The 222,917-nt window shown below is 55.7% G+C and carries 230 protein-coding genes, 2 tRNA genes and 1 pseudogene (2 of these 233 running past the window's edge); 140 read left to right on the forward strand and 93 right to left on the reverse strand.

The window, feature by feature from the left end:
- The 7 genes from ACR0BI_RS15050 to ACR0BI_RS15080 form a co-directional block, all read left to right on the forward strand.
- Positions 1–416 carry the 3' portion of a ribonuclease D gene (locus ACR0BI_RS15050; protein ID WP_170597160.1) on the forward strand. The gene continues 199 nt to the left of window position 1, outside the view, so only the last 416 of its 615 coding nucleotides appear in the window; its start codon lies beyond the left edge, outside the window; it ends in the stop codon at positions 414–416.
- Positions 413–1,375 (forward strand): KpsF/GutQ family sugar-phosphate isomerase, encoded by a 963-nt coding sequence (locus ACR0BI_RS15055; RefSeq protein ID WP_170613657.1) that lies wholly within the window; start codon positions 413–415, stop codon positions 1,373–1,375. Before ACR0BI_RS15050 ends, ACR0BI_RS15055 begins: the two co-directional genes overlap by 4 nt.
- A gap of 4 nt (positions 1,376–1,379) precedes the next feature.
- Positions 1,380–1,988 carry an LPS export ABC transporter periplasmic protein LptC gene (locus ACR0BI_RS15060; RefSeq protein WP_170408672.1) on the forward strand — a complete coding sequence of 203 codons (609 nt, stop codon included), beginning with the start codon at positions 1,380–1,382 and terminating at the stop codon, positions 1,986–1,988.
- A gap of 3 nt (positions 1,989–1,991) precedes the next feature.
- A complete protein-coding gene (locus ACR0BI_RS15065; RefSeq protein ID WP_480459812.1) occupies positions 1,992–2,483 on the forward strand; it encodes an LptA/OstA family protein in 492 nt (163 codons plus the stop codon).
- Complete coding sequence (lptB, locus tag ACR0BI_RS15070) at positions 2,483–3,241, forward strand: LPS export ABC transporter ATP-binding protein (protein ID WP_170395315.1); 759 nt, start codon at positions 2,483–2,485, stop codon at positions 3,239–3,241. Before ACR0BI_RS15065 ends, lptB begins: the two co-directional genes overlap by 1 nt.
- A 252-nt stretch (positions 3,242–3,493) precedes the next feature.
- Positions 3,494–4,057, forward strand: coding sequence for a ribosome hibernation-promoting factor, HPF/YfiA family (hpf, locus tag ACR0BI_RS15075; RefSeq protein WP_039541074.1), 564 nt, complete (start codon positions 3,494–3,496; stop codon positions 4,055–4,057).
- Between the two features lie 59 nt (positions 4,058–4,116).
- Positions 4,117–4,581: a PTS sugar transporter subunit IIA gene (locus tag ACR0BI_RS15080; RefSeq protein ID WP_170395318.1), complete on the forward strand. Its 465-nt coding sequence runs from the start codon at positions 4,117–4,119 to the stop codon at positions 4,579–4,581.
- Positions 4,582–4,651: 70 nt separating this feature from the next.
- Here the strand turns inward: ACR0BI_RS15080 and dalA are convergent, their stop codons facing one another.
- Entirely contained in the window at positions 4,652–5,167 is a 516-nt protein-coding gene (gene dalA / locus ACR0BI_RS15085; protein ID WP_255611997.1) for a divisome-associated lipoprotein DalA, read from the reverse strand.
- Positions 5,168–5,336: 169 nt separating this feature from the next.
- Here dalA and ACR0BI_RS15090 point away from each other — a divergent pair, with 169 nt between their 5' ends.
- Together ACR0BI_RS15090 and ACR0BI_RS15095 are read left to right on the forward strand one after the other, a co-directional pair.
- Entirely contained in the window at positions 5,337–5,936 is a 600-nt protein-coding gene (locus ACR0BI_RS15090) for a L,D-transpeptidase (protein WP_170395325.1), read from the forward strand.
- A 139-nt stretch (positions 5,937–6,075) separates the two neighbouring features.
- Positions 6,076–6,258, forward strand: coding sequence for a hypothetical protein (locus ACR0BI_RS15095; protein WP_010442520.1), 183 nt, complete (start codon positions 6,076–6,078; stop codon positions 6,256–6,258).
- A 76-nt stretch (positions 6,259–6,334) separates the two neighbouring features.
- Here ACR0BI_RS15095 and hemH read toward each other — a convergent pair whose 3' ends face one another.
- Complete coding sequence (hemH, locus tag ACR0BI_RS15100; RefSeq protein WP_170395328.1) at positions 6,335–7,384, reverse strand: ferrochelatase; 1,050 nt, start codon at positions 7,382–7,384, stop codon at positions 6,335–6,337.
- 55 nt (positions 7,385–7,439) lie between these two features.
- A complete protein-coding gene (locus tag ACR0BI_RS15105; RefSeq protein ID WP_480562710.1) occupies positions 7,440–8,270 on the reverse strand; it encodes a methyltransferase domain-containing protein in 831 nt (276 codons plus the stop codon).
- On the opposite strand from ACR0BI_RS15105, the gene ACR0BI_RS15110 reads away from it, so the two are divergent.
- From ACR0BI_RS15110 to ACR0BI_RS15130, 5 genes are read left to right on the forward strand one after another with little or no spacing between them, the layout of a single operon-like run.
- A complete protein-coding gene (locus tag ACR0BI_RS15110; RefSeq protein ID WP_480562711.1) occupies positions 8,251–9,015 on the forward strand; it encodes a double zinc ribbon domain-containing protein in 765 nt (254 codons plus the stop codon). The genes ACR0BI_RS15105 and ACR0BI_RS15110 overlap by 20 nt on opposite strands.
- A gap of 37 nt (positions 9,016–9,052) precedes the next feature.
- Positions 9,053–9,310 carry a glutaredoxin 3 gene (gene grxC / locus ACR0BI_RS15115; protein ID WP_170395334.1) on the forward strand — a complete coding sequence of 86 codons (258 nt, stop codon included), beginning with the start codon at positions 9,053–9,055 and terminating at the stop codon, positions 9,308–9,310.
- The gene (locus ACR0BI_RS15120) at positions 9,310–10,140 is read left to right on the forward strand and encodes a carbon-nitrogen hydrolase family protein (protein ID WP_480562713.1); all 831 of its coding nucleotides are present in this window, start codon (positions 9,310–9,312) and stop codon (positions 10,138–10,140) included. Before grxC ends, ACR0BI_RS15120 begins: the two co-directional genes overlap by 1 nt.
- A 14-nt stretch (positions 10,141–10,154) precedes the next feature.
- Positions 10,155–10,595 (forward strand): MarR family winged helix-turn-helix transcriptional regulator, encoded by a 441-nt coding sequence (locus ACR0BI_RS15125; protein ID WP_170395340.1) that lies wholly within the window; start codon positions 10,155–10,157, stop codon positions 10,593–10,595.
- Between the two features lie 36 nt (positions 10,596–10,631).
- On the forward strand, positions 10,632–11,321 hold the full coding sequence (locus ACR0BI_RS15130; RefSeq protein ID WP_480562714.1) for a hypothetical protein: 690 nt from the start codon (positions 10,632–10,634) through the stop codon (positions 11,319–11,321).
- 71 nt (positions 11,322–11,392) lie between these two features.
- Here ACR0BI_RS15130 and ubiG read toward each other — a convergent pair whose 3' ends face one another.
- The gene (gene ubiG, locus ACR0BI_RS15135) at positions 11,393–12,139 is read right to left on the reverse strand and encodes a bifunctional 2-polyprenyl-6-hydroxyphenol methylase/3-demethylubiquinol 3-O-methyltransferase UbiG (RefSeq protein ID WP_480562715.1); all 747 of its coding nucleotides are present in this window, start codon (positions 12,137–12,139) and stop codon (positions 11,393–11,395) included.
- 48 nt (positions 12,140–12,187) lie between these two features.
- On the opposite strand from ubiG, the gene pip reads away from it, so the two are divergent.
- The 6 genes from pip to infB all read left to right on the forward strand — a co-directional run bounded on the left by pip (position 12,188) and on the right by infB (position 19,467).
- Positions 12,188–13,165, forward strand: a complete 978-nt coding sequence (pip, locus tag ACR0BI_RS15140; protein WP_170395348.1) for a prolyl aminopeptidase — start codon at positions 12,188–12,190, stop codon at positions 13,163–13,165.
- Positions 13,162–13,974 carry an ABC transporter substrate-binding protein gene (locus tag ACR0BI_RS15145; protein ID WP_170395350.1) on the forward strand — a complete coding sequence of 271 codons (813 nt, stop codon included), beginning with the start codon at positions 13,162–13,164 and terminating at the stop codon, positions 13,972–13,974. The genes pip and ACR0BI_RS15145 overlap by 4 nt, the downstream gene beginning before the upstream one ends.
- A gap of 160 nt (positions 13,975–14,134) precedes the next feature.
- The gene (rimP, locus tag ACR0BI_RS15150) at positions 14,135–14,725 is read left to right on the forward strand and encodes a ribosome maturation factor RimP (RefSeq protein WP_010442531.1); all 591 of its coding nucleotides are present in this window, start codon (positions 14,135–14,137) and stop codon (positions 14,723–14,725) included.
- Positions 14,725–16,338, forward strand: a complete 1,614-nt coding sequence (gene nusA / locus ACR0BI_RS15155; protein ID WP_223117459.1) for a transcription termination factor NusA — start codon at positions 14,725–14,727, stop codon at positions 16,336–16,338. The genes rimP and nusA overlap by 1 nt, the downstream gene beginning before the upstream one ends.
- Before the next feature lie 22 nt (positions 16,339–16,360).
- On the forward strand, positions 16,361–16,984 hold the full coding sequence (locus tag ACR0BI_RS15160) for an RNA-binding protein (protein WP_170395356.1): 624 nt from the start codon (positions 16,361–16,363) through the stop codon (positions 16,982–16,984).
- A gap of 8 nt (positions 16,985–16,992) precedes the next feature.
- Positions 16,993–19,467: a translation initiation factor IF-2 gene (gene infB, locus ACR0BI_RS15165; RefSeq protein WP_170395359.1), complete on the forward strand. Its 2,475-nt coding sequence runs from the start codon at positions 16,993–16,995 to the stop codon at positions 19,465–19,467.
- A 59-nt stretch (positions 19,468–19,526) separates the two neighbouring features.
- On the opposite strand, the gene ACR0BI_RS15170 is transcribed toward infB, so the two are convergent.
- From ACR0BI_RS15170 to ACR0BI_RS15190, 5 genes are all read right to left on the reverse strand, one after another.
- Complete coding sequence (locus ACR0BI_RS15170; RefSeq protein WP_170408662.1) at positions 19,527–20,357, reverse strand: alpha/beta hydrolase; 831 nt, start codon at positions 20,355–20,357, stop codon at positions 19,527–19,529.
- 3 nt (positions 20,358–20,360) lie between these two features.
- Positions 20,361–21,236, reverse strand: coding sequence for a tryptophan 2,3-dioxygenase (locus ACR0BI_RS15175; RefSeq protein ID WP_480562716.1), 876 nt, complete (start codon positions 21,234–21,236; stop codon positions 20,361–20,363).
- Between the two features lie 63 nt (positions 21,237–21,299).
- A complete protein-coding gene (gene tdh, locus ACR0BI_RS15180) occupies positions 21,300–22,328 on the reverse strand; it encodes an L-threonine 3-dehydrogenase (RefSeq protein WP_480562821.1) in 1,029 nt (342 codons plus the stop codon).
- Between the two features lie 14 nt (positions 22,329–22,342).
- A complete protein-coding gene (locus tag ACR0BI_RS15185) occupies positions 22,343–23,527 on the reverse strand; it encodes a glycine C-acetyltransferase (protein ID WP_170408661.1) in 1,185 nt (394 codons plus the stop codon).
- 109 nt (positions 23,528–23,636) lie between these two features.
- Complete coding sequence (locus tag ACR0BI_RS15190) at positions 23,637–24,200, reverse strand: helix-turn-helix domain-containing protein (protein WP_170395365.1); 564 nt, start codon at positions 24,198–24,200, stop codon at positions 23,637–23,639.
- Between the two features lie 112 nt (positions 24,201–24,312).
- On the opposite strand from ACR0BI_RS15190, the gene ACR0BI_RS15195 reads away from it, so the two are divergent.
- Positions 24,313–25,488 (forward strand): acetyl-CoA C-acyltransferase family protein, encoded by a 1,176-nt coding sequence (locus ACR0BI_RS15195; RefSeq protein WP_480562717.1) that lies wholly within the window; start codon positions 24,313–24,315, stop codon positions 25,486–25,488.
- Between the two features lie 97 nt (positions 25,489–25,585).
- Here ACR0BI_RS15195 and ubiB read toward each other — a convergent pair whose 3' ends face one another.
- On the reverse strand, positions 25,586–27,115 hold the full coding sequence (ubiB, locus tag ACR0BI_RS15200) for a 2-polyprenylphenol 6-hydroxylase (protein ID WP_170408659.1): 1,530 nt from the start codon (positions 27,113–27,115) through the stop codon (positions 25,586–25,588).
- On the reverse strand, positions 27,116–27,868 hold the full coding sequence (ubiE, locus tag ACR0BI_RS15205; protein WP_170597173.1) for a bifunctional demethylmenaquinone methyltransferase/2-methoxy-6-polyprenyl-1,4-benzoquinol methylase UbiE: 753 nt from the start codon (positions 27,866–27,868) through the stop codon (positions 27,116–27,118).
- A gap of 86 nt (positions 27,869–27,954) precedes the next feature.
- Between ubiE and mutM the strand changes: the two genes are divergently transcribed.
- From mutM to recF, 6 genes are all read left to right on the forward strand, one after another.
- Positions 27,955–28,806: a bifunctional DNA-formamidopyrimidine glycosylase/DNA-(apurinic or apyrimidinic site) lyase gene (gene mutM, locus ACR0BI_RS15210; protein ID WP_170736802.1), complete on the forward strand. Its 852-nt coding sequence runs from the start codon at positions 27,955–27,957 to the stop codon at positions 28,804–28,806.
- Between the two features lie 66 nt (positions 28,807–28,872).
- The gene (locus tag ACR0BI_RS15215; protein ID WP_170395375.1) at positions 28,873–29,649 is read left to right on the forward strand and encodes an enoyl-CoA hydratase; all 777 of its coding nucleotides are present in this window, start codon (positions 28,873–28,875) and stop codon (positions 29,647–29,649) included.
- A gap of 227 nt (positions 29,650–29,876) precedes the next feature.
- Positions 29,877–30,140 (forward strand): 30S ribosomal protein S20, encoded by a 264-nt coding sequence (rpsT, locus tag ACR0BI_RS15220; RefSeq protein ID WP_010442545.1) that lies wholly within the window; start codon positions 29,877–29,879, stop codon positions 30,138–30,140.
- 543 nt (positions 30,141–30,683) lie between these two features.
- A complete protein-coding gene (gene dnaA / locus ACR0BI_RS15225) occupies positions 30,684–32,066 on the forward strand; it encodes a chromosomal replication initiator protein DnaA (protein WP_170395377.1) in 1,383 nt (460 codons plus the stop codon).
- A 225-nt stretch (positions 32,067–32,291) separates the two neighbouring features.
- On the forward strand, positions 32,292–33,413 hold the full coding sequence (dnaN, locus tag ACR0BI_RS15230) for a DNA polymerase III subunit beta (protein WP_010442547.1): 1,122 nt from the start codon (positions 32,292–32,294) through the stop codon (positions 33,411–33,413).
- A 39-nt stretch (positions 33,414–33,452) separates the two neighbouring features.
- Complete coding sequence (recF, locus tag ACR0BI_RS15235; RefSeq protein ID WP_170395379.1) at positions 33,453–34,550, forward strand: DNA replication/repair protein RecF; 1,098 nt, start codon at positions 33,453–33,455, stop codon at positions 34,548–34,550.
- On the opposite strand, the gene ACR0BI_RS15240 is transcribed toward recF, so the two are convergent.
- Positions 34,547–35,113, reverse strand: coding sequence for a carboxymuconolactone decarboxylase family protein (locus ACR0BI_RS15240; protein WP_170423365.1), 567 nt, complete (start codon positions 35,111–35,113; stop codon positions 34,547–34,549). The genes recF and ACR0BI_RS15240 overlap by 4 nt on opposite strands.
- Before the next feature lie 99 nt (positions 35,114–35,212).
- On the opposite strand from ACR0BI_RS15240, the gene ACR0BI_RS15245 reads away from it, so the two are divergent.
- Positions 35,213–35,785 carry a TetR/AcrR family transcriptional regulator gene (locus ACR0BI_RS15245; RefSeq protein WP_480562719.1) on the forward strand — a complete coding sequence of 191 codons (573 nt, stop codon included), beginning with the start codon at positions 35,213–35,215 and terminating at the stop codon, positions 35,783–35,785.
- Between the two features lie 102 nt (positions 35,786–35,887).
- Entirely contained in the window at positions 35,888–38,305 is a 2,418-nt protein-coding gene (gene gyrB / locus ACR0BI_RS15250; protein WP_170734132.1) for a DNA topoisomerase (ATP-hydrolyzing) subunit B, read from the forward strand.
- Positions 38,306–38,657: 352 nt separating this feature from the next.
- Here gyrB and ACR0BI_RS15255 read toward each other — a convergent pair whose 3' ends face one another.
- Positions 38,658–39,614, reverse strand: a complete 957-nt coding sequence (locus tag ACR0BI_RS15255) for a helix-turn-helix domain-containing protein (RefSeq protein ID WP_170556206.1) — start codon at positions 39,612–39,614, stop codon at positions 38,658–38,660.
- Positions 39,615–39,890: 276 nt separating this feature from the next.
- Here ACR0BI_RS15255 and ACR0BI_RS15260 point away from each other — a divergent pair, with 276 nt between their 5' ends.
- Together ACR0BI_RS15260 and ACR0BI_RS15265 are read left to right on the forward strand one after the other, a co-directional pair.
- On the forward strand, positions 39,891–41,564 hold the full coding sequence (locus tag ACR0BI_RS15260; protein WP_170644975.1) for a sulfatase-like hydrolase/transferase: 1,674 nt from the start codon (positions 39,891–39,893) through the stop codon (positions 41,562–41,564).
- A gap of 95 nt (positions 41,565–41,659) precedes the next feature.
- Entirely contained in the window at positions 41,660–42,397 is a 738-nt protein-coding gene (locus tag ACR0BI_RS15265) for a hypothetical protein (RefSeq protein ID WP_170477049.1), read from the forward strand.
- Positions 42,398–42,810: 413 nt separating this feature from the next.
- Here ACR0BI_RS15265 and ACR0BI_RS15270 read toward each other — a convergent pair whose 3' ends face one another.
- On the reverse strand, positions 42,811–43,632 hold the full coding sequence (locus tag ACR0BI_RS15270; RefSeq protein ID WP_170685142.1) for a hypothetical protein: 822 nt from the start codon (positions 43,630–43,632) through the stop codon (positions 42,811–42,813).
- Positions 43,633–43,756: 124 nt separating this feature from the next.
- Between ACR0BI_RS15270 and ACR0BI_RS15275 the strand changes: the two genes are divergently transcribed.
- The 4 genes from ACR0BI_RS15275 to ACR0BI_RS15290 are packed head-to-tail and all read left to right on the forward strand — an operon-like array spanning position 43,757 to position 49,121.
- Positions 43,757–44,410, forward strand: coding sequence for a hypothetical protein (locus ACR0BI_RS15275; protein WP_170698494.1), 654 nt, complete (start codon positions 43,757–43,759; stop codon positions 44,408–44,410).
- Complete coding sequence (locus ACR0BI_RS15280) at positions 44,407–46,359, forward strand: Mu transposase C-terminal domain-containing protein (protein WP_170657905.1); 1,953 nt, start codon at positions 44,407–44,409, stop codon at positions 46,357–46,359. The genes ACR0BI_RS15275 and ACR0BI_RS15280 overlap by 4 nt, the downstream gene beginning before the upstream one ends.
- Positions 46,340–47,320: a TniB family NTP-binding protein gene (locus ACR0BI_RS15285; protein WP_170657906.1), complete on the forward strand. Its 981-nt coding sequence runs from the start codon at positions 46,340–46,342 to the stop codon at positions 47,318–47,320. Before ACR0BI_RS15280 ends, ACR0BI_RS15285 begins: the two co-directional genes overlap by 20 nt.
- On the forward strand, positions 47,292–49,121 hold the full coding sequence (locus ACR0BI_RS15290) for a TniQ family protein (RefSeq protein ID WP_170657907.1): 1,830 nt from the start codon (positions 47,292–47,294) through the stop codon (positions 49,119–49,121). Before ACR0BI_RS15285 ends, ACR0BI_RS15290 begins: the two co-directional genes overlap by 29 nt.
- On the opposite strand, the gene ACR0BI_RS15295 is transcribed toward ACR0BI_RS15290, so the two are convergent.
- Positions 49,118–52,486, reverse strand: coding sequence for a DEAD/DEAH box helicase family protein (locus ACR0BI_RS15295; protein ID WP_480562720.1), 3,369 nt, complete (start codon positions 52,484–52,486; stop codon positions 49,118–49,120). The two genes, ACR0BI_RS15290 and ACR0BI_RS15295, sit on opposite strands and share 4 nt — an antisense overlap.
- Positions 52,487–52,739: 253 nt before the next feature.
- Between ACR0BI_RS15295 and ACR0BI_RS15300 the strand changes: the two genes are divergently transcribed.
- On the forward strand, positions 52,740–52,928 hold the full coding sequence (locus tag ACR0BI_RS15300) for a hypothetical protein (protein ID WP_170685143.1): 189 nt from the start codon (positions 52,740–52,742) through the stop codon (positions 52,926–52,928).
- 322 nt (positions 52,929–53,250) lie between these two features.
- Here the strand turns inward: ACR0BI_RS15300 and ACR0BI_RS15305 are convergent, their stop codons facing one another.
- Positions 53,251–53,469: a GDCCVxC domain-containing (seleno)protein gene (locus ACR0BI_RS15305; protein ID WP_260023730.1), complete on the reverse strand. Its 219-nt coding sequence runs from the start codon at positions 53,467–53,469 to the stop codon at positions 53,251–53,253.
- Between the two features lie 4 nt (positions 53,470–53,473).
- The gene (locus ACR0BI_RS15310) at positions 53,474–53,797 is read right to left on the reverse strand and encodes a hypothetical protein (RefSeq protein WP_170657909.1); all 324 of its coding nucleotides are present in this window, start codon (positions 53,795–53,797) and stop codon (positions 53,474–53,476) included.
- A 99-nt stretch (positions 53,798–53,896) separates the two neighbouring features.
- Between ACR0BI_RS15310 and ACR0BI_RS15315 the strand changes: the two genes are divergently transcribed.
- The 3 genes from ACR0BI_RS15315 to ACR0BI_RS15325 all read left to right on the forward strand — a co-directional run bounded on the left by ACR0BI_RS15315 (position 53,897) and on the right by ACR0BI_RS15325 (position 56,445).
- Positions 53,897–54,295, forward strand: a complete 399-nt coding sequence (locus ACR0BI_RS15315) for a MerR family transcriptional regulator (protein ID WP_170657910.1) — start codon at positions 53,897–53,899, stop codon at positions 54,293–54,295.
- 138 nt (positions 54,296–54,433) lie between these two features.
- Positions 54,434–55,801, forward strand: coding sequence for a sensor histidine kinase (locus ACR0BI_RS15320; RefSeq protein ID WP_480562721.1), 1,368 nt, complete (start codon positions 54,434–54,436; stop codon positions 55,799–55,801).
- Complete coding sequence (locus ACR0BI_RS15325; RefSeq protein ID WP_170657912.1) at positions 55,798–56,445, forward strand: response regulator transcription factor; 648 nt, start codon at positions 55,798–55,800, stop codon at positions 56,443–56,445. Before ACR0BI_RS15320 ends, ACR0BI_RS15325 begins: the two co-directional genes overlap by 4 nt.
- A 72-nt stretch (positions 56,446–56,517) precedes the next feature.
- Here the strand turns inward: ACR0BI_RS15325 and ACR0BI_RS15330 are convergent, their stop codons facing one another.
- Entirely contained in the window at positions 56,518–57,369 is an 852-nt protein-coding gene (locus tag ACR0BI_RS15330; protein WP_480562722.1) for a hypothetical protein, read from the reverse strand.
- A gap of 159 nt (positions 57,370–57,528) precedes the next feature.
- On the reverse strand, positions 57,529–58,410 hold the full coding sequence (locus ACR0BI_RS15335) for a cation diffusion facilitator family transporter (RefSeq protein ID WP_170685146.1): 882 nt from the start codon (positions 58,408–58,410) through the stop codon (positions 57,529–57,531).
- A 234-nt stretch (positions 58,411–58,644) separates the two neighbouring features.
- Here ACR0BI_RS15335 and ACR0BI_RS15340 point away from each other — a divergent pair, with 234 nt between their 5' ends.
- Positions 58,645–59,343, forward strand: a complete 699-nt coding sequence (locus ACR0BI_RS15340; RefSeq protein ID WP_170574980.1) for a hypothetical protein — start codon at positions 58,645–58,647, stop codon at positions 59,341–59,343.
- 462 nt (positions 59,344–59,805) lie between these two features.
- On the opposite strand, the gene ACR0BI_RS15345 is transcribed toward ACR0BI_RS15340, so the two are convergent.
- A complete protein-coding gene (locus ACR0BI_RS15345; protein WP_170657913.1) occupies positions 59,806–60,387 on the reverse strand; it encodes a TetR/AcrR family transcriptional regulator in 582 nt (193 codons plus the stop codon).
- A 124-nt stretch (positions 60,388–60,511) separates the two neighbouring features.
- Here ACR0BI_RS15345 and ACR0BI_RS15350 point away from each other — a divergent pair, with 124 nt between their 5' ends.
- The 7 genes from ACR0BI_RS15350 (at position 60,512) to ACR0BI_RS15380 (ending at position 63,785) form a co-directional block, all read left to right on the forward strand.
- Positions 60,512–61,102, forward strand: coding sequence for a YceI family protein (locus ACR0BI_RS15350; RefSeq protein WP_170657914.1), 591 nt, complete (start codon positions 60,512–60,514; stop codon positions 61,100–61,102).
- 66 nt (positions 61,103–61,168) lie between these two features.
- Positions 61,169–61,708 (forward strand): luciferase domain-containing protein, encoded by a 540-nt coding sequence (locus ACR0BI_RS15355; protein WP_282153473.1) that lies wholly within the window; start codon positions 61,169–61,171, stop codon positions 61,706–61,708.
- Between the two features lie 209 nt (positions 61,709–61,917).
- Entirely contained in the window at positions 61,918–62,253 is a 336-nt protein-coding gene (locus ACR0BI_RS15360; protein ID WP_170657915.1) for a hypothetical protein, read from the forward strand.
- A gap of 58 nt (positions 62,254–62,311) precedes the next feature.
- Positions 62,312–62,779 (forward strand): DUF411 domain-containing protein, encoded by a 468-nt coding sequence (locus ACR0BI_RS15365; RefSeq protein WP_170657916.1) that lies wholly within the window; start codon positions 62,312–62,314, stop codon positions 62,777–62,779.
- Complete coding sequence (locus ACR0BI_RS15370) at positions 62,779–63,243, forward strand: c-type cytochrome (protein WP_170657917.1); 465 nt, start codon at positions 62,779–62,781, stop codon at positions 63,241–63,243. Before ACR0BI_RS15365 ends, ACR0BI_RS15370 begins: the two co-directional genes overlap by 1 nt.
- Positions 63,244–63,255: 12 nt before the next feature.
- The gene (locus tag ACR0BI_RS15375; RefSeq protein ID WP_170657918.1) at positions 63,256–63,600 is read left to right on the forward strand and encodes a copper resistance CopC family protein; all 345 of its coding nucleotides are present in this window, start codon (positions 63,256–63,258) and stop codon (positions 63,598–63,600) included.
- Positions 63,601–63,641: 41 nt separating this feature from the next.
- Positions 63,642–63,785: a hypothetical protein gene (locus ACR0BI_RS15380; RefSeq protein ID WP_480878889.1), complete on the forward strand. Its 144-nt coding sequence runs from the start codon at positions 63,642–63,644 to the stop codon at positions 63,783–63,785.
- Between the two features lie 85 nt (positions 63,786–63,870).
- Here the strand turns inward: ACR0BI_RS15380 and ACR0BI_RS15385 are convergent, their stop codons facing one another.
- Both ACR0BI_RS15385 and ACR0BI_RS15390 read right to left on the reverse strand, forming a co-directional pair.
- Positions 63,871–65,322, reverse strand: coding sequence for a DUF2779 domain-containing protein (locus ACR0BI_RS15385; RefSeq protein WP_170685147.1), 1,452 nt, complete (start codon positions 65,320–65,322; stop codon positions 63,871–63,873).
- Positions 65,323–65,451: 129 nt separating this feature from the next.
- On the reverse strand, positions 65,452–66,267 hold the full coding sequence (locus ACR0BI_RS15390) for a fumarylacetoacetate hydrolase family protein (RefSeq protein WP_170791930.1): 816 nt from the start codon (positions 66,265–66,267) through the stop codon (positions 65,452–65,454).
- A gap of 84 nt (positions 66,268–66,351) precedes the next feature.
- Here ACR0BI_RS15390 and ACR0BI_RS15395 point away from each other — a divergent pair, with 84 nt between their 5' ends.
- A complete protein-coding gene (locus ACR0BI_RS15395; RefSeq protein WP_170657922.1) occupies positions 66,352–66,549 on the forward strand; it encodes a DUF3955 domain-containing protein in 198 nt (65 codons plus the stop codon).
- A 259-nt stretch (positions 66,550–66,808) separates the two neighbouring features.
- Here the strand turns inward: ACR0BI_RS15395 and ACR0BI_RS15400 are convergent, their stop codons facing one another.
- Positions 66,809–66,982 carry a hypothetical protein gene (locus tag ACR0BI_RS15400; protein ID WP_480602540.1) on the reverse strand — a complete coding sequence of 58 codons (174 nt, stop codon included), beginning with the start codon at positions 66,980–66,982 and terminating at the stop codon, positions 66,809–66,811.
- A 367-nt stretch (positions 66,983–67,349) separates the two neighbouring features.
- On the opposite strand from ACR0BI_RS15400, the gene ACR0BI_RS15405 reads away from it, so the two are divergent.
- Positions 67,350–69,635 (forward strand): autotransporter family protein, encoded by a 2,286-nt coding sequence (locus ACR0BI_RS15405; protein ID WP_480878886.1) that lies wholly within the window; start codon positions 67,350–67,352, stop codon positions 69,633–69,635.
- 88 nt (positions 69,636–69,723) lie between these two features.
- Here the strand turns inward: ACR0BI_RS15405 and ACR0BI_RS15410 are convergent, their stop codons facing one another.
- On the reverse strand, positions 69,724–70,656 hold the full coding sequence (locus ACR0BI_RS15410; protein ID WP_170657923.1) for an SdiA-regulated domain-containing protein: 933 nt from the start codon (positions 70,654–70,656) through the stop codon (positions 69,724–69,726).
- A 203-nt stretch (positions 70,657–70,859) separates the two neighbouring features.
- Between ACR0BI_RS15410 and ACR0BI_RS15415 the strand changes: the two genes are divergently transcribed.
- Positions 70,860–71,597: a DUF4956 domain-containing protein gene (locus ACR0BI_RS15415; RefSeq protein WP_480713900.1), complete on the forward strand. Its 738-nt coding sequence runs from the start codon at positions 70,860–70,862 to the stop codon at positions 71,595–71,597.
- Here ACR0BI_RS15415 and ACR0BI_RS15420 read toward each other — a convergent pair whose 3' ends face one another.
- The 7 genes from ACR0BI_RS15420 to ACR0BI_RS15450 all read right to left on the reverse strand — a co-directional run bounded on the left by ACR0BI_RS15420 (position 71,598) and on the right by ACR0BI_RS15450 (position 76,954).
- The gene (locus tag ACR0BI_RS15420) at positions 71,598–72,539 is read right to left on the reverse strand and encodes a metallophosphoesterase (protein ID WP_170685150.1); all 942 of its coding nucleotides are present in this window, start codon (positions 72,537–72,539) and stop codon (positions 71,598–71,600) included. It abuts the gene before it with no gap.
- Positions 72,529–73,962, reverse strand: coding sequence for a hypothetical protein (locus ACR0BI_RS15425; protein WP_170685151.1), 1,434 nt, complete (start codon positions 73,960–73,962; stop codon positions 72,529–72,531). The genes ACR0BI_RS15420 and ACR0BI_RS15425 overlap by 11 nt, the downstream gene beginning before the upstream one ends.
- 784 nt (positions 73,963–74,746) lie before the next feature.
- Positions 74,747–74,920 carry a hypothetical protein gene (locus ACR0BI_RS15430; protein WP_157054209.1) on the reverse strand — a complete coding sequence of 58 codons (174 nt, stop codon included), beginning with the start codon at positions 74,918–74,920 and terminating at the stop codon, positions 74,747–74,749.
- A 42-nt stretch (positions 74,921–74,962) separates the two neighbouring features.
- Positions 74,963–75,268 (reverse strand): hypothetical protein, encoded by a 306-nt coding sequence (locus tag ACR0BI_RS15435; protein WP_480562729.1) that lies wholly within the window; start codon positions 75,266–75,268, stop codon positions 74,963–74,965.
- A gap of 53 nt (positions 75,269–75,321) precedes the next feature.
- The gene (locus tag ACR0BI_RS15440) at positions 75,322–75,936 is read right to left on the reverse strand and encodes a hypothetical protein (protein WP_480562730.1); all 615 of its coding nucleotides are present in this window, start codon (positions 75,934–75,936) and stop codon (positions 75,322–75,324) included.
- 55 nt (positions 75,937–75,991) lie between these two features.
- A complete protein-coding gene (locus ACR0BI_RS15445) occupies positions 75,992–76,453 on the reverse strand; it encodes a hypothetical protein (RefSeq protein ID WP_480602529.1) in 462 nt (153 codons plus the stop codon).
- A gap of 201 nt (positions 76,454–76,654) precedes the next feature.
- Entirely contained in the window at positions 76,655–76,954 is a 300-nt protein-coding gene (locus ACR0BI_RS15450; RefSeq protein WP_058282225.1) for a hypothetical protein, read from the reverse strand.
- A 571-nt stretch (positions 76,955–77,525) separates the two neighbouring features.
- Here ACR0BI_RS15450 and ACR0BI_RS15455 point away from each other — a divergent pair.
- The 3 genes from ACR0BI_RS15455 to ACR0BI_RS15465 all read left to right on the forward strand — a co-directional run bounded on the left by ACR0BI_RS15455 (position 77,526) and on the right by ACR0BI_RS15465 (position 79,406).
- Complete coding sequence (locus tag ACR0BI_RS15455; RefSeq protein WP_170555158.1) at positions 77,526–78,041, forward strand: DUF805 domain-containing protein; 516 nt, start codon at positions 77,526–77,528, stop codon at positions 78,039–78,041.
- 74 nt (positions 78,042–78,115) lie between these two features.
- Positions 78,116–78,886 carry a hypothetical protein gene (locus ACR0BI_RS15460; RefSeq protein WP_480562732.1) on the forward strand — a complete coding sequence of 257 codons (771 nt, stop codon included), beginning with the start codon at positions 78,116–78,118 and terminating at the stop codon, positions 78,884–78,886.
- Positions 78,870–79,406 carry a hypothetical protein gene (locus ACR0BI_RS15465; protein ID WP_480562733.1) on the forward strand — a complete coding sequence of 179 codons (537 nt, stop codon included), beginning with the start codon at positions 78,870–78,872 and terminating at the stop codon, positions 79,404–79,406. Before ACR0BI_RS15460 ends, ACR0BI_RS15465 begins: the two co-directional genes overlap by 17 nt.
- A gap of 1,874 nt (positions 79,407–81,280) precedes the next feature.
- Here ACR0BI_RS15465 and ACR0BI_RS15470 read toward each other — a convergent pair.
- Positions 81,281–82,819 (reverse strand): ShlB/FhaC/HecB family hemolysin secretion/activation protein, encoded by a 1,539-nt coding sequence (locus tag ACR0BI_RS15470; RefSeq protein ID WP_480888632.1) that lies wholly within the window; start codon positions 82,817–82,819, stop codon positions 81,281–81,283.
- Between the two features lie 130 nt (positions 82,820–82,949).
- Positions 82,950–83,249, reverse strand: a complete 300-nt coding sequence (locus ACR0BI_RS15475; protein WP_170408154.1) for a hypothetical protein — start codon at positions 83,247–83,249, stop codon at positions 82,950–82,952.
- 569 nt (positions 83,250–83,818) lie between these two features.
- Here ACR0BI_RS15475 and ACR0BI_RS15480 point away from each other — a divergent pair.
- The 4 genes from ACR0BI_RS15480 to ACR0BI_RS15495 all read left to right on the forward strand — a co-directional run bounded on the left by ACR0BI_RS15480 (position 83,819) and on the right by ACR0BI_RS15495 (position 89,515).
- Positions 83,819–84,334 (forward strand): DUF805 domain-containing protein, encoded by a 516-nt coding sequence (locus ACR0BI_RS15480; protein ID WP_170425262.1) that lies wholly within the window; start codon positions 83,819–83,821, stop codon positions 84,332–84,334.
- Between the two features lie 74 nt (positions 84,335–84,408).
- Positions 84,409–85,179 (forward strand): hypothetical protein, encoded by a 771-nt coding sequence (locus ACR0BI_RS15485; protein ID WP_480562736.1) that lies wholly within the window; start codon positions 84,409–84,411, stop codon positions 85,177–85,179.
- 1,311 nt (positions 85,180–86,490) lie between these two features.
- Positions 86,491–88,380 carry an SLC13 family permease gene (locus ACR0BI_RS15490; RefSeq protein ID WP_170395443.1) on the forward strand — a complete coding sequence of 630 codons (1,890 nt, stop codon included), beginning with the start codon at positions 86,491–86,493 and terminating at the stop codon, positions 88,378–88,380.
- A gap of 229 nt (positions 88,381–88,609) precedes the next feature.
- A complete protein-coding gene (locus tag ACR0BI_RS15495) occupies positions 88,610–89,515 on the forward strand; it encodes a haloalkane dehalogenase (RefSeq protein ID WP_480562737.1) in 906 nt (301 codons plus the stop codon).
- A gap of 32 nt (positions 89,516–89,547) precedes the next feature.
- Here ACR0BI_RS15495 and ACR0BI_RS15500 read toward each other — a convergent pair whose 3' ends face one another.
- Complete coding sequence (locus ACR0BI_RS15500) at positions 89,548–90,435, reverse strand: LysR family transcriptional regulator (protein ID WP_170567635.1); 888 nt, start codon at positions 90,433–90,435, stop codon at positions 89,548–89,550.
- Between the two features lie 104 nt (positions 90,436–90,539).
- Between ACR0BI_RS15500 and ACR0BI_RS15505 the strand changes: the two genes are divergently transcribed.
- From ACR0BI_RS15505 to ACR0BI_RS15540, 8 genes and pseudogenes are all read left to right on the forward strand, one after another.
- On the forward strand, positions 90,540–90,830 hold the full coding sequence (locus tag ACR0BI_RS15505) for a putative quinol monooxygenase (RefSeq protein WP_170336714.1): 291 nt from the start codon (positions 90,540–90,542) through the stop codon (positions 90,828–90,830).
- A 26-nt stretch (positions 90,831–90,856) separates the two neighbouring features.
- A complete protein-coding gene (locus ACR0BI_RS15510; protein WP_170567682.1) occupies positions 90,857–91,870 on the forward strand; it encodes a zinc-binding alcohol dehydrogenase family protein in 1,014 nt (337 codons plus the stop codon).
- Entirely contained in the window at positions 91,870–92,250 is a 381-nt protein-coding gene (locus tag ACR0BI_RS15515) for a VOC family protein (protein ID WP_170395454.1), read from the forward strand. Before ACR0BI_RS15510 ends, ACR0BI_RS15515 begins: the two co-directional genes overlap by 1 nt.
- Before the next feature lie 144 nt (positions 92,251–92,394).
- Entirely contained in the window at positions 92,395–92,778 is a 384-nt protein-coding gene (locus ACR0BI_RS15520; RefSeq protein WP_170626249.1) for a nuclear transport factor 2 family protein, read from the forward strand.
- A 298-nt stretch (positions 92,779–93,076) separates the two neighbouring features.
- A complete protein-coding gene (locus tag ACR0BI_RS15525) occupies positions 93,077–93,418 on the forward strand; it encodes an aggregation factor core (protein ID WP_480562739.1) in 342 nt (113 codons plus the stop codon).
- A 25-nt stretch (positions 93,419–93,443) separates the two neighbouring features.
- On the forward strand, positions 93,444–93,884 hold the full coding sequence (locus ACR0BI_RS15530; protein ID WP_480562741.1) for a TspO/MBR family protein: 441 nt from the start codon (positions 93,444–93,446) through the stop codon (positions 93,882–93,884).
- Between the two features lie 65 nt (positions 93,885–93,949).
- Positions 93,950–94,450: pseudogene (locus ACR0BI_RS15535) on the forward strand (CIA30 family protein).
- A 210-nt stretch (positions 94,451–94,660) separates the two neighbouring features.
- Positions 94,661–95,833 (forward strand): adenylate/guanylate cyclase domain-containing protein, encoded by a 1,173-nt coding sequence (locus tag ACR0BI_RS15540; protein WP_480562743.1) that lies wholly within the window; start codon positions 94,661–94,663, stop codon positions 95,831–95,833.
- A gap of 351 nt (positions 95,834–96,184) precedes the next feature.
- On the opposite strand, the gene ACR0BI_RS15545 is transcribed toward ACR0BI_RS15540, so the two are convergent.
- Entirely contained in the window at positions 96,185–97,717 is a 1,533-nt protein-coding gene (locus ACR0BI_RS15545) for a phospholipase D family protein (RefSeq protein WP_480562745.1), read from the reverse strand.
- A 393-nt stretch (positions 97,718–98,110) separates the two neighbouring features.
- On the opposite strand from ACR0BI_RS15545, the gene ACR0BI_RS15550 reads away from it, so the two are divergent.
- Positions 98,111–98,821 (forward strand): hypothetical protein, encoded by a 711-nt coding sequence (locus tag ACR0BI_RS15550; protein ID WP_480562746.1) that lies wholly within the window; start codon positions 98,111–98,113, stop codon positions 98,819–98,821.
- Positions 98,822–98,858: 37 nt separating this feature from the next.
- On the opposite strand, the gene ACR0BI_RS15555 is transcribed toward ACR0BI_RS15550, so the two are convergent.
- The 5 genes from ACR0BI_RS15555 to ACR0BI_RS15575 all read right to left on the reverse strand — a co-directional run bounded on the left by ACR0BI_RS15555 (position 98,859) and on the right by ACR0BI_RS15575 (position 103,404).
- Positions 98,859–99,308: a MarR family winged helix-turn-helix transcriptional regulator gene (locus ACR0BI_RS15555; protein ID WP_480562747.1), complete on the reverse strand. Its 450-nt coding sequence runs from the start codon at positions 99,306–99,308 to the stop codon at positions 98,859–98,861.
- On the reverse strand, positions 99,298–100,398 hold the full coding sequence (locus tag ACR0BI_RS15560; RefSeq protein ID WP_480562748.1) for an Acg family FMN-binding oxidoreductase: 1,101 nt from the start codon (positions 100,396–100,398) through the stop codon (positions 99,298–99,300). The genes ACR0BI_RS15555 and ACR0BI_RS15560 overlap by 11 nt, the downstream gene beginning before the upstream one ends.
- 215 nt (positions 100,399–100,613) lie before the next feature.
- The gene (locus ACR0BI_RS15565; protein ID WP_170613814.1) at positions 100,614–101,291 is read right to left on the reverse strand and encodes a GntR family transcriptional regulator; all 678 of its coding nucleotides are present in this window, start codon (positions 101,289–101,291) and stop codon (positions 100,614–100,616) included.
- On the reverse strand, positions 101,288–102,319 hold the full coding sequence (locus ACR0BI_RS15570) for a Gfo/Idh/MocA family protein (RefSeq protein ID WP_480562749.1): 1,032 nt from the start codon (positions 102,317–102,319) through the stop codon (positions 101,288–101,290). Before ACR0BI_RS15570 ends, ACR0BI_RS15565 begins: the two co-directional genes overlap by 4 nt.
- Positions 102,316–103,404: an isocitrate/isopropylmalate dehydrogenase family protein gene (locus tag ACR0BI_RS15575; protein ID WP_480562751.1), complete on the reverse strand. Its 1,089-nt coding sequence runs from the start codon at positions 103,402–103,404 to the stop codon at positions 102,316–102,318. Before ACR0BI_RS15575 ends, ACR0BI_RS15570 begins: the two co-directional genes overlap by 4 nt.
- A gap of 135 nt (positions 103,405–103,539) precedes the next feature.
- Here ACR0BI_RS15575 and ACR0BI_RS15580 point away from each other — a divergent pair, with 135 nt between their 5' ends.
- The 8 genes from ACR0BI_RS15580 to ACR0BI_RS15615 all read left to right on the forward strand — a co-directional run bounded on the left by ACR0BI_RS15580 (position 103,540) and on the right by ACR0BI_RS15615 (position 111,649).
- Entirely contained in the window at positions 103,540–104,547 is a 1,008-nt protein-coding gene (locus ACR0BI_RS15580; protein WP_480562752.1) for a Bug family tripartite tricarboxylate transporter substrate binding protein, read from the forward strand.
- Between the two features lie 56 nt (positions 104,548–104,603).
- On the forward strand, positions 104,604–105,353 hold the full coding sequence (locus tag ACR0BI_RS15585) for a hypothetical protein (RefSeq protein WP_480562753.1): 750 nt from the start codon (positions 104,604–104,606) through the stop codon (positions 105,351–105,353).
- A 4-nt stretch (positions 105,354–105,357) separates the two neighbouring features.
- Positions 105,358–106,869, forward strand: coding sequence for a tripartite tricarboxylate transporter permease (locus ACR0BI_RS15590; RefSeq protein WP_480562754.1), 1,512 nt, complete (start codon positions 105,358–105,360; stop codon positions 106,867–106,869).
- Positions 106,869–107,156 (forward strand): putative quinol monooxygenase, encoded by a 288-nt coding sequence (locus ACR0BI_RS15595; RefSeq protein WP_170567658.1) that lies wholly within the window; start codon positions 106,869–106,871, stop codon positions 107,154–107,156. Before ACR0BI_RS15590 ends, ACR0BI_RS15595 begins: the two co-directional genes overlap by 1 nt.
- Positions 107,153–107,953, forward strand: coding sequence for an N-acyl homoserine lactonase family protein (locus tag ACR0BI_RS15600; RefSeq protein WP_170513710.1), 801 nt, complete (start codon positions 107,153–107,155; stop codon positions 107,951–107,953). The genes ACR0BI_RS15595 and ACR0BI_RS15600 overlap by 4 nt, the downstream gene beginning before the upstream one ends.
- Positions 107,947–109,224 (forward strand): 3-oxo-tetronate kinase, encoded by a 1,278-nt coding sequence (gene otnK / locus ACR0BI_RS15605; protein WP_480562755.1) that lies wholly within the window; start codon positions 107,947–107,949, stop codon positions 109,222–109,224. The genes ACR0BI_RS15600 and otnK overlap by 7 nt, the downstream gene beginning before the upstream one ends.
- A complete protein-coding gene (otnC, locus tag ACR0BI_RS15610; protein ID WP_170395486.1) occupies positions 109,221–109,862 on the forward strand; it encodes a 3-oxo-tetronate 4-phosphate decarboxylase in 642 nt (213 codons plus the stop codon). Before otnK ends, otnC begins: the two co-directional genes overlap by 4 nt.
- A gap of 755 nt (positions 109,863–110,617) precedes the next feature.
- Positions 110,618–111,649, forward strand: coding sequence for a GlxA family transcriptional regulator (locus ACR0BI_RS15615; protein WP_480562756.1), 1,032 nt, complete (start codon positions 110,618–110,620; stop codon positions 111,647–111,649).
- Here the strand turns inward: ACR0BI_RS15615 and ACR0BI_RS15620 are convergent.
- The 8 genes from ACR0BI_RS15620 to ACR0BI_RS15655 all read right to left on the reverse strand — a co-directional run bounded on the left by ACR0BI_RS15620 (position 111,615) and on the right by ACR0BI_RS15655 (position 121,321).
- Positions 111,615–112,559, reverse strand: a complete 945-nt coding sequence (locus ACR0BI_RS15620) for a 3-hydroxyacyl-CoA dehydrogenase NAD-binding domain-containing protein (protein ID WP_480562757.1) — start codon at positions 112,557–112,559, stop codon at positions 111,615–111,617. The genes ACR0BI_RS15615 and ACR0BI_RS15620 overlap by 35 nt on opposite strands.
- Entirely contained in the window at positions 112,559–113,299 is a 741-nt protein-coding gene (locus ACR0BI_RS15625) for an SDR family NAD(P)-dependent oxidoreductase (RefSeq protein WP_480562758.1), read from the reverse strand. Before ACR0BI_RS15625 ends, ACR0BI_RS15620 begins: the two co-directional genes overlap by 1 nt.
- Positions 113,299–114,717 (reverse strand): aminobutyraldehyde dehydrogenase, encoded by a 1,419-nt coding sequence (locus ACR0BI_RS15630; protein WP_480562759.1) that lies wholly within the window; start codon positions 114,715–114,717, stop codon positions 113,299–113,301. Before ACR0BI_RS15630 ends, ACR0BI_RS15625 begins: the two co-directional genes overlap by 1 nt.
- A gap of 10 nt (positions 114,718–114,727) precedes the next feature.
- Complete coding sequence (gene kce, locus ACR0BI_RS15635; RefSeq protein WP_480562760.1) at positions 114,728–115,660, reverse strand: 3,5-dioxohexanoate:acetyl-CoA acetone transferase; 933 nt, start codon at positions 115,658–115,660, stop codon at positions 114,728–114,730.
- A complete protein-coding gene (locus ACR0BI_RS15640; RefSeq protein ID WP_480444236.1) occupies positions 115,660–116,427 on the reverse strand; it encodes an SDR family NAD(P)-dependent oxidoreductase in 768 nt (255 codons plus the stop codon). Before ACR0BI_RS15640 ends, kce begins: the two co-directional genes overlap by 1 nt.
- 32 nt (positions 116,428–116,459) lie before the next feature.
- The gene (betC, locus tag ACR0BI_RS15645; protein ID WP_170648586.1) at positions 116,460–117,986 is read right to left on the reverse strand and encodes a choline-sulfatase; all 1,527 of its coding nucleotides are present in this window, start codon (positions 117,984–117,986) and stop codon (positions 116,460–116,462) included.
- The gene (locus tag ACR0BI_RS15650; RefSeq protein ID WP_480562762.1) at positions 117,983–119,104 is read right to left on the reverse strand and encodes an aromatic ring-hydroxylating oxygenase subunit alpha; all 1,122 of its coding nucleotides are present in this window, start codon (positions 119,102–119,104) and stop codon (positions 117,983–117,985) included. The genes betC and ACR0BI_RS15650 overlap by 4 nt, the downstream gene beginning before the upstream one ends.
- Before the next feature lie 1,209 nt (positions 119,105–120,313).
- A complete protein-coding gene (locus ACR0BI_RS15655; protein ID WP_170685169.1) occupies positions 120,314–121,321 on the reverse strand; it encodes a helix-turn-helix domain-containing protein in 1,008 nt (335 codons plus the stop codon).
- A 111-nt stretch (positions 121,322–121,432) separates the two neighbouring features.
- Here ACR0BI_RS15655 and ACR0BI_RS15660 point away from each other — a divergent pair, with 111 nt between their 5' ends.
- The gene (locus tag ACR0BI_RS15660; RefSeq protein WP_214648678.1) at positions 121,433–122,944 is read left to right on the forward strand and encodes a DUF1214 domain-containing protein; all 1,512 of its coding nucleotides are present in this window, start codon (positions 121,433–121,435) and stop codon (positions 122,942–122,944) included.
- A gap of 34 nt (positions 122,945–122,978) precedes the next feature.
- Positions 122,979–124,472, forward strand: a complete 1,494-nt coding sequence (locus ACR0BI_RS15665; RefSeq protein WP_170380003.1) for a DUF1254 domain-containing protein — start codon at positions 122,979–122,981, stop codon at positions 124,470–124,472.
- Positions 124,473–124,610: 138 nt separating this feature from the next.
- On the opposite strand, the gene ACR0BI_RS15670 is transcribed toward ACR0BI_RS15665, so the two are convergent.
- From ACR0BI_RS15670 to ACR0BI_RS15680, 3 genes are read right to left on the reverse strand one after another with little or no spacing between them, the layout of a single operon-like run.
- Positions 124,611–124,913: a hypothetical protein gene (locus tag ACR0BI_RS15670; RefSeq protein ID WP_214648679.1), complete on the reverse strand. Its 303-nt coding sequence runs from the start codon at positions 124,911–124,913 to the stop codon at positions 124,611–124,613.
- Positions 124,914–124,973: 60 nt separating this feature from the next.
- On the reverse strand, positions 124,974–125,744 hold the full coding sequence (locus tag ACR0BI_RS15675; protein ID WP_170380001.1) for a nuclear transport factor 2 family protein: 771 nt from the start codon (positions 125,742–125,744) through the stop codon (positions 124,974–124,976).
- Positions 125,745–125,779: 35 nt separating this feature from the next.
- Entirely contained in the window at positions 125,780–126,574 is a 795-nt protein-coding gene (locus ACR0BI_RS15680; protein WP_170380000.1) for a VOC family protein, read from the reverse strand.
- A gap of 104 nt (positions 126,575–126,678) precedes the next feature.
- On the opposite strand from ACR0BI_RS15680, the gene ACR0BI_RS15685 reads away from it, so the two are divergent.
- Positions 126,679–127,560, forward strand: a complete 882-nt coding sequence (locus ACR0BI_RS15685) for a LysR family transcriptional regulator (RefSeq protein WP_170379999.1) — start codon at positions 126,679–126,681, stop codon at positions 127,558–127,560.
- Positions 127,561–127,669: 109 nt separating this feature from the next.
- Here the strand turns inward: ACR0BI_RS15685 and ACR0BI_RS15690 are convergent, their stop codons facing one another.
- Genes ACR0BI_RS15690 through ACR0BI_RS15700 form a run of 3 tightly spaced genes read right to left on the reverse strand, consistent with a single transcriptional unit; the run spans position 127,670 to position 130,148 of the window.
- Positions 127,670–128,065, reverse strand: coding sequence for a thermonuclease family protein (locus tag ACR0BI_RS15690; protein ID WP_480562763.1), 396 nt, complete (start codon positions 128,063–128,065; stop codon positions 127,670–127,672).
- 23 nt (positions 128,066–128,088) lie between these two features.
- Complete coding sequence (locus tag ACR0BI_RS15695; RefSeq protein ID WP_170659849.1) at positions 128,089–128,868, reverse strand: Clp protease/crotonase-like domain-containing protein; 780 nt, start codon at positions 128,866–128,868, stop codon at positions 128,089–128,091.
- Positions 128,868–130,148, reverse strand: coding sequence for a hypothetical protein (locus ACR0BI_RS15700; RefSeq protein WP_480562765.1), 1,281 nt, complete (start codon positions 130,146–130,148; stop codon positions 128,868–128,870). The genes ACR0BI_RS15695 and ACR0BI_RS15700 overlap by 1 nt, the downstream gene beginning before the upstream one ends.
- Positions 130,149–130,542: 394 nt before the next feature.
- Between ACR0BI_RS15700 and ACR0BI_RS15705 the strand changes: the two genes are divergently transcribed.
- The gene (locus ACR0BI_RS15705) at positions 130,543–131,163 is read left to right on the forward strand and encodes a thermonuclease family protein (protein ID WP_170659851.1); all 621 of its coding nucleotides are present in this window, start codon (positions 130,543–130,545) and stop codon (positions 131,161–131,163) included.
- A gap of 105 nt (positions 131,164–131,268) precedes the next feature.
- Here the strand turns inward: ACR0BI_RS15705 and ACR0BI_RS15710 are convergent, their stop codons facing one another.
- The 5 genes from ACR0BI_RS15710 to ACR0BI_RS15730 form a co-directional block, all read right to left on the reverse strand.
- The gene (locus tag ACR0BI_RS15710; protein ID WP_480562766.1) at positions 131,269–131,550 is read right to left on the reverse strand and encodes a hypothetical protein; all 282 of its coding nucleotides are present in this window, start codon (positions 131,548–131,550) and stop codon (positions 131,269–131,271) included.
- Positions 131,551–131,585: 35 nt separating this feature from the next.
- Complete coding sequence (locus ACR0BI_RS15715) at positions 131,586–131,963, reverse strand: hypothetical protein (RefSeq protein ID WP_480562767.1); 378 nt, start codon at positions 131,961–131,963, stop codon at positions 131,586–131,588.
- Between the two features lie 58 nt (positions 131,964–132,021).
- The gene (locus ACR0BI_RS15720) at positions 132,022–132,819 is read right to left on the reverse strand and encodes a DUF6538 domain-containing protein (RefSeq protein ID WP_480562768.1); all 798 of its coding nucleotides are present in this window, start codon (positions 132,817–132,819) and stop codon (positions 132,022–132,024) included.
- An 82-nt stretch (positions 132,820–132,901) separates the two neighbouring features.
- Positions 132,902–132,977, reverse strand: a tRNA-Ala gene (locus tag ACR0BI_RS15725).
- A 137-nt stretch (positions 132,978–133,114) separates the two neighbouring features.
- Positions 133,115–133,438, reverse strand: coding sequence for a TIGR02300 family protein (locus ACR0BI_RS15730; protein ID WP_170402007.1), 324 nt, complete (start codon positions 133,436–133,438; stop codon positions 133,115–133,117).
- Between the two features lie 100 nt (positions 133,439–133,538).
- Between ACR0BI_RS15730 and ACR0BI_RS15735 the strand changes: the two genes are divergently transcribed.
- The 3 genes from ACR0BI_RS15735 (at position 133,539) to ACR0BI_RS15745 (ending at position 136,151) form a co-directional block, all read left to right on the forward strand.
- Positions 133,539–134,231 (forward strand): M48 family metallopeptidase, encoded by a 693-nt coding sequence (locus ACR0BI_RS15735; RefSeq protein ID WP_480562769.1) that lies wholly within the window; start codon positions 133,539–133,541, stop codon positions 134,229–134,231.
- A 30-nt stretch (positions 134,232–134,261) separates the two neighbouring features.
- The gene (locus tag ACR0BI_RS15740; RefSeq protein ID WP_170395556.1) at positions 134,262–134,909 is read left to right on the forward strand and encodes a GntR family transcriptional regulator; all 648 of its coding nucleotides are present in this window, start codon (positions 134,262–134,264) and stop codon (positions 134,907–134,909) included.
- Between the two features lie 111 nt (positions 134,910–135,020).
- Positions 135,021–136,151, forward strand: coding sequence for a lytic murein transglycosylase (locus ACR0BI_RS15745; RefSeq protein ID WP_480562770.1), 1,131 nt, complete (start codon positions 135,021–135,023; stop codon positions 136,149–136,151).
- Between the two features lie 4 nt (positions 136,152–136,155).
- Here ACR0BI_RS15745 and ACR0BI_RS15750 read toward each other — a convergent pair whose 3' ends face one another.
- On the reverse strand, positions 136,156–137,118 hold the full coding sequence (locus ACR0BI_RS15750; protein WP_170395560.1) for an acetyl-CoA carboxylase carboxyltransferase subunit alpha: 963 nt from the start codon (positions 137,116–137,118) through the stop codon (positions 136,156–136,158).
- 121 nt (positions 137,119–137,239) lie between these two features.
- Here ACR0BI_RS15750 and ACR0BI_RS15755 point away from each other — a divergent pair, with 121 nt between their 5' ends.
- Positions 137,240–138,073: an AraC family transcriptional regulator gene (locus ACR0BI_RS15755; RefSeq protein WP_480562772.1), complete on the forward strand. Its 834-nt coding sequence runs from the start codon at positions 137,240–137,242 to the stop codon at positions 138,071–138,073.
- 1 nt (position 138,074) lies between these two features.
- On the opposite strand, the gene ACR0BI_RS15760 is transcribed toward ACR0BI_RS15755, so the two are convergent.
- Positions 138,075–138,671 (reverse strand): LysE family translocator, encoded by a 597-nt coding sequence (locus ACR0BI_RS15760; RefSeq protein WP_170663985.1) that lies wholly within the window; start codon positions 138,669–138,671, stop codon positions 138,075–138,077.
- Between the two features lie 72 nt (positions 138,672–138,743).
- Between ACR0BI_RS15760 and ACR0BI_RS15765 the strand changes: the two genes are divergently transcribed.
- Together ACR0BI_RS15765 and ACR0BI_RS15770 are read left to right on the forward strand one after the other, a co-directional pair.
- Positions 138,744–139,196, forward strand: coding sequence for an Lrp/AsnC family transcriptional regulator (locus ACR0BI_RS15765; protein WP_170802307.1), 453 nt, complete (start codon positions 138,744–138,746; stop codon positions 139,194–139,196).
- A gap of 118 nt (positions 139,197–139,314) precedes the next feature.
- Positions 139,315–139,893, forward strand: a complete 579-nt coding sequence (locus ACR0BI_RS15770; RefSeq protein WP_170395568.1) for a PA14 domain-containing protein — start codon at positions 139,315–139,317, stop codon at positions 139,891–139,893.
- A 39-nt stretch (positions 139,894–139,932) separates the two neighbouring features.
- Here ACR0BI_RS15770 and ACR0BI_RS15775 read toward each other — a convergent pair whose 3' ends face one another.
- Complete coding sequence (locus ACR0BI_RS15775; RefSeq protein WP_170626223.1) at positions 139,933–140,895, reverse strand: L-malyl-CoA/beta-methylmalyl-CoA lyase; 963 nt, start codon at positions 140,893–140,895, stop codon at positions 139,933–139,935.
- Between the two features lie 295 nt (positions 140,896–141,190).
- Here ACR0BI_RS15775 and dgcN point away from each other — a divergent pair, with 295 nt between their 5' ends.
- The 3 genes from dgcN (at position 141,191) to ACR0BI_RS15790 (ending at position 144,097) form a co-directional block, all read left to right on the forward strand.
- Complete coding sequence (gene dgcN, locus ACR0BI_RS15780; RefSeq protein WP_480562774.1) at positions 141,191–142,192, forward strand: N-acetyltransferase DgcN; 1,002 nt, start codon at positions 141,191–141,193, stop codon at positions 142,190–142,192.
- A 68-nt stretch (positions 142,193–142,260) separates the two neighbouring features.
- Positions 142,261–143,226: an N-acetyl-D-Glu racemase DgcA gene (dgcA, locus tag ACR0BI_RS15785; protein ID WP_480562776.1), complete on the forward strand. Its 966-nt coding sequence runs from the start codon at positions 142,261–142,263 to the stop codon at positions 143,224–143,226.
- A gap of 10 nt (positions 143,227–143,236) precedes the next feature.
- Positions 143,237–144,097, forward strand: coding sequence for a D-amino-acid transaminase (locus ACR0BI_RS15790; RefSeq protein WP_170395576.1), 861 nt, complete (start codon positions 143,237–143,239; stop codon positions 144,095–144,097).
- A 45-nt stretch (positions 144,098–144,142) separates the two neighbouring features.
- On the opposite strand, the gene ACR0BI_RS15795 is transcribed toward ACR0BI_RS15790, so the two are convergent.
- The 3 genes from ACR0BI_RS15795 to ACR0BI_RS15805 form a co-directional block, all read right to left on the reverse strand.
- Complete coding sequence (locus ACR0BI_RS15795) at positions 144,143–144,457, reverse strand: DUF1244 domain-containing protein (protein WP_170395578.1); 315 nt, start codon at positions 144,455–144,457, stop codon at positions 144,143–144,145.
- A 114-nt stretch (positions 144,458–144,571) separates the two neighbouring features.
- A complete protein-coding gene (locus tag ACR0BI_RS15800) occupies positions 144,572–144,811 on the reverse strand; it encodes a DUF6868 family protein (RefSeq protein WP_480562777.1) in 240 nt (79 codons plus the stop codon).
- A gap of 87 nt (positions 144,812–144,898) precedes the next feature.
- A complete protein-coding gene (locus tag ACR0BI_RS15805; protein WP_480562778.1) occupies positions 144,899–145,636 on the reverse strand; it encodes an N-formylglutamate amidohydrolase in 738 nt (245 codons plus the stop codon).
- A 118-nt stretch (positions 145,637–145,754) separates the two neighbouring features.
- Between ACR0BI_RS15805 and pyk the strand changes: the two genes are divergently transcribed.
- From pyk to rplT, 5 genes are all read left to right on the forward strand, one after another.
- Positions 145,755–147,200, forward strand: a complete 1,446-nt coding sequence (gene pyk, locus ACR0BI_RS15810; RefSeq protein WP_223117497.1) for a pyruvate kinase — start codon at positions 145,755–145,757, stop codon at positions 147,198–147,200.
- Positions 147,201–147,443: 243 nt separating this feature from the next.
- Positions 147,444–147,881, forward strand: coding sequence for a universal stress protein (locus ACR0BI_RS15815; protein WP_170395586.1), 438 nt, complete (start codon positions 147,444–147,446; stop codon positions 147,879–147,881).
- A gap of 14 nt (positions 147,882–147,895) precedes the next feature.
- Positions 147,896–149,446 carry an alanine/glycine:cation symporter family protein gene (locus ACR0BI_RS15820; RefSeq protein ID WP_170597221.1) on the forward strand — a complete coding sequence of 517 codons (1,551 nt, stop codon included), beginning with the start codon at positions 147,896–147,898 and terminating at the stop codon, positions 149,444–149,446.
- Between the two features lie 182 nt (positions 149,447–149,628).
- Complete coding sequence (rpmI, locus tag ACR0BI_RS15825) at positions 149,629–149,829, forward strand: 50S ribosomal protein L35 (RefSeq protein WP_010443552.1); 201 nt, start codon at positions 149,629–149,631, stop codon at positions 149,827–149,829.
- Between the two features lie 14 nt (positions 149,830–149,843).
- A complete protein-coding gene (rplT, locus tag ACR0BI_RS15830) occupies positions 149,844–150,209 on the forward strand; it encodes a 50S ribosomal protein L20 (RefSeq protein WP_008756009.1) in 366 nt (121 codons plus the stop codon).
- Positions 150,210–150,540: 331 nt separating this feature from the next.
- Here rplT and ACR0BI_RS15835 read toward each other — a convergent pair.
- Positions 150,541–150,630: transfer RNA gene (locus ACR0BI_RS15835), tRNA-Ser, on the reverse strand.
- Positions 150,631–150,964: 334 nt separating this feature from the next.
- On the opposite strand from ACR0BI_RS15835, the gene ACR0BI_RS15840 reads away from it, so the two are divergent.
- Both ACR0BI_RS15840 and ACR0BI_RS15845 read left to right on the forward strand, forming a co-directional pair.
- Positions 150,965–151,891 (forward strand): FecR family protein, encoded by a 927-nt coding sequence (locus ACR0BI_RS15840; protein ID WP_480878868.1) that lies wholly within the window; start codon positions 150,965–150,967, stop codon positions 151,889–151,891.
- A gap of 21 nt (positions 151,892–151,912) precedes the next feature.
- Positions 151,913–154,174: a CHASE2 domain-containing protein gene (locus ACR0BI_RS15845; RefSeq protein ID WP_480562780.1), complete on the forward strand. Its 2,262-nt coding sequence runs from the start codon at positions 151,913–151,915 to the stop codon at positions 154,172–154,174.
- Between the two features lie 220 nt (positions 154,175–154,394).
- On the opposite strand, the gene hemC is transcribed toward ACR0BI_RS15845, so the two are convergent.
- Positions 154,395–155,351 (reverse strand): hydroxymethylbilane synthase, encoded by a 957-nt coding sequence (hemC, locus tag ACR0BI_RS15850; protein ID WP_480562781.1) that lies wholly within the window; start codon positions 155,349–155,351, stop codon positions 154,395–154,397.
- A gap of 107 nt (positions 155,352–155,458) precedes the next feature.
- On the opposite strand from hemC, the gene hemE reads away from it, so the two are divergent.
- Positions 155,459–156,493 (forward strand): uroporphyrinogen decarboxylase, encoded by a 1,035-nt coding sequence (hemE, locus tag ACR0BI_RS15855; protein ID WP_170566156.1) that lies wholly within the window; start codon positions 155,459–155,461, stop codon positions 156,491–156,493.
- 58 nt (positions 156,494–156,551) lie between these two features.
- Here the strand turns inward: hemE and ACR0BI_RS15860 are convergent, their stop codons facing one another.
- Positions 156,552–157,646, reverse strand: a complete 1,095-nt coding sequence (locus tag ACR0BI_RS15860) for a CaiB/BaiF CoA transferase family protein (protein WP_170818556.1) — start codon at positions 157,644–157,646, stop codon at positions 156,552–156,554.
- A 155-nt stretch (positions 157,647–157,801) separates the two neighbouring features.
- Between ACR0BI_RS15860 and ACR0BI_RS15865 the strand changes: the two genes are divergently transcribed.
- The 7 genes from ACR0BI_RS15865 to uvrC all read left to right on the forward strand — a co-directional run bounded on the left by ACR0BI_RS15865 (position 157,802) and on the right by uvrC (position 165,095).
- A complete protein-coding gene (locus ACR0BI_RS15865; RefSeq protein WP_170423597.1) occupies positions 157,802–158,317 on the forward strand; it encodes an SRPBCC family protein in 516 nt (171 codons plus the stop codon).
- A 91-nt stretch (positions 158,318–158,408) separates the two neighbouring features.
- Positions 158,409–159,338 carry an ABC transporter ATP-binding protein gene (locus tag ACR0BI_RS15870; RefSeq protein WP_170395599.1) on the forward strand — a complete coding sequence of 310 codons (930 nt, stop codon included), beginning with the start codon at positions 158,409–158,411 and terminating at the stop codon, positions 159,336–159,338.
- Complete coding sequence (locus ACR0BI_RS15875; protein WP_170395601.1) at positions 159,335–160,096, forward strand: ABC transporter permease; 762 nt, start codon at positions 159,335–159,337, stop codon at positions 160,094–160,096. The genes ACR0BI_RS15870 and ACR0BI_RS15875 overlap by 4 nt, the downstream gene beginning before the upstream one ends.
- 104 nt (positions 160,097–160,200) lie before the next feature.
- Positions 160,201–160,998: a S49 family peptidase gene (locus ACR0BI_RS15880; RefSeq protein ID WP_170395603.1), complete on the forward strand. Its 798-nt coding sequence runs from the start codon at positions 160,201–160,203 to the stop codon at positions 160,996–160,998.
- A 168-nt stretch (positions 160,999–161,166) separates the two neighbouring features.
- Positions 161,167–162,129 (forward strand): calcium/sodium antiporter, encoded by a 963-nt coding sequence (locus ACR0BI_RS15885; protein ID WP_170395605.1) that lies wholly within the window; start codon positions 161,167–161,169, stop codon positions 162,127–162,129.
- A 21-nt stretch (positions 162,130–162,150) separates the two neighbouring features.
- A complete protein-coding gene (locus tag ACR0BI_RS15890) occupies positions 162,151–162,930 on the forward strand; it encodes an SDR family oxidoreductase (RefSeq protein ID WP_170395607.1) in 780 nt (259 codons plus the stop codon).
- A 290-nt stretch (positions 162,931–163,220) separates the two neighbouring features.
- Positions 163,221–165,095 carry an excinuclease ABC subunit UvrC gene (uvrC, locus tag ACR0BI_RS15895; RefSeq protein ID WP_480562782.1) on the forward strand — a complete coding sequence of 625 codons (1,875 nt, stop codon included), beginning with the start codon at positions 163,221–163,223 and terminating at the stop codon, positions 165,093–165,095.
- Here uvrC and ACR0BI_RS15900 read toward each other — a convergent pair.
- On the reverse strand, positions 165,092–165,976 hold the full coding sequence (locus ACR0BI_RS15900) for a DMT family transporter (protein ID WP_170647165.1): 885 nt from the start codon (positions 165,974–165,976) through the stop codon (positions 165,092–165,094). The two genes, uvrC and ACR0BI_RS15900, sit on opposite strands and share 4 nt — an antisense overlap.
- A gap of 190 nt (positions 165,977–166,166) precedes the next feature.
- Between ACR0BI_RS15900 and pgsA the strand changes: the two genes are divergently transcribed.
- The 3 genes from pgsA to ACR0BI_RS15915 are packed head-to-tail and all read left to right on the forward strand — an operon-like array spanning position 166,167 to position 167,529.
- Positions 166,167–166,835 carry a CDP-diacylglycerol--glycerol-3-phosphate 3-phosphatidyltransferase gene (gene pgsA, locus ACR0BI_RS15905; protein WP_170395613.1) on the forward strand — a complete coding sequence of 223 codons (669 nt, stop codon included), beginning with the start codon at positions 166,167–166,169 and terminating at the stop codon, positions 166,833–166,835.
- 3 nt (positions 166,836–166,838) lie between these two features.
- The gene (gene moaD / locus ACR0BI_RS15910; protein ID WP_170395615.1) at positions 166,839–167,084 is read left to right on the forward strand and encodes a molybdopterin converting factor subunit 1; all 246 of its coding nucleotides are present in this window, start codon (positions 166,839–166,841) and stop codon (positions 167,082–167,084) included.
- A 1-nt stretch (position 167,085) separates the two neighbouring features.
- Positions 167,086–167,529, forward strand: coding sequence for a molybdopterin synthase catalytic subunit (locus ACR0BI_RS15915; protein WP_170408409.1), 444 nt, complete (start codon positions 167,086–167,088; stop codon positions 167,527–167,529).
- Positions 167,530–167,534: 5 nt separating this feature from the next.
- Here the strand turns inward: ACR0BI_RS15915 and ACR0BI_RS15920 are convergent, their stop codons facing one another.
- The 3 genes from ACR0BI_RS15920 to ubiA form a co-directional block, all read right to left on the reverse strand.
- A complete protein-coding gene (locus tag ACR0BI_RS15920; RefSeq protein WP_170395619.1) occupies positions 167,535–167,855 on the reverse strand; it encodes a hypothetical protein in 321 nt (106 codons plus the stop codon).
- A gap of 1 nt (position 167,856) precedes the next feature.
- Positions 167,857–169,779 carry an OmpA family protein gene (locus ACR0BI_RS15925; RefSeq protein WP_170818560.1) on the reverse strand — a complete coding sequence of 641 codons (1,923 nt, stop codon included), beginning with the start codon at positions 169,777–169,779 and terminating at the stop codon, positions 167,857–167,859.
- Positions 169,780–169,846: 67 nt separating this feature from the next.
- Entirely contained in the window at positions 169,847–170,809 is a 963-nt protein-coding gene (ubiA, locus tag ACR0BI_RS15930) for a 4-hydroxybenzoate octaprenyltransferase (RefSeq protein ID WP_170395623.1), read from the reverse strand.
- A gap of 12 nt (positions 170,810–170,821) precedes the next feature.
- Between ubiA and ACR0BI_RS15935 the strand changes: the two genes are divergently transcribed.
- The 8 genes from ACR0BI_RS15935 to ACR0BI_RS15970 all read left to right on the forward strand — a co-directional run bounded on the left by ACR0BI_RS15935 (position 170,822) and on the right by ACR0BI_RS15970 (position 179,820).
- The gene (locus ACR0BI_RS15935; protein ID WP_223117506.1) at positions 170,822–171,547 is read left to right on the forward strand and encodes a 16S rRNA (uracil(1498)-N(3))-methyltransferase; all 726 of its coding nucleotides are present in this window, start codon (positions 170,822–170,824) and stop codon (positions 171,545–171,547) included.
- Positions 171,544–172,392, forward strand: coding sequence for a GNAT family N-acetyltransferase (locus tag ACR0BI_RS15940; protein ID WP_480562783.1), 849 nt, complete (start codon positions 171,544–171,546; stop codon positions 172,390–172,392). The genes ACR0BI_RS15935 and ACR0BI_RS15940 overlap by 4 nt, the downstream gene beginning before the upstream one ends.
- Positions 172,389–172,916 (forward strand): hypothetical protein, encoded by a 528-nt coding sequence (locus ACR0BI_RS15945; protein WP_480562784.1) that lies wholly within the window; start codon positions 172,389–172,391, stop codon positions 172,914–172,916. Before ACR0BI_RS15940 ends, ACR0BI_RS15945 begins: the two co-directional genes overlap by 4 nt.
- Positions 172,917–172,983: 67 nt before the next feature.
- Positions 172,984–174,354 (forward strand): glutamate--cysteine ligase, encoded by a 1,371-nt coding sequence (locus ACR0BI_RS15950; RefSeq protein ID WP_480562785.1) that lies wholly within the window; start codon positions 172,984–172,986, stop codon positions 174,352–174,354.
- A 70-nt stretch (positions 174,355–174,424) separates the two neighbouring features.
- On the forward strand, positions 174,425–175,498 hold the full coding sequence (gene pheS, locus ACR0BI_RS15955; protein WP_010443591.1) for a phenylalanine--tRNA ligase subunit alpha: 1,074 nt from the start codon (positions 174,425–174,427) through the stop codon (positions 175,496–175,498).
- Positions 175,499–176,014: 516 nt separating this feature from the next.
- The gene (locus ACR0BI_RS15960) at positions 176,015–176,818 is read left to right on the forward strand and encodes an alpha/beta hydrolase family protein (RefSeq protein WP_170818565.1); all 804 of its coding nucleotides are present in this window, start codon (positions 176,015–176,017) and stop codon (positions 176,816–176,818) included.
- A gap of 78 nt (positions 176,819–176,896) precedes the next feature.
- Positions 176,897–179,293, forward strand: a complete 2,397-nt coding sequence (pheT, locus tag ACR0BI_RS15965; RefSeq protein WP_480562786.1) for a phenylalanine--tRNA ligase subunit beta — start codon at positions 176,897–176,899, stop codon at positions 179,291–179,293.
- A gap of 80 nt (positions 179,294–179,373) precedes the next feature.
- Positions 179,374–179,820, forward strand: a complete 447-nt coding sequence (locus tag ACR0BI_RS15970; protein ID WP_170423625.1) for a YtoQ family protein — start codon at positions 179,374–179,376, stop codon at positions 179,818–179,820.
- A gap of 51 nt (positions 179,821–179,871) precedes the next feature.
- Here ACR0BI_RS15970 and ACR0BI_RS15975 read toward each other — a convergent pair whose 3' ends face one another.
- Entirely contained in the window at positions 179,872–180,570 is a 699-nt protein-coding gene (locus ACR0BI_RS15975; RefSeq protein WP_480562787.1) for a glutathione S-transferase family protein, read from the reverse strand.
- 223 nt (positions 180,571–180,793) lie between these two features.
- Between ACR0BI_RS15975 and ACR0BI_RS15980 the strand changes: the two genes are divergently transcribed.
- Positions 180,794–181,600: a mechanosensitive ion channel family protein gene (locus tag ACR0BI_RS15980; protein ID WP_170423629.1), complete on the forward strand. Its 807-nt coding sequence runs from the start codon at positions 180,794–180,796 to the stop codon at positions 181,598–181,600.
- Positions 181,601–181,788: 188 nt separating this feature from the next.
- Here ACR0BI_RS15980 and ald read toward each other — a convergent pair whose 3' ends face one another.
- Entirely contained in the window at positions 181,789–182,904 is a 1,116-nt protein-coding gene (gene ald / locus ACR0BI_RS15985; RefSeq protein ID WP_170647155.1) for an alanine dehydrogenase, read from the reverse strand.
- Between the two features lie 135 nt (positions 182,905–183,039).
- On the opposite strand from ald, the gene ACR0BI_RS15990 reads away from it, so the two are divergent.
- Positions 183,040–183,498 (forward strand): Lrp/AsnC family transcriptional regulator, encoded by a 459-nt coding sequence (locus ACR0BI_RS15990; protein WP_170395646.1) that lies wholly within the window; start codon positions 183,040–183,042, stop codon positions 183,496–183,498.
- Positions 183,499–183,649: 151 nt separating this feature from the next.
- Positions 183,650–184,588, forward strand: coding sequence for a polyphosphate kinase 2 (ppk2, locus tag ACR0BI_RS15995; protein WP_170395648.1), 939 nt, complete (start codon positions 183,650–183,652; stop codon positions 184,586–184,588).
- Positions 184,589–184,639: 51 nt separating this feature from the next.
- Here the strand turns inward: ppk2 and ACR0BI_RS16000 are convergent, their stop codons facing one another.
- A complete protein-coding gene (locus tag ACR0BI_RS16000) occupies positions 184,640–185,875 on the reverse strand; it encodes a CAP domain-containing protein (RefSeq protein ID WP_480562788.1) in 1,236 nt (411 codons plus the stop codon).
- Between the two features lie 296 nt (positions 185,876–186,171).
- Complete coding sequence (gene rpsU / locus ACR0BI_RS16005) at positions 186,172–186,378, reverse strand: 30S ribosomal protein S21 (RefSeq protein WP_005614280.1); 207 nt, start codon at positions 186,376–186,378, stop codon at positions 186,172–186,174.
- Positions 186,379–186,489: 111 nt separating this feature from the next.
- Between rpsU and ACR0BI_RS16010 the strand changes: the two genes are divergently transcribed.
- Positions 186,490–187,182, forward strand: a complete 693-nt coding sequence (locus ACR0BI_RS16010) for a COQ9 family protein (protein ID WP_480562789.1) — start codon at positions 186,490–186,492, stop codon at positions 187,180–187,182.
- Positions 187,183–187,254: 72 nt separating this feature from the next.
- Positions 187,255–188,241 (forward strand): NAD(P)H-quinone oxidoreductase, encoded by a 987-nt coding sequence (locus ACR0BI_RS16015; protein ID WP_170736731.1) that lies wholly within the window; start codon positions 187,255–187,257, stop codon positions 188,239–188,241.
- Between the two features lie 15 nt (positions 188,242–188,256).
- Here ACR0BI_RS16015 and ACR0BI_RS16020 read toward each other — a convergent pair whose 3' ends face one another.
- A complete protein-coding gene (locus ACR0BI_RS16020; RefSeq protein WP_480562790.1) occupies positions 188,257–189,114 on the reverse strand; it encodes a DUF2189 domain-containing protein in 858 nt (285 codons plus the stop codon).
- Positions 189,115–189,328: 214 nt separating this feature from the next.
- Here ACR0BI_RS16020 and ACR0BI_RS16025 point away from each other — a divergent pair, with 214 nt between their 5' ends.
- Positions 189,329–190,312, forward strand: a complete 984-nt coding sequence (locus tag ACR0BI_RS16025; protein ID WP_170423639.1) for a quinone oxidoreductase family protein — start codon at positions 189,329–189,331, stop codon at positions 190,310–190,312.
- Between the two features lie 41 nt (positions 190,313–190,353).
- Here the strand turns inward: ACR0BI_RS16025 and ACR0BI_RS16030 are convergent, their stop codons facing one another.
- The 8 genes from ACR0BI_RS16030 to ACR0BI_RS16065 form a co-directional block, all read right to left on the reverse strand.
- A complete protein-coding gene (locus ACR0BI_RS16030; protein ID WP_170395659.1) occupies positions 190,354–190,887 on the reverse strand; it encodes a porin family protein in 534 nt (177 codons plus the stop codon).
- 261 nt (positions 190,888–191,148) lie between these two features.
- Positions 191,149–191,622 (reverse strand): YHS domain-containing (seleno)protein, encoded by a 474-nt coding sequence (locus ACR0BI_RS16035; RefSeq protein WP_170395661.1) that lies wholly within the window; start codon positions 191,620–191,622, stop codon positions 191,149–191,151.
- A 172-nt stretch (positions 191,623–191,794) separates the two neighbouring features.
- Positions 191,795–192,070, reverse strand: a complete 276-nt coding sequence (locus ACR0BI_RS16040; RefSeq protein WP_170664003.1) for a hypothetical protein — start codon at positions 192,068–192,070, stop codon at positions 191,795–191,797.
- Positions 192,067–192,672, reverse strand: coding sequence for a glycerol-3-phosphate 1-O-acyltransferase PlsY (gene plsY, locus ACR0BI_RS16045; protein WP_480562791.1), 606 nt, complete (start codon positions 192,670–192,672; stop codon positions 192,067–192,069). Before plsY ends, ACR0BI_RS16040 begins: the two co-directional genes overlap by 4 nt.
- Positions 192,672–193,952 carry a dihydroorotase gene (pyrC, locus tag ACR0BI_RS16050; RefSeq protein WP_223117517.1) on the reverse strand — a complete coding sequence of 427 codons (1,281 nt, stop codon included), beginning with the start codon at positions 193,950–193,952 and terminating at the stop codon, positions 192,672–192,674. Before pyrC ends, plsY begins: the two co-directional genes overlap by 1 nt.
- The gene (locus ACR0BI_RS16055) at positions 193,949–194,335 is read right to left on the reverse strand and encodes a hypothetical protein (protein ID WP_170597242.1); all 387 of its coding nucleotides are present in this window, start codon (positions 194,333–194,335) and stop codon (positions 193,949–193,951) included. The genes pyrC and ACR0BI_RS16055 overlap by 4 nt, the downstream gene beginning before the upstream one ends.
- The gene (locus ACR0BI_RS16060) at positions 194,320–194,838 is read right to left on the reverse strand and encodes a hypothetical protein (RefSeq protein WP_170733548.1); all 519 of its coding nucleotides are present in this window, start codon (positions 194,836–194,838) and stop codon (positions 194,320–194,322) included. Before ACR0BI_RS16060 ends, ACR0BI_RS16055 begins: the two co-directional genes overlap by 16 nt.
- Positions 194,835–195,770, reverse strand: coding sequence for an aspartate carbamoyltransferase catalytic subunit (locus tag ACR0BI_RS16065; RefSeq protein WP_170566212.1), 936 nt, complete (start codon positions 195,768–195,770; stop codon positions 194,835–194,837). The genes ACR0BI_RS16060 and ACR0BI_RS16065 overlap by 4 nt, the downstream gene beginning before the upstream one ends.
- Positions 195,771–196,528: 758 nt before the next feature.
- Between ACR0BI_RS16065 and ACR0BI_RS16070 the strand changes: the two genes are divergently transcribed.
- The 6 genes from ACR0BI_RS16070 (at position 196,529) to ACR0BI_RS16095 (ending at position 204,025) form a co-directional block, all read left to right on the forward strand.
- Positions 196,529–197,293 carry a uracil-DNA glycosylase gene (locus ACR0BI_RS16070; protein WP_170423646.1) on the forward strand — a complete coding sequence of 255 codons (765 nt, stop codon included), beginning with the start codon at positions 196,529–196,531 and terminating at the stop codon, positions 197,291–197,293.
- A complete protein-coding gene (locus ACR0BI_RS16075) occupies positions 197,290–197,889 on the forward strand; it encodes a metallophosphoesterase family protein (protein WP_170395679.1) in 600 nt (199 codons plus the stop codon). The genes ACR0BI_RS16070 and ACR0BI_RS16075 overlap by 4 nt, the downstream gene beginning before the upstream one ends.
- Positions 197,886–198,506 carry a LysE family translocator gene (locus ACR0BI_RS16080; RefSeq protein WP_170423650.1) on the forward strand — a complete coding sequence of 207 codons (621 nt, stop codon included), beginning with the start codon at positions 197,886–197,888 and terminating at the stop codon, positions 198,504–198,506. The genes ACR0BI_RS16075 and ACR0BI_RS16080 overlap by 4 nt, the downstream gene beginning before the upstream one ends.
- Before the next feature lie 6 nt (positions 198,507–198,512).
- Entirely contained in the window at positions 198,513–199,055 is a 543-nt protein-coding gene (gene moaB / locus ACR0BI_RS16085; RefSeq protein ID WP_170408382.1) for a molybdenum cofactor biosynthesis protein B, read from the forward strand.
- A 105-nt stretch (positions 199,056–199,160) separates the two neighbouring features.
- Positions 199,161–200,618: an efflux RND transporter periplasmic adaptor subunit gene (locus ACR0BI_RS16090; protein ID WP_480562792.1), complete on the forward strand. Its 1,458-nt coding sequence runs from the start codon at positions 199,161–199,163 to the stop codon at positions 200,616–200,618.
- A gap of 5 nt (positions 200,619–200,623) precedes the next feature.
- Positions 200,624–204,025: an efflux RND transporter permease subunit gene (locus ACR0BI_RS16095; protein WP_480562793.1), complete on the forward strand. Its 3,402-nt coding sequence runs from the start codon at positions 200,624–200,626 to the stop codon at positions 204,023–204,025.
- On the opposite strand, the gene ACR0BI_RS16100 is transcribed toward ACR0BI_RS16095, so the two are convergent.
- Together ACR0BI_RS16100 and ACR0BI_RS16105 are read right to left on the reverse strand one after the other, a co-directional pair.
- Positions 203,992–204,441, reverse strand: coding sequence for an NUDIX hydrolase (locus ACR0BI_RS16100; protein ID WP_170612826.1), 450 nt, complete (start codon positions 204,439–204,441; stop codon positions 203,992–203,994). The genes ACR0BI_RS16095 and ACR0BI_RS16100 overlap by 34 nt on opposite strands.
- A gap of 4 nt (positions 204,442–204,445) precedes the next feature.
- The gene (locus ACR0BI_RS16105; protein WP_170395691.1) at positions 204,446–205,258 is read right to left on the reverse strand and encodes a protein-disulfide reductase DsbD domain-containing protein; all 813 of its coding nucleotides are present in this window, start codon (positions 205,256–205,258) and stop codon (positions 204,446–204,448) included.
- Positions 205,259–205,406: 148 nt separating this feature from the next.
- Here ACR0BI_RS16105 and ACR0BI_RS16110 point away from each other — a divergent pair, with 148 nt between their 5' ends.
- Positions 205,407–205,961 carry a YqgE/AlgH family protein gene (locus ACR0BI_RS16110; protein WP_170395693.1) on the forward strand — a complete coding sequence of 185 codons (555 nt, stop codon included), beginning with the start codon at positions 205,407–205,409 and terminating at the stop codon, positions 205,959–205,961.
- Here the strand turns inward: ACR0BI_RS16110 and ACR0BI_RS16115 are convergent.
- Positions 205,958–206,905 (reverse strand): L-threonylcarbamoyladenylate synthase, encoded by a 948-nt coding sequence (locus ACR0BI_RS16115; protein ID WP_480562794.1) that lies wholly within the window; start codon positions 206,903–206,905, stop codon positions 205,958–205,960. The genes ACR0BI_RS16110 and ACR0BI_RS16115 overlap by 4 nt on opposite strands.
- Positions 206,906–207,037: 132 nt before the next feature.
- On the opposite strand from ACR0BI_RS16115, the gene ACR0BI_RS16120 reads away from it, so the two are divergent.
- The 7 genes from ACR0BI_RS16120 to ACR0BI_RS16150 all read left to right on the forward strand — a co-directional run bounded on the left by ACR0BI_RS16120 (position 207,038) and on the right by ACR0BI_RS16150 (position 213,542).
- Positions 207,038–208,741 carry an acyl-CoA dehydrogenase family protein gene (locus ACR0BI_RS16120; protein ID WP_480562795.1) on the forward strand — a complete coding sequence of 568 codons (1,704 nt, stop codon included), beginning with the start codon at positions 207,038–207,040 and terminating at the stop codon, positions 208,739–208,741.
- Positions 208,741–209,787: an MBL fold metallo-hydrolase gene (locus ACR0BI_RS16125; RefSeq protein ID WP_170395699.1), complete on the forward strand. Its 1,047-nt coding sequence runs from the start codon at positions 208,741–208,743 to the stop codon at positions 209,785–209,787. Before ACR0BI_RS16120 ends, ACR0BI_RS16125 begins: the two co-directional genes overlap by 1 nt.
- Positions 209,788–209,791: 4 nt before the next feature.
- Entirely contained in the window at positions 209,792–210,241 is a 450-nt protein-coding gene (locus tag ACR0BI_RS16130; protein ID WP_170736722.1) for a DUF6173 family protein, read from the forward strand.
- Between the two features lie 64 nt (positions 210,242–210,305).
- On the forward strand, positions 210,306–212,144 hold the full coding sequence (locus tag ACR0BI_RS16135) for a glycerophosphodiester phosphodiesterase family protein (protein WP_480562796.1): 1,839 nt from the start codon (positions 210,306–210,308) through the stop codon (positions 212,142–212,144).
- A complete protein-coding gene (locus ACR0BI_RS16140) occupies positions 212,131–212,685 on the forward strand; it encodes a hypothetical protein (protein WP_170423670.1) in 555 nt (184 codons plus the stop codon). Before ACR0BI_RS16135 ends, ACR0BI_RS16140 begins: the two co-directional genes overlap by 14 nt.
- Positions 212,686–212,753: 68 nt before the next feature.
- Positions 212,754–212,888: an aa3-type cytochrome c oxidase subunit IV gene (locus ACR0BI_RS16145; RefSeq protein WP_170395707.1), complete on the forward strand. Its 135-nt coding sequence runs from the start codon at positions 212,754–212,756 to the stop codon at positions 212,886–212,888.
- Between the two features lie 21 nt (positions 212,889–212,909).
- Positions 212,910–213,542 (forward strand): hypothetical protein, encoded by a 633-nt coding sequence (locus tag ACR0BI_RS16150; protein WP_170395709.1) that lies wholly within the window; start codon positions 212,910–212,912, stop codon positions 213,540–213,542.
- Here ACR0BI_RS16150 and ACR0BI_RS16155 read toward each other — a convergent pair.
- Positions 213,531–213,863, reverse strand: coding sequence for an AzlD domain-containing protein (locus tag ACR0BI_RS16155; protein ID WP_170395711.1), 333 nt, complete (start codon positions 213,861–213,863; stop codon positions 213,531–213,533). The genes ACR0BI_RS16150 and ACR0BI_RS16155 overlap by 12 nt on opposite strands.
- The gene (locus ACR0BI_RS16160; protein WP_170408370.1) at positions 213,860–214,570 is read right to left on the reverse strand and encodes an AzlC family ABC transporter permease; all 711 of its coding nucleotides are present in this window, start codon (positions 214,568–214,570) and stop codon (positions 213,860–213,862) included. Before ACR0BI_RS16160 ends, ACR0BI_RS16155 begins: the two co-directional genes overlap by 4 nt.
- On the opposite strand from ACR0BI_RS16160, the gene ACR0BI_RS16165 reads away from it, so the two are divergent.
- From ACR0BI_RS16165 to ACR0BI_RS16180, 4 genes are read left to right on the forward strand one after another with little or no spacing between them, the layout of a single operon-like run.
- The gene (locus tag ACR0BI_RS16165; RefSeq protein WP_480878857.1) at positions 214,569–215,510 is read left to right on the forward strand and encodes a formate dehydrogenase accessory sulfurtransferase FdhD; all 942 of its coding nucleotides are present in this window, start codon (positions 214,569–214,571) and stop codon (positions 215,508–215,510) included. The genes ACR0BI_RS16160 and ACR0BI_RS16165 overlap by 2 nt on opposite strands.
- Positions 215,503–216,159 carry a molybdenum cofactor guanylyltransferase MobA gene (gene mobA, locus ACR0BI_RS16170; protein WP_480562797.1) on the forward strand — a complete coding sequence of 219 codons (657 nt, stop codon included), beginning with the start codon at positions 215,503–215,505 and terminating at the stop codon, positions 216,157–216,159. The genes ACR0BI_RS16165 and mobA overlap by 8 nt, the downstream gene beginning before the upstream one ends.
- A complete protein-coding gene (mobB, locus tag ACR0BI_RS16175) occupies positions 216,156–216,647 on the forward strand; it encodes a molybdopterin-guanine dinucleotide biosynthesis protein B (protein ID WP_170566241.1) in 492 nt (163 codons plus the stop codon). The genes mobA and mobB overlap by 4 nt, the downstream gene beginning before the upstream one ends.
- A complete protein-coding gene (locus tag ACR0BI_RS16180) occupies positions 216,644–217,909 on the forward strand; it encodes a molybdenum cofactor synthesis domain-containing protein (protein ID WP_480562798.1) in 1,266 nt (421 codons plus the stop codon). Before mobB ends, ACR0BI_RS16180 begins: the two co-directional genes overlap by 4 nt.
- Here the strand turns inward: ACR0BI_RS16180 and ACR0BI_RS16185 are convergent.
- The 3 genes from ACR0BI_RS16185 to ACR0BI_RS16195 all read right to left on the reverse strand — a co-directional run bounded on the left by ACR0BI_RS16185 (position 217,906) and on the right by ACR0BI_RS16195 (position 219,998).
- Positions 217,906–218,898 carry a hypothetical protein gene (locus tag ACR0BI_RS16185; RefSeq protein WP_170612841.1) on the reverse strand — a complete coding sequence of 331 codons (993 nt, stop codon included), beginning with the start codon at positions 218,896–218,898 and terminating at the stop codon, positions 217,906–217,908. The two genes, ACR0BI_RS16180 and ACR0BI_RS16185, sit on opposite strands and share 4 nt — an antisense overlap.
- Positions 218,899–218,912: 14 nt before the next feature.
- The gene (gene greA / locus ACR0BI_RS16190; protein ID WP_170395722.1) at positions 218,913–219,383 is read right to left on the reverse strand and encodes a transcription elongation factor GreA; all 471 of its coding nucleotides are present in this window, start codon (positions 219,381–219,383) and stop codon (positions 218,913–218,915) included.
- Positions 219,384–219,617: 234 nt separating this feature from the next.
- Complete coding sequence (locus ACR0BI_RS16195) at positions 219,618–219,998, reverse strand: VOC family protein (protein ID WP_170408363.1); 381 nt, start codon at positions 219,996–219,998, stop codon at positions 219,618–219,620.
- A gap of 89 nt (positions 219,999–220,087) precedes the next feature.
- Between ACR0BI_RS16195 and soxR the strand changes: the two genes are divergently transcribed.
- The 3 genes from soxR to ACR0BI_RS16210 all read left to right on the forward strand — a co-directional run.
- A complete protein-coding gene (gene soxR / locus ACR0BI_RS16200) occupies positions 220,088–220,543 on the forward strand; it encodes a redox-sensitive transcriptional activator SoxR (protein WP_170395726.1) in 456 nt (151 codons plus the stop codon).
- A 136-nt stretch (positions 220,544–220,679) separates the two neighbouring features.
- Positions 220,680–222,326: an electron transfer flavoprotein-ubiquinone oxidoreductase gene (locus ACR0BI_RS16205; protein WP_170513865.1), complete on the forward strand. Its 1,647-nt coding sequence runs from the start codon at positions 220,680–220,682 to the stop codon at positions 222,324–222,326.
- A gap of 104 nt (positions 222,327–222,430) precedes the next feature.
- Positions 222,431–222,917: the 5' portion of a tetratricopeptide repeat protein gene (locus ACR0BI_RS16210; RefSeq protein ID WP_480562799.1), read on the forward strand. Its footprint extends 1,226 nt past the window's final position; only the first 487 of its 1,713 coding nucleotides appear in the window; the start codon lies at positions 222,431–222,433; its stop codon lies beyond the right edge, outside the window.

The raw sequence follows: 222,917 nt of genomic DNA on the forward strand, positions 1-222,917 counted from the left end.
TGGAAAACCCGAATGTTTTGAAGCTGTTCCACTTTGGCCGCTTCGATATTGCTGCGATGTATCACACCTTCGGCGCTTTGGCCGCCCCGGTCTATTGCACCAAGATCGCCAGCCGTTTGGTGCGCACCTATACTGATCGTCATGGTCTTAAGAACCTGTGTCAGGAACTGATTGGCGTCGATATCTCGAAGCAGCAGCAGATGAGCGATTGGGGCGCTGAAACGCTGACTGATGCCCAGTTGGACTATGCGGCATCGGATGTTTTGTACCTGCACCAACTGCGGGATGCACTGGACGGACGTCTGGCCCGCGAAGGCCGCACCGAAATGGCGCAGGCGTGTTTTGACTTCCTGCCAATGCGTGCGAAGCTTGACCTCGCAGGCTGGCCCGAAACCGATATTTTTGCGCACTCATGACTGACACCGAAGCATTCCTCAGAACCGCCCGGCAGGTCGTTACCGACGAAGCCCGCGCATTGGAGGTCCTTGCCGAAAGCTTGGACGAGCATTTCGCCGAAGCCGTGCAACTGATCCTGCAGGCCACTGGCCGCATCATTATCAGTGGTATCGGCAAATCCGGCCATATTGGCCACAAGATCGCGGCGACTCTGGCCAGCACTGGCACGCCCGCCTATTTTGTCCATCCCGCCGAAGCCAGCCATGGTGATTTAGGGATGGTCTCGAAAGGCGATGTGGTCCTTGCGATCTCGAACTCAGGTGAAGCGCCGGAACTGGCGAACTTGCTGGCCTTTACGCGTCGCTTTGGAATTCCGCTGATCGGGTTGTCGAGCAAGCCGGAAAGCACCTTGATGAAACAGGCGGATGTGCATCTGCTGATCCCGTCACTGGGAGAGGCCTGCGGCTTTGGGATGGTGCCTTCAATTTCGACGACGCTGACCCTTGCGATGGGCGACGCGCTGGCGATTGCGCTGATGAAGTACCGGGATTTCAAACCCGAAGATTTCCGCGCTTACCACCCCGGTGGAAAGTTGGGGGCGCAACTGTCAACTGTGCGTGATCTGATGCATGAAGATTTGCCATTGGTGACCGCTGGCACCCCGATGAGCGAGGCACTGCTGGTCATGAGTCAGAAGAGCTTTGGTGTTGTGGGAGTCACTGATCATGCAGGTCGTTTGCTGGGTATTGTGACCGATGGCGACCTGCGCAGGAACATGGACGGACTATTGACCAAAAACACCGAAGAGGTGATGACCGAAAACCCAATGACCATTGCGCCAAGTGCCATGGCGGAGGAGGCGGTTGCAATCATGAACGATCGCAAGATCACGTCACTCTTTGTGGTTGATCCTGACACAAATGGCCCAGCTTTGGGACTGCTGCACATACATGACTGTCTGCGTGTAGGATTGGGTTAGGAAGATGGCTGAAGTTGATCGCCATTCCCGATGGGTGCAGTTCCTGAAGGTACTGCTACCGCTTGTGGCGATTTTGTTGCTGTCTTCTGTCTTTCTTCTTTCTCGCAGCGTCGACACCAATGTCTCGGTGCCGTTCAGTGATCAGGATATTGACGACCGGCTGACAGATCAGGTGGTCACGCGGCCCGACTATAAAGGTGTCACCCGCAAGGGCGAGGAAATCCGCGTCGAAGCCCGAAGGGCCAGTCAAGGTGGCGATGGCGACACGCCGACGGCAGCCGAAGTGCAGGGTCGCTTTGGACTAAGCAATGGGGGCGAGATCACACTCGAATCCAACACAGGCATCATCAGGCCAGACAAGGGTACTGCAACGTTTGCAGGGGATGTGGTCATCACCACCAGAGACGGCATCCAGGTCACCACCGACCTGTTGAATACGTCGCTGGATGAAATACGTGGTGATAGCCCTGGACAGATTGACGGAACCGGTCCGATTGGCGACTTTACTGCCGGAAGAATGGTGTTTGGGACTGAAAAAAAGGACGGTCCGGTTCATATTCTTTTTACAGGCGGCGTGAAGTTGATATATGAGCCGCAAAAAGCAGAAAGATAACTTGTGTTCGATTTACGTGTCGCCTTTTTGTGTCTAGCCGTGGCTGTCGGGGCCGCACCTGTTTCTGCACAAGAGGCTCAGGTGGCGTTCGGCTCGGTCAATGCCGACCCGACGCTGCCGGTCGAGGTGACGTCCGAGACATTGAACGTGAATCAGGAAGATGGATCGGCCGAGTTTATCGGCAACGTCATTGTCATCCAGGGTGAGATGCGCCTGACGGCAGACCGGGTTCTTGTCATCTATAACGAAGAACGCTCGGCTATCGAACGGATGGAGGCCACCGAAAACGTGGTTCTGGTCAGTCCGCCCGACGCAGCCGAGGGCGATTGGGCAGAATACACCATCGATTCCGGCGTGATTGAGATGAAGGGCAACGTGTTGCTGACGCAGGGCCCAAGTATCATCAGCGGCGACGAGATGATTGCAAATCTGACCACGGGAACCGCGACGATGTCAGGGCGTGTCAAAACCATTCTGCAACAAGGTGGCAACTGATGAACCGGCCCGAACTCTCCATCGCTGAAGGTTCTTCCGGTCTGAAGATCGAAAAGCTACGAAAGTCTTATCGCAAGAAGACCGTCATTCGCGATGTGTCCATGGAATTGAACCGCTCCGAGGTCGTGGCGTTGCTAGGCCCGAACGGATCGGGCAAGACCACCACTTTTTATTCTGTCGCGGGTCTGGTTTTCCCCGAAGCAGGCACGGTCACGATTGATGGGCAGAGCGTCACGACCCTGCCGATGTATCGTCGTGCCCGGATGGGGATCGGATATCTGCCGCAGGAGATGTCGATTTTCCGCGGGATGAGCGTTGAAGACAACATCGCTTCGGTTCTAGATATCACGGTTAAACATGCCCATCGCCGCAAGGAGCGGCTGGAAGAGCTGCTATCGGACTTTTCCATCGAACACCTGCGCCGAGCGCCTGCATTGGCATTGTCCGGCGGGGAACGCCGCCGGGTCGAAATTGCGCGCTGTCTGGCCGCCGATCCGAAATATCTGCTGTTGGACGAACCATTTGCGGGTGTCGATCCGATCAGTGTCGGTGATATCCGGCATCTAGTGGCCGATCTGAAAAAGCGTGGCATCGGAGTACTGATCACGGATCATAACGTCCGGGAAACGCTGGAGATTGTGGACCGGGCCTATATCCTGCATGATGGCCAGGTTTTGATGTCAGGCACGCCCGATGAAGTTGTCGAAAACGAAAATGTTCGCCGGGTCTATCTGGGTGAAAACTTCCGTATTTCATAAGGTTGTGCGGAGATGCGCCTGACGCATGACGGAAATCACGTATATACACACCTGTTTTGATTGACTCTTCCCTCACCTCTTGGCTCAATTGGCGTATGGCATTTCTTCGGTTCCAAACTGGATCTCGATCTCCCTTCGTTGAAGGGCCGGGCCAACGGCAACCGCAGAACATGCCGATACCCCCCACCCGATAAAAACAAGTCAGTCGCGTTACGCGACGTCAGAATGGGTGTGAATTGTGAAGGAGATCACATGCGTTACCAAATCAGCGGAAAACAGATCGACATCGGTGCGGCCCTGCAGACCCATGTGCAGACCGAACTGGGCGAGGTCGTGGGCAAATATGCCCAGCGGCCTACAGACGCCAATGTCGTCTTTTCCCGTTCGGCGCATGAATATGTATGCGAAACCACCGTGCATCTGTCGACCGGCCTGACCGCACAGGCCAAGGCGCACGCGACCGAGATCTACGCGGCATTCGAAGGCTGCTGCGACAAGATGGAGACACAACTGCGACGCTATAAGCGCCGCCTGAAAGACCACCATAAGGATCGATCCGAGCCGGTTGAACTCTTTGGCGCGTCCTCTTATATCCTCGCCTCTGACGAATCGGAGACGGCAGACGAACCCGAATCGCTGCAGCCTATGATCGTGGCTGAGATGGAAACCAAGATCCCATCGCTCAGTGTTGGTGAAGCCGTCATGCAGATGGAACTCGCTGGTGCTCCGGTACTGGTGTTCCGAAATGAGAACAAGGACGGATTGAATGTCGTTTATCGCCGCGAGGACGGCAATATCGGTTGGATCGATCCGTAACAGGCAAGACAAATCGGCCTGCCCCCGAATAGCTGGGGGCACGGCTTAGGAGCAAAATGATGGAGCTTTCGAGCATTCTAAAGCCAGAAGCGGTGCGTGTACTGTCCGCTGCTTCCAGCAAGAAGCGTTTGTTTCAGGAAATTGGCGATGTGGGCGCCGCGACGCTTGGGCTGGATGCTCAGACGATCGTAGACAGCCTGCTTGAGAGGGAGAGCCTTGGCCCAACTGGTGTTGGACATGGTGTTGCACTTCCGCACGCACGGCTTTCCGAACTAGAATCGGTTTCGGGTGTGTTTGTCATGCTGGAAAAGCCCATCGACTTCGGCTCGGTCGACCGTCAGCCGGTCGATTTGGCGTTTTCCCTGTTTGCGCCAGAAGAGGCGGGGGTTGAACACCTTAAGGCGCTGGCGTTGGTCTCGCGCACGCTGCGCGAGCAATCGGTCTGCGCCAAGCTGCGGGCCAACCCTGACCCGGTAAAGCTGTATGCCATTCTGACTGAAGCGCAATCGATGCAAGCTGCCTGATTGGCCCACTTATCAACAAAAAAAGCCCCCGATTTGTCGGGGGCATTTTTTGTTTCTTTAGCTGGCGTGATCAGCCGCCGGATCCCATTTCCAGCGTCCACCAGATCTTGCCACCGCCTTCTTGGTGCCAGGCGAATCCCATCTGGGTGGCGCGCGGGTCCATGATCACAGCACGAGGACCGGGTTCCTGCATCCATGCGGCCAGCGTTTCGGTCTCGGTCTCAAAGGTTTCCGAGATCGCTTCACCCAGGAATGTACCGAAGTAACCGGCGCGCGCCGCGCGATCCAACGGAGACGAACCGTCCGAACCGAAATGCCATGGCCGATTCTGTCGCGCCATGTCTTTCGCATGAGTGGCGGCAGCTGCATTCAGTTGCGAGTTCAATTGGACCTGTTGCAGGCCAGATGCTTGCCGCAAGGCATTCACCGAATCCAGCATTCTAAACTGCAGCTTTTCAGGGTTGCCACGAATTTTGTACACGGATGGCAGCGGCCTGCCATCGGCGCCAATAGCGGATGTGCCCGAATCGGTACATGCCGCAAGTGCGACAAAACAAATCGCTAGTAGAGAAAGAATACGTGTCATGATCGGCCTAAATATTGTGTCGAGAAGGGAAATAGCCTGCTTGACCGCCCGGAGCAAACCTACAATGCCCCAACCTTGCGTGATTCTGCCGGTTTGATTTGCGACTGAAGCATTCTGGCCATAAAATGCCTTAGATTTTGCATTTGCTGTTAGCAGAGGACCGATCTCCATGGTCAAGAAACATATTCTTACTTCGACGCGCCGGGGATTCCTGGCCGGTGCAACCGCCAGCTTGGCCTCGCCTGCGTTGGCTCAGTATATTCCGGGCGACCCGCTACGCCCCGCCCCGGAACCGGAAGCTCCGGTACGCCGCAATGTGTCGGGATTCCGTGCGCTGGACTGGCAGCCCTATTTTTCGAACACAAGAAACGGTGCCATTCTGGTGGATACCGTATCCAGAGCGCTGCATTATTGGTCAGATGATCAATCCGTATACAAACTGTACCCCTCTTCGGTGCCTTTGACCGAGGAATTGACCCGTCGCGGGCGCACCAGTGTCATTCGCAAGGTGGAAGGCCCAAGCTGGTCACCGACGCCATCGATGAAGAAGCGCAACCCTGAATGGCCGGATTATATTCCGCCGGGTCCTGATAACCCGCTGGGAACACACGCTTTATATCTGAGCTGGAAGTATTATCGCATCCATGGCACCCACGATACGCGTAAAATTGGACGCCGGTCGTCGAACGGGTGCATTGGCTTGTTCAACGATGACATCGCCGAACTGTTTTCTATGGCCAAGGTCGGCACGCAAGTGTTGCTAATTTGACGACATTTTCGCGCACGAACCCGCTTGCGGGACAAGTTGCAATTGCAATCCGCCTGCATTGCTGATTAGAAAAACTCACGAGGTAAGTCTTAGATGCGTGGTTTCGCTATTGGGAATCGCGCAAATTCTGGAGGTTAATATGAAGAAACTCGTTCTCGCTGCTGCTCTGACCGCTGCTGCTTCGACCGCATATGCTGGCAACCTGGAAGAGCCGGTTGTTGAAGCACCTGTTGTTGTCGAAGAGACCCAAGGTTCGTCGCAGGGCATCATCCTGCCGCTGATCCTGCTGGTTGTTGTTGCCGCAGCTGTTGCAGCAAGCTAAGTCGACGAGACTTTATGCACTTAAAAGGCGGTGGTGCAAACCACCGCCTTTTTTCGTGTCTGGTGAAAGCGCGCGATTAGTCTAACCAACCACGCAGATTGTCTTCGATCACTTTAATCAGCGCGGCGATATGCGAATCATCGTCGTTAAGGCAAGGGATATAGGTAAACGATTCACCACCTGCCTCTTCGAAGCTCTCTTTGATCTCTTCGTTGATCTCTTCCAGCGTCTCAATGCAATCGGCAGAGAAGGCAGGTGCGATGACGGCGATGTTCTTCTTACCCTGACGCGCCAGATCAGCCACGTGATCAACGGTGTAGGGCTTCAGCCATTCTTCCGGTCCAAAGCGCGATTGAAAGGTCGAGATCAGCTGATCATCCGTCCATCCCAGACGCTCTTTCAGTAGCCTTGATGTTTTCACGCATTGGCAGTGGTAGGGGTCCCCTTGCTGCAAATAACGCTGGGGCATCCCGTGATACGAGCAGACCAAGACATCCGGTTTTGTCTCCATATCTGCATAGGCGCGCTCGACAGAGCTCGCCAACGCATCGATATAGGCAGGTTCGTCGAAATAGGCCGGAACAGTTCGGCTGGCAGGCTGCCATGACTCTTTCATCAACGCGCGGAAGAACTGATCATTTGCTGTAGCAGTCGTGGCACCGGCGTATTGCGGGTAGAGCGGGAAGAACAGGATGCGATCACAGCCTTCTTCTACCATCTCCCGGACCTTCGACGGAGTTGAAGGATTGCCGTAGCGCATGCAAAAATCCAGCATCACCCGATCGCCATACCGCTGCTGCATCGCTGCGCGCAGCTTGGCAGTCTGATCTTTGGTGATCGTCATCAACGGGCTTTCGCCCTTATCGTGATTCCAGATTGACTTGTACGCCTCACCCGAACTGAAAGGCCGCTTGGTCAGAATGATGCTTTGCAGAATCGGCTGCCACTTCCACGCCGGGTAGTCGATCACGCGCTTGTCCGACAGGAACTCGTTCAGATACCGCCGCATAGGCCAATAACTGTAGTCATCTGGAGTTCCCAGATTAGCCAGCAGGATGCCGACGCGGCCCATCTTGACCTTGGGATGGTCTGCAGGGGCATGGGTTGGACGAGTGGCATCAAACATTGAAAGCTTCCTGATTTGTGGTGTCTGGCCTGAGATATAGGGAAAAGGCCGGTCGTCAATCGGGCAGTTTGCCCTCATCCGTATCTAGCGCATCAGCCAGCCGCATCTTGGCGGATCCCGGACGCAAAGGTTTGGGTTGGCTGTCATCGGGGGCCCAGCCCGTCAGACAGATCAGTTCAAAGGTTGCCGTCAGGCGGCCCTGTGGCGATGCGTAATGCCCGGCGTAGATGTCCTGCGCTTTGTCAAAAACAGCGCGTCGGGTCGGGTGTTTCAGGCGATCCGCCAAAGCGTTGGTTTCCCCCATCGCACGCAGATCACGCATCAGATGCACCAGATCGCGATATTCTGCGGACAGCGTCGCCTTGTCGGCGACCGGCAAAGCCAGCCCGGCCCGTTGTAGCAGCCCCCCCAGATCACGAAGCTCGGCCATAGGAGCAATACGGGGGCTGAGACCGCCAGTCACCTCGATCTCGGCTTGACCCAAGGCCGCGCGTAATTCCTGAAGGGTGTCACCCCCCAAACATACCGCCAGTAGCAATCCATCGGGTTTCATGGCGCGATGGCATTGGATCAGTTGCCCGACCGGGTCGTTTGCCCAATGCAGCGCCATCGCATGTATCACGAGATCATGCGCACTTGGCGTCAAGTCGAGAACATCTTCATCCCCAATTACCCGAGCCTCGGGCCACAACCCCTCCCAGATATGGGGGAAGGGGGTCACGACGGCGGGCGCCTTAAAGGTTTTGTTAACCATGGACAGACGATCCTGCACTTCGTCGACAGCGGCATGGTGCAGGAAAAGCGCGTCGTCCCGCGCGCGGCTGCGGTGAAGCGCAAGGACGGCGCGGTCAAACAGAGAGGGTGTAGTGTCGGACGGAAGCTTCATAAGCCGCAAGTATCGCATTCGTCAGGGGATTCAAACCGCTGTCGAGATGATCTACCCACCGCGTTGCCTGTCCTGCGGAGCACTGACCGAATCCGATTTCGGCCTCTGCGGCGCATGCTGGCGCGACACGCCGTTCATCGGTGGCACCGTCTGCGAAAGCTGCGGCATGCCACTTCCCGGCGCGCAGGACGGACACCGGATTGAATGTGATGACTGTCTCAGGGCACCGCGCGCTTGGCAGCATGGTCGGGCAGCGTTGCTGTATCAGGGGGGCGCGAAGGCACTCATACTTGCCTTTAAGCACGGGGATCGGCCTGAGCTGGCCCGCCCTGCCGCCCGCTGGATGGCCCAAGCCGGGCAAGAGCTGTTGCACCCGAACATGCTGATCGCACCGGTTCCGCTGCACTGGACCCGGCTGATCAAGCGTCGCTACAATCAATCGGCGCTGCTGGCGGGGCATCTGGGCCGGGAAGCGGAGTTGAGTGTCTGCCCCGATCTTCTGGTACGCACGGTACGCACCCCTGTTCTGGATGGAAAAACTGCTGTTGAGCGATCCCTTGCGTTGTCCAACGCCATATCCCTGCACCGAAAACGTGCTCCCATGATCAGAGGCCGGGATATTCTTCTGGTCGATGATGTTATGACCTCGGGTGCGACGTTGGACGCCTGCGCGCGTGTCTGTCGCGCGTCGGGGGCAAATCATATTTTCGTGTTGGTACTGGCGCGCGTTGCCAAGGATGCCTAATTCGCCCAAGAATGTGCGAAACCCAAAGGGACGGAATATGAAGCCGGTAGAAATCTACACCTCGCCGCTGTGCGGCTTTTGTCATGCGGCCAAGCGGTTGCTGAAACAGAAAGGCGTCGAATTCAAGGAAATCGACGTGCTGATGCATCCGAAACGCAAACCTGAAATGATCCAGCGCGCGGCAGGAAAACGCACTGTGCCGCAGATTTTTGTGGGCACCACCCATGTTGGTGGGTGCGACGATCTTTACGAGCTTGAACGTCAGGGCAAGCTGGATCGCCTGCTGGCGGCTTGATGAAAACCGCTTTGCTGCAGATCACCGCGTCGGATGATCCGACCGAGAATCTGGACATGGTGCGAACCATGATGGCCGATGCGGCTGCGCAAGGTGCGCAGTTCATTCTGACGCCTGAAGTCACGAATTGCGTCTCAACCAGCACCACTCGGCAGCGCGAGGTTTTGCAGTATGAAGAGGACGATATCACTCTGGCGGGCCTTGGCGAACAGGCCGCCAATTTGGGTGTTTGGCTGCTGATCGGGTCACTAGCGATCAAAACGCATGATACCGATGGCCGCTTTGCCAACCGTAGCTTCATGATCGACCCGCAGGGGCAGATCGTGGCGCGGTATGACAAGATTCACATGTTCGACGTGCAGGTCACGGAATCCGAGACCTTCCGCGAATCGAAGAACTACCGCCCCGGTCAGAAAGCGGTGATTGCCGACACCGATTTCGGTAAAGTCGGCCTGACCATCTGCTATGATATTCGATTTCCCTACCTGTATGCCGCTTTGGCGCAGGCGGGCGCGCGGATTCTCACCGTCCCAGCGGCGTTTTCGCCGGTCACCGGTGCGGCCCATTGGGAAGCACTGCTGCGCGCGCGGGCCATTGAGACCGGCTGCTGGGTGCTGGCTCCGGCACAAACGGGTGAGCACCCTAAAACTCGCGGCAAGACGCGATATACACACGGCCACAGTATGGTTGTCGCCCCGTGGGGAGAGGTGCTGATCGACGCAGGCACCGATCCGGGCATTCACTTTTTTGATTTGGATGATAGGTCTGTTACAGAGGCGCGACGACGCGTGCCTTCACTAACACATGTCCGCCCCTTTGACGGACCCTGATCCAGAACCGGACCATGACTGACGAAAAAAATGCCCTTGCGGTCACGCTGTTCAGCGAGATCCTGACCGCCGATCAGCTATTGCGCAACCGGCTGAGCCGGGTGCTGCCCAAGGGCATGGAAATCTCGCATTTCTCGGTGCTGAACCATCTGGTGTTTGTCGGCGACGAGCGCACCCCGGCGCAACTTGCCAACACGTTCCATGTGACGCGCGGGGCGATGACCAACACTTTGGCCAAGCTGGAATGGGCCGGTTATATCCACATCCGCCCCGACTGGGACGACGCCCGCCGCAAGATGGTCGCCATCAGCCCCGCAGGCCGACGCGCACGCGATCAGGCGATTTCCTCGATTGCCCCGCTGATCAACCGCGTGGTCGGAGAGCTGGGGCTGGAGCGGGTGCGCAGCACGCTGCCCGTGCTACGGGATTTGCGGTTGCAGTTGGAGGGGGAGTAGGGGCTTTACGCCAACTGCGCCAAAGGATCGTAAAAGATGACGGATGAAATTTGGGTTTCAGACATTACCGTCGGGATGGACCTGCAGAGGCCATTCCGGGCTCTTGTCCCCGATGATTTTCCTGAAGAACCAAGTGAACGCTTCAAGGCCTTCAGGTGGCAACCCGGATCAGGTTATCATGCGAATCTGTATCGTTGGCAGCGCCACGGGGAGCCGCTGGAGCAGCAGGATATCTTGCCGGATTTCTTTCAAGAGGTTGCTCCTGAAGATCATGATTTTGAGCCTCACTACGGGAAGTATTCTCCTGTAATCACTTTGTTTGGAATTCTGGCGATCCGATCAGATGTGGCTGATATCCTCAAAAATCTCGAATTAGGGCAAGGGGGGCTTTATCCCGTCAACCTGTTCGAAAGAGACAAGATCACACCGATTGAGCAGGACTACTCGATCCTGTGGATCGCAAACAAATCCGGCACGCTGAACATTGCTGAGTCAAAAAGTCTTCGACGAGCCCGACCCGACCGGGATGACCTTTTTCGACTTCCTGAATGGAAGGATGCCAAGCCCGGGGACGTTGTCTGCTATGCAGATGCGGCGTCCGGGATCGACATTTGGCGCGACCCGGGCGTACCACATCGCGTTTTTCTAAATGGGCATCTCAAACACTCGTTGGACGAAGCTGGTTTTGCCTCAGCGTTTTACCTTCACCGTTTAGCCGTAAAATAATCAAGCGTAGGATGGGTTTTAACCCATCGCTTAAGATCGAAAACGCTTGCAAGATGGGTTGAAAACCCATCCTACCTAGGCTTCACACTCGCCGTCACGTAATTCACGCTCAAATCCCGGTCCGAGATCGACCAGCTCCACAGGATCGGGTTGAAGACGAACCCCTTGCGGTCCACCGGATCCAGCCCGGCCTGGCGCAGCAGGTCGAACAGCTCATCCGGGGTGATGAACTTGTTCCACTCGTGCGTGCCGCGCGGCAGCCAACGCATGACGACCTCGGCCCCGATGATGGCCATCGCGTAGGATTTTGGGTTGCGGTTGATGGTTGAGCAGATCAGTAACCCGCCCGGTTTCAGCAATTGCTGCGATGCGGTCAGGAAACCCAACGGATCAGCGACGTGTTCGACCACTTCCATATTCAGCACCACATCGAACTGTTCGCCTGCGGCGGCCATGTCTTCGGCGGTAGTGTGGCGGTAGTTGATCTGCAGCCCCGATTGCTCGGCATGGATGCGGGCGACAGGCAGGTTGCCTTCGGCGGCGTCGGCGCCCACGACCGTGGCGCCCAAACGCGCCATCGGTTCGCTCAATAACCCGCCGCCGCAGCCGATATCCAGCAGGCGCAAGCCTTCGAAGGGACGCGGAGCTTTCAGATCACGGTCGAACTCGCCTGCGATCTGCTGTGTGATATAATCCAGGCGACACGGATTCAGCATGTGCAGAGGTTTGAATTTCCCATGCGGGTCCCACCATTCTGCGGCCATCGCCTCGAATTTTGCGATCTCGGACGGGTCAACCGTGTTCGGATGCGCTTGCATTCCTGTCTCCGTGTGCTCTTTTACGCTTAAGGACTATATAGGGCCGTAATGGATAAGTACCCGGACCAAAAGCGCGCAGTTCAATATCTTTACCCGCCGATCGATCCGTTCGATCAGCGCGTGGTCGATATGGGCGATGGGCACCGTATTTATGTGGAACAATGCGGTAATCCCAATGGGATACCAGTGGTGATCCTGCACGGCGGGCCGGGCGGCGGCTGCAGCCCGGCGATGCGACGGTATTTCAACCCGGATGCCTATCGGGTGATTCTCTTTGATCAGCGCGGATGTGGCCGATCGCGGCCAACTGCGTCGGTCGAAAACAACACGACATGGCATCTGGTGGCGGATATCGAGCGTCTGCGCAAATTGTTCGACATCGAAGATTGGATCGTCTTTGGCGGTAGCTGGGGCGCGACACTGGCGTTGATCTATGCCCAAACACATCCGGATCGGATAAATCGGCTGGTATTGCGCGGCGTGTTTCTGGCCACACAGGCCGAGCTGGACTGGTTTTATGGCGGTGGTGCGGGCAAATTCTGGCCTGAACAATGGGCCAAGTTCACCTCTCTCTTGCCCGAACATGAAGTAAATGACGCAATTTCGGCCTACAACAAGCGCCTGTTTTCGGGCGACCGCGCGACCGAGATCCTCTATGCCCGCGCGTGGTCACATTGGGAAAACGCTTTGGCTTCGATCCACACCAATGGTTCGGTTGGGGAAAGTCCCGGCGAATACGCGCGAACTTTTGCGCGGCTTGAGAATCACTATTTCACGAACAAGGCGTTTCTTGAGTATGACGGGAAAATTCTGGATCAGATGGACCGGATTGCCCATATTCCCGGTCACATCGTTCAGGGACGCTATGACATGATCTGCCCACCGCAGGCTGCATGGAACCTGTCCGAGCGCTGGCCCAATGCCGAACTGAAGATGGTGCGGCAAGCCGGTCACGCCCTGTCAGAACCGGGCATCAGCGCGGAACTGGTTCGGATCATGGATCGCGTGTCGGAGGAAACGGTATGACTCGCATCGACCGTCGCGCATTATTTGCCTCGGGCGCCGCCGCCGCTTTGCTGGCGGCGACAGGAGCGTCTCTGGCCGATACGCCGAAACAGGGTGGCACCTTGCGGCTGGCGGTGCCACGCGACAACAGTCTGGAACAGGTGGCTCGGGGCGCAGTCTTTGACAGCCTGACCGAGATCGCGCCTGATGGTACCCTGCGCGGAGAGCTGGCTACAAATTGGCAGACCGATGCTTATGCGCGGGTCTGGAACTTTGACCTGCGCGATGATGCTGTGTTCCACGATGGCACCAAGCTGGACGTGAACGATGTTCTAGCTGTTCTGGAAGATATTGGTCAGGCCGAGGCCATTGCACCTGATCGTGTGCAGTTGCAATTGGCTGAGGGTAACCCGGGACTACCATTCTTGCTGGCTGGGTCACGGTTTGTCATTGCGCGAGGGGGCGTGACGCCACTGGCTCAGGCCAACGGCACAGGATGCTACCGGGTTGAGCGGGCCGAGGATGAACGTCATTTCCGCGCACGGAGGGTGTCCAATCACTACAAAAGCGGAACGGCAGGATGGGTTGATACGCTTGAGATTATCGTGATCCCGGACGCCGGGGTGCGGGCCGAAGCATTGCGCGATGGATATGTAGATATCGCAGCGCTCCCGGCTGGTGAGGAGCTGACCGCGCAACGCGGGCTGCGATATCATCCGTCTGAGGCCGAGATGGCGTTGGCAATGGCCTCTCATGTCGGTATGCCGCGCCAGATCAGCCGGGCTGCGCTGGATGATGGGCGCATCGCCGAACGGTGGTGGCTGGCGTAAATTTGATCACGATTTGCGCCGGGGGTTGCAGACTCAGGAACTCCTGCGTATATGCAGTTGCAACAGCGGCGCGTCGGACTTCTGGTCCGGGGCTCCACCGGAAAATTCGACGGGCCGCGCGCCCGTTTTTTTGTGCCCGATAGCAGGGTAGAGAACCTGAATGACAAACGACCTGATAGCCAAAGCTGCCATCGACCGGCGACTGGCCGAGATCATCACCCCTGTGATCGAGGATCTGGGGTATGAGCTTGTCCGCATTCGGCTGATGAGCGGCAAGACCACCACGATGCAGATTATGGCAGACAAGCCCGATGGCGGCATCGAAGTGGATGACTGCGCCGAGATTTCCAATGCGGTCAGCGCCACGCTGGATGTCGAAGACCCCATTTTGGACGCCTACACGCTTGAAGTTTCCAGCCCTGGAATTGACCGTCCTCTGACCCGTCTCAAAGATTTTGAGACGTTCGAAGGGTATGAGGCCAAGATCGAAACCGCAGAACTGATCGACGGTCGCCGCCGCTTCAAGGGCGAATTGGCCGGGATCGAAGGGGATGAGGTTCTGATCAACATCCCTGAGGGGGATGAGACGATCACTATCGGTTTGCAGTTTGACTGGCTGAGCGATGCCAAGCTGGTCCTGACCGATGACCTGATCAAGGAAATGCTGCGCCAGCGCAAAGATGCTGGTGCCCTGAACGAGAACGCTTTCGACGAGATTGAGACCGAAGGGTCCGAAGAGGAGACGAACTGATGGCAATCACCTCAGCCAACCAGCTGGAGCTGCTGCAGACCGCCGAGGCCGTGGCCCGCGAAAAGATGATCGACCCCGGTCTGGTTGTCGAAGCGATGGAGGAATCGCTCGCCCGTGCCGCCAAAAGCCGCTACGGCGCGGAAATGGACATCCGTGTGTCCATCGATCGCAAAACCGGCAAGGCGACCTTTACCCGTGTCCGTACCGTGGTCGAGGATGAAGAGCTTGAGAACTATCAGGCCGAGTTCACCGTCGAGCAGGCCAAGCAGTACATGGAAAACCCCGAGGTCGGCGATGTCTTCGTGGAAGAAGTGCCGCCGGTTGAAATGGGCCGGATTGCTGCTCAGTCCGCTAAGCAGGTCATCCTGCAGAAGGTTCGCGAAGCTGAACGTGATCGTCAGTACGAAGAATTCAAGGATCGTGCAGGCACCATCATCAACGGTGCGGTCAAGCGTGAAGAGTTCGGCAATGTGATCGTCGATCTGGGCGGTGCCGAGGCCGTTCTGCGCCGCAATGACAAGATCGGTCGCGAAAGCTATCGCCCGAACGACCGTGTGCGCGCCTATATCAAAGAGGTTCGCCGCGAGGTTCGTGGCCACCAGATATTCCTGTCGCGCACTGCGCCGGAATTCATGGCCGAGCTGTTCAAGATGGAAGTGCCGGAAATCTATGACGGCATCATCGAGGTTAAGGCCGTGGCCCGTGACCCCGGCTCGCGCGCCAAGATCGCTGTGATCTCGTATGACGGCTCGATCGATCCCGTCGGGGCCTGCGTAGGTATGCGCGGCAGCCGTGTGCAGGCCGTTGTGAACGAACTGCAGGGTGAGAAAATCGACATCATCCCGTGGAACGAAGATCAGCCGACTTTCCTGGTGAACGCGCTGCAGCCCGCTGAGGTTTCCAAGGTGGTTCTGGACGAAGAAGCCGGCAAGATCGAAGTTGTGGTTCCCGAGGAGCAACTGAGCCTCGCCATTGGCCGTCGTGGTCAGAACGTGCGTCTGGCCAGCCAGCTGACCAATCTGGACATCGACATCATGACCGAAGCCGAAGAATCGGCGCGCCGTCAGAAAGAATTCGAGGCTCGTACCCAGTTGTTCATGGAAACGCTGGATCTGGACGAATTCTTCGCTCAGCTGCTGGTTTCTGAAGGCTTCACCAACCTCGAAGAAGTGGCATACGTTGAAATCGACGAACTGCTGGTCATCGACGGTGTGGATGAAGGTACCGCGCAAGAACTTCAGACACGTGCACGCGAATTCCTGGAAGCTCAGGCCAAGGCGGCGCTGGATGCAGCCCGTGCGCTGGGTGCCGAGGACAGTCTTATTGAATTCGAGGGCCTGACACCCCAGATGGTAGAGGCGCTGGCCAAGGATGATGTGAAGACTCTGGAAGACTTCGCAACCTGCGCCGACTGGGAACTGGCCGGTGGCTGGACCACGGTCGATGGCGAACGCATCAAGGATGATGGTGTACTGGAGCCCTTCGGCGTGACGCTGGAAGAAGCGCAGGATCTGGTCATGACCGCGCGCATCATGCTGGGCTGGGTTGATCCGGCCGAGCTGGAGCAGGCCGAAGAAGACGGCGAAGCAACCGATGAGGAGGTCGAGGCCTGATCTCAGGCCTCGGGTGGCTGACATGGGTCGCGGTGGCGTCCATAAGGATCGGTCGGAAGGCCCTGAACGCAAGTGCATCGCCACGGGCGAGGTTCAGCCCAAATATGGCTTGATCCGCTTTGTGACGGGGCCGGATGGTCAGGTCTTTCCCGATGTCGCGGCGAAATTGCCGGGGCGTGGGGTTTACGTGGCGGCGGATCGTGCGGCGCTGGACAAGGCGGTGAACAAGAAACTGTTCTCGCGCGGGTTTAAGGCACAGGTGAGTGCCGCCAAGGACCTGACCGATGAGGTCGAGAAACAGGTGGCGCGTCGTGTGATCGAGCTGATCAGTCTGGCGCGCAAGTCCGGTGACGCGGTCGCCGGGTATGAAAAGGTCAAGTCGTGGCTGGACCGGGAAGAGGCCCAGGTGCTGATTCAGGCCTCAGATGGATCGGGGCGCGGCAAGTCGAAACTCAGCACGCCGCACTTCGGGAAATACATCGGCTGGCTGACCGCAGACGAGCTTGGGGCGGCATTTGGGCGCCAAACCGTGATTCATGCGGCCTTGGCCTCTGGCGGACTCGCCAAACGTGTTGTAGAGGAAGCGCAGCGCCTGCGTGGCTTGCGCGAAAAGGATGACGGCGGCAAGGGCCGCTCGGAAGGGTAAGAAGCTTTATGAGCGATAGTGACGGCAAAAAGACATTGGGTCTTCGTGGCGGGGCACGCCCCGGAAATGTGAAACAGAGTTTCAGCCACGGACGCACCAAGAATGTCGTGGTGGAGACCAAACGCAAACGCGTGGTCGTACCCAAGCCGGGCGCGACCAAACCAAGTGGTGGTGCGACACCTTCGGGTGATCCTTCGCGTCGCCCAGCGGGTATTTCCGATGCGGAAATGGCGCGTCGTATGAAGGCGTTGCAAGCCGCCAAAGCGCGCGAGGCTGAAGAGGCCGCTGCCCGTGAGGCGCAGGAAAAGGCGCGCGAAGAAGAACGCGCACGCCGCCGGGCCGAACAAGAGGCCAAGGAACGCGAGCAGCGTGAAGCTGAAGAGCGTGCCCGTGCCAAGGCCGAAGAGGAAGAACGCAAGCGTAAAGAGGCCGAGGAAGCAGCCCAGCGTGCTGCCGCAGCCCCGGCACCCGCCGAGCCCAAGGCCGCACGCAGCCCATCCAGCAAGCCTGCACCTGCTGCGGCACCGCGCAAGCAGGATCGCGAGCGTGAGCAGCGTGGCCGTGGCAAGGGCCGTGACGACAACCGCCGCTCGGGCAAGCTGACACTGGGTCAGGCCACTGGCGGCGAAGGCAATCGCCAACGCTCGATGGCCGCGATGAAACGCAAGCAAGAGCGGGCGCGCCAGAAGGCCATGGGCGGCACGGTCGAGCGGGAAAAGGTGATCCGCGACGTTCAGCTGCCCGAGGCGATCATGGTCTCGGAATTGGCCAACCGTATGGCCGAGCGTGTCGCTGACGTTGTCAAATCGCTGATGCAGATGGGCATGATGGTCACGCAGAACCAGACCATCGACGCTGACACCGCTGAACTGATCATCGAAGAATTTGGCCACAAGGTCACGCGTGTCTCTGATTCGGATGTTGAAGACGTCATCAAAGAGGTCGAAGACAGCGATGACGATCTGCAGCCCCGTCCGCCGGTCATCACCATCATGGGTCACGTTGACCACGGCAAAACCTCGTTGCTGGATGCGATCCGCGACGCGCGTGTTGTTGCCGGCGAAGCTGGTGGCATCACCCAGCATATCGGCGCCTATCAGGTGAAAACCGATGGTGGCACCACGCTGACCTTCCTGGATACACCGGGACACGCGGCCTTTACCTCGATGCGCTCGCGCGGGGCTCAGGTCACGGATATCGTGGTTCTTGTTGTTGCCGCCGACGACGCGGTGATGCCGCAGACGATCGAGGCGATCAACCACGCCAAAGCGGCCGAAGTGCCAATGATCGTGGCGATCAACAAGATCGACAAGCCCGACGCGAACCCCGACAAAGTCCGCACTGACTTGCTGCAGCACGAAGTGATCGTCGAGAAGATGTCGGGTGAGGTTCAGGACGTTGAGGTCTCGGCCATGACTGGTCAGGGTCTGGACGAATTGCTGGAAGCCATTGCACTGCAGGCCGAGATTCTGGAACTGAAAGCCAACCCAGATCGCGCCGCCCAAGGTGCCGTGATCGAGGCGCAGCTGGATGTGGGCCGTGGTCCCGTCGCCACCGTTCTGGTTCAGAACGGCACGCTGCGTCAGGGCGATATCTTCGTTGTGGGTGAGCAGTACGGTAAGGTCCGTGCGCTGATCAACGACAAGGGCGACCGTGTCAAAGAAGCTGGCCCCTCAGTTCCGGTCGAGGTTCTGGGTCTCAACGGTACGCCCGAAGCAGGTGACGTTCTGAACGTGACCGAGACCGAAGCGCAGGCCCGTGAGATCGCTGCTTATCGTGAGCAAGCCGCCAAGGACAAACGCGCCGCTGCTGGTGCCGCGACCACCCTTGAACAGCTGATGCAGAAGGCGAAGGAAGACGAAAACGTCACCGAGCTGCCTATTCTGATGAAAGCGGATGTGCAGGGCTCTGCCGAAGCCATCGTTCAGGCGATGGAGAAGATCGGCAACGACGAAGTGCGCGTACGCGTTCTTCACTCGGGTGTTGGTGCGATCACCGAGACGGATGTCGGCCTGGCCGAAGCCTCTGGTGCACCGATCTTTGGCTTCAACGTGCGTGCGAACGCATCGGCGCGGAACACCGCCAACCAGAAAGGCGTCGAGATTCGCTACTATTCGGTGATCTACGATCTGGTGGATGACGTGAAAGCGGCCGCATCTGGCCTGCTGAGCGCCGAGATTCGCGAAAAATTCATCGGTTACGCCGAGATCAAAGAGGTCTTCAAGGTCACCGGCGTCGGCAAGGTTGCTGGCTGCCTGGTCACCGAAGGTGTTGCCCGCCGCTCGGCGGGTGTCCGCCTGCTGCGCGACAACGTGGTGATCCACGAAGGCACGCTGAAGACCCTCAAGCGTTTCAAGGATGAAGTGGCCGAAGTTCAATCGGGTCAGGAATGCGGTATGGCGTTCGAGAACTACGACGATATCCGCGCAGGCGACGTGATCGAAATCTTCGAGCGCGAAGAGGTCACGCGCACGCTGGACTGATCCGGATCTAGAAAGAAACTTGAAACAGCGGCCCCACGAGGCCGCTGTTTTCATTTAGGTTAGTCCGTGCGCGACGACAGAAACGTGCCCGACGGCATGATGATGTCAAAATGATGCTTGCCCTTCTGCAGATCGAAACTGACCGAATGTCCGGCCTTGCGCAGTAGTTCAGCATAGTCACGGCTTTGGCGGATAAACTCGGGCGTATCCCGCTCGGCGACTGTCACCCTGTAACGGGGTCCTGGCGCGGGCAGGTTGAGGCAGGGTGAGAAATCGTGAATCTCGACCTTGGTCAGTTGCAGCGGATCATTCACCGAGGTCAGGCTGATCGGAACAAGGTCATAGATCCCGCTAATCAGGATCACATTGCGCACCCGCAGGCCAGCCTGCGCAAATGCCTTCGAAGACGTCGCCATCACCATCGCAACCAGATGGGCACCTGCACTGTGACCCGATAGCGTGATGTTTGATGGATCAAAACCCAGTGTTTCGGCCTGTGACGCAAGCCACAACAAGGCGGTACGGCATTCTTCGACCATCTGCCCCAATCTGGCATCGGGGGCGAGCGTATAATTCAGCGTGGCAAAGGCTTGCCCGTTCTCATGCAATACCGGTGCCATAGGGGCCGACTCACGCTGGCTAAGCGCCTGCCAATAGCCACCATGAATAAAGACATGCAAAGGCGCGTTGGCGCCAGGTGCGGGGAAGAAATCTAGAACTTGCGTCGGGCTGTCGCCATAGGAACGGTTTTCCTGCATCCTAATTTCAGACCGTGCCTGTGTGCTGAGGGCAGAATAGCTGGCTAGATATGGCGTCAGATCACCGCCAATCATTGAGCTAGGGGAATACTCCTGCTCAAGCTCTTCTTGGGTGAATCCGCGATACAGCATGGCCTATTCCCCAGTATACATCAGTTCGGTTCGCACGTCGTAGAGGTCGTGGAAAAACCGCAACTCCAGCGCCTTGCGCAGGAAGGCCACGCCGCTAGATCCACCCGTTCCGGGCTGCATTCCGATCACGCGCTCAACCGCGGTTGCATGATCGAATCGCCACCTCTGAAACAGAGATTCCACATCCATCAGTTTTTCGGCCAGCGCGTAAAGATCCCAGTATTGTTTCGTGTTGCGGAACACTTCGACCCAGATTTTGACGATACGCGGATCGCCGGAATAGGGCTTTGCGTAATCCCGCTCGATCAGATCATGCGGCACGTCAAACCCTTGCCGGGCCAGCATCCGCAGCACTTCGTCATAGAGCGAGGGTTTGGTAAGAGCCGCGTTCAGCATCTCCATCACTTCTGGGTCATGCGCATGCACTTTCAGGGTCGCGGGATCTTTGTTGCCCAGAATGAACTCGATTTGGCGATAGCCATAGCTTTGAAAGCCTGACGAACTGCCTAATGCGTCCCGAAACGTCATGTAGTCCGCGGGAGTCATAGTCAGTAGCGTCTCCCACGCGGCGATCAACTGCCGTTGGATCGCCTTGATCCGGTCGAGGTTCTTCATCGCCGGACCGAAATCGTCCTGCTGCAAGAACCGGCGGACTTCGACAAGTTGATGGTGCATCAGTTTCAGCCACAGTTCGCTGACCTGATGAATGATGATGAACAACATCTCATCAGGTTGGGCCGGGTCCTGAAAGGTCTTTTGCAGATTCAGCAGAGTTTTAAGTTGCAGAAAATCCCCATAGCTTTTGCGGTGAGTTTCTGTGAAATCGGTGACCAGAGACTCTTCGATTCCCCGTTCTGTATACCTGTCTTTGTCGCCCATGTACTCCTCCAGACGCGCGGGTTTATCCCTGTTTAGGGACAAAACCCGCACGGTTCCAGAGCGTTAGGTCCAGTCCAGAACCACCTTGCCTGATTGACCGGATTTCATGGCCTTGAATCCCTGAGCAAAGTCATCGACCGCGAACTGGTGGGTGATTACGCGGCTGACATCCAGCCCGTTCTGCAACATGGCGATCATCTTGTACCAGGTCTCGAACATCTCGCGCCCATAGACACCCTTGATGGTGATAGCTTTGAACACGATGCGCGACCAGTCCACCGGAGATTTTCCGGGCGGAATCCCCAACAGTGCGATCTTGCCACCCATAACCAGCGCTTCGATCATCTGGTCCAGCGCGGCTTGCGAGCCCGACATTTCAAGCCCGACATCAAAGCCCTGAGTCATGCCCAGTTCCGCGATGACATCCTGCAGATCCTCTTTGGACACATCAACGGTGCGTACCGTTGGTACCACGTGTTCGGCCAGTTTCAGGCGGTCGGGGTTGATATCGGTGATCACTACATGCCGGGCACCGGCATGACGGGCAACGGCGGCGGACATGATGCCGATAGGGCCTGCGCCAGTAATCAATACATCCTCGCCCAGCAGATCGAAGCTGAGTGCAGTGTGCACGGCATTGCCCAGCGGGTCGAGGATCGCCCCGATCTCATCCGGTACGTCGTCAGGCAGGGGCACCACGTTAAAGGCAGGCAGTTTCAGGTATTGCGCAAAGGCACCCTGTTCATTCACACCGATACCGCGCGTGCCGGGATCAAGGTGGAACTTGCCCGCACGACTCTGGCGGCTGTCAGGGGTGATCAGATGGCCCTCGCCTGAACAGCGCTGGCCGACCGTCATCCCTGTCACGTTGCGACCCAATTCAACAATTTCACCCGCGAACTCGTGGCCGGTGATCATCGGGATCGGCACGGTGGCCGCAGCCCATTCATCCCAGTTCCAGATATGAATATCCGTGCCGCAAATCCCGGTCTTGTTGATGCGGATAAGAACCTCGTCTGGGCCGATCTCGGGTACCGGGGCCTGCACCATCCACAGACCTTCCTGGGGCTTGGATTTCTCAAGGGCTTTCATCGTGTTGGGCCGCATCAGATTATCCCCAATTCTTTGCCGACCCTGCCAAATGCCGCGAGCGCCCGGTCTAATTCGTCGCGTGTCAGAGCCGCATTCATCTGCGTTCTGATTCGGGCCTGACCACGCGGCACGACAGGGAAGAAAAAGCCCGAAACATAGACGCCTTCGTCAAACAATCGCGATGCCATATCCTGCGCCAGGGTCGCTTCACCCAGCATGACCGGGATGATCGGGTGTTCGCCCGGAAGTAGGTCGAAGCCCAGATTCTCTAACCCGGCGCGCCAGTACTTGGCATTGCCGAACAATTGGGCGCGCAGCATGTCACCTTCTTCAACCAGACGGATTGCCTCAAGCCCTGCGGCAACGATGGATGGCGGCAACGAGTTTGAGAACAGATAGGGCCGCGCCCGCTGCCGCAGCAGGTCGATCACTGGCTGCGGCCCGGCGATATAACCGCCGATTGCCCCCCCAAGTGCCTTGCCCAGAGTTCCCGTCAGAATATCCACGTCGACGCCGAAGTGGTCCGGCGTGCCCGCTCCGTTTGGCCCCATAAAGCCGGTGGCGTGGCAGTCATCGACCATCACGATGGCGTCGTATTTGTCGGCCAGCTCGCGAATCTTCGGCAGATTGGCCAGATAGCCGTCCATTGAGAACACACCATCGGTTGCGATCATGATATGCCGCGCCCCGTCCTCGCGCGCTTGTTTCAGCCACGCTTCGAGGTCATTCATGTCGTTGTTCATGTAGCGATAGCGTTTTGCCTTGCACAGCCGTACCCCGTCGATGATCGAGGCATGATTTAGACTGTCAGAGATGATGGCGTCTTCGGGCCCTAACAAAGGCTCAAACAACCCGCCATTGGCGTCGAAGCAGGCAGCGAACAGAATTGAATCGTCCTTGTTCAGGAACTTTGCCAGCTTCTGCTCAAGTTCGCGATGAATGTCCTGCGTACCGCAGATGAACCGGACTGAGGCCATGCCGAACCCCTTGGGCTCCATGACGCTTTTGGCGGCGTTGATCAGCGCGGGGTGATCGGCCAAACCCAGATAGTTGTTGGCGCACAAGTTGATCACCTGCTTGTCACCCACCGTAATCTCACCGCCCTGAGGCGAGGTGATCATTCGTTCGCGCTTGTACAGACCCTCTGCCTCAATCTGCGCGAGTGTATCCGAAATATGGGACAGGAATGCATCAGCCATGGCGACCTCCGTTAATCTGAGTCGCACGTCTAACATAGCGGATGAAATTCCCAAATAGGAGAATTACAGTATTTGGGAAAAATATCCGTGAAGGCGGAATCTTGCCCGTTCAGGCGTTTTTTACGATCAGGAAAACGCGGGCCGGGTTTTCAGCGCTTATCGAATGCGTAATATCGGCGGCATACCGGGCGGTATCCCCTTGTTTCAGATCGCTGGATGCCGTTCCCGAAGTGACACGGACGGCGCCTTCCAGCACAGTCAGTTGCTCCCGCGCGCCGCGCGCATGAGGTTGGCTGTTCAGGCTCCCATTGGCCTGAAACTGAATATCATAGACCTCGTGCCCTCCGGCCTCTTCGGGGGGAGAGAGGATGCGAATCCGGCATTTCTCGCCCATATTGTCGATACTGGGCACTTCTGCTTGACGCAGCACTTCGATCTGGTCGGTCGTTTTGGCGTCTTCCAAAAGTCCGGCGAAATCCACCTGCAGAGCGCGTGTCAGGTTCCACAGAGTCGAAATTGTGGGGCTGCTTTCGCCACGCTCGATCTGGCTGACCATGGAACGCGAGACGCCGCTGAGGTTGGCGACCGCCTCAAGCGACAGGCCTTTGGCGCGGCGCGCCTCTTTCAATCGGGCGGGCAGGCGCGTCAGAATATCGTCTGTGTTTTCCGTCATGACGGAATCCATGGGTGTTGCGCAACGTAATGTCAATTCCGGCGTGACAGTGAGTCTAATATGAAGATCATGCTGCAGGTGCATAATGGGCGCGAGACTTGGAGGAGAAAACATGACGGACATAGTAATACTGGACGGTGCGCGCACAGCCATCGGGACCTTTGGCGGTGCGTTGGCCTCGACCGCTCCGATCGATCTGGCGACCGTGGCGACCGAGGCGGCAATGGAGCGTTCGGGCGTTGAAGGCGCGCAGATTGATCATGTTGTCTTTGGTCATGTGATCAACACCGAACCGCGCGACATGTATCTGTCGCGAGTCGCCGCAATGCAGGCAGGTATTCCGAACGGGACTCCGGCGATGAACGTGAACCGGCTGTGCGGTTCGGGGGCGCAGGCAGTAGTGTCGGCGGTGCAGGCGCTGATGCTAGGCGATGCCGAGTTTGCCGTGGCGGGCGGTGCCGAAAGCATGTCGCGCAGCCCTTATGTCGTACCGCAGGCCCGTTGGGGGGCGAAGATGGGCGATGTCAAATCGCTCGACATGATGCTGGGCGCGCTGAACTGCCCATTCGGCACCGGGCATATGGGGGTGACCGCCGAGAATGTGGCGGATGAACACCAGATCAGCCGCGAACAGATGGACGCGTTTGCGCTGACCAGCCAGACCCGTGCGGCTGCGGCGATTGAGGCCGGGTATTTCGACAGCCAAATCGCGCCGGTGCAGGTCAAGGTCAAGCGCGACAAGGTCGACTTCAAGGTCGATGAACATCCCAAGGCCACCACTGCCGAGGCGCTGGCCGGATTGCGCCCGGTATTCCAGAAAGATGGGCGGGTGACGGCAGGCAACGCCTCGGGCATCAATGACGGCGCGGCGGCGATGGTATTGGCGACAGTGGATGCTGCAGAAAAGGCGGGCTTGAAACCCAAAGCGCGCGTGATTGGCTATGCCCATGCCGGCGTGCGACCCGAGGTGATGGGTATCGGCCCGGTTCCAGCTGTGCAGAACCTGTTCGCAAAAACGGGTTTGTCTGCGGGTGATTTCGACGTGATCGAAAGCAACGAGGCGTTTGCGGCGCAAGCTCTGGCCGTCAATCAGGAATTGGGTCTGGACGCTGCAAAGGTGAATCCGAACGGTGGGGCTATTGCACTGGGCCATCCGGTGGGCGCCACAGGGGCGATTATCACGCTTAAGGCATTGTATGAGTTGGAGCGTATTGGCGGATCGAAAGGTCTGATCACCATGTGCATCGGCGGAGGTCAGGGGATTGCCCTCGCCATCGAGCGGCTCTGAGTTGGACCGGGGCAAGGGGGGGCTGTCTGCCCCCCATCGCGCCGGGGCGCGATTCCCCCCGAAGGTATTTTTGGCCAGATGAAGCGGTCGGGTTGGTTTAGCTGAGTGCGAAGATAACAAGCGTCGCGGCTATGCCTGCGGCCGCGCCGATCGCTGCTGGCAGAAGGTTTGCGATGAAACCCGGTGTCTTTGGGTCGTCTTTTTGGGTCTGGGCAATCAGGGCATTTTCCACCAGACCGGGCAAGCGGGGACCGAAACGGGCAAGCACCAGGGCGGTTTTACCGAAATCGCGCAGGGCGGCGCGGGGGCCGATGGATTGTTTGATGTAATCCTCGACCACCGGTCGGGCGACCTCCCAGATGTTCATGTGATCATCAAGCGAGCGGGCGACGCCTTCGACCACCACCATGGTGCGTTGCAGCAGGATCAGCTCGGTGCGGGTTTCCATGCCAAAGCGTTCAGTGACTTCGAACAGGTAGCTCAGCAGCCGACCCATCGAGATATGGGTGGCGTCCATGCCGAAGATCGGCTCACCTACCGCGCGCAAGGCGCGGGCGAATTCGTCGACGTCCTGATTGGCAGGCACATAGCCTGCTTCGAAATGGACTTCAGCCACGCGTTTATAGTCGCGGCGGATGAAACCAAAGAGAATCTCGGCATATACCCGGCGAGTATATTCATCGATATGACCCATGATGCCGTAGTCATAGGCGATAATGTCCCCGTTCGCAGCGACCTTGAGGTTGCCTTGGTGCATGTCGGCGTGAAAATAGCCGTCGCGTAGCGCGTGCAATAGGAACAGGCGGAGCACGCGCTCAGCCAGATCGCGGCGATTATGTCCGGCAGCGTCCAGCGCATTGTTATCTCCCAAGGGAATGCCATCAGCCCAGCTGAGCGTCATGACGCGGCGTGCGGATAGCGACCAGACCACCGGAGGCAGCCAGAATCCGGCATCATCCTTGGTATTGGCAGCGTATTCCGAGGCGGCGGCACTTTCCAGACGCAGGTCCAACTCGCCGCGTACTACGCCGTCGAAATGCTCGATCACTTCCATCGGGCGTAGTCGGCGCGCTCCGGGGGCGCAAAGTTGCACCATACGCGCGGCGAAATAGAACGCGTCTACATCCTTGCGGAAGGCGCGCTCGATACCCGGTCTCAGGACTTTGACAGCAACGTCTTCGCCTGTGCTGGTCAGCTTGGCCTTGTGAACCTGAGCAATCGAGGCAGCGGCGATAGGTTCACTGAACTCGCTGAATATCTCTGACGTCGGTTGGCCTAACTCTTTCTCGACCTCTGCCATTGCTTCAGCTTTGGAAAAGGGCGGCAACTTGTCTTGCAGAACACGCAATTGCTCGGCCAGTTCATTTCCCACCACGTCGGGGCGGGTCGAAAGTACCTGCCCGAATTTGATGTAAGCCGGACCCAATGCGGTCAGGGCACGGGTGGCGGGCGGCATCTCGGGGTCGCCCTTGTAGCCCAGCCATTGGAACGGTTTGCCCAGCGTATGCGCCAGAATACGTACGGCGCGCGGCGCTTCAAACGCGTCCAGCACCACATTCATGGCACCGGTGCGTTCCAGCGTGGCGCCCGTCCGGACCAGGCGAATGATGTTGTGGGGGCCGCGCATCTAGATCTTCCAGCCAGAATGCAGTGCGGCAATGCCCATGCTCAGGTTGCGGTATTTGGCGTTTTCGAACCCGGCGGTGCGGACCATGTTCAGGAATGTCTCCTGGTCTGGGAACTTGCGGATCGATTCCACAAGGTACTGATAGCTATCGTAGTCGTTGGCGATCAGCTTGCCCATACGCGGGATGACATTGAAACTGTAGAGGTCGTAAAGCTTCTGCAGCCCGTCATTGGGTAACTGGCTGAACTCAAGCACTATCAGACGACCACCGGGCTTCAGAACGCGATAGGCCTCGTTCAGCGCCTCTTGCGGGCGGGTGACATTCCGGATGCCGAAGGAGATGGTGTAGACATCGAAGGTGTTATCCTCGAAGGGCAGCGCCATCGCATCGCCCACCACCCAATTCAGGCTGTCGGACATCTGGTCGGCCTCGGCGCGCTGGCGGCCTTCGACCAGCATCGGCTCGGTCAGGTCCAGCACGGTAGCATGGCCGTGGCCTGCGCGCTTAAGAAAGCGGAACGAGATATCGCCGGTGCCGCCCGCCACATCCAGAAGCCGCTGACCGGCGCGCGGGGCAAGCCAGTCCATCATCGCGTCTTTCCAGACCCGGTGGATGCCCATCGACATCACGTCGTTCATCACGTCGTATTTCGAGGCGACCGAATTGAAAACGCCCTGTACGCGGCCGGCTTTTTCAGCCTCGCGCACGGTTTCGAACCCGAAATGGGTGGTCTTGTCGTTGGTGTCGGACATTTGCCTTGCCGTTTGTCGAATTTCGCCTCTGTTATAGGGCGATAAGAGGCGGGCACAATGCGGCCCTTTGGAATAGGAGCCCTGTAATGCCCGAATTGCCCGAGGTCGAGACAGTAAGACGCGGCCTGAGCCCCGCAATGGAGGGCACAGTGATCGAAAGGGCGGATGTGAATCGGCCTGATTTGCGCTGGCCTTTCCCGGCTCGGATGGCTGAGCGGCTGACGGGCCAACGGGTGGATCGGCTGCGGCGACGGTCGAAGTACATTCTGGCGGATCTCAGCAGTGCCGAGACGTTGTTGATCCATCTGGGCATGTCGGGGCGGATGACGGTCTCTGGCGATCCGCTCGGACAGTATGCGCATGAGCATCCGATGGCGCAGAAACATGATCACGTGGTGTTTCATATGGCTAATGGCGCACGCATCACCTTCAACGATCCGCGCCGGTTCGGGGCAATGGATCTGCTGCCGACGGCAACGGCAGAGCAGCACAAGCTGCTATCGGTTCTGGGACCTGAACCGTTGGGTAATGATTTTCACGAACAGCACCTGATAGACGCCTTCAAAGGCAAGAACAGCCCGGTCAAATCGGCGTTGTTGGATCAGGGAATCGTTGCCGGTTTGGGTAATATTTACGTCTGCGAAGCGCTTTATCGCGGCAAGGTGTCGCCACGTCGCAAAGCGGGACAGATTTCTGCGCCACGCGTTGCGGCCCTTGTGCCGATCATCAGAAAAGTGTTGCAGGACGCGATTGAAGCGGGTGGGTCATCGCTGCGTGATTTCCGCCAAGCCGATGGAGAACTTGGATATTTTCAACACAGCTTCGACGTCTACGGTCGCGAAGGAGAGCCTTGTCGAACCGAGGGTTGTGGCGCTGAAATCAAGAGAATCACCCAGTCCGGTCGCTCATCCTTCTATTGCGCGCAATGCCAAAGATAACTTGATCCAGCGAAATCGCGTGATAAGGAATCGTACCTGAACGGAACAACCGGAAGCTTACACCTCATGGCTTTTGAGACGATCATCGTCGAAATCGAAGACCACGTCGCCCTTATCAAGCTCAACCGCCCCGATGCGATGAACGCGCTGAACACACAGTTGCTGGGTGAGCTGTGCGAGGCGCTGGAAGATGCGGATAGCAATGACAAGGTGCGCTGCATCGTCATCACCGGCTCGGACAAGGCCTTTGCCGCCGGTGCGGACATCAAGGAAATGTCCGAAATGAGCTTTGTCGATGTGTTCGACGTTAATCTGTTTGCGGACGCCAATGATAGGGTTTCCGCGATCCGTAAACCTATCATCGCTGCCGTTGCCGGTTACGCGCTGGGCGGCGGGTGTGAACTGGCGATGCTGTGCGATTTCATCATCGCTGCCGACACCGCCAAGTTCGGCCAGCCCGAGATCAATCTGGGAGTCATCGCGGGGCTTGGTGGCAGTCAGCGTCTGACCCGCTTCGTAGGAAAGTCCAAATCGATGGACATGAACCTGACAGGCCGCTTCATGGACGCTGAAGAGGCCGAGCGCGCCGGATTGGTCAGTCGTGTCGTGCCCGCCAAAAAGCTGATCGAAGAGGCAACCGGTGCGGCGCAGAAGATTGCAGAGAAATCGCAGATCACGGCCATCGCGGCCAAAGAGGCTGTGAACCGCAGCTATGAGCTACCGCTGAGCGAAGGCATGCTGTTTGAGCGTCGGGTGTTCCATTCGATGTTCGCGACAGAGGACCAGAAAGAAGGCATGGCCGCGTTTCTGGAAAAACGTGCGGCTCAGTTCCGCGACAAGTGATCATAATCGTCGCTTAGTGATATTAGGCGGGCAGACCCCGCCTTTTTCCCTCATCACATACTGGAAGAATCAGCTTGGCAAACCTGCCAAACTTGGTTAGAGACCGCCGTCATACATGCGCGTGCGGCCCGCTTGGCCCGACTCACACTCGTGATTTCTGATCCGGTGCGGATATGTCCGTGGCGCGCAACCCAAGATAAACGTACCGAACAAAAGGTCAGAGACACATGGCAAATTCGCCCCAGGCAAAGAAACGCGCCCGTCAGAACGAAAAGCGCTTCGCCGTCAACAAAGCGCGTCGTTCGCGCATCCGTACCCACCTGCGCAAAGTTGAGGAAGCGATCGCATCCGGCGACAAGGACGCAGCTACCGCAGCCCTGCGCGCCGCTCAACCCGAGTTGATGCGTGGCGTCACCAAAGGAGTCTTCCACAAGAACACCGCAGCCCGCAAAATGTCGCGCCTGTCGGCGCGCGTCAAAGCGCTGGGCTGATTCTTTGGGAAAACGCGTCAAGCGTTGATTTACGAAAAAGGCGTCGCTGATTGCGACGCCTTTTTCATTGTTGCCGGAAAGCCGCGTCTTCACGAAGCCGAGAGATTCTTTCGCCCAGAACCCCGAGTCAATATCAGAGTTTCGTTGCCCGGACCCTTGGGCTCTTGCTACGACTTAGTCAGCGATTCACTCGCTTGGGGGGACAGGCTGTTCCAAGGATCTGACCGACGGGCATCGGGAAGATTTAGGAACGAATGTTCGAAAGCTGGCTTCGGTCAGTTGGACGATCTGCTCTGGGTCTCGGGTTAGCCGAAGATCCTGGCCCTGTCGATAAATTGGAATATCATGCGCATCCCGGATTCCGGGTGTGCCCCCATTTTGGGGCCGTGCTGTATTGGACTGCGATGATATTCGAGCGTACCCGCCAGACCATCAGGTTTGGCGAAACGTTCCCTTGTGTGTGAGCGCCATAAAGGCCCGTAATTCGGGACACATTAAAAAAGGCCTTAAGGCCAATAATGAATGGGATGCGTGAGGCGCCGAATGACACAAGAGAAATGGGGACAACTGCGTAGCAAATTGATGAAGGCGGTTGGGAAGAACAATTTTACCACCTGGATTGAACCCTTGGAGTTTCAGGAGTTGCAGGATGGTGTAGCGGTGTTCTCGGTGCCGACCAACTTCATGGGCAACTATGTCAGTCAGAATTTTGCGGACCTTATTCTCTATGAGCTGAATACCTCGGGCGAAAAGGTTCAGCGCTTGGCGTTTCGCACAGCGGCCAATTCGTCAGCCCGTCCCACATTGGTGGAAGAGTCCAAGCCATCTCCCGCGCCAGAAACCCGGCCCGCTGTTACAGATACAGCCAATGATGCACTTGAAGCACTACAGGCTGCGCCACTGGATGCACGGTTTACCTTTGATAGCTTTGTTGTTGGCAAACCCAACGAACTTGCACATGCCGCAGCTCGCCGCGTATCCGAGGGCGGCCCGGTAACTTTCAATCCGCTCGTGCTCTACGGCGGTGTTGGACTGGGTAAAACCCACCTTATGCACGCGATTGCGTGGGAGTTGAAAACCAAGCACCCCGAGTTGAATGTGCTTTATCTGTCAGCAGAACAGTTCATGTATCGCTTTGTGCAGGCTTTGCGTGAACGCCGCATGATGGATTTCAAGCACTTGTTCCGTTCGGTCGATGTGCTGATGGTCGATGACGTGCAGTTCATCGCTGGCAAGGATTCGACGCAGGAAGAGTTTTTCCACACGTTCAACGCGCTGGTGGATCAGAACAAGCAGATCATCATCTCGGCCGACCGCGCGCCGGGCGAGATCAAGGACCTTGAAGACCGCGTAAAGTCACGCCTGCAATGTGGCCTTGTCGTCGATCTTCATCCCACAGACTACGAATTGCGTCTGGGAATCCTGCAGAACAAAGTGCAGCAGTACAGCAGCACTTATCCCGATCTGACCATTGCTGATGGTGTATTGGAGTTCCTTGCACACCGCATCTCGACCAATGTGCGCGTGCTGGAAGGGGCGCTGACCCGCCTTTTTGCCTTTGCCTCGCTGGTCGGGCGCGAGATCGATATGGAGCTGACGCAGGATTGTCTGGCCGATGTACTGCGCGCCTCCGAGCGCAAGATCACCGTCGAAGAGATCCAGCGCAAGGTCTCGGATTATTACAACATCCGCCTCAGCGATATCATCGGCCCTAAACGCCTGCGGTCCTATGCGCGTCCGCGTCAGGTGGCGATGTATCTGTGCAAGCAACTGACCAGTCGGTCGCTGCCTGAGATTGGCCGTCGATTTGGCGGGCGCGACCACACCACGGTCATGCATGGCGTGAAGCGCATCGAAGAGCTGAAGTTGACCGATGGCCAGATTGCCGAAGATGTTGAGATGCTGCGCCGGGCCTTGGAAGCCTAAACCGCACTGAATCCTTGAAAAACACCCCGGACTATTGCGTTCGGGGTGTTTTCTTGTGCGCTATTGTCCACGGTTGAGAATGATCTGGAGTGTTTCACGCGCGCTGCTCTTGACCACCGAGGCAATCCGACCCAGAAATCCGTAAAAAATCCTTGTGCCTCAGGGCTGAGACGCTAACGTGCCAGTCCCGCCTATTTCGGCACGCAAGTCAAAGGAACAGAGGGTATGAAGATCAGCATCGAACGCGGCACCCTTCTCAAGGCCGTTTCGCAGGCCCAGTCAGTTGTCGAACGTCGCAACACGATTCCCATACTTGCCAACGTGCTGATCGAGGCCGAAGGCGATCAGGCGCTGTTTCGTGCCACCGATCTGGACATCGAAGTGGTCGACAAGGCCCCCGCGCAAGTCGAGAAAGCGGGCGCTACGACTGTTGCGGCCACAACGCTACATGAGATCGTACGCAAGCTGCCCGATGGGGCGCTGGTGACCCTGACCGCAGATAGTGCAGCTGGGCGGTTGACCGTGGAAGCGGGGCGCTCGAATTTTTCTCTGGCGACGCTGCCGAAAGAAGATTTCCCGGTTATGGCGTCTTCAGAATACCAATCGAACTTTACGGCGTCGGCGGCATTGTTGCGCCGGCTGTTCGATAAATCGAAGTTTGCCATTTCCACGGAAGAGACGAGATATTATTTGAACGGCGTTTACATGCACGTTGCGGATGGTTCCGAGGGCGGCAAGGTATTGCGTTGCGTGGCGACTGATGGTCACCGCTTGGCACGGATCGATGCGGATCTGCCGGATGGTGCAGCGGATATGCCGGGCGTGATCGTGCCCCGCAAAACCGTGGGCGAACTGCGCAAGCTGCTGGATGATGACGAGATGGACATCGCCGTCTCGGTCAGCGAAACCAAGGTGCGGTTTGCAACACCTGACATCACGCTCACCTCGAAAGTGATCGACGGAACGTTCCCGGATTACACACGCGTCATCCCGCAAGGCAACACGCGCAAGTTAGAAGTGGACGCGGCTGAATTCGCGCAGGCCGTGGATCGTGTGGCGACAGTTTCGTCCGAACGGTCGCGGGCCGTCAAATTGCAGTTGGATGCGGATAAGCTGGTTCTGTCAGTGAATGCACCCGACAGTGGTGCGGCTGAGGAAGAGCTGGCAGTTGCTTATGGGGATGAGCGCCTGGAGATCGGGTTCAACGCCAAATACCTGCTCGAAATCGCGTCTCAGGTGGATCGTGAAAATGCGGTGTTTATGTTCAACTCGGCGGGTGATCCGACACTGATGCGCGAAGGCAACGACCAAAGCGCAGTATACGTCGTAATGCCGATGCGCGTCTGATTGCCTCGACTGGGTGATCTCTAACGAAAGAGAGGGGTCATGGGATTGGCCCTGACCGAGCTTACGGTCTCGCATTTTCGGTCTCATAAGCTGGCGCGCCTGTCGTTGGACGGGCGGCCAGTGGCGATCCATGGGCCAAACGGGGCCGGTAAGACCAACATCCTGGAAGCGGTTTCTCTGTTTTCACCCGGGCGCGGGATGCGGCGGGCAAGCGCCGCTGAGATGACACGGCGCCCCGAGGCGCTGGGGTGGAAGCTGATTGGGCTATTGAATGCGCAAGGACAGAATTTCGAGATTGAAACCTGGTCCGAAGGTGGTGCGGCGCGGCAAGTGCGGATTGATGAGAAAACCTCAAGCCAGATTGAATTGGGAAAGCTGGCGCGGGTAGTTTGGTTAATCCCATCGATGGACCGTCTCTGGATCGAAGGGGCCGAAGGGCGACGGCGGTTCCTCGACAGAATCGCGCTGAGTTTTGATCCTGCACATGCCGAGGCATCTCTGACCTATGAAAAAGCGATGCGCGAGCGGAACCGGTTGCTGAAAGAACAAGTTCGCGATGCCCATTGGTACGCGGCGCTGGAAGGGCAGATGGCTGAGATGGGGCATCGCATCCACGCCGCGCGGTTGAGTGCGTTGGAGTATCTGCGCGCAGCACAGGACAAAGCTGAGACGGCCTTTCCGTCAGCGGATCTCGAATTGGTTCAAACCGAAGGTGCAATGCCTGAGACGGCGGAAGACTTGCGAGAAGCTTTGGATGAAAGCCGGTTTCGCGATCTGGCCGCCGGGCGGACTTTGGTCGGCCCGCATCGATCAGACCTGTATGGTGTATATTCCGCCAAGGGCGTTCCTGCCAAAGATTGCTCGACCGGTGAGCAGAAAGCACTGCTGGTATCGCTGATCCTATCAAACGCGCGAGCGTTGGCGGAGATGGTTGGAGCACCTCCTATTGTATTGCTGGATGAGGTGGCCGCGCATCTGGATGCGGGTCGGCGCGCTGCGTTGTATGATGAGATTTGTGCGCTGGGTGCACAGGCCTGGATGACGGGCACCGGGCCTGAGCTATTTGCAGAATTGGGGGATCGAGCCCAAACGCTGGTCGTTACCGAAGGCGACGAGGGCTCGGTCGTCAGCGTTTAGGCAGGCTCGCCGACTTTGCGTTCCCAAAGGAAGCCGCGCATCACTTCGTCGACCGGGGTTTTGGCCATGTGGTTGACGTAGTTCGACATGGTTTTTTGTGCCAGACCCAGTACGACATCCAGGACCGCACGGTGGGAATAGCCAGCGTCAAAGAAGGCCTGCAGCTGTTCCTCAGTCGGGTTTCCACGGGTTTCCATCACTTGCAGGGTAAAGGTGCGTAGCGCTTCCAGCTTGGCCGTGGGCAGCGGAGTTTCGTTGCGCAGCGCCTCGGTGATCTCGTCAGAGACTTTCATCATCTTTGCGATGCCGGTATGCGCAGGCACACAGTAATGGCATTCGTTTTCGACATTGATGGTTTGCCAGACAACGGTTTTTTCGTCGTTGTTGAAATCGGTCTGCAGAAACAGGCCGTGCAGAACCTGATAGCCTTCCAGATGCTGGGGGCTTTCGGCCATTACTTTATGAAGACCGGGCAGGCGGCCGAATGCAGCCTGAGATTTCTCAAGCAGCGGCTTGGACCCTTCCGGGGCGGTTTCTAGGTCGTGAGACGGGAAATTGGCCATGTCAAAACTCCTGTTTCTGGCGCGATGAGTCGTATTTAGGGTTTCTTGAGCGATCACTCAAGTATATATTTGAGCGAACGTTCAAGAATTGGTGAAACGATGCCCCGCAAACCCTCATATGACCGAGACGCGCTTATCGCGCAGGCGCGAGATATTTTCTGGCGTCACGGCTGGGCGGGGACGTCGCTTAAGGATCTCGAGCGAGATCTGAAGCTGAAACCGGGCAGCTTCTACGCGGCATTCGGGTCGAAAGATGCGCTCTACGCCCTGGCGTTAGAGCGGTATACTCAGGAAGGGGTTGCCAATATGAAGGCTTTGGCGCAGGAATTGGGCCCGCTTGGTGCTCTTAAGGTGCAACCTCGTCGTGTGATCGAGGCGTCGGAACTGCCAACAAAAGCCTGCATGTTGGCGAAGACTTATGCGGAATTGCAAGCCAAAGACCATGATTTGGCTGATCAGGCGCAAACCCACATGGCTGACATGAAAGCTTGTTTTGCGGACCTCTTTCGCAGCGCGCAGAAGGCCGGAGAAATCGCGCCAAGTCATGACCCGGATCGCTTGGCGGCGCGCTATCAATCCGACCTTCTGGGGTTGCGATTGTCAGCCGAACGGGACGATGTGAACGCGGCAGAAATTGCCGAGGATATTGCAGCAGACCTTGATCGGCTTTGATCCGCAAATTAAGCGGATCAGAACCACAAAATATGGGGGGAGCACGTGACAATCCCCACCAGAAAACGTATAAGTTACCAAAATAATATAGGTACTAACGGCATGTCCGAAGACGCACAGGCACCCCAAGAATACGGCGCTGATTCCATCAAAGTTCTCAAAGGCTTAGAGGCAGTTCGCAAACGTCCCGGTATGTATATCGGGGATACGGATGATGGTTCGGGTCTGCACCATATGGTGTACGAGGTTGTCGATAACGGAATTGACGAGGCGCTGGCCGGTCATGCCGACCATGTGACTGTAAAAATTCACGCGGATTCCAGCGTTTCGGTCAGCGACAATGGACGTGGAATCCCGGTGGATATCCACCCCGAGGAAGGCGTTTCAGCGGCTGAAGTCATCATGACCCAACTGCACGCTGGCGGTAAGTTCGACAGCAACTCGTACAAGGTGTCAGGCGGTCTGCATGGAGTGGGCGTCTCGGTGGTGAATGCGCTATCCGATTGGCTGGAACTGCGCATTTGGCGGGCCGGCAAGGAACATGTGGCGCGTTTTGAGGGCGGTGAGACGGCGGAACATCTGAAAGTCGTCGGCGAGTGCGGCGATCGCACGGGAACCGAGGTACGGTTTCTGGCCTCGACCAACACGTTCTCGAATCTCGAATACTCGTTTGAGACGCTGGAAAAGCGCTTGCGCGAGCTGGCTTTCCTGAACTCAGGCGTGCGGATTATTCTGATCGACGAACGCCCTGCTGAGCGGCTGGAAACCGAACTGTTCTACGAGGGTGGCGTCAAAGAGTTTGTCAAATATCTCGACCGGTCCAAGACCCCGGCGATGCCCGAACCGATTTATATCAAGGGCGAGCGTGACGATATCGGCGTGGAAATCGCCATGTGGTGGAACGACAGTTATCATGAGACCGTGCTGCCCTTCACCAACAACATCCCGCAGCGCGATGGCGGCACCCATGTGGCTGGCTTCCGTGGTGCACTGACCCGGACGATCAACAACTATGCGCAGTCCAGCGGGATCGCGAAGAAGGAAAAGGTCAGCTTTACCGGTGACGATGCACGCGAAGGACTGACCTGCGTGTTGTCTGTGAAAGTGCCCGACCCGAAATTCTCGTCCCAGACCAAGGACAAGCTGGTCAGCTCTGAGGTGCGCCCGGCGGTCGAAGGTCTGATGAACGAGAAGCTGGCTGAATGGTTCGAAGAGAACCCGAGTGAGGCTAAGGGGATTGTCGGTAAGATCATCGAGGCAGCTTTAGCGCGCGAGGCCGCCCGTAAAGCTCGCGAACTGACCCGCCGCAAGACTGCGATGGATGTGAACTATCTGGCTGGTAAGCTCAAGGATTGCTCTGAAAAAGATCCGTCCAAGACCGAAGTTTTCCTGGTCGAGGGGGACTCGGCTGGTGGTTCTGCCCAGACCGGTCGGGATCGGCTGACACAAGCTGTTCTGCCTTTGCGTGGCAAAATCTTGAACGTGGAACGGGCGCGGTTTGACCGGATGTTGTCGAGCCAAGAGATCGGTAACCTCGTGATGGCGTTGGGCACCGGCATTGGCCGCGACGAATTCAACATCGAAAAACTGCGTTACCACAAAATCGTCATTATGACGGACGCAGATGTTGACGGCGCGCATATCCGCACCCTCTTGTTGACCTTCTTCTACCGGCAAATGCCAGAGTTGATCGAGGGCGGGTATCTCTACATCGCTCAACCACCACTATACAAGGTTTCTCGCGGTAAATCAGAGGTTTACTTGAAGGACCAGGCCGCGCTGGATGATTATTTGATCAATCAGGGCGTCGAAGGCGCAGTACTTAAATTAGGCTCGGGCGAGGAAATCATCGGCCAGGACCTGACCCGCGTAGTGGATGAAGCGCGCCAGCTGAAGCGTGTGCTGGACGCCTTCCCAACGCATTATCCGCGCCATATTCTGGAGCAGGCTGCTGTAGCCGGTGCCTTCGTGCCCGGCGCTGTTGATGCCGATTTGCAGGGCGTGGCCGACAAGGTCGCGGCGCGCCTTGACTTGATTGCACTGGAATACGAACGCGGCTGGCAAGGCCGCATCACACAGGATCACGGCATCCGTCTCGCGCGCATCCTGCGCGGTGTGGAAGAAGTGCGCACACTGGACGGCCCCATGTTGCGCTCGGGTGAGGCCCGTAAAACCGGCAGTTTCACCCAAAGCCTGCAAGAGGTCTACAACACCCCCGCAACGTTGGTGCGTCGCGATCGGGGTCAAGTCATACACGGCCCGCTCGACCTGCTGCGCGCGATTCTGGAGGAGGGCGAAAAGGGCTTGTCGCTGCAACGCTACAAAGGTTTGGGAGAGATGAACCCCGATCAACTCTGGGAAACAACGCTGGACCCGGACGCACGGACCCTGTTGCAAGTACGCGTGGATGATATGGTCGAGGCCGATGATCTGTTCACCAAACTCATGGGTGATGTGGTAGAGCCACGCCGTGAATTCATTCAAAAGAATGCTCTGAGCGTGGAGAATTTGGATTTTTGAGCGGTTTGTAGGTGCGCCCATAGCTTTGCATTTCGCCCAAAGAATTGCATTTTTGGCCCAAAACTTTGGGCGCATTAACCTTCAACTTTCTTGGTTCGAGGCTCCATATCTTCGGGTCTCATTCTTTGCCTGTTTCGCGCCATCGCCGTATTGCCGGGGAAGGTTTTCGGATGGCCGCTTCCAGCCCGAAGCGGACCTACAAAATCCGACTTTGCAATTCTCGTGTTGCGGACAAGTTAGGCCGCGTACTGCCAAGGTCTCAGCGTCGCTAGCCACTGAACTCTGACAGTGGCTCCGCAACTACAATTGCTTAACACAAACTTTGCGCCAAAGACTGTTGCCAAGCTCTGTTTCAGTTCACTTTGCCTGACAACGTTTGTGTCGGCAGTTGTCCAAAGAGTGCTCTGTAGTCTCGCGCGAACTGACCCATGTGCCAAAATCCGTAAGCGTTTGCGATGTCCGATATACTCTCCTCTGGCGAGCAGGACACCAGTTCATGGCGTACAGCACCGAGACGGGCTCTTAGATAAAACTGCTTGGGGCTCACCCCATATGTTTCCTGAAACGCGCGACGAAGAGTGCATGCAGATACCTGAATATCTGCACATACTTCACCGATTGAAACGTTATCCATCAAATGGGCCCGCATGAACTCAACGGCTTGTTGTGCTAAACGGGTTCTATTTTTACTGTTTCGCCGATCACTCCATTTTTCGCCTACCACCAGCATTTCCAGAAGCTCAAAGATCATATCACTCTCTTCACTATCAGAGCTTGGTCCGGCCGCTGATCCAATTAGAAAGCGCGCTTTGTTTTTGACTAAGGAATGAAGCTTTCCAGCGTCGCTAACGAAAGATCTTAAAGCGTCATTTCGCACGGTGCTGATATCAAGACCGCAATCGTCGGCGATCCGTTGAGCCCTTCGGATGTTGATGCCAAAGGTCAGGCCTGTGAGCGTTGAATTGCTCACGCCTTCAAAAGGGTCTCCGCTACCAAAATTCATCAGAGCGGTGTCTGAGGGTGAGCCGTTAAGCCAAGTCCGTACACTCCCTTTGTCTGGTAAGCCAAACGCTAGAATGTCAGGGCGAGAAACACCAGTTTGGTACACAGCCTTATCAAACGACAAATCAATCATTTGAAGGTCAAGACCTGCCCAAACGGATACCGAAGAGTTCATAGTTCCCTCCTCAATTTGGCGTAGCTCAACATCCCATTGGGACAGCTCGCGGAATTGCGAAGGGTCCTGCAAAAAAAGTGTGTTTGGGGCGCAGGTTTTTTTGGGGGCTGATCGTTTTTTGATGTCGTCCATTCCGCCCCGCAGGTAGTTTTCATGAAATGTTATTCGAATATGTAGGCTTGGACAATTGCAAGACAAAGCAGACAAATCGAGAGGGAAGAGGTTCGGACGCCCATCGTTGCCTGACGATACTGCGCGCACCGAACGCGTCGTAACGCTGCTAACCAAAAGCGAAAAAGAGTTGTTGCGCTCACAGGCTGAAGACAGCGAACTCTCCCTTTCAACCTTTTGCCATCATCTGATCCTTGAAGGTCTGAAAACAAGTAAATCATGAAACAGGGGTATCTCATGAAATCAAAACTGTTCCTCTCAGCGCTGGTCTTTACCGGCTCCGCTATCACGGCGGCAGCTCAGGACAGCAATATCGTGCATGATGCGGAATACTATGTCCTGAAGCAGCAAAACGAAGCCGTTTGGGTCGAGAACGACGCACAGGTTGACCAACTGCTGGCCGATTTTCGTGAGAAAAACGGAGGGAACCCTCCAAACATCTTCTACATCCTTATTGACGATATGGGTTTTGGCGACATGGGTATGCCCGAGATGAACGCGATACGCGGGTATTCGACGCCCAATATCAACGCGCTCGCAGAGGAAAGCATGCGGTTTGCGCGCATGTATACCGAGCCGTCCTGCACACCGTCGCGGGTCGCCTTCATGACGGGTCGCCAGCCGTATCGCAATGGGATGGGCGATACCGCCGTCGATATTTCAGGTTTTGGCCTTGCCGATGAAGAAGTCACAATTGCCGAAGTTCTGAAATCCGTAGGCTACAACACCTCGCATGTTGGCAAATGGCACATGGGCGACATTCAGGAATCCTGGCCTACTTATCAGGGCTTTGACTACGCCGCGTTCCCCATCCATCAGCAGGGCCAGTTGGCCATCTTCAACGAAGATGCAGCCAAGGAAGAAATCACCATGGCCATAGGGGAAGACAACTACAACTCCAAATACACGCTGGATGATTGGTTTCGCCCTGATCCGGGACACATGATTACCGGCCTCGAAGCTGTTATTGGCGGGGAGGTCCGCGAAGTCCATATGGAACCGGGTGAGAAATGGACCCAGGACAAATATAATGAAATGAACATCCGCTATCAGGCACAGGCGATGGAACAGTTGCGCCTGCTAGCAGAACGGGATGAACCGTTCTTCCTGCAATACTGGCCGCTTGTCCCTCTGTCGACAACGCGCACGACGAGAGCGGCGTTCACGACACCCAACGGCGGTACATTCGTTGAAAGCATGGAAGAGCTGGATGAATGGATCGGGGTCATTCTGAACGAAGTCGATGCGCTGGGGCTTAGGGACAATACCCTGATCGTTTTGATGGGCGACAACGGTCACTTCACCAAATATGCCCCCGGCAGTGGGTTTTCGCCGCTGGTCTTCCGGGGCGGCAAGGCCGATACGTCTGAAGGAGGCGTTCGGGTGGATGCGTTCGCCCGCCTGCCCGGCTTGATCGAGGGAGACTCGATTGTATCTGACATTATTCATATCTCTGATTTGTTCACGTCAATTGCGCGTATCGGCGGAGCGATGGATGCCATCCCCCGCGACCGGATCATTGACGGTGTCGATCAGACGTCCCTGATGTTTATTGGCGATACGCATGGGCGCAGGGATCATGTACTGATCTACTCGATCAATTCGCTGAAAGAGGTGGTAAAGGAACACATCAAACTCAAAGTTCCGGCCAAAGGTGAAAATGCTATCGTGGCCAAGTTCTACAACCTGTTCCGCGACCCCCGCGAAGAACAGAGCGTATCGACCGAGATCGGAGCATGGGCTGGACATGAGTTTAACCGCATTATTGCCCGCCACCTGAAATTTAAGGAAATGTACCCCGATCAACCGGCCGCGACTGGACGTCCCTATGAAGGTATCGTGAACCTTCGTCCTGAAACCGTCGCAGCGGTGGATGCCTTTGTCGCCAAGCGGGACATTCAGCCCGACTAAAAGGTGAAGCTGATAAGAGTAATGCAAGCCCCGCATCAGATAATGATATGCTTGATGTGGGGCTTGGCATCCACAACAAAAATTCTGGAAACAATATGAAAATCCAAGCGCTTGTCCTTGCATTGGCGACTGGCATTGTTGCGGCCCCAGCAATCGCCGATGAAAACGCTTCAAACCCTTTGGCCGCAGTTAATAACACGGACATCCGGTATCAGTATTTTGATTTGGGCAACGGTGCTGACAAGCAGGACGCCTTTATAGATGGCGCATACATGCTGCGGCCTGATCTGAAACTGAAATATGAGTTGCACTACAACTCAACGGATGTGACTGGAACTCGGTTCACTGACTTCGAGAAATTGAGCCTCAAAGCGATCTATTTTCCCTCTCAGAGACCGCTCAACGAAACGTGGGCCATCAAGTCGGCCATTGGTCTGGAGTGGATTCTGGACTTTGGCGACCCGGAAAAAGGGATCGGAACCGGGTCCGATCAAATTGCGCCTTTTGGCGGGTTCGCCTTTGCAAACACAAAATCAGGGCTGACGCTGATCCCACTGCTCCAGCATTTTGCTTCATACAATGGCCCGACGGACATAAACCAAACTGCGATGCGGTTGATTGCGCTACAACCGTTTGGCGATGGGTACTGGGCCAAGGCTGACATCAAAGCACCATATGACTGGGAGAACGATGCTTGGCCAGCGACCGCTGAGTTCCAGATTGGCAAGAACCTCAGTCCTGGCATCGCAATTTATGCTGATTTCCTAATCGGTATAGGTTCCGACCGCCCCTACGATAAAGGTGCCGGCTTGGGTTTGCGTTTCAACTACTAGTTCACCCACACCCAACCTCGGCGAAGATCATCTATGTCACAGTCCAGAACTCTGTTCAGCCATTTGTATTCTGCGCCTATCTTGACCCTTCCTGGAACTGCCTTGAGCCAATCCCTGCCCGCGCCGGGTTGGTAGGAAATAAATTGGCGTCACTCGCGCCGCATCATTCTACCTGGTCGCTCCGCTCTGAACTCGGGGAAGATCAACAGTCTCTAGGCGATCCGCTGAGATGGATTTGAACCTTGAAACTGAATCCGTTGTTCGCGCTTCTAATCCCCAGCCAGCGATGCTCAGGCCCAGAGTTCTGAGAAAAGAGACTTCTATTACGATCTGTACCCAAGACTTTGCAAAGTCCGCTGTCTGCGCATTGCAGACCTTCGCGCACGGCATACCACCCAACATTAGAGAGTGGATCATCCCAGAACTTTTAGATCTTTTGGTGCGAGCCGACTTTTCTCCGGCAATGTCCCAAATTTAATTCCTTCGATTTCGAGTTTGTCTCGTATCGCTACAAGTTCACCCAGTTTGTACTCAGATTGCTCAGGAACAACGTATAGTACTTGAGGAACCTTTCTCAAAAGAAGTGCTGCTCTTGCCAGTTGGTCAATCAAGTAGCCAGGATCAATTCTATTCCTCGGGCCTTTGATCTCAATCGCCGCAAAAGGCTCCGAGCCTTTGTATACGATTAAGTCTGTGGCAAGAGGCTCGAACGTTCTGCCTTCTCGAACAGTCAAATTTTCCATATTGAAAATGTCACTAGTGTTCTGTTTGAAAAGCATTTTTGCGTTTACTTCGAAGTCTCGGGCTCTTCGCTGGCCGCCAAAACCACCTCTAGCAATCACGACCGCAGGCTTCTCCGCCAATCGAACTTCATCAAGAATAGACTTAGTTTCCGCCTGAGATAACTCCCCTGAAAGAACGGCATCAGCTATCTCTTTGGATTTCCTAGGGTCATACCGATCTATCCTTGAAAGCAAAATAACTTGCATCATGGCCAGCCAGTCGGGCTTTGATTCAAAAAGATCGGGTCGGTTCTGTTCTAACCATTTCGCCGCGGACATCGGATTGCGAAGGCTTGCAGGCTTTGTGCCTCTAATAGCGGCAACGCTTTGGAGTGCATCGTCCGGAAACGCGTACCCGCAGGCTTGGCTGTCTTGGACAACGCGATTCAGCCACGCTCCGAGGGCAATCCAGTTTTCAGTTTTGGCCAAATCTTGAAATTCGTCTTCAGTCATCATCGGTCGCAATCATTTTATTCGCATCGAGCCCATTGCCAATGCGAATGGATGCATGTATAGAGCCCGTATGAGGATAGATCGACACGCACCCCCGACGGCCCGACGCGTTCACAAGCGCGGAATGAAAAAACGCGCTGGCAAAATGTCTGGCGTCAAGTTCCCAGGCGTCATTCAGCTCGAAAGCCAAATGGAAGCAGCACTGGTTCGTTGCATGCAGGTCGACCCTCGTGTGGTCTCGCTTAAGCCACAGCCTTGCACAATCGACATGGGAACCGGAAGAGCATTTGCAAACAAAGAAGCAGCGCTAGAGGCTTATGAAGGGCGTCGGTACAGGCCTAAGCTTTATACACCAGACCTAGAAGTCAAACTTGTCGACGGCCGTTTGTTCTACTTGGACGCCAAGCACAGCGCTCACATAGATAAGAAACCTGAGTACCTGGACTATCCTTCACTTCTTGCCGAAGTCGGAATCTCGCTTGTCATTGTAACTGAGTCCTTATTGCAGGGGCCGATTGATCGAAATGCTTGGCTGCTATTGCAAGGACAAGCCGAAGAGACCGCCCCTAAACTTGCAAGCAAAATAGCGTGTCTCAAACAGCAACGTGTGACGTTCAAAGAACTAAGAGAGAATATTGGCATCCCCCAAGCGAAGATTCTTCGCCTTATTCTTGATGGCTATCTGGTGTTCGATTTTTCATGTGAAGCTCTTGGGCCATCCACGAACCTGAATACTGCGAACCGCGACCGAAGACATCTGGAGGTAATCGAATTTTGAAGCAGATTGTCAAAAGGCGGCACCAGAGAACCATCAAATATAGGGGAGAAACCTATGCTGTCGATGGAGCGATAGCTGGGCGGGATGCATATCAGATATCGAACTCCCAAGTTGATCCTTTTGAGATATCTGGACAAGAATATCGAGACCATGTGCACGATGGGCTAGTGAAGGAAGAAGGCTTCGACAAACGTCCTCGTAATGTAACCGCTAAAGATGCACGTGAAGCTCAGCTCAGACTACGCATTGTGGAAAATGCACTAAAGCTTGGGGAGGAAGGCGTTCATTGGGCAAAACGCATACCGATACTTCAACGCGAGTTCGCCGAAGAACCCACCTTCAAAATCAAGGGTAACCGTTTTCCGAGGCAATCGACTGTTCAGAATTGGGTCAAATTGTATCGGCGCGGCGGGCCGGACGCGCTTTTGCCCAAGCGCAGCAATTCAGGAAATCGTATGCCAAGGTTTGACAGCGTTTTCCAAGAGATAGTGCTCGATCTATTGGAAATGCAATATACGTCTTCGGACAGACAAAATCTAACAAGTCTGTCTAGCGACGCTTATATTCAATACCAGTTGGTTTGCCATGAGAATGGCATAAAACCTGGGTGCTGCGGACGCAAGGCAGTCGAAGCGATTGTGCACACAATCCCTCATTTTGACGTTCTAAAGTGGCAACTGGGCAGTAACGAGGCGCGCCAACACATGCGAATTGCCCAAAAATACTATGATATAACAGCACCTTACGATCAAATAGAATTGGACTGCACAAAAGCTGACATAATGCTGGTTGATGATAGCGGGGAGGTAATAGGTCGGCCGTGGATTTGTGCAGCGATTGACTGTGCTACTAGTTGGATTGTCGCATTTCAGGTCTTCCTACCAGATCCATCATCAGAACATGTGGCCAAAGCTCTAAAGGAGATGATTAGCTACCCAGAGGAAGACTTTTTCGAACAGCACGAAATTGTAAACAGGAAAAAAATCGCCGCACTGCCGAAAGTGGTTGTAATGGATCAGGGTTCAGAGAACGTGGGCGAACCCATCGATGCTTTTATCGAAGTTGCTGGTGTCCATGGCCATTGGGCGCAACCTCGAAAACCCCAGGAAAAGCCGTTTATCGAAAACTTGTTCGGGGCAGTTCGAAGCAAAGTCAGCCAGCTTCCGGGTGCGACTAAGTCAAAGGCGTATCCCGACCGGGATCGAACCAAAAAAGCAATGGATGAAGCCCGTCTGACGCTAAGAGTGTTCAATTCAATAATGCAACGCTGGCGCTACGACGAATATGGAAGAACTCCGAGGAGAAAAGTCCAAGACATCTTTAAACGGGGTGAAACACCTAGCGCTGCTTGGGACAGATTGGCAGATGAACACATAGTGCCAGAACCCCCGTCTTTGGACGAGCATCACGCAGCGCTGATGATCCAATCCGAATCTCGAACTCTGTGGCACTACGGTATCGAATTCGAGAGTATGCAATACAACTCTGAAGACTTGGCAAGGCTGTACCGACGACTAGGCCCGCGCCAGCGTGTTGAAATACGCTATGCTCCACTTGATGCTAGGGAAATTTTGGTCGTGGATCCGCATACAGGCGAGTTGGTGCGCGCGTCCAACAAAGCAAAAGACTTGGCAGCACTTTCTTATCGTGAGCTAAGAGAATGCCGGTCACCCAAGGCGAAACACAACGGACCAATCAAAACGGCTTTGGAGATCCACAAAGATATCCAAGCGCGCAGGACGTATAAGCAGGGCAAAAAAACTAAACTGCAAAGGAACCGCTCTGCGGAAATCGACAAGTTGCGGGCCGCTGATATGCAGAACAGAAGTTTGAAAGAACCACAACTAATTGACCAAATACGGTCAGAGGTTGGTCACAACAAGCTCGCAGTTACGAGATCAAAGAACTTGCCAAGGGTCGAAAGAAAAGATGCTGGACCAAACAACTAGTAGAGCTCTGCAAGGTGCATTCATCCGACATAGCCGCCACGAATGGGCTGTCTCGGAGATAAAACGTCTTTTGAATATTGCAGCAACCGAGGGTGGACGGATCATACCAATCTTGGGGCCGACGAGATGTGGAAAGACAGAACTGACAAAGGACTTGAAGGCACAAGTTGAAAATGACCGCCACGGCCCAAGTGCTATTCTGGTATCTTCAGATGTCATTCTGGGCCGACTTGCGCCACGGCCTTCCGAGCGGGATTATTACGGTTCCTGCTTGCGAAGCATGGGCTTTGATTTCGTAGAACGAGAGCGACCTGCCCAAATTCGAGAACGTCTCTTTCGGCTCGTAGCTGAGCACGGCATTCAAACTATCATTATCGACGAAGTGAACCATTGCGCCGAAACTCTGACTAGACACTCGCGTCGACAAGCCGCTGATCACTTCAAGACTATTGTTGATGAAACCTCAGTCACTCTGATTTTAGCTGGGTTGCCAATGTTCGAAGCGGTTATGGACAGCAACGAGCAGTTTGCGGGACGCTGTTTGAACACCATTCGAATGAACCCCTATTGGTGGAGCGTTGAGGCTGATCGTATCGCGTTCTGCGATGCAATCTTTGCGGCCTTCTATTGTCTTGAGGAGTCCGGCATCCTTTTGGAGTTTGACCAAGACGATATGGTACGGCGATTGTACGGTGTTTCCGGCGGACGTGTGCCAGTGGCGTTGGAAGTGCTGCGCGCGCCCCTGGCATTGGGTGCCCAAAATTTACAATACAGCACCAAAACGATTGCCAGGGCAGCGACGGATTCAGGCCTGGAGCGAGATCCGTATCAGTCGTTTTTTCAAGAAGAACCACCATCGGATACTGAGCTGATCAGGTCATACATCAGAGTCATGGCAGATGCGGGTCTCGAAGTAGAGCCTATGACGTCGCATGAGCTTGCGATTATGCGAGGTGTATGAGGTGCCGGGTTTGTTTGCAGTACCACCATTGAAAGGCGAGAGCCTTATCGGATACTTGCGTCGTCTAGCCCATGTAAATGGATACAGAGATGTCTCTGAATTTTTGACACGGTTCCGGCGGAAGTATGGGCGAATTCTAGTCGAGAACATCGAGCACTTTGAGCAAGAGATGGGCTTAGAGAAAGGTTTGTTGGTTGCTATCTCCCCTTCTGCCAAACCTGAGTCACCCAGCTTAAGCTGGCGTTTCGAGCGGCATCATAGCGATCCGATTTGCCCTTCATGTCTTGCCGATGGCTTACCCTTTCAACAAACTTGGCGTCATTACTTGGTGACAGCCTGTCACCATCACAAAACGCGTCTTCAAGATGTTTGCCCTGTCTGCAAAACCACATTGCGTCCGACGTCCGGCGGCTTTGATAAATGCAGATGTGGCTTTAGCTACTCAAATTTCTCAGGGGTGGCAGCAAAGGACCACGAAGTGATCATCTCCGCCTTGATTGCGGGAGATTCAACGGTTGGCAAGCGGTTTCTTGACCTTGCAGGAGGGCGTCAGGTCCCAAAAGACATTGGCGCTTTTATTAATTTCCTAGCGAGTGGTTTCGCTCAGAACCGCACGGGCAAGTCTGGGAAAACACAAACACCCAAAAGCGTTGCAGATTCGTTGGAACTGATTGAGCCGTTGGCAACTGTATTTGACCATTGGCCAAATGGGTTCGAAGAACACGTTCGAGGGTTGATACTGGCAGGAAATTCAGAATCCAACTCTGTGCCGTCCATGCTCGGAAGCTGGTATCAAAGACTTATGAAGTTCGAAGATGATGCGTACCAGCCTTTCAGAGATGCAGTGTCGCGTGCTGCTTCAACCGAGTTCAAGGGAACCTACCTGGGAAAGCTAACGCCGTTGCAAGCTCGGGAATGGGTCTCGGCTAAACAAGCGGCCAAGGAACTGGGAATTTCTGCACAGCGCTTGGTGGCTGAGGTTCAGTCAGGTCAAATTGCCGGAAAGCAAGCCCATAGCGGGTATGGGCACCGGCATACGATGATTCCACGCTTCGAAATTTCGAACATCTATCTGGATAGGAAGCGGTATTGGGATGGGTTGCAGGCCAGAGACTACCTTGGTGTTACAAGAAAGCAATTTGATCTGCTTCGCGCGTCAGAATTGATCCACGAGGTTGCTGCTGAATACCGTCCTCCACTTGTTGATGGCTGCATTGACGGTGAAAGCCTAAAAGAGCTCACAACAAACATTCGAAACTGCACTAAAGTTCAAGCGGGAGAAACTATTCCGTTCAATCAGCTCAACCTGAGGCGCACAACTTATCGAGCTGCTTTGATGCATGTTCTTCAGAAAATCTCCACAGGCGTTATCAAACCTGTTGTTGCGGAAGAAAACATGCGACTTGGTGAGTTTCATTTTTCAGTTTCCGACATCGACCGCGAACTTGGGACGCAGCGGTTGTCAAAAGACTGGACCGCAAATGATGTCGCAAAGTTGACGGGTTGGAAGGCTCAGGCGGTGACACATTGGTGCAAGCTGGGCCTGCTCGGATCACGCAAAGTTCCGCATGGCCCAAGCGAGTCTTTCTTGGTCAGACCGCAGCAGCTTGCGATCTTTCAAAGCGAGTACATGCCGGTAGCTACACTGGCTAGGTCAAGAGGAACTACGTCCCGAAAACTCCTGTCTGATTTTGAGAGCAAAGGGATTGAGACCCATGGTGCGCAAATGGAAGGTAAGACGACGCGAGGACACTTGGTAAAACTGAGTGATCTGGCTTCGCTGCTGTCTGAGGCTGCCTAGTGCTCGCCTGCACCATCCGAAAAGAACACCACTGAAATGCGTTGTCCAATTGCGGGTTCGTGGTCACGTGATACCTGCTCAGCTTCTTCGATGACCCGGACCATCTTTTCATGGATCTCAGCGGACGCCTGATGATCGCTTTCGAGCTTTTCCAGGATAACCTGAAGCGCGATGTACCCCTTGGGAAGACCCTCATAGGCGAAGCTGTCACGCACTTCGTGTTTCGCTTGTTCCCAGAAGGGATCAAGCTCACGGCTCCACGCCTCGCACACCATTTCCACGGCAGGCAGTGACAGATGGCCAAACCACTCTTGATCACTGAGTTCTACACCACCTTTGCGTCCCATGAACTCGGCGCAAGCTTTCATGAGGCTCTCAACGCGAGCGGGGCGCAAGTCCCACTCGGTCAGCTTGCCGATCTGCGCTGAAATCGTCTCTAGCGCTTCAGAGAGATCTTCCAGTGACATGTGGACGTGCTCCATGCCAAGGCTTCTGGTCCGTTCGTATGCAGTCTCCAGAGATTGGACGCAGGCCAGCTGGTCGCGTTCCAATATCAGGCCTGGCGCGGTATCCTTAAGAAGCAGCAGGCGAGGCGGAAAGAAGCTATTGCTCTTGCTAAGTCCTTTGAGATGTAGCGCCGTGAATTTCTCACGGGCCGATAGGAGCGCCAACTCCGCGCCCCAGGTTCCCTGGATTTTGGCTTTGTCGATGAGTTTGTAGCGGTCTTCGGGGATTGTTTGTTTGGTGCGTTCCAGAACGTCGTGAAAGTTGTTGTCGCGAAGCTGCCTTGGGGATCGCAGATACTCAACAACACTTGCAAGTATCACTTCTGCGTCTTCCCTACTTTCTTCCAGGACAGCATCGATTAACGCTTCCCCAGCCAATGTCTTATAGTTCTCTATGCGCTGGGCGATTTTTTCGTCAGATGCAAACTGACCTACTGGCACATCAACAAGGTGGTAATTGACGACCCCGAACTCACTATCGATCCTGTCGATCCTACCCAGACCTTGGATGAGCTCTTTCAGGTTCGAGGTCAGACCAAGCAACACCAGCGTGTCTGACGACTGAAGGTTGATGCCTTCAGCCATCTTGTAAGTCAGAAAAACCGATGCGGATCCTTTTGGTTCGTTCTTTCCTCCAGGTCGGAAGTAAGACTCCACGGACTTGCCCTGTTTGATACGCTTGAAACTGTCGGGGCCATCTCCAAAGATCGCCTTCACGGCGCGATCTTCACCCTTGGTTTGGTTTCCCACGACATAGTTGGTGTGGTGGCCTCTGCGCGAAAGCGCTTCTGCAAAAATCTCGAGTGTGTCCGTCCGTTCTGCGAGAAAGACGACCCTGTCTTTTTCATTTTGTATTCTCAGGCACGCCTCATACCGCTTCTCATCAAGCTCCTTGAGAACACTGAGACCCAGTTTTTGTTTTAGAGCGTCGCATTTCTTTGTGGGTTCAGGCGCTTCTATTCCCAGTGCTGCGAACATGTCGGACTGGTCGCGGTGGGATACCTTTTTCTTCGATTTTCCACCACGCTCGAAGTCGCGAAGCGATTTGCCAATAGCTCCTTGAGACATCTCCCAATGGGCTTGGGCGGCACTCACGCGCAGAATGTTCAAAAGGTTTCGGATGTGGAGCTGATCCTGCGTGCTTTGTTGCGTGCTGACGTGTCCGAAGCGGCTTTTCTCGACTGCGGTCACCCTACCGCCAGGCGCAAGTTCTTTGCAGAGAGCCACAATCTCATCCAGGCGCGTTTGCTGAGGCTTTGTCACCTTAAGTTTCTTCGGGCGCCCGTGGTTTTCTAGTCTTGGATAACTGTGCTTGGTCGGATCTTCGTCCTCGCCAATGCATTTCCGTTGTCTGCGTGTCAAAAACGGCGAAACCAACTGAGCGAGTGCGTTGCGAGCCTCTCGCGTGAGCGTCGTGTCAGGCTCTGATAGGACGGCCAGTTGCGCATCCTGGTTGAAGATATCCTTAGGAACTTGGGTTTCGCGCTCGAACAACTCGCCCATGGCCTGAATGAAAGTCGGCGTCATGAAAATGGACGCGCGTTTCTCCTGCATATGGGTCAACCAATCGACATCGCGGTTCCCAAGTAGGGTTGCGGACAGGCAAACATTCCAGCTCGGCGGGGCAAGCTCAATAGCGGATGCCATCTGAGATGCCTGCTCAAAGCCCGGTGTAACAGTATGGCTCTCATCAATGATCAGAATGCCATATTGTTCGAGCCTGAGCCCGGGTTCCTTGTCATCCCCAGCGCCTCGCAGGTTCTGTTTTGCCAACTTGGTATTCGGCTTCGCGTCCAGAGATGGAGTTGAGTATTTTTCCCAACTTGGGATGACCTTAGGGGGTGCAATCACCACCGCATTATTGCGCGCGACACCATGCACCGGAGAGCTGGGCACGACCTTTGAGTAGGTCTTCGTCAAAGCTTCTCCCAAGTGACATCCGATCTCGGTTTTGCCCGAGCCGGTTGGCGCTTCTACGAAAGCGATACCATGGTCATAGACGATGGAACACGCCTCATAGGTCAGGTCCTGTTGATACCCAAACAGGGTATGACCCGTGATCTCTTTTCGATCACCGGTGAGCCAGGGTTCAAACCCCTTTTGCTCCGAGATCGTACGCGCCATCGCGTCTTCGGCGGTCACCGGTTTGATAAGCTTTTCTAGTATCTCCAGCGCTTCGGTATTCCAATCGACAGATACATCCCAAGCCTGCTCAGCGGCTTCTGTGCGTTCGACCTGAAGTTCATGAGTGCCCGCATCCAGGTCATCGGCATACTCGATGTTTCTGTAGAGCCCTGAGTAGGAAAAGTTTGCGGATCCGGCGACGGCACCTTTTGGCGAGCTGACGATTTTTGAGTGTAGCCGCCGATCTCCAGATATCCCCAACTTGCGTTTTGCGAGTTCCGGATCGAAGACACGCAAATCTATTTTCCCGGTTTTGATGGCGTGTTTTGCTAGCACCGCGATAAGATCGTGGTCTTCTTCCACTTGAAGCCCGGAGCGCTCCAGCCAGTAGAGTTTCATTTCTTCGGTGACTGGTTTGGGGTTGGTCAGCCTTTTGGTATTCGCTGTGTCGATCCCGAACGATATCCGTATCCGGATATCGCTGTCATTTTCCAGATCCCGCAGCTCGGGCAATTCTTTCATCAAAATCGACAGCGAAGACAGGAAGCCCTGATACCCGGTGACAATCAGACAATCCCCGGAGGTGATATGGGGTCGATAAAGATTGATGACCGGCCGGTCGATATTGGTGCCGACCTTCGAAACCGGTTCGGCATCAAGCTCGTTTTCGGGCTTTTGATTTGCTTCGGTGAGCTGCTTTGGCTTGGAACGCAGCCAATCAGGGAGTGAAAACAATGAACAAGACTTGGTTTTAGGACGCTTAGTCCAATAGTGATACTGCGGGCATCGTCCTTCAAGACATCATCGGAAGAAACATTCGTTTTCCTGAAACTGTCGGAAATACGCACCGGTTTTGCGAGCTTGGTCCCCAACCATTTGTAAGCCGCAATTCTGAGCAACGTGTATGAGATAAGACTTGGGTGAATTGAAGCGATGGGCTGGTGAAGACCAGCCCATCGCATCACACCCTCGCGTTTGAGACGGTAAGATGGCTTTTTACATTGCGGAAGAGGTGCTCAAAGTCATCTGCGATGGCATCCTCCAAGAAGGTATGAGCGCGGGTTTGTTCGACTCTCGCGCTCTCGGCCGCGGTTCGGCCAGTCGGGAGCGCTGTGAATTCGTTTTCTTCGTCAAAAAAATGGTCGATGTTGATGGGTCTAGTCATGTCAGATCCTAATGTAGAATACCGGGCAACCATCGCAGGCCGAACTTAATCTTAAGTATAAGAATTGCGGAATTTGCCCCCGATCCGGAGACTGTTTTAAATTTAACATAAGTCGCAATTATGGAGCGTTTGGGCTCTCGTCGGCCAACCACCGCCGCACGAGAAAAACGGCCAGTCGTGAGTACACTTTCAGTGGTTACCTTGAGCCCAAGGTACAAAATGTTTCAGCGGATACTAAGGTCAGCTATGCGCAGAAACCAGACTTTGCAAACTTTGGTGGACGAGCCAACACGGACAATCAACATCTTTCTCGGATGTCGCGGTTGCGGCCCGCTTATCCACAACAGCAGTCACCTAACTGAATTGGCGGGCACGGAACGGTAGCGTAAGAGCAAAAAACACAGCAGTCGCCTTCTAAAGGCTTCAAAACTGACTTGCATGATTTGCATTCATAAAACCACTGGCACGAGTCAGTTGGCATTTTCTCGATTTCAACGTGCCCACACCGAGGGCAGGTCAAAGTGCTATCCAGCACCACAGTTTGTTTTGTCATTGTCTCACATCTGCATGATTAGATAATCGTTGATTTGAGCCTCATTGAACACGATGACCCATGCCAGCGCGGTGATCGCCGTGCTTCCGACAAGCCACCATTTCAGATTTGCCAGTGTCCCGTTTCGATGCGCTACGAACCACGAAACCGCGATCAGCGCTGTTGAGATGGCGAGAACATAGTAGCTTGCTGCCGCTATTTTTCCGAACATCGCCAACCAACTGCCACCCAAGCCGAGCAACATCATGGCCATTGGAAGAACACAGCATGTCGCAACCCCCAGAGCGGAAACCGATCCCAGGTAGCTGAGGGTCACATATTTTTTCATCTTTCGCTCCCTGGGTAGGCGATTTGATTGAGTTGAGGCGCCGGCATTCAGTACGTATAACTCCTGTAGTAACTACAGGATCAAGTGGAGGCACTTCACATGATTGCGATAGGTGAGGCTTCCCGGCAATCCGGGGTCGGCATAGAAACCATCCGCTACTATGAACGCGAAGGTATCGTACCAAGACCCGCACGAGCTCCGAATAATCGTCGCCTCTATTCAGCGAGCGATGTTGGAAGACTTCGATTTTTGAAGAAATGCCGCGACCTGGGGTTTTCTCTCTCAGACGCAAAGGAGCTTTTGAATCTGTCAGAAGGAAGTGCCGAAGACTGCGGGTCAGTTAAAGAATTGGCCGAGGCACACATTGCCAGCGTTCGAAGCAAGATTGATGAACTCAGAAGCCTGGAGTACGCCTTGAGTGAGCTTACCGCCAATTGTGAAAGCGGAAACGTTCAATGCCCGATGCTGCAAAGACTGAAAACGATGGATGATATCTGACTCTGGCCACTGGGCGGAATCAAAGGGTCTGAGATTTAGCCAGATCGCGTCAGACCAAGGTCTGTGGTGCGGTAAGAGATTGTAGTTCATAGTCGATTTCACGATGAGAGTGAAAGTAACTGACCTGACGATTGGCAATTGGTCGTTGTCGCGAGTGTTTCTTGCGGCCAGCATTTTCGTGATGGGTACTGCTACCGCAATCGTTGGGGTCTGGGTGTCAAATCGAATCCAGAACGCAGTCGTGCAAAACTCCGCCAACTCTGCCGCTATATATATGGAAAGCGTAGTATCCCGCTCAGTCAGGAATTGGCACATGGCGACCATCTTTCTGAGCAGGCGAGCCTGGCGCTGGACGAGATTTTCATGACCCAGCCAATGCGTGACCGTATCGTCTCCTACAAATTCTGGAAGCAAGGCGGTGTGATAGCACATGCCTCGGATACAGACATTATTGGAAACCGTTTCAATCCAACGGATGACTTAAGGCTGGCGTGGAACGGTGACATATCCGGCTCTTTCGAAGAGCTTGATCATGCCGAGAGCGCCGCCGAGGCGGCATTGGGGATACCACTACTTGAAGTTTACAGCCCCATCCGCGAACTCTGGTCCGGCGAAATCATCGCCGTTGCGGAGTTCTACGAAAGAGCTGATCAGCTTGAGTTAGACTTAGCCAAGGCCAGGCGAACAAGTTGGTTGGTCGTCGGTTCCGCATTTCTGGCAAGTACTATTGTTCTGTATTCCATCGTCGCAATTGGTGACAAAACAATTCGACGACAGGGGGCTCTTCTTAAACAGCGCCTGACAGAAAGTGAGAGGATGGCCGAGCAGAATGCCCGGCTGCGCTCGCGTGTGGTCGAGGCGTCAGAAAGACATGCCACGCAAACAGATCGATTTCTCAAGAAGCTTGGTGCCGAGCTACATGACGGTCCTGCGCAATACCTGTCGCTCGCCGCCCTTAGACTGGAGGCGGCGTTTTCCAAAGAGTCCGAAAGACCTAAAGAGGCAGAGGAAATTCAACAGTCTTTGCAAAAGTCTCTGGCTGAAATTCGTGCAATATCGCGAGGGCTGTCCGCGCCAGATATCGACAGCCTTTCACTCGTCGATGTTGTGAAGAGAGCCGTAGAGGATCACGCCGAACACAGCCCGTTGCGACCGGATATTTCATTCTTGGGTGGCCAGGCTCCAGTATTGTCATTGTCCGACAAGCTGTGCGTTTTTCGGTTCCTTCAGGAGACGCTTTCCAATGCCGCGAGGTATGCTCCAGCATCCAACTGCACGGTTATCTCTGAGGCACAGAACGACCGCATAGTTGTAAAGGTCAAAGACGACGGACCTGGATTTGACAGGTCAGAAGAAACCGCGTTGCGAGACGATGGTGGCCAGGGGCTTATGGGCTTGCGAGATCGGGTCGAGAGTATTGGTGGCCGGTTCGAAGTCGCATCGAGACCTGGCGAAGGCACCACCATTGCTATGACACTCTTTCCCAGAAAGTTAGGCACATCATGACTACATCTGTCGTAATAGCTGATGATCACCCGATATTCAGGGATGGTTTGCGACGCACGTTAGATGAAGCTGATGGTTTTGAAGTTTTGGCCGCTGGGTCCAACGCTGACGAGGCAGTATCGCTGGTCGGCACGCATCAGCCGGACATAGCCATTCTTGACCTCTCTATGCCCGGTGGCGGGATAAGCGCGACACGTAAAATTGCGGCAATGGAAAATCCACCCAGCATTGCAATCTTGACGGTCTCAGAGAACAGCAGCGATGTCGCGGACGCCTTGGAGGCGGGCGCAATTGGGTACATTGTGAAGGGAGTAACCGCGAGCGAACTAACCGCTTCCTTACGCAGCATCGCTGCGGGTGAAGGGTTCGTTTCTCCGGGCTTGGCTTCGCGGGTATTGCTTCAAATCAACGCTGACAGCGGCATGTCTGTTAACAGCGGCATTCTCGATGACCTTACGCATCGTGAGGAAGAAATACTTCGACGTGTGGCCAAAGGATTGAGTAATCGTGAAATCGCTGACGAGTTAGACCTCCAGGAAAAAACCGTGAAGCACTACATGACGGCAATCCTGTCCAAGCTTCATGCGCGAAATCGGGTAGAAGCCGCGCTTATTGCACATGATGTTTGGAACAATGGAGATTAGCTGCGGTCTCTTTGACGACGATGACGGCCTCTCGTTAAGAGAAGCCGCCAACGATTATCGACTAGTTGCTGTTCAGTTGGCAACCGACTGCAACCTCCGGCGATCAGAGGCCGTCGCGGTTCTTTCAACAACAGTCCGGTTGTACGGGTCTTTCAACTCGTAGCGCCCAAACTCGATCTCCTCTTTCCAACCATTGGCATAGTTCACTTCGATATTGTTGCCTTGGCGTTCGATTTTCGTGGGCCGACTTCCAGTAGTGCCGCCTTGCCCAGCAGAACGCACGCTGTCGATTGAGATACCATTCGCCAAAGACCGAAGCCTTGAGACGTCCGCACCGGTCGCAGGGCGCTCCTCAACAGTTCGGTTTTGAGCGTTCTTTCTCTCATACCGCCCGTTTTCGATCTCCTCCTTGGTTCCGTCGGCGTAACGCACTTCAATCCCGTTAGCGTTTGTTTCGACCTTTGTTATCCCGGCCGAACCCGACGGCTTGCCCCCTGCTTGAGACCGATCCTTCTTTCCGCTGCCTCTATTGGAGCGTTTCGAGTCGTCATCGTCATCGTCGTCAGCATTGTCGCGACCACTTTTGCCTGATCCTGAATTGTCGTCACGATCATCATCTCGGTCGTCGTCGCGATCATCGTCTCTATCGTCATCACGATCATCGTCCCGGTCACCACCACGGCCGCTATTACCCGACCCCGAGTTGTCGTCGCGGTCATCATCTCTGTCGTCGTCACGATCATCATCCCGATCATCGTCTCGACCATCCCCGTCTTTCCCCTTGCCGCTCTTGGCAAAGGCATATGACGGTTCAAAATGTAGGCGACCATCGGCATCAAACGCTGGCACATAAGGCGTCGCGGCAATCAACGAAGCCAACGCCGCGGTACTTAGAAGTTGACCCAGCTTTCTTTGAATTTTCATTTTCGCCTCCAATTTTGATCGTCACGCTTCATGACATTGGAGACAGGCTACTACCGGCCCGACTTTCCCACATCGGGCTTAGGTCTGACGAATTTCAAGCCGAACGTCTTAATCAGATCAGTCAAACCAATAGATTCTTTGCAGAACCAAATGAGCAGTTCAGTGGGGATTAACCCCGTCGCCTTTCAACTCGTCATCAGGTTCGAGGTGAATGACAAAGACGGAACCCGGGTACAGACACTCTAGTTCTTCCTCTATGTCGTTACATATATCGTGAGCTGCGCTGACTGGCATTGTGCCGTCCACAACAAGGTGAAACTCTACAAAGATAACATTCGCGGATCTGCGCCCTTTGAGGTCGTGGTACTCTAAGGCCGCGCCGAGATTTGCTTCGATTGCGTTGGAAACAGTCTGCAAGTCATGATCCGAAAGGGTCACATCCATCAGGCCATCGACGGACGCCCGAATAACTTTCCAGCCCTCCCACAAGATGTTCAGTGCAACAAGAATTGCCAGGATCGGATCAAGGATCAGCCAGCCGGTGACAAGTGCAAGTATCAGACCTGCGATGACACCAACTGAGGTCATGACATCCGTGAAAATGTGCCGGGAGCTTGCCTCCAATGCAGGCGAACCCTCGCGCCTGCCGATTTTGAGCAATAGGTAGGCCCATGCGCCATTCACGCCCGTTGCAATGATATTGATGGCGACTCCAAGCAGCGGCGCATCCTCAAGATGCGGGTTTGGGAGTGCCAGCACAGCTTCTCTGATGATCAGGAACGCCGCCAGCACAATCATTACACCCTCGGCGACGGCGGAAAGATACTCGGCTTTTTTGTGACCAAAGGGGTGGTTTTCGTCAGGGGGTATGTTGGCAATCCGAACCGCAAAATACGCCAGCAGTGCCGCAACAACATTTACGGTAGATTCCATCGCGTCCGACAATAGCGCCACCGAGCCTGTCAGCCACCAAGCCAACAGTTTTAGGGCCAGTACCGCAATGGATATCGGAATGGACCAAAGAGCGATTTTTTGTGTCATTTGGCCGCGACCCTCAGTCAATCGTTACAAATGATCCTGGGAACAAGTGAGCGACCGTACTTAACACGTAAGACAGGAGTAAGGTAATAATGAATAAGGCCACAGGGTCGGTCATGCACGACCGGCTGTCGTGAATAACGCTGGCACCAAAGTGTCATACATTTGTTACTCGGATGGACCCGATTGTTACATACGGCTAGCATCAGTGATCACACAGCAGAGAGGGAGACACACATGTCGAAGTTCACCAACGGAAAAACTGCCCATGGGGTCGTTGCACTCGTAATCTGCTGTATCGCGGCGACCGCACACGCGCAATCGGCAGGCGAGGAGATGTCGTTTTTCATCACTAGTGTGGGCAAGGGGGACGGTGCAAATCTAGGCGGCCTCGAAGGCGCCGATGCTCATTGCAATGCGCTTGCTTCCGCGACCGGTTCTACCAAGACTTTTGCGGCCTATCTGAGCACCTCAATGTCCATTGATCGCAGCACCGACCCGATGACAATCACCAATGGCGTTTCTGCTCGCGACCGGATCGGATCGGGCCCGTGGTACAATGCCAACGGAGAGCTCATCGCCAACAACGTTGAGGACCTGCACAGCAACAGCGTGAACATTAACCTACAGTCCGCGCTCGACGAAAATGGTAACCCTGTAAATGGGCGTGGCAGTCAGCCAAACAAACACGACATTCTGACCGGCTCCGATTCCGCGGGATACTTCTCGACGGCAGGAGGCGACACGACATGCAGCAACTGGACTTCGAATAGTGAAGATGGATCTGCGATTGTCGGGCACCATGATCGTGTAGGTCTCAACGATGCTCGAAACATGATATCCTGGAACTCATCGCACGGCTCGCGCGGTTGCGGAGAGGAACATCTGCCACGTTCAGGCGGGGCAGGTCTGTTTTATTGCTTTGCAACGGACTGATCGGGCAGCATTGGTACGCGTGACGCCCGCATTGAACCTGACATTGCCAAGTCAGTTTGGGGGATCGCGTTTTGGAAGCGGTTTTTGGGCGGAAATAGTCTAAATGCCGCTTCGTTGCGAGTTTACTAAATTGCAATGCTTGGGTGAGAAGGTTCAGTTTGGGCTGCTTCAAGTCACTTATGTGCAAGTCAGCGAAAGGCGCATCCGAGGAGGATACTGGACATTGCAATGTTGGCCGGTTCCCGAAAGTCGACATTGCCGTGGTCGACACTGAACCCAAAGGTGTCCATGTTGCATTGTGAATTAGCGGCAGCGACAAATCAGGGTGCAGTCGTCAACGTTTTGAGGAGCGCATCGAATTGACCCTGCGACGTGCTGATGTCAAGCGGCGAACGTAGCCATACTGCGATCTTGGAAACTGTTATGATTATTGGCCGCTTTGATTGCATAGTCAGGCGATGGTCACTGTCCCGAATTGGTTTTCGCGATACTGCAAAGCAGATCGACATGTTTGTCCAACCACTCTTCGTCCAGTGCCTCGTGGCGTATGAGCTTGCGGAAATAAGGTGCCGCGACTGCTAGTTCTATGAGCTGGTCAACCGGAATGTCGGCGGTGATCTCACCGCGACCTACTGCGGCTGCAAATACTGCTTCAACACTCGCGAACCTGTCTTTCATGAATTCCGTTATCACTAACCTTGCTTCTTCGTCGGTGGACGCAGCAGCGACCACCTGAGGCGCGATTTGGCCCCACGGTGTGTCATTCAAGGCTCCCATCAGTACACCGAGTAACCAGCGCAGGTCAGATCGTAGCGGGCCATCGGTTTTGGGCGGTATGTTTGGCGGTGTTGCGATGCGCCGGAATGCTGCATCACGCAGACTGCGCGCATCTGGCCAGTGCCTGTAAAGTGTACTGCGCGAAATGCCCGTTGCCTTTGAAACTGCGCCATGAGTTACGTGCAGCACGCCTTCATCCATCAGTATCTTTTGCGCAGCATCAAGCGCAGTCTGTCGTGTGGCGATCAGCCTAGGATCTTCTTTCAATCACTCCTCCTATAGAACACATTGTTGCATAGTAGAACATTTTGTCCTAAAAGTATGGTCGGCCAAAACCTAAATCCCAAAACTCAATTCCACAAACACGTCTTGTCAAAATGGGAGCGTATCAATGTTCAAAGTGGCAGCAACCCCGCTGGCGGTACTCTTATCGATGGGCGCGACAACCGCATTGTCCGAGAGTGGCACTTACGAGCTGGATCCTGGGCACAGCCAGGTATTGTTCAGCTACGACCACATCGGGTTCTCAGAAACGTTTGGAATGTTCTCAGGTTTTAGCGGCGAGATAGAGTTCAGCGAAGATGATCCGTCTGCGTCATCTGTCACGGTGTCTATGCCTGTAAAATCCATGATCACGGGCTGGGATGCCCGTCTGCAACACTTCATGTCCGATGACTTTTTCAGCGCGAGTGACGGTGATGTGGTCACATTCTCCTCAACCAGCATTGAAGTGACCGGGGACAATACCGCAAATATTTCTGGCGACCTGACCATGAATGGCGTCACCAAACCTGTTGTTCTGGAAACAACGCTCAACAAGTCAGCGCCATATCCGTTTGGCCAAAAAGAGGGCACGCCGACTTTGGGGCTGGCTGCCACGGCGACTATCGTGCGGTCTGAATTCGGACTTGGGGCATTTGCGCCAGCGGTGAGCGACGAAATAGAGCTCTTGATCAATATCGAAGCATTAAAGGCTGAGTAATGTGTGCAAGGGCGCTGATACTGCGGTGAGCGCTCATTCTTAACTTTTGACGGGCTGGCAACAAAAATGAATGTGTTCCTTAGACTACTGGCGGTTGCTGCGATAGCGGTGGCGTTGACGTGCCCGTTGGCATTCGCACAAGAGCGCTCCTTGCCGGAGCGCACCTCGCCCCGTCCCGAAACGACAAGCGGCGTACCGCATATTCAGATCGGTGTCGAAATTGATGCCGATTTGGCCAAGCTATTGCTGGAGCGTGTTGCGCAATTCCCAGGGGTCACGCTTGGCCCGACACGCATATCACTTCCTGGCGCGATTGGCTTTCAGCTTGATCCCGACATGTTGTTGTCTCAACCGAGCTCTATCGTCGGTGGGTTTGAATTTGCGCATATGCATCCTGATGGCAGCTTGCATGCTTCGCTGCATCCGGCAATGGCGCGACGGGCGATTGAGGCTGGCTGGGCCGTAGCTCACCCTTGGGCCAATCAACGTCCCGGATGGAGTGGCTTTGTCATGATCTATACTCCGACTACACCAGAAGAGCTGGATGTCGTCATTGATCTGGTGGAAAGTTCGTACACCTTCATCACCGGCAAAACCTTGGGCTAAATGCCCACCTGCTGACCTTTCCGTTGCTGACTAATGCGCAGGTCAGCCAGTATTCAGCCTTGCGCGGATATACAGATGATCCATGTTCCACTGTTCCGGACGGACATGATCCAGAGATGTGGCGCACCCACAATAAGTGCAGCTAGGATGTAAATGGCGACACATCCTCGAAACTTGTCAAAACCTCATACCCCCAGTAGGTATTTGGTATGTTTCGCCTGGTCCTGTCGATACTTCTTGTTGTTGCATTCTCTGGCGCATCCGCAGCGTCCGTGAAGCATGGCTTGACTCATGGATCGGATCACTCTGGTCATCATGCTCAAATGGCAGGCGACGATCCGTTGGCTAATGCCGAGAAAGCTGTTGCGGATTGTTGCGACACCACCAGCGGCATGAGTTCAGCATCCTGTTTTGGTGATCTTGTCGCCACGGCGGGGATTTCGCCGATTGCTCCATTGGCGATCTCAGAGTGTGGTGTGACGCAAGCTGATTCCGATTTTTCGGGCCTCGCAATGGGCGTCCCTACCGGTCCTCCGAAAGCCTGAGCGGCAACGGGCGCCCGCCCGCAATCCGTTCAAATTTCACATCAAAGGACCGACAGACATGATCACACGTCGTCACTTCACCACACTGTCTGCAACTGCTCTCATCGCGACCGCTCTTCCCGTCCGAGCAGGCACCCCAATGCATGTGCTAAGCTCACCAGGTTGCGGATGTTGTCACGCATGGGCCGACTTGGCTCGCGCACGTGGCTACGCCGTAACCATTGAGGAACTGACCGACCCCGAGGCACAGAAGTCAGCGCGGGGTATCCCGCTGAACCTCGCATCCTGTCATACCATTGAAGCCGATGGTTATGTCTTTGAAGGCCATGTGCCGTTTGAAGCACTGGAAGCCGTGTTGAAGGATCAGCCTGACATTACAGGGCTTGCCGTTCCTGGCATGCCAATGGGCTCCCCTGGTATGGGCGATGATCCGTCCGTCCGTTACGACGTCATTGCATTTGGGGGAGAGGCTGGGGCCGGTACAGTATACTACCGTGCGGGCACCGCGCAGCCGTTCGACACCTGATGCTAGGGCGCACAACACTCTTGGTTACCGGTGGGCTTGCGCTCGCCGGTTTCGCCGTAGCTTTCGTTGTGGCCCAGCCCCCCGAAGCGGTCGGTCTTTTAACTCCTGATGACGCGGAAGTTGTCGCCATTGGCCAAGATATATACGCGGACCAATGTGCTGCCTGCCACGGAGCGCGCCTTGAAGGACAGCCAAACTGGCGGATACGCGGCGAGGATGGTTTGCTACCAGCACCGCCGCATGACGCCACAGGGCATACGTGGCACCACGATGATGAAACGCTTTTCACCCTGACTAAATTTGGCCTGGCCGGACTGATGGAAAATGCGCCCCCAACCGGTATGCCGGTCTATGAAGGTGTGTTGAGCGATGACGAAATCATAGCGGTCCTATCTTTTATCAAGTCAACCTGGCCCAATGACCTTCGTGAGTACCACGACGAGCTGAATGCCCAATCCGAATAGAGGAAAACTCAGATGATCAAACAAACTCTTATCGGCTTGGTGCTAGCAATGGCTCCAATGCTTGCGGCCGCACATTCAAAGTCGGAAGTAACGACACCGGCTGACGGCGCGTCTGTCACGGATGTGCCGGAGCTTACCATGCGGTTCGATGATCCGATGCGTATCATCTCGGTCACGCTGACCTCACACGATGGCGACGTCGAAATTGAACGCCAAACGGGCATGGACCCCACCACGGAATTCCGGGCTATGCCTTTGGAGGAGCTTGCACCCGGAAGCTACCGCTTCGACTGGCGAGGTATGGCTTCAGACGGTCACCCGATGCAGGGCAGCTTCTCTTTCACGGTCGCTGAGTGATCGGTCTGGCACACATTGACGGTGTTATCGTCTTGGCCATTTTGGCGAAGGCACTTGGCTACGGCGCGGCGCTGCTGGCGATGGGTGGCGTCCTGTTCACGGTCCTCTTTGCCAAGGTCGCTGAAGAGTCTGTTCTACGCCTTGCACGTCACCACGTTTTGTATCGGCTGGATTGGCAAGATTAAGTCTTGGGGGCGCCGTAACTCCGGCAAATCGCCTGGTCTCGTAGGGTAGCAGCACCGCCAGTTGTTTTGAGGTTCGCGGCACACCTCACATCGCCAGCAATTCCCGATGAATTTCGACCATCGCCCAGGTGTCGCGCGTGCAATACGCCACAAGACCAGAATAGACCTTCTCGCGCGCTGGATCATCCGGTTCGGTCAGTGTTACGTCCTTCCAAAGGCGAGACGCGCTCGCCCCCTCTTTGATGTCCAGATCATCGTATGAAAGTTCTGGCAAAAACGCTGGAAGAACGGCCTTGATAGAGGCGCTTCCCTTGAACGCGGGATCGTTGATCACTTCATCTGCAAACGGCTTCATAAGATCTACAACGCGGGCGTTTAGGCCTTCCAGGAACTCTGCATGCTCTGGATAAGTTTCCGCCATTTCCGTATTGCGCGATTTCTCGAACGGAGCATACCAAACCACTACAGAGCCAACGTTTCCTATGTCCTCACGAAGCCTTTTCAGCAAGGCTGGCATTGGGTTACTGGCGTCTCGGTGGAGATACTCCCTGTGCTCGATTTCTCCGCCAGGCTCATGCTGGATATGCAAGGAATACTGGAAAGCCACTTGCTGATAGGGACGCGTTCCGTCCCAGGGTGGCAGCAAACTCTGAGATGTCTCGTAGTCAAAGTAGTGAACCGGATAGACAATCTCGCTCAGAAACCTGCTTAACTCCTGATGATCGATTGTGCGTTCACCGTTCGCCAGAGCTCTCAAGTAGCGCTGTGTCGACTTGCCTAACACAGGTGGATCACTGATCTCGTCAATCTTTGTGATCCCATTTGCGATGAGTTCCGAGGCTTTTTCCGCATTCATGAACGGAAGGCGGTGGATACTGTCATGCGCGAGAGGTGGATCGAGTTTTTCGCGGATCTCCAGCCATTCACCATAGGATTTAAGGCGCGCACGTTCGGGGGACGGATCAGGCATCGTACCGCTGGCAACGACGCTCAATGCTTGATCGATACGCGTGCGTGTTTTTTCGAGCTGCTCAGTCACCGCATCCGTGATGTCAGTGATGCTGACAAGCTCTTGCGGATTGATTTCGCCGTTTCTGACGTAATCACGGTTCACATGTGCCACTTCGCAGCGCGCAATGGGGAACCCCGCTGCCTCAAGTACGACACGCTGGAATGCGAGATCAAAAGTGTGTTCGGGCTTTGCAGATGTCCCGCTCTTGATCTCTGTCAGAACGTACCCATCGTCACTGCGGCTCACGATGTCGGAGATGCAAGTTATGGTTCCATCTTCATAGCGTCCCTGCGCCACTGCGTTTGCACCATCTCTCCAAGCCTCCAAAGTACGCGCGGGCAGAGCCTGGTATTCTGAAAAATCTGAAAAACCGAGGCGAACGAGATCACCAAATAGCTCCTCAGCATATGGCTCAAACGCGTGCCCCTCGTCAAAACGTGCTTGCAATGAAGGGTCAATCGGCGGCAGCAGATGCCTGGCGTGTTTCTTGATCCATAGCCAGGCGGGGTGCCTGAGAAACATCATGTAATCTGATTTGGATAGCATCGTATAATTTGCATTCCAGAATTGATGAAATCAGTGGAAGACTATCGCGCCCAGCTATTGAGGGTAACTTTTCTTTGGTGAAGTAGGCGTCACCACTCTACCAAAGCCTCATGTAAATCGTACCGATAGCTCAGTTTCCATCACGCCACCAAAACCCGCTGACCATTGTTCGCCCGGAAACACTGGCCATGCGTCTGTCAAAGTACCAGTTGTGACTAGCTCGCCTCCTTGAAGCCGGTCGGCGTCTGAGAGCAGAGAAACAAGATGAGCCAGGACTTCAATTGGGCCACCGAGCGCGTTTTCACCCTTGCCGGACTCGATAGCCTCGGTGCCCTTGAACAATGCTAGAGGCACTTCGGCCAAGCCGGTCAAGACATCATGCGTCGCCGCGATTTTGTCGCCAAGAACAAGGCAGCCGTGCAATCCTTGTGCTGCGATTGAGTCTTCGACCGAGAATTTCCAGTTGGGATAAATCGATTGAACAATTTCAAATCCTGGAGCAACCCACTCTACGCAACCTGCCAATTGCTCATTGTTCATTTCAGCCGTCGGCGTATAGCCAAGACCTAGTACGATTTCTGGCTCGATTCTCGGTTCTGAATACCTTGCCAAGTTTACCGGCTGATCAGTCGAAAACAGCCCATCTGCGTGGACCTCTCCCCAAATGGGTTGATCTACATCATAAACAGGCCAAATCGCGCGGTTCGTGAAGCCGACCTTCCGGCCAACTCTCTTTTTGCCCTGTAGCTCTCGGACGCGACTTGCAATCGAATAAGCGTCATCCAGAGTCAGCTGCCCTGCCTCTGAAGACAGTGGAGATATCTGCTGGGCAGAGGCAATGGCATCAGAGATTGTCTGAGCGTTAGATTCAATATCTCTTGTCATATTCGCATTATACGCGCCAACGGCTGGATCGCGATGCAATCAAGGTATTGAAGAACTAGGTTCCTCAATTCACAGGTATGAAGAACGATGCTAACTATTGGTCCATTCCCTAGGAGACCTGACATGACCAAACTTCGCCTTTTTGGTATCGTCATCCTTTTCCTTGCAGCACTAAGTGGGCTTTCAGAGCATCTGTTTTATGGCGGTGTCGACCCAAACGGCGTTCTGCAAGAAAGCTTCTTTTTGCCGCTGACTTTCATTCTAGCAGCAATTGGCATCGTTGTGCTCGTAGCTTCTTTGTTCCAATCGCGGCGTGACTGAGACGCGTCCGTCAGTTAGAATGCTGTTCCAAAACGCAAATCGGGTAATCTCCAGGATGGCGACCTCCGCCCAAGTCTAGGCAGGCCTCCTAATATTGGTAACGTTCGACCGCACGTCCCGCTAGGAACATGCATAACCCCACCGTCAATACGGTGAACGCCAACAGTATCTTCGTACTCCGTGTCATTGCTCAGTTTATTGTTTCATTCTCTTGGTGTCAGTCAACCAGCTTTCAGATATTGTCGAAAATTGGCAAACTCTAAAACTCAAACTTCAAATTGGTTTCGTCGAGTTTCTGAATAAGGAACGCGCCCTCGATCAGATCAATCTCGGTCCAGAAGTTTTGGCCTACTAGCTTGAAAAGGTGCGTATCGGCAGAGCGGTGAGCATCTGCATTGATCTTAGCTATCGACTCCGAAATCCAATGATCCATGCCTATACTCAATGGCGCTGTTCAGCGCCCGTCAAGCTCGGGAAAATCGTTTCAAGGCTTGACCTTTTGCGACTGCTTCTACGCAAAGGTGGGTATGGTCGGAATGCAAAACCCGGCTTGTCTTGCCTCGCAGCAATTGCACGAGCAGGTCTGCATTGGGCAGACCTTCCCGTGTTGTGAGTTTGCTCATATGCCACAACAAAAAATCCAAAAAGATAAACTTTGTTTTTCAAGACCTAAGTTGAGGTAGCTTCGCTTGTACCGCGAGAGGAGAAAGTTGGTGACAAACAATAGGCCGTTCCCACTAAGTCGAATTGCTCAGCTCATCACTCTGGCGAATATCGCATTCGTAATTTTGGCTTATTTGATGTCGCCAACCAAAGTACAAGCCCAAAGCTCACAGGCCTGTGTGGAATTGGGTTCCCCTCGAATTGAGTACTCTTCTGGATCTGAAAATACTCGCGTTAATCAAACAATCTCAACGACGGAACGTACGTGTCTCCCGATCCCAAACGGACCCATTACAGGACTTACAATTGGAAACTCCTCGATCACGTCTTCTGGTAAAATAGAGTTGTATGTCCCGGGCCAAAATACCGTTCCAAGCAATGCTTCCGTGTTAACTCTTCTGAATGTTGATGTCGCTGCGGGTAGCGGAGACTTTGTTTCCCGGGAAGCCTTGGCTACGAACATCAACGGGAAGCTCAGAGTGAACCTCATTGGAACTTCGATTGGTTCCGGCAGATCAATGACGTTCGTTCCGTTCAACGGCGCGAATATCGACCCCACTGAAGTTTACTTCCAGTCAGACCGACCGTTAACCTACGACAACCTTACCGTTATAGGGGCTACCGAAGTGGTTTTCGGGGCGTACTATATCCAAACCCGGGTTGCCGAGGCTTCTGATTTCACACTGACGAATAGTTCGATTTCTTCAACCAGTGACATGGCGATAGCGGCAGGCACGACCGTTCGGCTCGATGCAGCAAGCAGTTTGAACACCGTAAACTTTGAGAATTTTGGCACGCTGGCCGGAACGGGAACCGTGAACGCATTCAACTTCACAGTTAAGAACGGAGGGGTGCTTTCGCCGGGCTTTTCAATTGGTACGCTTAACAATAGTGGCGGTATCGCCTTTGAAACTGGGTCAAGGATCTTAAGTGAAGTCGATCCGACGGCCGGTCAGAAAGCCGATTTGGTGTCATCCAGCGGGCCCGTTACAGGGATTAACCGCGCCACTATACAAGTCGAAGCCGCTCGTCCCGGCCTGACTGCGCAGGACTATGCTGCTGGCAACGACTACACGGTTTTTCAAGCCTCGCGTTTCGATGGAAACTCCCCAACTCTTGTTGCCGGAGGATCTCTGCCCGCCCTATCCAGTCTGAGTATCTCAAACACGCCAACCGCGGACGGTAGAATCGACATAGCGTTTTCGACCCTCCCCGTCTCGAGCTTACCGCAGCATCCAGCAGTTGTAGGATCACCCAATGCAAGCAATCTCGCTGGTGCGGTGGCCAACACTGCAATCAAGTCACCTGGAACCATTCTGACCAACGGCACAACCTTGGGCAATGCAGTTAACACGCTTACCAATTCAGGTTTGGCTGGGTTTAATCGTGTGCACGCAGAGCCCTATTCCTCCAATTTGACCGTTGGGCTTGAGCAACTTGACCTGATAACCAACACCGTGCTGAGCCACGCTGACTGCCGCAAGTATCAAGCAGTTGGCTTCAGCAACGAGGATCAACCCGTTGCAACAGGCGATATCGACTTGGCCCAGAGACCTAGCGGAGCAATAGACTGCTCTGATCGGCGCTGGTGGATCGACACAGCGTATGTGAGCGGGGACGTTGATGGAAGTAACGGCCTCGGGACATTCGACTATTCGCTGGGCACCATTTTGGTCGGAGCGGATGTCGCAAGCACCGATAGAGGTGTGGTCGGAGTTTACGCAGGTTTTGGGACATCCTCCATGGATGAACACGATCAAGTCGATCAGGACTTTTCGACCGACAGCTATCATGTGGGCGTCTATGGGCGCACAACAACCGGAACTTGGGAGTTCTCCGGGCTGGTCGGTTACATGTTCGGTGAAACCGACGCCAAGCGAAATAACCCTTCTGTTGATGGCTTTACGGGGGGCGAGGCAAAGTCTGATTTGGACCAAGAGGGTATCCATGCCGGTATCCAGGCACGGAAGCTGTTTAACCTGGACAGCGGTGCAAGGGTTTCTACGGTTTTTGGATTGAACTACGGGCGTATTCAACAAGGTTCAGGCACAGAGACCGGCGGTGGTGATTTCAACTACTCGATTGAGAAAGCGAACGCAGAGTCTCTGGTTGCTTCCATTGGAGTTGATTACCAACGCGACTTCTTGACAGAGAATGGATTGCTAACCCCAATCGCCTTTGCTCGTTACGAGTATGACTTCTTTGCCAACAAGGATAGTGAGCACGAAATCACTGTGACGAGCCCGATATTCGGCACGTTCACACAAGTCGGACAAAACCGAGGTGCAAATGGCTTCGTACTTGGTCTGGGGCTAGGGTATCAGATCTCTGATCTGGCCAGACTAACGGCAGGATATGGCTATTCTGTTCGCTCCAACGGCCAAGAGCATGGCCTCGGTGCAAACTTAAGTGTTCGGTTCTGATTAGGGTGGACCAACGAAGACGAGTGGTAAGCTAGCTGCAATAACTTACGGAAGCTATTGTGGCGATGTGGGCTTCATTCTCTAGCGATCAAAATTTGGGGATATTAAAAACATAAAGCCGCGATTTCTTGGCATCGTCTGTCAGGATATAGAGAAGCCCTCTGGTCTCATCGAGAGCGATCCCTTCGGGATGTTTAACTTCCTTTTGTTTGCCATCTTCTGTGAACGTCAAACTGATAGACTTTACGGACTTGGACTCTGGATTGTAGACGAAGATTTGACGGCCTTTGTCACTCACAATCCAAAGAGAACGTGAGGACGGGGACCAGGCCAGGCCACTCAAATCCAGTTCATCATCATCTACACGCTCGGAGATAAAACCTGCATCGCGGGCTAAAGGAATGATCTTAACAATTTCGTCTAGCGCTGGTGATACGACCATTAACAACCTTGGTTGTCCTTCAATGCCAATGAAGACCCGCCCGGATTCCGGGTCGACGGCGATGCCCTCAGGTCCCTTGTTCAAAGGATTACCGACGAGCAATTCAGCGGCGTCCGAGTAGCCTTTGAGAGATGTGAGAGGGATTGTAGTTAGTTGAATGGGGTCAGTCGGGTGAACGACTAGAATTGATCGATCAGTTTCCTGAAGTACTAAAACAGTCCCATCTTTTCGTGATGCGACGCCCTCCAAATCTGATCCTGCCAATGCTGGCAACTTGAAAGAGTTTCCTAATACCCCGTCGACTCCGAGTAGGTGCAGTTTAGGTTCGGCATCACTTACAGACCACAAGAAGCCTTCAGCGTTAGACATTGCTAAACCGGAAGGCTCTGAAAATCCCTCTGATTTGTCTGCCACCTTGAATTTATCGACCAGAACCAAACCAGCACTTTCAGCGTAGGCAAAATCGGTCCAAGGCAAGAAGGCTGCCGCAACTAAGCTGGCCGCAAAAGCGAGTCGTCTAAGTTTGCAGAAACACCGTGAAATTTCAGCTTTTGACGAAAACACTCTGTTTTCTGTCATTGGATTCTCTCGCGCTTGGACCACATCTCTGTATCAGCGTTCGTATCACAGTCCGGATACGATGTCCGAGGAATGCACTGTAATCTCTTTACCTGATCCCGCCTGTTGCGATTGAATTGAATAGGGCACGATGTGCCTTTGGTTAAGCGTAAGCCTTTGGCGTGAGCAGGAAGGAAGACAAGTTGAATACGACCCTCACATTTGTGACCGTGTTGTTGATGCTGCTGTTGCCAGGTGCTGCGGTGTCACAAGTCGACCCTGCGACGATGCTGGCCGGGGCTTCGGGGTCGGAAATCGTTATCGAACGCCGGTGGACGCAGTTTCGTGGCAAACAGGAACTGTATTTCTTTACTCTCGATGTGATCGTCACGATCATTCTGGCTGGCTTGATCGTCTATCATCCGGTGAGACGTAAAGCCCGTAGAAGCGTCCGCGACATAGTTATGCCAAGGCTTTTCTTCCTGTATGCGCTTATCGGCATGGCGGTTGGTTTTCTGGTGGTTCAGCACGGGTCAATGATCGGTTTTGTCATATTTGGAATCGGAGCGTTGCTCAGGTTCCGCTCCAATCTCGATGATCCGGTGGACACTGTCGAAATGATAATCGTGACTGTTCTTGGTCTTGCGGTCGGTTTGGGCTTGCCGCTGATGGCCACACTGGTGGCGGTTGTATGTTGGTGTTTCATTTGGCTCGGTGGACGAAACAAGGGTGTGGAAATTTCGCTCAAAGCTTCAGACGAAGAACACTCATTGAACGTCAGCGGCGCCATTGAAGCTATGGCCGCAGACGCTGGCTGGAAGCTGGTCAGAAAACACCACGTCCCCGGAAAGTCTCGCGTCTCATTGCTTTTCATCACCTCGGGAGGGCTTTCAGAAGCCCGGATAGAAGAGATGATAAACGATCTGGTCCCTGATAAAGTTGAGCTGAAACTCAACCTCTAGTCATTTCACAAGGTCTAAACGTTTCAACACAGCATTCGGGGATCTGATCTCATTTGGGAGCGACTTGAAGTTTACCGACCTTTCGAAATCGGGCCCTCGATATACTGCTATCCCAAACTCTCCGTTCGGCTGGAACGTAACATGAGTGAAGCTGTGAGGTGATCTGGCGCTATCGCCAATAAGCCGCCGCGGACCACCTCCCAAACAAGCTTGAGAGACATAAGCCACACCGTCTTTCCAACCGGGGTAGAAGGCATGATGGTGGCCTGACAGATGCAGAACAACACCGCTATCCAGGTAGATCTTTTCAAGTGTTGGGTCACCGATGATTTCGCGTTCGCGCTGAATCGCGAAGGGCCAGAGTGGGAGGTGACTGAAAGTGACAATCGGGTCTCGGTCTGCACCCAATTCCTGTAACCGATCCTGCTGGTCACCGGATAGGGGTCCTAGGGTCGTTGCATCCAAAGACGCAAACGTAATGCCCTGCATCTCAAATGCGTAGAAGAACGGATAGTCATCTGAAACCAGGAAATCGACGTCTGGTTTTCTCGGAGTCCATTCCTCTGCGTATATTTTTCTTTCACGCTCGAACCCACGGTACGCAGAGGCATCATGGTTTCCTGGTGTGACCGCAAATGGAATGCCGGCAGCCTTTAAAGGATCTGATACGGCCTCGTGAAACGCCTTCCACATATCCCTGACCTGTTTGTCGGACAAGTTTGGAATGCGCTGTCCCGCAACCATATCTCCGGTCGAAATAACCAGATCTGGATCAATCTCGACTATCCGCTTAATCGCTTTGTCGACGCGGGCATCGTATCTTACTGAACCATAGCTTCCGTTCAGATCCGATATGACGATAACATCCAATGCCGCCGCCTTGCAGGCGAGCAGAGCGGTCCAAATGAACACCGCAATAAGAGCAGAACACCTACGGGTCATTACAGTCCAAGGCCTCCACTTCGGTGTCATTTTTCAAAAAGAATGCGACAGGATCCAAGTCGAACGTCAAATCACCATTAGAACAATTGTCCTGAAGGATGGATGTTGCCAGCGCGGTGTTTTTCACAACTTGGGCAATCTGACTGTCTGACAACCCAAAGCTTTGCGACAACCAGCCGTAGACGGGACCATGAGATTGAAGGTCATTATTCAAAGCGACCAAGCTCCGATATGTGCTTGGAGAGAAGTGCCGCATTTTCTCTAGCATTTGAGTAGATTTCGCGAAGTTGGCATACTCGACACGCCCACCAGCATCGTTGTCGTTTAGATTGCTGCGACGGATCAATAATGCCTCGGCGGGAATATCTCCATCGTTCGGCTGATGGTGCTTGGCTTTCTTATGCTTCAGCTTTCCGTCTTCGACCCAATACCAATAGGGTGTGAAGTCTATGTTTCCTACACGGTCCTGTTGGCTGAAGATGAAGTCGAGTAGAACAATCTCGGTAAGTTCTTGCATCCAAAATGCCATCTGTTGGTCGCTGACATCGGGACCGAGATCCTTGTTGATCATCCGGTCTCTTCGACCTTTTCCGACGCCCTCTACAATGGCCTCTGGCAAGGGTTTTGAAGAACGCAAAGCTAAAAAAGCGGGGGTTTCCTGGAAATCACGGTTCTGACCTTTTCCCCAACCAGATTTGCGGGTGCCGTTGATTTCCGAGCCGTATCGATGCCCAGGGCTATCAAGCAGAACACCATATATTTGCGTTCGATCTGCGGTGAATAGATCGTCGGTGGGCTGGTATGAGTCCGGGTCAGCATCTGCGGCTGCGAAGACCCGCCAGCCTTCATGGTTCATACGCCCGCCATGAGAGCCACCAGAAATCGCAAGGCCAGGCTCTGCGACTTCGGAAAAATGCGCCTGGGCGTCCATGCTACGCCAAACGGCGACTGGAACTTTGACGGTCGCGTCGAAATACCTGGAGAAATGATAGTAAAGCAGCGACGAGGTTGAAAACGTTCCACTGGTGCCTTTTTGGTTCATGGTGGACTTGAATTTAGCCACCCTGTCCTTAGCCAGATCTTTTGCCGCCTTCCCCTCCTTGCAAGCGTTTCTCTCGAATTCAGAACGGTTCCCCGTGTAGGGTCCTTCCGAAATATCGTAGACAGCCATTCCTGGGCTGGTGCTCCAGGTTTTTGGACAAATAGCAATTTCGGAGGCATAGAAATCGATCTCGCAATAGGCCGTTTCTTCCTCAAGATCGCTTTTCTTATACGCGCCCGTTGGAACTTTGTTGATCCGAATACAGCGTTCAGTAACGCCGTTGGGACTATCAAATGTCGTGGCTTCACCTAGAACATCGTCGTTCGCCCACAAGACGGTGGGTGCAATGAAAGCAAGTGACCCCAGAAGATTGAACTTCATTTGGATAGTCCTCCCAATATCATTTGGGGCAAATCGCTGCCTGTTGTTCGGTGGAGATCTTCAACTTTGGGTCGACGCTGAAGTTGGAGAATTTTGAGTCAATCCACTGGTTGCATCCGCCTGAACAAGGCGCCCCGTTTCGGGCATCATTCCAATATTCCTTGGCCTTTTCTTCCGACCAACCACAAAACTGAACGAGCGCCATCGCCGACAATGCACCTGAGGAATGAACGCCCCACATGCAGTGCACCAAGACAGGGCCTTTTCCAGGGTTTTCAATCACCTCGTGTATGGACGCCATGACAGTATCGGGTCGGGAGGATCTGGCACTTTGATAGTCAAAGGATCCGCTTCCACAACTGGTGCGACCGTATTCAGTGTTTTTGCCGAAGTCGGCATAAAACCCGGTTGAAAACCCTTCACCGCACAGAGTTTCGCGTTGACCTTCACTTAGGCCAGTTCGATCCTTGTCGCCGCCCTTGAAGCCGGATCGATACAACACTCCGCTTAAGACTGGGCGAAAGAAAGCGACACCATCAATGCCTCCGTCACCACCCTTTGAAAGCATTTGACTGTTGCTTGGACCGCCATTTCGACTGGTCACGTCAGAATTCGCAGCGGTTGCGAAAACAACAATGAATATGAGGGACGCCAAAAACCGCATGCCAAATCCTTTCTATTCTTGAACCTTTAATGCTCAAACTCTTGCGACCTGATAGTCTCTCGGAAAGGCTAGTTCATGACAACCATATCAATTGGGCAAATAACTTTCCGCTGTGAAACTTTAAATAGGCCACACGAGATTGATGATAACGACGACTACGAAGTAGGCTAGAACAACTTTCCAGTTCCATTGGTGCTTGTTTTCTTCGTTGATCACGCCAGCCGATTTCAATGCCAGGTTAGTGATGATTAAGGCGACAACGATGACCGCCGCGTGTGCCAGGTCGAATTGCAAGTTTGGGCTCCTTCTCTTGGATTTGGGATTGATGGAAATTTGTCAGCAGTCACCTGATGGCAGCATAGCTACATCTGAGTACCTTCCCTCAGACGTTGTGATCTGAGCACATGCACCTGTATCCTTGTTAAACCAATACGAGGTCAGCCCTTCGCTTCGGATGAGTTCAAATCCGAGACTTTGGATGCCCATTTCAGCTTGGCCCGCTCTTGCCCCTTCAAATGGCGAAAGATCGCTAGAACTGCCCACAGTTGGTGCACTTGCATCCACCGATCCGCCACTCTCATCGCATGCTGCCAGTGCAGAAATACATACCGCGCCGATCACCATTAGGACATTGGGTTTCATCTGTTTTTCCCTCGCTTTTTTGGACTTGCGTTCCAGGGTTTCTGCTAGATCACCTATTCAATTCCGAAAATGACGTTGTAGTCGACAGAAGAGTTGCTGCGATTGATAACCTCCACAACATGATCACCGGATTGCCAAAGCTGTCCTCGATACTCCTTCTCCGCCGACATCAATCCCAACAGTTCAGAACCATCGGGGTTACGAATGACGTAGTCCAAGGAGCCATTTCGCGGCGCAACGCGAACGTAAAGGAACTGTTCGTTTTTGGCACCGAGAACATATTGCTGCGACGCTCCGGGCGCGAGTTCACCAACTAGTTCGGCGCCGGTGGAGCCAGCATCGAATTTGACATGTTGGCTACCGGTAGAACCGGCGGCGCCTGCCATGGCTCCACCGCCATCATCCATCGCTTCGACAACCGACATCTCGCCGATGCTTCCATCCTTGTACGCGATGCAGCGCCAAAGCGTTCCGCCTGCGTCACGTAGCATGACGAGCGTACCAGCTTCCGAGAACTGAGAGCTTTCAATCGTTCCGGATTGACCGTCTGGTCCACCAACCTGCCGCAAATTGTCGATACAGGCGTCGTCTGCTTCAGACATTGCAAAAGCAGCTGTGCCCGCGATTGCGAACATGGGTGTGAAGAGTTTGATTAATAAGGGTTTCATCAGATGGTTCCCTGTTAGCTTGTTCTTACAGTTTTGTTCCGTACAAAGCGGAACTTCACTTCGCTTCTTGTAACTTTGACAGAAACTCATCGCATGCCTGTGCACTGCCGACGATCTCGCCCGTCGTTTCAATTCCTTGCAGTGATGCCATTTCGGAATTTACGCGGTTGAGGATCTGATCGGCTTGCTCGGCGGTGATCAGGTTCTCGGCTTGCGCTCCTTTCAATGTGGAGCAGACACCGGCGGACAAACCTGTCGCAACGCCGACACCCATCGCGGCCCCGCCACCCAAGGTCATCGCTCCAACCACGCCTAAGACGAGCCCGATCACAATACCCAAGATCACTTTTCCCATGGTTTCCTCCCTTTTGGTGAGAAAGAGTTCAGCCACCACTACTGGCGCAATCTGCGTGCCCATCTGCAAATCAAAACCAGCGCAAACAGGTTGAGCGCCGGAGCAATCGCCGCGAACCACGGCTTGGCGGAATCCGAAAATAAGTCCGCCACAAGTATCCAAGGTAGTCCCAACGGCAGCAGGAACACTCCGGACAAAGGGTCTCGTTCCTGTCCCAACCAGCCAAATGTGCCCGTCAAGAATGCAACCAACGCCAACAGGTACATGACCGCGAATACGATGATGGTGGTTCTACAAACCAAGTCGAGCCTCAGCAGATCAAGCCAGTGCTGCGCAGCCGTTTTCAGCTACGCAGCAGACAGGTCACAATGCGCCTTCGTCGCCCAGGAACTCGATACCAGCTGTTGCGCCATCACTGTAAGCAATGCAATTCCAAGGAGCACGATCCTCGCCAACTCCGACTGTGACCTGTGTTCCTGCCTCGCTAAACGCGGATGAGAGCACCACGACTTGCGAATTGTTCGTCGTGTTGGCTACATCTCGCAAACACGCCTGCTGAGCCGGCGTGAGCTCGGCGGACGCGCTTGATGTACTCGTATCGTCGCAGGCCGCAAGCAGTGCGAAACATGTCGTGCCTGCAATCATCACCATCTTGTTAGACATTTTCTTCTCCCTCTGGTTCCCTTGAAATTAGTGAAATTGGATGGGCTTGTTTGAAGTTCTCGCGTCAGAGCGGGCTATGGAACATACTTCGACCCTGTGATTTCCCTTTCCAACAACTTGTCGCGGGGGGCTTGGCGGGCAGAGCGATTTTACTTTGACTACCGAGACCGCCGACGACGTGTGAAAGCTGAATGACGACACTGGCAAAAGCTCGAGCGAATTCTGGAAATAGGGCGAGTACGTTTAGTCTGAGCATCGCGTCCTCCCAGCGCTCAATCATTGTAAAGTGCCTTCCGACCGCTAGCACTCACTCCAACAGTCGGAAGGGCTCGGCACAGCGAGCAGCAACGACAACAACGGAGGTAAAATAAAGTTGTGTCGAATTCGCATGTTTGAATCTAATTTTTAATAAATCAATATTTTTTCCGCGCGTAAAATTCACTACGCTTTCGTGCGATAGGCTTCTGCTTTCAAACAAAAAGGTAAGTGGGAGCTTCCATAAGGGCGAATGTGATCTTTTGGCTCGGCGAGGCGTTCTGAGGCCGCACAGAAACTGAAAAAGGATTGAAAGATGGGATTTGGTGAAGCCGTTAAAACGTGTTTCTCGAAGTACTTCCAGTTCTCCGGCCGGGCTTTACGCTCAGAATATTGGTGGTTCTTCTTGTTTGTGGTTGTCGTGAGTGCTGGTTTAGCTGTGCTGGATACGATCATATTCGGGACCAACCCTGAAACAGGGCAGGGATCTCGGGTTCTGTCCTCTGTTTTCCAACTGGCCGTTCTCATACCTATGCTGGCCGCCGGTTGGCGGAGGCTGCATGATACAGGACGACCTGGCTGGTATTTGCTGCTGCCGATGGCGCTCAGCATTACAACGCTTTTTGTTATGCTGGGTGGGGTAGCGTTCTTTTCAGTATTGGAGCAAGGGACCGAAAATCCCGATGCATTGCGAGGACCTGCGGCCGTCCTGGGTGTGACCGGTATCGTTGTTGTCTCAATCCTTCAATTGGTTCTGTCCATTCTGATGATCTGGTGGCTGACACGACCTTCCCAAGAAGGCGCAAACGAATACGGCGAACCTGTTTCCTGATCTGGCTGTCCGGGCAATTGGCTGGAACTTCTGCTGAACGACAGTGCGAACCGTAACTCAATGGAGAGAAAAAAATGAGCTGCAAAACCATTTCCATTGGAATGCTACTGATGGCAGTGGCGACCACAGCATCAGCGGAGTGGTCGTTCAGCTCCGGGCCCAACCCCAATGCGTTTATTCAGACAGGAAACATGACGCTGGAACTTCAGTGTGACCGTATTCGCTTTGCTCCGGCTGGATTCGAGGACAGCCAGGACATTGCGGACAAGCAGGGGCTTTCCATTCGTTTCTTGAAGAACGGCACCACCGAAGTTGGAGCATTTCAGGTTGGCGCAGAAAACGCTGCCGTGCAGATCGTCGACAACTATCCCGTCGAGGTCAGTTTCAATAGTCAGCCGGACTATGGTTTTGTTCTGGACCAGCTTGCGGCCAATGCATCGGTTAATCTGTCGATGATTGATCAAGATGTCAGCTACGGAATTTTTGACTTGAAAGGTTCCAGCGCAGCAATTCGGTCCCTTCGTTCTGCGTGCGATTCAGAAGTTAGCCAAGAGACCTCCTACGAAGCGCCCGAAGGCATCGTCTATTGTGGTGGCGGAGCGAAAAAACGCGTGATCGAACCCGTAATTTTGGACAATCCAGAGGGGGAGTGGGACGCGCGAGTAGCGGTTAACGGCGAGTCGATCAGAGCCATGACGGCCTACAGTTACTTCGGAAACTCTGAGCCACCGGCCGGATTTGTCGTCGCCCTTCTTGGTGAAGACAGGTCTGAATTTCTGATTTTTAACGAAGGCTCGGCAAACTGGCTGGAATACGGGGACTACAGGTATGAACAATGCAACTGAAGCCACCTTCCAACCGGCTTCCCAATTGGCAAGCTACTTGAAACGTTTGGTATCTGCGATCCTGCTTGGTTCGGGCCTGGTTTGGACCTCCCCAGTTGTCGCGGCTGACGTTTCGCAACTTCCAACCGGTTTGCGAGCAAAGGTTGATCTGGCGGCACGAGCCTGCGCGGAGTTCAACAACGGTCAGTTTGACTTAGATTGGGGCGCGGTTGAAAGGGTCGATCTCGACGGAGATCTACAACGCGACTGGGTTTTGAATGAGTCTGGTTTTGCGTGTTCAAGCGCCGCATCTCTTTATTGCGGAACTGGCGGATGCATGTCGCACTTCCTGATAGAAGAGGAGGTTCATTCCTTGCTCAATCAAGGCTGGACTGTTGTTGATTTTGGGCGTCAACGCGTTGTCGTGGCAGATATTCATGGATCCAATTGCTACGGAGTAAACCCAACGCCTTGCGTCACGGCCAGTGTTTGGGATGCGGAAGCTACGACGTGGCGCTCGTCTGCTGGTGATTGGGAGTAAACTGCAATTGGGCACCGCAGATAAGCCTGAGAGCCTGTTTGTTCGATGGGTTCTCCGTAGCATGCAAAGTTATGGGCAAATCGTGCAAAGTTATGCGCAAATACCGCGCAAAGTTATTGGCGAACTTCCAAGATTTTCTTTAATGAAATCAACGTCGGAAATGCAGCGTTATGAGCGCGCCTACACGGTTGTAGGTTTGCGCATAACACTTCGCACACCCCATAAATTTGCGCAGTTCGCCCACAGTTTTGCACTGCGCGATTGTCGGCATTGGCGACGAATTCAATCAGTTTTGGCCTAGTCGTTGTGGTTTCGACCCTTTGCATTTCTCAATCCCGCAAAGGGCAACTCTAAGGAAACTTGGATTCTCGCGAAGGTCTGCGATGCGCAGAAAGCTGACATTGCAAAGTTGCCGTTCAAAGTTTCGCTTGCCCGACCTGACCGTCCCAGATGGTCGGAGGCTCTTCTTGGAAGTGCGGCACTTTAGATTGTTGGCCTAATTGAGGCAAATTTAGGTACAGAGCATTTTTGGGCTACGTCAGCCAACGTAAACGCCAGGGAATATGGGCAATACGAAATCCAATTATCCAGATGACAATTGACGAACTATTGGTCGACTAATCTCATTGTCCGAGTAAAACCTACCATGCGAGCCTCAGCGCTGCTTTCGTTTGACCGAAATAATGCATCCAGAATGTTTTGGATGCCTTGCAGGCACATCCCTTGCCATAGCGTCCACGTTTCCGAGGTGCCGCAACGCTCCGTTGTTCAGCAATACGCCTCGCCCAGCATCATACCGGCGCTGTCCGAATCCGCTGGCTACGCATTCCCAGTCTTCCTTGGCTGCCGCGTCGCGGAATCTCGGTAGGTCATGCGGGTCATGTCGTCCAGGTGTTGATGCGACGTGATCGTGTTTCTTCGCATTACTTTGGTGGGTTAAATGGTGGGTCACTTGTGTTGTGCTGGGTTGCTGGACACTACCGGTTGTCGGCCTCGGCTTGGGGCGCATGATTGTCACGACGCCTTGAGGTTTCGGATGTCCTGGGACGGCCACGTGAGTTGCCGTCGGTTTCGGTGTCAACTGTGGAACCTGGCCAGGAACCGCCGTGGGAACCTGATTGGGGGTTGCGGTTGGGACAAGCGGGGGTGTCGCCGTAGTACCGCTGGGTTGCGGAACACGGCCGGGCACTGCGACCGGAATCTGGTTTGGTGTTGCAGTCGGGACGAGCGGTGGCACAGCAGTTTGTCCAGTGGGCTGAGGTGGGACCTGACCAGGAACTGCGACTGGTATTTGGTTTGGCGTTGCGGTTGGCACAAGTGGCGGTACCGCTGTTGGGCCGGTAGGTTGAGGCGGAACCTGGCCAGGGATAGCTATCGGAACTTGATTAGGAGTTGCAGTCGGAACTTGCGGCGGCACCGCGGTAGGACCGGTAGCCAATGCTGGAACTTGATTGGGAACGGCTGTCGGAACCCGGTTTGGTGTCGCGTTTGGCGCCAAAGGCGGAGTTAGCGTCGGCGCTACTATCGGTGTGGGAACCTGACCAGGAACCGCTATTGGTGTCGCAATAGGAACCTGACCGGGAGTTGCGTTCGGAACCGCGCCCGGAGCAAGGACTGGAACAGTAACGGACGTGGGTGTTTGCTGCGTTCCCTTAGGCGGCAACTGATTTGCCACCGGCTGAGTTGGGCCAGTAACTTGATTACCTGCCCCTTGCCCACCAGCCTGCCCGCATCCTTGGCTCGACTGGTGCGGGTTCCCTACGCCTCGGCACCACCCGTAGTGATTTCCGCGGGCAACGACCTGAGTAGCGGCCAGTTCTGCAATCAAACAAGCTGCAGTAAGTAAAACAATGCGGTTCCGTTTCATAACATCCTCACCAACTTGTTGTCAGAGCAAGATACGCGCCAGGATCGCCAGATTCGGTTAAAGGGCCGTCTCTCAAAGGGACACCGACGTATCCGGACAGAAATAGGTTTCGCTTGAACTCGATGTCCAAACCCAGACCTGTGGATGCCAGTGTAGCATTATCAACTTCAAAACTCGCAGGGTCATTGTTCGAGATGTAACCCACGTCGAAAAAGGCAAAGGGCGTTAGCCGATGAATGCTCTGAGAGCTGGGGAAGTAGGAGTGAGATATTTCGAATATTGCAGAAATCCCGGTATCACCGTCTACTTCGTCAAACCGATATCCGCGCAAAGCGTAACGATCACCAAGGAAGTACTCTTCAACAGAGGGCAGCCGGTCTGTTGTGTACTGCCCCCAGATCTCGGTGCGCCAAGCTGTGTTGGGCGACAAGCCCGTAAGTGGGCTTTCGTATCCGACGCCGCCTCGTAGATGCCAGAAAGAAGAGTCCCCGTCGTCAAAACTCGCGTCTGTCGTGTCGTTGTCATTGTCACCAAAAGATAAGGTTAGCCCCGCTTCCAGAGCTTGTCCCTTTGGATAGTTTTGCCCGTACAGATAGGTAAGGCCAACAACACTTGCGTCACTGGACAATGGAACGCCACCGCTAACAGAATCCGATTCTGAAAGGCGATAATCCAAAAGCAGGTATCCATAACGAGCAACATCGCGGATCACAGGATAACCCATCGCAACGGTGAAGTTCTCGCCGTCAATATCTGTTCTGGCAAAGTCCCCTGAAATGTCGCGTTTTGCGTTGACGTTCCCATAAAAAATCTCACCGTATAGACCATTGCTGTTCAGCGGCGTGCGATAGGTAAGAGCGCCCCACAATGAGTGTTCATCGTCTTTGTCCCAATTGTAATTGCCTGATCCCTCAAATCGCAGCAAATCTCCGACGGTCAGCGTCGAATAAAACTCTTGTACGACATAAAAACTAAGCGCTTCTCCAAGCTCACGCGGAGGGTTGTCGAGTGTCGCACTACCGGCTTGTTTTCGCAGTGGCTCTCCCAATACTCTCAGCCGAGCACCAGTCTGATCCGGGTAATCAAGTTCGGTCGACAATTCCAAGTCAGGTATGTCCTCGGCCAGCATCACTGCCCGCTCAAATCGTTTCAGCGTTATGGGATAGGAGGTGGTGAGGGGCTGAAAAATCTTCTCTAGTGTTTGGAACGTACGCGTATCTACACCTTCAATTTCGATGGTTTGAATGCGCCCTTCATTAACAATTATGCTCTGCCCATCAGGACCGGGCCAGGCTTCAGCCAAAAAATAACCGTCTTCTCGGTAGATCTGAGTGATCGTTGATGCGACCTCCACCGCTGTGATGCGCCCTGACCGATTGAAGGCCAATTGACCGGCAAAAGTTAACAGCTCATCCGTATCATACACCGTTACGCCGTTGACTGAGTGCTGTGATGCTATGTCCCAGGTTTGTGCAATGCTGTATTTTGGAACCGAAACAATGGCCACAAAAGTGCAAATGATCGCAATTACAACCGAGTTGGTCACGGGCATTTTCTACAACCTTTGCATGATTGAGAATGTTAGAGCCTAATCCTATTACGAGGTTTGAATGTCTGAGCTTGCCGTTATTCAAATTTGATCACGACTGGTGCTTTCGAGATACACAGCAAACAGACTACAATGCGCCTTCGTCGCCCAGGAACTCGATACCAGCGGTCGCGCCATCACTGTAGGCAATGCAATTCCAAGGAGCACGATCCTCGCCAACACCGACAGTGACTTGTGTTCCAGCCTCGCTGAACGCGGATGAGAGCACAACGACTTGCGAATTGTTCGTCGTCTTGGCTACATCTCGCAAACATGCTTGCTGAGCCGGTGTGAGCTCGGCGGACGCACTGGATGTACTCGCGTCGTCACAGGCCGCAAGCATTGCGAAACAAGTTGCGCCTGAAATCATCACCATCTTGTTGGTCATTTTCTTCTCCCTCTGGGTCCGTTGAAATTAGTGAAATTGGATGCGTTTATTTGAAGCTCTCGCGTCTGCGCAGCCAATAGAACTTACCTCGATCCTTTGACTATCTTTCCCAAAACTTGCCGCGTGGGGCTTGCTCGGCGGAACAACATTTCGTTGACCATCGGGGCCGCCAACAACGTGTGAAGGCCGAATGACGACACTGGCGAAAGCTAGAGCAAACTCTGGAAAGAGGGGGAGTACGTTAAGTTTCAGCATCGCGTCCTCCCAATGCTTGATCTTTGTTTGAGGACCTCCGACCGCCAGCACTCACTCCAGCAGTCGGAAGGGCCCGACAAATCGGGCGACAGCGACATCAACGGAGGTAAAATGAAAGTTGTGTCGAATTCGCATGTTTGAATCTATTTTTTCATAAATCAACATTTTTTCCGCGCGTAAATTTCTCTACGCTCTCGTACGATAGGCCTCTGCATTCAAACAAAAAGGTAAGTGAGAGCATCCATACAGGCGAGTTTGTTCTTCTAGGTGGCGAAACGTTTTGAGGCCGCACAGAGATTAAGAAAGGAATGAAAATGGGATTTAGTGAGGCCGTTAAAACGTGTTTTTCAAAATACTTCCAGTTCTCCGGCCGGGCTATACGTTCAGAATACTGGTGGTTCTTCTTGTTTGTGGTTCTCGTGAGTGCTGCTTTGGCTGTGCTCGATACGATCCTATTCGGGACTAACCCCGAGACAGGGCAAGGATCTCGGGTTCTGTCCTCTGTTTTTCAACTGGCTGTTCTCATACCTATGCTGGCCGCCGGTTGGCGAAGGCTGCATGATACAGGACGACCTGGCTGGTATTTGCTGCTGCCGATGGCGCTCAGCTTTACAACGCTTTTTGTTATGCTGGGTGGCGTGGCGTTCTTTTCGGTATTGGAGCAAGGAACCGAAAACCCCGATGCATTACGAGGACCCGCGGCAGTACTGGGCGTGACCGGTATTGTTGTTGTCTCAATTCTTCAATTGGTTCTGTCCATTCTGATGATCTGGTGGTTGACGCGCCCTTCGGAAGAAGGCGCAAACGAATACGGCGAACCTGTTTCCTGACCTGGTTGCCGGGGCAATTGGCCGGAATCTCAGGCTGAATGACAGTGCGAACCGTAACACCATGGAGAGAGAAAATGAGTTTCAAAACGATTTCCACTGGGACGCTAATGATGGTTATGGCGACCACTGCATCAGCGGAGTGGTCGTTCAACTCTGGGCCTACTCCCAATGCATTTATTCAAACCGGAAACATGACGCTGGAACTTCAGTGTAACCGTATTCGCTTTGCTCCGGCTGGATATGAGGACAGCCAGGACATTACGGACAAGCAGGGGCTTTCCATTCGTTTCTTGAAGAACGGAGCCACCGAAGTTGGAGCATTTCAGGTTGGCGCAGAAAACGCTGCCGTACAGATCGTTGATAACTATCCCGTCGAGGTCAGTTTCAATAGTCAAGAGGACTATGGTTTTGTACTGGGCCAGCTTGCGGCCAATGCATCGGTTAACCTGTCGATGATTGATCAAGATGTCAGCTACGGAATATTTGACTTGAAAGGTTCCAGCGCGGCAATTCGGTCCCTTCGTTCCGCCTGCGATTCAGATCCTAGCCAGCGGTCCTACTACGAACCCCCCGAAGGCATCGTCTATTGTGGTGGCGGAGCGATAGAGCGCGTGATCGAACCCGTAATTTTGGACAACTCGGGGGAAGAGTGGGACGCGCGAGTAACAGTCAACGGCGAGTCGATCAGAGCCATGACTGCTTACAGTTACTTCGGAAATTCTGAGCCGCCAGCCGAATTTGTCGTGGCCCTGCTTGGGGAGGACAGGTCCGAGTTTCTGATTTTTAACGAAGGCTCGGCAAACTGGCTGGAATATGGGGACTACCGATATGATCAGTGCAATTGATACCTTGTGCCAACCAGCTTTCCAAATAGCGCGTCAGATGAAGTGTTTGGTCGCCGGGATTGTGCTTGCTTCGGGCCTTGTTTGGACCTCACCAGATGTCGCGGCTGATGTATCGCGCCTTACGCCCGGTTTGCAGGCGAAGGTTGATCTGGCGGCACGAGCCTGTGCGGAATTCAACGACGCTCAATTTGACTTAGATTGGGGTGCGGTTGAGAAGGTCGATCTCGACGGAGACCTACAACGCGATTGGGTTCTGAATGAGTCCGGTCTTGCGTGTTCAAGCGCCGCCTCTCTTTTTTGCGAAACGGGGAGTGCATGTCGCACTTCCTGGTAGAAGAGGAGGCTCATTCCTTGCTCAATCAAGGCTGGACTGTTGCTGATTTTGGGCGTTAACGCGTTGTCCTCGCAAACGACCATGGATCCAATTGCGACGGAATAAATCCCACGTCATGCGTCAGCGCCAGTGCTTGGGATGGCCAAGCAAACACTTGGCGCTCGTCTGCTAGTTATTGGGAGTAAGTTGCATTTGGGCATCGCAGATAAACCTGAGAGCCTGTTTGTTCAACGAGTTCTATGTAGCATGCAAACTTATGGGCAAATCGTGCAGACTTATGCGCAAATACCGCGCAGAGTTATGGGCGAACTTCCAAGATTTTTTTAATGAAATCAATGTCGGCATTGCAGCGTTATGAGCGCACCTACAGCGGTTTGTAGGGGCGCGAATAGCTTTGCATTTCGTCTAAAGAATTGCGTATTTGGACCAAAGCCTTGGGTGCAACAGCCACCCATTGAATTTGGTATCCAAAGATAATTCTGCACAGTGCAAATTTTAGTTGGATTCATGCCATGATCATGGCTCACGTGAAGCTTGAAGTCTGCCGCTTCCAGCTCAATGCAGCCTTTCGCGGTGCGACCCGCAACAGTATTCCGCAGTAGAGAAGATCAGGATCGTGCTGGACGGCCTAAAAGGCGAGGACAGCAATGCAGAGCTGAGCCGTCGTGAGGGCATCGCGCAGAGCGTTCCCTACTTGGCAAGTATAATTGACTGGATATGAATGATAACGATACGGAAAATCCATTTGTGTGTATTTTAGAAAGTGTGAAAGTTCATTTCGCATTGTGATGCTTAGTTAGGCTTATGAATTTGTCATCTACCTCTCTTTGGGTTGGCAGAATCCAGGTTTCAGCAGATACCGCGCCCGAAAAAGCGAGCCGCGTAAGCAAGCCCAATGTCTATTGGCCTTATCTGCCGCGCAGAGTTGGTCCTTCGTATTTGCTGGTAGTCAGGTAACGTTAGTTTGGGAGTAAGATATGGAATTACCAACACTAACGTACGAAATGATAGCCGTGCTGAGTCTATTGTCTTTTACGGTCTTACTTTTTGTTACCGAAATCATACGGATTGATGTCGCAGCGATTCTCGTAATGGTGCTGCTTGGTGCACTGAGCTATCTCCCTGGGCTAGGTAATCTTGCAGATGTATCCAAGCTCTTTGAAGGTTTTTCTTCGAACGCTGTGATGTCCATCATCGCAGTTATGGTAATTGGGGCTGGGCTTGATAAGACCGGACTTATGTCAAAGGTTGCGGCCTTGATCCTCAAGAATGGTGGCACGACTGAGGCCCGGATTATCCCAATTATATCAACAACGGTTGGTGTCATCAGCTCTTTCATGCAGAACGTCGGAGCTGCTGCGCTTTTCCTTCCTGTTGTCAGCCGCATCTCAGCACGTACAGAAATCCCGATGAGTAGATTGCTGATGCCTATGGGGTTTTGCGCGATACTCGGTGGTACGATTACATTGGTCGGGTCATCGCCCCTGATCCTGTTGAATGACCTGATTGTTTCAGCAAACTCATCCCTTCCGGCTGACCAACAAATGGAGACATTTGGGTTGTTTTCCGTCACGCCTATCGGTGTGATGCTCGTGCTGACAGGGGTGCTTTACTTTGTACTATTTGGTCGTTGGGTCCTCCCAGCGCAGCGGGAGCGTGGGGAAGACGCAAGCTCAGCCCGGTCCATGCAGACCTATGTCGAAAACACCTATGGGCTTAGGGCCGATATGTTCGAGATACGTGTTCCTGAAGGTTCGATCATCATCGGGCAAACGCTCGCAGATCTAATGGTCGCCCATAACATGTACATTCTTGGCACATCTTATCGCGGCCACAAGGTCATCGCGCCGATGGCTGATACCAAGATCGAAGCCCCGGCGCGGCTTGCAGTACTTGGCCTGCGTCGGGTGGTTGAGCAACAGTTCGCTGAGCCTTACGGATTAGAGATCCTACCCCAACTAGATGTCTTTGCGGATGATTTCGCCGCGACGCAGTCTGGGGTGGCCGAGGTTGTTATTCCGCCCGGTTCTTCAGTGATCGGCCAAACTCCGATTGATCTGCGCCTCCGTCAGACACATGGTTTGTCTCTGCTGGCCATTCAGCGCGGCGAAGAAACACTGAGCCATGTAGAAACCGAAGATCATTCAGCAACGCATATCGGACAAGTCCCTTTGCAGGCCGGTGATACGTGTGTGGTGCACGTGCAGTGGGATCGTCTGACACGACTGAAGTCAGACAGGGATTTCGTCGTTGTCACCTCGGACTTTCCCCAGGAAGAGTTGCGGCCGCACAAGGTCGGCTGGGCGCTTGCCTTCTTCCTAATAGCGTTGAGCCTAATTCTGTTTTCCGATCTGCGCTTGTCATTATGCCTGTTGATCGGCGCTATTGGGATGGTGTTGAGCCGGGTGCTCTCGATTGACGAAGCCTACGAGTCGATAAGTTGGAGTACTGTTTTTCTACTCGCTTCACTGATCCCGCTAGGTCAGGCGGTTCAGAACACCGGCACTGCGGATTGGATTGCAGCGCATGTGTTGGCCCTTCTGAAGGGGTGGCCGATCTGGTCTTTGCAAGCAGGGATTGCCGTTTTGGCAACGGCGTTCACGCTGGTCATGTCCAATGTAGGCGCAACTGTCCTGCTGGTGCCACTAGCAGTTTCTATTGCCGTATCCGCGGGTGGCAATCCGGCTGTGTTTGCTCTCACGGTGGCAATATCAACGTCCAACTCATTTTTGATCCCAACACACCAGGTGAACGCGTTGATCATGGGCCCAGCAGGCTACCGGGTGGTGGATTTCGTTCGCTCCGGTGGAATTATGTCTCTCCTTTTCTTGGTTGTCTCAATGACCGGGCTTGCGATTTTCTTCTGAGCCGCCTCTCGGCGATCCGTACAGAAGAACTCACAATATAAGGTTTTTGAGACCAAATTTTTTGGCGCGGGTTCAAAACGTCTGCAAAAAGGGCCTCCTCCGCGAGGGACCGAAGTAATGTGTCCAACTCAACCAAACCTGAAGTCGGTATACGCTGGAACTGGACCGTTCTTGTTTTATCGATCACTGTTATTGGACCAAGACCGTCGGCATTTTTGGAGAGTTCACGATGAAGTTCCTTCGTACACCGGACCATCGGTTTGACGGGCTGCCAGATTTCAACTTTGGCCCGAACTATCTTGATGTGGATGACACCGAGGGAAGTCTTCTCCGACTGCATTATTTGGACGAGGGACCGGCTCATGCATCACCAGTATTGTTGATGCATGGAGAGCCAACCTGGTGCTTCCTTTACCGGCGCATGATTCCGTTATTCAAGGACGCTGGCCATCGAGTTCTGGCTCCTGATTTGATTGGGTTTGGAAGGTCGGATAAACCAACAGAGCGATCCGACTACACCTACCAACGCCATGTAGACTGGATGTCCGAGTGGTTGCGGAAGGTTGACCTGACGGGCATCACGTTGGTTTGCCAGGACTGGGGTGGTCTAATAGGCTTGCGGTTGGTTGCGAGTATGCCCGAGCGGTTCTCGCGCGTAGTTGTGGCAAACACGGCCTTGCCCACCGGTGACGCAACCTTGGGTGATGCATTTCTTTCATGGCGGGAATACTCACAATCCGTACCCGCATTTAATTCGGGACGCATCGTATTCGGCGGCACGACATCTAAAATTTCAGAAGAAGAGGTCGCAGCCTACAACGCACCATTCCCGGATGCGCGCTATCTGGCAGGCGCTCGCGAGTTTCCAGTGTTGGTGCCCGACACACCTGATAATCCAGCTTCTGAAGCCAACCGAGCCGCATGGGAAACCCTCAAGACCCTCAACACCCCGTTTCTGACTGTTTTTGGAGAAGACGACAGGGTTATGGCGGGCGTAGACAAACTGTTCCAAAAGTCGGTCCCTGGGGCAGTTGGTCAAAATCATACAGTTGTGCCAAAAGCCGGGCATTTCATCCAAGAAGATGCTGGCACTGAGCTAGCACATGCGACTTTGAAATTCATTGAGCAGACATAGCAGCTATCAGATTAGTGTCTTCCCCTGCGGCCTCAACTCACACCAAATTTGCGACGCAAATGCTCAGCTAAGGCTGTTATGCGACGTGGTTGGGCCCGGCTCGGTGGAAACATCATTTGCAAAGGTTTCGGCGGTGGGAGGAAGTCGCGCAAGACAGAAACAAGTCTGCCAGATCGAACATCGTCGCCCACATCCAGTTCGGACTTCAATACGACCCCATGGCCTGCAATCGCCCAATCGCGGATGAGTGAACCATCATTGACTATTCGATTTCCCTTTACCGAAACGCGCTGGGCATTTGGTCCTGATCCAAACTCCCAAACGTTGTCGATCATGTCGCCAAACCTCATGACCAAGCAGTTGTGGTTTAATAGATCTTCTGGTTTTTCAGGCGTTCCAAATGAGGCCAGGTAACTTGGGGACGCACAAACGAAACGTTGGTAGCTTCCCAGATTTCGCAACCTGAGCGAGCTGTCTGTGATGTTGCCGAAGCGAACGGCGAGGTCAAAACCCTGGCCTACGAGGTCGACATAACCGTCCGAGAGGGACAGTTCGATTGAGACGGCAGGGTTCTTTTCGGTGAATTCGGCAATAACCTTGGAGACAATGCTCCGTCCCAAGTCAATGGGCGCGCTTATGCGAATTGGACCAGACAGAGTTTCGGCGCCGTGCCGAACAAGTGTGTCCAAGTCCGCAACCTCACTGAGAACGTTTCTTGCTCCATTTGCGAGTGTCCGGCCTTCTTCGGTCAGGCTAATGGAACGGGTGGTGCGGTTGAACAAAACCACGCCGTAATGTGCCTCCAGAGCCGCGAGCCGTTCGGACACTGTCGTACTCGACAACCCTGTCTCGCGCGCCGCGGCCACCAGACTGCCTTTCTCGGCTATGGTCAGAAACAAGCGAAGATTGTCTAAAAGCATTAAACGGAATTTCCGGATTATATGTTCGATCTTGCCCTGTTTATCCCGAAGGAGCTGCGGCGTAAATCTTGCGCATCGCTCAATAACACAAGGGATCTATTCCAATGGCCAAGCTGACAATCGTCGCCAACATCAAAGCCAACCCTGACAAAATTGACCTCGTAAAGGCCGAGCTGATCAAGCTCATCGACATAACCCGAGCCGAAGAGGGTTGCATCAACTATGACCTGCACCAGGACAACGACAACCCGGCTCATTTCGTGTTCTACGAAAATTGGGAAAGCCGAGAGCTTTGGCAAACCCACATGGGTGCTCAGCACCTTGCGGCTTACCTGGAAGCAACAGAAGGCGCCGTTGCAGAATTCACGCTAAATGAGATGACAGTCATCGGTTGATAAAGAACCGGACAAAGGAGCACGTTATGAAAGCCGTGGGATACCTTAAGACAGGGTCGATTGATCGGGCGGACGCCTTAATCGACTTCGAGGCCGATAAACCGACGCCGAAAGGGCACGACTTGTTGGTGAAGGTGCAGGCCGTGTCAGTGAACCCAGTCGATACGAAAATTCGTCAAAAACGTGCTCCTGTAGGTCCAGCACCAGATATTCTGGGGTGGGACGCAGTAGGGATCGTCGAAGCAGTTGGCGAAGCGGTTGAGACTTTCAGTCTGGGAGATACAGTTTGGTACGCCGGGGCAATAAACCGGTCGGGAACCAATGCCGAGTTTCATCTGGTGGATGAACGTATCGTCGGGTCAGCGCCAAAGTCCATACCTGCAAAGGCAGCTGCGGCGATGCCGCTAACGACGCTTACTGCTTTTGAGATGCTGTTCGACCGCTTGCGGGTCCAAGATGCCGTTTCCGGCGGAACCAATACGTTGCTGGTTATTGGTGGCGCAGGCGGTGTAGGGTCAATCACCATTCAATTAGCACGGGCCCTCACTGACATGACAGTGATAGCGACGGCGTCCCGACCCGAGACACAAGACTGGGTTCGAGAGTTAGGTGCACACCAAGTCATCAACCACGCGGAACCTTTTGGCTCACAACTCAAGGCTCTCGGTATCGACAGCGTGGATTTCATCTATTCGACAAACCATTCCCAGCTTTATGCGTCCCAAGCTGGAGAGGTGATGACGCCCCAAGGTCGCTTTGGGTTGATCGATGATCCTGAGACCTTCGACATCGCGCCGTTCAAACCCAAATCGATCTCATTGCATTGGGAGTTCATGTACACTCGGTCGCTTTTTGGGACTGGAGATATGAATCGTCAAAGCGAAATCCTGAATCAGGTCGGCGGTTTGATAGACAATGGAAAGATCAGATCCACAGCGACCGATACACTTGGTAGGATCAATGCTACAAACTTAATGAAAGCGCATGCTATCCTCGAAAGCGGAAAAGCCAAAGGTAAGCTTGTGCTTGAGGGTTTTTAATGAGAATTGAACGGCTGGATCATGTGAATATTGTGACGACTAGGTTGCCTGAGATGGTTACTTGGTATGAAAATGTCCTGGGTTTGAAACCCGGGGCCCGCCCCGATTTTCCGTTTCCCGGAGCATGGTTGTATACGGGTGATGACGCCGTGGTTCATCTTGTGGGTCACGAAGGAACACCTAACGTTGGCTCCGAAGTGAAGCTCAAGCTCGAGCATTTTGCGCTCTCAGCCACGGGGTTGAGCGCATTCGAAGAAAAACTGATCTCGAGTCAGATCCAGTATCGCAAAACTGAAGTCCCTGGGGCTCGAATGGTCCAAATCCATGTGGCCGATCCTGATGGGAATCATATTCATATTGACTTCGATGACGCCGAGTAATTGGCCAACTCTCGAAATAGTCGGAGCACAAAATCAAGCTCGCAACTTCTTGTCGATTAGTGATTGAGATTCTTGCCGGGTTGCTCCCCGGAATTGCGTGGGCCAACATTTTTGGGTGGTACAAACGTCGATTTGGAGATCAGCATGCCGGACCTCGAAACAAACAAGAAAAACGTCATCGCTTTCTACGAAATGATGTTCAACGAGTGTCGACCTGCGGAGGCCATAGCAACCTTTGTTGGTGATACCTATACGCAGCACAACCCGCATGTTGGCGACGGAAAGCAAGCCTTTGTTGAGTACTTCGAGCGCATGGCCGCCGAATACCCGGGAAAGCGTGTGGACATCAAACGTGCGTTTGCTGAAGGCGATCACGTTGTTCTGCATTGCCATCAAATCTGGCCCGATGGTCTCGAGTACGCAGGGATCGATATTTTTCGCCTGGATGCTGATGGCAAGGTTGTCGAACACTGGGACGTTCTTCAGGAAGTTCCAGCAAACAGCGAGAATGACAATGGTATGTTTTGACTTCGTCGTTCTGACAGCGGTGCATGGAACTTCGAAAGGGCTTGTCAGCTAAACCACCATAGTCAAAGGGCATAAGTCTGATCCAAGAGATCCGCCGAAGCGTATCTATCAAGAACCAATAAGGAAGGAGATAAATATGCTCCCGAAGAGTATTCTTGCGGCGACCCTTGGACTATTTGCAGCCACTTCGCTTCAAGCCGGAGTTTAAATTCGCTTCATAGAAGGCGCACCCAAAGACCGTTTTGTTCTGACAAATGTGGGAACGTGCGAAGTAGAAACCTCGACCGTTAAAATTGACTTGTCGCAATCTGCCGGACGTTTGATTTTCGATGTTACCGGAAAAGGTGCGGGTGTAGAGGTATTCCAACCGCTCGAATTCGTTGAGGGTGCGGATGCACTGCGTCAATTTCCTTCGGTCGTGGACGGGCAGAATACAATTGAACTTGAGATCGTTTCCCTCGCAGCCGGGGACAAATTAGCCTTTACCATCGATGTGGACGACACGATCGGGCAACGCGAAATCACCGTATCGGAGTCGGAGATCGAAGGCGCCACGGTGTCATATACCGACGCGGATGAGACCAGTACTGCGACCTTCTCTTCCGAAGCGCTTGTCAACGTGACGACCAAGGGCTGCTGAAAGCTATACCACAATGTCGAATTGGATGGTCCGCATAGCATTTCTTGCGCTCGCGTTGGGAGGCGGCATCCTGATCGGGATATTGACCGCGCCTGGCGATTGGTATGCGCAGCTTTCTAAACCTGCTTTCAATCCACCAAATTGGATATTTGGCCCGGTCTGGACGGTGCTTTATGTCTTGATCGCCATGGCGGGTTGGCGCCAGTTCGAAACAGACCGAAGCTCGACTGCCATGAAGCTGTGGTGGGCACAGATGGGTCTAAACTTTTCGTGGTCCCCAATCTTTTTCATACTGCGACTACCGTGGTTTGCGTTTGTTGTAATTGCCGCGTTGCTGGCTGTCATCGTCATGTTCATCGCTCTGGTCAGGAGCTCGGATCAGGTTTCCGCACTAGCCTTCCTGCCGTACTTTGCATGGGTCGCATTTGCCACTGTCTTGAACCTTTCTATTGCAATACTGAACTGAGAAAAAACGATATGCGTGGAAACTTCGCTGGGCTTGTTTCAGGTCTTGTTATCATCGGATCTATAATGGCACAGGCTGATGAAAATCTTGCAGAAGACTTCTCCAAGTCTCCGGAGACGAGTTGGGACTACGTTGCCGACACCGTCATGGGAGGAGTTTCTTCAGGACAGGTGCAGTTTCGTTCGGAACGTGATGTTGCGTTCGCCCGGTTGACCGGAACTGTCAGCACAAAAAACAACGGCGGCTTTATCTAGTTCCGACGCAAGTTGTCTGATCGACCAGATGAGGGTGTATCGGGCGTCAGGCTGTTGGTACGGGGGAATGGCGAGCAATACTTCGTCCACCTCAGGACACGTGGCACGGTGCTTCCATGGCAATACTATCAGGCCGCGTTCGCAACTTCTGACAACTGGACCGAAGTCTGGTTACCTCTCCCAGGCTTCAAGGCTTCAGGTGCCATGTTGCGCGCTATTCCCGTTGCTGACGAAATCACCTCAGTTGGAGTTGTAGCCTACGGGAGAGATCACGAGGCCCGCGTAGATGTCAGCGAGATTGGTTTCTATTGAAGGTTTCCCAAGAGAGGGCTGCAATCTTCAAATAGGTCTGTTTGGAACCGCGCGGGATCTAAATTTGCAAACCATCTTCCCGATGGAATACATTCCGTTGATGCCCGAGCATCAATTTGGACAGGTCTGATCAGGCTGCTCAACAACAGCAACCGACATTGCCAATCCAATTGTCTTTGCTCATCGTTTCCAAGCGACTAAATTGGGTCCATGGAAGAAGTCACTCGACTGACCGAATGGATGATTACAGAAGGTCGTCGCTCCGGTGATCCTGTAAAGGTGGTGTCACAGTTTTGTTCCTCCTTGATCGAAGCCGGAGTGCCGCTATGGCGGGCAAACATTGGCCAGCGCTTTGCCAACCCATTGCTTATTGCCTGGGGGGTAGTTTGGACGCCTGAAGGCACCGACAGCTACGACGTCACGCATGAGACGATGTTGACAGATGGTTATGTCGGGAGTTCATTCGAGTATATTCTTGCGAACAGAAAGCCACTTCACAAAAGTCTACGGCGACTGGACTTGGAAACAGAGCATTCATCCTATCTTGAATTTGCAGAGCAGGGTGGCACCGACTACTACGCTACTTTGCTCTATTACGGCGATGGATCGCTGCATGGATGTACGTTCGTTACTCAGGCAAAGGATGGATTCTCGCCCGAACATCTTATGCTGATTGAAGCGGCCTTACCGGCCCTTTCTTCCGCCTTGGAACCTGTTACGATGCGAAAATCGTCTAAAGGTCTGCTTCGAACTTATTTAGGAGATGGACCTTCCGAGGCCGTCTGGAGCGGCAATATAAAGCGCGGAGAGCGAACAACTTTGGATGCCGTGGTGATGTTCTCTGATCTGCGAGGCTTTACAGCACTTTCCGAGACCTCTCCGGAAGAAGATATCTTCGACACGCTTAGCGACTATTTTGATCTGGTGGTTAAAGCCGTAGAGGACAACGGTGGAGACGTCCTCAAGTTCATGGGCGATGGCATCCTGTCGATCTTTACTATTGAAGCGCAAAAAGACCATGCCGACCGCTGCAGAATGGCGGCTCTTGCAGCGCAGAGTGTGCTGAGTGGTTTGAACGATCTCAACACCAGACGAGACGGGTTTCAAAAACCGCCTTTGGATGTTGGTATTGGAATTAACGTCGGGCAGGTCAGCTATGGTAATATCGGCAGCCCCGGCAGGCTTGATTTCACAGTTCTGGGCGGGGCGGTGAACGTTGCAAGCCGAATTGAAGGTTTAACAAAATCAACTGGTCGGAGAGTGTTGGCGACGTCAGCCGTTGCAAGTGCTGCTCCGAACATGTTCGTTAGCTGTGGGGATCACGAAATACGTGGCCTTGCGCAGCCCATTGAGTTGTTCTTTCTCACTGAAGATGCACAATAGTCAGCTATAGTTATTCAAAACAATCTACCTTCGGCATCTTACGAAATTAGATGATCGCTAGAAATGAAACACAAAGCGCAAAAATTCACTAAGGCGCGGCAAGCTGAACCTAACTGTTCAAGTAACCGGATAACGGGACTTGCCCGATAACGTTCAGCTTCCCTGGAATGATAAACATGTCCATTGACTTTGGTAGCAGGCATTATCCCGCCAGCAGTTGACAAAGTGAATATCTAGTCTGTGTTAAGAACTGGATATTGGGAAATATCTGCGACTGATGACCTATTTCTTTTTTGCTGCCATCTTCGCAGGCGCCGGTGACGGCCAAGCGATCAAGTAGTTTGCAGAAACCTAAAGCTGGGACCCAATTGGTAAAATACTTAATAGCCCGGCAACTATGTGATCCCAGGCCGATCCTGTCGGCTCGAATTGGTATTCAAGAATGGTGCCATCATTGGCTCTTGTCGTCCATTTAAGCTGGCCAGCTTGCTCGAGCGTCACGTTATATGTGTATGCGGGTAGTGCGTCGTCCAAGGCTCCCATCGTCTGCGCAGTCAATGCTGGCGAGTCAATCAGAATTCCCATCTCGGTGTTGATGTTGACAGATCGCGGATCCCAGTTGAATGAACCCACGAACAAGTACTGGTCATCAATTGCAAATGCCTTGGAGTGCAGGCCTGACCTGGACTGAGCCCAGTTAATACCGCGGCGTTGGACTTGATAAGCGTCGGGTCGCAGCTCGTAGAGTTCTACTCCACCGCGTAGCAGTGCTCGGCGTTTCTTGGCGTAGTGTGCGTAAACGGGTGCGACGTCGTTAGATGCAAGTGAATTGGTTACAACCTTTACGTCGACCCCACGGTTCTCGAGTTCGGTCAGCCATTTCACACCGTTGTTGCGTGGCACGAAGTAGGCGGACACGATGTTCACTTCACTGCTGGCATTCTCAAAGTACGGAAGCAATTGAGATGCAAGAACGGGACCTGAGTTCTCGAGGCCCGCGGCCTTTGAAGGCGGATCAGCATAAAGTTTCGCTGGCAGCCAATCCAGTAACAGGGCGCCATCCGCGAAGTTCTCTTTTGCCGACTTTCTGAGCGCTGCGCCGTACTGCGTTTGCTTCGCTTCCTCGACGAGTTCATTCAACCTGCTGCGTGCATCGCTCAGGTCAAATTCTTCGGGTTCTCCGACAACCACGCGAGCCGGAACTGCGAATTCGCTGTTCCAGTAAGCGTCAAAGCTACCTGACACTTCGCGTACAACTGGGCCTGCGGCCAGCACATCCAGATCAGCATAGTTCATTTCTTCCCGCGCCAAAAAATACTCGGCACCGATGTTTCTCCCACCCACAATCGTGAACACGTTGTCTGCTGTCATGGACTTGTTGTGCATTCTGCGATTGATGCGTTTGAAATCAGTCAGACCCGCGATCAAAAGGCTCTGATCTCGCCAGAACGGGTTGAATAGCCTTATTTCAATGTTTTTGTGATTGTCCAACGCAGCGGTCATCGCGTCGTAGCCGGACGTATCCATATCATCCAACAACAGCCTGACACGAACACCTCGATCCGCCGCTTGCAATAGGCTGGCAGCGAACAGGTGACCGGTTGGGTCGTCGTGCAGAAGATAGTATTGCGCGTCTATCGTTCGCTCGGCCGCAGTGGCCAACAACAGCCGTGATACGAGCGCTTCTTCTCCATCACTGATCAGCTTGATGCCTGACCGACCGTCTTTAGGATCCCCAAGGCGATTGGCCGCCTGACCCAGAGCAGTGCTGGAATTTGCCGGTAGCGCAGCAGATACAGTCTTTTCATACGTGCGGGTTTTCGGAGCGCAAGCGACAAGAAACAGCGCGCAATAAACACTAATCACGAACTTCCACAGCGCCATTGGCTTTCTCCAACCCTATGCCCTAGGTGACTACGCCCGAGCACGCGATTGCAAGTTTGTTCTATGAAGCCTGAGGTTGTTTCGTTCGCTAGTGTTGATTTCGTAACTCTCACAAGCGCCATGTTGTTGGTTTGCGATTTCGACACACCCCTAGTTCCAACGGACTATGGCAGAACCCAGATGCGTCGAACCACACCGCTCGTAACCAGTTTCCGTGTTATAATTCTTTGATCAGGTAAAATGATGCTCTCTGATTTTGGAAGTTTAGGTGCTCTTAGCATTGACGTGTTACGATTCCGCCCCACAGTTTTGATGCAGATTTTCGGAGCATCCTGAGTGTTTGTGAGGACCACCGCCTTAGTGATTTTTGCTGTGTCGACCCCGGCCACGGCATTGCAGCTTCGCGAAACAGGGCGTTATGAACTTAATCAGCCCGCAAGTCTTGACTACGATCCGACCTTTTGTGGGTTGTGGATTGCGAACGAGGGGCCCGAGGCAATTCTCGTTACATTGCAAGGTGATGAATTGCGCCGTATATCCAGCGATCTCTTTCGGATCAAAGCAATTGCTGTTGAAGGGGATCACTTGTTGCTGGGCGATGGTCTCGGCAGTCTTCAACGTGTCACCAAGGACGGATCACGCCTGGGAGCACCCTTCGAATTGGAAGGTGGTTTCGCGGATACGGAAGGAATTGCGATCAACGCCAAGGGACAGATCGTGACCGTAGAGGATGACCCCGAACGGTTGTCGTGGTTCACTTCAGAGGGTGCTTTGACGGCGAGGTTGGATACCATGAAGCTCTCTCCTCCCTTGAGTGAGGCGCAGGGGATCGCGATTGATCCGCGTACCGGCCACATGTTGATTGTTGATGACTGGGAAGGGTCAAACAGCCTGTATGAGTTCACGGCAGATGGCCAACTTCTCGCCCAGCAAAGTTTGTTGGAATTCGGAACCGATCCAGAAGGCATCGCCATTAGGCCGGGGTCCAATCAACTGTTCGTTGCATTCGACAGCGGCGCGAAGATTGTGACATTTGACTACACGCCCACTTTGCCTGAAGGATCGCCGCCGCTCCCGCCGGGCGCGGATTGCATGATGTTCTGAAAATTTGGTTGCTTGCTTCGGCTGGCGCAGGTTTCGGCTAGTCGCGCTCGCTGTCCAAAGTTTCGCGTATGAGCGTCAGATTAGGCAATGATTCCTGGAACGGTTCAGGCCCGAGTTCGGACAAAACTGGAGCCAGGGATTCCGACATCCGCTCCATACAAGCTTTCAAAAACTCAGCGCCTTGCGGTGTAGGCCGAGCAATTTTCGAACGTTTGTCATTGGGGTTGGCTTCAAGAGTAACCAGGTCATGATTTTCAAGACTGGAGAGCATGTGCGTCATCGAAGTTTTAGGCACTTGAAACGCGTTCGAAAGTTGCTGTGGAGTTTCACCCTCGGGACGCCGTACCAGATGGCCCAAAATTCCGAATTGAGTCGCCGTCATTCTACCAGGCAAGAACGCTTCCAGCTTGGTCGAGATCAACTGATTGATGATCCCGACCTCGGTGAAGAATCGGTAAACTTCGGTGGTCTCATCTTCAGGCTTCATTCAGAATTCGTGTCTCCAGCGGCCAGCGGGGTGTGGCAATTGGTTCAGGTCCATACCCCAAACGCAGCAACATTTGCACCGTGTGGTCCGGTGACGCAAGAAGCTCATGCGCCAGAGCGTATTCATCGGCCATCTCAGGATATTCCTGAAGGGCCTGGCTGACAGGATGAACGCCTAGGCCCATTTCGGTTGTCTTCAGGTAGAAACGCATCAACTGACGTCCAGCATCAAGTTGATCGCTTCGCGTATTTGTGGCTGTCGCGAGGACTGCGTATTGCGGTGTCGCGTCTAGCATAGCGAAGTAGTCTTGCATGTGCGCCTGAGTGCCTGGGTGATCAACGTTCATCAGGGTCTCGTTGTCCAATAGGCCAGTAAGTCGCAGCGTTTCCAGCATGGGATCACGCAGTTCAATCCCGTCTGGGTTTGCGTTGATTTCTGCTTTGCCGATCCGCATCAGGTCGACGGATTCTCTAAGGGTCTGTGGAGTTCGCATTTCGATTTCAAAAGCGCGTTTTGTGAGGTCTCGAATACGGGCCACTAGATCCTCATCGGAAATCAGAGTGGCATAGTTTTCAAGGACCGATATTTCCGCCTCAGAGAGCCGCTGTTCAGTGTACGGTTCTTTATTTGAATGTCGGTTGAGGATTTGATCTGAGAGTGGATCGGATGCCCCGCCAGATACAAACATCGCTGCTGCGATAGGTCCGTCATTCCCACCTGGCAGTAACTCGACCTCTGTATCAAACCCCTGTGCACCTGCTGCTAGAACCATCGTCTCAACAAATGCACCGAGGCCAATATAGAGCTGGCGGTGGTAAGGATCGGTTTCAGGAAGCTCACGTTCAGGATCACGGTGGATGCGCACTTTGTCTTGCCCAACCAACTCGATCAGCCAAGGTTGCAAATTGTGCGGATTGGGGGCGAGAATTGCGTAGGACAAAGCAGCCTTGCGTGGGTCATCATACGGTTTTGGCGTCCACGGAGCTAAAGCTTCATGGGGCGTACGTGTCGTGAGAAACCCAGCCGCGCCCGTTGCCGCCAGTATTGTGCCTCCGCCTAGAATCTTGAGAAAACGTCTTCGGTTTGGCATCTTGACTCTCCAATAGTACGATATCGAACTAAATTAATACGAAATCGTACTATTTCAACCCCAATCGATGCAGTGATTGTTTGAGCGACTAGAAAAAAGAATATCAGAGCAGCCGGAGGCAACTGCGGGTTGCCGTTATCGACAAGTATTCGGAGCGCCTTTAGTACCGAAAATAAGCAGATATTTTAGATGATTAATGGCTGGATACGAGAAGATCAGAGGCTGTTGAGCCGATGCTTTTCGAGTATCTCGCAAAGCATAGCCTTGGCTTGCAGCCTGTGTTCTCGATGACGTTCACGGGCGACATCCGGTCGACCTTCACTAATCGCATGGAAAACAACCCGGTGGTCTTCATTGGATTTGACGGGCAGGGGTCTGATGAACAAGGTCGTTGCGCGCGCGCGGCGCACCTGGTCGCTCATCATGGCGACAATCGCTTCGACCCGTTTGTTGCCGCCCAGCCGAACGAGCTCTTGATGAAACAACTCATCGGCCTCGGCCCAGGCTTCAAGATCTTGGGATTCGATGGCTCGGTCCATCTTCGCAATTGACCCAGCAAGTACCGAAAGTTCATCTTCTGAATAACCCGCTTCGGCAGCGCGTTGTGCAGCGAGGCTCTCGAGCTCCGTCAGGATGTCGTAGATTTCACGCATATCGTCTGATGAAACCGGCAGTATCCGCACGCCTTTGCGGGGCCGCATTTCCAGCAACCCCTTGCTTTCCAACATGAGCGCAGCTTCCCGTATCGGGGTGCGGGACATACCAAGGGTTTCGGCGAGTTCTGACTCTAGGTGGTCCGTTCCGGCTGCAAGTTCGCCGGACAGGATCATCTGCCGCAAATCCCTAACGGCGCGTTGCGTATTGGAAAGAGTTTTTGCGTCTTGACCCTTCACGGCGTCTCCAGGTTGATCTTTCGTCCCTCCGCAGCCGAGAGATAGATGCTCTCTTCGATGCGGATCACGTCCAAATAGTCTCGAGCCGTGTTTTCCAGCGGCGTGCCCTTTACAAGGCCTGAAACGACGTGACTTTGCAAGGCGTGGACGCAATCGCCGCCAAATCCATTATGATCGCTTGGAGGTAGAATTTGCTGCTGCGTCTGCTTTCCAAAAGCGCGGAGTTCAACTGAACCATCGCCGTTAAGAACCAATGATCCTGTTGTTCCTTCAATGAGAGCTTCACCCATAGTTTGACGCAGGTTTTTGGCGCTGTGGTCAAGACACCTGTTCCCATCGAACAGAGCTTTCAAACCGTTGGGATGATCAAACAGGATATAGCCGGCATCCTCACCCGCGATAATGGGGTTCACTTGGCGCAAGTCCGCATAAACTGCGCTGGGCGCATCGAACAAGAATCGGAATGTGTCTACCCAGTGAACTGCTGTTTCATGAACCAGGAAACGCGGCATGTCCTGAAAATACGGCTGCCGGTCAAGATAGGCGCGTGGTCCTTGTCCGTCGCCAGGCCGAAGCCGGAAAGTAGCTTGTAGAGGTGTACCAATTCGACCCTCGGTCATCGCCTCTTTGATCGCGCGATACCAAGGTTGAAAGCGAAAGTTCTCGTGTACAACAATAGTTGCTCCTACCGCTTCGGCCTCTGAAACAATTTTCTCAGCTTCATGCAACGACATGCAGAAAGGTTTTTGGCAGATCAACCACTTTATTCCAGAGTGCAGCGCCGTTCGGATGGCATCGGCCTGCGCCACAGGCGGGAGGATGATGTCAACGAGATCTGGTTTTTCCGCCTCCAGCAATTTTGACAGATCATCGTAAGCGGCCAGTCCTGTTTCTTTCGCCTTTTTGATGTCACGGTTGCAGGATGCAATCGGAACCGCTCCGGGCATTCGAGACCAGCTTTCGTAGTGGAACTTGCTGAAATACCCCGCACCTACGCACGCGACCGTGATGGCTTGTTGAGTATTCATGCCAGCAATGCTTCCAATACCGATGAGGCTGCGTCCTGCGTTCCGGCGGTGCCACCAAGGTCACGCGTCAGGTTTTGACCGCTCTCAGTCACCATTTCCACGGCTTCCCGTAAACGTTCGCCATCTTTGGACAGTTCTGGATGATTATGGGTCAACCCTAACCATTCAAGCATCATTGCTGCAGACAGGATCATCGCGAAAGGATTGGCAATGTCTTGTCCCGCAATGTCCGGAGCAGAGCCGTGACAGGGTTGGAACACGGCGTTGTTCAACCCGATATCTGCTGAAGGAGCCAATCCAAGACCGCCCATAAGGCCGGCGCCAAGGTCAGAAAGGATGTCGCCGAACATGTTTTCAGTCACCAAAACATCGAATTCCCAAGGCTTCTGCACCATCCAAAGCGCAGTGGCATCAACATAAGCATGGTCTGCCTGCAATTCGGGATGGTTTGCAGCTTCTGCATCAAACATCGATCTGAAGAACGCAAAGGCGCGGAATACATTGGCTTTGTCGACACATGTAACTCGACCCCGACCGCGCCCGGTTCTTTTGCGGTTCTGGGCGAGTTCAAACGCAAACCGGAACAGTTTTTCGGACACCTCACGAGTGATCAGCAGAGTTTCACGTGCTTCGTGTTCGGTAACTTCTCCAGCGCCTTGGGTGAAGAACAGTCCTTCTGTGCTTTCGCGTATCAAGACAAAGTCGATCTCTTTTCCGGGAGGCAGCGCCAAGGGGGTCATTTGTCCGCTGCTTACCTTTACTGGTCTTACACCAGCGAAAAGTCCCAGTTGCTTTCGCAGATCGATCTGCGGTGAAATCTCGGTTCCGTCAGGGTAGCGAACATCCGGCAAACCCATTGCAGATAGCAGAATCGCGTCGGCGTGGCGCGCAGTTTCGAGTGAACCAGTCGGAAACGATTCTCCAGTTTTGGCGTAGTGGCCTGCGCCTGCTGGAGCGTCTGTAAACGCTAGGTCGTAGCTGGGATTGTTGCCGGAGAGCTGACGCAGAATTTCAAGCGTAGGGGCCATAATTTCCGGGCCGATCCCGTCCCCATGGAACACCGCGACATCGTAAGTCTTTTTCATCTTGGCCCGCTTCCTTCCAGTTTCGCATTCATAGCGCGATAGCAGCTTTCGCTACAGTCCGTTGACAACGCATTCTTTAATGTATACGCAAATAAATGCAATAATAAACGCAAAGATGTTTGGGAGGACTTGGAAATGAAACTGAAGCTAGGGCAGTTGGCGGCCGCAGCCGTGATTGCAACCGGGATTTCAGGGGCTGCTACCGCGCAGGATTACCCTTACCGTGATATCACCACAGCTGTGGTCTGGGGGGCCGGTGGCGGCACGGACACGATCAACCGAATGATCATGGCCGAAATGGAAAAACACCTTCCAGTCTCGATCAATGTGATCAACCAAACCGGTGGGGTCGCAGGCTCCAACGGCATGGTCTACGTCATGAACCAACCAGACGATGGCTATACACTGGTTGGTCTGTCTGAATCGAACGTCACCGCTGCTGTGCAGGGTGGTTGGGATAAGAAATTTGACTTTTGGTATCCGTTTATTGTTGGCGGATCACCCGATCTGATCTCGGTTCCAGCGGACAGCCCTTACAACACTCTGGGAGAACTGGTCGACGCTGCCAAAGCCGCTCCTGGCACTATTCCCGCTGCCGCGTCCGGCGCGGGTTCGATCCACCACTTGAATCTTCTCGCCATCGAGAAAGGGTCCGGTGCAGAGTTCAAGTTTGTTCCATACAAAGGCTCAGCGCCCGGGCAGGAAGCGGCGATAGCAGGTGAGGTTGCGTTGGTTGTGACTTCGCTGGCTGAACAAGCTCCTTTGATCGAAGGCGGACAGTTGAAGCCACTTGCGATGTTGACACCGGAAGATGCGCAGATTGCCGGAGCTACAGTGCCATCTGCCTTTGGCATCTATGACGGTCTCGACAAGTATCTGCCACTAAAACAAGCCATCGGATTTGCCGTTCACAGCTCGGCTGGAGATGATGTGAAGGCGGCCCTCGGCGATGCGTTCGAGCAGGCGATTGCATCCGATACCGTCGCTGAATGGGCTGAGGCAAACAATTATGATGTCGGTGGTCAACACGGCGAAGAAGCTCAAGAATTGTTTGCGAACCTTGAGGCTACTTTTGCCTATACCTTGCAAGATTTGGGCGCTGCCAAGGTCGATCCAGCCTCGCTGGGTATCGAGAAGCCCTAATCCGATCAATTTTGGAAGGGCGCGTTTGATCGCGCCCTTTCCTCTAGGAGGCAGGCATGGACAAAATCGACGAAACACTGGTCATGCGGACCCGCGATTTCTGGGCTGCGATTGTTCTAATAACAGTGTCCGTCTTTTTCCTTTGGAAGACGTTGGATATCCCACTTTGGGGTGAAAACCGCGCAGGTGTAAGTGGGTCGGACTGGTACAACTCGGCTGCAATTGTACCGTTGTTCATCTTCTGTGGATTGCTTGTGTTGTCCTTCGTCTTGTTGGCTACTTCGATCCGCTCAGGTGGAGCCCAGAACGCGCTCACGGCTTTGGGGATCGGTTGGGATAAGTCGGAAGCCTATCGAGCATCAACAATAGGCCTGATCCTTCTTGCATACGTCGTCGGACTGGTTCCCAGAGTGGACTTCATTTTGTGCTCGGGGTTACTGATTACAGCTTTGACTTACGGTTACTACGGCGGTCACGCGCGGCGTGCTTTGGTGGCCTGTGTCGCAGTTGTCTCTGCCGGGCTTTTTGCGTTCGCTGTATTTCCCGCGCAGGCGGAATGGAATGCACACAGTGATGATTGGTTTACACTGGCCCTATGGGTCTCGCTATCACTTGTGGTGTTGACCAAAGCGGCTTCCGAACGCGTTTTGCGGATTGTGCCAGTCGTCGCAATATTGGCCCCGCTGATCCTCGTTTGCGCGATGGCCTTTATTTTCCGACAGAACGTGCCCGCGCGCGGGGGGCTGATCTTCAAGCAAATCGAATACCACTACTACGTGACGCTTCGTCCGTTATGGAAAGACTGACCGGATGGACTTTATCCTTTCGCAACTGGCTGGGTTTGGGACCGCATTCGTTGGCCTGGCAGTGGACCCGCTGACCTATCTGTATTTGATTGCATCCGTGTTCCTAGGCATAACGTTCGGCGCATTGCCCGGCCTGACCGCAACGCTGGCAGTGACGATCCTGACGGGATTTTTCGGCAACAAGATTCCATTGGACTATTCGCTTATCGCTTTGCTCGGGGCCTATGTCGGCGCGATTTACGGCGGCTCTTACCCGTCTATTCTGCTGAACATTCCCGGCACAGCAGCCAGCGCGGCGACGGCCATGGATGGCTACCCTCTGGCCAAAGCAGGTCGAGGGGGCGAAGCAATTGGTCTGACCACAACGGCCAGCTTTATCGGTACGGTTATCGGGACGATCACGCTTTTGATTTTTGTCTGGGCACTGCTTTTGGTTTCGAAGAACATCGCGAGTCCGGAAAAAGCACTCTTGGCTCTGTTTGGCATCCTTCTATCTGGCACACTTATGAGCGAGGATCTGGTGATCAAGGGATGGATCGCCGGTCTGATCGGGCTTGCGATGTCCATGGTGGGACTCGACCCTCTGTTGTCTGAACCGCGCTATACTTTCGGCTGGTCTTACCTGTTGAGCGGGTTTCAGGTCGTGCCAGTTTTGATGGGGGCTTTTGCGATACCTCAAATCATCGACGGTCTAAGGCATGTTGAAGCCGGGAAAGTTCTGGCACTGAAGGGCCGTATTCTTCCAAACCTTCGCTCTATTCGACGCTACCTGCCGACCATAGGCCGTTCAGGGGTAATTGGGACCGGGGTGGGAGCGCTTCCTGGCGTCGGCGAAGATGTCGCCGGTTGGGTCAGCTACGGTGTCGGCAAGACCGTATCTGCCGAGGGCGACAAGTTCGGAAAAGGGTCATTGGAAGGTCTGCTATGCTCTGAAACAGCAAACAACGCCTGCATTGGGGGCGCGCTAATCCCGCTTTTGGTTTTGGGCATTCCCGGTTCACCACCCGCCGCGGCTTTGATGGGGGCTTTCAAGATCAACAACGTGATCCCGGGCCCCACGATAGACCCCGAGATCATTCTGCGCGTAGTCGCAATCCTAGTGTTGGCATCCCTGACCATGTTCTTGATGGGCCTGTTCACTGCTCGGGTCTTTATCAAAATACTCGCGATCCCGCAGACCATCTTCTTGCCGGTTGTGATGGTTCTGACAACAATCGGGTCTTTCAGCGTCGGTGGTGGCATCAATGATCTCTACCTGATGTTGGGCGTTGGTGCCGTCGCCTATTTTATGAACCTGATGAAGTACCCAATCGCTCCATTGGTCATTGGGGTTATACTGGGAAGCCTGTTTGACGAAACTTTCCGCCGATCGCTGTTCTTGTCGGACGGGGGTCTTTCGGTCTTCTTTTCGCGACCCGGTGCGGCCATTCTACTTGTGCTCAACGTTGGTTTGATCCTCAGCCAACTGCCCGTGGCAAAGCGCGCTTTCTCACGTCTGAAAGGACTTTCCGTCTGATGTTTGTGGTTACCGTCACCTTCACTCTCAAGCCCGGTACGAGAGAAACCTTTTTGCCGCTAATGGTCGAAAACGCTTCAACCTCTTTGCGTGAAGAACCCGGATGCCAGCAGTTTGACGTTTGCTTCGGCGACGATCCCGAGACAGTTTTTCTCTATGAGGTTTATGATGACAGCGTGGCGTTCTCCGCCCACCTGGAAAGCGCGCATTTCCAGTCCTTCGATACGGCTGTGGCTGATATGATCGCCACCAAGACTGTTCACCAGTATTCCGAGGTCATCCGATGAACGATTGGGAAATTCACGCCGTGAAATACGCGGATCGCAATGCTCGCACTCGACGCGACAGCTTCATATTGGATGACAATCACGATGCACCTCACGCGATGGACTATTTCGTTTGGGTGCTCAAGCGTGGCAACAAAGTTATACTGGTCGATACCGGATACGACAGCGACGAGGCAGCCGCCCGTGGTCGTCCCATTGCGATGGACCCACGCGAGGCTTTGCGCCCATTAGACATCATGCCTGAAGCGGTGACCGAGGTTATCGTGACCCATCTTCATTATGACCACGCTGGGGGGCTGCATATGTTCCCAAATGCGAAGTTGCACATGCAATCGGCGGAAATGGCCTTCGCCACAGGTCCCTGCATGTGCCACGACCACTTACGCGCGCCTTTCTCGGCGGGCCATATCTGCGAGGTCGTAAAGCGCCTCTATACAGGCAAGGTTGTGTTCTACGACGGAGAGGCCGAGATAGCAGATGGGGTGACCGTACACTGTATCGGCGGGCATTCGCGGGGGTTGCAATGTGTTCGTGTAAGAACAGCAGCCGGGTGGATGGTTCTGGCCTCGGATGCCTCGCATTACTACGAGAATTTCATGGCGCGAAAAGCTTTTCCCATCGTTGTCGATTTGCAGGACATGATGGATGGTTTCAAGACCCTAGAGAGGTTGGCCTCACATCCTCGACTTATCGTGCCCGGCCATGATCCACTTGTGCGCGAGATTTTTCCCGTCGGAGCAGCACCGCACATCCATAGGCTGGATCCAGGGCCGACGAAGGACATTAAGATATGCTAATCGGCGTCATAGCGGACGATTTCACTGGTGCGAGCGACATTGCGAACACCTTGGCAAAGGGCGTCGAGCCGGAAGGTGGGTTAAGAACCGCGCAGTTTCCAGGTATTCCGGATACCCCGGCCGACAAAGAGATCGAAGCGGGTGTCGTCTCACTCAAGAGCCGCACTGCACCTGTCGAAGAAGCTGTTGCGGACGGCCTGCGAGCCCTGCGATGGCTTAAAGATCAAGGATGCCGCCAGTTCATCTTCAAGTATTGCTCGACCTTTGATTCCACTAGGCGGGGAAATATCGGCCCGGTTGCGGAAGCGTTGGCCAACGAACTGGGCGCGCAAAAGGTGGTTTTCTGTCCAGCATTTCCGACAACGGGGCGCACCATCTATCACGGCCATCTATTTGTGCTTGGCAAGCTGTTGAACGAGTCCGGGATGGAAAATCACCCTCTTACTCCGATGACGGATGCGGACATCAGGCGGTGGTTGCAGTATCAGACCCAAGAAGCGGTTGGGTTGGTTTCAATTGACGCCGTGACGCAAGGACCAGAGGCGATTGCTACTGCTTTGCGGAACGTCGACGAACGCTTTGTGATCGGTGATGCGATTTCGGACGAGAATTTGCTGGCCTGGGGCGAGGCTCTGAAGGATGCCCAGCTCATTACTGGGGGATCTGGGATAGCGCTGGGGCTACCCAAGAACTTCGTCAGAAAAGCTTCGTCCAAAAGAGGTGGCAGTGTATTCACAGGTATCGCTGGGCCCGCCGCTATCCTTGCAGGGTCTTGCTCAGGTGCGACCCGTGGTCAGATCGATGTTCATGCGAAATCCCATCCGACATTCGCCATTGACGTTCCGGGTGTTATGTCCGGGGATGTGACTATGCAAACGCTTCTGGATTTCTTTGAAACGCATCCGGGTCAGGCACCGCTCGCCTATTCATCGGGAAGCCCGGATGATGTGCGCGCGGTACAAGGTCAATTTGGCCAAGAAGCCGTGGCGGAAAAGCTGGACAATCTCTTTGCAGATACCGCGCGCGAGCTTGTTCAGAAGAGCTACAAGCGATTGGTGGTTGCCGGAGGGGAGACGTCGGGAGCTGTCGCCAAGGCTGTCTCTGAGGCACTGGGGTCACCGGCCATGTCAATTGGGCCAGAGATTGACCCGGGCGTGCCAGTCCTAAGCGTTGGAAAAACTGAACCCATTGCGTTGGCTTTAAAGTCTGGGAACTTTGGCGCTCCGGACTTTTTCCCGAAGGCCCTCAGAATGATGGAGGCCGGCAAATGAGTTCTAAAGAACAGGCGCTGCGAAAGCAGATGTCGGACCTGTGTGCATCGCTGTTTGCGCGCGGATTTTCCGTCGGCACTGCTGGCAACGTCTCTGCACGTCTGCACGACGGCATCCTCATGACACCAACCAATTCCACCTTGGGCGATATCGACCCCGAGCGCATCGCTAAGATTGATTTGGATGGCAACCACGTCTCCGGCGACAAGCCGACCAAGGAGGTCTTTCTGCACCAAGCCTTCTATGAGACGAGGCCACAAGCTGGTGCAGTGGTGCATCTGCATTCGACCTGGGCCACTGCACTGTCTTGTCTGGAAGACACCGATCCTGACGACTGTATTCCACCGCTTACGCCATATGTGGTTATGCGTGTCGGCACAGTCAAACTGGTTCCATACGTCAAGCCGGGCGACCCGACGTCCGGTGATTTGATCCGCGATCTGGATGGCAAATATAGTGCGGTTCTGTTGGCCAATCACGGTCCCGTCGTATCGGGAGAGGATCTGTTTTCAACGGTCTCTGCAGCAGAAGAGTTAGAAGAAACAGCCAAGCTGCTCGTGACACTGCGCGGCCTGCCAACCCGCCTACTGGATGCAGAACAAGTCGCAGAACTCAAAGAGACTTTCGGAAGGATTTGATCTGGCACCAAAATGGTGCGTGTGCAAACTATCGGGCAAATCGTGCAAAGTTATCCGGTGACTTACCTCAGCAGATCTCAAGCGATACAACCCAGCAAACGATTGGCGGAGAACGAGTTTTTTATAAGGCCACGTTCACCACTATAGACGGTACTGATAACTATGTCCTCTACCCTTTAGAGGTATCGACGACAGCGGGTGACTATTATGGCGGGGCAAGTAGCTGGTTCTTTTCGACGACCGGGCCTTGCTAGAAGGCGTTCCGCTTGCATTAGCCAGCATAAGCACAAACAATCCGAACAAGATGAATTACGTATGCTTTGTCGATGGAACAGCAATCGAAACAGCCACAAGTAGCGTAATTGTTGAAGGCCTCTCAGGCGGTGATGAGATGATCCAGGCGGATGGGAGACCAGTTAAGATTTGATGGGTTGGCGCTAATGATGTGAGCCTTGCAGAATGCCTTGCAAATCAGAAGCTTTGGCCTGTGAAAGATTGATATGACTGCGCTTGGACGCGGAATCCCGAATTGTGATCTCTTTGTCTCGCAACAACACTAAGTTTCTAGCGGCCAAAACGGACTTTCGCCGCGGTAGAACGAATGTCGGTTTTTGGATTTCAGAAACTTAATGAGCGCTGATCTCCCCCGGTATTTTCCCCTTGTTTATGCTGTGTTTGCCTTAGTAATTGGACTTTTTTGAACCAGTGATAAGTTCATTATTGACAATTTTGGACGCCATTTTACAGAATCGGCCATGATCCATCCAATTGATCGCAAGTTAGATATCGTTGTCCTGGTGAGTCCGCATTTCAATGTTTCGGCGACTACGTCTTTCGTGGATCCTTTCAGAATAGCCAATTACCTGACAGGTTCGGCTCGATTTTCTTGGACCTATGTCTCGGACCTCGGTGGACCAGTTGAGTCTAGCAGCGGCCTTGTCGTTGACACTGCCCCATTGGCGGCCGTGACGGGGCGCAAGCCCTGGTTGGTTCTGGTGAGTACAAGTTGGTCACCTGAACGTCACGGAACATCTCAGTTTAAGGTGGCCCTTCAGAAGTGGGAGGCGTGCGGAGCAATCGTTGGCGGCTTGGATACTGGTGCGATTGTTCTTGCGGCTGCTGGACTGCTTAAAGGCAAGACAGCGACGGTTCACTATGAGCACATCGATGCCTTTGCTGAAATGGCCCATGATACCACAGTGTCAGAGAACATGATTGTTATGGATGGAAAGATGTTCACTTGTTGCGGGGGTTCCGCAGCGACTGATCTGGGTTTGCGGTTTGTGCACTCTGTCGATGGTGAGAGTATCGCCAATGCATCTGCGCGATATCTTTTTCATCACAATGTACGCGGTGAGGGCCAATCACAGAACCCCAAAGACGTGGAGCCACTGGGGTATGTCACCTCTGGGGTGGTAAGGGACGCGATCGACTTGATGGAGGCACATTTGGAAGCCACTTTGTCGATCCCTGAAATATCAGCGAGGTTGAAGATTTCGCAACGACAACTTAGCAGATTGTTTCGGCAATATGTCCAGAAGTCGCCGATCGAGTACTACCGTGACATACGCCTTGATCGCGCGCGTGGACTAGTAACCCAAACAGAGCTGAAATTCAGCGAGATTGCAGAAGCATCAGGATTTAACGGGCAAGTTCATTTCAGCCGGGCATATCGAAGCCGTTTTGGCCTCACACCAACTGCAGACCGTATTGAAGGCCGTACTCCATTCGAGTTCCGCGCGTGGCCAATGTTCAAGCCTGATAATAAGTCCGAAGTTGTTGGGTAGCTTTTTGCATCGCCGTAAGCATCTTGTCGCGTTGCGCTGATAACTCTTCGGTACTTTGCCCTTGAGTTTGATCGTTAATGCCATCGACCAGTTTATTGATGACATCCTCATCAAGACGAGGGTTGCCCAGGTCGTCCCACCAGCCATTGAATGTATCCTTGAAATGGTCACAGAAGGCCCGCAGACCGCCGTCGCCTGCACCCAGGTGGAAAAGCGTCGTCGGACCCATCGCGGCCCACCGCAATCCCGGGCCGGCCCACATCGCTTTGTCGATGTCTTCGACGCTCGCAACGCCTTCAATCGCCATATGGACGGCCTCGCGCCATACTGCAGCTTGTAAGCGGTTTGCGACGTGTCCGGGCATGCCCTTCTTGATCCGGATCGTGACTTTACCCAGATCTTCGTAGAACGTCTCTGTTCGGTTCAGAACATCTGAACCGGTTGCGTCGTTCGCCGTCAACTCGACCAGCGGAATGAGATGTGGCGGGTTGAACGGATGACCTAAGATGAGCTTACTCGGATCGCGCCATCCCTGTTGGAGAGCCTCGAGTGTTAAGCCGGATGTTGAGCTTGAAACTATTGCATCAGCACCCAACTCTGGCTCAACTTCCGCATAGGTGGAATGTTTGATCGGCAACCGCTCGGGCACATTCTCCTGAATGAACTGCGCGTTTCGCACGGCCTCAGCTGCGGTCGGTGCAAAGGTGATCGCATCTCGGGTGGCGTGGCCAACTTGGCCCAATTCTTCCAACGCAGGCCACGCCTTTTCAATGTATTTACGGACGGATGCCTCAGCGTTCGGATCGGGATCAAATACAGTCACACTGCGACCCGACGCGAGGAACAGCGCTGCCCAGCTTGCCCCGATGACACCGGCTCCGAGAATGGCGGTTCTTTCGATTTCCGACATCAGAACAGTCCCGGATTCAGGGGGGATGCCGCAGTCATACCACCGTCCACAGTGAACAGTTGGCCAGTCGCAAAAGACGACTCGTCAGAAGCTAGCCAAACAGCCATCGCAGCAATGTCTGCGGGCTTACCAAAGCGTTTGACCGCATGGCGTGCCAGCGCGTCTGATCTAGCCTTTTCCGGGTCATGGGCGAGTTCGAATGCTGCGTCCAGCATGCCCGTCTCAATCCATCCCGGGCAGATTGCATTGCAGCGCACCGCAGGTCCATGGTCCACTGCGATAGAGCGTGTAAGCCCATGCACAAACGCTTTTGAAGCATTGTAGAGCGCCATCGACGGGTCAGCGGCATTGCCCGAGATCGAACCAATGTTGATGATCGAACCACCCTGAGACATTTTCGGAACAAAGGCGCGGCAACAGTTAAAAACGCCTCGTGCGTTTACTCCCATCACCAAATCCCAATCCGCGTCTGAGCTTTCGGTCACTGTTTTTTCGACCTGAACGCCGGCGTTGTTTACCAGGATATCTACCAGGCCGATTGTTCGGGCAGTACGTGCAACCGCTTCGGGATTGGATACATCCAGCGTATACCATGCTACGTGAACCGGTAGATCATCTGGCTTAGGGCCGCGCCCGCAGGTGGCGACAGCCGCACCTTCGGCTGCGAAGGCCTCAACGATGCCGCGACCAATGCCCTGTTTGCCGCCGGTAACAAAGGCGCGTTTCCCAGCTAACCGCATCAGTGTGCCACCATAACGTGACGGACTGCGGTGTAAGCATCCAGCGCATAGACCGACATATCGCTGCCCGTGCCTGAGCCCTTCATCGCGGCCCAAGGCATCTCGGGGGTCGCAACCCCATGCGTGTTTACCCAGGTGAATCCATAGCGCAACTTGGACGTCATTTGCATTGCTCTCCCAACATCTCGTGTCCAGACCGATGAGGCCAAACCGTAAGCTCCGGTGTTGGCGATCCTCAACGCATCTTCTGCCGCAGAAAACCGAGAGACAGTTACAACGGGTCCAAAAACCTCATTGCAGGCAATCTCTGCAGTGTTGTCAACATTGGCGATGACTGTTGGCTGGTAGAAAAAGCCGTCTTCTTCGCCAGAGGCCCCACCGGAAACGATTTCAGAGCTGCTGCGCGCGCGATCCACAAAACCCGCTACACGATCCCGCTGTGTCGCAGAGACAAGCGGGCCCATTTCCGTTCCTTGAGCTTTCGGTGCACCGATCTGGATCTGGCCAACCTGATCGGCAATCGCGGCCACAAGTTTGTCGTAAACTCTGTCTGCAACCATCACGCGGCAAGGCTGTGCGCAGTCCTGACCGGCATTGAAGTAGCTGCCATATCGGATCGTCTCGGCCACAGCATCGAGATCAGCATCATCAAAGACAATGACTGGCGCCTTGCCGCCCAATTCCAGATGAACGTGTTTAATTTTCTGGGAAGCAGCCCGCATTGCAGCCATGCCTGTCGCCGGAGAACCCGTAACACTGATCCCTTCCATCTGTGGGCTGTTCATCAGGGCATTCCCCACGCCGGGCCCGCGACCATGGATCACATTTAGCACGCCTTTTGGCAGAACATCTTGTAACAGTTCTGCAAGTCGCAGAGTAGATAGCGGCGTGATCTCGGACGGTTTCAACACCACCGAACATCCTGCCGCAATTGGTGCAGCAATCTTCCAGGACGCCATCATCAGCGGGTAGTTCCAAGGGGCGATGGCGGCGACAGGGCCAATGGGGTCGCGCCGGATCATCGACGTATGACCCGCGACATACTCTCCAGAGGCAGACCCCATCATGGTGCGCGCAGCCCCGGCGAAAAAGCGAAAGACATCAATCGTCAGCGGCATTTCATCATCATGAGCCGATGGCCAGGGTTTTCCCACATCTAGGCTCTCAAGTTCTGCCAACTCCTGGCTGTTCGCCTCGATAACATCAGCTATCTGAAGCAAGATTGCAGCGCGTTCTGCAGGGGTCGTAGCCGAAAAGGTCTCAAATGCCTCTGCTGAGCCGCGCACCGCCGCCTCGATCTGTGCATCGCAGGCTTCTATTGCGGTACCAATAACCTCTCCTGTTGCAGGGTTCAGGATGTTCAAGGCGTCGCCGGTGCCTTCAACCATTTCGCCGTTGATCAACATGTTCGTCTGCATATGCGTCTCCTCAGAAGCCAACCTGATCGCCGCCTTTTAGTGCGAGCCGCATGCGCGCTTCTGCTGGCGTCGCGACCGTAAGGCCAAGGATTTCAACGATTGATCGGATGCGCGTGACCTGTTCCGCGTTAGATTTTGCCAACTCACCCTTGCCGATGAACAGGCTGTCTTCGAGACCGACACGCAGGTTACCGCCCCGCATCGCGCTTTGGGTCGCAAATGGCATTTGGTGACGACCAGCGGCAAGGACCGACCATTCGTAATTCTCTGCTCCGAACAGCTTATCGGCTGTGTTGTGCATGTGTGTCAGATGGTCGGCATCTGCGCCAACGCCACCCAAGATGCCAAATACCATCTGAATGAAAAATGGCGGTTTGATCAGGCCCTGATCCACGAACCATTTGACGTTGTAGAGATGTCCAAGATCATAGCATTCGAATTCGAACTTGGTGCCGTGATCTCCACCAAGTTTTTCGATGGCGTAACGAATTGTTTTGAAAGTGTTGGGAAAGATAAAGTCTTCCGTCATCTCCAAAAATGGCCGTTCCCAGTCGTGCTGAAACTCGGTGTATTTCTGCAGCATCGGAAAGATACCAAAGTTCATGGATCCCATGTTGAGCGATGCCATCTCTGGGCTGGTAGATGTCGCCGCCAGCAGCCGCTCATCCATCGACATCCCCAAGCCGCCGCCGGTCGAGACATTCATCACAACATCGGTGGACTGCTTGATTACGGGTAGAAACTGCTTGAACAGCTCAGGTCGGGGATCGGGTTTTCCTGTCTCCGGGTGCCGTGCGTGCAGGTGAATGATTGATGCCCCTGCCTGGGCCGCCTCAATACTGGCCGTCGCAATCTCGGCCGGTGTAATCGGCAGATGCGGAGACATTGACGGCGTATGGATGCCTCCGGTCGGCGCGCAAGTGATAATGACGGGCTTGGGCATCAGAGCTTCATCTGCTGCACTTGTGCAGACAGCCCCCCGTCCAGAACCCACAACTGGCCAGAGGCATAGCGCGCCTCGTCCGAGGCAAGCCAGTTGACCAAATTTGCAATATCCTCGGGCGTCCCGTAGGTCCGCATTGGATGAACATCGCGCACGGCCTTTTGCAGCGTTTCAATGTTGCCACCTCCTCCGCCGGATCCATCGCCGTTGAAGAAGCTCTGCAGCATTGGAGTGTCGATATAGCCAGGGCAGATGGCATTCACCCGGATACCTTCTGGGCCATGATCGCAAGCCATTGCGCGGGTCAAAGCGTGAACTGCACCCTTGGTCGCGCAATAGGCCGCAAGCCCTGGATCTGCGATGAACCCGTCGTAGGAGCCAAAATTGATAAGGCTTGCGCTATTCCCTGTCTTCGCCGCTTCGCGCATCAATGGGATGGCGTATTTCGAGGTCAGGAACGTGCCCGTGGAATTAACCGCAAAGCTTTGATTCCATTCCTCCAACGTGGTCTCTTCAACCGTTTTTTCGATCTCAATCCCCGCCGCGTTCACTAGGATGTCCAACTTTCCGTGTGCGGCGCGCACATGATCCATCGCCGCAACCGAGTCTGCTTCTTGAGTCACATCCAGCTTAACAAAATGACTGCCGTCGTCGTCGTGTTGATCTAACGACCCTTCCGGTGTGAGGTCAGCGGCAAATACCGTTGCGCCTTCTCTTAGAAACCGAGCGACAATCGCGCGCCCGATTCCACCGCGGGCACCAGTCACGAGAGCAACTTTTCCGTTCAGCATCATTGGTTTCAATCCTTCAATGGCGGATAGCGGTAGCGGCGTGCAGCCACTGTCCAATCCATATTGTTGCGTACATACTGCTGGCTTGCATCGGACGGCGGGTTGTAGTCCCAAGGCTCGCTGGCACCGGCCTCCATCGCGGCATGTAATGCACGGCGCGATTTTTGTGTGGCGATTATCTTCTTTCGCAAAGCACTGCCGTCCCAACGCTCGACGACTTCAGCTGCAAAACGAGTTTTCGCGTCGGAGTAGCTTGGGTCCGAAGCTAAATTCTTCGTTTCCATCGGGTCAGCACTCAGGTCATAGAGCTGCGGTGGGTCGCTATCACAATGAATATATTTCAAGGGCCCGCGCCGGATCATGATCACAGGATAGCCCGTCATCTCGGCACAATATTCTCCGATCGCCTCATCAACTGGATCTTCTTCACCCCGAGCCAGAGGCATAAGGCTACGACCGTCGATCGGCTCTCCGATCATCGTCTCATCACCGCCACCGATGTCGATAAATGTCGGCAATAGATCAACCAGTGACACTGCATTTTGAGCGGCCCCAACAGCGATGCCTGGTCCGGCCATGACCAATGGAATTCGTGCTGAGTGCTCGAAGAAGTTCATTTTGTACCACAGCCCACGTTCACCCAGCATGTCGCCATGGTCGGCTGTGACAATCACAATGGTGCTGTCCAACTCGCCTGTTTCTTCGAGGGTTTGAACCAGCTCTCCGATTTTGCTGTCGAAGTAACTGACGTTTGCCAGGTAGGCATGGCGCGCGCGCAGGACTTCTTCCTCGGTCAGTGGCACATAAGACGCTTCGATCCCATCCAATAAACGTCGTGAAAAGGGGTCTTGATCCTCCAACGCGGGCACAAACGCGGGCAAGTCAATTTCATCATCCGTATACAGGTTCCACCATTCTGGTCGGGCTACATATGGATCGTGCGGGTGAATGAAGCTTGCAACCATCGCAAAAGGCGCGTCATTGCCAAGCGCTTTGTCTCGGGCCGCATCGAACAGCCAGCGTTTGGCAGCAAAACCGACCTCGTCGTCATAGTCGATCTGGAAAGTCGCGTGGGCAACGCCGCTTTCTTTGACCGTTTGCATATTGTGATACCACTTGTCGATCCGCTCGTCCGGGGCCTCCCAATCCGGGGTCCACGCAAAATCAGCAGGATAGATGTCGGTTGTCACACGATCCTCAAACCCATGCATCTGATCCGGTCCGACAAAATGCATCTTGCCTGCCAAACAAGTACGATAGCCCAGCGATTTCAGATAATGCGCAAATGTCGGCACCGAAGCCTTGAACTCGGATGCATTGTCGTAAGCTGCGATGCGACTGATGTGCTGACCCGACATAAAGGAAAACCGTGAAGGCGCACAGAGAGGGGAATTGCAGTAAGCTGCATCGAAGCGCATGCCGCGCGCGGCCAACGCGTCAAGATGTGGCGTCTTGGCGACCTTATGCCCGTACGCCCCTGTGAAATGCGGAGCCAATTGGTCCGCCATGACCACAAGGATGTTTGGCCGCGTCACGTGGCACCTTTTGCGTAAGCGTCCAAGACTAAGCCATGGAAGTGATGAACGGCGTGCTCGGACTTGCCAGACCCATCCGGGTCATTGACGATCCGACCTTGGGTGAACGCAGGCGTTTTCATCCCGCGCTGTACGCTTTCGACGAGGCTGATATCTTCGACCTGAAGTACCTCGTCCAGATAGCGAATTGCATCCAGCTCCATCGCGTCAGGTTCCGGCGTCTCAAGGAAGAAGTCGTAAGTTTCAAGCGTCCGATCTGGCCCAACAGGGATAATGTTCAACACGATCATGCTGGACCGTCCCGGATATCGCATCAGGCAAGTGGTAGGATAGAGCCACCAAACCGCGTGGGTTTTTACCGTGGCGTTCGAGACGTCATAGGCGGTATTTGGACTGTTGCCTGCGTCAGCCATATGGCTGGAGTAGATGCCGTAGGTTGTAACCTTGTAGGTATCCATATCCACGAGGTCACAAAAATCCTTATGGGCCGTAGGGCAATGATAGCACTCAAGGAAATTGTCCACGACGTTCTTCCAATTTGACTTGATGTCGTAGGTCAGACGGTGGCCAAAAGTGAGTTGATCCACATCCGGTGCCCAATGGCGCACCTCGGTTTCCAGGTTTCCGGATTGCTCCGACAATGAAGTCGCTGTCGGATCCAAATTGACAAAAACAAAGCCGCAAAACTCTTCGACCTGCACTTCGTCGAGGCAAATCTCATCCTTGTTGAAGTCTTCGAGGTTTTCAGTATGTGGCGCACGCGCCAATTGCCCGTCAAGCTTATAGACCCAGGCATGATAGGGGCACATAATCCGTGTGGTATTGCCTTCGCCTGATAGCAGTTCATGGGCACGGTGTTTGCATACGTTGTAAAAGGCGCGAAGCTTACCCTCTTTGTCGCGCACAACCGCAATAGGTTGACCGGCAACTTCCACCGTTACAAAGGACCCCGGCTCTCGTGTTTTCTCGACATGACACACCCATTGCCAAGTTTTGGAGAGGATGGAGCGAAGGTCTGCGTCAAACCACTTGCGCTCGGTGTAGGCAGCAGCCTGCAATGAGCTGGAGCGCGATGGGTCAGCATGATAGCCAAAGAAAATTGCACCTGAATCAGTCATGATAGCGTCTCCGATGTTAGGTTAAATCTATTGCACGTGGGATTCGAAGCTATGTTTAATCAGCCGCTAGTTTGATTATTTTCGCTAAGCATTTGGCTTTCGGGGACACCGTATTAAGCCATCAAGCACTGCGTTTAGCTGATAAGCGAATGCTGGGCCCTTGACTGCATCTGTTATGCGGTCATTCGTGCACACTGCAGGAATCGGCAAAATGGGCTCAAACCGAACATTCTCTGCACTGCGGTTGTGGGAATCTGGCGGAGTGTCTGGATTGCTGGACAAAGTCGCCTTTTGTTGACGCCGCTTTTGCTCACGCAGCATTTCCTCGCATCTGCGGCAGCGACCTCTCGTTGGTGCAGCAAATTTCACGAGACCGGACATTGAAGCCCATTTGGTTAGTCGGCTTTCAATCCGACCTTTCGCCGCGACCAACCTCAATCACCAAGGGGCGGACGAAGCCAACATTCATTCGTTGAACGTTTTCGACGGGTCGTCCAGTGTAAAAGGGCGTGAATCGCACATAGCTGTACGTGGAGTAGTATTGACCCTTTGGAAAAGGCTTAGAGAACGTTCAAGCGACCGGAATTCGCTGGGCCTGATCACAGGAGCAGGGAAGCATTTATACGCAGCTTTTGTCAGGACTACAAAGCCTGGAATGATCATTGCATGGCGACAAGCACCGCAACCGAGTGTCTCAAACGTCCAGAAATGATATCAGAGTTATCGAAGGCTTACTCTGATTTCGTTGGCAAATACGCCACTCCCGACATCGAGCTACAATAGATATCTTTCGGAACGGATGCATCCTTCGACCCAAGCAGGCTGACGTGCGGAACTGCGGGAATAGAAGGCTCTCGTCTGAAGCAACCGTTTTTAATCAAAAGCGTGCACGGGGATTGGTCTGATGAGTACATAGCACATAACAAGGAAAGCGTGGACGGCTCGTTTCGGCTCGAACAGATTTACTTTATCGATCCATTTCCTGAGGATAATAAGGAGAACGAAGCCGCTTTTGTTCCTATTTTGTGAACGTCAAAGTTGGGCTTTCCTGGCACCTTCGTCGCAAGATCCATGAACGATCGCTCCAGGATGGAGCTCCCTTTGCTGTGAGTCGTATGAATGGGCAAGATGCGGACTTTATTGCCATTGGATCAAAGTCGGCTATGCGGACAAAGCAGACATTGGAAGATTGCTCTCGCGACCCACAAGTCAACTATTGTCGGAGTTCATCTTGCGATAGTCAGAGGGCGTCAGTCCCGTCACCTTCCTAAATGCGCGGCTGAAATTATTTGCGGTTTCATATCCTAGCATGGAGGAGATACTGGAGACTGTCTCGCGCGTATCTGTGAGGAGTTCCTCGGCCCTTGCTACCCTGACATCGTTAACGATTTCGCGAAAACGAACCCCTTCGGTTGCTAACTTCCGTTGTAGTGTGCGAACGCCAAGATCGAGCGAACGCGCGGTGGCATCAATCGACATTTCCTCCCGATGAAGTTGTTGCCAAACCACTTCCTCGACTTGTCCTCTAAGTGTTTGAGGTGGGCCGCCCAATCGTTCGCGAGAAATATCTCCGACGGTTGTCGAGCCGCCGGTAAGTTTTTTGGGCGTGGTTTCGGCTCGCAAAGCCGATGCATCAAAATCAACCCCAAGCCGGGAGGCGTTCCAGATTACAGGACAAGCGTAGGTGTCTTCTGCCTCGACAAATCCAGGAACCTTCGGGAAGTCCAAGAGCACGGCAGATGGCTTCCAGTCGCTTCCTAAATACGCGCGGAATATGCTCAAAAAAACCCCAACGGCCGAGAAGCCGATGTCCGGATACGCGAAATGCGAGCGAAGTCCAAAACGATAACAGTAGCGCGCGCTTGTGCCCGAAGTTTCAAGCCACGCGCGATCCGTAGACGAATGAAATGGCATGACGGCAGAAGCTCGTATTAGCGCTGCCCCCAGCGTTGGAGCAGAAAGAACGTAACTCCCCCAGGCGCCGTAGTCAGCGACAGTGAGATACGGTGACCACAACAATCCGATGTTTTGTTGTCCCGTGGATCGTGCGGCTTCGTGCACAAAGGTCGCCAAGGCATGCTCCGAGATGTAACCGCCTCTTTCCTCAATGAAGTGAACAGGAAGATCGGCAGAGTCAAAAGCACGCAACAAGCGTCTTTCCCCAGCGGCCTCAAGCACAAACTGGGGCATCGCGCCCAAGGCCTTAGCCGAAATCATCGGTGGTAGGTTCAATCCGTCAACCCGCTTGTTCGCCCGCGTGTCGTGAAATGATACGCATCGGCTGAACGGATGTGCAAGCTTTCCCTAAACAGCAGGGAGCATTGCAATATGAAAATACTTCGGCCATTACACGGCGGTTTTTCGATGCATTTTTTGGGAATGGTGCTCGGCGCAGGTATTTCTGCTTCACCAGTTTTCTCCCAGTCCTTCAACGACACGGGCGACATCCTTGCACGATCAGCCGAGGTCGAGGACATCGAGTACAAGATTATGGTGCAGCGTGCCACCCAGACGGCCATCTGGGGAATGCCTGCCGCCGGTATGATCGATTTCCTCAAGGGCATTCGCCGCGACCTCGGTGGCGACTACAATGACATCATTTATCTCAACAAGCCGTTCGACTCCAAACATGGGTTTCTTACGGCCAACGATGTTACGGCCTATGCTTGGGCTTCAATGACCTCCGAACCCGGTCCCCTTGTCATTGAAGTGCCCGCTGCCACCGACAAGGTGAACTACTTCGGTACAATCGTGAATGCTTGGGATGTTCCTATTGTGGACGTAGGTCCCGATGGTTTCGATGAAGGTGCCGGCGGCAAGTACCTCATGCTACCCCCAGGCTACGAAGGGGAAATGTCGCTGGAGGAATTAACTGAAGCGGGATACCTTCCCTTTGAAACAGATACCTACGAATATGGTTTTTCGTTCCGGCCAAAACTGACGAATGGCGGAACGGACACCGATGCGGCCGAGTACGCTCAGACGATCAAAGTGTACTACCTGTCTGAGGCTGACAATCCACCACCCAACAACTATCTCGAAGCGTCAGAAGTGCCGTACGACTCGCTTCCATACTACAACGAGACCTTCTTTCAGGACTTGAATGATTACGTTCAAAACAACCCCGTCAGACAACAAGACAAGGTCATGGTAAATTTCCTGAAGGATCTCGGGATCGAAAAGGGAAAACCTTTCGAACCATCGGAAATTCAGTTGAAAGCAATGAATGAGGGTTTGTTGTTGGCGTATGCCTCTATGCAGAACTACTTTGTTACGCCCGGCAAAGCCATGATACCGCTCTGGGTCGACGATAGCGGCGAGATGAAAAGCCAGTGGCTGATATGGGACTTTGCCGAAGGTCAACCCGAGGCAGGCTTCCCGTATGAGACTGAGACAGAGGTACTTGTGGATGCGCGTGCGGGCGGCAGCTACTTCTGGATCACGTACCTGCCGAAACAACTCGGTGGCGGTACCTTTTATCTGACGGGCCTTCGCGACAGCGACGGCGACATGTACGACCACAATCAGACTTACAGACTTAACGTGCCAGCAGACACACCTGCCGACGATTTCTGGTCCGTGATTGTTTATTCGATGGAGACCAAGAGCTTCATCCGGAACGTTGATCCAGTGGGTCTGTCCGAGCGCGACACAGACTCTATGCAAGCCGATGAAGACGGTTCTTACGACATCTTTTTTGGACCGGAGGCACCGGAAGGCAAGGAAAGCAACTGGATACCAACCACAGAGCCGTACTTCCTTTTGTTCCGTCTATATGGGCCGCAAGACGGATGGTTGGAAAGTGGCTGGATGCTGGGCGATCTAGAAAAAGTAAACTGATCAAAACAAACAAAAATTCCCAATGGAGTGAACAATGAAAACAAAGTCGTTAGCCGTGCTGACCGCCCTGGTACTCGCATCGCAATCTCCAGCCCAAGAGTACAAGGCTGAAGTTCCGGATAGCATAATCGTACCGGATCAGGTGGAGACACGATTTGGAACGTTGGAATATTTTGACGGCTTGCCGACGCCGGATACAGCTAAGCTGTCGTATAACGCATTAAATTTCATGCGTGGCATGCAGGTATTCATGGATGGAATGCCTGCAGCCTCAACATATGCAATGTGTCACGGGCTCGAAGAGGGCGCTGGCGTTGATCCGATGAAGATCGGGATCTTTGAAGACCTGTATAACGCCCGTTCGCTTCTTCTCACGCCGAACACCACGACAATCTACATTCTTAACTGTACGGACCTGTCCGAAGGGCCAGTGGTTTACGACGTGCCGCCGGGCATGCTGGGGTTCGTGAACGATGCCTATATGCGTTATGTCACTGACATCGGGAACGCTGGGCCTGACGCTGGCGAGGGTGGGAAGTTCTTGATCGTTCCGCCCGACTATGAAGGTGAGTTGCCGGACGACGGTTACTATATTGTGAAGCCGCCAAGCTATCGGAACTGGTTTCTGTTGCGTGCGTTTTATGGGGAAGACGGCGTTGGAGCCGCAGTGGATCGTGTGAAGGAAACTCTTCGTGTTTACCGGTGGGAAGACCGCGACGCGCCGCCCGATCAGGAATTTGTGAACCTGACTGATCTTCAGTTCAACACGATACACGCCAATGACTTTTCCTTCTTTGAAGAGATGAAGGCCGTTGTAGACAACGAAGCGGAAGGAGCACTTCCCGATGAATTGATGGGAGCAATGTTCTCGCTGGGTATCCGAAAAGGTGAACCATTTGAACCCGATGACGAACTGAGGCTGCTGCTCACAGAGGCAGTCGCATTGGGCACGGCGGCGGCTAAGTCGTTGAATTTTGCTCCTCGCTCGCGTGCGCCATTCTACTATGACGAAGGGTATTGGAAGACGGCGTTCGTCGGTGGCAATCATGAGTTCCAGGCGGGGGACGTGAAAATCCTCGATGCGCGGACCCTGTTCCACTACTACGCGACTGGCATTACGCCTGCCATGGTTGCACAAAAGGTTGGTGTCGGGTCGCAATATGCGCTGGCAAACCGGGACAGTGACGGGAACTACTTCGATGGGAGCAACACCTATTCCGTCACCATCCCGCCAAATCCGCCCGCGCAGGATTACTGGTCTTTCGTCGTTTACGACACCCAAACCCGTTCACTGCTCGAAACTGATCAGAAACTCGCAGGGGTCGACAGCAACCAAGCTACATTGGAAGCGAATGAAGACGGAAGTTACACTGTCTGGTTCGCGCCTGAAGCGCCTGAAGGCAAAGAGGGCAACTGGATACAGACGATGCCGGGCAAATCTTGGTCGACCGTACTGCGATTGTATGGCCCTCTCGAGCCTTGGTTCGACGGATCGTGGCGCCCGGGCGAGATCGAACTTATGGAGTGATAGACTGTCAATTTAGCGCCCTAACAGTTCGCTATCGAGAACGAGATGTCGTGCCATGTGAGTGCGCATCCCGAACAACGCGACAACAACCAGGGGAGGGCGGCAACTACCTCGTAGTGCCGCCCTTCTGTTTGTCTGCTATCGCGCTAAATTGTAGCGTGTCATCGACATTGTGGTTGCATCGATCATGCTCATGAATCGTTCAGCAGCGGGTGCTGATGCAAAGCTATCCATGGACGCTTGGGCGTCTTCGGCACTTTCCCAGTTAACTACCACTGCCCATTTGCCATCTGTGAATGCAGCTTGGCGCGAGACAAAGCCTGGTTGTTTGCTGACATGCTCATCTTCGATGACTTTATCAACAGGTTCGAACTCTTGCGGTGTAACGCCTTCAGCAAGGTCCATCGTCACAATTTCAATGACGCCGACGTCTTGTGCCATTGCGTTACCTCCTACGAGCATTATCAGGGTGATCAAGAACGCTTTCATGATGGCACCCGATCAAAACTTTCCATTGTCGTGGGCCATCTCGGACGGGATGTCCGCGATTACGTCCCAATGCTCAACGATCTTGCCGTCTTCGACGCGGAACAGGTCATAGAAGGCAGTCGGCTTGTCGGCAAACGTGCCCTCGGAGGCGGTGAAGACAAAGTTGCCCTCGGCCACAACAATGTGGACGTCCGTGTAGATCATCTGGATGCCTTGCTCGGCCATGCCTGCAAGAGCCGCACCCAAACCGTCCAGACCGTCAGCAATGTTGCTGTTGTGCTGTATGTAGGTCTCCGTCGACAGAAATTCGGTTATCCGGTCAACGTCGCCATCCTTCAGGATGGTGTGCACAAAGTCTGTGACCAGCGCCTTGTTCTCAGCGGTCTTATCCAGATCGGTTATCTCAGTTGGACCATCGGTCTGAGTATGACCCGACGGGTTCGGCGGTGTGATTGGTGTCAGGTTGTCCCAGTGTTCTGCAACCTTTCCGTCCTCGACGCGGAAGACATCAAAGCCAACCAAGGTGTCTGCACCAAACGCCTGGGCGTTGTTGTAGGTGGTATGCAGGACGACGATATCGCCCTCCGTGATGACCCGGTGGATGTCCACCTCGATCCCGCTTTCCTTAAGACCGGGGATAAACCCCAGGATTGGAGCGGCACCTGTGGGTACAGCAGGGTTGTGCTGAATGTAGTCATTTGCCAGCAGTTGTTCGGCTGCGGTTGCGTCGAAGTTGACGAAAATGGCGGCTACAGCCTCCAATACGAGCTCTTTAGGTGTCATTGTTGTTGTCCTCTCTTGGTTTGATTTGACGATATTCACGCGGCGCAGGCTTGCGCCGAGTTGATCGTGAATTCAGTGCCCCACGGGTCGACCTTGCGGCCGGGCGTGAGAGTTTTGGGGTCTGCCAACAGCTCAACACTTGTGAGACCAGTGGCCCCAGCAGAGCGCGAGCCTGCTCCCTTGGATTGCCAAGCGTTTGTAGCTAGGTGGTGATGGTAGCCACCGGACCCGAACCAGCGGGCTGAGGGCAGCTCAAAGGTCTGAACCATACTCAGTTCGTCAGTAACGAATTTCGCTGCTTTGCTGACATCACCGACACGTAAATGAACGTGTCCGATGACTGTGCCTTGTGGTGCGCCTTGCCACTGTGTGGCATCTTCTGTGAGTGATTTCAGATCGAGCGGGTGCGTTGTCATGTGGACGGTATCGCCCTCGCGTTTCCACATTTTGCGAGGCAGGTCGCGATAGATTTCGATGCCGTTTCCTTCGGGATCGTTCAGATAAAGCGCCTCGCTGACACCGTGGTGGGATGCCCCGTCCAGGCGAACACCGCGCTCATCCGCGTAGATCAGCCATGCGCCGAGGTCTTGTTTGGAAGGCAACAGAAATGCCGTGTGAAACAGCCCCGCCTCTTTAGGAAAGGGTTTGGCGTTTCGGTCCTGGCGCAGCTCGATCAGCGTTCCAGCCTCGGTGCCGAGGTAGGCGCTTTCACCGTCGCGTTCGATCAGGCCGAGGCCAATCACGTCTTCATAGAAGGTGGCGGTCTTATCCAGATCGCGCACCGTCAGGGCGACCTGACCTATTGAGATGGGGGCGTCTGACGCTGCCATGTTCTTTTCTCCTGCGATTAAGCTTGAGAGGAACTTAGCGATGGTCTTTTCTCCATAAAATGGCGATAAGAGCGAGTGTGTATCGCGCAAATGGAGACAATTCTATGGACCGGATCGACGGGATGCAGAGCTTCGTGGCTGTTGTGGAATCCGGTTCTTTTGCCGCCGCCGGACAACGGCTTGGCATTTCAAACAAGCTGGTCAGCAAGCGTGTCGCACAGCTCGAAAACATGGTTGGGCTGAATCTTCTCCATCGCACCACCAGGTCTATGTCGCTGACCCACGAGGGGGAGCGATATCTAGAAGGAGCGCGACGAGTGCTGGCTGAGATGGAGCAGTTGGAGACTGAGTTTGACGCTTCAGAGGGCTTGAAGGGCATCGTTCGTGTGGCCGCGCCCCTTACCTATGGCGACACGGCGGTGGCTAAAGCAGCAAGCCGCTTCGTAGAGCAACACCCGAACGTCACGGTCGAATTGGACTTGTCGGATCATTATGCCGATCTGGCCAAGGGCGGTTTCGATATCGCAATACGGATCGGCGCGCTCAGTGACTCCAGTTTGGTCGTTCGCAAGCTTGGTGAAACGCATATGAAAGTCGTCGCGACCCCTTCCTACCTTGAAGAACATGGCGCACCTTCACATCCTGCGGAACTCTCGGACCACATTTGCATTCGAGATGCGAACAACCCGGATCCAAACCGCTGGCCCTTCCAGATCGAAGGGCAAACCGTGCAGGTGCCTGTCTCTGGCCCATTTCTCGCAAACAGTCCTCCCGCCTGCCTCGTTCCGACGCGCGCAGGGAGCGGCATCTTCATATGCCCAGATGTGTTTTTGGGGGACGACCTTGAAACCGGACGTCTTGTGCAACTCTTTCCGGAGTTCCATTCCCGCACTTTGCCGATCCAAAGCGTGCAGTTGCCTTCGGCCTTTCGAAAGCCGCGTGTTAAGTCCTTTGTCGAGTTTATGCGTGAAGAGATTCGAGCGTAGGAAGTCCAAAGCAGTCACTCGCGCTATGCGCAGCATTTGGTAGGTATGGGCTCTAAGCGGACTTTCAGCGGTTTCGCCTGAATGGCCGCTTTCCAGCCACCGATTGTACCTACCGGCAGTACCCGGCGCGTCTCAACCGAGATTTGGCCGCGGATGTCTCCAAATGCCTATAGCGCCCACCCGAGTACCTCGCGCAATCCAGAGCATGCCCCGCAGCAATCACTGCAGCACCAATGTCTTGTCCGTCCGCGTAACAAACACCAACCCAGCGATCATATGTGCGCTCGCCATTGAGACTGCACTCGATGTTCTTGCCGCGTAGGAAGTTCACCATCCAGCGTTTGGCATCCTGACCAGAACGAGTGCCAAGCTCCGGCGCATCCACGTCGTTCAAACGGACCGGAGTGCCATCGACGACAATCGTGTCCGCGTCGCGTACTTGGAGGCCACCAGCGGCAGCAGTAGTGGCGAAAAATGCCAAGGCAATGGTTAGCTTCTTGAACAAGGCGAAGTCCTCGGTGTCTCGTGTTAATCGATAATTTGGGTTGCTATGCGGGTATCTACTAGTTCTTCCTCGATAAGCGCATAGATTTCCTCGGGTGGGGTGTTGAGTGAGAACAGCATCAGTGACGGGTCCACACCCAAGTCAATCAGGTGCTGCATCGTCTCTCCTTGCCCCTTCTGGATGCTTTCCACGGCAAAGACGGCCGGAATTAGGCGAGGCTGTTCGTAGTAGTGCTGATGCATACCCACAATGCCGCGAAGAGAGACGATGCGTTCCTCACCGCCTGCAAGGACGTAAGGACATGACGATACGCACATCGAGCCAGCTAGAACAGCGGTAGAAAGCTCAGCGCCTCTCACCTGCTTACCAATGGACAGTGCCTCGGAAACTACTCCGCCCGGGCTGTGGAGAGCCACAAGGTCGGGCTTCTCCTGCATGTCGGACAGGTACGAAGCGAAACGGGCCGAGTCGTCCACCCCTATCTGGCCGCTAAGAAGAAGTATTCTACCCAGTCCTTCGACTTCCTGAACTGAGAAGTCCAATCGGTTCGGAAAAGCCTCTGGCACGGGTACGTCCAGAGGTCCATCCTGCGGCAAAAGCGACGGATCGCTACGATCAGTGCGATACTCTCGACGTTGATCGCCGGGGGATATCGGACCAGTCGGGAGTTGAACACGCTCCTTGAACGGGCTTGGCATTACACCAAGAATGTCCGACGCTATCAGAACGCCTGCAATAGCGAGCTGTAGGATGAGAACGTAGCGTAGCCCTGAACGAGGATCGAGACGGCTTAACAGGCTCATCACGTTTCATCTTTTTGTGGAGTGGCGCGGTTGAGGATAGCTGCGTCTGCCACGCCCATTGTCGCCTCTACGTCCTTCATGGCGTTCATTGCCGCTCTTAGGTCAGAAAGCGTCAGAGTATCCTCGATGCTCATGCCGTCCTTACCACTGCGGATTGCGGCCTGTGTGATAGCCAGCACAAACACCAATACGGCGGGCAACAAGTCGATGGCTATAGCTCCAGCCCAAGAAGGTACGAAGTTGTGGGCGTACTTGATTACTGCATCGGCGCTGGAAATCGGGTTGTAGGCCGTCTCGATAGGCGGCTCCATATCCAATACCTCGTCAGCAGCGTTCTTGAGTGTCTTGCTGCGTTGGTCCAGCGCATTCAAAACTGAGTTAATTGTCGATGATTGCGCATCTCTTACGTCGGAACTGCGTCCATCAAGTTCGGGAAGTACTACCGAGGATGGCAGGTCCTCAGCAGCGCGGGCGACAAGTGGTGCTACGCTGTACTGGTTGAGCCGCGAGATCACTCCTGCCAACTTCACGCTTTCCCCAGAAAACTGAACCGAGCGGCGATCCACTGGACCGGGTGCAACGGTAAGCTCGCGCATTTTCGCAAGGATTTCGTTTCCTTGTTTGAAGGCTTCCTCGATGGGTTCCTGCTGTGCTGCGATCTGCTCTTCAAGGTTTCGTAGCTCTTCAGCCTTTTGGGTAAGCACACGAAATACAGCACCTCTACCGGCGGTACCTGAAAGGTCTCCGGACTGCTCGAGTTCAGCGAGTTCTTCAAAACTTTGGCGGGCGCGTTCCACCTCGCGACCCAACGCTTGGCCACTGAGGGCTATGTCGTGGGCTTGCTCGAGAGCGGCTTGGTAGTCACGGACAGTGTTCTCCAAGTGTTGTTCGACAGCTGCCGAGCCTGCGAGTGCGGCTGCATTCAGCCAGCTAGACATGGCGATAATGGCGACAGAGCCAACAATCGTGGAGATCGTCAAACCAATGAAGCCACTAGCCGTACGCATCGAAGGCAGTAGACGGAGCATGTAGCTCCAAAAGACGAAGATGCCGACAGAGACCGCGATTGAGTACGCAACGGCTGCGAAAAAAGATACCGCACCGTTATCTTCGAGCAATGAGGACACACCGAGATAGGTGTAGATACCAGATGCGATGGCGAGGACACCCAAGGCTGCGGGGGTAAACGTGTCCAACCACGCGAGATGACCTTCTAGTTCCTTTGCGGTCCGAAGTCCCTTTGCTTCCTCAGCCGTCAAGCGATCTTTGTTCTCAGTCATACTTCAACATGCTCCACACTCATCACGCGATAGTTCGTCACTTAATCATTTATTAAGACTTTTCACCCTGGGTTGCACATCTGGACGTTGCGAATGGATTGCTTGCGCAAAGCTGCCATTCCTATGTGAGTTTTCGCCAACTTGCACCACCAGCTCTAGAAGACGGGAAAAACATCAACCAACTGAAATTCCAGTTGCTATTCTGGGAGCGGCAATGAGCATAGATCAGATGCCTCGTTGTCACACGCGTGAATTCGCTCAGCGGGGTAAATCAGTCACATCACCCTGAGTGAATATGAGGTGTCCCTAGCATATCAACCCGAACGTGTGCTTGGTTCGATCCCGATCCAGTGCAAAAAAAATTTGATTGACCTAACTCTTGGAGACCTAGCGTATGGAAATCTTGATAGTTTTGGGTTTGGTTTTGGCTGTTGCTGTGTATTTGGCAATGCGCAGTAACAGGCCAGGCGATACAACTACTCCGCCGAGTCAGTCAGGTGTGCATGAGAAACCTAGATTGACTACGAACCAACGGCAGCGCACGTCGCAGTCAGAGCGTTTTGATCCAGACCATACGGTACCGAAACCCGACGTCACGATACTAGCGGGTTCAGCGTACGTTGTAGATGGCGATACACTGGTCATTAAAAAAACACAGGTTCGTCTGTTTGGCGTCGATGCTCCCGAGATGAACCATCCATATGGTAAGAAGGCGAAATGGGCGCTCGTTTCGCTTTGCAAGGGTCAAAAAATTAGGGCCGAAGTGACCGAGCAAGACACCCACGGACGGACTGTTGCAAAGTGCTACCTTGAGGATGGCCGTGATCTATCCGCTGAAATGGTCAAACTTGGTCTAGCGATAGACTGGCCAAAATTCTCCGGTGGACAGTACCGGTCTATGGAAATGCCCGGCGCTCGAAAGAAGCTATGGCTGGCAAACGCGCGGCAAAACGGACATATGGGGCTGTGGAAGCAATACGACGCGAAGCAGGCCGCTCGGAAAGTGAACAACTGACAGTACATCCAAAGCCGTAGCTGATATCGCTTAGGTAGGGGCGGCCACAGGGTTCACCCTGAGCCGCTTGAAACCTGTGATTAAAGGTTGTGAATTCGCCCATCGTCACCTCAAACCCTCAGGCATGGCTAAGTTACGGCTACGGGCGATTGCGCGAACTTCTGCGCTCAAGTCCGCGTGAGCGTTGTTGAGAGCGCTCACCAAATCAACCCGCTCCCAATGGCCGGGTCTAATCCACTGATCGGGATAAGACGCTTCGATCTGGCGAGCTTCGGAGCGTACCTCACTTGCAACCTGCTTGATGCCCGCGAGAATAGACAGAGTGCGCCGCCAGACCTCGGTGTCGTCGGATAGTGGTCCCGGCGTTGGGTTGGTTTTGGATGTCATTGTGTTGGGTCCTTGTTGTTGGTTGTGATGACGGTTCATCGAAGATTGATAAGTCTGGCGATCTGGTCTACCCGGTGAGCCGTGAGGCCACCTCGAGCGTTCTCAGCGATAGCCTTGGCGTAGAGCCGTCGAGCCGTGTCCGACGCTGTGGCCTCGACGTAGCCAATCGCGTCAGCAACCTTGTCCTCGGTCATGTTGAGTAATGCGCGGGGGCTGACTTTGGGTTTCTTTGCGGTGATCTCGGGTTTGACATAGGGGTCCAACCCCAGAGCAAGCCGAGCAGCGTCCCGGCTCTGGTCGATCTCATCTTGGGAGCGGCCGTTGAAGGCACGGCCAGCGATCGTGAGGATGTGCTTGGCCTGGTCGAGCGTAAGGTCTTGGCGGTTAGCGCGGAGCTTTGCCTTCTTGATCATCGGCAGGATCGAGGGGTCGGGTATGCCGGACTTGGCGACGTGTTCAAGGAATAACCGCTCAAACTCTCTGGGTGTCAGTGTGGCAGGTTTGGGTTTCCTTGGGTGACCATGCGCCTCGTGACTTCTCCGCTTCCCAACTCGTTTCCGCCTCCGACAGGAGAGGACCCGCCGTACCACCGTCAGTTCCGCTTGGGGTAACCTCCGGGTAGGGCGGGGTAGCAACTGGGTTGCCAAGGTCTCTATCCTTCGTCGCCTCATGGGCCTCCACAGATGCTTCTTGAAGCGCCCTGATCAGCCTTGGCCAACTTGGGGAACCCTCGGCCAATTTCAAGTCAATCCCTTCCCATGTGAGAACCTCGTCGGCCTCAGACCGGAAGAACTCATCACGTTTACCTCGAGCGAGGTTGGTTCGGTTGACCTCGTTCATGTCTTGGTTGACCTCTTGCCATTCCTCAAAGGTTGGGCGTGGTTCATAGGCGATGGGTTCGTCTGGATCGTCTGGGTCCTCGAAGCCCTCCAACCGAGCCTCGTCGTCCTCATCCAAGAGGTGATGCAGGTAGGCTTGCTTTGCCCGGGCTATCTGGATGAGGGTGAGTTCTTCCAGAGGCTCTTCCGCATCCTTCTCCTGTTGCCTGCTCAGCGCTCTCCGGTGTCCCTCAAACAGGCGGTCAATGCGGGCTGCTTCGATACGGACCCTAACGAGAGCCTCAGCCCTGTTTTTGGTGCGTAGAGAGAAGGTTTCTTCGACCTTACCGTACGAGTCAGCAATGTCCTTCGGGACGGCTGCACGGTGATAATAGGTTGATCCACGGCGATACAGACGGGGGTGTCCAGGCATCTTCTCAAGAGTCCTCACTGTAACACCTCAATGTAACAGACCCTTAGGAAAACCATTGAAAACCATGAAGTTATTGAGTTCAAAGCATATCATGGGGATTTGGTGGAGCCTAGGGGAGTCGAACCCCTGACCTCTTGCATGCCATGCAAGCGCTCTCCCAACTGAGCTAAGGCCCCATATAGGTACCGTCGTAACGGTGGACGGACGTTTATGAGACGCCGTCGATGAGTGCAAGTCCTAAAATCGGAATCGGCAAAAAATTCAGACCGACTTCGCGGACCGGGTCGAGGCGGCGGGGCCGCCTCGGGATCCATCAGTTTTCGTCTTCTGACGACATGTCCTTAATATCGTCGAGTGAAACGTTATCGCCATCGTCATCGTCGTCCAGCAGATCATCGTCCAGTTCGACATCGACGTTGTCGTCATCATCCAGAACGATATCTTCGTCCGACGACGCTTCGCGCGCCTTGACCGATGCGGCATCTTCAGCATCCGCGGCGATCATCCGGCTTTTTCCGGTGTCCAGCTCCACGACCTCGCCCGTATAGGGGCTGACGATCGGGTCCTTGTTCAGGTCGTAAAAACGTTTGCCGGTTGTCGGGCAGACACGCTTTACGCCCCATTCTTCCTTGGGCATATCAAATCCCCTTGATATCAGGTGAATCTCATCAATGATTCAGGTCACCTGCCACATGCGGCAGGCACTGTCAAAGCCTTTGCGCAAAGGAGGCCCACCCATGGGGCGACACGCATTGCCCGGAACACCTCCGGTGCCGCTGACACTGCGCAGATCGGCGCGCGCACGGCGGATCAGTTTGCGAATTTCCCAATTGGATGGACGGGTTACGCTGACCTACCCGACAGGAGTGGCCGAAGCCGAAGCGCTGGATTTCGCACAGCAGAAAGAGGGCTGGATCCGCGGGCACCTGCAGGATCGACCTAGCCTTGAAGCAGTCGGAGTAGGGCAGTTCATTCCGATCGAGGGTACGGCGCGGCGAATCGTTCCTGCATCGGGGCGGAGGGTCTTGCTGAGTGGCGATGCGATCGGGGTTCCGCCCGTTGCCGAAGCACGGCGACTAGCGCGGTTTCTAAAAGAGCTTGCCCGCGATCGTCTGACCGGTGCGTGCGATGATTACGCGGCGATGCTGGGGCGGTCGTACAGTAGCCTTACATTGCGCGATACGCGTTCGCGCTGGGGGTCGTGCAGTTCTGCGGGCGGGTTGATGTTCTCGTGGCGGTTGATCCTCGCCCCACCAGAGGTTCTCCATTATGTGGCCGCGCATGAAGTGGCGCATCTTGCCGAGATGAACCACTCACCTGCGTTCTGGGCGCAGGTCGAGCGTATTTTTGGCCCTTACAAAGAACCACGCCGTTGGCTGCGAGACAACGGGGCTGAACTGCACAGATATCGCTTCGACTCCGTCGCTTGACCTCGGCGCGATTTGTGATCACATAAACTCATGTTAACCTCACGCCCCGCCGAGTCTCATACCGCAACCCATGATCGCGTTTATCGCGCCCTCAGATCCCGTATCATGCATGGAGAGATTGCCCCGGGGCAGGCGTTGACGCTGCGCGGGATTGGCAAGGAATTCGGTGTGTCGATGACTCCGGCGCGCGAGGCGGTGCGGCGTCTGGCGGCAGAAGGTGCGTTGTTTCTGTCCACGTCCGGTCGTGTATCAACGCCGGAACTCACCCGCGATCGGATCGAGGAGCTGGCGGCGCTGCGCGCGCTGCTTGAGGTTGAACTGGCCAGCCGGGCCCTGCCGCGCGCGCATATGGCGCTGATTGACCGGTTGCAAAGCATCAACATGGCAGTGGCCGAGATGGTCACGAAACGCGATGCGGTGGGATATATCCGTGCAAATCTGGAATTTCACCGCACGCTGTATCTACGCGCACAGGCCCCCGCGATGCTTGCCATGGCCGAAACCGTCTGGCTGCAGCTGGGTCCCACCATGCGTGCCCTATACGGTCGGTTGCGGAGGACCGAGCCACCGCACTACCATCGCCTGATCATCGCAGCACTCAAGGCCGGGGATGAGCCAGGGTTGCGACTAGCAGTGCGTTCGGATGTGACACAGGGCTTGCGCCTGCTTGTTACCTGAGCGGCTTGTTGCCCATCTCTCAACTCAGTTGATTTCGGATGTCGCTTTGCTGGCTTGAGCGACCGGGCTGCGCTATTCTGAACGCAAATCACAACAAGAGCAGATTTAACCATGATTAATCGAAGAGTGTTTTCCTTAGGGCTTGGGTCAACCTTGTTGGCGGCCTGCTCCACAGGCACGGCACCCAACAGTGCCCCGGCTTCGCGGATGCGTGCGGTTCCGAACGCAGGATGGGATGCCTGGGTGGCCAGTTTCAAAAATCGGGCAGCGTCGCAGGGCATTTCACAGACGACCCTTAACCGAGCGTTTCAAGGCGCAGGATATCTACCCGACGTGATCGAACGCGATCGCAATCAGGTGGAATTCAAACGCTCGCTTGAGGATTATCTGGCGATTGCTGCGTCGGACGAGCGGATCAGCACCGGCAAACAGATGCTTGTGCGGTACGCAGGGACCTTGTCGCAGATCGAAGCGCAATACGGCGTCGACAAGGAAATCGTCGTGGCCGTCTGGGGCCTGGAAAGCCGTTATGGTGCACGGCGCGGCGATGTGCCGGTGATCTCGGCAACGTCGACTCTGGCCTATGACGGGCGGCGCGGAGCGTTTTTTGAGAAGCAACTGGTGGCGGCGCTGAAGATCATTCAAGAGGGCGATACGACCCCGGCTAACATGACCGGCAGCTGGGCCGGAGCGATGGGCCACACACAGTTCATTCCGACGTCCTACCTTGCTTATGTAGTCGATTTCACCGGCGACGGGCGGCGCGATATCTGGTCCGATGACCCAGCAGATTCACTTGCGTCAACGGCTGCTTATCTGGCACGTGCCGGTTGGGTGCGAGGGCAGCCTTGGGGCGGTGAAGTCGGCACGGTTTCGGGCACGCCGGCGGCAGTGCTGCAACCGCAGACGCCCGGCCCACGTATTGCTGTGTTCCGCAATTTTCAGGTGATCAAGCGCTACAACAATTCGGACAGCTACGCGATCGGCGTAGGTCATCTTTCTGATCGCATTGCTGGCGGCGCGCCGTTCCAAGCGTCATTCGGGCCGGATGCGACCGGTTTGACACTGGAGGATCGTAAAGAACTGCAGCGCCGCCTGACATCCGCGGGCTATGACACACAAGGCGCAGATGGTGTTATCGGCAAGAATACCGAGGCGGCAATTAGCGCCTACCAGCGCGCCAACGGGTTGTCCGTGACTGGCCGGCCTTCGGTGGCTCTGTTGCAGCGGTTGGGTGGCTGACGGGTTAAGCCGCCAGCCCTTTCGAACCGATATCCAGGAACTTCTGACGGCGGTCCTTGATCAGGGCTGCCGCGTCTTTCCCATCAAGCTCTTCCAGCATCGAGGCAATTGCAGACCGCACGGCTTCGACCGCCGCCGGGCGGTTGCGATGTGCACCGCCCTTGGGCTCGGTGATGATGTGGTCACAAACGCCCAGCTTGTGCAGATCCTGAGCGGTAAGGCGCAACGCTTCGGCGGCCTCGCGCATTTTTTCGGCATCTTTCCAAAGAATCGACGCGCAGCCTTCGGGCGAAATCACCGAGTAGACCGAATGCTCCAACATCGCTACGCGGTTCGCAGTCGCAAAGGCGACCGCGCCACCAGAACCACCTTCGCCGATGATTACGGACACCAAAGGAACGCCAATCTTTAGGCACATCTCGGTTGAGCGCGCGATCGCCTCGGACTGGCCACGTTCTTCCGCCCCCTTGCCGGGATAGGCCCCAGCTGTATCGATCAAGGTGATTACCGGCAGGCCAAAGCGGCCCGCCATTTCCATCAGGCGTACGGCCTTGCGATAGCCCTCGGGGCGGGCCATGCCGAAATTGCGTTCAATCCGCGACTTGGTATCGCTGCCTTTTTCGTGGCCAATCACCATGACGGGTTGATCGTTGAACCGCGCCAAACCGCCAATTACCGCCAGATCGTCGGCAAAGTTCCGGTCACCGGCCAGAGGAGTGAATTCGGTGAACAGTGCGTCCACGTAGTCGTTGCAGTGTGGACGTTCAGGATGCCGTGCAACCTGACATTTCCGCCATGGTGTCAGATCGGCATACAGCTCATCCAGAAGCTTGGCGGCCTTGGCATCCAGCGCGGCGGCCTCTTCGGTCACATCCATTTCTTCATTGGCACGGGCCAGCGCGCGCAGCTCTTCAGCTTTGCCTTCGATCTCGGCCAGCGGTTTTTCGAAATCCAGATACTGGGTCATGACGCCTCTCAACGCGGAAGTTCCCTGCTATATGACTAATGCTTGTCCGGGATGCAACTCAGCAAGATTTGTGGTTGTGGAATATGCGATCACCGATGGGCAAAGAGAAGGAAGGATACTGATGGCCGCCAGCTACGAAGATCGCGTGTTGCGCGTGTTGGCTTACATCCACGATCACCCCGCTGGGGATCTGTCGCTGGATGCTTTGGCCGAGGTCGCAGCCATGTCGCGGTTTCACTGGCATTGCGTGTTTCGCGCCATTACTGGCGAGACCTGCGCGCAGGCCACCCGTCGGATACGCCTGCACCGTGCCGCCTGCTGGCTGGTGCAAACAGACAGACCGGTTACGCGGATCGCGACCGACATTGGCTATCCGAACCAAAAATCCTTTGCACGGGCCTTTTCCGAGGCCTACGGCAGCAGCCCCACCGCGTTTCGACGTGCGGGGCAAATACTGCCGGCCCATCCAGTGTTCAAAACCGGAGGATATCCGATGCATCCCGTAACAACCCGAACCGAACCGTCCCGCCGAGTCATAGCGCTGCCACATAAATGGGCGTATGCCGAGATTGGCCGCAGCTTTGAGGCCTTTGGTGCCCTGTGCGAATCCCGCAAACTGTGGCCGCAAGTCGGCCCGATGATCGGGCTGTATCTCGACAGTCCGGACGATGTGCCCGAGGATGAATTGCGCAGTTTTGCAGGTGCTGAATTCTGCGGTGATGATACGCCCGAGGGGATGGAAGACCTTGAAATTCCGGGTGGCAAAACAGCGGTGCTGACCTTCAAGGGCCCTTATTCCGGCCTTCACGGCGCGTATCAGGCATTATTTGGCAATTGGTTGCCCGAGTCTGGCGAAGAACCTGCGGACCATCCGTGTTATGAGATCTATCTCAACGATCCACGAGAAACGGCCCCCGAGGATCTGTTGACCGAAATTTGCCTGCCGCTCAGGTAACCTAATTCGGCCACAGCACCGGATAGAGCGAGGCCACAAGCAGGGCCGCCATCGTCCAGTTGAAAACCAGCAATCGGTGCGGGTTCGTCAGGATTCGCGCCATTTGCTGTCCAAGAACCGTCCAGGTGCTGACCGAGGGCAGGTTGATGGCTCCGAACACAAGCGCGACCAGCAGAATCGCGTTGATCGTTTGGTCGGGCGCATAGGCGGCTGTCGCGGTCAACGCCATCGCCCAGGCTTTTGGGTTCACCCATTGGAACGCTGCAGCCTGCAGGAACGTCATCGGGGTGCCTGCAGCATCGGCACCTTTGGCGGGCGCTGCGTGGGCGATTTTCCAGGCCAGATACAGCAGATACAGAACCGACAGTACTTTTAACACGGTATGACTGATCGGATACCGGTCAAAGATCTGAACCAGACCCGCCCCCACCAGAAGCACCATAAAGGTAAAGCCCAAACCAATGCCCAGCATATGCGGGATTGTCCGGCGAAAGCCGAAATTCGCACCCGATGCCATCAGCATAAGGTTGTTAGGGCCTGGAGTGATTGACGAGACAAAAGCAAACGCGATCAGGGCCATCAGGATATCGTAGGTCATGGCTGCATTTTCTCGCTGAACCCGGCAAATGAAATTGCGTATTCGTGCGTTCTTAGGATAATGTCGCAATAAATGGCGAAGATTGATCAGATCAACCAACAAATATTGCACGAACTTTCGCGCGATGGCCGCGTCAGCAATCTCGATCTCGCGGATCGCGTGGGCCTGTCCCCATCCGCTTGCTTGCGCCGGGTGCAGGAGCTTGAGCGGGCAGGGGTCATTTCCGGCTACCGAGCGGTTCTGAACCCGGCGGCGCTGGGCGTGGGTTTTGTGGCGTACATCGGTGTGGGTCTGGGCGAGCACACAAAAGCGGCGCAGGAAGGGTTCGAAAGGGCCTTGCAACAAGCGCCCGAAGTGGTGGAATGTCACAATATCACCGGCACGATCGAATACCTGCTACGGGTCGAATGTGCCGATTTGCCCTCCTACAAAACCTTCCACACCGAGGTGCTGGGTACACTGCCGCATGTGACCTCGATCACCTCATATGTTGTGATGGGATCGCCTAAGGATACGCGTGCGTGACCATCAAAAAGTGATTTTTAACCATCTTGCGAGGTCAAAGTTCAGCGCCTAGTGTCATCTCAACAGGATCGTCGGCAGGGATTAACCCCGAAGCAGGCGCAAATTCAGGGAGTAGACCATGACATTTTTCCGCACCGGAGCGCTGGTGGCTGCCTTGGCAATGTTTGCCGGCGCTGCGACAGCAGCACCTTTGAAGTTACAGCCAGCTAGCCCTCAGCCCAGCCCGAAAGCCGGCTTGAACGTAAAATACAGTTGGGAAGGTAACCCGCCTCGCAAAATCCAGAACCTCTCGAAGGTCAATCATCTGCTGAAAAAGGCAAAGCCGGGTCAGCCCCTCAGAGGTTTGGACTACAGAGACACGAACGAAGGTGATCCTGTCCTGACCTACAATCAGGCGTTCAATGTTGCCGCGGAAATCAGCGGATATATCCGGTTTGATTCACCCGGAGTTTACGAGCTTGAAACCTGGTCGAACGATGGGATTGACGCCTGGGTCGGCGGTCAGCAGATCGGCTATGTCAACGGCCGTCAGGGCTGCGAAGCCAACCAACGCACCGAGGTCGAGGTGCCGCAGGCGGGTTGGTATCCAATCAAAATCAAGTATTTTCAGAAATACGGTACCTCGTGCCTGATGATGAAATCAGGAAAGAAGGGTGAGCGTTTCACATGGACACCAAACAATGTATTTGGACGCTGATCAGATCGATTGGGGCGCTCAGCTGAGCGCCCTTTTTTCTTAGTTACCCGCCGCGATTAATTCCGCCTGCGCCACAATAACCTCGGCTTGTTTGATCGAAGCGATATCGACCAAACGCCCTTTGTAGACCGTCGCGCCTTCGCCGTTGGCTTTTGCTTGTTCCATGGCGGCCAGGATTTCGCGCGCTTCGGACACTGCTTCATTCGACGGTGTGAAGACCTGATTGGCCAATGCGATTTGCTTGGGGTGGATGGCCCATTTGCCGACCATCCCCAGCGTGGCAGACCGTTTGGCCTGCGCGATATAGCCCTCATCGTCGGAGAAATCGCCAAACGGGCCGTCGACAGGCAGCACGCCATGAGTCCTGCAGGCGGCGACAATTGCGGCCTGCGCCCAGTGCCACGGATCGGACCAGTGCTTCTCACCCTCGCGCAGCATATAGTAGTTTTCCTGCGTACCCCCGATGCCGGTTGTCTGCATGCCCATTGAGGCTGCAAAATCTGCGGCGCCAAGGCTCATGGCCTGCAGGCGCGGGGATGAGGCTGCGATTTCTTCGACATGCGCCAGTCCGGCGGCGGATTCGATGATCACTTCGAATGAAATTGGCTTGGTTCGGCCCTTGGCACGCTCGATCGCGGTGACCAGCGCGTCCACGGCATAGACATCGGCCGCGCAGCCTACCTTGGGGATCATGATCTGATCCAGACGGTCGCCTGCCTGTTCCAGCACATCAACCACGTCACGGTACCAATAGGGTGTATCCAGCCCATTGATCCGAACCGACATGTATTTATTGCCCCAATCAACTGTGTTCAGCGCCTCGATTACGTTAGCGCGAGCGGTATCCTTGTCGGAAGGAGCCACCGAATCTTCTAGATCCAGATTAATGACGTCTGCAGCTGATGCTGCCATCTTGGGAAATAGCTTGGTGTTCGAGCCCGGGCCAAACAGTTGGCAGCGATTGGGCCGGGCCGGAGCGGCAGGTTGGATGCGGAAGCTCATTTGGACCTCATGAGAGTAAGGAAATTGCGTTTAGGGTTGGTCATGGGATATTAAATTGCGCAATGCTGCGCAAGCGTGATTGTGCATATGCGGCAATGCGAATGCAGCATGATTGAAGATACTAGCAAAATGGGGTGCTTAAAGTTTGATCAGTTTAAAAACTTCGAACAATCTTGTGTAAGAATGCCCAAATGCGCAAAAACTTCCCGCTGTGGGCGGGCAGGCAAGAAGAATTTGAGAAACCCTCGTCAAAACGGTTCTCTAGCTTAAGCCAGAATCAAAGGAGTGCACCGCAATGATCGAGACACCGTACCTGTTGTTTTTGGGCGATGCGCCCGACTTGTTGGCGGCCAAAGTGGCCATTGGTATCCGGGACTGGCGTCCTGAGAATGCAGTGGGTCAAATAAGGCTGGATGGTTGCAAGACTGATTTGGGTCTTACCGAAATGACACTTGCCGAAGGTAAAGCTGCTGGTGCCAAGACTCTTGTCATTGGTGTTGCCAACCGGGGTGGGGTCATCAGTGAGGCCTGGAAAGAGGTCCTGATCGCAGCGTTGGAAATGGGTTATGATCTGGCGTCGGGCCTGCACAACCTGCTGCGCGACGAAGGCGATCTGGTTGCTGCGGCGCAGACTCACGGCTGCACACTGCACGACGTCCGCGTACCGACCGTAGGATATCCCATCGCAAACGGCCGCAAGCGTACCGGTAAGCGGTGCCTGGCCGTTGGAACCGACTGCTCTGCCGGCAAGATGTACACTGCGATGTCCATGGACGCTGAAATGCGCAATCGCGGCATGAAATCCACCTTCCGGGCCACCGGTCAGACCGGAATTCTGGTCACGGGTCAAGGCGTCCCGCTGGATGCGGTTATCGCCGATTTCATGGCGGGATCCGTTGAGTATTTGACACCGGACAACGATCCGGATCACTGGGATCACATCGAAGGGCAGGGCTCGTTGTTCCATGTGTCCTATTCTGGCGTGACCATGGCGCTGATTCATGGCGGTCAGCCCGACGCGCTGATCCTGTGCCACGAGCCGACCCGGACCCATATGCGAGGATTGCCTGAGTATTCGCTGCCGACGCTGGAGCAGTTGCGCGACACAGCGCTGCCGCTGGCGCGTGTTGCTAACCCGGAATGCCAGGTTGCGGGCGTGTCGATCAACACCCAGCATCTGAGCGAAGACGACGCACACGCATACATCGCCAAGGTTGAGACCGAGATGGGTATCCCAGCAACCGATCCTTACCGGTTTGGTGCCGGTAAACTGGTGGATGCGCTGGCCGCACTGTGATCTAAGCAGGTTGCCGATCGCCCCTTGCTGTCGGCAACAGACATCACTTTCGATGAAAGGTTGAACGCGTGCAGATTGACGTTTCCCGCGATGTATTTCGGCTGGCGCAGGTATTCACTATCTCGCGCGGCTCACGGACTGAGGCAAAGGTCCTGACGGTTCGGATCTCGGATGGTGTGCATCATGGTTGGGGCGAGTGCGTGCCCTATGCGCGCTATGACGAAACGCTGGATTCAGTCGAGGCCGAGATTGCCGGCCTGCCCGACTTATTCTCTCGCTATTCCCTGATGGATCTGCTGCCTGCCGGCGCGGCTCGGAATGCAGTGGATTGCGCGCTTTGGGACCTTGAGGCGAAACGCTCCGGCAAACGGGCGTGGGAGCTGGCGGAACTTGCCGCACCGGGGCCTGAAGTTACGGCCTATACTCTTTCCCTGGACACTCCCGAGGCAATGCAGGCACAGGCGGCAGAAAATGCGTTCCGACCCTTGTTGAAGATCAAACTTGGTACACCGGACGACATGCCCCGGCTTGAGGCCGTGCGGGCTGGTGCGCCGGAGTCCAAAATCATTATCGACGCCAATGAGGGTTGGTCTGCTGAAGTGTACGCCGATCTTGCGCCGCATCTTGTGCGACTGGGCGTTGCTCTGGTTGAACAACCTCTGCCAGCCGGTGAGGATGATGCACTGATCGGCATGGATCGTCCGGTGCCGGTATGTGCCGACGAATCCTGTCACGATCGGGCCAGCTTGCCTGCGCTAAAAGGCAAATATGATGTGGTGAACATCAAACTCGACAAGACCGGCGGTCTGACCGAGGCGCTGGAGCTGCGCAAGGCCGCGCTGGCCGAGGGCTATGGCATCATGGTCGGATGCATGGTTGGAAGTTCGCTGGCCATGGCACCTGCAACGCTGGTGGCGCAGGGCGCGATGGTGACGGACCTTGACGGACCGCTTTTGTTGGCAGAAGACCGCGACACACCCCTGATTTTTGATGACGCCGGAGTGCATCCGCCCAAAGCGGCACTTTGGGGCTGAGGAGAAGAACATGACCCGCACCGTTTATGTGAATGGCGAATACCTGCCTGAAACCGAGGCAAGCGTCTCGATCTTTGATCGGGGTTTCTTGTTTGCAGACGCCGTCTATGAAGTAACCAGTGTGCTGGATGGTAAGCTGGTCGATTTCGAAGGCCACGCGGTGCGGCTGAAACGCTCGCTGGACGAGTTACAGATGGCTGAACCCTGCAGCAAAGAAGAACTTCTGGAAATCCATCGCAAACTGGTCGAGCTGAACGACATCGAAGAAGGTCTGATCTATCTACAGGTTTCGCGCGGCAGTGACGGCGACCGGGATTTTGTGTTTCCGTCAGCGGATACCAAGCCTACGCTTGTTCTGTTCACGCAGAATAAGCCAGGTCTGGCCGACAGCCCCGCGTCGAAGAAAGGGGCCAAGGTTATTTCGATCGACGACATCCGATGGGGCCGACGCGATATCAAAACCGTACAGTTGCTGTATCCGTCCATGGGCAAGATGATGGCGAAAGCGGCTGGCTGTGACGATGCCTGGTTGGTTGAAGACGGCTATGTCACCGAAGGCACCAGCAACAACGCCTATTTCGTCAAGAACGGCAAGATCGTCACCCGCCCGCTGTCCAACGACATTCTGCACGGCATCACCCGCAAGGCGGTTCTGCGCATGGCAGCCGAGGCGCAGATGGAGATTGAGGAGCGCCTGTTCACCATCGACGAGGCGAAAGAGGCGGATGAGGCCTTCACCACTTCGGCCAGCGCCTTTGTCATGCCGGTTGTTGAGATTGATGGCGTGGCACTGGGTGATGGCACGCCGGGCCCGATTGCCAAACGCCTTCGCGAGATCTATCTGGACGAAAGCCGAAAGGCTGCAATCTAAACCAAATGCCCGCCAGTATGGCGGGCATTTTTCGTTTTCGGGGCGTCAGCCTTTTTTCGTGACGTTCTCTTCAAACGCGACCTTGAAGGCGGCTTGTTTCTCGGCGTTCGCTTCGGTCTGGTAGTTGGCCTTCCACTCATCCATGGTCATGCCATAGAAAATCTCGCGCGCTTCGTTTTTGTCCATGTCGATGCCCTTGGCATTGGCGGCTTCCTGATACCAGCGCGACAGGCAATTGCGGCAGAACCCGGTCAGATTCATCATATCGATGTTCTGTACGTCGGTGCGATCCTGCATCAGATGCTGCTGCAAACGGCGAAACGCTGCGGCCTGAAGTTCGATTTCGGTTTGCTTGTCCATTGTCGGGCTCCGAATGATTGTCTTGCGTTCTGGACCTGACCTAGCAATCCGTGGGCGATGTTACAACGAACAGTAGAGGCCCTAAGGCCCCTTGGAACGTCAGGTTTGGATGCTTTATGTCAGTTTGAGGGCCAGCCACGGCACAAGGCAAAAAATGATTGTCAGGATTTTGTAGTTCGCAAGATATCTGAAATAGGCCCTCTTTACGTCGGCCCGCTCCATTTGGAACATTCTGCCATGCACGCCTGCAATCCAGTCCTGCATGATGAGGATCATAAGTGTGCTGAACAACAAAACAGCGATGTTAAGGGCGGTCATCCAGCCGAAGACAGTTGTCAGGAATTCCTGAGTCATGGTCGTCTCCTTTCCCTTAATATATGGGTGTCAGTATATTGGCTCACAATATTTCGAGGATCGGAAGCGGCATGAAGTGACCTTACGTCATAGTCCGCTATCGTTCAGTGCATCCTGCAGAATAACGGCCAATCGTTCGGCCCAGCTGCGTTGCCCGTCATGATCCGCAATCAGATCATTACGCAGCTCGATCAGTGCATTAGGACGGCCGAAACTGCTGCAATGCTTGTCGATCGCATCGCCGGGTAGCACACCTGTATAGGGTTCATTTACCCCAACGCACAGATCATCCTCGGCGTTCAACCGGTTGATCAGCGGGCGCGAGAACCGCTCATCCGGTGTGTGCAAGACGCCGATGTGCCACGGCCGAGGATCGCGGCCACGGAGCTGGCGCGTAAAGGAATGCATCGAGATGATGACCGCATGCGGCAGGGCCGCAAGCTGTGCCAGCGCATCGTGATAGGGCCGGTAACACAAATTTAGACGACGCTCACGCTCGGTCGCATCTGCGTGTCGGTTACCGGGGATGATCGAACCGTCATAGAGCTTCATCAGCAGCGTCGGATCGTCCTCGCCCCGGTTGGGGTCAATTACGAGGCGCGAGAAGTTGGCTGCGATTACGGGGGCGTTCAGGACCTCACCCAGATGCTTTGAGACCTCGTAGGCGCCCACGTCATAAGCGATATGGCGTTCCATATCTTCGCGCGGCAGGCCCAGGTCTCCGCCGTTGATATCGGGCGGCACCATGTTGGTGGCGTGGTCGCAAGTAATCAGCCAACGCGATGGGCGATCCGCGCCGTGAACAAAAAACGGAGAGTATGTCATGAGCCTGTCATCTTGTTTGCCGCAGGTGTAGGACAGTTGCGTTGGAAAGGGAATTGCGCAATAAGCAGCCTGAGCAATGTTTGCGGTAACATCTACGCGTTTGAGGAGAGCCTGATCAATGCGACGCCTGAGAAATGTGAAAATCGTGGCGACGCTGGGACCGGCGTCCAATGACTATGATACCATCCGTGCGCTGCATGAGGCCGGGGCCGATGTATTCCGGCTGAACATGAGCCATGGCAGCCACGATGAGATTCGCGAGAGGCACCGTATAATCCGGCAGATCGAAAAGGATCTGGAAAGCCCGATCGCGATTCTGGCCGATCTGCAGGGGCCAAAGCTGCGCGTTGGCGTGTTTGCAAATGATGCGGAAGAACTGGAGGAGGGCGCCGCATTCCGTCTGGATCTTGATCCGGCAGCCGGGGATATCACCCGGGTCTGCCTGCCACATCCCGAAATTTTTGCCGCTTTGGAACCGGGTGCACGCCTGCTGGTCAATGACGGAAAGATTCGTCTTATCGTGCAGGATTGCGGACAAGATTTTGCACATTGCAGAGTCGAAGTCGGCGGCACGATTTCGAACCGCAAGGGCGTAAACGTGCCTGATGTGGTTCTGCCGTTGGCTGCGCTGTCCGCCAAGGATCGCGACGATCTGGAATTTGTCTGCCAACTGGGCGTCGACTGGCTGGCGCTGAGCTTTGTTCAGCGTGCCAAGGATGTGTTCGAAGCGCGGGCTCTGGCGGATGGCCGTGCATCGATCCTGTCGAAGATCGAAAAACCTGCCGCGGTCGAAGCATTTGACGATATCCTTGACGCTTCGGACGGGATCATGGTCGCACGGGGTGATCTGGGCGTTGAACTGCCTGTTTCGGCAGTCCCCCCGATCCAGAAACGTCTGGTGCGTAAATGCCGTACAGCCGCGAAGCCCGTGATTGTCGCAACCCAGATGCTGGAAAGCATGATCGAAAGCCCGATGCCCACAAGGGCCGAGGTTTCGGACGTGGCCACCGCCATCTACGAAGGCACCGATGCGATCATGCTCAGTGCAGAATCGGCTGCGGGTTCTTATCCCATCGAGGCGGTTCAGACGATGAACAAAGTTGCCATCGAAGTTGAAGCTGACCCGACTTATACACAGATTATTGCCGCCTCACGCACTGCCAAAGGCACAACCATCGCGGACGGGATCGTGGCAGCAGCGCGTGAGATCGCAGAAAAAACCGACATCAAAGCCATCTGCTGCTTCACCCAAAGCGGGACCACCGCATTGCTTACTGCCCGCGAGCGTCCCGGTGTGCCTATCATCGCGATGACTCCCGCCACCGGCACCGCTCGCAGGCTATGCCTGAGCTGGGGCTGTCATTGCGTCTTAACCCCTGAACAGGAGCGGTTCAAAGGCGCGGTCGTCAGCGCCGCTCGCGCCGCCCGATCGGGTGGTTTCGCCGCTGAGACTGATCAGATTGTGGTCACCGCCGGCGTCCCTTTCAATGTTCCTGGCACTACCAACATCTTACGTATAGCCCCTTGTGATGAACGGCTGATCTACAACACTGATCCGGGCTAAGCCCGGATCACCACTACTAATTTCAGTTTGATACAAAGCGCATGCCTAATATTTGGGCGTATAATAATATTTATTTACAGTGCCTTAGAAGTTTGAGGGTTGTATCCAGCAATAATCTCTCTGTTTTTGCGTGTTTTTTCGGGATACTTGCCCTTAGGGCGGTCTACTCAAGCAAGTTCCAGGTTCCGGCTGCCCTGCCGGGGGCGAGGGCCCCGGCCAAAGCAACAATAACGGAGGAACGGCATGACAACGAAAATTGTCATAGGACTGGACGGGACAGAAACCGGAGAACGCGCGATCGCCTTTGCCAAAGACTTGGCCGGGCGTATCGGTTCATGCGAGCTTCTGGCGGTTTACGTCATCGAATGGTCTCCTTTCACATTCCAGACACCAGAAGAGAACGCCCTGCGCCACAAACGGCGCGAAGAAGAGGTTGCGTTAGCTACGTCACGGATCATCGAGCCAGCGGTCGAAGCGTTGAAGGCTGCAGGATTCGAGGCGCGCGGCATCGTCCGTCACGGAGATGTGGCGGAAACGCTGAATGCAATCACGGTTGAAAACGGTGGCTCCCAGATCGTTGTGGGTCGGGCCTCGGCAGATGGGTTTAAAAAACGCCTGTTTGGCAGTTCGACCCAGAACCTTGTCATGCACGCCGATGTTCCGGTTACGGTCGTGAACTGAGGGGAGAGATTATGATGAATATTCAGAACAAACTGAGTCTGGCAGCACTTGCCGCTCTGGTTGCGAGCCCCACTGCCGCACAGGAGGCGGTCGGGTTGGACGATAAAATCAACCAGGCCTTTGCTGATTTCACCGGGCCTTTCGTCAGCTTTATTTTTGCCCCGTTTCCGGGCACCGGGTTCCCTTGGATCGTGGGTTGGCTGGTCATCGCCGCGACCGTCTTCACGCTTTATTTTGCCTTTGTACAATTGCGTTTCTTCGGTCATGCGATCAGCCTTGTGAAAGGTGACTATTCTGATCCCAATGATGCGGGTGAAGTTAGCCACTTTCAGGCGCTGGCAACGGCGCTGTCCGGTACAGTTGGCCTCGGTAATATTGCCGGTGTTGCGGTCGCCGTCGGTATCGGCGGGCCAGGTGCAACTTTTTGGATGATTGTCGCAGGCCTGTTGGGCATGGCGTCGAAATTCACCGAATGTACGCTGGGTGTAAAGTACCGCAACGAATATGATGACGGCACCGTTTCTGGTGGTCCAATGTATTATATGTCGAAAGGGTTCAACGAACTGGGCCTGCCGGGCGGTAAAATTCTGGCCGTTCTGTTCTCGATCTTCTGCATCCTTGGCGCGCTTGGTGGGGGCAATATGTTCCAGGCCAATCAGGCGCATCAGCAGATCGCAGGCATCGTCGGAGATTACCCGGGCTGGATCACTGGCCTGGTCTTTGCAGGCATCGTCTTTGCAGTGATCGTGGGCGGCCTGAAATCCATCGCGCGCGTGACTGAGAAAGTCGTTCCTTTCATGGGCGTGATGTATGTGGCCGCGGCTCTGGTGATCATTCTGATGAACGCGGATCAGATCGGTTGGGCCTTTGGCCAAATCTTCGCGGGAGCCTTCACCGGTCTTGGTGTTGCTGGCGGTATGGTCGGCGCATTGATCCAGGGCTTCCGGCGTGCGGCGTTCTCGAACGAAGCGGGCGTTGGTTCTGCGGCGATTGCCCACTCGGCGGTTCGCACCAAAGAACCGATCACCGAGGGCTTTGTGTCTCTGCTGGAGCCGTTCATTGATACGGTCGTAATCTGTACCATGACCGCGTTGGTGATCATCATCACCCAGCAGCTGATCGTCGATCCGGAGACCGGAAACTATATGCTGAACGAGGCGGGCAACGCGATTGCAACCGTTGATGGCAACTCGGGCGTTAGCCTGACCTCTGCCGCCTTCGGCAGCGCGTTCAGTTGGTTCCCATACGTGCTGGCGATCGCCGTGGTCCTGTTTGCCTTCTCGACCATGATCAGCTGGTCCTACTACGGCCTCAAGGCCTGGACTTATCTGTTCGGTGAAGGCCAGACCAAAGAGCTGGTGTTCAAGGTCATTTTCTGCATCTTCGTAGTCATCGGTGCAGCGGCCAACCTTGGCCCCGTTATCGACTTCTCGGATGCGGCGATCTTTGCCATGGCGGTTGTGAACGTCTTCGCGCTCTACTTCCTGATGAAAGTGGTACGTCAGGAACTGGCATCTTATGCAGAGCGTTTGAAGAGCGGTGAAATCCGCAAATTCGAACATTAATCCAAACCACCGGGGCGGCGCGCGTCGCCCCGGTGCCTAGCCAGCCTGCAAAAAGCGCAGATTCTGGCCCAAACCCCCTTGCCAGTATGACCGAACTTGCGTAAACGGCGCTTCTGATCGCGTGACCGGCCGAGATGGCATGCCGAGTCGCGTTTGAAACCGAACCCCGAAAGGAGACGGAAATGCCTAAGATGAAGACAAAGTCGAGCGCCAAAAAGCGCTTTAAGGTGACTGCGACCGGTAAGGTCCTTGCTGGCCAGGCCGGCAAACGGCACGGTATGATCAAGCGGACCAAGAAATTCATCCGCGACGCCCGTGGCAACACCACCCTGTCCGCCCCCGACGCCAAGATCGTCAAGGGCTACATGCCCTACGACCGCTAAGAGGAGATTAAGAGATGTCCCGCGTTAAAGGTGGAACCGTAACTCACGCCCGTCACAAGAAGGTCATCAAGGCTGCCAAAGGTTACTATGGCCGCCGCAAGAGCACCTTCAAGGTTGCCCGTCAGGCCGTAGACAAGGCCAACCAGTACGCAACCCGCGACCGCAAGAACCGCAAGCGCAACTTCCGCGCGCTGTGGATCCAGCGTATCAACGCCGCTGTCCGTTCGCATGACGAGGCACTGACATATTCCCGCTTCATTAACGGCCTGAACCTGGCCGGTATCGAAGTGGACCGCAAAGTTCTGGCCGACTTGGCTGTGCACGAACCGGAAGCGTTCGGCGCGATCGTCGCCAAAGCACAGGCCGCGCTGGCTGCCTGAACCTCTTTCGAGAGACAGTGAATGAAAGGCCGTCCCAGTTGGGACGGCCTTTTTTTGAATCCGTAACGGGTGTCGATTGCGCCAGTTTGCCAAATTGAGCTTTCTAGGGCGACGAAGATAGATATCTCACCGCCTCCAACATCCTGGGCTGAATTGTACTGCAGACAACGCACCAAGCTCCGGCATCAGGGTGCAATGGTTGATGCGAGCGATCCAATCCGCCTTGAGAAATGGTAGTGTGCAACGCCCGTGAAATGCCGTGAATTCAGTGGGATGATTTTATGAGATCGTTCAGACCATGGCAGGCATCGCAGGTGATGCCCGGTATGGGTGGCGGAGACGAAGGGATTCGAACCCTCGAGACGGTTTCCCGCCTACTCCCTTAGCAGGGGAGCGCCTTCGACCACTCGGCCACGTCTCCGCTGGCCGGTATATCCTTGCCTGTCATCCAGATACAAGGCGATTTTCTATGTCTGGAAAATTTTTCTGAATACCGATGATCAAACCCACAAGAAGGAGCGCTGGGGCTACCGGAAGCAGGGGTGCGAAACCCCCGAAATGCTGAAAAACATGCAAAACCTTGCCAACTCCACCTGTTCTGGCGCATATTTGTCTAGTTTTAAGGCTCTAATAACTATTCAGATTTAGCTTTCTGAGGCGACAGATATCGGGCGTGGGGTGTTTGGCACTCTGGTAGGTACCTTTTGGGGGAAGGGGACTTGGGTTTGGCCTGGTTGAAATTGTTTTGTGTTTTCTTGGTTCTAGCGACGCTGCCTGCGTCGGCCATCGCATCAATCGGAAAAGTGCTCAGTGCTAAACCGGGCGCGGATATTATCCGGGCCGGTAAAAAGATACGCTTGCGTGAAGGGATGGATGTTGTTTCAGGCGATACTATTTCGACCGACAGATCAGGGGTGGTTCAATTGGTGTTCGTAGATGAAACCAAGATCGCGGTTGGTCCGAACGCGCGAATGATCCTGGATGTCTCGATGCTGCGAGGCAATCGGAAGGCAAAAAACTTCACCGTGCAGGCGCTGGGCGGCAGTTTCCGTTTCATTTCGGGCAAAAGCAGAAAGCGCGCTTATTCGATCAAAACGCCCGATGCCACCATGGCCGTGCGGGGAACGACATTTGACATGTGGATTACATCCGGCAGCCAAAGCGCGATGCTGGTTATCGAGGGCACCGTTCAGATGTGCGGCCGACGCGGGTCGTGCCGGTCGGCAAGCCGACAGTGCAGTCTCTTTGCGACCGGTTCGGGCGGTCAGGTGGGGCGCCCGATAGATCAGGAGCAGTATGACAAAGCGCTAAAAGGTGGTTTCCCCTTCATACGCTCGCAAACGCAACTGCTGCCACCGTTTCGGGTGAGTGCCGAAGGGTGTTCGGGCAGACAGGCTCAGGCCCCAAAGATTGAATCTGAAAGGCCAGAGCGGCGCGAAGCACGGCGGCAAACGGAACAAGGTCGTTCTGAGGTGTCGGCGGCCCGCGAAAGCGGGCGATCCGAAGCGCCAGACCGGGCCTCAGCCAGCGCCGAAGGGCGTTCCGGGACATCAGCGCACGCAGGTGTAAGCGCCTCGGGTGAAACGAGAACATCCGTAAACGCATCCAGTGGAGATAGCGGTGGATCGGGTGTCAGGTCAACGGCGACGGCAGGTAACGCTTCAGCGATAGCTGGTTGGTAGCATCAGGTTACATATATTTTCATGTTCCCCTGCGCCTGGAAGGTGAACGTGGTGGGTAAGATAAGAGACAAAATTGGGCATCGATTAGTATTCAGGCTTGTAGGCTTGGCGCTGATCCTGATGGGCTGCTTCATTAGGGTCGCGGATCCGTATCCGGTTCAAATGTCCAGATTGATTTACTTCGATATCCTGCAGCGGATTTCACCACGGGCCTACAACCCGGATCTGCCGGTCCGCGTGGTGGATATTGATGAAAGGTCTCTGGCAGAATGGGGCCAATGGCCTTGGCCTCGTACCCTGTTGGGTCAGATGGTCGAACGATTGGGCGAATACGGTGCCGCTGCGATTGCCTTTGATATGCTGTTTGCCGAGCCCGACCGATACTCTCCGATGCGACTGTTGCAAGACCCGACCTTGTCCGGACTATTGCAGGTGGATCAGGCTGCGATCGATCTGGACAATGACGTCAGATTTGGGGACGAAGTTGCGAAATGGCCAGTGGTTCTGGGTGTGGCGGCCCGGCAAACCGATAGCGGTTCGGCCATTGTACCGAAGGCGGGGTTAGTTGAAATCGGAGAGAACCCCGCAGCTGGCCTTGTCAGCGTTGCCCACTGGACCTCTCTGGCGCCGCCATTGGGGGAAGAAGCGGCCGGGATCGGGGGTGTTAATGTTTCGCCCCAAGGAAGTTTGGGTGTGGTGCGACGGGTCCCTGTGCTTTGGTCCGGGCCCAACGGTGTATTACCTGCGCTTGGGGTTGAAGCCCTGCGGGTGGCCATGGGCGAATCCGTTTATTTTGCCGAAGGATCGCAGGACGAGATCGGCATCATGCTTGAGGTTGGTCTGGGTGATTTTGTGCTGCCGACCACCGAGAATGGCGAGATCTGGGTGCGTTACAGGCGGGACAATCCTGGCCTCTATCTGTCGGCCGATGATGTCATGCGCAGCGGTAGTGATCCAACGCTTCAGTCAGAGATAGAAGGACGGATCATTCTGGTCGGCACCTCTGCGGCGGGCCTGTTCGATATGCGCGAAACGGCTCTGGGTGAATCTGTCCCCGGTGTTTCGATCCACGCCCAGATTATCGAACAGATCATCCTTGGCGATGTGCTGAGCAGATCGGATGTTACCTCAGCGCTTGAGTTGTTGGCGTTCGTGATCCTGGGCGTCGTTGTCACAGTGGTCATGTCCAACTATGGAGCGGTCGCTTCTTTTGCTGCAGGCGGTGTTGCCGCATCGGCCGTAATTGCCATCAGTTGGTTGGCGTTCCAGAACCAGTCGGTTCTGTTTGATGCGACCTTCCCTTTGGCCGGAGGTATGGCCAATTTCGGGCTTCTGGCCGGGTACCTCTTTGTTTCGACCGAGCGGGAGAAGCGGGTGATCCGCCAGACTTTCTCGCATTATGTCGCACCGGAAATCCTCGATGAGATGGAGGCCAATGGGCATCAACTGCAATTGGGAGGTGAATCTCAGGAGATCACGGTGATGTTTTCGGACATTCGGGGCTTCACGCCATTGTCCGAGTCTGTATCAGCCACCGATCTGGTGGCCCTGCTGAATGCGCTGTTCTCAGAGATCGGGGATCAGATTCTGGTCGAGCGTGGAACGATCGACAAGTTCATCGGCGATGCGGTTATGGCTTTTTGGAATGCACCGCTGCCCGTGGATGACCACCCGTGCCGCGCTGCCTTGGCCGCGCTGAAGATGCGCGGCGCGCTAGATAAGTTCAACACTTTGCCCATCATGCGCGGGCGTCCTCCCATCGCACTGGCGACAGGCTGCGCAACCGGAGCCGCCTGCGTCGGCAATATCGGCTCGCGGCGCCGGTTCAATTACACAGTAATCGGAGATGTGGTGAATGTGGCAGCGCGGATCGAACAAAACTGCCGACATGTGGATTATGATATTCTAGTCTCAGACTCTATTCGCCGTGTCACCAATTCTGATCTTGCGCTGCTAGAGGCGGGCTTCGTGGATTTGAAAGGTAAAAGCGAGCCAGAGCCTGTTTATGTACTGGTCGGAGATCGGGAAGTTGCAGGCAGTGCATCGTTTCAAAAGCTGCAGACCGCACACATAGGTCTACTAGAGGCGATATGCGCACGGGAGTCACAGACCGTAGTCGCTGGATTGTGCAAGGAATGTGCCAAGCATGCGATGGCGGTTGAGCCAGGTTTGGCATCATTCTATCGCGCGCTACCGGGGCGCATGGCGGATTTCCGATCAGAGGTGCTTCATGCGCGGCCGGTGTTTAGTCATCATCATGGTCTGCGCGAAGGTGCAGAGTAAGTACTTCGCCATATGCTTTGGAAAAGAGAACGGGGCGCTGTTGAAAATCAACTGCGCCCCGCCGGAAGTATCAATCTCGCCCCCTCGAATACCATCTAAAACAACACGGGCTAAAACTTTCGATATATTCGAGATCGACCTTCTGTCCCTATATTTAACGAATTCGGCAGGGTAGACAGTGAAGAAGTTCACATTACCCTGAAATTGTTTAAATTTTTTCTTAGCGCCAGTCGAAAAACCCTGGTCCGGCCTGTTTCAACAGAGAGGCGGCCATTGTCTGACCCAGTTTTGCGCCGTCTTCGAGCGCCCCGGTGGCCTCTTCGCTGATCGCCTCGGAACCGTCCGGGCGCAGAACTTCTCCACGCAGATGCAGTTGGCCATCTTGGACTTGTGCCAGACCGGCGATCGGTGTTTCGCATGAGCCATCCAGCCCGGCCAGCAGGCTGCGTTCAGCCGCAAGGCGTTGGCTTGTTTCAACATGATGAATCGCCGCCAGCATCTCGGCGGTGCGGCTATCGTCGCTGCGCCGTTCAATGCCGATGGTGCCCTGCGCAATGGCAGGTAGCATGTCATCAGGCGATATAGCAGTCGCGGGGACGTCTTTCATATCCAAGCGGCGCAATCCGGCCATGGCCAGGAAGGTACAATCGGCCACGCCATCTGCCAGCTTCTTCAGGCGAGTCTGCACATTGCCGCGAAACTCGACCACTTTCAGATCGGGCCGCCGATTCAGCAACTGCGCCCGGCGGCGCAACGATGAAGTCCCGACAACTGCGCCCTCTGGCAAGTCGTGAATCGAACTCAGCGTCGGAGAGATAAAGGCATCGCGCACGTCTTCACGCGGCAGAAAAGTATCCAGCACCAGCCCATCAGGCTGTTCGACCGGCATGTCCTTGGTCGAATGCACGGCGACATCAATCTCGCCCTTCAGCATCGCCTCTTCGATTTCCTTGGTGAACAGACCCTTGTTGCCAATCTCTTTCAGCGGTCGGTCCGCATCGATCATCGCGCGGTTGTCGCCGGTGGTCTTGATTACCACGATCTCAAACGCGTCCTCAGGCAGGTCGAAAGCGGCGCCAAGTCTCTGACGGGTTTCATAGGCCTGCGCCAGCGCCAGCGGTGATCCACGGGTGCCGATTTTCAGAGGCGATGCGGGGGTAGGCAATGTAAGACTCATGCGCACAGCTTTAGTCGCGTCACATTGCCCTGACAATGGGGGCAGAGCTTGACAAATTGCCACTGAGGGCCGACGCGTTGCACCAAACCGGAACACTGGGGGCACGAATGGCCGAGACAAAGAAATTGCTACGGGCGCTGGCGGGGGAAGTGCAGGATGTGCCGCCGATCTGGATGATGCGACAGGCTGGGAGGTATTTGCCTGAATATCGTGCAACGCGCGCACAGGCCGGAGATTTCCTGTCTCTTTGCTATAACCCCGAGCTTGCCGCCGAAGTCACCCTTCAGCCTATTCGCCGCTACGGCTTTGATGCCGCGATCCTGTTTGCTGATATCCTGCTTGTGCCGCAGGCGCTGGGTGCGGATTTGTGGTTTGTCACCGGTGAAGGTCCTCGCCTTTCGACAATTACACGGCAGTCGGAGTTTGATGCGCTGAAGCCCGTTGATGCAATTCATGAGACGCTTTCTCCGGTGTATGAAACCGTGCGCATCCTTTCTCGCGAGCTTCCTTCTGAGACTACTTTGATTGGCTTTGCTGGCGCGCCCTGGACAGTAGCGACCTACATGATCGCCGGACGGGGCACCCCGGATCAGGGGCCAGCCCATGCGCTGCGCGAAGAAAACACTGCGCTGTTCGAGGCGCTGTTGGATCGGATCACGGCCGCGACAATTGAATACCTGTCTGCCCAAATCGAGGCAGGGGCCGAGGTTGTCAAAATATTTGATAGTTGGGGGGGATCATTGAAGGGCGAAGCGTTTCAGAATTACGCCGTAGAACACTGTCGCGTGATTACTGCCGCCATAAAAGCCCGCCATCCGGGCATTCCCGTGATAGGTTTCCCACGCGAAGCGGATCAGGGTTACATCGGTTTCGCCAAGGCCACCGGTGTGGATTGTGTCGCGCTGGACAATTCTGTGTCGCCCGAATGGGCTGCTGCGAATGTGCAAGTCGATGGGTGTGTGCAGGGCAATTTGGCTTCATCGCATATGGTGACAGGCGGGCAAGCGCTTGTCGATGAGACGCGGCGGATTGTCGAAGCCTTCTCAAAAGGACCGCATATCTTCAATTTGGGTCATGGTATTACGCCAGATGCGGACCCTGAGAACGTTCAATTGATGATCGATACGGTGCGCGGGCGGTAAGCCTGGCGAGGGGGGCAGCCCCCTCTTGGCCTGCGGCCAATTCACCCCCGAGGTATTTTTAGCCAGATGAAGCGGGAGGAAGTTCGTTCAAAATCTCATTTGTATGCTCTCCGCGTTTGGGGCTGGGCCGCGGTTGCCAGTTGTAGGTTGAGAATCTAGGAGCGGCTGCGGCTTGACGTGTTTCGTCGTGGTCGATCCATGTTTGGCGAGCCGAATTCATAGGGTGATCCCGTGCTTCTTGTGGACTTAGGACCGGCGCAACGCAGGCGTCCGTGCCTTGAAACAGCGCCGCCCATTCGTCGCGCGGCTTCTCGGCAAAGATTTTGCTCAACCGCTTCGTCAGGTTGGGCCACGTCGCATGGTTATATTGCTGAGCGAATTCCGCGTCATCGCTGAGCCCGAGGATGTCCAGGAAGTGAGCATAGAATTTTGGCTCCAGACATTGAACTGAGATGAAGCCGCCATCTGCGCAGGCGTAGGTTCGGCTCCAATGCGGTCCGTCAAGCAGGCTTTGACCCCGGGTGTCGGACAGGTTGCCGGTTTGGCGCAGGCTCATCAGCAAATTCATCATGTGTGCCGAGCCATCGTAGATGGCGGCGTCCACCACCGTGCCTTTGCCTGTGCTCCGGGCATTCAGAAGCCCGGCGAGCAGACCTGCAACCAGATACATCGCACCACCGCCGATATCCCCGACTAGTGTTGCGGGCGTCAAAGGCGGTTGGCCGGGCGGCGACGCGTAGGATAAAGCCCCTGAAAGGGCAATATAGTTGAGATCATGGCCCGCTGTCTCAGAAAGTGGGCTATGCTGCCCCCAGCCTGTCATTCGGCCATAGACCAGCTTTGGGTTCAGGTGATGACAGTCTTCCGGCCCCAGCCCCAGCTTTTCCATCACGCCGGGGCGAAAACCCTCGATCAGCGCATCAGCCGTTGCGATCAGCCGTTTTGCAACGCTAAGATCCTGCGGGTCTTTGAGGTCCAGTGCAATTGATCGTTTGCCGCGATCCAGCAGCGAACGTTCAGGCATACCCGGAGTGACGGCGGACCCTTTGCGATGGATGGTGATGATATCGGCGCCCATATCCGCCAGCAGCATGGCCGCGAAGGGGGCTGGGCCCAGCCCTTCGATTTCGATGATGCGTATGCCGTGCAGCATGTCTTCCTCCTGCGGCGCAGGGTTTCTGTTGGGCGGAGCGAATGCAAGCGAAGAATCCCGATCCAGTGCCTTGGTGTGAGCAAACTGGTTGCCTGCATCGATGTTTCAGGGCTAGGTCTTTGTGGTCTGCCGTAGGATTAAAAAGAGGTTGAGAGATGCAGTTAAGCGATACCCGTGAAATTCAGGCGCCGCCTGCCGCCGTTTACGCTGCGTTGCTGGACCCTGAAGTATTGAAAGCCTGCATCAGCGGCGCGCAGGAGATTACCGGCGATCCAACCGAGGGGTATAATGCGACCGTGGTGCAAAAGGTTGGCCCTGTGAAGGCGACTTTCAAAGGCACTGTGACCATGTCCGACATGGTTGAGCCTGAACGCCTGACCATCGCTGGTGAGGGCAAGGGGGGCGCCGCAGGCTTTGCCAAGGGAAGCGCAGATGTAACCTTCGCGCCCAGCGAGGCTGGTGGCACCCTTCTGACCTACGAGGTCGAGGCTAAGGTGGGTGGCAAACTGGCTCAGCTGGGCAGCCGCCTGATTGATGGGTTTGCCAAGAAGATGGCCGATCAGTTTTTCGCCAATCTTCAAGAATATTTCGAAGGTCCGCCACCGCAAGAAGACGCTGCCGAAGAAGAGACCAAGTCAGGCTGGCTAGGTCGCCTGACGGGACGAGACTGAACCCTGCGCACACGCGCATGGCACTGTGCGGAATTGGACTGTTCGACGATGGTCCGTCACGATAGGTTGCGGGGTCAGAACGAGGGTACGCATGACGACCATATTGTCGATCCGGGATTTGCGGAAGTCTTATGCCGATGGGTTTGAGGCGCTGAAAGGTGTGTCTCTGGACATTGAAGAAGGTGAGATTCTAGCGCTGTTGGGCCCCAATGGGGCGGGTAAAACAACGCTGATCTCGACTGTGTGCGGTATTACCACGCCGACTTCGGGCTCGGTCACCGTAGGTGGCCATGACATCCAGACCGAGTACCGCGCAGCCCGCAAGATGATTGGGCTGGTGCCGCAGGAAATCGCGCTGGAACCGTTCGAGAAGGTCTGGAACACTGTCCGCTTTTCGCGCGGGCTGTTCGGTCATAGCGGAGACAACGCTAGGATCGAGGAAATCCTGCGCAAGCTGTCCCTATGGGACAAACGCCGTAACGCAATCAAGGAACTATCGGGAGGCATGAAGCGACGTGTGCTGATCGCGAAAGCCTTGGCGCATGAGCCAAGGGTGCTGTTTCTGGATGAACCCACCGCCGGCGTAGATGTCGAGCTACGTAAGGACATGTGGGAGATCGTGGCCGAATTGAAGCAGGCTGGTGTCACCATCATCCTGACCACTCACTACATCGAGGAAGCCGAGGCAATCGCCGACCGTGTGGGTGTCATCGACAAGGGTGAGCTTTTGCTCGTGCAGGACAAAGACACATTGATGGCGCAGATGGGCAAAAAGCAGATTGAGGTCATGTTGACCGAGCCTATTTTATCGGTTCCCGACGTTCTGTCCGATCATCAACTGACGCTCAACGGTGCAGGCGATGCGCTGATCTATACTTACGACACCAATGCCGAGCGCACGGGCATCACCACTCTTCTCAATGATGTTGCACAGGCCGGTTTAGTGCTGCGTGATGTGCAGACGCGGCAATCGAGCCTTGAAGAGATTTTCGTCAACCTCGTGTCCGGAGAACCCGCATGAACTGGTCCGCTATTACTGCCATCTACCGGTTTGAAATGGCCCGGTTCTTTCGCACACTGGCGCAGAGTTTTTTGTCTCCGGTCCTGTCGACCTCGCTTTATTTCGTGGTGTTTGGCACTGCCATCGGCAGTCGCATTCAAGAGATCGAAGGCGTGTCCTATGGGGCCTTCATTGTGCCGGGTCTGATCATGTTGTCCGTAGTGATGCTATCAATCTCGAATGCGTCCTTTGGCATCTACTTCCCCAAATTCTTGGGTACGATTTATGAGTTACTTTCAGCCCCCATCAATTTCATCGAGATTGTGATTGGCTATGTGGGCGCGGCCGCAACTAAGGCACTGTTTGTAGGTCTTGTCATTCTGGCCACTGCGACGTTCTTTGTGGACATTCGCATTGAACACCCGTTTGCCATGGCGGCTTTCCTGATCTTGTCTTGCCTCAGTTTCTCGCTGCTGGGGTTTATCGTGGGCATTTGGGCCGGAAATTTTGAGCAAATGTCGCTTGTCCCCCAGCTTGTTGTGACGCCCCTGATTTTTCTGGGTGGGACGTTTTACTCGATCTCGATGCTACCTCCGCTTTGGCAGACGATCACTCTGTTCAACCCTGTGGTTTATCTGATTTCCGGGTTCCGCTGGTCATTCTATGGTATCGCAGATGTCCCGATATTTTGGAGCCTTCTGGCCATACTAGCCTTCACCGGAATATGCCTCGCGATCATTGGCTGGATCTTCAAAACCGGTTGGCGCATCCGCAGCTAGGGCGTTGCATTTTTGCCCATCAGGTGTGTGAAATTGGTTCACGTCGCGTTTATGGCGCTTCGGGTCTCTTGTTTACGGCTCCGGCGCGCTCTACATCGGCTTCCATGAAACTCAGCCTGCCCTTCATGAAAAAGCCGCCACTTGTGGCCGTTGTTCGCCTGTCCGGTGCCATTGGAATGGCCGGGCGAGGGTCGATGAACGCGACCGCTCTGGCACCGGTGTTGGAGAAAGCCTTTCGCAAGGGCAAGCCCGCTGCGGTCGCGCTGGAGATCAATTCGCCGGGCGGCTCCCCCGTTCAAAGCTCATTAATCGGTGCGCGTATCCAACGGCTGGCGGAAGAGCTTAAGATCCCTGTCTACGCCTTCGTCGAAGACGTGGCGGCTTCGGGTGGATATTGGTTGGCGGTTTCAGCGGATGAGATTTGGGCCGATGACAGTTCGGTTCTGGGGTCGATCGGCGTGATATCGTCGGGATTTGGCGCGCATGTTTTTCTGGCACGTCAGGGCTTTGAACGGCGCGTACATACTGCGGGTCAGTCGAAATCAATGCTCGACCCGTTTGCTCCGGAAAAGAAAGAAGACATTGCACGGCTCAAAGTGCTGCTGGGCGATATCCACGAGAATTTCATAACCCATGTGAAATCTCGCCGGGACGGCAAGCTGGACAGCAGCGCTGATCTGTTCAACGGCGAGGTCTGGCTGGCCCGTCGCGCGCAACAGCTGGGCCTGATCGATGGTATTGCCCATCTGAAGCCCAAGATGCAGGAGAAGTTTGGCGACAAAGTCAGGTTCCGCCGCTATGGCCTGCGCAAACCGATCTGGTCGCGCTTCGGCGCGACGCTGGCGCAGGATGCCATAGCCGGGTTTGAGGAGCGCGCTGCCTACGCGCGTTTCGGGTTGTAGAGTGATCATCAAAGCAGTCACCTTGTTCCTGATCGCCATGGGCGTTCTGGCGATGTTCGGCAAGCTACGCTTTCCTGGACAGAAACGATTGAGTTCTGCGAAATGTCCGCGTTGTGGGCGGTTTAGGATCGGCAAAGGCCCGTGTCCTTGCGAAGAAGGAGGCCGTGGATGACGGCATGGCTGTTCTCCGGCCTCGGGCTGCTGATCCTGTTGTTGGCAGGCGACGCGCTGGTGCGAGGGGCCGTGAACCTCAGCCTGCGGTTGGGGGTTCCCGCCCTGATCGTCAGCCTGACAATAGTTGCCTTTGGAACTTCGGCCCCTGAGCTGCTGATTGCAATCAGCGCCATCAAGGAAAACGCGCCGGGCATTGCGTTGGGTAACGTGGTGGGCTCGAATACAGCGAATATCTTGCTGGTTCTGGGATTGCCCGCGCTTCTGGCGACCTTGCACACAAGTGAGTGCGACAGCCGCAAGAACTACATCTTCATGCTTCTGGCGTCGGTGTTATTTATCGGGTTGGCTTTTTGCGGGGTCTTTAATCTGCTCAGCGGGGCAATTTTGCTGGCTGCGTTGGCTCTGATCCTCGGCAACGCGTTTCGCGAAGCACATGCGCACCGTAAAGCCTGTGGTGAAGCTTGTGCCGATGAGGACGAGCTTGAGGGTCTTGAGGAAGCAGATCCTGACATGCCTTATTGGAAGGTGGCGATCTACCTGATCCTCGGCTTGATCGGACTGCCAATGGGTGCGCATCTGCTGGTCGAAAATGCGACCGTCATTGCCCGGAACTATGGTGTGAGCGAAACAGTGATCGGCCTTACGCTGATCGCGGTGGGTACGTCCCTGCCGGAACTGTCGACAACCGTCATGGCTGCCCTGAGGCGACAAGCGGATGTGGCACTGGGTAACGTCATCGGATCGAACATGTTCAATCTGCTGGCCATTGTCGGCATTACGACCTTGTTTGGGCGTATTCCCGTCGATCCTGAATTCCTGCGTTTCGATCTGTGGGTGATGCTCGGCGCGTCGCTCTTGTTGGTTCCTTTTGTATTCTTCAAGAAAGATATCACACGCGTCTGGGGCCTGATCTTGACAGCGCTCTATGTGATCTATGTTGCAAGCCTGTTAGCCTGACCTGACGAGGAGAATGAGCCCATGACCCGAGCATTGGTGACCGGTGCCGGTAAACGCCTTGGTCGTGCCATGGCGCTGTATTTGGCGCAGCGCGGAATGGATGTCGCTGTGCACTATTCCAGTTCGGATCAGGCCGCGCGTGAAACGGTTGATGAGGTTCAGGCGCTGGGCCGAAGGTCAGTTGCGCTGCAGGCCGATCTGCTTGATGAGGGGCAAGTCAGCTCATTGCTGCCGCGTGCAGCTGAGGCGCTGGGTGGTCCGATCACCTGTCTGGTCAACAATGCATCGATATTTGAGTATGACAATATACACACAGCTACCCGCCAAAGCTGGGATCGGCATCTCGACAGCAATCTGCGCGCACCATTCGTACTGACCCAAGCCATGGCCGAGCAGGGGTTGCAGTCGGAGCTTGATGATCAGGGAGAGCCTCTGGCGATTGGGCTGATCGTGAACATGGTGGATATGCGGGTGCGTAAACTGACGCCTGAGTTCATGTCATACACGATTGCCAAGATGGGGTTGTGGGCCTTGACCCGGACTGCAGCGCAGGCTCTGACACCCGCAATCCGTGTGAACGCGATCGGCCCCGGTCCAACGCTGCAGGGTCATCGCCAAAGTGATGCTCATTTTAGCGCTCAGCGGCAGAACACGATTCTGGAGCGCGGCGCGAACCCGTCGGATATTACTGCTGCGCTGGGATACTTTCTGGATGCACATGCCGTTACGGGGCAGCTTCTTTGCGTCGATGGTGGGCAACATTTGGGTTGGCAAACACCCGATGTTCTTGGTGTAGAATAAGTAAATCTGCTGCAAGTTTTGCACCGCTCTCATCTCTGTTACTCGAGCGTTACAAAAATGTCTTAATTTTCATACACTTGTCGCAGATCAAGAAAATTATCCTTTAAAAACAACGTCATAATTTCCTGCCTATTTTTTGTGCAGATCAACGAAAAGGCAAGGATTCAAGGGAAAATCGTGATGCCCCAAAAGTTATCTGCACAGTTATCCACAGAAGCCGTGGATTTGTTTTCTCTTGATCTGAAGCGCACAAGATTGCAGCCATGGTCAGAGAATCATATCTCAGACTCATGACCGCTAGCACTGATTCCGAATCGTCGACCCAAGCCAACGGCTATGCCTGCATTCAGCGTTATGTGAAAACGCTGGACAGCTCGCCGGGTGTGTATCGGATGTTGGATGGGGACAGCCGAGTTCTTTACGTAGGTAAAGCGCGAAACCTGAAGGCGAGGGTATCGAACTACACCCGCCCGGGGCACTCGGGTCGGATCGAGAAAATGATCGCCGCAACTGCCTCGATGATGTTTCTGACCACTCGGACCGAGACCGAGGCGCTGCTGCTGGAACAGAACCTGATCAAGCAGCTCAAGCCCAAATACAACGTATTGTTGCGGGATGACAAAAGCTTCCCGAATATTCTGGTCGCCAAGGATCATGCCTTTCCGCAGATCAAAAAGCACCGAGGGGCGAAGAAAGAAAAGGGGGCTTATTTCGGCCCCTTCGCCAGTGCAGGCGCGGTGAACAGGACGCTGAACCAGCTGCAAAAGGCGTTCCTGCTGCGGAACTGTTCGGATTCCATGTTCGATAGCCGGACCCGGCCGTGTTTGCTCTATCAGATCAAGCGATGTTCTGGACCGTGCGTCGAACTGATCTCGGAAGCCGACTATCGTGAAAGCGTTAAGGATGCCGAAAGGTTCCTGTCAGGCCGATCTACCAAAGTGCAGGAAGATCTCGCCCAGCAGATGATGGCTGCCTCCGAGGCGATGGAGTTCGAACGCGCCGCCGGTTTGCGCGACCGTATCCGGGCGCTAACGCAGGTGCAGACGTCTCAGGGCATCAACCCGCGCGGCGTGGCCGAGGCTGACGTCATTGGTCTCTACATGGACAGCGGGCAAGCCTGCGTTCAGGTGTTCTTCATCCGCGCCAACCAGAACTGGGGTAACCGCGATTTCTATCCGCGCGTCGGCCCGGATGTATCACAGGCTGAGGCGATGGAAGCGTTCCTGGGCCAGTTCTATGACAACAAGGAACCACCCCGGCAGTTGATCCTGTCTGATGCAATCGAGAATGCCGATCTGATGCAGGAGGCATTGTCCGAAAAAGCTGGACGCAAGGTGGAAATCCTGGTGCCCCAACGCGGTGAAAAGCAGGAACTGATCGCCGGTGCCTTGCGCAACGCACGTGAATCGCTGGCCCGGCGGATGTCGGAAAGTGCCACGCAGGCCAAATTGCTGCGCGGCGTGGCCGAGGCATTTGATCTGGACGGGCCGCCCAACCGGATCGAAGTTTACGACAACTCTCACATTCAAGGCACCAACGCCGTGGGTGGCATGATCGTCGCGGGCCCAGAGGGGTTCATGAAAAACGCCTATCGCAAGTTCAACATCCGCGGCGATGATCTAACCCCCGGCGATGACTTCGGCATGATGAAAGAGGTCCTGACCCGCCGTTTTACGCGCCTGCAAAAGGAAGATCCGGATCGGGACAAAGGGCATTGGCCCGATCTGCTGCTGATCGACGGTGGTGCAGGGCAGGTGAGCGTCGTGAATGAGATCATGGCCCAGCACGGGGTCGAGGATATCCCGATGGTCGGTGTCGCTAAGGGTGTCGATCGCGATCACGGCAAGGAAGAATTCCACCGCATCGGGCAGCGCCCTTTTGCGCTGAAACGCAACGATCCCGTATTGTACTTTATCCAGCGCTTGCGGGATGAGGCGCATCGCTTTGCCATCGGCACCCATCGCGCGAAACGCGCCAAGGCGGTTGGTGCAACGCCACTGGACGAAATCCCCGGCGTCGGGGCCGCGCGCAAACGCGCCCTGCTGACTCATTTCGGCAGCGCCAAAGCGGTGAGCCGAGCCAATTTGGCGGATCTTAAAGCCGTCGAGGGGATTTCAGCCGGGTTGGCGCAGAAGGTCTATGACTTCTTCCATGACAAGGGCTAGGCTTTTCGCCCCCGCCAAAGGATATAGAGGCCCGACGCCACGATGAGGCCGCAGCCAATCCACATGGTCTGATCCAATCGCTCGCCAAACATCACCACGCCCAAGCCGATACCGAACAACAGCCGCGAATAGCGAAACGGCGTCACAGATGAGACCTCGCCGGTGCGCATCGCCTTCATCAGCGCGGCATAGGCCATGACTCCCATCACAATCGCCCCGCCCATGTGCAGGCTGACATTAGGCGTCAGAGTTTGCAGCGATGTTCCTTCCCAGAATCGATAAGCCAAACCCGCGACAATGATGCAGAGGAAGCCATAGAACCCCAGAACCTCAGTGCCCAGTGTTGCGGGCGCGGCGCGGCTGGCCAGATCGCGCCCCGCAAAGCCGAGCATCCCCAGCACGGCAAGGATTGACAGGGCCGAGAAGCTGTCTCCGGTCGGTTGGATGATGATCACAACGCCAACAAGACCGATCAAAATGGCGCTCCATCGCCGCCAGCCGACGGATTCACCAAAGAACAACGCGGCCCCTGCGACGACAACCAGTGGTGTGGCCTGAAGGATCACCGTAGCCGAGGACAGTGGCGTCAAAGCGATCGCCAGCACATAGAACAAACGTCCAAGAATCTCGAAGACCACACGCACCTTCATTGGGCGCGACAGTACGTCGGGTTGGAACAGACGCGTGCCACGTACAACGGCAACCGCGGCATAGATCACTGCACCACCAGCACCGAACAGAACCAGCACTTGCCAGATCGGGATCGACGCCGAAGCCGCCTTGAGCAGCGCATCCTCCAGCGCGAACAGTGCCATTGCGGCGACCATCCAGGCGCTGCCGATCAGATTTGACCGGGGATCGGTTTGAATATGCGGTGTCATGTCAGCTCTGGGGTGTTGTTTGGTTGGCCAGCCGACAATCTGACGCCAAAGCAATCAAGTGCCAAGATGAAACCTGTAATGTGACCACCGCTGCGACGCTTTGACTTTTAAGACAGCAAACGCTTGTGTTGGGTCAGTTTTTTAAGACCCTGTCTTTTCTGTCTTGAACCGGCGATGTAGGGTCCAAGCCATGAAATGGAACCTGCCGAATATTCTGACTGTACTGCGCCTTGTGGCGGCCCCCGGTCTCGCCGTGATGTTTCTGTATTTCACCCGTCCCTATGCGGATTGGTTTGCTTTGATCCTGTTCCTGTCAGCGGCGATCACCGATTGGTTCGACGGGTATCTGGCGCGCGCCTGGAAACAGGAAACGAAGATTGGCGCCATGCTGGATCCCATTGCCGACAAGGCAATGGTGGTAATCGCGCTGATGATATTGGTGGGCTATTCGACTGAACACTGGACACCATGGCTGGTCCTGCCCGCTACAGTGATCCTGTTTCGCGAAGTCTTTGTCTCAGGCTTGCGAGAGTATCTGGGCGATGTGGCCGGAACCCTGAAGGTCACCAAGCTAGCCAAGTGGAAAACGACGGCACAGATGGTAGCGATCGCGATCCTGTTCTCGCAGGGGATATTCGAGCACCATTTTGTGATGGCCACGTTTGGCATGGATGCGACAACCATTGATCAGGTTCTGGCAGGGCAGGTCGAGGACCTGAACAACATCCGCTGGCATCTTGAGGCCATGTTCTGGTCAGGTCGTATCGGGCTATGGCTGCTCTGGATTGCCGCGACGCTGACATTGATCACAGGCTATGACTACCTACGTAAAGCCATGCCCCACCTGAAGGAGAGCTAACCGATGAACGTGCTGTATTTCGCTTGGGTGCGCGAACGCATCGGCCTGCCGAAAGAGAAGATTGAAACCGAGGCCGCAACAGTCAGCGATTTGGTCGCGGAACTGAGCGCGCGTGAGGATCGCTATGCTGCTGCCTTTGCCGATCTGTCGGCCTTGCGCGTGGCGCTGGACCAAGAGCTTTCGGATTTTGACGCCCCACTGACCGGTGTACGCGAGGTTGCGTTCTTTCCGCCCATGACGGGTGGCTAGAATGCGGATCGTCGTGCAGGAGGCCCCGTTCGATCTGGGGGCCGAAGCCAACGCTTTTGCCGCCGGGGACGATGCCAACGGGGCCATCGTGACCTTCACGGGCGTTGTGCGCGATCTGGCTTCGGGCGATCTGGATGTGATGGAGATCGAGCACTATCCTGGCATGACCGAACGCGCCCTAACCAAGATCGCGGAAGAGGCGCAAGCCCGTTGGTCACTGGGCAACGTTCTGGTGATCCACCGCCACGGAAGGCTTGCGCCGGGTGACCGGATCATGATGGTCGCAACCGCCGCACCGCACCGCAAAGATGCGTTTGAGGCGGCGGAATATCTGATGGATTACCTTAAGTCTCGCGCGCCATTCTGGAAGAAGGAAATCACCACGTCCGGAGCAGAATGGGTGGCTGCCAAGGACGAGGATGAAGACGCGCTGACCCGCTGGTAGGGTGCCTAGTCTGCGTTGTTGATCCGCCCGCGCATCTCTTCGGCTTCCTGCCGCGCCGCGCGCAGCCCTTCCATTGCGGCATTCAACTCGGCTTCGGTTTGAGTCAGCTGGTTGGTCAGCTCTGCCTCGCGCTGCTGAAGATATGTGATTGCCTGATCGCGTGTTTCTTCGGCCTCGTGCAGTTCCTGACTCATGCGGTCAAGATCGGCCACGTCGCTTTGGCGAACACGGGACAGCCGATGGGCCAGCCAGTTGGCGAACCAACCCATGCAGAAAGCTGCGAACAGGATGATGGCTGTGGCGATGATGAATTCTGTTCTGTTCAACTTACTGGTCCTCTGAGCCTGCATCCGGTGCGTCGGTTTCAGGTGTCTCGATTTCGGCCTCAGATTCGGCCTCGGCTTCCATCGCCTCAAGCCCGGTCAGGGTGTTGGCCACGGGTTCAGGACGGATCAGGCGAAACTCGATGCGGCGGTTCTCTTCGCGGCCTTCTTCGGTTTCGTTATCGGCGATGGGCTGCGTCTCGCCATACCCGACCGCAGAAAAGCTTGAGGTCGGCACGCGCCGTCCGCGCAATTCGTTCAGGATCGACTGTGCGCGCGACTGGCTGAGCTGCTGGTTCATCTCTTCACGGCCCTGACTGTCGGTATGGCCCTGAATCTCCAACCGGATGGGGCCACATTCGCGCAGGATGTCAGCGATCTGGTTCAGGGCATCGCGCGAGTCGGCGGCTACTGTGGCTGAACCCGGTTCGAACGCAATCTTTCTGGCGGCCTGTACCTCTGCCAGCTGCTCTTCGCAGACCTCAGGGTCGGGCGGCGCGTCGGCGGGTGCGGGCGGCTCCTGATAGGTGATTGACAGGGTGTAATCCTGCGCCTCGCCCAGCTTGTCCGACAGCATGCCGGCGATCCGGGCCTTGGCGTCGGGATCATGGCTGATGCCCGACAGCGCTACATTGTCCGGCGTAACGGTCAGGGCGCCATTGTGCAGTTGCGACAGTGCCTCCAGCCCGGCCAAGACGCGTATGGGCCAATCCGCGGGCAGGTCCGGTGCAATCCGGGTGGCTGTGTGCACCTGCAATGATCCAAAGGCGGCACGTGCAAAGCTGTCGGTCATTTCACGCAGCGTTTCGTCACTCAGACGGCCACGCAGTTGAACCAAACCCTCAGGGCTACGTGTTGCGACGAATTCAATAGGCCCAGTCGGGTCATCCGGTTCGGGTTCGGGAAGAATTGCATGCAAGGCGAAGACCTCGGGCAGCGTATTTTCGAGCTCTCCCACGATGCGGTCGAACTCCAAAGGGTTAGTCCCTTGTGTGGCAACTAGAGTGATATCTGCATCCGACAGAGTAACTGAACCCTGACCAAGTTCGGATAGCGCACGAATGCTGAGCTGCGCTGCATTCGCCCAACGCGGAGACGGTACGCCTAGCCCAATGGTGCAGGAATAGGGGCCGGTTAATCCGGCCTCTTGTGCTGCAGCGACGATGATGTCGCGCGCAACTTCATCCTGGGCCGAGCACGCATCAAACTGCCCGCCATCCTCATCTATCAGATAGCGCAGCGTGAATGGTGTGATTACCGGGCGAGGTGCCGAAATCGAAAGGCCGATTCGCAGACCTGGTGGCGCGGCGCGGCTCAGGTCTTGTTCCAGCTGGTCTTTCTCTTGCTGGCTATCGGCAATGGCCGTGATACGCACCAACCCTGGGCTGGCAGATATCTTGGCCCGTGGCAAATCCGAGAGCGCTTCGATCGCATAGTCGATTGCCTGATCCCAACCGTCTGGCTTGGGATAGTCGGCACTTTCCATCAGGTCCGAAACTGACGCGTCCCGATCAAGGCGTTGCAGCCTGTCTACCAGATCATCGCGATCCAGAGCCGCAGGTACTAGCCCGATAATCGAAATTCCACTGTCATTGCGCAAGATCTCGGTAGAAAAGCGGGGCGGTGTCAGATCGGCGGTGGGAGCAACCTCCATCTCGTCAATGACGCGCGAGGTGTCGACCTCGGTGCCCGCAGCGATCAGGGCGTTGAATCGGGTCGCCTCAGTCGGGGCCGTGCCGGTCAGAACGACACGCAGGCCGTCGGATTCGACTTCGGCCCAATCATGCCCCTGCAAGTTCAAGGCCTTTCGCACGGCCAGTTCCGAGGCGTCTTCGATCTTGCTGACCGCAAATCCAGCGACCACCAGCGATAGAACGGCGGACACCGCGAAAATCAACGCAACAGCTAGGGCGTAAGGCAGACGCATGGGCGAAATCGAGACTCCTCGGGCGGTTGGTTCCGGGACTCATACAGAGCGCAGCACAGAGGTGCAATCAGAGGAAAAGGGCGACGCAGAGGAAGATCAGCGGAATCAAGCCGGTGTCACGATTGGCCCGGAAAAGCTGCAGCAATTTGGCGTTGTCCTCCGTGTCCAGCCCCCGCAATTGCCAGGCCAGATGCCACCCCATCGCCCAGGGCCCGCCAAGGGCGACCGCCAAAGCAAGAACCGATGTCCCGGGCAAAGCCGCGTCGATAATTGCAAAGGCCATTAGACTGACGGTTCCAATCAGAAAATACTTGAGCCAACGGGCGGTATCGGTGCCAAACAGCCGTGCGGTGGACTTGATGCCGATCAGCTCGTCATCCTCGGCATCCTGATGGGCGTAGATCGTGTCGTAGAACAAAGTCCAGGCGATTCCTGACAGATAAAGCATGATCGCAGGCCAGCCCACGGTGCCGGTATGTGCAGCCCAGGCCAGCAATGCGCCCCAGTTGAAGGCCAGCCCCAGAAAAATCTGCGGCCACCAGGTAAATCGTTTTGCATAGGGATAGATGGTAACAGGCAGCAAAGACAAAACTCCCATCGCAATCGCGGCCCGGTTGAAGGTCAGAAGGATGGCCAGGGCCAACAGACATTGCAGCACCATCCAGAATACCGCCTGACGGACACTCACCTGACCCGAGGGAATCGGGCGCGACCTTGTGCGTTCGACCTTCCCGTCAAACTCTCGATCGGTGATGTCATTCCACGTACAGCCCGCGCCGCGCATCAAAAACGCGCCGATCGCACACCCAACGGCGATCCAAAGATCCCCCCACCGTGGAGTGCCGTCGCTCAGGATGGCCAGCGCCAGACCCCACCAGCAGGGGATCAGCAGCAACCATGTGCCGATAGGTCGGTCCGCGCGGCTGAGCCGCAGGTAAGGGCGGGTGAAGGCAGGCGCGTGAGTGTCGACCCAGTTGCCGGTAACGGCATCGGCGACCTGACCGTCTGGTGTTGGGGCATTGCCTTGCATATGTAGGGTCTCATGAATGCGAAGATCAGACTGTATGTAGAGCACCCTTTGGGTCCGGGGCAATCGGTTCCTTTGACGCGTGAGCAGGCGCACTACCTGTTCGGCGTCATGCGCCTGTCGGTTGGGGGCCGGGTCGCCCTGTTCAATGGCAGCGATGGCGAGTGGCAGGCAGAGGTAGCAGAAGCGGGCAAACGAGGCGGAATCCTGTCGTGCGTGGAGCAATCGAAACCTCTGCAATTACCGCCCGATCTGTGGCTTCTCTTTGCACCGATCAAGAAGGCGCGGACCGATTTCATCGTTGAAAAAGCAGCTGAAATGGGGGCCGCGCGGATCATACCGGTGCAGACCGAATTCACCAACTCCGAGCGCATTCGGCAGGATCGCTTGCAGGCCCACGCAATTGAGGCGGCCGAACAATGTGGCGGCACTTTTGTGCCTGAGGTCGCTGACCTCCAGCGATTGGATCGTATCCTGGGCGCGTGGCCCGATGATCGCCAATTGATGTTCTGTGACGAGGCTGAAGCCGGCTCGGCCCTGCGCATGGCAGAGAATGAGAAAGGCAAGCCGTGGGCGATCCTGATCGGCCCCGAGGGCGGGTTTTCCGAGCCCGAACGCAAACGGTTGGCGGAGCTACCATTTACCCATGTGGTCAGCCTCGGCCCACGCATCCTGCGCGCCGATACAGCAGCCGTTGCGGCGATGACAATGTGGCAGCAAGCGTTGGGAGATTGGACGTGACGTGGCAATTGGCGCAGGAAACGGACCTGTCCAGGATCGACTCGTTTTTGTCCCAACATATCCAAACATCGATGTTCCCTTTGGCCAATCTACGGGATTTTGGCCTGTGCGGTACGCATCCCCGGTCGTTGAATGCATGGACACTTGGCAGCCCGTTGCGTGCGGTCTTCGCCATAACAAATGAAGGCATGATCCTGCTGCAATGTCCCGACTGTTCGGATACCGAACTTGCCGCAGCGATTGACCTTATTCGAGGCCGGGCCCTGTTCGGCATCGCGGCTGAGGCAACGCAAGCTCGTCGGATAATGCGGTTGGCAGGTTGGGAAGGGCGACCCGCGACCCTGAACAGCGATGAGCCGGGGTTTTCCCTGGCGCTGGATCGACTTCAAATACCGGATTTCAGTGGGGCAGATCTCATGCCGCTTACTGATGTAGACCGTTCGGTCCTTGAAGACTGGCGAGAAAGCTACCTCATCGAAGCCATGGATTTTGATCCTTTGCGCGCACAGACGCAGGCTGGGAAGGACATCAAGACCTATATCGAGCGGGATTCGCATCGAGTTTTGCTGCAGAATGGCCTACCGGTCAGCATGACCGGCTTCAACGCTCGCTTGCCTGAAGTGGTGCAGATCGGCGGTGTCTACACGCCACCCGATTTACGAGGGCGGGGCTATGCGCGTTTGGCTGTTGCCCTGCATCTGGTTGAGGCGCGCGACGCGGGAGTTTCCAGGGCTGTCCTCTTTGCGGCTTCCGATGCGGCAGCGCGTGCCTATATATCCATTGGGTTCCAGCCTGCGGGTCAATACTCGCTGATCCTGTTCAAAAACCCGGAGGACGTGGCATGAGTTTCTTTCGACCCGAAGCCAAACTGACCCTGTGGCGCTGGCGCGAAGTGCTGGTAGCAGGGTTTGTTCTGATCCTCGGCCTCAGCTGGATCAGCGGCCCCGGCGGATTGCTGGCGTGGTTGGGGTGGCTGCTGATCGTCGTCTCGATGGCACTGGCGGTGATCGGAGTGCAACGCGCGCGCTTTCGCAATGGTGCGGGCGGGCCGGGCGTGGTGACTATTGATGAAGGCCAGATCACCTATCTGGGCCCGCTCGACGGCGGCATCGTTGCAGCCCGCGAAATCGAGCGGTTGGCGTTGGATCCGACCTCGCAACCTGCGCATTGGGTTTTGGATCAGCCGGGGCAGCCGACCCTTCACATTCCGGTGAACGCCGAAGGGGCCGAGGCACTGTTTGATGTGTTCTCAGCACTTCCGGGGCTGAAAACCGAGCAAATGCTGTCGGAACTCAACGGTCGAGCGGCACATCCGGTGGTGATCTGGGAGCGTACGCCGTCACGGCCTGCGCACCTTAGGCTGCATTGACACTGGCGCGGTTTGCGCTCAGGACTGACCGCCAAGATAGACACATCAGGATCGGAGCACGGGTCACATGTCCATCCCCCAGTCCGGCGGCGGACCGATCGAACGCCATGAGCAACTGGCCGAATATCTGGAATTGGGCTGCAAGCCCAAGGAAGATTGGCGCATCGGAACCGAGCATGAGAAGTTCGGCTATTGCAAAGACACTCTGAAACCTCTGCCGTTTGAAGGCAAACGGTCGATTGTGGCCGTGCTGGAAGGTCTGCGAGACCGCCATGGCTGGGCTGAAGTGCGTGAAGCTGGACATTTAATCGGGCTTGAGAAGGACGGCGCGAACGTCAGCCTGGAACCAGGCGGTGCGTTGGAACTGTCCGGCGCTCCGCTCGAGACAATTCATGAAACGTGTGATGAGGTGAACACTCACCTGCGTGAAGTGAAAGATATCGCCGATGAGATCGGTGTAGGCTTTATTGGTCTGGGCGCAGCCCCGATCTGGACCCATGAAGAGATGCCGTTGATGCCCAAAGGCCGTTACCGGCTGATGAACGATTATATGGAGAAAGTCGGCACCATGGGCCGTGCCATGATGCGGCGCACCTGCACGGTTCAGGTCAATATCGACTTCGGGTCCGAGGCCGACATGGTGCAGAAGCTGCGCGTCGCGCTGGCCCTTCAGCCGGTCGCGACGGCGCTGTTTGCGAACTCTCCGTTTTTCGAGGGCAAGGTGAACGGCCAGAAAAGCTGGCGCAGTTATATCTGGCGGCATCTGGACGATGCACGGACGGGCATGCTGCCCTTTGTGTTCGAAGAAGGCTTCGGGTTCGAACGCTATGTACAATATGCGCTCGATGTACCGATGTATTTCGTCTATCGCGACGGCCAGTATATCAACGCGCTGGGCATGTCGTTCCGCGACTTCCTGCAGGGCAAACTGCCTGCACTGCCCGGTGAGACGCCGACTCTGTCCGATTGGGCCGATCACCTGACCACGGCATTTCCCGAAGCGCGGATCAAGAAATTCATGGAGATGCGCGGCGCCGATGGTGGCCCATGGCGCAGGCTCTGTGCGCTGCCTGCATTCTGGGTTGGTCTGACCTATGACCAAACCGCGCTGGATTCCGCTTGGGATCTGGTCAAAGGCTGGGATGCCGAGACGCGCGAAGCGCTGCGGGTCGAGGCTGCCAAGGATGGTCTGCAAGCGCAGGTTGGCAACATCAATATGCATGATTTGGCGCGCGAAGTGGTCTCGATCGCAGAGGCCGGACTTGCATCCCGCGCGCGCCCCGGTGCGGGTGGTCTGGTGCAGGACGAGACGCATTTCTTGAACGCGCTCAAGGACAGCATCGATACGGGCAAGGTGCCCGCAGATGAGTTGCTGGATCACTACAATGGCGACTGGAATGGCGATCTGACCCGGATTTATCCCGAATACAGCTATTGATCCCCTCCGTCCCGCTTGCATTCGTGGGACGGGGCCGATAGCAGGTTGGCGACCAAATTCAGAGGGCGTCATGGACGATCTTAAGGCAAAATATCTGGGCCAAATCGCCGAAGCTGGCGATGAAAACGCGCTTGAGGCGATCCGCGTCGCCGCCGTCGGCAAAAAAGGCGAGGTCGCGCTGAAGATGCGCGAGCTGGGCAAGATGACCCCCGAGGAACGTCAGGTCGCAGGCCCCGCGCTGAACGCCCTGAAGGATGAGATCAACTCGGCGCTTTCTGCCAAAAAGGCCGCGCTTGCCGACGCCGCGCTGGATGAGCGTCTGCGCACCGAGTGGCTCGACGTTACACTACCGACCCGGGCACGTCGTCAGGGCTCGATCCACCCGGTCAGCCAGGCGACCGAGGAACTGACCGCGATCTTTGCCGAACTGGGTTTCTCGGTGGCCGAAGGGCCGCGGATCGAAACCGACTGGCACAACTTTGACGCTCTGAACATCCCCGGCCACCACCCCGCGCGCGCCGAGATGGACACGTTCTACATGCACCGCGCCGAGGGCGACAATCGCCCGCCGCATGTGCTGCGCACCCATACCTCGCCGGTCCAGATCCGCTCGATGGAACTGCAGGGCGCGCCGATCCGCGTGATCTGTCCGGGCGGTGTCTACCGCGCCGACTATGACCAGACTCACACGCCGATGTTCCATCAGGTCGAAGGGCTTGCCATCGACAAGGACATCTCGATGGCGAACCTGAAATGGGTTCTGGAAGAGTTCGTGAAAGCGTTCTTCGAGGTCGACGACGTCGAGCTGCGCTTCCGCGCCTCGCACTTCCCCTTCACCGAGCCGTCGGCCGAGGTCGATATCCGCTGTTCCTGGGATAACGGCCAGCTGAAGATCGGCGAGGGCGACGACTGGATGGAGATTCTGGGTTCCGGCATGGTCCACCCCAAGGTGATCGCCGCCGGTGGGATCGACCCCGAGGTCTATCAGGGCTTTGCATTTGGCATCGGCATCGACCGTCTTGCGATGCTGAAATACGGCATTCCGGATTTGCGGGCATTCTTTGATAGCGATCTGCGGTGGCTTAGGCACTACGGGTTTGCGGCGCTGGATATGCCGAACCTGCATGGTGGTTTGTCGCGGTAAGTGTATCCGCTGGGCGTATATCTTTCGCGCTACATTGACTGGTGGCATCGCCGTGTGGCGAATGCTCCTTTTCTTTGGTTGATAGGTATCCTCTTAACCACGATATGCATACAGGCTCTAACGGTGAAGTTATTGGAGTCTGCTGTCCTTTGGATTTGGCCTCTATTAGTGGTTATTGCTGTCCCGGGTTTTTTTGGGCAGCGATGAACACTCTTTCAGAAAGGACAGATCGAAGGAAAGAGGCGGAAGACCGACAAGCGATGGCAAAAAAGTTCATTGATCAATACGCTAAAGAGAAATCAAAATAGCTATTACTCTTTGTGCGAGCGTCTTTTCAGCGCAATTTAGCACAAGCGCTTAGGTATTGCGCGGGGCAAAGGCCGATAGCGCGGCTTTGTAATTTGATCCGTTGTAGGGTGGGGTTTCACCCCACCGTGAGGCGGTTGGTGGGGTGAAACCCCACCCTACACCAATATGTTATGTGACAGTGCGGCAGACGTCGCTAGGCTCCGGCTTATGATCTATCGAATGTTTTTTCTTCTGCTGACCGCGACTCCCGCCTTTGCGATGGGGCCGTGGAAATCTGACTGCCACGGCGATTCCGCCTGTGAGATCGGCGACCGTTCTTACCATGTGCTGGAACCTGATGGTTGGGATGGCGAAACGCCTCTGCCAGTGCTGTTGCATTTCCACGGCTGGGCGCGGCAGGGCGATGTGGTGGTGAACCATGAACGCATCGCCGGGGCGACGAAGCTGCGCGATGTGTTGTTGGTGGCTCCGAACGGGCTGCGCAAAAGCTGGAACTTCTGGACCGCCGATACCGCAGACGTGCCGTTCGCTGATCGGGTGTTGGAGGATGTGGCCAAACACTATCCCATTGATCCTGAACGCATCTATGTCTCGGGTTATTCCTACGGCGGCGCGATGGCGTGGCGCTTTGTCTGCCAGTCGGGAAATGACATCGCCGCGCTGCTGGCCGTTGCGGGATCAATCCGCCAGACCGAGGACTGCCCGGAAGCCCCACGCGAGGTGCGTCATGTGCACGGGCTGGACGATACGGTGATGGATTTTCCCTTTGGGCCGGACGGTGACGCGACCTATCCAGTGGCTCTGTGGAAGGCGAAGTTCAACTGCAACGGCGCGACCCCTCGTGGAGATTGGAGTGTGAAGCCCTTCCTGACGCTCAGCCGATTGGAGTGGACCGATTGCGCGCAAGGGCAGGTGACACTGGACACCCATCCCGGCGGGCACTTTATTCCCCACGGCTGGATCGGCTGGCAGCTGGACGAGCTTTTGGGTCGCACCCCCACCTATCCGTGAGCCGCAGCGCTTGCACCTTGGCGCAATCTTTGCCATTGCCTGTGCCGACTGAATGTTTGCCGAAAAAGGCCCGCTGCAATGAAATTCACTCTGTCCTGGCTGAAAGACCACCTCGATACGGATGCGTCGGTTGATGAGATCGCCGAAGCACTGACCGATCTCGGGCTTGAGGTCGAAGAGATCGTCAACCCGGCGGACCGTCTGGCGGGCTTTACGCTGGGCCATGTGAAACATGCCGAGAAGCACCCGGACGCCGATAAGCTGCGCGTTTGCACGGTTGAAACCGACGAGGGCGATCTGCAGATCATTTGTGGCGCGCCCAATGCGCGCGAAGGCATCACCGTGGTGGTTTGTAAACCGGGTATGTATATTCCCGGCCTGGATATCACCATCAGCGTCGGCAAGATCCGTGGCGTCGAGAGCTATGGCATGATGGCATCCGAGCGCGAGCTTGAGCTGTCGGATGAACATGACGGGATTATCGAGCTGCCCTCGGGTGAGGTCGGCGACAAGTTTGTCGATTGGTTGGCAGAGAACGATCCGTCAAAGGTTGATCCGATGATCGAGATCGCGATCACGCCGAACCGCCCGGATGCGCTGGGTGTTGCGGGTATTGCGCGTGATTTGGCCGCGCGGGGGTTGGGCACGCTGAAAGTGCGCGATTACACTCCGGTGCCGGGTGATTTCGAAAGCCCGATCAAAGTGTCGATCGACGAGGATACGCTGGACGGCGCGCCGCATTTCACCGGGCGTCTGATCCGTGGCGTAAAGAACGGCCCGAGCCCTCAGTGGCTGCAGGATCAACTGAAAGCGATTGGTCTGCGTCCGATCTCGGCTCTGGTGGATATCACCAATTATATGACCTTCGACCACAACCGTCCGCTGCACGTGTTCGACGCGGACAAGGTGCAGGGCAATTTGCGGGTGCATCGCGCCAAGGGTGGTGAAAAGCTGGTCGCGCTTGATGAAAAAGAATACTCCCTTCAGCCTGGCATGATGGTGATTTCGGACGACAAAGGCCCGGAATCTATCGCGGGTATCATGGGCGGTGAGGAAACCGGTTGTACCGAGGAGACTGTGAACGTCTTCCTTGAAAGCGCGTTCTGGGATCATGTACAGATCGCCCTCACAGGTCGGGCGCTGAAGATAAACTCGGACGCGCGGTATCGATTCGAGCGCGGCGTCGACCCGGAATACACGCGCGAAGGGTTGGAGCATGCGACGCAGATGATCTTGGATATCTGCGGCGGTGAAGCCTCGAATGTGGTCGAGGCGGGCAAAGCGCCGAACCACGCGCGGGCCTACAAACTGGACGCGGCGCGCGTGCAGTCCTTGGTCGGGATGGAGATTCCGGAAAGCGAGCAGCGGCAGACACTGACCCGTTTGGGCTTTCGTCTGGATGGCGAGATGGCGCATGTGCCCAGCTGGCGACCCGATATCATGGGGGAGGCCGATCTGGTGGAAGAGGTTGCGCGGATCGCTTCTCTGACCAAGTTGCAGGGTATTCCGCTGCCGCGTACGACGGCGGGTATCCCCAAACCGGTCATGACAGCCACGCAGCGTCGCCAGTCGATGGCGCGCCGGACCTGTGCAGCGCTGGGGTATAATGAATGTGTGTCTTACACCTTCATCGATCAGGCCTCGGCGGCGCTGTTCGGCGGCGGTGACGCAGCAACCATGTTGGAAAACCCGATCTCGTCCGAGATGAGCCATATGCGCCCTGATCTGCTGCCTGGTCTGCTGCAAGCGGCGGCGCGCAATCAGGCGCGGGGTTATGCCGATCTGGCCTTGTTCGAGGTCGGGCCGGTGTTCCATGATGGTGAGCCGGGGGATCAGCAGACGCAGATCACCGGCCTGTTGGTTGGGCGCAACGGCCCCAAGGATGTGCACGGTGCGTCCCGCCCGGTGGACTTGTTCGACGCGAAGGCCGACGCTGAGGCGGTGCTGGCCGCTATTGGCGCGCCTGCCAAGGTACAGGTTTTGCGCGACGGCGATGCCTGGTGGCACCCGGGCCGACATGGAAAAATCTGTCTGGGTCCGAAAAAGGTACTGGGCGTCTTTGGCGAATTGCATCCGCGCGTGTTGCAGGCGATGGACATCAAGGGCCCGGCGATGGCGTTCACCATTTGGCCGGATCAGGTGCCGATGCCACGTAAATCCGGTGCGACCCGTTCTGCCTTGGAATTGCGCGACTTGCAGGCGGTCGAGCGCGATTTCGCCTTTGTTGTAAATGCGGATATCGAAGCTCTGACGTTGGTCAATGCGGCTGCAGGTGCTGATAAGGCTCTGATCGAGGACGTGCGCGTCTTTGACGAATTCATTGGCGGTAGCGTCGGCGAGGGCAAGAAGTCTCTGGCCATTACCGTAAGGCTCCAGCCGTCGGACGCGACCCTGAAGGAAAAGGATATCGAGGCGGTCAGCACCAAGATTGTCGAAAAAGTGATGAAAGCCACTGGCGGCGTCTTGCGGGGATGAGTTGGTTTTCGCCTCCGGCGGGAGTATTTTTGAAATGATAAAGGGGCCATTGCGCCCCTTTTTCACGGGAGGAGAGAAAAATGCTGAAGGTCTATTTGTCCGGTGAGATTCACACGGATTGGCGCGAGCAGATCATTGCGGGCGCCGATGGGTTGGATGTTGAGTTCAGTAGCCCGGTCACCGATCACGGTGCTTCGGACGATTGCGGTGTCACGATCTTGGGGGCCGAGCCGAACAAGTACTGGCACGATCACAAGGGTGCCATGGTCAACGCGATCCGGACCCGCAAGGGCATATCAGACGCGGATGTTGTGGTTGTACGCTTTGGGGACAAATACAAGCAGTGGAACGCGGCATTTGACGCGGGCTATGCGGCAGCACTGGGCAAGTCGATCATTGTTCTGCACGGGGCTGATCATCAGCACGCGCTGAAAGAAGTAGATGCAGCAGCACTCGCCGTCGCTGAAGAACCCGCGCAAGTTGTTGAGATCTTGCGCTACGTTCTAACAGGCGCGCTGCCTGGGTAACCCGATGGCCCGTGGCGGCGGATTTGGATCCCGCCGCACAGGCCTTGTGTATCAATCCCGTGAGGGGATGTTCAGTCCTCTTTGCACTGCGGGTCGATCCAGGAACCTATCCAGATAGCGCGTAACGTTGCCATAGCTTTCCCAGCCTATGACATCCTTGACGCTGTAATAATCTAAACCGCGCAGCCACGGCGCGATTGCGATATCGGCGATCGAGAATTCTCCGGCGATCCAGTCTTCGCCGTCCAGTTGCCGGTCGAGAACGTTCAGCAGGCGTTTGGCCTCGGACACGTAGCGTTCGCGCGGGCGAGGGTCTTCGATTTCAGCCCCTGCGAATTTGTGGAAATACCCAAGCTGGCCAAACATTGGTCCGATACCGCCCATCTGGAACATAACCCATTGGGTGACCCGGTGCTTGTCGCCTTTGTTCTGACCCAGCAGCTTACCGCTCTTTTCAGCGAGGTACAGAAGGATTGCACCGCTTTCGAACAAAGCCAACGGAGCATCGTCGGGCCCGTTGGGATCAATGATCGCCGGGATCTTGTTGTTCGGGTTCAGCGAAAGAAACTCCGGGCTTTTGACATCTGCATCGGCCAGTGTGACACGATGTGCCTCATAAGGCAGGCCGGTTTCTTCCAGCATGATCGACGCCTTTACCCCGTTGGGTGTGGGGAAGGAATAAAGCTGAATCCGCTCGGGGAACTGTGGGGACCATTTATTCATGATCGGGAATTGGATTGTGTCCAGCATGATGGGCTCCTTTTATCGCGCGTGTTGCAGTCAATCTGGTAATTTGTGGCGCTTTTGTAAGGTCCAATTCTGTGCGTGATCGGTCAGTCGATGTTTGCTGGGGAACAGCAGGGGGGAAAACTCGGAAATCCTGCACCTAGACCTGCGCGCAAAATTAGCCCAGACTTTTCAGCGATCCCGCGCCAAAAGGCGCGGGTTTGCTGTTGGCGCAAAGGAGAAGCGTGTGGAAGATGTCGTAACACAGGTGGGCGCATTTGGTCCGCTGATCATGAGCGCGATCAAAGCGTTGATCGTTCTGGTATTGGGTTGGATCGTTGCCGGAGCCATTAGCGGTCTGGTGCGGCGGCGGATCAACGCCACGCCACATATCGACCCGACTTTGGGGAATTTCGTTGCGAGCCTCGTGAAATGGGTGCTGCTGGCGATTGTCTTTGTCGCCGTTCTGGGCATTTTCGGAATCGAGGCGACCAGCATCGTGGCCATACTGGGTGCCGCATCCCTGGCCATCGGTTTGGCGCTGCAGGGAACACTCAGCGATCTGGCCGCGGGCGTGATGCTGGTGGTGTTCCGGCCCTATAAGCTGGGCCAATATGTCGATATTGGTGGCACAGCGGGTACTGTGAAAGACCTGAACCTGTTCACGACCGAGCTGGTGACGCCGGACAACGTGCAGATCATCGTGCCAAACGGTCAGGCTTGGGGTTCGGTGATCACCAACTATTCCGCCCATGACACCCGCCGGGTCGATCTGGTGTTTGGCATCGACTACGGCGATAGCGCGGATGAGGCTATGAACATCATCCTGGATGTGGCCAAAGCTGACGATCGTATCATGGCTGATCCTGAGCCCTGGGTGCGGGTGACAAATCTTGGGGATAGTTCGGTTGATCTGACCGCGCGCCTGTGGTGTGCCGCGGCTGACTATTGGGATGTGAAGTTTGAACTTACCAAAGCGATCAAAGAAGCGTTTGACGCCAAAGGCGTATCCATCCCGTATCCGCATTCTGTGGAGATTCACAAAGAGGCGTAAGCCTCCCGCCCGTCGATCGGGCATTGAAATGCCATCCTCTGGTTGGGCCGGGCACCGCGCTAAGGCGCGGTGCTTTTTTGCGCGAACCTTGGTCCAGAAAAAAACAGCGCCGCGCTATTGGCGCGGCGCTGGGCCCAAGTCTGTAAAGCGTCCTTTGGAAAAGGACGCTTTCAGAGGCGGGAGCGCTCTTAGTTCAACAGAGTTGTTGGATCGACAGAGGCGATGTTGAGGGCGGTGCCCACCGCTTCGTAAGTCAGCTTGCCGGCGTGGACGTTCAAACCTGCCAGCAGGTGTGCGTCGTCCTTACAGGCCTGCTTCCAGCCCTTGCTTGCCAGCGACAACATGAACGGCATGGTTGCGTTGCCCAGTGCGATGGTCGAAGTCCGGGCAACCGCACCGGGCATGTTGGCGACGCAGTAGTGCATGATGCCGTCAACTTCGTAAACCGGATCGGCGTGGGTGGTGGCTTTCGAGGTTTCAAAACAGCCGCCCTGATCGATCGCAACGTCTACCAGAGCCGCGCCGGGCTTCATGGTCGACAGCTGTTCGCGCGAGATCAGTTTGGGAGCAGCTGCGCCCGGGATCAGGACCGCACCGATGACCAGGTCGGCATCCTGGATCAGCTCGGCTGTCGCACCAGCGGTTGAATACTGGTTCTTGAAGGTTCCGCCGAACACATCGTCCAGATAGCGGAGACGCGGCAGCGAACGGTCCAGTACGGTCACATCCGCGCCCATGCCTGCGGCAATCTTCGCTGCGTGGGTGCCTACGACGCCTCCGCCGATGACGATCACTTTGGCAGGGCCTACACCCGGTACACCACCCATCAGAACGCCGCGGCCACCGTTGGCCTTTTGCAGAGTCCAGGACCCAACTTGCGGAGCCAAGCGGCCAGCAACCTCGGACATCGGCGCCAGCAGCGGCAGGCCGCCATTGGAGTCAGTCACGGTCTCATAGGCAATCGCGGTGCAGCCGGATTCCAGCAGATCGTGGGTCTGGTCTGGATCGGGTGCCAGGTGCAGATAGGTGAACAGCAACTGACCTTCGCGCAGCATTTTACGCTCGACCGCCTGAGGTTCCTTGACCTTGACGATCATATCAGCCGTGGCGAACACTTCTTCTGCAGTGTCGACGATGCGGGCACCTGCCGCTACATAAGCGTCGTTATCAAAGCCCGAGCCCATCCCGGCACCGGTTTCGATAATGACTTCGTGACCGCGGGCCACAGCTTCGCCAGCAGCGTTCGGGGTCATCCCGACGCGGAATTCCTGAGGTTTGATTTCCTTGGGGCAGCCGATTTTCATGTGAGACTCCATTCATAAACTGCCTAAATTATGGGCATATATTGGCGCAATTTTTGTGAAACCCCACTTGCCAAACACACAATCTGCGAGAAAATATTCAGCATATAGACAACTTGACGCAATGGATGTGCGCAAATGACGATTGACGCAACAGATAGGAAGATTCTGGCTGCCCTGCAGCGCAAAGGGCGGATGTCAAATTCGGAATTGTCCGAACAGGCGAATCTATCCCCTTCGGCCTGCCACCGGCGCGTGCAGCGACTTGAGGCCGAGGGTTATATCAAGGACTACGTCGCCCTGTTGGATGCACGGAAGTTGAACGTTCCAACCACTGTGTTTGTCGAGATCACGTTGCAGGGTCAGGCGGAAGAAGTGCTGGAGGCGTTCGAAAAAGCCGTAGCACGGATTCCGGATGTGCTGGAATGCCATTTGATGGCGGGCACGGCGGACTACATTCTAAAGGTCGTCGCAGAAAATACCGAGGATTTTGCTCGCATTCATCGGCAATACCTGTCGCGCTTGCCTGGGGTGGCGCAGATGCAAAGCTCATTTGCTTTGCGCACGGTGTTCAAAACCACGGCTTTGCCTGTCTGAAACCAACTATTGGGGGTTAGCCTTGCGTCAATTCTGCCGCTTGTATCTGTCGTGCGGTCGGGCCAAAATCCATGTTTCCGACCTTATGTACGACCTCGGCACTTTGCGCTGACACTCCGTGGTTACACTGGCCGTGTACGGTCCGAACCCGATGAACGATAAGGAGCAGACCTTGGCTTACGAAAACAACAGCACGCCGAAAGATTGGCTGGAAGCTGAACTGGAAGACACGCTGGACGAAGATTTCGAGATCGAATTCAGCGAACCCATGCTTTCGATGGAAGTGCGCAAGATTTACAAGGACCAGCATCCTGACATGCTGGATCGCAAGGTCTATTTTCGTAACCTTTTGCGGCTGCAGGCTGAACTTATCAAAGTTCAGGATTGGGTGGTCCATACAGGGGCCAAGGTCTGTATTCTATTTGAAGGGCGCGACAGTGCCGGGAAAGGGGGCGTGATCAAGCGGATCACGCAGCGCTTGAACCCTCGTGTAGCGCGTGTGGTCGCCTTGCCTGCACCCAGCCGACGCGAACAAAGCCAGTGGTATTTTCAGCGCTACGTGCCCCATTTGCCTGCGGCCGGTGAGATCGTGTTCTTCGATCGGTCCTGGTACAACCGCGCTGGTGTTGAACGCGTGATGGGATTTGCCAACGAGGATCAGGTCGAACAGTTCTTTCAGGACGTTCCCGAATTCGAACGGATGCTGGTGCGGTCGGGGATTATCCTGCTGAAATACTGGTTCTCGATTACAGACGAAGAACAGCAATTGCGATTCCTGATGCGTATTCACGATCCGATGAAGCAGTGGAAACTGTCACCGATGGATCTGGAATCCCGCATCCGGTGGGAGGCATACACCAAGGCCAAAGAGGATATGTTCTTTCGCACCAACATATCTGAGGCGCCTTGGTATATCGTTGAAGGCAACGACAAGAAACGCGAACGGCTCAATTGTATCGAGCACCTGCTGACCAAGATCCCCTATGAGGATGTGCCGCAGGAAAAGGTCAATCTGCCGGATCGGCGCTATAACCCCGAATACGAACGGCGCATTTTGCCGGATGAGTTACACGTGCCTAAGATATATTGATTTGGCAGGAAAGTGGTGCGGGAAAAGGATCCCCGCACCTGAACGGTTTGATTAACCCCAATCAAATCCGCAGTTCGTTTCGAAAACAAACACGCCGCACATGTCGTCATTCATGTCTTCGACTGTGGCTTCGACGGTTTCGATCATGTCGTCAGCGAAATCGGTGTCGAACACCAGATCGAAATCATCCATCTCCGGGGTCGTGTCAGCCTGCTGCACCGGAGACCATTCGAACTGGTCAAATTGGGCTTGCAGCGCGTTAACAAACGCTTCGATCCCGGCAAGGAAGGCCTGAACGTCAAAGCAGTCCGCGCCCGGTGCAGCATTGTCAACGACAACTTCAGGTGTTTCTGGCTCGGGTTCTTCGACCTCGGTGACGTCGGTCTCCGGAGTTTCGGGTTCCTCGACCTCGACGACGTCAGTATCCGGCACATCGGGTTCCGGGTCTTCAACTTCAGTCACATCGGTATCAGGCGTTTCCGGCTCTTCAGTTTCGGTCACGTCTGTTTCCGGAGTCTCCTCAACCGGGTCCTCGGTCTCGGTAACCTCAGTTTCTGGCGTTTCGTCTGCCGGTTGCTCGGTTTCCGTCACATCGGTGTCGGGTGTTTCGTCCGATGGTTCTTCGGTTTCGGTGACGTCTTTCTCCGGGGTCTCCTCTGCCGGTTCTCCGGCATCGGGAACTTCCGCTACCGGTGTTTCGTCAACTGGTTCCTCAGTCTCGGTCACATCGGTTTCCGGCACTTCTGGTTCAGTCGGGGTGGTAACCTCTTCCTCTTCTGGCTCAACAACTTCTTCAACCGGAGGCGTCACCGGCGGGGTGGTGCCGCCGTTATCAAGATCGACATCGCCCTGAGTCGCCGCAAAGTTCTGCGTCACCATGACAGCGTCGTACCCCTGCATGTCGCCTTCTTCGATCCCGATGCCGATATATTTGAAATCGGGGTTCAGAATGTTGGCGCGGTGACCGGGGCTATTCATCAGGTTCTGGTGCAACTGGGCGACATCATCGCTGATACCGGGTGCGCCACGCTCGGATTGCCAGGCGATGTTTTCTCCGGTGCGCCAGCTCCCGGACAGGTCGAACCCTGCGGCTTGCATCCGTTGGGTCGCGGATGAACCACCCTGACCGGTGTGGCTGAACCGGTCGGTGTCCAGCATCCAGCTGCTGTGGTCCTCGGAAGATTCGTTCAGGTTGCGTTCAAGTTCCAGGGGATCAAGACCGCGGGATGTGCGCTCTTGGTTGATCAGCGCGAGCATTTCGCGCTCGACCGTACTTGCTGTCGACATCAGTGCCTCCGTTTTTGGTTATGTCTGAGTGGACGGCCTCACTTACAGACGATCAAAGAACGCTGAATAGGGCGGGTACGGCGATGGGCGTTTTTCGGCGGCGGAATGCAACCGAACGGCGATTCGCTGCGCTGTAAAATGCCGACTGCGGCGATTGCATCAAAATCGGCAGGTTGCCGCGAGGGTAAAGCCGGGATTTGGCGGGATCATCCGCCCTAAAAACGACAAACCCCCGGGCAGGGCCTCGGGGGTCGTCAAATAGTGTCATCCAAAGCTGGACGAGTCGCAGGAAGCTCTTAGAGCAAACCTTCGCGCTGTGCTTTCTTACGTGCCAGTTTACGGGCACGGCGGATCGCTTCAGCTTTCTCGCGCGCTTTTTTCTCGGACGGTTTCTCGAAATGTTGCTTCAGCTTCATTTCACGGAACACGCCTTCGCGCTGCAGCTTTTTCTTCAGGGCACGAAGCGCCTGATCGACGTTATTGTCGCGAACACTAACCTGCATGTGGTTGTCACCACCTTTCTAGATAGAGTTGCAAGGATTTGCAGGAAGTGGCCATATAGCAAAGCACGCCTAACTTGTCTAGTACTGGACCCGCAGCCTCGGAGACCCGACATGACAGCAACCTATGAAGACACCAAAGAGCAGCTTCTCGATGCGATTCTGAACCATGTGCCGTTCGACGGCTGGTCGGAAACAAGCTTTCGTGCGGCCATCAGCGATTGCGATCTGGAGCCCGCGCTGGCCCGAGCGATCTGTCCGCGTGGTGCCGTCGATCTGGCACTGTCCTTTCATGCGCGCGGGGATGCCGCGATGTTGGAGCGGTTGAAATCCGAAGACCTGAGCGGGCTGAAATTCCGTGAAAAGATCGCCGCCGCCGTCCGTTTCCGCCTGCAGGCGGTCGAAGACAAAGAAGCAGTGCGCCGAGGTATGACTTTGTTCGCGTTGCCGATCCATGCCGCGGATGGGGCCAAGGCGGTCTGGGGCACCTGTGACCAGATCTGGACAGCGCTTGGCGATACTTCGGACGACGTGAACTGGTACACCAAACGTGCCACTCTGTCGGGCGTCTATTCTTCGACACTGTTGTATTGGCTGGGTGATGACAGCCCGGATTATCAGGCGACATGGGAATTCCTGGATCGGCGGATCGAGGGCGTAATGCAGTTTGAAAAGTTCAAGGCGCAGGTGAATGGCAACCCGCTGCTGAAACCGTTTCTGGCCGTCCCCAACTGGCTTGCGGGTCAGGTGAAGGCTCCGACGAAGTTGCCCGACAACCTGCCCGGTTCGCTGTCATCGGGAAAATAGTCGCAGCGTTTCCACTTGCCGCTGGGCCTCTGCGTTTTCGCCTGCTAGGCATTGGGCAAAGGAGATATGCCCATGACCCAGACAATGCGCGCTGTCGAGATCACTGAAGCTGGTGGCCCGGACGTTCTGCAACTGACGGAACGCCCGATGCCGGAACCGGCAGAGGGTCAAGTGGTTCTGAAAGTCGCGTACGCCGGGGTGAACCGTCCTGATGCGCTGCAGCGGGCAGGGGCGTATGATCCACCTCCCGGTGCAAGCGATTTGCCGGGGCTAGAGGCCTCGGGCGAGGTCGTCGCCATCGGCTCGGGTGTCGAAGGTCTGGTTGTTGGCGATCAGGTTTGCGCCCTGTTGCCCGGCGGCGGTTATGCTGAATATGTCGCAACGCCCGCCGCTCATTGCCTGCCTGTGCCTGCGGGTATGGGTTTGAAGGAAGCTGCCTGCCTGCCCGAAACCTTCTTTACTGTTTGGTCCAATGTCTTCACCCGTGGCGGCTTGAAGCCGGGGGAGCGGTTTCTGGTCCATGGCGGTTCCAGCGGGATCGGCACGACGGCTATTCAGCTGGCCAATGCGTTTGGCGCCCGCGTCTTTGCAACCGCCGGGTCGGCTGAGAAATGTGAGGCTTGTATCAAGCTAGGTGCCGAAAAGGCGATCAACTATCGCGACGAAGATTTCGTGGCTGCGATGCGCGCCGAGGGCGGGGCGAACCTGATTCTGGACATGGTCGGTGGTGATTATATCCCGCGCAACATCAAGGCTTTGGCGGAAGACGGGCGGCTGGTTCAGATCGCTTTCCTGCAAGGTCCGGTGGTCGAACAGAACTTTGCGCTGATGATGGTGAAACGCCTCACCCTGACTGGCAGCACCTTGCGCCCACAAAGCGATTTGGCCAAGGCGCGCATCGCGCAGGACTTGCGTGAAGCCGTGTGGCCATTGCTTGAGGCCGGGAAGGTCGCACCGGTGATGGATTCAGAATTCGATCTTTCTGATGCCGCCGCTGCACATTCGCGGATGGAAGCATCGGGCCACATTGGCAAGATCGTTCTGAAGGTCTCTGGTTAAGCTGCTGCCATGTAGTCAGGCGACCCCCCGGCGATACAGGTGCCATGTGGCGTGGCCTAGAACGGGCATGACGACGATCAGCCCCAGCAACATCGGGATCGCGCCCAGTACCAACATCGCGGCCACGATGGCCCCCCAGGTTAAGATCACACCCGGGTTCTGACGCAAGACCCGGACCGAGGTTACGACGGCCACGGGAACGCCCACTTTGCGATCCAGCAACAGCGGAAAGCTGACCACGCTTAGCGCCAATGCGACCAGTGCAAACAGGAAACCGGTGGCGGTGCCGATGATGATCATGCTCCAGCCTGCTCCGGTGGTGAACACTTCTGTCACGAATGCCATGGCCGAGGCCGGAGGTTCTGGCCCTAGGGTTTGCGCGTAGATGCCTTGCGCGACCATCAGCCAGATCATCAATAGCATGACCAGATAGAAGCCCAATGCCAGTATGGCTCCGAAGGAAGGCGAACGGAATACGCCGAACGCGTCCAGCCAATGAACGTCTCCGCCCTGTTCCCTCTTGCGACTGATCTCATAAAGCCCGACGGCGGCGACCGGCCCGATCAGGGCAAAACCCATGACAAGCGGGGCCAGCAGGGGCACCATGTCTTTGTTGAGCCCAATACCGAACATCAGCAGACCTGCGATTGGATAGATCAGAACGACAAAGATCGCATCGGCCCGGGTTTCGAGAAAATCGTTATATCCAGCTTTCAGGCATTCGCGCAGATCCTGCAGGGTCAGCGTATGCACCGTCGGCAGAGCCTGAACATCCGCGCTGCCGATCTCGGTCACGGATTCAGTGACATGATCGCTGGTTGCCCGCAGATTTCGGGCGACCCAGGTGATTGGGTTACCGATTGTCTTGTCCATGTTCATCCCCTTTTCTGGCGTGGGTGCGCCGCGGGATGCATCCGGCGTGGCAATTCGCGTGACCGGATCAGCCGGCAACGTCTGCCCAATTACAACGTCTCGTTGCATTATAGCACATATTGCGAAATTTTGCCCGATCACCCTTGCAGAGCCGGAAGGATTGCTCTGCCGCACAGGCGTGTTAGCTTTGTTTCCACAGGCAAGGGAGGCATTCATGCAGCAGACAGCACGCACAGTCGTCATACACGAATCCGGCGGCCCCGAGGTTCTTCGGATTGAGGATCGCCCGCTTGGCGATCCCGGCCCGGGTGAGGTGCGCATTCGCCATCATGCCTGCGGATTGAATTTCATCGATGTGTACCAGCGTACCGGCCTTTATCCGCTGGAGTTGCCTCATGCGTTGGGAATGGAAGCGGCCGGAGTCGTTGAGGCGGTAGGCGAAGGCGTTACGCATCTTGCCCCCGGCCAACGCGCGGCCTATGCCGCAGGCCCATCGGGAGCATATTCCGAAGCGCGCGTGATGCCTGCAGCACAGGTTTGTCCGCTGCCCGAGAGTATCTCGTTCCGCACCGCAGCGGCCATGATGCTAAAGGGCATGACGGTCGAATACTTGTTTCACCGAACAACGCCGCTGAGGCGCGGAGATACCGTGTTGTTCCACGCGGCTGCCGGAGGTGTGGGACTGATCGCCTGCCAATGGGCGAAATCCGAAGGCATCAAACTGATCGGGACAGCGGGAACGGATGAGAAATGCAGCCTGGCGCAATTCAATGGCGCGTCACATTGCATCAACTACCGGACCGAGAATTTTGTCGAGCGTGTCGCCGAGATCACCGGAGGCAAAGGGGTTGATGTGGTGATGGACTCCATTGGTGCGGACACGTTTGAGGGATCGCTAGATTGCCTGAAACCCTTGGGCATGATGATCTCATTCGGAAACGCTTCGGGGCCAGTGCCGCCTGTCGATCTGGGAATGCTTGCGCAGCGGGGATCTCTGAAGGTGACGCGGCCAACCTTGTTCACGCATATCTCGGATCACGCCACCTGTCAGGCGATGGCGCGACGCTTGTTTGGCAAAGTGGACGGGCGCGAGGTCAAGATCCATGTCGATCAGGAGTTTCCGTTGGATCAAGTTGCTGATGCGCATCGTGCTTTGGAAGCACGACAAACCACCGGCAGCACAGTCTTGGTGCCCTAGCGGCACGGGCCCGGCGCAAATAGCCGGGCCCTACTTTCTCATCAAAACCGATATGCTACACGCAGTTGAACTGTAGTTGCGTCAACATCGACGCCCGATGAGTTGAAGTCGTCGAACTCATGATACAGAATCTCGCCTCCAACGCTGATATTGGGGGCTACGATCTGCTCATAGCCTGCGCCGATGAACCAGCCATCGTCACTGCCCAGATTATCGGTATCCGCATCGGCATAACCGGCGGTGCCATAAAGCAGGCCCTGCGGGTTCACCTTGTAGCCCGCGCGCGCTTTGAGCCGCCAGACATTCTCGACCGTGGCAGCGCCGGAAAGGTCTACGTCGCTCCAGTCATAGTCGAAGCCACCTCCGACGACCCAATCGCCCAGATCGTAATCATATCCAAGGATGATACCGCCGATCGCACCATCGCCGTCGACGCCTGATACGTTTGTGTCGATGTCCGCATAACCAAACTGCGCACCGCCGTAGAATCCAGTCCAGTTGCCTGAGGATTGCGCCATGGCGGATCCCGCAGCCAATACGGCGACCGAGGTGATCAGTGCCAATCTTCCTGTCATCGTCTCATTCCTTTCGCTCGAAACCTGCTACCAATCAAATCTAATGGCAGCGTTATGATTGAATCTACGTTCCGGCCCTTAGGCCGGATCAGTGATGTTTTGACTGTCCCGAACAACTTTATTCTGGCCGGTGCCCCGGCGTGGGCCCACTCAGGTTGGGCTCTTTTCTCATATGCTAGATAGGGTGAAACATGATGCCTTCAAACGAAGATCGGCGGCAGATACGATCTGCCGCCGATGCACAAAGGTCTTGTCAGCGAATTATTGCTGTAGTTCAGCCGGGTCTTTGTCGGCGATGTCTTCCCAGTTCGCGCTGGCTTTCTCAACAAAGCCCGGAATGTCGCCTTCCCAACGCTCCTGAATGTCTTGTGACAGGTTCAGATACAGCTTGTTGTCGACGATTTTCCAGTAGTTCGGGTCACCATCGAACTTGAAGCCCATTGCGGTGCCAAATGCGCAGTAGCCGCCGTAAGCAGGCAGATAGGCCTCTGGGTTCGCCTCAAAAGCGGCTTTGTTCTCTTCCGATGCAAAACGGTACAGGGCGTCGTTGTGCAGCGTGGTGATTTTGTAATCACCCTTGGTTGCTTCGCCAACGGTGAAATAGGCAACCGGGTCATAGCCCTGCATTGCCAATCCGGTCGAGCTTGCGTTGATTTCGACGCCAGCCGCCATTGCTGAGCTTGCGATCGCAACAGACAGCGCGACTCCGCTGATGATGGATTTGAACGTGTTCATGACTTCACCTTTCGTGAATAGGCTCGCTGAAGAGCACTGTAATTTTGCCCGGGCGAACCGGATTTGATTGTCGCGACGCCTGTAATTGGCCGTCACAAAATCCCAGTTGGGGAATGGCCCGATCACGTTCAAAGCAATCAATTGTGATTGTGCAATCACAAAGACCGGTTGTTCATTCCTGCACGTCAGGCACCAGCGCCAGGACAAAATCTATCACCTTTTCCGCAGGCATTTCGCAGGGGCGAAGCAATGCGCCGCTTTTCTGTGTGAGATAAAGGTTCAGACTGATGTAATCCGGCCCGCCCAATTGATGAGCCACCAGTTTGTGAGATTTCCCGCAGGCCATGATCTGATGCGATACCAAATATCGATGCGGCCCAACGGAACCGGTGAACGTGCCGACCGGCAGATCATGGAACGCTTTCAGAAACGCGCTGGGCGCTGTCACGATTTCCCGATTTTCGGTTCTGTCCCCGCCTTGATCCGCGCTAGGTTGGCGCTGTGCCGCCAGTAGAGCAGCAAGGTCAGAGCAATTCCAAGAACGAAGGTACTGCCATCTGTCAGCACCATGATCCAGGTGGTGGATAGGGCGGCGGCGGCCAGCGCACCAACGGATGAGATACGCCAGATCAGCGCCGCGACCAGCCATGTCAAACAGCAGGCGACACCCACGCGCCAGTCAAGTGCCAGCCAAAGGCCCAGAAAAGTCGCAACGCCTTTGCCGCCTTTGAAGCCCAGCCAGACCGGAAAGCAATGCCCGAGGAACGCGGCCAATGCGGCGATCTGCGTGGCATCTTCACCAGCCAAAGCGCGTGCCAGCAGAACAGCAACGGCACCCTTGGCTGCATCAAACAGCAATGTCAGCGCTGCCGCTGCCTTATTGCCGGTTCGCAGGACGTTGGTTGCGCCGATATTGCCCGACCCGATTTGCCTCAGATTTCCCAGACCCATCACGCGCGCGACGATCATGCCAAAGGGTATGGAGCCTAGCAGGTATCCCAACGCGGCCCACAGGATGAGCTGAGTCATTGTGCTGTCGATCAGGGGCATCAGGCTCTCCGGTACACTTCTTGTCCAGCGACAAAGGTTGCGGTGACCTTACCCTGCATCCGCTGACCGTCAAACGGTGTGTTCTGCGATTTCGATTTCAGCGTAAATCGGTCCAGAACAAAGGGAACATCCGGGTCGAACTGCACCAGATCGGCAGGCGCGCCTAGGGCCAGGCGACCGCTCTCCAACCCCAGCCGTTTGGCCGGATTGAGGGCCATGGCGCGGAACAGGGTCGGCAAGTCCAGCTGTTCGGAATGATATAGCCGAAGCGCAGCAGGCAGCAGTGTTTCCAGCGCCACCGCGCCCGAGGCCGCCTCTTCAAACGGCAGACGCTTGCTTTCCTCATCCTGCGGCGTGTGCATGGAACTGATCGTGTCTATCAGACCGGTTCGCACTGCTTCGATCACCGCTTGCCGGTCATCTTCGGATCGCAGCGGGGGCTTGATCTTGAAGAAGGTGCGATAATCAGACACGTCCAATTCGTTCAACGTCAGATGGTGGATTGACGTGCCTGCTGTGATGTCCAGCCCGTTGCGCTTGGCGCGCTCCAGTGCAGGCAGGGCGCGGGCGGTGGTGATCTGATCGGCGTGATAGGCGGCCCCGGTCATTTCAAGCAGGGCGATGTCGCGGTCCAACCCCATACGCTCGGCTATAGGCGATACGGCAGGCAAGCCTCGCAGTGCGGCGAATTTACCGCTGGTGGCCGCGGCACCGCTGCTCAGGCCCGGCTCTTGCGGGTGGGCAATCACAAGCGCGCCACAGGATTTGGCGTAGGTCAGCGCGCGTGAGAACACCTTGGTATTGGTGATGACATGATCGCAATCGGTGAAGGCCACAGCTCCCGCATCTTGCAGGAACCCGATCTCGGTCATCTCACGCCCTTCGCGTTCTTTGGTCAGGGCGGCCATTGGCAAAACGTTGACCGGAGCGTCCGCTTGCGCGCGGCGGGTGGCGAACTCCAGCGTCTCGGGTGTGTCGACGGCAGGCAGAGTATCGGGACGGGTGACGATGGTTGTCACACCCCCTGCAGCCGCAGCCAGACCTGCGGATTTATAGCTTTCTTTGTGCCGCTCACCGGGCTCACAGACCTTGACGCCAATGTCGACAATTCCGGGGGCGAGGCACTGCCCACCGCAATCGACCACCTGCGTGTCAGCGTCTGGGGCCGTGCCTTCATCAAGCGCTGCGATCCGACCATCGGCAATCTGCAGCCAGCCGATGCTATCTGTGCCAGCTTCGGGGTCGATCAGGCGAGCGTTAGTAAAAATCAGATTGCTCATGCCATGGCCCTTTCGATTGCAGCTTTGGTGGCGGCGGGGTCCGCCTGATATTTGATCAGGTGCTTGTCGCCGCCTTTTGTGACGATCTGGACAAAGCTGCCAATGGTATTGACCGCCTGAATTTGGTTCAGCGCCACCTTACGCGGACCAGGACCGGTGAGAGTGGTGCCCGTCATTTCCCACTTGGCGACCAGTTCTTCCGAAGCCAAATACCAAGCGCGGATGGTGATGGCGGCCAACCCTGCGGGCGCGCCGGTCCAGACGTAAGGGTTGCCTATCAACCAAAGCAAGACCATCGCGGCCGCCATTGCAAACGCGGCGAGCCATGCGTTGGTGCGGATATAAGCGCCCTTGTCTGGCGTGAATGTTACAGGATCAGCCACAAGGCACCTCCGACGGCGATCAGAATCAGTATGGCAATGACGGCTGAACCGATGCGGCTTGGTTTATTATCCACTGGCGGGCTTTGCGGGGCCGAGAACGGTTTTGCGCTTTCGGTCTCAATCGTGCCGCCGGACCAGTTGGTAGCCTCTTCGGTGAACAGGCCAATCAGATGCAGGCGGGGATCGAGGGAAAGGGTTGCAGATCGACCACCCAGCGCCGCACTGCGCAGGACCATCACCCAGCCTTCGATGGCCTCCAATTTCGTGCGGTCCAACTGGTCTTCCGAGACACCGCAGCCTTCGCTGAGATAGCCATAAAGCCCGAGATCTTCGAGGTCGGATACCGGAAAAATGTCGATCTGTTCGGGGTCCAGCCCCTCGACACCCAACACCTGATCAACAGCACCCGGTTCGCGCAGGAATTTCGCCTCTTCCGGGCGCATGTCCAGCGAGAACAGGCGGATCACGCCGCGCTCATGGGGGGCGATGGCCAGATCGTTCATGCGGCTTCTCGCACGTTGCGCGCCAGCAGGTCCATGGCGGCCATGCGGACGGCAACGCCCATCTCGACCTGTTCCTGAATGACGGACCGGTTGATGTCATCGGCCAGAGTGCCGTCGATCTCGACCCCGCGGTTCATTGGACCGGGGTGCATCACGATGGCGTCTGGCTTGGCCAGCGCCAGCTTTTCAGCGTTCAGACCGTAGCGGTGATAATATTCGCGTTCCGAGGGGATAAAGCCGCCGTCCATCCGTTCCTTCTGAAGGCGCAGCATCATCACAACGTCGACGTCTTTCAGACCCTCATTTATATCATCATAGATCTCGGCCCCGAATTCCGCGAATTGCGACGGCACCAGCGTCGGCGGGCCGATCAGACGGATGCGGTTTTCCATCTTGCCCAGCAGGATCAGGTTCGATCGCGCCACGCGCGAATGCGCCACGTCTCCGCAAATCGCGATGTTCAGCCGGTGTAGGCGGCCTTTGGCACGGCGGATGGTCAGCGCGTCCAGCAGGGCTTGCGTCGGGTGCTCATGCCGCCCGTCACCTGCGTTCAGCACGGCGCAGTTTACCTTCTGCGCCAGCAGGTCCACGGCGCCGGAATGAGGATGCCGCACCACCAGCAGATCGGGATGCATTGCGTTCAGCGTCATTGCTGTATCAATCAGCGTCTCGCCCTTTTTGATCGAACTGGCCTGCATCGCCATGTTCATCACATCCGCGCCCAATCGCTTGCCCGCAATTTCGAAACTCGCCTGCGTACGGGTCGAGTTTTCAAAGAACATGTTGATTTGAGTCAGGCCCGACAGCACATCGGAATGCTTAGCCGATTGCCGGTTCAGATCGACATAGGTTTCGGCCAGATCAAGGATAGCGGTGATATCGGATTGCGACAGATGCTCGATGCCAAGAAGGTGACGATGGGCGAAACGCATGGGCGGGCTCCTGTCTGACAATCGGACCGCTTATAGGAAGCCATGCAGGCCAAGGCAACCTAAGGTTCCGACCCTTCGGTTAGTTTCTCACATCCGCCTTCGGGCAGGCATTGTTCCCCTGGTTTGCACCACTTGCCATAGCCACAATCAATGGCCTTGATCGGAACACAGCCCTGATAAGCCGAGCATTTAAAGCCGGGTCGGCATTGCGAACCGGTTTCTTCACACAGAAACCAGCCGGGGCGCGAACATCCGCCGCCCGGCAAGCAGGATGAACCGGCTCCGCAACTCCTGCCATCGGCGCAGGTTGTGGATGGAGCGGGGACCAAATCCGGTCTGCTGCGCTCGCATTCACCGCGTCCGTTGCAGAAGCTACCACCGGGGCAATCCAAGCGCGAGGTGCACTTATTCGCCCCAGCAGGGGCGCAACGGGTTCCTCCTGCCACGCAGCGCTCGAACGGGCCGCAGGTGCGCCCACCTCCACAATAGGTGTGTCCCGGCGGGATACAGCGGCCATCAAAGCTGCAGCGCTGGCCTGCGGGGCAACAACCGCGCCCGCATTGCAACTGTCCGGCGCGGCATTGTGTATCCCGATCAAACAGCTGCGCACTCGCCGAACCGCCAGAGGTTGCCAGCAATAGAGCAATCAGAAGGAATCGCAGAAATGACAGCATGACCCTGCCATGGTCGGTGCGACCCTGTGCCATGGCAAGGTCTATTCGCTTTCCCTCGGTCAAAAGCTGGTTAGATTGAGGGTTATGGAATCGGGCTTGGACCATCATACCGCGCGGGCGCTGCTGGAATGGCAGATCGAGCTGGGCGCAACCGAGGCGATCGGCGACGCGCCGGTGGATCGCTATGCGTTGCCGGACAAAGCGGCCAAGGCTAAGAAACCAGCTGCGGTTGAACCTGCGAAAAAACCAGAACCGGTCGATACCGCAGCTGTTGCAAAACAGGCGGCGAAAACCGCTGGATCGCTCGTCGAGTTGCGTGCGGCGATGGAGGCGTTTGATCTTTGCGACCTCAAACGCGGCGCGCGGCAGTTGGTGTTTTCCGATGGCACCCCCGGCGCACGGGTAATGATCATCGGCGAAGCGCCCGGCCGTGATGAGGATCGCGAAGGTAAGCCCTTTGTCGGGCGCGCTGGGCAATTGCTGGACCGGATGCTGGCCGCGATTGATCTGGATCGGCGCGAGAATGTCTACATTACCAACGTGTTGCCGTGGCGGCCCCCGCAGAATCGCGATCCCAAGCCGGAAGAGATTGGCATGATGAAGCCGTTTCTGGAGCGGCATGTGGCGTTGGCCAAGCCCGAGGTGCTGGTGGTGATGGGCAATATTAGCTGTCAGGCCTTGCTGGGCAAACGCGGTATCACGCGGCTGCGCGGGAAATGGGATCAGGCGCTGAACCTGCCGGTCATCCCGATGTTCCACCCGGCCTACCTGCTGCGTCAACCGCAGATGAAGCGACAGGCCTGGGCCGATCTGCTGGACCTGCAAGCAAGGCTGAGGGGCGCGGGATGAGAGTTCTGGCGTTTTCCGATCTTCATATGGCGCGCAACCGGGCCGCTGATCTGGTGGTCGCCAGCGCCGAGGCTGATCTTGTCATCGGAGCGGGGGATTTTTGCAATGCGCGGCGGGGCCTGAAAGAAGCGATGCAGATGCTGTCGGGCATTGCAGCGCCGCTGATCCTGGTGCCGGGCAACGCTGAGAGCGCCGAGGAACTGACAGCCGCTGCGCCCGAAGGCGCGCATGTTCTGCACGGGACGGGCATGACATTGGATGGTCTGCGCCTGTTCGGGCTGGGCTACGGCGTGCCGGTGACGCCTTTCGGAGACTGGTCCTGCGATCTTACTGAAGCTGAAGCATCGGAACTGCTGGACCGGTGCGAGGCTGCGGATGTTCTGATCGCGCACTCTCCGCCAAAAGGATATGGGGATGTGACATCGCAAGATGTGTCGGTCGGCTCGACCGCAGTTCGGGACGCGGTTGAACGCATCCAGCCCGATTTTGTCTTTTGCGGTCATATCCACGACAGTTGGGGATACCGCGGCATGCTCGGGCGGTCTCAGATCGCCAATCTGGGCCCAAAACCACATTGGTTCGAGGTAACAACGTGATCGAGACAGTGACATTGATGGCCTTCATCCCAGCCGCACTGGTGCTGAATTTCACACCCGGCGCTGACATGATGTTCTGTTTCGGGCAAGGGTTACGGTCTGGGTCACGCCCAGCGATGATGGCCAGCCTCGGTGTTTCGACGGGTCTGATGGTGCAAGTTTTGCTGGCGGGGCTTGGACTTGGGGCGTTGGTATCAGCCGTGCCTTGGCTGTTTGACGTTATCCGGTGGATGGGCGTTGCTTATCTATTGGTTCTTGCATGGGGCGCAATCCGGAAAGGGGCAGTGTCGGACGATGCAGCAATCAAGCCTGCTCATTTCGCGTTTCGCGAGGGGTTGCTGGTGAACCTGACCAATCCCAAGGTCATTCTGTTTGTTTTGGCCTTTATCCCTCAGTTCGTGGACCCAGCAAACGGCCCGGTTCTGCTGCAATTCCTAACCTTTGGTGCAATTATCACCTTGGGCAGCATTCTGGTGAACGGGGTGGTCGGTATCTTTGCGGGCGGAGCAGGGCGCATTTTGATCTCAAACCCACGCGCTTCACGTATCATTGGATGGGTCACGGGCGGGATATTCGCGGCTCTTGCCATCCGGCTTGCCATTATGGAAAGGGCTTGACGACATATGTCGCGCATTGATGAAAGCATTGAGTTCATCCCCGTCCGCATTGCGGTTCTGACTGTGTCGGATACTCGCTCGCTGGACGACGACCGCTCGGGCCAGACGCTTGTCGACCGGATCGAAACGGCTGGACATTCAGTGGCGGACCGCAAGATCATTCAGGACGAACGCGCCCAGATTGCCGAGCAATTGCGCAGTTGGATCGCGGATCCTGAAATCGACGTCGTGATCTCGACCGGCGGCACAGGTCTGACGGGTCGCGATGTTACAGTCGAGGCGCACCGGGACGTTTATGAAAAAGAGATCGAAGCGTTTGGCACCGTTTTCACCATCGTGTCTATGGAAAAGATAGGTACTTCTGCCGTGCAGTCCCGCGCTACAGGCGGAGTTGCAGGCGGAACCTATCTGTTTGCGTTGCCGGGCAGCCCGGGTGCCTGCAAAGACGCTTGGGATGCGATTCTGGAGAAACAGTTCGATTATCGCCACCGGCCCTGTAATTTCGTTGAAATAATGCCCAGATTGGACGAACACCTGCGACGGAAGTAGACTGGTTCTGCGTTTAACGGATCATAACCGCTTTGTGGCTTGGCATTTTTTGCGACCCGGCTACCTTTGCGGAAGGCAGCATGTGCGACCAAAGGTGAGTGACCGATGCGATTTCTGCGGCAAAGCCTTGTTGGGGTGTTCCTGGCGTTTCTGACGCTGGGCCTGCTGATCGTTGCCGCACAGATGATCTCGGGCGCGGTGCAGGATGTGCTGACGCGGGACAATCAGGCGCCTGAGGCGCGGGAACGCATATTCGCCGTTACCGTACGAACCGCCGAGCCGGAAACCATTACTCCTTATCTGGAAGCGTTTGGCCAGATTCAAAGCCGCCGCCGGTTAGAGCTGCGCGCGGCCTTGGGCGGGCGCGTTGTATCACTGGCCGAAGATTTTGAAGATGGCGGTACCGTAACGGCGGGAGAATTGCTGGTCGAACTGGACCCAGCCGATATGCAATCGGCTCTGGACCGTGCCAAATCCGATCTTCTGGATGCCCAGTTTGAAGAGCGGGACGCCGAACGCTCGCTGCTGTTGGCGCAGGATGAGTTGAAATCAGCCGAGGCACAGGCCGAACTTCGCGACCGGGCGCTGCAGCGCCAGCAGGATCTGCAGACACGTGGTGTCGGGGCTGCCGCAAGCGTCGAAGAAGCGGAACTGGCCGCAACATCGGCTCATCAGGCAGTTCTCGCACGCAGGATCGCTCTGGCGCAGGCCGAATCCCGGGTGGATCAAGCAACAACCCTGTTTGCGCGGGCTCGTATCGCGTTGGAAGGGGCCGAGCGTGACCTGGAGGATATGACGATCCATGCCGGGTTTGATGGTACGCTGACCGAGGTTACTTTGGTTGAAGGCAGGTTGGTAGCGGCCAACGAAAAGCTGGCCGAACTCGTCGACCCCAATGCGCTTGAGGTCGCGTTTCGGGTTTCCACCGCGCAATTCGTGCGGTTGCTGGACGCGCAAGGTGATCTGATCTCAGCCCCGGTGACTGTATCGCTTGAGGTCACGGGGACCGATCTCACTGCCACCGGCCGGATCAGTCGCGATAGCGGCGCGGCGGGTGAAGGGCAAACCGGGCGTCTGATCTATGCGCGTCTCGACGACGCGCCGGGATTCAAGCCGGGGGATTTTGTCACCGTTTCGATTGAAGAACAGCCGCTCGATAATGTGGTCCGTCTGCCATCCTCGGTTTTGGACGCCACGGGCAACGTGCTTGTTCTCGGCCCAGATGACCGGTTGGAACCATTGGCCGTGCAACTGATCCGCCGTCAGGGCGATGAAGTACTGTTGCGTGGTGATGGTCTGGAAGGCCGCGAGGTTGTGATTGGCCGGACGCCTCTGCTGGGTTCGGGTGTACGTGTGCGGCCCCTACGGATTGAGGCGAACGCTGAAACTGATCCGGGCATGGTCGAGCTTTCGGACGAAAAGCGCGCTCAGCTTGTGGCTCAGGTCGAGGCCAGTGATGCGATGTCTCAGGAAGACAAAGCCCAAGTATTGGGCCAGTTGAGCGAGGCCAAAGTGCCCGCCACCCTAATACGCCGTCTTGATGACAATCGGGCCGGGGGCTAAGCGCGATGATCCGCGACATTCCCAACGCGGCGGGCGGTATCCTCAGCTATTTCACCCGGCACCGGACTGCGGCCAATCTGTTGCTGCTGATCATGCTGGTGCTGGGGGCCGCCGCGATCCCCAACATGCGGGCACAGTTCTTTCCTGATGTGATTCTCGAACGCGTCGATGTGAACGTTCAATGGGAAGGCGCAGGCCCCGAGGATGTCGACAATGGCATCGTCCAATTGCTCGAACCGGCGCTTTTGGCGGTTGAGGGCGTTGCCAGTACCGAGTCGACCTCGCGCGAGGGAACTGCACAGGTCCGGCTGGAGTTTGAGCCGAACTGGGATATGTCCCGCGCGGTTGAAGAGGTTCGAACGGCTGTCGATAGCGTCACCAACCTGCCCGAAGACGCCGAGGAACCAACCATCCGACGTGGCGCTTGGCGGGATCGTGTCACGGATGTTGTCATAACAGGGCCCATCGAAGCTGAACAACTGGCCAAATTCACCGATGAATTGATAAGCCGCCTGTTTGCGGTTGGTGTCACGCGGACAACGATCCGGGGACTGGCCGCGCCGCGTGTGGTGGTCGAAGTCCCCACCGCACAGTTGATCGCCAATGATATCTCGCTTTCGGATATTGCCGAGGCCATCGCGGCAGAAGTCACCGCGAACCCTGCGGGCGATGTCACAGGTGCCAATGCGCGTATTCGGACAGGCGTTGAGAAACGCACCCCGGAAGAGATCGAAGGTATCGCCCTGCGCAACTTTGCCGATGGTTCAAAGCTGATTGTGGGCGATGTGGCGGAAATCCGGGTCGAGGGAGTCACGCGCAACCGCAGCTATTTCGTCGGCGACAATCCGGCGATGTCGATCCGCGTCGACCGGTCCAATCTTGGCGATGCCATAGGTATCCAGCGCGATGTCGAGGATGTCGTGGCCGAGATGCAGGCCAGCCTGCCCGAAGGTATCACTGTTGAGCTGATCCGCACCCGCGCACAAGCGATCACCGACCGACTGGATATTCTGGTCGACAATGGCCTTGTGGGTCTTGGGCTGGTGGTCTGCCTGCTGTTCCTGTTCCTCAATGCCCGCATTGCGTTCTGGGTGGCCGCCGGTATTCCGGTGGCAATGTCTGCGGCGATTGCGCTGATGTATCTGGGCGGGTTGTCGCTGAACATGGTGTCTCTGTTCGGTCTGATCATTACCTTGGGCATCGTGGTTGATGATGCCATCGTCGTGGGAGAGCACGCTGATTTTCGCGCCCGCCGTTTGGGCGAAGCGCCAATCGTAGCTGCAGAACGCGCCGCTCGCCGTATGGCGATGCCGGTGTTTGCTGCAACAGTTACCACGGTTATCGCTTTCTTTGGCCTCACCGCCATCGGTGGCCGCTTCGGAGAGCTGATCCGAGATATTCCGTTCACCGTTATCGCTGTCCTGATTGCCTCGCTGATCGAATGCTTCCTGATCCTGCCAAACCACATGGCCCATGCCATTGCGCATTCGGCTAAGGAGCATTGGTATGACTGGCCCAACAGGGTTGTGAACAAGGGCTTCCGATGGGTGCGCGACCACCTGTTCCGCCCGTTGGTCGCTTGGGTGGTCTGGGCACGGTATGTGGTTGTTGCACTGATGGTGGTGATACTGGCCAGCCAGATCGCTCTGTTCATTCGGGGCGACGTGAATTGGCGGTTCTTCAACGCACCAGAACGCGGTTCGGTCACTGGCAATTTCATCATGGTCGAAGGGGCGACGCGCGCTGAGACGCTGGAAATGATGCGCATGGTCCAGAAAGCCACGGAAGAACTGGGTCAGGTTTACGAAGAACGCCATGGCCGCAACCCGATCGAATACGTTCTAGCCGAGGTTGGCGGTTCGGCCGGATGGGGGCTGCGCGCGGCGGATGGCAAGGATGACGATCTACTGGGCGGCATCTCGATCGAGCTGATCGACGCTGACCTGCGCCCCTATTCCAGCTTTGAATTTGTGGGCGAGCTGCAGGATTTTGTTCCGCGCCACCCGAAGGTCGAGTTGCTCAGCTTCCGTGGTTGGCGTTCTGGTCCGGGTGGTGATGCGATTGACGTGCAGTTCTACGGTGCGGATGTGAACACGTTGAAATCTGCATCTGAGGACCTGCAGGCGGAACTTGCGAAATACTCGGAAGTTTCTGCGCTCGAAGATAACCTCGCTTATGACAAGGAAGAGTTCATTCTGGACCTGACTGCGCAGGGTCAGGCGCTGGGTTTCCGCATCGAGACACTTGGCCGCGTATTGCGAAACCGGCTCAACGGGATTGAGGCCGCGACCTTCCCAGATGGTCCACGCAGCACCGAGATTCGGATCGAACTGCCCGAGGGCGAACTGACCGCCGATTTCCTGGAACGCACGCTGATGCGGACGCCTGATGGCGTTTATGTCCCGCTCGCCGATATCGTCTCGGTCGAGCGTAAATCGGGTTTCTCGACCGTCCGGCGCGAAAATGGTCTGCGGGTCATCTCGGTGAATGGTGATATTTCCGAGGACGACCCGGCGCAGGCTGCCGAAATCGCCCGCGCCATGCGCGAAGAGATATTGCCAAACATCGCCGCCGAACGGCAGGTCGAATGGCGCATGGCTGGCCTGAGTGAGCAGGAGGATGAATTCCTATCCGAGGCCCGCACAGGCCTGATCCTGTGTCTGACCGGAATTTATCTGGTTTTGGCTTGGGTCTTTGCCAGTTGGACAAGGCCCTTGGTGGTCATGGCGATCATTCCCTTTGGCCTCGTGGGCGCGATCTGGGGGCATTACCTGTGGGGCGTGCCGTTAAGCATGTTCACCGTCGTCGGCCTGTTGGGCATGACCGGGATCATAATCAACGACTCGATTGTTCTGGTGACCACAATCGACGGATACCGGAAAGAGCGCGGGTTGGTGCCGTCAATCGTCGAAGGCACGGCAGATCGATTGCGGCCTGTGATGCTGACCACGCTGACCACGGTACTCGGGCTGACGCCCTTGATGTACGAAAGCTCGCAGCAGGCGCAGTTTTTGAAACCGACCGTGATCACACTGGTCTATGGGCTGGGCTTTGGCATGGCCCTGATCCTGCTGCTAGTGCCTGCATTGCTGGCCATCCTAAACGACATCTCACGCCCGATGACATCGATGAGACGGGCCTTGCGCGCGCCGGACAGGGTGGTACGCAATGCCGTGCGCGCAACGGGCGCAGCGTTGGCGATCTGGCTGGGTGCCTCGATGATCTGGCCCGTAGTGACAGGTGCGCCGTTGGCGCTGCTCTCGGGTCTCTACCCAGCCGCCGAAGGTCCAAGTGTGCTGCAAATGGGTTTTGGCGTTTTCGTAGCGGGTGCGACCGTGATCCTGCTGGTAGGTGTCGTGCTGTCCAGCGTGCTTTATGCACGCTTGTCGGATCGGGTCGAGGCTTGATCCATCTCTAAAGCACGCCGCAAAAGATCGGGAACGCGGTCGCTCATTGGCAGGTCGCCGCTGGTGATCTGGTCCACCGGAAACCACTGAGCGTCCTGCGCGTCGTCTGCAGCGACAGGCGTGCCGGTTACATAGCGACACGCAACTCCGACCAGCAGGTAGTGCGCCCGGGTCTGCCCGCTATCATCGCGCAGCAAAAGGTCGAGATTGTCGAGATAGACCAAAGGCTCAGCAATCACACCGGTCTCTTCCCGCAGCTCGCGGGTGGCGGCGTCCAGAACCGTTTCACCCCATTCCACATGGCCGCCTGGAAAGCCCCACAACCCCTGATCGGGTTGCTTGCTGCGTTGCACCAAAAGTACCTGGCCATCGTGCAGCACGACAGCCAAGGCACCGATCTTTGGGGTCTGGCTCATCCGGTCAGCCTGCGCTGCATCCTTGGATATCGACAGCGTGGTTTGCCCCCAGAACCGTGATGCGCACTTCGGACCGATCCAGCGCGAATGGCCCGCCGGAGGCACCGATAATCTCCGAGCTTGCGATCAGGGTGTTGCCCTGACGGCGTGTATCGGGCTGCGATGCCCAGAGTGCCGGGTTTCCTGGTTCAATGACGGCGAATTCGGACCCGCCCGCTGAAGGCATGGTGATACGCGCCTCGATCCGCATTCCGTCTGCAGTGGGAGTCAATTGGCACGTCGCATCCGCCACGCCTGCTTCGCGTTCGGAAAACGGGCGCTGGGCGAGGGCTGCGGCGATGGCCGGATTGCGTGCAGCGTCGGCATCCATTGTGTGATCGAATTCCAACCGACCCGGCACGCAGACATCCTTACACACGCCCAAGTCCATCTCGCCGCGCAAACGCACGGGTTTGGCAGGGTTCTTAGGCGTGATTTCGACGGGCAGTACAAGTTGATCCTCATACCCGACCGAGCGCAGCCCGTTCTGATCAAACACATGCGGCGCGGGCCATGTGAAGGCTATGTCTGCAATATTGCGAGAGCCTTTCCAATCAAACTGCGGCGGAATGCCCGCATCGCCGGGTGCGCGCCAATAGGTCTTCCACCCGTCCTTGAGCTTTAGACGCAAGGCCCCCTGATAGGTACCTTCGGCGGTTTTGCCGCCGTCCAACACCTCAAGCTGAACCAGATTATCAACCCCCTGCGCAGTGGCGGGGGCACCAAAACAAAGGCTGACGGCCAACACGGCTGCAGCAGATTTGCAAAGCGCTTTCATATGCAGAACATGCGCATTCCGGTCGGGATTGCCAAGTCACGTTCCGGTCACTTCTGTGAAATGCACGGAAATCCCGGCTGATCCCTTGCCATTCCCCGGTTCACAGGGTCATTCTAGGGATATCCTATGGCGCAAGAGATATCTGCTGATGGACCTTACGGGAAAACTGTTGATTGCGATGCCCGGAATGGGCGACCCGCGATTCGAGCATTCGGTCGTCTATATCTGCAGCCATGGTGATGACGGCGCGATGGGATTGATCGTGAATAAGCCTTCGGACTTGCGGATCAAGACCTTGCTGGAACAGCTCAACATTCCGTGTCGGATACCCGTAATTGGCGAACGGCTGGTGCAGTTTGGCGGCCCGGTCGAGATGTCGCGTGGCTTTGTCCTGCATAGCGCAGATTATGAGGCGAATCTGCATTCTATGCAGATTTCCGAAGATTTCAGCATGACCGCAACGCTGGATGTGCTCGAGGATCTTGCCTCGGGCAAGGGGCCGCTGAATTCGATGCTGACTTTAGGTTATTCCGGCTGGGGGCCGGGTCAGTTGGAAGATGAGATCGCGATGAATGGTTGGTTAACGACTGATGCGTCGTCGAAACTGGTCTTTGATGTCCCTGATGACGAGAAATGGGAGGCGGCTTTGGCTACGCTTGGTGTTGATCCGCTGACCCTATCAGCCAGTGCAGGCCGCGCCTAATCGCGAGGGGCTGCTGCGCGTCGTAGACGGTCGTTGATGGCCGCACCTAATCCGTGATGGGGAATTGGTGATACGGCGATTGGCCGACCGGTATCGTTAAGTTTGTGAAGGGCGGCAAACAGGTTGGCGGCGGCCTCGGGCAGGTTGCCGGTGCTGGAGAGGTTCAGATCACAATCAACGGGGCCAAAACCCAGCAACACCTCGTCCCCCTGCCGTGACCGGGCGTTCAGCCGCACCGGCGCGTCCGGCGCGTAGTGGGATTGCAACTGCCCCGGCGCGGTAAGCAGATCGCCGGGTTGGTGGTGATGCAGTTCTGCCTTTAGAACCTCTTCGATTTGTTCCAATGCGACACCACCTGGACGCAACAAGGCAGGGGTGCCGGCCAGACCCACAATAGTGGACTCAAGCCCGACACCGCACGGCCCATCGTCCAGAACTGCGGCTATGCGTCCCTCCAGCCCCGCTCGGACATGGGCCGCCGTCGTTGGGCTGATCTGACCAGAGGGGTTGGCCGATGGCGCTGCCACAGGACCGTCAAAAGCGGTCAGTAAAGCCTGCGCTGTGGGATGCGCAGGCACGCGAACGGCCAGAGTATCCAAGCCAGCTGTGACCAGCGACGAAATCCCGTGATCGGGGCGCAGAGGAAGAACCAGAGTTAACGGTCCGGGCCAGAAGGCATCAGCCAACAAATCAGCCTGATCGGTCCATTCGACGAAGCGTTTTGCGGTCTCGGTTGAGGCGACATGGGCGATCAGTGGGTTAAAACTGGGTCGCCCCTTGGCTTCATAGATCGCGGCCACAGCCTCGCCGTTCCGTGCATCGCCACCCAGTCCATAGACGGTCTCGGTCGGGAAAGCGACCAGCAGCCCCTGTCGCAACAGGTCAGCGGCCTTGGCGAGCCCGTCGGCGTTTGCTGGTAAGTCTTGAGTACCGAGAAGGGTCATGGATCGTGACGCCGCGTTTTGGTTGCTTGCAGTTCAGGTAACGGTAGGTAATCGTGCCAGCCCAGATGAATACCGGCGTGGGGCCGGGATTCCAACCCCACGCTGACAACTTGCCAGAACCAGAGGGAAACCATGCCCTATCGCGCCCCGATCTCAGACTATGAATTCCTGTTCCGCAACGTGATCGGCTTTGACCAGATCGCCGCGACCGAAAAGTTCTCGGAAGCCAGCGAGGATGTGGTCAGCGCCATTCTGACCGAAGCCGGGAAGATGTGCGAAGAGATCATGGCCCCGCTTCAACGCCCTGGTGATCTGGAACCCGCGCGGCTGGAGAACGGCGTGCTGCGGACCTCTCCGGGCTATGCCGAGGGCTGGAGGACGATTGCCGAAGGCGGCTGGATCGGGATGAGCGGCGATCCCGAATATGGCGGTATGGGTCTGCCCATGACCATGACCACCGCCGTGAATGAGATGATGAGCGCGGCTTGCCTGTCGCTGCAACTGGCCCCCTTGATGACCCAAGGCCAGATCGAAGCGTTGGAGCATCACGCGAGTGATGAGCTGAAAGCGATCTATCTGCCCAAGATGATGGCGGGTGAGTGGTCGGGCACCATGAACCTGACCGAACCGCAGGCCGGATCGGATGTGGGCGCGCTGACCTCGAAGGCCGAAGACAATGGCGACGGCACCTATTCGGTGACCGGGCAGAAGATCTATATCTCTTGGGGCGACAACGACTTTGCCGAGAATGTCTGCCATCTTGTTCTGGCCCGCCTGCCAGACGGAGTTCCGGGAACCAAGGGGATTTCGCTGTTTCTGGTGCCGAAATACATCCCCGACGAGAACGGCAACCCCGGCGTGGCCAATGACCTCAAGGTGGTCTCGCTGGAACACAAGATGGGTCTGCACGGCTCGCCCACCTGCGTGATGCAGTATGACGGGGCCAAGGGTTGGCTGGTCGGCAAGGAACATGGCGGCATGGCCGCGATGTTCACCATGATGAACAACGCGCGTTTGGGCGTTGGTGGCGAAGGTGTGGGTGTCGCCGAAGGAGCCTACCAGCATGCGCTGGCCTATGCGTTGGAGCGTAAGCAGGGCAAGACGCCCTCGGGCACCATCATCGACCACGCGGATGTACGGCGGATGCTGATGTCGATGCGCGCGGATGTGTTTGCGGCGCGGGCGATCATGCTGGCCAATGCAGCTGCAATCGACATGGCGCAGGCCACGGGTGAGGCCGATTGGGCGGCACGTGCGGCGCTGCTGACGCCGATCTGCAAGGCTTTTGGCACCGAGACCGGCATGCGCGTTTCCGAGACCGGCGTTCAAGTGCATGGTGGCATGGGCTTCATCGAAGAAACTGGTGCTGCACAATATTATCGCGATGTCCGTGTGACCGCGATCTACGAGGGCACCAATGGTATTCAGGCCATGGACCTCGTAGCGCGCAAGATGATGGATGGGGGTGAGGCGGCCTCGAACCTTCTGGATGAGATCGAGGATCAAGCTGAGAAGGCGCGCGCCACGATGCCTGAACTTGCTGGTCCTGTTTGGGAAGCTTCCGAGTCGCTGCGGGAAGCGACGGAGTGGCTCGTTGCTCAATCGGATATGAACAACCGGTTTGCTGGCGCGGCTTCGTATCTAAAAGCGTTCGCGCGGGTTCTGGGCGGGCATTACCATTTGTCAGCGGCGCTAGCCGATCCCGATGGACCGCGCGCCAAGTTGGCACGCTATTATATCAATGTGCTGCTGCCTGAACATACGGGCTTGCTTGCGCAGGCGCAGAACGGGGCGGATGACCTCTATGCCCTCAGCCCAGAGGAACTGGCGGTTTGATGGATGGCGAGGCTCCGCAAGTGATGCGATATCCGTGGGAGGAACCACCCGCTCCTGGCGAATGGGTCGAAGTTGCAGAAGGAGTTCTGTGGATCAGGCTGCCTTTGCCGATGGCGCTGGATCATGTGAATGTCTATGCATTGGATGATGGCGACGGCTGGACCATCGTCGACACAGGGCTTTCTTCAAAGAAAACACGGGGAATCTGGCAGGCCCTGATGGAAGGGCCATTGGCTGGCAAACCCGTCCGTCGCGTTGTCGTGACTCATCACCATCCTGACCATGTCGGCAATGCGGGCTGGTTCCAGTCCGAGCATGGTGCAGAACTGGTCACCAGTCGTACCGCATGGTTGTTCGCACGTATGCTGACGCTGGATGTGCAAGAGAATTGGCCGAAGGAAACGTTGGATTATTACCGCAGCGCGGGGATGGATCCGGACGTGCTGGCCGGTCGGATGGCCGAGCGTCCGTTCAACTTTGCCGACGCCGTGTACCCTATGCCGCTGGGATTTACCCGTGTCAAACAGGGCGACGTGATCCGCATGGGTGGCCGCGACTGGGATGTTCACATGGGCAACGGCCATGCGCCCGAGCATTGCACCTTCTGGAGCCGCGAGGACAATCTGGTGCTGACCGGCGATCAGATCCTCAGTTCGATCAGTTCCAACTTGGGCGTCTATGCCACCGAGCCGATGGCCGATCCGGTGGCCGACTGGTTGGAGGCGTGTGAACGCCTGCAACCGCTGGCCCGGCCCGATCATTTGGTTTTGGGCGGGCACAAACTGCCGTTCACCGGGTTGCCGATCCGCATGCGGCAGTTGATCGATAACCACCACGGCGCGCTTGAGCGTCTGCTGAACGATCTCGATCAACCCAAAACCGCCGCCGAGTGCTTTGCCCCGCTGTTCAAGCGCCAGATCAGGGGCGGGGAATACGGCCTCGCGCTGGTCGAGGCGGTTGCACATATGAACCATCTCTACCACATTGGAGCGGTCACCCGGACGCGGCGCGCGGACGGAGCTTGGGAATATCAGCGCAAAGGGTAGAGCAATGGACAAGATCGAAACCTCAGCCGAGGCAGCGGAATCTGCGGCGTTGCCGCGGTGCTATGAGGTACACGCCAACCCTGAAACGGCATCGGGGAACAAGGATTTGCCCAAGCCATTGCAAAAGCCGGTCGAAAGCAAAAGCCCTGCTCAATGGGCCTATGAGCGGCTGATTATGTATATTCAGAATTTCGAGAAGACTCTGGATGGCGATCATGAGGTTGCCATGGGATTCACCGGTGGTGATGCCGGTGTAATGCGGATCGAGGGCATGGGCTATTTCGATCCGGATGTGATCACCTTCTATGGCTCGGACGGAGGCGGCGCCAAAACGCAGCTCGTCCAGCATGTCAGCCAGTTGAATGTGATGCTGCGTGCCTTGCCTAAATCGATCGAGGATAAACCAGCCAACCGCATTGGTTTCCGGCTGGCGGCTGATCTGGAAGAAAGCTGACGCCCACTCTTGCAATTCACACTTACGCAGCCTTGAATGGATAGACCATTCAGGAGGCAACCGCGTGACCAATTTCTCAGCCGTTACAACTGCCTACCGGGGCGCATGGGCGCGGCGGCGCGTGTTTGTGCCTGTTTATGTCGCCGTTCGGTTGCTGCTGGTTGCACTGATCGCTCCGGGCGTTGCCATCGCCGTCAATGTTGCTGTTTCATTGTCTGATCAATCGGCGCTGACGGATCAGGACATTGCGATGTTCCTGCTGTCACCAGCGGGCTTCATCGCCGCGGTTGTAGTTCTCAGCCTGTTCTTACTGGCCGAGGTCTTTGTCTTCTCGGTCATGGCCGGATCATTGCGGATGGGTGAGCGTGACCCTTGGCGCGCGGGCAGTGCTTCCATCCGGTTGATCCTGACGCGTTTACCTGCGCTTTTCGGCTTTGCCGCACGGTTCATTTTGCGTGTGCTGGTACTTGCGCTGCCTTTTGTCGCCGTGGCTGGCCTGATCGCCTGGTGGATGCTGACTGAATACGACATCAACTATTACCTCACCTTCCACCCGCCTTCATTCTGGGTGGCGGTAGTGCTGATCGGATTTGTGGTGCTGTGTCTGGCTTGGGTTCTGATCCGCAGGCTCTCGGCCTGGGCGCTGTCGCTGCACCTTGTATTATTTGAGGGCTGCAAACCCGCCGAGGCCTTCTCCGCCAGCACGGATCGAATGGAAGGCAAACGCGGTCGCCTAAAGATCGAGCTCGGCCTTTGGCTTGCGATGCGTCTCGTGATCGCCGCACTGATTGCCTTTGTGGCCGGACTGTTGTTCGATCTGGTGCCGTTGCAGGAAAGCACGAACCTGCGCTTTGCGCTGATCTTCAGTATGATCGTAGCGGGCCTCTGGTCGCTGGCTGGGCTTGTGCTTGCAGCCGTCGCTCTGGGAGCATTGGCGGTTCTGCTGGATGGGTTCTTCGACACACAAGGCCGAGAGGTTCCTCATCCCGAACCCGGCAACCTGCGCGCGCCGCTTTACGCTGTGGTCGGTGGCGCGGCAATCGCCCTGCTGATCGGGCTCTGGTCCGGGCAGGAGTTGCTGGTCCGCATTCAGGCCTCCGATCATGCGGATGTCATTGGTCATAGGGGTGCGGCGGCGATAAGGCCGGAAAATACCATGGCGGCTGTGTTGAAGGCTATCGAAGATGGCGCCGATTGGGTTGAGATCGACGTTCAGGAGACTGCGGATGGTGTGGTCATCATCGCGCATGACAGTGATTTCATGAAACTGGCGGGTGTGCCGCTCAAGGTCTGGGACGCGACCATGGAGGATGTAGCCGAGATCGATATCGGCAGCTGGTTCGGCCCCGAATATGCTTCGGAACGGACGCCCACGCTGCGGGATGTTCTGGAAGCTGCGAAGGGCAAGTCCAAGGTCATCATCGAGCTGAAATACTATGGCCATGACGTCGACCTGGAAAACCAAGTTGCCACGATTGTCGAGGAGCTGGATATGCAGGATGACATCGCCACCATGTCATTGAAATATCCGGCCGTGCAGAAGATGAAAGCGCTGCGCCCCGATTGGCGGGCAGGCGTTCTGGCCGCGACCGCCATCGGCAATCTGTCGGGGCTTGAGGGCGATTTTGTGGCCGTAAATGCGGCGACGGTGTCACCGGGCCTGATCCGCTCGGTCCATGAGGCGGGCAAGGACATCTATGTCTGGACGGTGAATGACCCGTTGCAGATGTCGGCGATGGCATCGATGGGGGTCGACGGGCTGATCACTGACCGCCCGGCCATGGCCCGTGAAGTGCTGCGTGTTCGTGCCGAGATGGGACCGGGCGAACGCCTGATGCTTTGGTTGGCGACGACATTCGGATTGTCCATTGATACTGCCGAGATGCGCGATGCGAACCCGTGAACTCACCCTCATTCTGGCCTGTTGCGCGCTGCCTGCAGCCGCGCAGGACCTGATGCGTAGCGTGGAAATGCCCGCTCACCGGGCGTTGGCCGACACGATAGAAGGCGCTGAACTGACCCCCTTCGAAACGGACGGCTGTTCGGGCGGATTATCTTCCAGCTGGCGCATGGTTGCCGAGACCTTTCCGAAGTTCAGTCTGCTTTATGAAGAACACCCGCCATGGGAGTACTGCTGCGTTACCCACGATCGCGCCTATTACAACGCAGGCGGCGCATCGCAGGCCGAGGCCAGCTTTGACGCCCGGCTCGCTGCCGATGACGCGCTGCGCACCTGTGTCAAAACCCACGGCGAAAGCCATGCTGATGAATATGCCGAACGCTATGATATGACGCCGGATCAAATCCGCTCGGTTCATTCGATCACCTCCGAGGCGATGTTTCTGGCCGTGCGTTTTGGGGGTGGTCCCTGCAGCGGGTTGCCCTGGCGCTGGGGGTTTGGTTATCCAGGCTGCACGATTTTTGGACCAACTGCGCGCGAATGACGTCGTGACAGGCCCTGAGTTTTGCATTATCCAACATTTCAAATACGCGAATTGGGATTCTAATAAACATGGCTGATCACAAGCACGGCGAGATGGACATCACCGTTCAAACAAAAACCTTTGACGGTTTCATCAAATTCACCACGTGGTGCGTGGTGGCAATTGTACTCCTTTGCCTGTTCCTGGCGGTCTTTGCGGCCTAAACGGTACACGAGGCGCATCTCTTGTTCAGGATTCTGATTGCCTGCCTGCTGGCAGTGACAGTTGCGGGTTGCGCGGGATCGCAGCGCCCGCAGGCTGATCCCTCGGAAATTGTGGCCCGGTCCTATCGTGATCCGGGGCCATCGACACTGACGCTTTATACGATGATCAGCACGCGCACCGGATCTGGGGCACACACGTCGCTGATGATCAGCGGCAGCGAGCGGGTCATATTTGATCCTGCCGGATCGTTCCGGGCGGATGTGGTGCCGATCAAGAATGATGTCCTTTATGGCATCACGCCAAATGTTGAACGCGCCTATCGTAGCAGTCATGCGCGCGAGACGCATTATGCCCGTATTCAGACGATCGAAGTGACGCCACAGCAGGCCGAGATCGCGCTGCAATTGGCCAAGCAGATGGGCCCGGTTTCGCAGGCTTTTTGTGCAAATTCGACCTCGCAGTTGCTGCAACAGGTCCCGGGGTTCGAGCAAATCAAAACAACATTCTACCCGGTGAAGCTATCCGATCAGTTTGGTCAGATTCCAGGCGTTGTCACCACGGATTATCGTGAGAATGACTCGGCTGATCTGCAGCAGGGGCTGGCGGAAAACAATGCGCGACTCAATCAGCTTGAAGCGGTCTCAACCAACTAGGTAAAGCAGACCGTAAAGCGTGGCGGCCCCTGAAAAGATGGCCGCTATGACGTTTTTCGTTACAATTCCCACCGTCAACGCAACTGCCGCAGCCGCCATGCGCGGCATATCCGGTTGTCCTTCGGTGGCCGTGGGCCAGACTACCAAAGGTGCGATCAGGGCAGGCAGAATCGCCACTGCTGTGTACCTCAGGTGCCGCAGAAGCCAGGGCGGCATCGGGCGGTCGCCAACCAGCCCGATAAAGGTAAAGCGCAGAAGGTAGCTGCCTATCGCCAGACCTACGATGATGATCCACATGGTTGTCGGGTCGATCTGCGTCATGACTTTTTCCGCTCTAACATCAATTCAGCCCGTGCACCTGCCATCATCCCGGCTATCCCTGCGATCAACAGTCCAAGATTGAACGGCACTGCCACGCACAGCAGGGCGACAACAATCGCCACCAGCGCGGCTACAACATGCGCCATGGTGCGCATCATTGGTCCGATCATGGACAAGAACGTGATCGGCAGCGCAAAATCCAGAGCCCAGCTTTCCGGAATCTGCGCCCCCAGAACAGCACCCAGATAAGTGGCGAGTATCCAAAGCGGCGTGATCGGCGTGACCGAGCCGACAAAGTACGCCATGCGCTGAGGCACGGACATATCCGGTTCTTTCTCGAATCGGACAATCGAACAGGCGTAAGACTGATCAACAATAAGATAGGCTCCAAGGGCCCGTTGCCACAGCGGAGCCGCCCCCAGATAAGGGGTCAGTGAAGCCGAATACATGGCCACCCGCAGGTTCACAGCCAGGGCCGAGATCAGAACGATAACCGTTGGTGTATTGTCCTGCAGCAATTGCAATGCGGTGAACTGAGCAGCGCCGGCAAACACGGTGGCGGAAAAGGCCATCGTCTGGATGATATCCAGCCCTGCTTCTGTGGCAAAAACACCAAACAGAAGGCCAAAGGGCATGGCGACGAAGATAAACGGCGTCCCGTCGCGAAAACCTTTCCAGAAGTATGACTTGGATGTGGCAGAGGCCATGGCTAAATCCTATGGTGACGCGAGCAGCAGTAGCCGTCTTGGGAAGGGGTTGCAATTGGCCACGGAGATCGACCTGTCAGACTACCTCATTGCGCCCGATCCGGGGGCTGCCCGCCTGACGCGCGGTGTCGAGGGTGTGGACCAGAATGGTGAGATAAGTCAGATCTCGGTGGTCGAGGAACGCCCGCTGACCATTTTCCTCAACTCACAGGAAATCGTGACGGCAATGACCATCGGCGACTATCCCGAATACCTTGCGCTCGGGTTTCTGCGTAATCAGGGGATGCTGCTTGCAGATGATGAAATTACTCGGGTCGACCATGACGACGATCTGGAAACCGTGGTCGTGCGTACGGCGCGTGAGACCTCATACGAGGACAAGCTGAAGAAGAAGACCCGTACCAGCGGTTGCGCAGTAGGCACTGTGTTCGGAGACATGATGGAGGGGCTAGAGGACGTGCGCCTGCCACAGGTCTCGGTGCGCACCTCGTGGCTGTATGAGTTGGCGTCCAAGATCAACCGCACCCCGTCTCTGTACCTTGAGGCGGGTGCCATCCATGGCACGGTGCTTTGCCATGAAAACCGGCCGTTGGTCTATATGGAAGACGTGGGCCGCCATAACGCGGTCGACAAGATCGCAGGCTGGATGCTCTCCGAGGGTGCGAGCGCGTCTGACAAGATCCTCTATACGACCGGTCGTTTGACCTCGGAAATGGTGATCAAAACGGCGATGATGGGCATCCCGGTTCTCGCTTCGCGATCTGGATTCACCGCCTGGGGTGTCGAGATCGCGCGCGAGGTCGGTTTGACTCTGATCGGCCGGATGCGCGGGCAGCGGTTCGTGTGTTTGTCGGGCGAAGACCGATTGGTGCGCGATGTTGATCCGTCGAGCGTGGCGATTGAGGACAAAAAACATCGCAGGAAAAGTGCCGATGGCTGAACAGTCGCAAAAACCGCTGGGGGTTATTCTGGCAGGCGGCCTCGCAACGCGGATGGGAGGCGGCGATAAAGGGCTGTTGCAGATCGGCGGGCAGAGCCTGCTGGATCGGGTGATAGACAGGCTGCGCCCTCAGGTCGGCGGGCTGGCTTTGAACGCCAACGGCGATGCCGAACGGTTTGCCCGCTTGAACTTGCCGGTTGTTTCGGACTCGATCGAGGGCTTTGCAGGGCCGCTGGCCGGTGTTTTGGCCGGGCTTGATTGGGCCGCTGAACAGGGAGCTCAATCTATCGTGACGGTTGCGGCGGATACTCCGTTCTTTCCGCATGATCTTGTGGCGCAACTGGTGCACGCATCCGAAGGTCAGAAATACCCCCTTGTCCTGGCAACCACCCCGCGCACGGGTGACGAGGCTTTGAAATCCGGCGGCGGCAAGCGGGTCAATCGGCACCCGACCTTTGGGCTCTGGCCGGTGGCATTGCGCGATGATCTGAGGGAGGCGTTGAACGCTGGATTGCGCAAGGTTGTCCTGTGGACTGACCAGCATGATGGGCGAGAGGCGCTGTTTTCGGCCCTGCCGTTTGATCCGTTCTTCAACGTCAACACTCCCGATGATCTGGCCCGCGCTGAAACCTTGTTGGAGCAGGAATGAGGGTCTACGGCGTCACCGGTTGGAAAAACGCGGGCAAAACCGGCCTAGTGGAACGGCTGGTGGCTGAAGTCACCGGACGTGGGTATACCGTTTCCACCGTTAAACATGCGCATCATTCCGTCGACGTCGACCAGCCGGGTACCGACAGCCAGCGGCATCGTGCGGCGGGTGCGTCCGAAGTGCTGTTGGCATCCGGCCAGCGGATCGCACTGATGCAGGAGTTGCGCGGTGCGCCCGAGCCGAGGCTGGACACCTTGCTGTCGCGTTTGTCTCCGGTCGATCTGGTGTTGATCGAAGGCTTCAAGCGCGAGCGTCACCCCAAGATCGAAGCGTTTCGCGCAGAACCCGGAAATCCGCTGATCGCCACGGATGATGACACGGTTCGCGCGGTTGCAAGTGATACGCCTTTGGAATTGGATTGCCCGGTGTTTGATCTGGATGATACGGCGGCCATTGCAGATTTTATCCTGGAAGAGGTCGGATTATGAGCACGCCGGATATCTCACCTCCGCCCTTGCGCAATGATTGTTTCGCCTTGCCTGCAGGGGTGAACTGGACACCCGTTGATGAGGCTCTGGCGCTTTTGCGAGACAGATTGTCGGTGGTAGCTGGGGTTGAAAACGTGCCCGTGATGCGGGCGGCGGGCCGAGTTCTGGCGGTGGACGTGTCGGCCAAACGATCAAACCCGCCTCAGCCCAACACCGCTGTCGATGGGTACGGATTTGCCGGTCCGGTGCCGGACGGACCCTGTGTCATGCCTTTGGTAGAGGGCCGGGCGGCCGCGGGTGTACCCTTTGACGGTGAGGTCCCAGAGGGCCATGCGATACGCATTCTTACCGGAGCTGCACTGCCAAAGGGTGTTAATACGGTCATATTGGAAGAGGATGTGACCTTTGATCAGGGGCACATTGCATTCCGAGGTCCGTTAAAACAGGGCGCGAACACGCGAAAGGCAGGCGAAGACGTGGTTGAAGGCGCGCTGACCTTGCCAGTTGGGCGGCGTTTAACACCAACGGATCTGGCGCTTTTGTCGGCGGTTGGTCTGACTGAGGTTTCTGTCCGCAAGGTTTTGCGGGTCGGAGTGCTATCGACCGGGGATGAGTTGGTCGAGCCGGGTGACAGCGCCGGACTGGGGCAGATTTATGATGCCAATCGTCCGATGCTGCTGTCACTGGCCGAGCGGATTGGATTCAAATCGGTTGATCTTGGGCGCGCCGAGGATGATCGCGCGGCGCTGAAACAGCATTTGGATCGCGCGGCTCAGCAAGTGGATGTAATCCTGACCAGTGGCGGGGCCTCCGCCGGCGATGAAGATCACGTCTCGGCATTATTGCGAGAGGCCGGGGCGATGCAGGAATGGCGCATCGCATTAAAACCCGGGCGACCATTGGCGCTGGGCATGTGGGATCAGACGCCGGTGTTTGGCTTGCCGGGCAATCCGGTGGCAGCACTGGTTTGCACGTTGATCTTTGCCTGCCCGGCACTGAACCTGCTGGCCGGTGCAGGCTGGCAAGAGCCGCAAGGCTTCGACGTGCCCGCCGCGTTCGAAAAGCGCAAGAAACCGGGGCGTCGCGAATATCTGCGGGCGCGCATCCGTGAAGGACAGGCCGAGGTATTCCATTCGGAAGGATCTGGCCGGATCAGCGGGCTGAGCTGGGCCGAAGGCTTGGTCGAAATCGAGGACGGTGCCCGCGATATCAAGCCCGGCGATCTGGTGAGGTTCATACCCTACGGGAATTTTGGGCTTTAATCGAACGTCCCTGCGACACGCCCCACCAGCATGAAGGCACGCGCTGTGCGGGTTTCGCTCAGGGCTGTAAGCTCGGCATCGCTGGCATTAGGTTCGAACTCGACGATCATATGGTCAAAGCGGCGCAGGAAATGGTGTGCGGCATCGCGAAAGATCGGATCCTGTTTCATCCGCGCCGCAGTCAGCGCCAGTGACGAACGGTCCCGAATGCCACCCAAGGCAGCCACCGACCGCCCGCGCGCGCCTTGGGCAAATTGCCGCCAGACTTCGGGTCGCGCCATATCGGGGCGCAGGTCATCCATATAGATGCCTTCCTGGCTGAGAAGGGTCAGAACATCTTGTGAGGCCTGCACAAGTTTCGAGGTCTTGCGATCTTTCAATGCAAGCCGCAGCGCGTTAAATCCCTCGGCATCGCTTTGCGTCTCGGGGAAGTTCAGGGCGCGGATAAAGATGTCGGTGGGCAACGGGGGCGCAATTTCTTCCGCTGAGGTGCCAAGTTCCAACGAAGTCTGATTGGCCATGTCCGACGCGGGCCTTTGGGTGCGCCCGGGTTCACCGCGATTGGTCGAGAATGTCGCCAGCGCGCTCTCGGTCTTTTTTGCGCTTTCGGCGATTTCATCCAGTTTCTTGCCGACCGTCGGCTCATACGTGCTTGCCGCGCGTTGTTGCTGAACGACATAGCTGTTGCGGATCGCATCGATGGCTGTCTGCAGGCGGGCGCTTTCTTCGCGCATCACTCGGCTGGCGCGCATCGCAAGGGCTGCGACCCAGATCATTGCGACCGGCATGAACACCGCCAGGAAGGTGACGATGAACCCTCCTTGTTGCCCGCCGGGCAGTACCAGAAACACGACCGACACCACCAGCCAGATCAGGCTGAGAACAACTGCTGCAATCTCGATCTCGGTGACCGAACGGTGCGCCGGACGGTCGTAGATACCCAGCGAGGTGGGTTTCTCGGGTTCTTGCTCAGGTTCAGACCCTGACATGACAAACGCTCCGGTCAGGCGTATTCGATACTCAGAACTTCATAAGAGCGCACGCCTCCGGGGGTGCGGACCTCGACACTGTCGCCTTCTTCTTTGCCAATCAGGGCGCGGGCGATGGGGGATTTGATGTTCAGAAGGCCCGCTTCGATATTGGCCTCATACTCACCTACGATCTGCCAGGTCTTTTCTTCGTCGGTATCTTCATCCACCAACGTGACCTTCGCGCCGAACTTGATGGCCCCTGACAGTTTGGCCGGATCAATGACATCTGCCAGCGACAGGATGCCTTCAAGCTCTTTGATGCGGCCTTCGATAAAGCCCTGCTTTTCGCGCGCCGAGTGGTATTCGGCGTTTTCTTTCAGGTCGCCCAGTTCGCGGGCTGAGGCAATCGCCTCGATGATCGCCGGGCGCTCGACGGATTTCAGATTCTTCAGCTCTGCCTCGAGCGCGGCATTGCCCGAAGGCGTCATGGGGATCTTTTCCATTGTCTTGTCGTCCACGCAGAAATTGTTACGCCCCGCCGCACAATAGCGTCGGGGCGAAGGATGGGTTGGCAATTACCTGACCCAAATGAGGCGTGAATTGCAAGAGGGGAGGTGTGCGTTGTCAGTAAACTCGCAACTTAGCGCCGCCGTTCCGGGGGGCGGGTGCGCCTGTGGCGATGTCCCAACAATTCTCCACTTCGCCAACGGCTGGCTTCGTGCCCAAGCCACAGCAGTTCAATCATACTGAACCACTTCGAATTCGATGCCATTGTCATCTTCGAAATAGAACCGCTTGCCTGGCTCATAGTCTGCGTGGTTGTGCGGTTCAAATCCCGCTTTGCGGACCTTTTCTTCGGTGGCGTCGATATCCTCGACCAGCACACCTACATGGTTCAAGCCGCCCACGAAATCATAGCTGTTTTCGCCTGATGGCTTGGGATCGCCGGGGGCGTAGAGTGCCAGATAGGTATGTGGGCTGCCCACATGCACCGTATAGCCACCGGCAATAGCAGGGCCTTCCCAGCGTGTTTTCCAGTCGAAGACTTTCTGCATCCACGCCGCAGATGCCTTTGGGTCGCGGACCGTGAAATTAGTATGTTCCAGCGTCGCCATCATGGGATTCTCCTTCCAATTTGAGGCTTGTCCCGACTCACTGTAATTTCTAAACCTAACTTTAGGTCAAGAGATTTCTTTGGGAGGATGTAATGGTTGTTTCGGAAGGTCTGGCGATTGGAGCATTGGCCCGGCGCACCGGGTTGGCGGTGTCGGCGATCCGATACTACGAGGCGCAAGGTTTGATATCTCCATGGCGTAACGCGGGTGGGCAGCGGCGTTATCAGCGCGCCGATATCCGACGGCTAAGCTTTGTGATGATCGCGCAGCAATTCGGTCTGACTTTGCCCGAGATCCGCGAGGTATTGTCGGGCTTGCCAGGAAACCGCACACCGACGCCTCAGGACTGGAAGAGTATCAGCGAACGGCTGCGCACGCATCTGGATCAGCGAATCGATACGCTGATGCGACTGCGCGACAATCTGGATGGATGTATCGGTTGCGGCTGCCTCAGCCTGCCGAAATGCAAGCTTTACAACCCCGATGACAGGGCCAAATCCCATGGTAGCGGTCCCAGATACCTCATGGGGGACGCACCCGAAGCCTGAAGTGTCGAATAGCGGCGTTGTTACGCCGTGTTTCGATTGACCAAAGTCTTTATGACCATGTAATCAGCCGTGAAACAATATTGCGCCGACCGCATAAAGAAAGCGCCAATTCGGAAAGTTAGCTAAGGAGCCCGCGATGGCCGAGATTGAACGCGAAGCGATGGAATATGACGTGGTGATCGTGGGTGCTGGCCCTGCGGGACTGTCTGCGGCCATCCGCCTGAAACAGCTGGATGCCGACCTGAACGTCGTGGTTCTAGAGAAGGGTTCAGAAGTGGGTGCGCATATCCTGTCGGGTGCGGTGCTGGACCCTTGTGGTCTGGATGCTCTGATCCCCGATTGGAAGGAAAAGGGTGCCCCGCTGAACGTGCCTGTGCATGAAGACAATTTCTACATGCTGGGCGAGGCTGGCAAGATCCGCATCCCCAATTTCCCGATGCCGCCGCTGATGAACAACCACGGCAACTACATCGTCTCGATGGGCAATGTCTGCCGCTGGATGGCAGAGCAGGCCGAAGAACTAGGCGTCGAAATCTTCCCCGGCATGGCCTGTTCCGAGCTGGTCTACGGTGAGAACGGTGAAGTCAAAGGCGTTGTAGCCGGTGTATTTGGTCTGGAGCCAGACGGATCCTACGGCCCCAACACCGAACCGGGCATGGAACTGCATGGTAAATATGTCTTTCTGTCGGAAGGCGTGCGCGGCTCACTGTCCAAGGAAGTCATCGCCAAATACGACCTGTCTGCCGGTAAAGAGCCGCAGAAATACGGCGTTGGCATGAAAGAGATCTGGGAGATTGATCCAGCCAAGCACAAAGAAGGCTCGGTCACGCACACCATGGGTTGGCCGCTGGGCAGCAACGCGGGTGGCGGGTCGTTCATCTATCACCTTGAAAACAATCAGGTCTATGTCGGTTTTGTGGTCCACCTTAACTACAAGAACCCGCACCTGTACCCCTACATGGAATTCCAGCGCTTCAAGCATCACCCGATGGTGGCTGACCTGCTTAAGGGCGGCAAGCGTGTGGCTTATGGTGCCCGCGCGATCACCGAGGGTGGCTACCAGTCGATGCCGAAACTGGTCGCACCGGGTGTTGCGCTGTTGGGTTGCTCGGCGGGCATGGTCAACGTGCCGCGCATCAAGGGCAACCACAACGCGATGCTGTCAGGCAAGGCCGCGGCCGAGGCCGCCTATGATGCCATCAAGGCCGAGCGTTCGGGTGATGAGCTGACCGCTTATGAGGCCAACGTTCGCGATGGTGCAATCGGCTCGGATCTGAAGAAGGTGCGCAACGTCAAACCTCTTTGGTCGAAATACGGCCTGACCGCCAGCCTGGTACTGGGCGGTATGGACATGTGGACCAATACGCTGGGCTTCTCGCTGTTGGGCACGCTGGGCCACGGCAAGAACGACGCGGAATCGACCGAAGATGCCAGCAAGCATCAACCCATCGACTACCCGAAACCCGATGGCACACTGTCCTTTGACCGCCTGACGAACGTATCGTTTGCGGCCACCAATCACGAGGAAAGCCAGCCTTGCCATCTGAAACTGGCCGACCCGGACATCCCGGTTAAGGTCAACCTGCCCAAATTCGACGAGCCGGCACAGCGTTACTGCCCCGCAGGCGTCTATGAGATGGTCGAGGATGAAGACGGGCCGCGATTCGTGATCAACTTCCAGAACTGTGTTCACTGCAAGACCTGTGACATCAAGGATCCCAGCCAGAACATCACCTGGACTACACCGCAGGGCGGCGACGGGCCGAACTACCCCAATATGTAGGCAAGAACACGGGCGTTGGCAGGGTCGTGAAGGCTCTGCCATTGCCTCTCGCCCAGCAAAGCCCTAGCTTGTCGGTCAGTCAACGACAGCAAGGCAGATTATCAGTGGTTTCCCTGGTTCGACGCGCGGCTCTGGCCGTGATCCTCAGTTCTTCAATCGCGTTTCCTGCGGTATCGGATACCGGATCGGGGTCGTATTTGGCCGGGCGTCAGGCGATTTATGAGAGCGACTATCCCGCTGCCGAGCGTTACTATGCGCAGGCGCTTCGCGCTGATCCCCAAAATCCGAAGCTGCTGGAAAATGTGGTCGTCGCCCGGCTCGCCTTGGGTGAGATTGAGCGGGCCCTGACCGTCGCCGAAGTTATCGAGGAAAATGAACTGCCCAGCCAGGCCGCTCGGATGGTGATCGCCGCCAATCTGGTGGCAGATGGCAAGCTGGATGAATTTCTGGCCCGCGATCCCGAAACGCAAGGGGTTGGACCGCTCGTTGATGGCCTGATGATTGCTTGGGCTCATATGGGGCAAGGCGCCATGACCAAAGCGATGGAACAATTTGACGTTGTTACCACGCAGGAAGGTCTGAAAGAATTTG

The sequence above is a fragment of the Ruegeria sp. E5 genome (assembly GCF_056534105.1).

What these genes read in the sequence shown, in the direction of transcription:
- dnaN (WP_010442547.1), top strand. Translation starts at nt 32,292, where the DNA reads ATGAAGATCAGCATCGAACGCGGCACCCTTCTCAAGGCCGTTTCGCAG.
- ACR0BI_RS15425 (WP_170685151.1), bottom strand. Translation starts at nt 73,962, where the DNA reads ATGAAGTTCAATCTTCTGGGGTCACTTGCTTTCATTGCACCCACCGTC.
- ACR0BI_RS16130 (WP_170736722.1), top strand. Translation starts at nt 209,792, where the DNA reads ATGGACAAGATCGAAACCTCAGCCGAGGCAGCGGAATCTGCGGCGTTG.
- ACR0BI_RS15495 (WP_480562737.1), top strand. Translation starts at nt 88,610, where the DNA reads ATGAAGTTCCTTCGTACACCGGACCATCGGTTTGACGGGCTGCCAGAT.
- uvrC (WP_480562782.1), top strand. Translation starts at nt 163,221, where the DNA reads ATGACCGCTAGCACTGATTCCGAATCGTCGACCCAAGCCAACGGCTAT.
- ACR0BI_RS16015 (WP_170736731.1), top strand. Translation starts at nt 187,255, where the DNA reads ATGACCCAGACAATGCGCGCTGTCGAGATCACTGAAGCTGGTGGCCCG.
- ppk2 (WP_170395648.1), top strand. Translation starts at nt 183,650, where the DNA reads ATGAACGATAAGGAGCAGACCTTGGCTTACGAAAACAACAGCACGCCG.
- ACR0BI_RS16090 (WP_480562792.1), top strand. Translation starts at nt 199,161, where the DNA reads ATGCGATTTCTGCGGCAAAGCCTTGTTGGGGTGTTCCTGGCGTTTCTG.
- ACR0BI_RS15105 (WP_480562710.1), bottom strand. Translation starts at nt 8,270, where the DNA reads ATGAAGCTTCCGTCCGACACTACACCCTCTCTGTTTGACCGCGCCGTC.
- ACR0BI_RS15290 (WP_170657907.1), top strand. Translation starts at nt 47,292, where the DNA reads ATGAGCTTGCGATTATGCGAGGTGTATGAGGTGCCGGGTTTGTTTGCA.
- ACR0BI_RS15260 (WP_170644975.1), top strand. Translation starts at nt 39,891, where the DNA reads ATGAAATCAAAACTGTTCCTCTCAGCGCTGGTCTTTACCGGCTCCGCT.
- ACR0BI_RS15815 (WP_170395586.1), top strand. Translation starts at nt 147,444, where the DNA reads ATGACAACGAAAATTGTCATAGGACTGGACGGGACAGAAACCGGAGAA.
- ACR0BI_RS15270 (WP_170685142.1), bottom strand. Translation starts at nt 43,632, where the DNA reads ATGACTGAAGACGAATTTCAAGATTTGGCCAAAACTGAAAACTGGATT.
- tdh (WP_480562821.1), bottom strand. Translation starts at nt 22,328, where the DNA reads ATGAAAGCCCTTGAGAAATCCAAGCCCCAGGAAGGTCTGTGGATGGTG.
- dgcN (WP_480562774.1), top strand. Translation starts at nt 141,191, where the DNA reads ATGATCGAGACACCGTACCTGTTGTTTTTGGGCGATGCGCCCGACTTG.
- ACR0BI_RS16155 (WP_170395711.1), bottom strand. Translation starts at nt 213,863, where the DNA reads ATGACGCAGATCGACCCGACAACCATGTGGATCATCATCGTAGGTCTG.
- ACR0BI_RS15595 (WP_170567658.1), top strand. Translation starts at nt 106,869, where the DNA reads ATGTTTGTGGTTACCGTCACCTTCACTCTCAAGCCCGGTACGAGAGAA.
- ACR0BI_RS15120 (WP_480562713.1), top strand. Translation starts at nt 9,310, where the DNA reads ATGAAAACCGCTTTGCTGCAGATCACCGCGTCGGATGATCCGACCGAG.
- ACR0BI_RS15055 (WP_170613657.1), top strand. Translation starts at nt 413, where the DNA reads ATGACTGACACCGAAGCATTCCTCAGAACCGCCCGGCAGGTCGTTACC.
- ubiB (WP_170408659.1), bottom strand. Translation starts at nt 27,115, where the DNA reads ATGCGCGGCCCCCACAACATCATTCGCCTGGTCCGGACGGGCGCCACG.
- ACR0BI_RS15505 (WP_170336714.1), top strand. Translation starts at nt 90,540, where the DNA reads ATGGCCAAGCTGACAATCGTCGCCAACATCAAAGCCAACCCTGACAAA.
- ACR0BI_RS15080 (WP_170395318.1), top strand. Translation starts at nt 4,117, where the DNA reads ATGGAGCTTTCGAGCATTCTAAAGCCAGAAGCGGTGCGTGTACTGTCC.
- ACR0BI_RS15305 (WP_260023730.1), bottom strand. Translation starts at nt 53,469, where the DNA reads ATGACAAAACAAACTGTGGTGCTGGATAGCACTTTGACCTGCCCTCGG.
- ACR0BI_RS15715 (WP_480562767.1), bottom strand. Translation starts at nt 131,963, where the DNA reads ATGATCAAGAAGGCAAAGCTCCGCGCTAACCGCCAAGACCTTACGCTC.
- ACR0BI_RS15860 (WP_170818556.1), bottom strand. Translation starts at nt 157,646, where the DNA reads ATGCTGCACGGCATACGCATCATCGAAATCGAAGGGCTGGGCCCAGCC.
- ACR0BI_RS15530 (WP_480562741.1), top strand. Translation starts at nt 93,444, where the DNA reads ATGGTCCGCATAGCATTTCTTGCGCTCGCGTTGGGAGGCGGCATCCTG.
- ACR0BI_RS15570 (WP_480562749.1), bottom strand. Translation starts at nt 102,319, where the DNA reads ATGAATACTCAACAAGCCATCACGGTCGCGTGCGTAGGTGCGGGGTAT.
- ACR0BI_RS15310 (WP_170657909.1), bottom strand. Translation starts at nt 53,797, where the DNA reads ATGAAAAAATATGTGACCCTCAGCTACCTGGGATCGGTTTCCGCTCTG.
- ACR0BI_RS15770 (WP_170395568.1), top strand. Translation starts at nt 139,315, where the DNA reads ATGACATTTTTCCGCACCGGAGCGCTGGTGGCTGCCTTGGCAATGTTT.
- ACR0BI_RS15325 (WP_170657912.1), top strand. Translation starts at nt 55,798, where the DNA reads ATGACTACATCTGTCGTAATAGCTGATGATCACCCGATATTCAGGGAT.
- rpmI (WP_010443552.1), top strand. Translation starts at nt 149,629, where the DNA reads ATGCCTAAGATGAAGACAAAGTCGAGCGCCAAAAAGCGCTTTAAGGTG.
- ACR0BI_RS16115 (WP_480562794.1), bottom strand. Translation starts at nt 206,905, where the DNA reads ATGACCCTTCTCGGTACTCAAGACTTACCAGCAAACGCCGACGGGCTC.
- ACR0BI_RS15405 (WP_480878886.1), top strand. Translation starts at nt 67,350, where the DNA reads ATGTCGCCAACCAAAGTACAAGCCCAAAGCTCACAGGCCTGTGTGGAA.
- ACR0BI_RS15740 (WP_170395556.1), top strand. Translation starts at nt 134,262, where the DNA reads ATGTTAACCTCACGCCCCGCCGAGTCTCATACCGCAACCCATGATCGC.
- otnC (WP_170395486.1), top strand. Translation starts at nt 109,221, where the DNA reads ATGAGTTCTAAAGAACAGGCGCTGCGAAAGCAGATGTCGGACCTGTGT.
- nusA (WP_223117459.1), top strand. Translation starts at nt 14,725, where the DNA reads ATGGCAATCACCTCAGCCAACCAGCTGGAGCTGCTGCAGACCGCCGAG.
- ACR0BI_RS15960 (WP_170818565.1), top strand. Translation starts at nt 176,015, where the DNA reads ATGATCTATCGAATGTTTTTTCTTCTGCTGACCGCGACTCCCGCCTTT.
- ACR0BI_RS15435 (WP_480562729.1), bottom strand. Translation starts at nt 75,268, where the DNA reads ATGAAACCCAATGTCCTAATGGTGATCGGCGCGGTATGTATTTCTGCA.
- ACR0BI_RS15755 (WP_480562772.1), top strand. Translation starts at nt 137,240, where the DNA reads ATGGCCGCCAGCTACGAAGATCGCGTGTTGCGCGTGTTGGCTTACATC.
- hemH (WP_170395328.1), bottom strand. Translation starts at nt 7,384, where the DNA reads ATGTTTGATGCCACTCGTCCAACCCATGCCCCTGCAGACCATCCCAAG.
- ACR0BI_RS15340 (WP_170574980.1), top strand. Translation starts at nt 58,645, where the DNA reads ATGTCGAAGTTCACCAACGGAAAAACTGCCCATGGGGTCGTTGCACTC.
- ACR0BI_RS15875 (WP_170395601.1), top strand. Translation starts at nt 159,335, where the DNA reads ATGAACTGGTCCGCTATTACTGCCATCTACCGGTTTGAAATGGCCCGG.
- ACR0BI_RS15680 (WP_170380000.1), bottom strand. Translation starts at nt 126,574, where the DNA reads ATGGCAGCGTCAGACGCCCCCATCTCAATAGGTCAGGTCGCCCTGACG.
- ACR0BI_RS15315 (WP_170657910.1), top strand. Translation starts at nt 53,897, where the DNA reads ATGATTGCGATAGGTGAGGCTTCCCGGCAATCCGGGGTCGGCATAGAA.
- ACR0BI_RS15455 (WP_170555158.1), top strand. Translation starts at nt 77,526, where the DNA reads ATGGGATTTGGTGAAGCCGTTAAAACGTGTTTCTCGAAGTACTTCCAG.
- ACR0BI_RS15975 (WP_480562787.1), bottom strand. Translation starts at nt 180,570, where the DNA reads ATGCTGGACACAATCCAATTCCCGATCATGAATAAATGGTCCCCACAG.
- dnaA (WP_170395377.1), top strand. Translation starts at nt 30,684, where the DNA reads ATGACACAAGAGAAATGGGGACAACTGCGTAGCAAATTGATGAAGGCG.
- ACR0BI_RS15480 (WP_170425262.1), top strand. Translation starts at nt 83,819, where the DNA reads ATGGGATTTAGTGAGGCCGTTAAAACGTGTTTTTCAAAATACTTCCAG.
- ACR0BI_RS16010 (WP_480562789.1), top strand. Translation starts at nt 186,490, where the DNA reads ATGACAGCAACCTATGAAGACACCAAAGAGCAGCTTCTCGATGCGATT.
- ACR0BI_RS15585 (WP_480562753.1), top strand. Translation starts at nt 104,604, where the DNA reads ATGGACAAAATCGACGAAACACTGGTCATGCGGACCCGCGATTTCTGG.
- ACR0BI_RS15265 (WP_170477049.1), top strand. Translation starts at nt 41,660, where the DNA reads ATGAAAATCCAAGCGCTTGTCCTTGCATTGGCGACTGGCATTGTTGCG.
- ACR0BI_RS16000 (WP_480562788.1), bottom strand. Translation starts at nt 185,875, where the DNA reads ATGTCGACAGCAAGTACGGTCGAGCGCGAAATGCTCGCGCTGATCAAC.
- ACR0BI_RS16105 (WP_170395691.1), bottom strand. Translation starts at nt 205,258, where the DNA reads ATGAAAGCGCTTTGCAAATCTGCTGCAGCCGTGTTGGCCGTCAGCCTT.
- ACR0BI_RS15800 (WP_480562777.1), bottom strand. Translation starts at nt 144,811, where the DNA reads ATGACTCAGGAATTCCTGACAACTGTCTTCGGCTGGATGACCGCCCTT.
- ACR0BI_RS15410 (WP_170657923.1), bottom strand. Translation starts at nt 70,656, where the DNA reads ATGACAGAAAACAGAGTGTTTTCGTCAAAAGCTGAAATTTCACGGTGT.
- ACR0BI_RS15580 (WP_480562752.1), top strand. Translation starts at nt 103,540, where the DNA reads ATGAAACTGAAGCTAGGGCAGTTGGCGGCCGCAGCCGTGATTGCAACC.
- ACR0BI_RS15490 (WP_170395443.1), top strand. Translation starts at nt 86,491, where the DNA reads ATGGAATTACCAACACTAACGTACGAAATGATAGCCGTGCTGAGTCTA.
- ACR0BI_RS15395 (WP_170657922.1), top strand. Translation starts at nt 66,352, where the DNA reads ATGACCAAACTTCGCCTTTTTGGTATCGTCATCCTTTTCCTTGCAGCA.
- ACR0BI_RS15355 (WP_282153473.1), top strand. Translation starts at nt 61,169, where the DNA reads ATGAATGTGTTCCTTAGACTACTGGCGGTTGCTGCGATAGCGGTGGCG.
- pyk (WP_223117497.1), top strand. Translation starts at nt 145,755, where the DNA reads ATGCGACGCCTGAGAAATGTGAAAATCGTGGCGACGCTGGGACCGGCG.
- pheT (WP_480562786.1), top strand. Translation starts at nt 176,897, where the DNA reads ATGAAATTCACTCTGTCCTGGCTGAAAGACCACCTCGATACGGATGCG.
- ACR0BI_RS15790 (WP_170395576.1), top strand. Translation starts at nt 143,237, where the DNA reads ATGACCCGCACCGTTTATGTGAATGGCGAATACCTGCCTGAAACCGAG.
- ACR0BI_RS15670 (WP_214648679.1), bottom strand. Translation starts at nt 124,913, where the DNA reads ATGGCACAAGACGTCGGCGTCATTGAAATTGTGACGATGGACCTTGCT.
- ACR0BI_RS15185 (WP_170408661.1), bottom strand. Translation starts at nt 23,527, where the DNA reads ATGGCTGATGCATTCCTGTCCCATATTTCGGATACACTCGCGCAGATT.
- ACR0BI_RS16120 (WP_480562795.1), top strand. Translation starts at nt 207,038, where the DNA reads ATGCCCTATCGCGCCCCGATCTCAGACTATGAATTCCTGTTCCGCAAC.
- ACR0BI_RS15515 (WP_170395454.1), top strand. Translation starts at nt 91,870, where the DNA reads ATGAGAATTGAACGGCTGGATCATGTGAATATTGTGACGACTAGGTTG.
- ACR0BI_RS15330 (WP_480562722.1), bottom strand. Translation starts at nt 57,369, where the DNA reads ATGAAAATTCAAAGAAAGCTGGGTCAACTTCTAAGTACCGCGGCGTTG.
- ACR0BI_RS15750 (WP_170395560.1), bottom strand. Translation starts at nt 137,118, where the DNA reads ATGACCCAGTATCTGGATTTCGAAAAACCGCTGGCCGAGATCGAAGGC.
- ACR0BI_RS15475 (WP_170408154.1), bottom strand. Translation starts at nt 83,249, where the DNA reads ATGACCAACAAGATGGTGATGATTTCAGGCGCAACTTGTTTCGCAATG.
- ACR0BI_RS15090 (WP_170395325.1), top strand. Translation starts at nt 5,337, where the DNA reads ATGGTCAAGAAACATATTCTTACTTCGACGCGCCGGGGATTCCTGGCC.
- ACR0BI_RS15655 (WP_170685169.1), bottom strand. Translation starts at nt 121,321, where the DNA reads ATGATTTCGGCTAAGGCCTTGGGCGCGATGCCCCAGTTTGTGCTTGAG.
- ACR0BI_RS15215 (WP_170395375.1), top strand. Translation starts at nt 28,873, where the DNA reads ATGGCTTTTGAGACGATCATCGTCGAAATCGAAGACCACGTCGCCCTT.
- ACR0BI_RS15945 (WP_480562784.1), top strand. Translation starts at nt 172,389, where the DNA reads ATGAGTTTCTTTCGACCCGAAGCCAAACTGACCCTGTGGCGCTGGCGC.
- ACR0BI_RS15990 (WP_170395646.1), top strand. Translation starts at nt 183,040, where the DNA reads ATGACGATTGACGCAACAGATAGGAAGATTCTGGCTGCCCTGCAGCGC.
- rplT (WP_008756009.1), top strand. Translation starts at nt 149,844, where the DNA reads ATGTCCCGCGTTAAAGGTGGAACCGTAACTCACGCCCGTCACAAGAAG.
- hpf (WP_039541074.1), top strand. Translation starts at nt 3,494, where the DNA reads ATGCGTTACCAAATCAGCGGAAAACAGATCGACATCGGTGCGGCCCTG.
- ACR0BI_RS15275 (WP_170698494.1), top strand. Translation starts at nt 43,757, where the DNA reads ATGAAAAAACGCGCTGGCAAAATGTCTGGCGTCAAGTTCCCAGGCGTC.
- recF (WP_170395379.1), top strand. Translation starts at nt 33,453, where the DNA reads ATGGGATTGGCCCTGACCGAGCTTACGGTCTCGCATTTTCGGTCTCAT.
- ubiA (WP_170395623.1), bottom strand. Translation starts at nt 170,809, where the DNA reads ATGCAAGGCAATGCCCCAACACCAGACGGTCAGGTCGCCGATGCCGTT.
- hemE (WP_170566156.1), top strand. Translation starts at nt 155,459, where the DNA reads ATGGCCGAGACAAAGAAATTGCTACGGGCGCTGGCGGGGGAAGTGCAG.
- ACR0BI_RS15365 (WP_170657916.1), top strand. Translation starts at nt 62,312, where the DNA reads ATGATCACACGTCGTCACTTCACCACACTGTCTGCAACTGCTCTCATC.
- ACR0BI_RS15160 (WP_170395356.1), top strand. Translation starts at nt 16,361, where the DNA reads ATGGGTCGCGGTGGCGTCCATAAGGATCGGTCGGAAGGCCCTGAACGC.
- ACR0BI_RS15520 (WP_170626249.1), top strand. Translation starts at nt 92,395, where the DNA reads ATGCCGGACCTCGAAACAAACAAGAAAAACGTCATCGCTTTCTACGAA.
- ACR0BI_RS15885 (WP_170395605.1), top strand. Translation starts at nt 161,167, where the DNA reads ATGACGGCATGGCTGTTCTCCGGCCTCGGGCTGCTGATCCTGTTGTTG.
- ACR0BI_RS15665 (WP_170380003.1), top strand. Translation starts at nt 122,979, where the DNA reads ATGAAAACAAAGTCGTTAGCCGTGCTGACCGCCCTGGTACTCGCATCG.
- ACR0BI_RS15915 (WP_170408409.1), top strand. Translation starts at nt 167,086, where the DNA reads ATGCGGATCGTCGTGCAGGAGGCCCCGTTCGATCTGGGGGCCGAAGCC.
- ACR0BI_RS15240 (WP_170423365.1), bottom strand. Translation starts at nt 35,113, where the DNA reads ATGGCCAATTTCCCGTCTCACGACCTAGAAACCGCCCCGGAAGGGTCC.
- ACR0BI_RS15130 (WP_480562714.1), top strand. Translation starts at nt 10,632, where the DNA reads ATGACGGATGAAATTTGGGTTTCAGACATTACCGTCGGGATGGACCTG.
- ACR0BI_RS15545 (WP_480562745.1), bottom strand. Translation starts at nt 97,717, where the DNA reads ATGGCGCTGTGGAAGTTCGTGATTAGTGTTTATTGCGCGCTGTTTCTT.
- ACR0BI_RS15870 (WP_170395599.1), top strand. Translation starts at nt 158,409, where the DNA reads ATGACGACCATATTGTCGATCCGGGATTTGCGGAAGTCTTATGCCGAT.
- ACR0BI_RS16100 (WP_170612826.1), bottom strand. Translation starts at nt 204,441, where the DNA reads ATGAGCCAGACCCCAAAGATCGGTGCCTTGGCTGTCGTGCTGCACGAT.
- ACR0BI_RS15620 (WP_480562757.1), bottom strand. Translation starts at nt 112,559, where the DNA reads ATGTCGGAAATCGAAAGAACCGCCATTCTCGGAGCCGGTGTCATCGGG.
- ACR0BI_RS15460 (WP_480562732.1), top strand. Translation starts at nt 78,116, where the DNA reads ATGAGCTGCAAAACCATTTCCATTGGAATGCTACTGATGGCAGTGGCG.
- rpsU (WP_005614280.1), bottom strand. Translation starts at nt 186,378, where the DNA reads ATGCAGGTTAGTGTTCGCGACAATAACGTCGATCAGGCGCTTCGTGCC.
- greA (WP_170395722.1), bottom strand. Translation starts at nt 219,383, where the DNA reads ATGGAAAAGATCCCCATGACGCCTTCGGGCAATGCCGCGCTCGAGGCA.
- ACR0BI_RS15125 (WP_170395340.1), top strand. Translation starts at nt 10,155, where the DNA reads ATGACTGACGAAAAAAATGCCCTTGCGGTCACGCTGTTCAGCGAGATC.
- ACR0BI_RS15195 (WP_480562717.1), top strand. Translation starts at nt 24,313, where the DNA reads ATGACGGACATAGTAATACTGGACGGTGCGCGCACAGCCATCGGGACC.
- ACR0BI_RS15805 (WP_480562778.1), bottom strand. Translation starts at nt 145,636, where the DNA reads ATGACATACTCTCCGTTTTTTGTTCACGGCGCGGATCGCCCATCGCGT.
- ACR0BI_RS15695 (WP_170659849.1), bottom strand. Translation starts at nt 128,868, where the DNA reads ATGAGCCTGTTAAGCCGTCTCGATCCTCGTTCAGGGCTACGCTACGTT.
- ACR0BI_RS15285 (WP_170657906.1), top strand. Translation starts at nt 46,340, where the DNA reads ATGCTGGACCAAACAACTAGTAGAGCTCTGCAAGGTGCATTCATCCGA.
- moaD (WP_170395615.1), top strand. Translation starts at nt 166,839, where the DNA reads ATGAACGTGCTGTATTTCGCTTGGGTGCGCGAACGCATCGGCCTGCCG.
- ACR0BI_RS15190 (WP_170395365.1), bottom strand. Translation starts at nt 24,200, where the DNA reads ATGACGGAAAACACAGACGATATTCTGACGCGCCTGCCCGCCCGATTG.
- ACR0BI_RS15950 (WP_480562785.1), top strand. Translation starts at nt 172,984, where the DNA reads ATGTCCATCCCCCAGTCCGGCGGCGGACCGATCGAACGCCATGAGCAA.
- ACR0BI_RS15400 (WP_480602540.1), bottom strand. Translation starts at nt 66,982, where the DNA reads ATGGATCATTGGATTTCGGAGTCGATAGCTAAGATCAATGCAGATGCT.
- lptB (WP_170395315.1), top strand. Translation starts at nt 2,483, where the DNA reads ATGAACCGGCCCGAACTCTCCATCGCTGAAGGTTCTTCCGGTCTGAAG.
- ubiG (WP_480562715.1), bottom strand. Translation starts at nt 12,139, where the DNA reads ATGCAAGCGCATCCGAACACGGTTGACCCGTCCGAGATCGCAAAATTC.
- ACR0BI_RS16145 (WP_170395707.1), top strand. Translation starts at nt 212,754, where the DNA reads ATGGCTGATCACAAGCACGGCGAGATGGACATCACCGTTCAAACAAAA.
- ACR0BI_RS15145 (WP_170395350.1), top strand. Translation starts at nt 13,162, where the DNA reads ATGACTCGCATCGACCGTCGCGCATTATTTGCCTCGGGCGCCGCCGCC.
- ACR0BI_RS16095 (WP_480562793.1), top strand. Translation starts at nt 200,624, where the DNA reads ATGATCCGCGACATTCCCAACGCGGCGGGCGGTATCCTCAGCTATTTC.
- ACR0BI_RS15175 (WP_480562716.1), bottom strand. Translation starts at nt 21,236, where the DNA reads ATGGGCGACAAAGACAGGTATACAGAACGGGGAATCGAAGAGTCTCTG.
- ACR0BI_RS16180 (WP_480562798.1), top strand. Translation starts at nt 216,644, where the DNA reads ATGAGCACGCCGGATATCTCACCTCCGCCCTTGCGCAATGATTGTTTC.
- ACR0BI_RS16185 (WP_170612841.1), bottom strand. Translation starts at nt 218,898, where the DNA reads ATGTCAGGGTCTGAACCTGAGCAAGAACCCGAGAAACCCACCTCGCTG.
- ACR0BI_RS16195 (WP_170408363.1), bottom strand. Translation starts at nt 219,998, where the DNA reads ATGATGGCGACGCTGGAACATACTAATTTCACGGTCCGCGACCCAAAG.
- ACR0BI_RS15095 (WP_010442520.1), top strand. Translation starts at nt 6,076, where the DNA reads ATGAAGAAACTCGTTCTCGCTGCTGCTCTGACCGCTGCTGCTTCGACC.
- ACR0BI_RS16070 (WP_170423646.1), top strand. Translation starts at nt 196,529, where the DNA reads ATGGAATCGGGCTTGGACCATCATACCGCGCGGGCGCTGCTGGAATGG.
- ACR0BI_RS15890 (WP_170395607.1), top strand. Translation starts at nt 162,151, where the DNA reads ATGACCCGAGCATTGGTGACCGGTGCCGGTAAACGCCTTGGTCGTGCC.
- grxC (WP_170395334.1), top strand. Translation starts at nt 9,053, where the DNA reads ATGAAGCCGGTAGAAATCTACACCTCGCCGCTGTGCGGCTTTTGTCAT.
- ACR0BI_RS15170 (WP_170408662.1), bottom strand. Translation starts at nt 20,357, where the DNA reads ATGCTGTATCGCGGATTCACCCAAGAAGAGCTTGAGCAGGAGTATTCC.
- moaB (WP_170408382.1), top strand. Translation starts at nt 198,513, where the DNA reads ATGTCGCGCATTGATGAAAGCATTGAGTTCATCCCCGTCCGCATTGCG.
- ACR0BI_RS16125 (WP_170395699.1), top strand. Translation starts at nt 208,741, where the DNA reads ATGGATGGCGAGGCTCCGCAAGTGATGCGATATCCGTGGGAGGAACCA.
- ACR0BI_RS15705 (WP_170659851.1), top strand. Translation starts at nt 130,543, where the DNA reads ATGGAAATCTTGATAGTTTTGGGTTTGGTTTTGGCTGTTGCTGTGTAT.
- ACR0BI_RS16165 (WP_480878857.1), top strand. Translation starts at nt 214,569, where the DNA reads ATGGCTAAATCCTATGGTGACGCGAGCAGCAGTAGCCGTCTTGGGAAG.
- ACR0BI_RS16065 (WP_170566212.1), bottom strand. Translation starts at nt 195,770, where the DNA reads ATGCGTTTCGCCCATCGTCACCTTCTTGGCATCGAGCATCTGTCGCAA.
- ACR0BI_RS15450 (WP_058282225.1), bottom strand. Translation starts at nt 76,954, where the DNA reads ATGTCTAACAAGATGGTGATGATTGCAGGCACGACATGTTTCGCACTG.
- ACR0BI_RS15795 (WP_170395578.1), bottom strand. Translation starts at nt 144,457, where the DNA reads ATGGACAAGCAAACCGAAATCGAACTTCAGGCCGCAGCGTTTCGCCGT.
- ACR0BI_RS15510 (WP_170567682.1), top strand. Translation starts at nt 90,857, where the DNA reads ATGAAAGCCGTGGGATACCTTAAGACAGGGTCGATTGATCGGGCGGAC.
- ACR0BI_RS15900 (WP_170647165.1), bottom strand. Translation starts at nt 165,976, where the DNA reads ATGACACCGCATATTCAAACCGATCCCCGGTCAAATCTGATCGGCAGC.
- soxR (WP_170395726.1), top strand. Translation starts at nt 220,088, where the DNA reads ATGGTTGTTTCGGAAGGTCTGGCGATTGGAGCATTGGCCCGGCGCACC.
- ACR0BI_RS15385 (WP_170685147.1), bottom strand. Translation starts at nt 65,322, where the DNA reads ATGATGTTTCTCAGGCACCCCGCCTGGCTATGGATCAAGAAACACGCC.
- kce (WP_480562760.1), bottom strand. Translation starts at nt 115,660, where the DNA reads ATGCCCAAGCCCGTCATTATCACTTGCGCGCCGACCGGAGGCATCCAT.
- ACR0BI_RS15440 (WP_480562730.1), bottom strand. Translation starts at nt 75,936, where the DNA reads ATGAAACCCTTATTAATCAAACTCTTCACACCCATGTTCGCAATCGCG.
- ACR0BI_RS15630 (WP_480562759.1), bottom strand. Translation starts at nt 114,717, where the DNA reads ATGCAGACGAACATGTTGATCAACGGCGAAATGGTTGAAGGCACCGGC.
- ACR0BI_RS15600 (WP_170513710.1), top strand. Translation starts at nt 107,153, where the DNA reads ATGAACGATTGGGAAATTCACGCCGTGAAATACGCGGATCGCAATGCT.
- ACR0BI_RS15300 (WP_170685143.1), top strand. Translation starts at nt 52,740, where the DNA reads ATGGCTTTTTACATTGCGGAAGAGGTGCTCAAAGTCATCTGCGATGGC.
- ACR0BI_RS15765 (WP_170802307.1), top strand. Translation starts at nt 138,744, where the DNA reads ATGGCGAAGATTGATCAGATCAACCAACAAATATTGCACGAACTTTCG.
- ACR0BI_RS16020 (WP_480562790.1), bottom strand. Translation starts at nt 189,114, where the DNA reads ATGGACAAGACAATCGGTAACCCAATCACCTGGGTCGCCCGAAATCTG.
- ACR0BI_RS15060 (WP_170408672.1), top strand. Translation starts at nt 1,380, where the DNA reads ATGGCTGAAGTTGATCGCCATTCCCGATGGGTGCAGTTCCTGAAGGTA.
- pheS (WP_010443591.1), top strand. Translation starts at nt 174,425, where the DNA reads ATGGACGATCTTAAGGCAAAATATCTGGGCCAAATCGCCGAAGCTGGC.
- rpsT (WP_010442545.1), top strand. Translation starts at nt 29,877, where the DNA reads ATGGCAAATTCGCCCCAGGCAAAGAAACGCGCCCGTCAGAACGAAAAG.
- ACR0BI_RS15555 (WP_480562747.1), bottom strand. Translation starts at nt 99,308, where the DNA reads ATGAAGCCTGAAGATGAGACCACCGAAGTTTACCGATTCTTCACCGAG.
- ACR0BI_RS15360 (WP_170657915.1), top strand. Translation starts at nt 61,918, where the DNA reads ATGTTTCGCCTGGTCCTGTCGATACTTCTTGTTGTTGCATTCTCTGGC.
- ACR0BI_RS16205 (WP_170513865.1), top strand. Translation starts at nt 220,680, where the DNA reads ATGGCCGAGATTGAACGCGAAGCGATGGAATATGACGTGGTGATCGTG.
- ACR0BI_RS15675 (WP_170380001.1), bottom strand. Translation starts at nt 125,744, where the DNA reads ATGACACCTAAAGAGCTCGTATTGGAGGCTGTAGCCGCCATTTTCGTC.
- ald (WP_170647155.1), bottom strand. Translation starts at nt 182,904, where the DNA reads ATGAAAATCGGCTGCCCCAAGGAAATCAAACCTCAGGAATTCCGCGTC.
- ACR0BI_RS16035 (WP_170395661.1), bottom strand. Translation starts at nt 191,622, where the DNA reads ATGAACACGTTCAAATCCATCATCAGCGGAGTCGCGCTGTCTGTTGCG.
- ACR0BI_RS15935 (WP_223117506.1), top strand. Translation starts at nt 170,822, where the DNA reads ATGAATGCGAAGATCAGACTGTATGTAGAGCACCCTTTGGGTCCGGGG.
- ACR0BI_RS15335 (WP_170685146.1), bottom strand. Translation starts at nt 58,410, where the DNA reads ATGACACAAAAAATCGCTCTTTGGTCCATTCCGATATCCATTGCGGTA.
- ACR0BI_RS15370 (WP_170657917.1), top strand. Translation starts at nt 62,779, where the DNA reads ATGCTAGGGCGCACAACACTCTTGGTTACCGGTGGGCTTGCGCTCGCC.
- ACR0BI_RS15625 (WP_480562758.1), bottom strand. Translation starts at nt 113,299, where the DNA reads ATGCGGTTAGCTGGGAAACGCGCCTTTGTTACCGGCGGCAAACAGGGC.
- otnK (WP_480562755.1), top strand. Translation starts at nt 107,947, where the DNA reads ATGCTAATCGGCGTCATAGCGGACGATTTCACTGGTGCGAGCGACATT.
- mobA (WP_480562797.1), top strand. Translation starts at nt 215,503, where the DNA reads ATGGCTGAACAGTCGCAAAAACCGCTGGGGGTTATTCTGGCAGGCGGC.
- ACR0BI_RS15710 (WP_480562766.1), bottom strand. Translation starts at nt 131,550, where the DNA reads ATGACATCCAAAACCAACCCAACGCCGGGACCACTATCCGACGACACC.
- ACR0BI_RS15700 (WP_480562765.1), bottom strand. Translation starts at nt 130,148, where the DNA reads ATGACTGAGAACAAAGATCGCTTGACGGCTGAGGAAGCAAAGGGACTT.
- ACR0BI_RS15865 (WP_170423597.1), top strand. Translation starts at nt 157,802, where the DNA reads ATGCAGTTAAGCGATACCCGTGAAATTCAGGCGCCGCCTGCCGCCGTT.
- dalA (WP_255611997.1), bottom strand. Translation starts at nt 5,167, where the DNA reads ATGACACGTATTCTTTCTCTACTAGCGATTTGTTTTGTCGCACTTGCG.
- ACR0BI_RS16160 (WP_170408370.1), bottom strand. Translation starts at nt 214,570, where the DNA reads ATGGCCTCTGCCACATCCAAGTCATACTTCTGGAAAGGTTTTCGCGAC.
- ACR0BI_RS15775 (WP_170626223.1), bottom strand. Translation starts at nt 140,895, where the DNA reads ATGAGCTTCCGCATCCAACCTGCCGCTCCGGCCCGGCCCAATCGCTGC.
- ACR0BI_RS16030 (WP_170395659.1), bottom strand. Translation starts at nt 190,887, where the DNA reads ATGACAGGAAGATTGGCACTGATCACCTCGGTCGCCGTATTGGCTGCG.
- ACR0BI_RS16075 (WP_170395679.1), top strand. Translation starts at nt 197,290, where the DNA reads ATGAGAGTTCTGGCGTTTTCCGATCTTCATATGGCGCGCAACCGGGCC.
- ACR0BI_RS15590 (WP_480562754.1), top strand. Translation starts at nt 105,358, where the DNA reads ATGGACTTTATCCTTTCGCAACTGGCTGGGTTTGGGACCGCATTCGTT.
- ACR0BI_RS15760 (WP_170663985.1), bottom strand. Translation starts at nt 138,671, where the DNA reads ATGACCTACGATATCCTGATGGCCCTGATCGCGTTTGCTTTTGTCTCG.
- ACR0BI_RS15745 (WP_480562770.1), top strand. Translation starts at nt 135,021, where the DNA reads ATGATTAATCGAAGAGTGTTTTCCTTAGGGCTTGGGTCAACCTTGTTG.
- gyrB (WP_170734132.1), top strand. Translation starts at nt 35,888, where the DNA reads ATGTCCGAAGACGCACAGGCACCCCAAGAATACGGCGCTGATTCCATC.
- ACR0BI_RS15255 (WP_170556206.1), bottom strand. Translation starts at nt 39,614, where the DNA reads ATGGACGACATCAAAAAACGATCAGCCCCCAAAAAAACCTGCGCCCCA.
- ACR0BI_RS15560 (WP_480562748.1), bottom strand. Translation starts at nt 100,398, where the DNA reads ATGCCAAACCGAAGACGTTTTCTCAAGATTCTAGGCGGAGGCACAATA.
- ACR0BI_RS15925 (WP_170818560.1), bottom strand. Translation starts at nt 169,779, where the DNA reads ATGCGTCTGCCTTACGCCCTAGCTGTTGCGTTGATTTTCGCGGTGTCC.
- ACR0BI_RS15375 (WP_170657918.1), top strand. Translation starts at nt 63,256, where the DNA reads ATGATCAAACAAACTCTTATCGGCTTGGTGCTAGCAATGGCTCCAATG.
- pyrC (WP_223117517.1), bottom strand. Translation starts at nt 193,952, where the DNA reads ATGAGCAATCTGATTTTTACTAACGCTCGCCTGATCGACCCCGAAGCT.
- rimP (WP_010442531.1), top strand. Translation starts at nt 14,135, where the DNA reads ATGACAAACGACCTGATAGCCAAAGCTGCCATCGACCGGCGACTGGCC.
- ACR0BI_RS15615 (WP_480562756.1), top strand. Translation starts at nt 110,618, where the DNA reads ATGATCCATCCAATTGATCGCAAGTTAGATATCGTTGTCCTGGTGAGT.
- ACR0BI_RS15820 (WP_170597221.1), top strand. Translation starts at nt 147,896, where the DNA reads ATGAATATTCAGAACAAACTGAGTCTGGCAGCACTTGCCGCTCTGGTT.
- ACR0BI_RS15970 (WP_170423625.1), top strand. Translation starts at nt 179,374, where the DNA reads ATGCTGAAGGTCTATTTGTCCGGTGAGATTCACACGGATTGGCGCGAG.
- ACR0BI_RS16140 (WP_170423670.1), top strand. Translation starts at nt 212,131, where the DNA reads ATGCGAACCCGTGAACTCACCCTCATTCTGGCCTGTTGCGCGCTGCCT.
- ACR0BI_RS15245 (WP_480562719.1), top strand. Translation starts at nt 35,213, where the DNA reads ATGCCCCGCAAACCCTCATATGACCGAGACGCGCTTATCGCGCAGGCG.
- hemC (WP_480562781.1), bottom strand. Translation starts at nt 155,351, where the DNA reads ATGAGTCTTACATTGCCTACCCCCGCATCGCCTCTGAAAATCGGCACC.
- ACR0BI_RS15500 (WP_170567635.1), bottom strand. Translation starts at nt 90,435, where the DNA reads ATGCTTTTAGACAATCTTCGCTTGTTTCTGACCATAGCCGAGAAAGGC.
- ACR0BI_RS15420 (WP_170685150.1), bottom strand. Translation starts at nt 72,539, where the DNA reads ATGACCCGTAGGTGTTCTGCTCTTATTGCGGTGTTCATTTGGACCGCT.
- ACR0BI_RS15350 (WP_170657914.1), top strand. Translation starts at nt 60,512, where the DNA reads ATGTTCAAAGTGGCAGCAACCCCGCTGGCGGTACTCTTATCGATGGGC.
- plsY (WP_480562791.1), bottom strand. Translation starts at nt 192,672, where the DNA reads ATGCCCCTGATCGACAGCACAATGACTCAGCTCATCCTGTGGGCCGCG.
- ACR0BI_RS15685 (WP_170379999.1), top strand. Translation starts at nt 126,679, where the DNA reads ATGGACCGGATCGACGGGATGCAGAGCTTCGTGGCTGTTGTGGAATCC.
- mutM (WP_170736802.1), top strand. Translation starts at nt 27,955, where the DNA reads ATGCCCGAATTGCCCGAGGTCGAGACAGTAAGACGCGGCCTGAGCCCC.
- mobB (WP_170566241.1), top strand. Translation starts at nt 216,156, where the DNA reads ATGAGGGTCTACGGCGTCACCGGTTGGAAAAACGCGGGCAAAACCGGC.
- ACR0BI_RS15650 (WP_480562762.1), bottom strand. Translation starts at nt 119,104, where the DNA reads ATGACTGATTCAGGTGCAATTTTCTTTGGCTATCATGCTGACCCATCG.
- ACR0BI_RS15540 (WP_480562743.1), top strand. Translation starts at nt 94,661, where the DNA reads ATGGAAGAAGTCACTCGACTGACCGAATGGATGATTACAGAAGGTCGT.
- ACR0BI_RS15735 (WP_480562769.1), top strand. Translation starts at nt 133,539, where the DNA reads ATGGGGCGACACGCATTGCCCGGAACACCTCCGGTGCCGCTGACACTG.
- ACR0BI_RS16025 (WP_170423639.1), top strand. Translation starts at nt 189,329, where the DNA reads ATGCAGCAGACAGCACGCACAGTCGTCATACACGAATCCGGCGGCCCC.
- ubiE (WP_170597173.1), bottom strand. Translation starts at nt 27,868, where the DNA reads ATGTCCGACACCAACGACAAGACCACCCATTTCGGGTTCGAAACCGTG.
- ACR0BI_RS15730 (WP_170402007.1), bottom strand. Translation starts at nt 133,438, where the DNA reads ATGCCCAAGGAAGAATGGGGCGTAAAGCGTGTCTGCCCGACAACCGGC.
- ACR0BI_RS16110 (WP_170395693.1), top strand. Translation starts at nt 205,407, where the DNA reads ATGGACCTTACGGGAAAACTGTTGATTGCGATGCCCGGAATGGGCGAC.
- ACR0BI_RS15575 (WP_480562751.1), bottom strand. Translation starts at nt 103,404, where the DNA reads ATGAAAAAGACTTACGATGTCGCGGTGTTCCATGGGGACGGGATCGGC.
- ACR0BI_RS16060 (WP_170733548.1), bottom strand. Translation starts at nt 194,838, where the DNA reads ATGAACGATCTGGCCATCGCCCCCCATGAGCGCGGCGTGATCCGCCTG.
- pgsA (WP_170395613.1), top strand. Translation starts at nt 166,167, where the DNA reads ATGAAATGGAACCTGCCGAATATTCTGACTGTACTGCGCCTTGTGGCG.
- ACR0BI_RS15880 (WP_170395603.1), top strand. Translation starts at nt 160,201, where the DNA reads ATGAAACTCAGCCTGCCCTTCATGAAAAAGCCGCCACTTGTGGCCGTT.
- ACR0BI_RS15660 (WP_214648678.1), top strand. Translation starts at nt 121,433, where the DNA reads ATGAAAATACTTCGGCCATTACACGGCGGTTTTTCGATGCATTTTTTG.
- ACR0BI_RS15465 (WP_480562733.1), top strand. Translation starts at nt 78,870, where the DNA reads ATGAACAATGCAACTGAAGCCACCTTCCAACCGGCTTCCCAATTGGCA.
- pip (WP_170395348.1), top strand. Translation starts at nt 12,188, where the DNA reads ATGGATAAGTACCCGGACCAAAAGCGCGCAGTTCAATATCTTTACCCG.
- ACR0BI_RS15845 (WP_480562780.1), top strand. Translation starts at nt 151,913, where the DNA reads ATGTTCCCCTGCGCCTGGAAGGTGAACGTGGTGGGTAAGATAAGAGAC.
- infB (WP_170395359.1), top strand. Translation starts at nt 16,993, where the DNA reads ATGAGCGATAGTGACGGCAAAAAGACATTGGGTCTTCGTGGCGGGGCA.
- ACR0BI_RS15485 (WP_480562736.1), top strand. Translation starts at nt 84,409, where the DNA reads ATGAGTTTCAAAACGATTTCCACTGGGACGCTAATGATGGTTATGGCG.